Source organism: Coprococcus sp. TF11-13, assembly GCF_003481085.1.
Lineage (GTDB): Bacteria > Bacillota > Clostridia > Lachnospirales > Lachnospiraceae > Coprococcus > Coprococcus aceti.
Genome location: NZ_QUKK01000001.1, coordinates 57,672 through 288,357, shown reverse-complemented (window position 1 = coordinate 288,357; position 230,686 = coordinate 57,672). Strand labels below are relative to the sequence as shown.

The following is a 230,686-nucleotide window of genomic DNA, read 5'->3' as shown; positions in this document are numbered from 1 at the left end:
GTGTGCTTATGTGTAATTCCATATCCGGCATAGTCTCCCGAGCTATGGTAAACACACCCGGATCGGATACAAGAACAGCGTCCACACCTGTATCTTTCAGCTCGCCAAAATAAGCTCTTATTCCATCCAGATCATAGTTGTGTGCAAATATATTAGCTGTCACATACACCTTGGCATTATGTGCATGGGCATATTCCACGCCCTGTTTCATCTCTTCTATGGAAAAGTTGTCTGCTTTCGCTCTGAGGCCAAATGCCTGTCCGCCTATATACACTGCGTCAGCTCCATAGTCCACGGCCACCTTGAGCGTGTCCAGTCCGCCCGCCGGGACAAGAAGCTCTGGTTTCTTATCTCTCATATCGTTTCCTCCAACCATTTTTCGTTTATTTCCTGATACTGAGACTCATTCCATCCCCTATATTGAGTATGGCCGTCTCCAAATGTTCATTGTGGGTGAGCTCGTACAGGTATTCTCTCATCCTTGAATGTATCGTTCTGTTTCTTCTGGTAACTGCAAATCTGCTCTCAAGGACATCTCCGTCCTGAAGCACGTTGTCACAGAGCAATACCCCCTTTGGCGCAAGCAGCCGTATAGCCTCCGTGAAAAAATTGCCATACTGACCCTTAGCTGCATCCATGAACACCATGTCATAGCTTTCTGTCATCTCTGGTAATATCTCCAGTGCATCGCCCTCAAGCAGAGTAATCTTGTCTGAAGCCCCGGCTCTGACTATATTCTTCTTCGCCTCTTCTATTCTCGGCTGATAATTCTCTATAGTTGTTATATGTGCGTCATCATCCAGAAATCTACTCATAAAAATGGCAGAAAAGCCAACGGCTGAACCTATCTCAAGAATCTTCTTCGGCCTGTTCATAAGAATCAACATCTTGATGAACTCTCCAGCCTCTCGTCTTATGATAGGTACCCTGTTCTCTTCTGCCTCTCTTCTGATCGAGGTCACAACCTCATCGTAGTCTGTATTGAAGGAATTGATAAATGACGCAAGTCTTTCATCACATACCATAATTATCCTCTCTGTCTATTCCTCAGCACTGTCCTCGCTGGAGGAGTCATCGCTGCTGTCTCCGCTGCTATCCCCTGAGGAACTCTTGCCATTTCCCGTTATGATCTCTATTATCTCCTGATTTGTATCGCTCGGTGCTATCTGATATGTACCAGGCTGGATATCATCTGCATATCCGCCTATTCTGACCTTCAGTATAAAAGCGTATTTGTCCTTGATGACCTCCGCTGTCTTAAGGGAATCCGCCACATCCAGAAGCGGCTCGTCCTGAGTTATCTGTATAGTTGCCTTCCGGTTGCTGCCCGGATCCGCAGCCCTTGTGGCAAACACCTGATACGCAAAATCATACGAGTATGAGAAAGCCTTTACCAATATAAATAAAATACATACATTGATGAATAGTCCAAAAAGGAATCTCAGAATCTTCTTCATACTTCTAGCACTATCTAAAGCCATAATCGTTATTCTCCTTGTTCACAAATACATCCCAGCCAGCGCGAATCACCGGGCGTCCTCATCTATGATATCGAAATCAAGATCGTCCGCTATCTGTTCATATACAAGCTTCATCATTCTCACCAGCTTCTGCTCCGCCCTGATAAAGTCATTGACTATAGTATCATGGACTATGGAGTCATATTCCATGAATAGATTATTAACTTCATCATATGGATTGTCAAGCATTTCGTTATTCTGTATTTCATAATTTTTCTTACGAAATTCCATGAGCTGCTGAAGTTTTTCTGGTTTCTGTCTAAGTTTATCCTTGCAATACTGATAATTCTTGTAGACATCAGAATCCTTGATGCACGCATTCAATTGTCTGCTAAGTTCCAATGTATCTGTCATTTTCTCACCCTTCTACACCTCTGTGATTATAGGAAGGATCATAGGGCTTCTCTTTGTCCTCTTCCAGAGGAACTCTCCCATGTCATCCTTTATCACGGATTTGATCTTACCCCAGTCTGTCACGCCGCGGCTCAGGCATCTGTCGAGAGCCTCCTGACATGTGATCCTGCAGTCTTCCATAAGTGTCTCAGACTCCCTGACGTACACGAAGCCTCTTGACACTATATCCGGCCCTGCAACAAGCTGGTTGCTGTATCTGTCCAGGGTCACAACTATGATTATGAGGCCATTCTGTGACAGAAGCTGTCTGTCTCTGAGGACGATATTTCCAACATCTCCAACTCCAAGTCCATCCACAAATACTCCCTGTGCAGGAACCTTGCCGACAACGTCGAACTTCTCCTCACCGATCTCAAGAACATCGCCTGTGGTCATGATCTTGACATTCTCCTTAGGGATTCCCATCTCAACTGCAAGCTCTGCATGTCTCTTGAGGTGTCTATACTCACCGTGGACAGGTATTGCATATTTCGGTCTTGTGAGCGCATATATAAGCTTGAGCTCCTCACGGCAGGCATGGCCGGATACGTGTGTATCCTCAAATATAACGTGTGCACCCTTCGCCTCGAGCTCATTTATAACCTTGAATACCGCCTTTTCATTTCCCGGTATAGGATGTGAGCTGAAAATGACCACATCACCAGGCTTTATGGCTACTTTATTGTGTATGGATGCAGCTATACGTGACAGCGCAGCCATGTTCTCTCCCTGACTTCCCGTGGTGATGAGAACAACCTTCTCATCCGGGTAGTTCTTCATCTCGCTTATATCTATGAGTGTGTTATCCGGTATGTTGATATATCCAAGCTCGGACGCCGTGGTGATGATGTTCACCATGCTTCGTCCCTCTATGACAGCCTTTCTGCCATACTTGTAAGCTGAATTGATGATCTGCTGTACTCTGTCAACGTTGGATGCAAATGTCGCTATGATGATCCTGTGATCCTTGTTGTCGTTGAACAGGTTGTCAAATGTTCTTCCCACCGTCTTCTCTGACTGTGTGAAGCCCTCCTTCTCAGCATTTGTCGAGTCAGCCATGAGTGCAAGCACACCCTTCTTGCCGAGCTCAGCAAATCTCTGAAGATCTATGGTTCCACCAAATACCGGTGTGTAGTCTATCTTGAAATCTCCGGTGTGGACAATAAGTCCGGCCGGTGTGTATATGGCAAGGGCCGCTGAATCTGCTATGGAGTGGTTTGTTCTGATGAATTCCACTCTGAATGCCCCAAGATTTATATTCTGACCATACTTTACAACCTTTCTTCTGGTGTTGTTCATAAGGTTGTGTTCCTTCAGTTTGTTCTCTATAAGACCCATGGTCAGCTTGGTCGCATAGATCGGCATGTTTAATTCTTTCTCAATGTACGGTATGGCTCCTATGTGATCCTCATGTCCATGGGTAACCACGAGTCCCCTGACCTTGTCCGCGTTTTCCTTGAGATAGGTGACATCAGGAATTACCAGATCGATTCCTAACATGTCGTCCTCAGGGAATGCCAGTCCGCAGTCAATGACTATGATAGAGTCCTCATACTCTATCGCAGTGATATTCATTCCAATCTGTTCCAGACCGCCCAAAGGAATGATCTTCACTGTCTCTTTATTATTCTTATTCAATTTTCTTATACCTCCAAATTTACGTCCTCAAGCAGCTCGTCAAATATCTTGATGACCGCCTCTAATTCATTTTCATCTTCCACAATATCGTATGCTGCCATCTCTTCCGTATCAGCTCCGTTGTTCTCGCGAAGGATAAGGAATGATTCATCATCCGCCTTGTCTATAACGAACAGATAATTCACGCCGCCAAGTGTGGTCTGCTCCACAACCGAGAATTCCACTTCTGTTCCATCTTCTGCTTCAAATATGATACTGTTGTCCGTCTTCCTGTTCTCTGCCATATAAACCTCTTAATACTTCTTCAGGCGTACACAAAACAAAGGCAGAAGGTCTGTGTCTATCACAGACTGCTGCACTTCGCATCAAGATAGTTCTGCAGTATGACCGCAGCCGCCATCTTGTCTATGTACGTCTTCCTGTTCTCTCTTCTCACTCCGCTGTCCATAAGGATCCGCTCTGCCTCCACAGTGGTAAGGCGCTCATCCCACAGAACAACCTCAAGTCCTGTTCTGCGCTCAAGATCTTCCTTGAATGCCTGGGTGGCCTCGCATCTGTCTCCCTCTGAATTGTTCATGTTCTTCGGGTAACCAAGCACTATCAGCTCTATGCGGTCGCGCTCTCCTGCCGCTCCATACTCTTCAAGTATGGCCTCTATGCGGGCAAGTGTCTGTCTCAGCTTGTTCGCCGACTTTCTCTCTATCGTCTCCAGCGGCTGGGCAGTCATCTTGAGCGGATCGCTCACGGCAACTCCCACCGTCTTGGTTCCATAGTCAAGTCCCAATATTCTCATACTATTCTTTTCCTTTACACGAGGTTATTCTTGATATAGTCCTCAAGTAAAACCTCAATGATCTCGTCTCTCTCCACCTTCATGATCAGGCTTCGCGCATTCTTGTAGCTTGTGATATATGTCGGGTCACCGCTCATTATGTACCCAACAACCTGGCTTACCGGATTATATCCTTTCTCGGTAAGTGCATCGTATACTTCTCCAATTATCTCGCGTACGTCCACTGTCGCGTCCTTGATTGGAACAATATTCTGTGTACTTTCGTTATTCATCAAATCACGTCCTCATCTTGTTATTATCTCATGAGCCAATTAACATTCCTATTCTAATATAAAAAACTACAAAAGTAAAGGAAGGTTTCCCCCATTTTGGGTATATGTCACATACACAAAGCTGTTCACAAAACTCTCCGGCATGGATATGTCGCCCACATCTATGAGTATATCCATGTATCTCTCCGTATGTCCCCTGAGATATGTCTTATTGTTCTTTTTTACAACCTCTTCCACCAGAACTTCAAGCTCACAGCCCTCAAACTGAGATTCATACGCAGTCTTGTTGTCATGGGCAAGCTTAAGCAGCACATCGCTTCGCTCATTCTTTATCTCAGGGGCAACCTGCTCTTTCATGGCGGCAGCGACTGTTCCCTTTCTCGGAGAATACTTGAATATATGCATCTCATACAGATTGAGCTCCGTCAGATATCTGACAGTCTCTGCAAATTCTTCCTCAGTCTCTCCCGGGAAGCCCACTATCACATCCGTGGTGAGTGCAGGGGACTTATACGCCTTTCTCAGCATGTCACATTTTTCAAAGTATTGCTCGCAAGTGTACTTTCTGTTCATTCTCTTGAGCACTGAATCACAGCCGCTCTGCAGGCTCAGATGGAAGTGTGGACATACTTTCGAATTGGATGAAATTCTCTCCACAAACTCCTCTGTTATTATCCCCGGCTCAAGTGAACCAAGCCTTATTCTCTTGATTCCTTTGATTTTTGAGATAGCCTCTATAAGCTCTATAAGTGCTCCCTCATTATTCTTATCTTTGCCATATGACGATATGTGTATACCGGTAAGCACAACTTCTTTTATTCCTGCCTCCGCAAGCTCTGATACTTCTGCAAGGATCGCCTCCTGGCTTCTGCTTCTTATCCTTCCTCTTACATACGGGATTATGCAGTATGAGCAGAACTGATTGCAGCCGTCCTGGATCTTGACATATGCCCTTGTGTGTCCCACAGGGACATGGCCGCCCATCTCCTCGTACTCAGTCTCTCTGGATATATCCACGAAGTATTCCATGGCTTCATGATCTTTACCCGGGGCATTTTTTCCATTGTTTCTCACATTAATATAATCATTAACTATTTCTGTGATACTTTTCTTCTTATTGTTGCTTATTACTATATCTATAGCTTCATCCTGCTCGAGAATCTCTCTGGCTGACTGCACATAGCATCCTGCGGCTATCACTATTCCATCAGGATTCATCTTTCTGGCTCTGTGAAGCATCTGCCTTGATTTTTTGTCCGCAATATTGGTCACAGAACAGGTATTTACTATATATATATCTGCTTTTTCGTCAAATTCCACTATATTTGCACCGGCAGCCTTCAGCATGTCGAGCATGCTGTCAGTCTCCGCCTGATTGACTTTGCAGCCAAGTGTTGTGGCAGCCACAGACATTCCTTTTAGCATGTATTTTACACTCCTTATATTGACTTTTGTATTCTATAAAAATATAATAATGACAGTACATAAAAAACTTACAAGGGTTAGGAGGACTATTTATGACAGCAGTTAAGATTTCTTTAAACTCAATCGATAAGGTCAAGAGCTTTTGCAATGACATTGCGAAATTTGACGCAGAATTCGACCTTGTATCAGGACGTTACGTAATTGACGCCAAGTCAATCATGGGTATTTTCAGTCTTGATATCTCAAAGCCTATCGAACTTAACATTCATGCAGAGAGCGGTATCGATGAGATCATGGCTACTCTGAAGCCATACCTTGCAGAATAATCATATTTCTGCCCCGTATGTTATATGGATCTGATAATCAAAGAGATGCTTATTATGAAGCATCTCTTTTTTGTTGTCTTTTATCACTGTTTTATATTGTTTTACTGCTTTGCGCGACACATAACGACCTCTGCCGTATCTACAGCCTTGCGGTACAATGGCTCGATGATTCCGTTAAGCTTTGCCTCCGACTTCTCTATCGCAGATAGAACCGGATGTGTAACCGGATGCTTTGCAACAAATGTCGTACAGCAATCCTCGTATGGCAGTATAGATGTCTCGTATGTTCCGATCTTCTCTGATATGTCTACTATCTCCTGCTTATCCATACCTATACATGGTCTGAACACCGGCATGGTGCTGACCTGGTTGATAACGTTCAGGCTGAACACAGTCTGGCTTGAAACCTGGCCTATGCTCTCTCCTGTTATCGTACACTGACAGTCATTCTTCTCAGCCAGCTCCTCCGCTATCTTGATCATGTATCTCTTCATGATGATCGTAAGCTCCTCATGAGGACAGTTGTCGTATATTGCCATCTGTACATCGGCAAAGTTGACAACATGGAGTCTGATGGCTCCTGAGTAGTCGGCCACAAGACATGCCAGATCTATAACCTTCTGCTTTGCTCTCTCGCTTGTGAACGGAGGTGCGTGGAAATATACTGCCTCCACAACAACTCCTCTCTTGGCTATCATATATGCCGCAACAGGGCTGTCTATACCGCCTGACAGAAGTGCCATTCCTCTGCCGTTCGTTCCAACCGGCAGTCCTCCCGGGCCAGGTATGGTGATCGAATAGATATATGCTACCTTTCTGATCTCCACATTGATTATCTCCTGAGGTGAGTGCACATCCACTGCAAGATCAGGGAACGCCTCAAGGAGGAAATGTCCAAGCTCGGCGCTTACCTCCATGGAAGTCATAGGATATGTCTTGTCATTTCTTCTGGTGAACACCTTGAATGTGAAGTTCTTTCTGTCGTATGCCTTTTCAACATAATCTATTACCTTCTGCTTGAGGTTCTCAAACTCTGTGTTCTCCTCAACCACAACAGGGCATATTCCAACAATACCAAATACCTTTCCAAGGGCATTTACCACATCCTCATAGTCGTAATCCGACTTGCACTCAACGAATATTCTTCCCTGCTCCTTGCGGATATAGAAATCTCCGTAAGGCTTCAGCTTTCTGTTGATGTTCTTGCAGAGTATGTCTTCAAATATATATCTGTTCTTTCCCTTTGTGCCTATCTCGGCATACTTTATCATAAATGCCTTGTACTGCATATTTCCTCCTATTTCTTCCTCACATATCTTCTGAGTATCGGTAAAAGTTCCTTGCAGCACTCGACTGCATAATCTATCTGTTCCATTGTATTCTCCGGTGAAAAACTGAATCTCAGTGTGGACTCAAGCTTCTCAGGTGGCAGACCTATGGCCTTCAGCGTGCTGCTTGTGGAATGTTTATTCGACGAACATGCTGAACCGGATGAGACATATATGCCCTTCTCTTCCAGAGCATGAAGCATGACCTCACTTCGCACTCCCTTGAAGGTTATGCTGGCTATATGGGGCGCATCCCCGGAATTACTGTACACATCGTCTATCTGTGTGAGTTCATCTATAAGATGTTCCTTGAGTTCTCTCATGTGCGCTACATTTGCATCGAGATCTCTGTAGGTCATCTCGGCAGCCAGTGCCATTCCGGCTATTCCCGGTACATTCTCTGTTCCTGACCTCATTCCGCCCTGCTGGCCTCCACCGTATATCACAGGCTTGACCTTGACTCTGTCCTTTATGAACAGTGCTCCAACGCCCTTTGGTCCGTGGAATTTATGGCTGCTTATGGACATCATGTCTATTCCCATACGCTTCGGGTATATCACATATTTGCCAAATGCCTGTATGGCATCCACATGGAAGAGTACATTCGGATTCTTCTCCTTTATGCGTCTGGCAATATCCTCCACCGGCATGACAGCACCTATCTCATTGTTGACGTACATGACTGACACTATGATCGTATCGTCATCTACCTCATCTACCAACCGGTCAACATCTACCACGCCATCACTTCCGGTCGGGATCCTGACAACATCAAAGCCCATATCCTCAAGGAATGTCAGCGGACTGCCGACTGACGCATGCTCGACTACAGTTGTGATGATCTTGTTGCCCGCTCTCCTGTTGGCAAGTGCTCCTCCTATCAGAGCCATGTTGTTGGATTCTGTTCCACCCGATGTGAACACAATCTCCTTCGCCTGAACCTTGAGCAGCCTGGCTATCTTATCCCTGGCATCGCTCACGTATCTGGCCGCATCCACACCCTTCTGGTGCAGTGATGACGGATTGCCATAGTCCTGTTCCATTAACTTTACCACAAGATCTCTCACCTCTGGATAAACCGGGGTGGTCGCTGAATTGTCAAAATATGCTTCCATGTTGTCTTCCACCATTCCGAAACCGATATACGTCCGGCTTCAAGCTTCTTTCTTTCACTAATCTCTACAATATTGTTCTAATTGTCCCTGTCGGCACTGAACATGATGATCGACATAACCGCCAGTCCGGCCGTCTCAGTGCGCAGTATCCTGTGTCCAAGAGTTATACATTCCGCCCCGGCCGCCATTGCCTGTTCCACTTCTTCCCTGGCAAAGCCACCCTCCGGGCCTATGAATACCCCCAGACTTCTGCGGGCAGAGGACGGTGCTGTCACATCAGCGATGATCTGTCTGGACTTTGCAAGTCCCTCCGCCTCCTCATATGGAATTATATTCATATCAAGAGTCTTCGCCATCTCTATCGCCTGTGCAAATGTTACCGGCTCCGTGATCTCAGGGACGATTCCCCTTCCGGACTGTTTTGCAGCAGACTCCGCTATGATCCGGCATCTCTCGGTCTTCTTTGCAGCCTTCTTCGCATCAAGCTTCACTATGGTGCGCGCAGTGAATACCGGAACTATCCGGCAGACACCGAGCTCCACCATCTTCTGTACTATAAGATCCATCTTATCCGACTTCGGATATCCCTGAAACAGGGTAACCTCCACTGGAAGCTCTGCAAAGTTATCATTCACATCCTCGACGCGGCACAGAACCTCGTCTCTGCCAATCTCCGATATACTGCACGTATAATCTCTTCCTCTGCCGTTACTGACAGTTATCTCCTGACCCACTTTAAGGCGGAGAACGTTCTTTATATGGTTAACGTCTCCGCCTGTTATGCTTATATCTGTTCCTATATCTCTGCCATCTACATCTACAAAGAATCTGTTCATATTTGATTATTTCCTCTCACACGCTGGTTCATACATGCTTTTTTGCAACAAAGCTTACCCAGTCATTCATGTAGACAGTATCTACGATATCGAAGTTATTGTCAAGAAGAGCCTGTCTGACCTCATCCTCTTTTATGTTTATAATACCCGATGATATAAAAATACCATCATCCTTCATAAACTTCTGAACTACAGCCGACATTGGAATTATAACGTCTGCAAGGATATTTGCAACTACTATATCATAATTTGCGCCTATTGACTCTACCAGTTTCTGGTCCTCAAGGACATTTCCGCACTTGAATTCCACAGCCTCGGCAGGAATATGGTTCACATCTCTGTTCTCTCCCGCCACATCAACAGCGATCGGATCTATGTCTATACCGAGAACATGCTTTGCACCCAGCTTATTGCAAACAAATGACAGGATACCGCTTCCGCTTCCGGCATCGAGTATCTCATCTCCATCCTTCATGTACTTCTTGAGCTGGCCTATGCACAGTCTCGTCGTCTCATGGGAACCTGTTCCAAATGCTGTTCCGGGATCTATCTCAATAACTATATCCTCGTCCGTTGCATCCTCCGGCACTTCCTCCCAGGTTGGCTTGATGATGATATTGTCATACAGTCTGAATGGCTTGAAGTAGGCCTTCCAGTTGTCTCTCCAGTCCTCTTCCTTCGTCTCACTCTCGGTTATCTTGCCTGTTCCGACAGGAAGAAACTCTGACAGTCTCCTGATCTCTGCAGCCACCTTATCCTTTATCTCCTGCACGTCAAATGTATCGTCAAGGAAACAGGACACCTTTGCAGTTCCATCATTTTCCGGCATATCATCCGGCAGGAGATCGACAAACATCGTCTCCATCTCCTCCTCAGTGAGGGGAATATTATCTTCTATCTGAACACCCAAAACGCCTTCCTCTTCGAGGAAGGCGCTTATGAGGTCTTCAGCTTCACATGTTGTATCTATTGTGAGCTTCGTCCATTTCATATATTTTATACCTACTTTTTCTTTCTTCTCTTGTGATCGCCAAATGTAAATGGTCCTGCTGAATCTGTTGCAGGTCTTGTCTCTACAAGTGTTGCCTGCTCATACTGGTTTAGGATCTTCTTCTGCTCCTCTGTGAGCTTCTCCGGCACCTGTACAACAAGTGTTACATAGTGATCGCCTCGCTGAGTTGGGTTCTTGAGGTTAGGTACTCCTTTGCCCTTCAGCTTTATACGTGTATCTGTCTGTGTTCCTGGTGGTATGGTGTAATCAACCTCTCCTTCGATGGTGTTGATCTTGATAACTCCACCAAGTGCTGCCTGTGTAAATGTGATAGGCTCTGATGAATACAGATTGTACTCCTGTCTCTGGAAGTTTGGATGACGATCAACAAGTATGGTAACTGTAAGATCTCCTCTCTCACCACCGTTGATACCAGGCTCACCCTTTCCTTTGATTCGGATGTTAGTACCATTGTCTACTCCTGGTGGAATAGCTATCTGTATCTTCTTTCTGCTCTTTACATATCCTGTTCCTGCACAGTTGCTGCACTTGTATCTGATGATCTTACCAGATCCACTACAATCAGGACATGTCTGAACATTACGTACAACTCCAAAAAGTGACTGCTGTGTTGTCACTATCTGGCCCTTACCGCCGCACTTGCCGCAGACCTCAGGCTGGTGTCCCGGCTGTGAACCGGTTCCCTTACATACATCACACTCATCCTTCAGTGGGAGCTCAAGCTCCTTCTGGGTTCCGAATATAGCCTCCTCAAAGGCTACTCTGATGGTTGTCTTGATGTTTGCGCCCTTCATAGGACCATTTGTATTTCTCTGACGGCTTGCGCCACCGAACATATCTCCAAATATATCTCCAAAGATATCTCCCATGTCCGCGAAGTCAAATCCACCAAATCCGCCGGCACCGCCGCCGTTCTGGTCGAATGCTGCATGGCCAAACTGATCATACTTTGCACGTTTCTCAGGGTCACTGAGGACTGAATAAGCTTCAGCTGCTTCTTTGAATTTCTCTGCAGCCTCTTCATCACCAGGGTTCATATCCGGGTGGTATTTTTTTGCTACCACTCGGTATGCCCTTTTGATCTCGGCTTCAGAGGCTCCCTTGGTTACACCAAGGACTTCATAATAATCGGTCTTTGTCTCTGCCATAGCCTTTACCTTTCATCCTCTATATATTAAACCTCTGTGAAATCTCCATCTACAACATCGCCATCTGAGTAATCAGGTGTGCCTGCGCCTGTTCCTGCGTTTGCTCCAGGACCGTTCTGCTCATAGAGCTTTGAGAACAGGTTCTGTGCGCTCTCCATCAGCTTATCCTTTGCAGCCTTGATCTTATCTACATCTGCATCGCTCATATTCTCTGCATCTGTGCTGTCTATTGCTGCTCTTAAGGAGTCAAGATCTGCCTTTACGCCAGCCTTGTCAGAATCTGAAAGCTTATCTCCTACCTCACCGAGTGCCTTCTCTGTCTGGAATGCAAGTGCATCTGCCTCATTTCTTGCCTCGATGCCTTCCTTACGCTTCTTATCCTGAGCCTCGTACTCTGCTGCTTCCTTAACTGCTCTATCGATATCATCATCTGAAAGTGATGTTCCTGATGTGATAGTAATGTGCTGCTCTCTTCCTGTTCCGAGATCCTTTGCTGATACATTTACGATACCATTTGCATCGATATCGAATGTAACCTCGATCTGTGGAACTCCACGTCTTGCTGGAGCGATACCATCAAGTCTGAATCTGCCAAGACTCTTGTTGTCCTTTGCGAACTGTCTCTCACCCTGTACTACGTTGATATCAACGGCATCCTGATTATCCTGTGCTGTTGAGAAGATCTGGCTCTTCTTTGTAGGGATTGTTGTATTTCTCTCGATAAGGTGAGTAGCTATACCACCCATTGTCTCGATTGAAAGTGTAAGTGGTGTAACATCCAGAAGAAGGATCTCGCCTGCACCGGCATCTCCGGCAAGCTTACCACCCTGGATACAAGCACCGATAGCAACACACTCATCAGGGTTGATTCCCTTGAATGGCTCCTTACCTGTAAGTCTCTTAACCTCTTCCTGTACTGCGATGATACGGGTTGAACCACCGACAAGAAGTACCTTGTCAAGGTCTGCTGCTGTAAGTCCTGCATCAGCAAGTGCTGTGTTAACAGGGCCCTTTGTTCTGTCTACAAGATCTGCTGTAAGCTCATCGAACTTAGCTCTTGTAAGGTTCATATCGAAATGCTTTGGTCCATCCTGGTTTGCTGTGATGAAAGGAAGGTTGATATTGGTTGTTGTAGCTGATGACAGCTCCTTCTTTGCCTTCTCTGCTGCTTCCTTTAATCTCTGCATAGCCATCTTATCGCCTGAAAGGTCGATGCCCTCTGTCTTCTTGAATTCATCAAGCATATACTGTGTAATTGCGTTATCGAAGTCATCACCACCGAGCTTGTTATCGCCGGCTGTTGCAAGAACCTCGATGACACCCTCACCGATCTCAATGATAGATACATCGAATGTACCACCACCTAAATCGTAAACCATGATTCTCTGCTCCTGCTCGTTGTCAAGACCATATGAAAGAGCTGCTGCTGTAGGCTCGTTGATGATACGCTTTACATCAAGACCTGCGATCTTACCGGCATCCTTTGTTGCCTGTCTCTGTCCATCTGAGAAGTAAGCAGGAACTGTGATAACTGCCTCTGTAACCTTCTCTCCTAAGTATCCCTCTGCATCTGACTTCAGCTTCTGAAGGATCATTGCTGAAATCTCCTGTGGTGAATACTTCTTGCCATCTATCTCTACTCTGTAATCTGATCCCATGTGACGCTTGATAGATGAAATTGTCTTATCTGCGTTTGTAACTGCCTGACGCTTTGCAGGCTCACCTACTACTCTCTCTCCTGTCTTCAGGAATCCTACTACTGAAGGTGTTGTTCTCATACCCTCTGAGTTAGCTATAACTACAGGCTTACCACCTTCCATAACTGCTACACATGAATTTGTTGTACCTAAGTCAATACCTATAATCTTACCCATTGTCTTTTCCTCCTAGAAAAAAATTTCATGATTGATTTAATTTGCGACCTTTACCATGCTGAATCTCAGCACCTGATCCTTGTACATGTAACCCTTCTGCATCTCTTCAACGATTACATTCTCTTCGTAGTTGTCATCCTCTACATGCATCACTGCATTGTGGAATGTAGGATCAAACTGTTCCCCGGCGCAATCCATAGGCTTTACACCTATGCTTTCCAATGACGTCATAAGCTGCTTATATATATTTGCAACTCCCGACTCGAATGGTCTGTCCTTATCCTCATCAGGAATGGCTGCCATTGCTCTCTCAAAATTGTCTACCACAGGAAGGAGCTTCTCAAGAACTCCCTTTGCACCTATGTCGTACAATTTGCCTGACTCTTTTTCATTTCTCTGGCGGATGTTCTCACACTCCGCAAGAAGTCTTGTGTACTTTGTCTCTGCATCCTTGCAGCGTTCCTTGAGCTTCTCGTTCTCCTCACGGAGAGCCTTGCCTCCACGTCTGTTCTCCTTTGCAACATGCTGTGGCTTTGCAGCCTCTGCCTGCTCCTCCGGAACGTCAACGGTCTCATCGATCTTGACTTCTGACTCAACGCCATCCTTTATCTCTGCTGAAGCATCTCCAACTATGGTCTCGGCTGCTGTCTGCTCTGTCTTAACCTTCTTGTCGGATGCAGTACTGTTATTGCTATCAGCCATTACATATCCTCCTATTCATCGTTATAATCTTATCTGTCTATCCATTGCTGTTAAATATGTCATCAAGCTCCCCGGTGAGTTCCTTGAGCATGCTCACAACTTTCTTGTAATCCATCCTCTTCGGTCCGATTATTCCTATCGTTCCTTTTGCGCCCTCCGGCATCTTGTATGTTGCTGTTACAAGGGAGCAATCCTTCAGGTTTTCATCGCTGTTCTCCTGTCCTATCAGGATCTGTATGTCGCTGTCCTGCTGGATCACATCCTCCACATGTTTTGCAAATTCTTCTTTGTCCTCTATGTCTTCCAGTGTTCCGAGCAGCTTCTCTGCGGATGACGTGTTCGCCAGCTCAGGGTACTTGAGTACATTCGTTGCTCCACTGGTATAAACCTTGAGATCATCGGCCTCATGGATCGCCTCCATGATTCCCTGGAATATCGTCTCAAGGATCTCTGCATATTCACCTGCCTGAACCTTCATGGTCTGTATAAGTTCAAGATTGATATCCTGAAGTGCCGCGCCCTGAAGGAAGGTATTTAGCAGAATATTAAATTTTAAAATATCTTCATTCTTCAGGCTGTACGTCGTCTTGATCAGCTTATTCTTGACTATATTGCCATCAACCATGATGACCGCCAGCAATGTGGCCTCATCAACCTGTGACAACTGGATGAACTTTACTGTGTTGTTGTACTGTGGCATCGTAACCAGTGTTGCGTACTGTGTGTTCGCCGCAAGCACCTTTGCCACCTGCTTGAGAAGCTTCTCGAGCTTATCAACTCTATTCAGCAGATTCTCTCGTTCTGTCTGATCCTCTGCTTTCTCTTCATCCCTGTCTGCCATGATGCTGTCAACATAAAACCTGTAACCTGCATCCGTTGGGACTCTTCCTGCCGATGCATGTGGCTGGCATATATACCCCATATCCTCAAGATCTGACATCTCATTTCTTATGGTAGCCGGGCTGACATTCATGTCGGCCAGCTTGGAAATGGTTCTCGATCCAACGGGCTCTCCAGTCTCCAGGTAATTCGAAACGATCGCTTTTAGAATTCTGACTTTTCTCTCGTCAAGTTCCATACTCTCATTCCTTTTTGCTTTTAGTCTTATTAGCACTCAACATATCCGAGTGCTAACCACTAAACATAATCTAACACTGCCGCCCCCTTTTGTCAACAAAATAACGAATGTTTTTGTGTTTTTTTTATGTTTTGAAGGACGGTCGTGCCAGTATTATTCTATTAAGAAGTCCGCCAGGATCGTGTTGCTTACGTCGATGCCTTTTTTTGTGAGGCGGATCAGGCCGTGGTCATCTTCGAGGTGGCCGGTGGACTTGTATTTATCTATGACGGGGCCGTATATGTCGTAGATGGAGTGTCCAAAGTAGTCGTTGAATTTTTCTGCACTCACACCGGATATCATACGCAGGCCGAGGAACATATATTCCTCCATCAGCCTGTCTGCGTCAAGTTCTTCTTCCACATTGCGCATGTGTTCTATTATATCTCTTGCCTTACCCAAATTTGCGACGGGATCTCCGAATGTCATGAGCTCCCTGTGTCTTGCCATGCCGTCTATGTAGTCTTCCAGACTGGATGTGTTGGTGTAGCGTCTGCCGTACAGGAAGGACGCTGCTCCGATTCCGATTCCTATGTATTCCCCGAGGGTCCAGTAGACTATGTTATGTCTGCACTCGTAGCCAGCTTTGGCGTAATTGGATATCTCGTATCTGTGGTAGCCGCCGGTGCCTAAGAGCTTATTTGTTATGTCGTACATCTGCCTGTCCACGTCCTCATCCGGGATCTGTGACAGCAGGTTCTCATCTGCTGCCAGAGGAGTTCCGTCCTCCACTATGAGGCTGTAGGACGATATGTGCTCCGGCTTACACCTTAATACCTTGTCAAGGGTGTCCAGATATGACCTCATGGTCTGTCCCGGTATGTCTGACATCAGGTCTATATTTATATTGCGAAATCCGGCCTCCCTAGCCATGTCAAATGCGGCGAGGAACTGGTCATAATTGTGTATCCTGCCCAGAGCTTCCAGCTCATTTTTCTGTGCGGACTGAAGGCCTATGCTCATCCTGTTTATTCCATTTGCTATATACTCTGCTGCCTTACGGCTGGTCAGGGTGCCCGGATTTACCTCTATGCTTATCTCCGCATCCTCTGCGACATCGAACAGCTTCCTCACCGTCGTCATTACAAGTGTGATCTCGTCCGGCTCCAGTATGGATGGGGTTCCGCCTCCTATGTATATTGTCCTGACCTTGTGGGTCTCCGCCAAATACGAGTAGCTTTTCAGCTCCTCGCACAGGGCTTCGATGTATTTCTCACGGTACACTCCATATCCCGACATGCAGGCTGCCACCACCGGAAATGACAGGAAGTCGCAGTATGCACATTTCTTCACACAGAATGGGATATGTATGTATATGCTGAGCGGCTTCTTCTCATATGACTCTAAAACTTCGTCATTATTTGCATCGCCGAAATCCCGATCTGAATTTTCGGTATTTATTATATCTATCATTAGTATCCTTCCTTTTTATTTCAAATATCATCACCGCATGAAAAAAGCCGCTACTAAGAATGCTCCTGTCAGAATGCTCTCATTAACGGCTTTTCTACGATTCTATTATTTCTTATTTGATATAACCGTGTCACTGTGTTCCCGGTCTTTTCTATTCCTCATCAAGCTTCAGGACAGACATAAATGCCTTCTGTGGTATCTCCACATTGCCCACCTGTCTCATTCGCTTCTTTCCTTCCTTCTGCTTTTCAAGGAGCTTTCTCTTTCTGGATATATCTCCGCCGTAGCACTTGGCAAGGACATCCTTTCTCATGGCCTTGACTGTCTCGCGGGCTATTACCTTGCCGCCTATGGCCGCCTGGATCGGGATCTCGAACAGATGTCTCGGGATCTCGTCCTTGAGCTTCTCGCACATCTTTCTGCCCCTTTCATACGCTGTATCCTTGTGTATGATAAATGAGAGTGCATCGACCTCTTCCTTATTGATAAGGATGTCCAGCTTCACAAGCTCTGAGCGGACATAGCCCTTCATCTCATAGTCAAATGAAGCATAGCCCCTTGAACGCGACTTAAGTGCATCAAAGAAATCGTATATGATCTCGTTCAGTGGGAGGTCGTACTTGAGAAGCGCTCTTGTCTCCTCCATGTACTCCATGCTCTTGTACACGCCTCGTCTCTCCTGGCAGAGCTGCATGATGGCACCCACATACTCTGTTGTGACCATGATCTCCGCATCGACAAATGGCTCCTCCATGTACTCTATGGTGGATGGATCCGGCAGATTCGACGGATTGGTGAGCTCTATCACATTCCCATCTGTGGTATGTACCTTATATACAACGCCTGGCGCTGTGGTTACCAGATCAAGATTGAACTCCCTCTCCAGTCGCTCCTGAACTATCTCAAGGTGAAGCAGTCCAAGGAAACCACATCGGAAACCAAAGCCCAGTGCTATGGATGTCTCCGGCTCAAAGCTGAGCGCCGCATCATTTAACTGAAGTTTCTCAAGGGCATCCCTGAGATCCGGATACTTTGCTCCATCCGCAGGATAGAGTCCGCAGTATACCATAGGCTGTGCCTTCTTGTATCCAGGAAGTGCCTCGTCACATGGCCTGTCCGCCTGTGTGACTGTATCTCCCACTGTTGTATCCTGTACATTCTTAAGGCTGGCTGTTATGTAACCAACCATACCGGCTGACAGCTCATCACATGGGACAAATCTTCCCGCTCCAAATATTCCGACCTCAACCACCTCAGCCTCAGCTCCGGTGGCCATCATCCTTATGGTGGTTCCCTTCTTCACGCAGCCGTCAAATAATCGGCAGAATATGATAACTCCCTTGTAGGAGTCATACAGACTGTCGAATATAAGTGCCTTGAGTGGAGCCTCAGGGTCACCGTGCGGTGCCGGCACCTTCTTCACGATCTGTTCAAGCACTTCTTCTATATTAATTCCATTCTTTGCCGATATCCTTGGGGCATCCTGTGCCTCTATTCCAATTACATCCTCGATCTCGTTCACGACCCTCTCCGGATCTGCTGACGGGAGGTCTATCTTGTTGATGACTGGCATGACATCAAGGTCATGATCCAGCGCCAGGTATACATTCGCCAGGGTCTGCGCTTCTATGCCCTGTGCGGCATCAACCACAAGTATGGCTCCCTCACAGGCTGCCAGACTTCGAGATACCTCATAATTGAAATCCACATGTCCCGGAGTGTCTATGAGATTGAATATGTACTCCTGTCCATCATTGGCATTGTACACGATCCTGACACACTGTGCCTTGATGGTGATTCCACGCTCCCTCTCAAGATCCATATTGTCAAGAACCTGATTCTGCATCTCCCTGCTGGTCAGAGTTCCGGTCTTCTCTATGATCCTGTCGGCAAGTGTTGATTTACCATGGTCTATATGCGCTATTATACAGAAATTTCTTATCTTTGACTGGTCTAAATGCTCCATGTCTTCACATCCTTATCTATGTCCCGCGCCTTGTATGTGCAGGCTCTTTTATTCTTATACTTGTCTTACTCGCATTTGACGTTAATATAACATGTATGAGCATATAACTGCAAGTGCCAATATGCCACTTAATCCTCACTTCAGGAGCACCTTTGCAAGCATTGCGGCAAATGGTTCGATGGCGTTGTATTCCTCCTCCACCGTGTTAGTCTGTGCGCCTATCTCAGCCAGCATGGCGTGCGGCATGAGATCCATGTTGTACCGGCTCGTACTTATGTATATCTTGCGCATCATATCGCCGTAATTTGCCCTGCCCGCCAGATAGGTCTGAAGTGCAAATGCCATATTGTCGACCTTGTTGTCATTGCTCCAATAGTCCACATCGTTGCCATCCTCGTCACGACACATGCCATTTAACAGCATGATCTGTGCTGTGGGCTTTCCATCCACATCTGTAACCAGATGTGTGTCATCCGGCACACCATCCCTGTGGAGATCTATGATGACCTCTATCTCAGGATTGTCCTTAAGTATCTGTGACACACCTTCCCTCGAATAATCATAGGAAGCGTTCCTGTCAAGAACCCCTGTCATCATGTCATATGCCGTGGTGTCGTGGTACACCGGTATGCCATATGTATCCGTGAGTATCTCCGCCAGGCGGTTGCCAAGTCCTATCACCGTGTCGTCCACCTCGCCCGGTCTTGAGTCCGCAAATGCCTCGGAGCCGTGGGTATGATATATCAGAACTTTGTATCCGCCCGTGTCCATATCCAGCGACAGATCTTTGCCGAGCAGATTTTCCGCATCCAGCTCGTCTTTTTTTACGCACTTAGGGTATGTGGCGTTATAACAATATGAAAGGAGTGTATCTGCGTCCATACCTATATAAGAGCTCATTATATCCGCCATGGCCGACACAGTCCTGGCATCAGCGGATCTCTGCGCAGCTTCTGTGGTCTCAGTGCTGGCAGGCGCAGAAGTCTCTGAAGTCTCCGCCTGCGATGATGCCTCACCTTCGGAATCCGCATCCTCCGTCTGGTATGTCCTGCCCTCCTCGCACACCTCCCTGACCTGGGATTCCCAGTAATCCATGTAACAGTACACATCCGGCTCAGCCGCACCGGGGCTGTATATACTCTCGCCTGTTTTACCCGAAGAACTGCCATATATCCCGCTATACACCAGCTTCCACACATCATCAGTTATCCCGGTCTTTATCAATATCCCCGCGCACACCAGAATCACCCACGCAAGTATATACACAGTCTTCGTATGAAGCTTTCTGTCCGACATACATTTCCACCCCTTTTGAATATGCTATGGCCTCTGTTATCCATTATTCAAATATATGAGTGTACGTGCCAAATGATTCCCTGTATTTTTCTCTACATCGCTATGGCATTTATCGCCTCAGATATCGTAAAGCTGATGCGGCGCACTAGCTCGTCTATATTTTTCGGGGTCACAAACATATCCGCCATATCCTCGTCCAGGAGATTGCACGCTATCTGGTATCTCTGCTTCTCCGTGAACTCCCTCATGATCCTGCGCCCGTAGGTCTCGTTAAATGCATCAGCCACCTCATCCAGCGAATCGTCTATGATGGATGGAACGGAGATGACTGTCGGAACACCGACTGCGATCACGCGTCTGCCAAGGTTGTCTGAGCTCAGTGTCTTTCTGTTGTTGCCGACACCGGAGCCGGGGCTTATACCTGTATCCGTGAGCTGGATGGTGCATCCGAGTCTCTTGCTGCTTCTGGCCGCCAGAGCGTCTATTGCAACCACGATCTCCACGTCTATCTCATCGCATATTCCCCTGACTATATCCACAGTCTCTATTCCGGTCTGTGCCATGACTCCCGGACATATGGCACTCATGACCAGATCTGGCTTTCCCGGAGTGTCCAGGTGCCTTGTCACATACAGATTGTCTATGACCAGCGGGCCTATGGAATCCGGGGTGACCTGCCTGTTGCCAAGTCCGACCACCAGTATATTTCCCGCATGCCCCATGAGCTCCCTGAGTCTGCCCTCAAGCTCCGCCCTCAGAGGTTCATGTATGGACTCCTCATATTCCTTAAGCTTGGAACACTCTATCGTTATATATTGTCCCTTTGCCTTTCCAAGATTTTTCTCCCCTATCTCATCCAGCACATTTATGGTGGTAGTCTTGATGCTCCTGTCCTCATTCACCACCGTCTTCACCTTTACCCCAGGCATATTTCTCCTGTCGGCTACATTTTCTCTGAGCTCTATCGCAAGATCCGTACGTATCTCCCTGTTCATATGCGTCCTCCTTACATAACCCATTACATGTATAATAAAATACCCCGGCGGATGCATTTTTATGTATCCGCCGGGGCATTCCATGGTAAATCTTACATTACCTTGCCAAGTATTCTGTTGATCACTTCAGGATATCCGCACACCCTGAGGACAGGTGGCTCCCACTCCAGGGATGCCGTCTGATAAAAGCATGTCGACACACCGACTTCTATTCCGCCCTCCATCTCTGATGATCTTACGATCCTTCCAAATTTCTTCTTGTCCTTAACAAGTCCCCAGGCGGCTTTGTTGATGGTAAATTCCACCACCGGGTAGCCTCCCACATATCCTGTCACCTTTGCGTCGTCCACATATGACAGCTCGTCCTTCCAGTATTCAACCGCTTCGTCTATTGATGCAAACATATATCTTCTCCTGTTTATTCTGCACTTTTTTATATTTATTATGCTTTTGAATCATACCGTTGTCAATTTACTCTTTCTGATTTTTTCGTTCACGTTTATTAATTTTTGTTTTGTTGCAATATTTTTTTCTTTATTATTATACTGTTATTTGATATACTAATTTGAAGTGTATATTAACGGCAGTAGTCTGCCCTTATTTAGAATTTACTTTTACAATTAAATAGCGGGGATCTATCCCCCAGGTTTTAAGGAGGTCTTTTTATGGATTTTACTAAGAAGGGAGCGGTGAAGGCTCAGAAGGAGCTGGTATCCAAGCTTCCAAGAAACCGGCGTAAGCTTAACATTTCTGTGTTTAAGATTATACTGGTGCTGGTGCTCGCCATTGTGATAGTCGGTGTCGGAGCCGGATTTGGTGCCCTCAAGGGTATTCTGGATGATACGCCGAACATCAACGCTGACGCTCTCATACCTAAGGGATACAAGACAACTCTTGTATACCAGAATGGAAAGGAGATCACGACACTTGCCAATTCCAACTCCAACCGAGAGTATGTGTATTACGACTCTATTCCTGAGGATCTTGTGAATGCATTTGTCGCTATAGAGGACAGACGTTTCTGGGAGCACAACGGAATCGATGTACAGGGTATCGCCAGAGCATTTATAAAGGGTCTCAAAAGCGGAGACTTCGATGAGGGTGCTTCCACTCTTACACAGCAGCTCATCAAGAACAACGTGTTCAACGTCGGACTGAATGAGTCAACTTTCCTGGATAAGCTTGAGCGTAAGGTTCAGGAGCAGTACCTGGCTGTGGATATGGAGAAGAAGATCGACAAGAAGTCGATAGTCGAGTATTATCTGAACACCATATATCTCGGAGAAGGCTGCTACGGTGTTGAGACCGCTGCCAAGACTTACTTCGGCAAGGGGCTCAGCCAGTTATCGGTATCTGAGTGTGCCGTGCTCGCAGCAATTCCGCAGAACCCTACCAAATACGATCCTCTCCTGTCGCCTGACGACAACAAGACCAGAAGGACCCAGGTTCTTAAATACATGCTGGATCTTGAGTATATAACACAGGCGCAGTATGACGAAGCAATAAATGATAATGTATACAAGCGTATCGCTTCCGTATCTAAGAAGGAAGAAAAGCAGCAGAAGACAGAGGTCAACTCCTACTACACTGACGAGGTCATCAAGCAGCTTCAGAATGATCTGGTTGCCAAGGGCTACTCAGAGGACGAGGCAGAGTCACTGATCTGGTCAGGCGGACTCAAGGTCATCGTTTGTCAGGATCCTGAGATCCAGGAGATCGCTGACTCAGTTGTAAATGATACATCCTACTGGCCTGAGCCTGTATATCAGCTCAACTACGCTCTCACTCTTGCTGACAAGGAGACAAAGGTCCAGACAAACTACAGTGTAGAGAATCTCGAGAGCTGGTTTGCTGAACAGCAGGGCTACGATTATAGTGCAAGATATTACAGTGAGGATGAAGCCCGTGCAGCGGCTGACGAGTTCAAGGATGCCATGGTTGCCGAGACCGGCGACGAAGTCTTCATGGAGACATTCAAGCTTGTCATACAGCCACAGGTATCATTCACTCTCATGGATCAGAACACCGGTCAGGTCAAGGCACTTGTCGGAGGCCGTGGAGAGAAAACTGAGAACAGATCATTCAACCGTGCAACTGAGGCGACCAGACAGCCTGGTTCTTGCTTCAAGATAGTTGCCACATACCTTCCTGCACTGGACGCGTGCAACATGTCTCTTGCCACCGTATACGATGATGCACCTTACTACTATGAGAATGGTAATCAGGTATTTAACTGGTACGGCGGATACTGGGGACCTAAAACTATAAGATATGCTATCATGGAGTCTATGAATATCATAGCTGTAAAGTGTATCACAGACGTAACTCCACAGCTCGCATATGACTATCTGCTGAAGCTTGGATTTACAACTCTTGTTGAGAGAAAGACAGACAGCGATGGTCTCATCCTGTCAGATATCAACCAGTCACTTGCACTTGGTGGTCTGACAAATGGTATTACCAACCTGGAGATCACAGCTGCATATGCAACCATCGCCAACGGTGGTAATTATATAAAGCCTGTGTTCTACTCAGAGGTTTACGACCATGAAGGCAATCTTCTGATAGACAACAGGGAACCTGAGAAGACACGTGTCATATCAGAGCAGACAGCATGGCTTCTCACAAGTGCCATGCACGACGTTGTAACAGGAGGTACCGGTTCAGGTGCCAACTCTTACACAGGTATGTATACAGCAGGTAAGACAGGTACCACATCAGGAGACTTTGATAACTGGTTCTGTGGTTATAACCCATACTACACAGCTTCTATATGGCTTGGAAATGATGAGAACATCACATACAGCCCTGGTTCTATCAAGTGCTATATGTGGAGAGATATCATGGATCAGGTCATTGAGAAGAAGGGACTTGATACATCAGCTACATTTGAGATGCCGGACGGAATCGTTCAGGCAACTGTATGTTCAGATACCGGACTTCTTCCATCGAACGGATGTCCAACAGTTACGGATTACTTCGATGCGACAAAGATACCTACAAAGTATTGTCCAGGTGTCAAGAAGGTAGTGGTATGTAACGAATCACACATGCTTGCCAACAAGGAATGTCCTGAGACAACAACCTTCATCTACAAGCTGAACGATGACGGTGAGTATGTCCTTGAGGGATACACCTGGGATGAATCGCTTCTGAAGGAGCATTGTAACATCCACGGCAAGAAGAAGGATACAAAGAAGACTACCAAAGCAACCACGACAACCGAAGATACATCGGAGGATACATCAGAAGATACAACAACCGAGGAGCCTACAACGACTGAGGAACCTACAACTGAGGAACCTACGTCAGAGGAGCCTACCTCTTCAACAGAGATAACCACAACCGAGGAACCAAGCTCGGATGATTCAACCGATACAACTCAATGACGGAAAGCCCCATCATACAATTCAATGTATGATGGGGCTTTTTATATCCTGCCTGTCTTCTATTTCTATTTTGTCATCTTCGGCTTGAATATCAACGATGCAAGATATCCAAATATCAGTGCGGCCGAGCTTCCAACCGCCGCCATCTGGAAGCCTCCGCGGAACAGTCCGATAAATCCATCCTTATCAACCGCCTCAGTTATGCCCTTCCACAGATTATATCCAAATCCCGTGAGCGGCACCGACGCTCCGCACTGCGCGAAGTCCAGAAGCGGCTTATATATTCCAAGCGCTCCAAGTACAACACCTGTGCATACAAGTATGACCATTATTCTTCCCGGAAGAAGCTTTGTCTTGTCCATCAATATCTGGGCAAGAACACATATTATTCCGCCAACCACAAACGCTTTTACATAATCCATTTACATCTACTCTCCTTTCCTGCCATGATGCTCTATCATGACCGCATGGGCGATTCCGGGTATGGTCTGCCCCTCGTTGTAGCTCACAGTTGATAGCAGCGCTCCCGTTGGAACAAACAGCACTCTCTTCCACTCTCCAGAGCTGACCTTCTTCAATATATATCCGGCAAGAACAGTCGCCGAGCAGCCACAGCCCGATCCGCCCGAGTGGGTATCCTGCTCCTCATTGTCAAATATCTCTATACCGCAGTCCATATGATTTGCGGATATATCCACATTGTTCATGCTCAGAAGATCCTCAAGTATGGTCTTGCCGACCTTGCCAAGATCACCAGTTATTATCCTGTCGTAGTATGTGGGCTTTATGCCAAAATCCTGAAGATTCTGATATATGACGGCAGCCGCCGCGGGTGCCATACACGCTCCCATGTTGAGCGAATCCTTCACTCCATAGTCCATGATCTGCCCTGTGGTTACTCCCTGGATACACACATCTGACTCTCTGTCTGACACCACAAAGGCACCACTTCCCGTAACCGTCCAGGTAGCCGACAGGGGACGCTGATTTCCATATTCCAAGGGAAAACGGAACTGCTTCTCCGCACTTCCATAGTGGCTTGACGCCTCCGCAATGACGTTGTCCGCATACCCCGCCGCCACAGTCATGGATGCAAGTGACAGCGCTTCTCCGCACGTCGAGCACGCGCCGTACAGACCGAACACCGGTATCTCCATATCCTTGATTCCAAATGTCGACGCTATGAGCTGTCCCAGCAGATCCCCGGCAAATATATACCTTATATCCTGCTTGACTATTCCCGCCTTCTGTATGGCAAGGGTCACCGCCTGACGCACCATCTCGCTCTCGCCTTCCTCCCAGGAATCCTTGCCAAAGGTTGCATCCTCACTCACTCTGTCAAAATATCTCGCCATGGGGCCGTCTATCTCCTTCGGCCCCGCCACCGCTGCTGCCCCCAGTATATATGGGGGATTGCCAAATTTTATGCTCTGTTTTCCTTTTTTCTCATTCATATCATGCAACTCCCTTATATGGATAAATGTAACTGTTACTATAATTCCCTTATGCACCGCAGATTATAATGGTAGTATTTGTTAACATCAGCACTGGACAAATTCATTTATTTGCTTTAACATTACTAAAGCTGCTTTACAAAGAAAAAGGAATGGAGAATCGCCGTGGAATTTACAAAGGAATACTGGGTAAACTGTTTTAGCAGATGTGTCAGATATGCTACGACTTTTTTCAAATGGATAGTTTTTTCACTGATAATGGGAACGATATGCGGGCTTGTCGGAACAGCCTTTCATATATGCGTAGAGTACGCCACCGGCTTCCGTGAGAACAATCATATGATAATATATTTTCTGCCGCTTGCGGGAATCGTGATCGTATTTATATACAGGATCTGCGGAATAAGACATTCCAAGGGAACCAACCTTGTCATCGGTTCCATAAGAAGCGTGGAGGATGAGATTCCCTCCCGTATGGCACCACTGATCTTTATATCGACGGTCATCACACATCTCTTCGGAGGTTCCTCAGGAAGGGAGGGTGCAGCCCTTCAGATAGGTGGAAGCATCGGTGTGTCCATAGGCAAACTGTTCAAGCTTGACGACAGTGACAAGCATATACTCACACTTTGCGGCATGAGCGCTGTCTTCTCAGCACTGTTTGGAACCCCAATTACTGCCGCGCTGTTCAGTATGGAGGTCATAAGCATCGGTATCCTCTACTACTGCGCATTTGTGCCTTGTCTGTTCTCGTCAGTCATAGCATACGCCATAACACGAAAGCTTCACGTTGTACACGACCACTACAATATAGCCGGCATGCCGACATCCGTGGATGTGCCTTTGGTGATCAAGGTCATCGGTCTGGCTATCCTGTGCGCAGTGCTCAGCAGTCTGTTCTGTATATTCATGAACGTTGTGCACAAGCTTTTCCGCAAATATTTCAAGAACCAGTATGTGCGCGTATTCGCAGGAGGCGTGATGCTCGTCCTGCTCAACATAATACTCAACACCACCGACTACAACGGAACCGGTATGAACATCATCGCCCAGGCGCTCAACGGAGAAGCAAAACCAACGGCTTTCCTTCTCAAGGCGCTGTTCACCGCCATAACAATAGGCTGTGGATTCCGAGGCGGTGAGATCGTTCCATCGTTCTTCGTCGGTGCCACATTTGGATGCGCCATGGGTGGACTCATGGGACTCGACCCGGGCTTTGCCGCTGCCCTCGGAATGGTGTGCTTCTTCTGTGGCGTGGTAAACTGTCCTCTTACATCTCTGTTCCTGAGCATAGAGCTGTTCGGAGCGCACGGAATACTTCTGTTCACCATAGGATGTGCCGTCAGCTACATGCTGTCCGGCTATTACAGCCTGTACAACGAGCAGAAGATCATCTACTCCAAGCTCCGCCCTCACTATGTCAATCTCTACACCAACCAGGAGATAAAGACCAAGGAACCGGGATTCCTGGAAGGCCTTATAAGGATCAGGGAGGACGACTCAGACGACATTGAGGAGTAGCCGGCAGCTACTCTTCCTGAGTATCTTACTCAGACTCAGTCGTCTTCTTATCTGTGTCTGAGCTGTCACTCTTATCTTTGTTCTGATCCTTATCTTTGTCTTTATCCTTGTCCTTTGGAAGCTTTCCTACCTTGTACACCTCGTCACGCTTAGAGTACACGCTTATCGCCTCAGGATTGTCCGATATGACATTTCCATCGCCGTCATACACTCTTCTGTAGGACTGCACTGTAAGGCCCTCTATTCCCACTGTGTCAAGCACCTGCTCATCCTTGCCAAGACTCTTGTCCAGCTCATACTTGGTCTCATATGGCTCTGTCTCAACGGTCTCCGTGTAGAGCTCCACGCTGAACGGCTCCGTGATGGTGCCCCATATCGTACATGATGTGGAATATCCATCGTAGCTTGTGCTTATCTTTATCGGGTAATCCGTGTCATTTGTAAATACAAAGTCACATCCGCCCCACGCTACAGTGGCGTCAAGTCCCGCAGGAACATACGATGAAGGGTATGGATGACAATGTCTCTCATCTATCTCGAGATTCGCATACAGGCACGCCATGTACATGGTGGATGACACCTGACATATTCCACCGCCCATGTCCATGACTGACTGTCCGTCAGCATATGATGGGCCCGGAAGGAAGCCTCTCTCCTCGGTGAGCTCTCCGACTCCGAGGTTATATGAAAATGACTCTCCCGGCATGAGTATGGTTCCATCGCAATACTGCGCCGCCAGCTTGACATTTGTCTTTCTGTTCTCTGAACCCTCAACCTCTGTGCTGTATGAACTCATCTCGTCTCTGAACAGCATCTTCCTGTATTCTTCCGTACTCATATCCGCCGGGGTGTATGTGAGCGGGATGCTCACATCCGTTCCCTTCTTGGCAGATTCAAGGCTCTTCTTTGCCGCCTCCAGATCAAAGTCCACACCGTCCTTGGCCTCAACTACCTCGTAGTTCTTGTCCGGGTCAAGCGTTGGATTCTGCGGCTCACAATGTACCTTTTTGTATACCTCGTCCAGATCCACGTCAGCAGACACGACAGGACATTCCACCACAGTGCCATAGTCTCCTTTTGCTATCTGCTTCTTTATGCGGGTTACCAGCTTGTCTGTGTCTATCCTGTAGCTGCCCTTTCCCTTTGTCACAATGAGGTTCTTGTCCTCTATCCTGTATCCATCCTCTATATCCAGATCAACCTTCATCATATCACTGCTCTCGATGGCGGTCGTTATGATGCCGCTGTCGCCTATATATGGATAAATATCATAGCTGCTTCCAAGTGTCCATGATTCCAGAAGCCCATAGCCTCTTCTCCAGAAGCTATGTGAGTCATCCTGTATCTTCTGCACAGACTTCTCAGAATCCATATCCAGCGCTGCCGACACATCCAGGGTGTAAGTCTTGTCATCCAGCTTCACCTGTATGCCCACACTGCTGTAATCGCGTCTGAACTGGTCATTTATGTTCTTTGCCGCCTCCGCAGATTTCATTCCGCCAACGTCTAATCCGTTTATGGTGGTCTTTTTGTACAGCTTTCTGTTGCCCACACACGCACATATTAGCGCATAAAATATCACCATGAACACCGCCGTGAGTATCCAGCTTATCACTCTGTATCGCTGCTGTCTCTTCCTCCACTGCTCAGATGCACGCCGTCCTGAAGCTCTCTGCCTGTTCTGCGCAAGTCTATTTTCAGTTGTATGTCCGTTTCTTCTTTCGTCTGCCATCTACATTCCCCTCATCCTGTAGAATAGATATTCCTTTGCAAGCTCCGAGTAGAGCTGCTGTACAGTCCACTCCCTGTTGCTCCGTGTCACTACCGACTTCAGCCTTACTGCCGGAAGCCCGGTCTTCTTATACCTTTCAAGAAATATATCAAGTTCTTTGCTGCTCACTCCGTCAAATATGAGCATATCCATACTGAGATCTTCCGTCTGTCCGGTCTCATCTCCACAGCCAGATATGTCAGCCGTGTCGCACAGACTTCCGACCTTCATACCATAATGCTTTCTCTGAATGTCAACGCACTCCGCACCTATGTCACTGCATATATCCTGTACTGCACTCTTCTGCTCAGGTGCCAGATTGACTGTCATTAGCCTCTTCATGTCAGCATTTCTCCTGTCTTTCTTCTTTTGTCCAAATCTATACCCATTATGTTATTTTTTCAAATATTGTCAACCGATGTGGGGAAAATATGTTGATTTTTAATTTAATAAACCCCATTTCACCATATTGAGACTATCCAATATATAACACCGAGCAGCCAGCTTGTAAATATACCGTACAGTATAACAGGCCCCGCTATGGTGAACGCCTTCACGCCCTTTCCGAACACTTCACCCTCAGTCTGGAATTCCACTATGGGCGCACACACACCATTTGCAAATCCTGTGATCGGCACAAGTGCTCCGGCACCGCCGTACTTTGCTATCTTCTTGTAGAGATTCAGACTTGTGAGGATAACACTTGCGAGGACGAGTATCAGCGATACATACGCATACGCCTCGTCTTCCTTCACATCGAAGTGTACCAGCAGGTCAAATATTCCCTGCCCTATCGTACAGATCACGCCTCCCACAAGAAACGCCCACAGGCAGTTTCTCGGAACGCTTGATGTGGGTGTCACAAGCTCCACATATTCATTGTAATCGCTCTCTGTAGGTTCAAACTTCATAACAAATACCTCCATTCAACACAAAATATTTTTGATCTTATCACATGCCAAGAACGACGCTCAGCACCGAGCCCACCAGTTTTCCCGCGGCCAGACCGTATATAACGTATGGAAGATTTCTTCTCACACTGAATCTTCTGGCTGCGATTGGTATGACATTCAGCACCTCCGTAAGTGCCCCCGCCAGACATCCCACAAATATCCCTCCGAACAGACATATGATGGTATATCCCACCCATGTCACCGGAACCGATATTTTGAATACATATATCAGATTTGCCAGTGCCGCACCATATGCCAGCAGACACTCTATGAGCAGATAATGCCTTGCCCCCTTTACCTTCTCAAGAAGTTTTGGGAATATTCCTATCATGGATATAAATGCAAAATACCCGCCCGATATGGCCACACCGCTGGCAAAGCAGGCTATGGCAAGCATAGCGTATCTAATCAGCATCTCTCTCCGCCTTCTTTCTGGAGGCATCCGTTATGACTGTCTGGTTGACCTCCTGTTCATACTGTCTCATCTGAACCTGAAGCGGTGTAGGATCATCTGAGAATTTTTTCTTTGCACCGTGATTGAAAAATACGATTATACCGATGAAGAGCCCCAGGGAATATGCTATTCCCGCCACAGGATAGGCATCCCTGCCCTGCCCCACAAATATGTTGTGCATGACGTCAAGCTGTCCAACCATATTGACATCCGAGTTGTACGACATGATGGAAAAGCCTGCTCCGAAAAATGCGATGAAGCATATCATCAGAAATTTGAAGAACTGCTTTACTTTGTCGCTGGTGTCATATGTCCTGTAATACACGACAACGTCCGTCGCCCCTATGGTCTGTGTCTGGCAGTCCGGGTAGTGCTCCTGTATCACCTGCAGAATGTACATCACCGATATGACCTGCTGCTCCCTGCTGCCGGAAAAGCTCATGAGCTCCAGCTTCTCAACGCCGTATTTTATATCGGGATTCGGACTCAGCACCGTCGCCACATCCTTTATTTTGACCTTTCTCTTCTCCGCCAGGCAGCTCTCCGACAGTTTCAAATACAAAAGTTCAGCCATATACATGTCCCCTGTTCTTATATTCTAAGAATAGTCTGTCCATGTATATGGCTGATATTACTCCAATATTTTCCATCTGAGTCTTCCGAGTATCTTTTTCTCAAGCCGGCTCACCTGCACCTGGCTCATGCCAAGGATCTGACCTGTCTGTCCCTGCGTCTTGTCCTGAAAATACCTCAACACCACAAGTTTTCTCTCATCCGGCGTGAGCGTGTCCAGAAGCTGCGATACACACAGCCTGTCCACGATGCGGTCTCCATCTTCCGTGCCGCACATCTCCGCGTGAAGATCATCTATGCATGTCACATCCGATGCCGCGTCCATCGCCATCACAAGCTCTTCAGGAGTCGTTCCTATAGCCTCACATATCTCCTCCATTCCCGGCTCAGTCCCTCTGTTTTTTTCGACCTCGTGTCTGTATCTGTCTGCCCTGTAGTATATCGTTTTAAGATTTCTGCTGACCTTCACCATTCCGTCGTCCCTGAGAAAGCGTCTAATCTCCCCCTGAATGAGTGGAACCGCATACGTGGACAGTTTTACCTCATAGTCCATATCAAACCTGTCTATGGCCTTTACAAGGCCTATAAGCCCTATCTGTATAAGATCCTCAAGTTCCTGTCCTCTCCCCACATATCTTCTGGCAACGCTGACCACCAGTCCCATATTGTCCGTCACAAGTTTATCTCTGGCATCTCTGTCTCCATCTTTTGCAAGTTCAAGCAAACGATGATTATCCGCCATCAATATATCTCCTGACTTTTTCCTATTATCTTCTTCATATTTACCACGGTTCCCTCACCCACGCGGGATTCTACCTTTAGCTCATCCATGAAAGCCTCCATAAATGAAAATCCCATGCCCGATCTGCTTCCATCCGTGACTGTGGTGTAAAGCGGCTCCATGGCCCTGTCGACATTCTCTATGCCGCAGCCGTGATCTGTGATCGTTATGTACAGGGTGCGCTCCTCTATGTATGCCTCCAGGATTATGCTTCCCTCCCCGGATCCATATCCGTGTATTATCGAATTCGTGACAGCCTCCGAAACCGCCGTCTTGACATCCTCCACCTCACTGAGTGTCGGATTTGTCCTCGTCAGCATAGCCGCCACCACGACTCTCGCCACAGCCTCATTCCGGGCATCACAGCCAAATTCCATGATCAATCTGTTCTTATCCATACCATTCTCCTCGTTATCTATATTTTATCTGTCCAATCCTCAGCCTCATCCCGGACACCGCTGTCCAGCCTTGTCGCGATCCTGTATATACCGGACATGAGCAGTATCCTGTCCATTCTCGCATTTACATTTATCACCCCAACGCTTCCCCCTCTGTCGTGGAGCTGTCTGTACCTTCTCGTTATGAGTCCTATCCCCGAGCTGTCCATGAACGTTGTCCTGCCAAAATCAAATATGGCATGTCTCACCACCTCCTCGGCAAATACTCCGTCTATCCCTGCGGTCATCTTCACCGCCGCATAATCATCCACCTCTCTGGGCATATATACGATTATAGTATCCCCCATTTTCTCGTAGATATTCATCTTCAATCCCCCTGTCACAAAATAAAAGGCACAAAAGAAACGGTTAATCCTTATCCGTCTCTTTTGTGCCTTCTATAAATTATAATCTTTTTATATGTCTTTCGTTACTGTCCGTCAGTTGTATCTGTTCCATCGCCTGTATACGAACTGTCGGTCGTGTCTGTTCCGTCACCTGTATACGTATTGTCGATGGTGCCTGTTCCATCATCCGTATACGTGTTGTCGGTCGTATCCGTTCCATCACCTGTATACGAGCTGTCGGTTGTATCCGTTCCGTCACCTGTGTCCGTGCTGTCAGTCGTACCTGTTTCGTCACCTGTGCTTGATCTGTCGGTTGTATCTGTTCCGTCGCCCGTGTTCGTGCTGGCTGTACTTGCAGAATTTTTCTTTTCAAGTCCCGCCTGTATGGCATCTTCATCCGCATAATCACACGCAACCGTGTAGTATACGGAGTTCGGACAGTTCTCAACAAGCTGGTTAAATACCAGTGTGGCATTGTTATCATCAGAAAGCTTCAGATAACACATCGCCTTGTAGAACAGTGCCACATCGCTGTTAGGTGTATCCTGAAGAACTCTGTTCAGATCATCTATGGCAGCCTCATATGTCATGGCCTCGTACTTATAGATTGCTGACTGTACCCTTGCCTTATTGTCATCCGACAGAACCTGTGAAGCGTAATCGCCATACTTATCTATCTGTGTCTGAAGGTTCTTCGCCTCAGTCTCAGCATTTGTGAGCTTGGTGGTCATGCTGTCCACCTGTGACTGGAGCTCCGATATGGCCACATTCTTATCCGCTATCTCCTGACTGAATGTAACCTTCAGGTCTCTCTCTGAATTGTCAGCCACCTTATCCCTGTGCGGGATGATGAGCGTCCACATGGCCGCAAGTCCCAGAACAACTCCCGCTATGATATAAGCGATGGAATATTTGTAGAAATTGATGTCCTTGTATCTTCCAACCGGAATCGGATCCCCATCAAAATCCACCTCGCTGTTGCCGGCTATGAGCTTCTTCTGGTCATCCACGAACAGAGAATCCACATCGTAGTCCTCCTGCGGATAATCCCTGAAGTTCATGATCTCCTCATCAGTGTGGCCCATCTCATTGAAATATCTGACCGCCACTGGATTTGTCCTGTCTATCTTGATGACACGCTTGAGTGCCTTGCGAGCCTTGTCATATCTTCCCTCGTCGATGAACAGAAGTGCAAGGAGCAGGTATCCCTGTATAAATCTGCTGTTGTCGGAAAGTACCTTTCTGAGCTGTATAAAGGCAAGATCCTTGCTGCCCTGCTTCGCATATACCAGCGCCTGATTATACTTTCTGGTTACATTGTTCACCGCCTCCAGCCTGTGTGGGTTGGATTTTATCTCCTTGATGTATCTCTTGGCGACATTCTTGCCGTCAAAATAATTCACACTCACTACCCAGTGGCTGAGCGCCTGAACTATCTCTCCGGTCTCATAGTACACCAGTCCAAGAAGGTTCCGGGCATCTATATTCATCTTGTCATACTTCAGAGACAGCTTGAGCGCCTCCTCCGCACCTGACATATCCCTGACCCTCGCCTTATCAAGCCCTATGTTGTAATAGTACTTTGACGAGTTGAGAGCCTTGTTCACGTAATCTATCTTCAGTCCGCACCTGGTACAGTAGCCTGTGACGGCTATCGCTCCACCGCAGTGCTTACAATTCAGTACATCTGCCATATCTTAATCTCCCGACCAATCTGTGTTCTTTACTTCTCTGCTTCCTTTGCAACCCTCATCATCTCCTGCATGACATCCATGATGTCCTTGAGATCATTGTTGTATATTGCATCCTCTGCCTGGTCAAGTTCAAGTGCCGGCTTAAACCTCTTTATCTCTTCATCAAAATTGATCATGTCTGTTCCTCCATCTCTTGACACCGCCCACCAGATACAGGGAACCAACGCAGTATATGTTGGTATTCTCTCTGTCTCCTCTGAGCTCCACTGCCATATCCATGGCATCGTCAATCTCATCGCTGACCATGACCGGAGTATCCGTACACGCCGAGAATATCTCCGCCAGCTTTGCGGAATCCGCCTTTCTGCTGCTGTCAACGCTTGTGACTATTATCCTGTCAAACGTAATATTTCCAGCAAGCAAATGTATCATGGAGTCATACTCCTTATCCTTCACCGCCGCAAATACCAGTATCTTGTTATATTCCCCATGAAGCCTGTTCATGGTCTCTATATATGCATTTACAGCCTCCACATTGTGGGCACCATCCACATATATATGGGGAGCTATCTCCTCCATCCTGCCCTCCCAGTAGAACTGCAGGAGTGCATTCCTCACGGTCTTCTCTATATCCTGTTCCGGTACATTCCGCCTCTCCATGAGCATCCTGAATGCTGTCACGGCAAGGCTGACATTCTCCACCTGGTACAGTGATGTCTTCTGTATCTGTAAATTGCAATAACTATAATACCGATTATGCAATGAAAAATCAATGGTTTTGTTCCCCAAATGATTTATTATATAATCTGATTTTTCGACCGGAATTATGTCCGCTCCACGCTCTTTGGCAGTATCTTCTATGACCCGCGCAGCCGCCTCATCCCGCCTGAAATATATCACCGGAACACCCGGCTTGATGATGCCTGCCTTCTCATAAGCTATCTTCTCTATCGTGTCGCCAAGATACTCCATGTGATCCATTCCCACCGACGTGATGATCGTAAGCTCCGGCGTCAGGACATTTGTCGCATCCAGTCTTCCGCCCATTCCTGTCTCGTATACGGCAAAGTCACACTTCTGCTGTCTGAAATACACCGCCGCCATGGCAAACATGACCTCGAAGAACGAAGGGTGCTCCATGAACTGCCCCTTTACGGTCTCAAATGCCGACACAAAATCGTCATCGGATATATTTGTACCATTTATCTGTATTCTCTCGTTTATGGACACGAGATGGGGTGATATGAACAATCCCACTCTGTATCCCCGGGCTGCAAGCATCTGCGCCAGAGCGCGGCATGTGCTGCCCTTGCCGTTGGTTCCCGCCACATGTATCGCAGGAACAGCCTTCTCAGGGTTCCCCAAACGGCACAAAAGACTGGAAAGGTTCTCCTTGCCAATCTTCTGTGCAAAAAGCGGAATACCCAATATATAATCCACAGTCTCTCTGTAATCCGCCATTATGATTCTCCTATCTATCCGTCCGTGCGTGCTGCTCAGACCCAATTATCTATTGTCAACTTTCTCAGGGTAGAGGTCGTGGTTTGCCAGACGGTTCCAGGCAACCTCCTCCCACTTTGTTCCCGGTCTGCCGTAATTGCAGTACGGGTCTATGGAGATTCCTCCCCTCGGTGTGAACTTGCCCCACACCTCGATGTACTTTGGATCCATCAGTTTTATGAGATCCTTCATGATGATGTTCATACAGTCCTCATGGAAGTCTCCGTGATTTCTGAAGCTGAACAGATACAGTTTCAGCGACTTGCTCTCCACCATCTTCTCGCCCGGCACATATGATATGTACACCGTTGCGAAGTCAGGCTGTCCGGTGATCGGACAGAGGCTTGTGAACTCAGGACAGTTGAACTTTACAAAGTAGTCGTTGTCCGGATGCTTGTTGTCAAATGTCTGGAGCATCTCAGGTGCATAGTCCATGCTGTACTTTACGTCTTTATTTCCAAGGAGGGTCACACCCTCCATCTCTTCTTTACTTCTTCCCATTATGGTCTCCTATATTACTTTTATGATTCATGCTTATTCTGCTATATGATCACGCTGTATTACTACTCCTGCAGTGCTTCTGTCACAGACTTGATGAGCAGCTTAACAGCCTCGTCACAGTGCTCCTTCTTAACGATAAGTGGAGGTGCGATCCTTATGATGCTGTCTCTTACAGCTGTTATGAGGAGCTTGTTCTCAAACGCTATGTGCTTTACTTCAAATGCGATAGGCTTGTTGAACTCAACGCCTATAAGAAGACCACGTCCTCTGATCTCCTTGACACAAGGAAGTGCCTTGAGTTCCTCCATGAAGTATGCTCCTACTTCCTTTGCATTCTCGTAGAGCTTGTTATCCAGTATCTCATCTATCTCTGCAAGCGCCGCTGCACAACACACAGGGTTGGCTGCGTATGTTGAACCGTGGGCACCAGGTGTAAATGCTGCTGCTATCTTGGTGCTTGTACACATCGCGCCTATAGGCATACCGCCCCCGATGGCCTTTGCCATGGATACCATGTCAGGCTTTACGCCATATGTCATATATGCCATGATGTCTCCGGTTCTTCCCCATCCGGTCTGAACCTCGTCGAACATGAGGAGCATGTTCTTCTCATCACAGAACTCACGAAGTCCTTTAAGGAACTCAGGGTCTGCAGGGTATACACCACCCTCGCCCTGTACAGGCTCTACCATGATTCCTATGGTGTTCTCATCGCATTTGCTCTTGAAGTCCTCAAGGTTGTTATACTCTGCATATGTGAATCCCGGAAGGAGTGGTGCAAATCCCTTGTGGCAGGCCGAATCAGGCTGGCCTGTTGCCGACAGTGCACCGTATGTTCTTCCGTGGAAGCTGTTCTTCGCTGTCACGATCTTATATCTGTCCGGTCCGTAATTGTCCACGCCGTACTTTCTAGCCATCTTGATCATGGCTTCATTTGCCTCTGTTCCTGAGTTCTGGAACACGATCTTCTCCATGCCTATGGTGTCACACACCTTCTTTGCAAGGAGTATCATTGGAAGTGTATATGCATAGTTTGATGCATGTATTACATTTGCCGCCTGGTCAGCTATGGCCTTTGCAACCTTCTTGTTGGCATTTCCCGCGCTGCTTACCGCTATTCCTGCGAAGAAGTCGAGGTATTTGTCGCCGTTCTCAGCGTACACATACATGCCATCGCCCCTCTCCTCTATGAATTCCCATCTTCTGGACTGCTCTGCCAGATATGTATCTACTATCTCTAAAAGTTCTTCTCTTGTATAACCTGATTCACTAACCTTCATCTTTCTCTCCTTTTGCCTTTATCTACTTTATAGGCAATTGCGAAACATGATTACATATGCAGAGGTGCTTTAGCATACCAATCAGGGGTCGTTTCCACTTAACTCAGTCTGCAGCGGTACTAAAGATGCCGCTGACGCGCCATCTAAGTACCGGCGACTTCGTATTCCCCTGATCTGGTACGGCTAAACACCTCTTGCATGTTCAATTCTTGAATTTCGCAATTGCCTATAATCTACTTCACTGAGTATCGCATCTCGCACGCATACATTATATACACAAAGCCCGCCACTGGCAAGCGTTCGTGAAATATAACAGATAAATGCCGCAACGACTGTTAAAAAGGACTGTACCGTGAGGTATACCTCAAAGCACAGCCCTTTTATATTTATGCATTTCTCTGCATTATCTTGCAAACTGGGAATTGTACAGATTCGTGTAGAAGCCGCCCTTTGCAAGCAGTGTCTCGTGATTTCCCTGTTCGATGATGTGCCCGTCCTTCATGACTAGGATGACATCTGACTCCTTGATGGTTGACAGTCTGTGTGCAACCACGAAGCTTGTTCTGCCCTTCATCATCTTAGCAAATGCTCTCTGTATCCTTATCTCAGTTCTTGTATCTATGGATGATGTTGCCTCATCCAGTATGAGCATAGGTGGAAGATCCAGCATTACTCTGGTTATACAGAGGAGCTGCTTCTGTCCCTGTGACAGGTTTCCTCCGTCCTCGGTTATATATGTGTTGTAGCCGTCAGGAAGTCGCTTGATGAAGCTGTGAGCATGAGACTGCTTTGCAGCTTCGATGATCTCCTCGTCTGTGGCATCAGGTCTTCCGTATGCTATGTTGTCCCTTATCGTACCGCTCTTGAGCCAGGTCTCCTGGAGCACCATTCCGTAGTTGCCGCGGAGGCTCTTTCTTGTGACCTCTCTTATGTCATATCCATCCACGGATATGCTTCCAGCATCCACATCGTAGAATCTCATGAGCAGGTTGATGACTGTACTCTTACCACAGCCTGTAGGTCCCACTATTGCTATTCTCTGGCCGTTCTTCACGTTCAGATTGAGGTTCTTGATGAGCTCCACATCTTTGTTGTATGAGAAGTCAACATTCTTAAGGTCCACCTCACCGTGAACGTCTGTGAGCTCATGTGCGCCAGCAGGCTCTGCAGCCTCTGGGGCCTCGTCTATAAGCTCAAACACTCTGGCAGCGGATGCCAGCGCGTTCTGAAGCTCTGTGACAACGCCTGATATCTCATTGAACGGCTTTGTATACTGATTTGCATAGCTCAGGAAACTTGTGAGCTGTCCAACTGATATAAAGCCCTTTATAGCTGTTATGGCACCTATGATTCCAACGCCTGTGTACACGAGGCTGTTGACAAATCTTGTACTAGGATTTGTTATCGATGAGAAGAATGTAGCCTGAAGTCCTGCCACATTAAGTCTTCCATTGACCTCCTGGAATCTGTCGCAGGTCTCATCCTCCATGGAGAATGCTGTGACTACCTTCTGGTTCTCAACCATCTCATTTACAAGGGATGTGAGCTCACCCTTGATCTCAGCCTGCTTCCTGAACATACTGTATGTTCTCTTTGCTATGAATGACGCAACAAAGAGTGATACCGGAGTGATACATACGACCACAATGGCTATGATCCAGTTGATCGACAGCATGAAGCACAGTGTTCCTACTATAGTCATAACTCCTGTAAATAGCTGTGTAAATCCCATCAGAAGTCCGTCTGAGAACTGGTCTACGTCAGCTATGATCCTGCTGACTATGTCTCCGTGTGTATGTGAATCCACATATGAGAGCGGCAGGCTGCCAAGCTTCTCATATGCCTTTGTTCTTACATCATTAACCACCCTGTATGTGATCATGTTGTTGAGCACGTTCATGACCCACTGTGCAACAGCCGTTATAACGACCACAATCACAAGCTTTGCAAGCATTCCTTTAAGTCCTGTAAAATCTACTTTTCCCGGTCCAACAACCCTGTCAACTGCATGTCCCATGATGATAGGTGCATACAGTGTGAGCACGACCGATATGGCTGCACATATGAGAGACAGAACCACGAGGAACCTGTATCTCTTGATATACTTCAGTATTCTGAGTATCGTCTTTTTATTTACTGATTTATTCCCTTTATCTTTACTCATGAGACAGTTCCTCCTCCGAAAGCTGTGACTGACATATCTCCCTGTATATCTCACAGTTAGAAAGCAGCTGTCTGTGGGTTCCTATCCCGGCTATCTGACCATCATCCATGACGATGATCTTATCCGAATTCATGATGGTCGACGCTCTCTGTGACACAAGGAATACAGTCATGCCCTTTGTCTTCTCCCTGATTGCTTTTCTGAGAGCCGCATCAGTTGCAAAATCTAGCGCCGATGCGCTGTCATCCAGTATCAGTATCTCAGGCTTTCTGACGACCGCTCTGGCTATGGTAAGCCTCTGCTTCTGTCCACCCGACAGGTTCTTGCCCCCCTGGGTGATCTTGAAGTATATTCCATTCTCCTTGCCGTCTACAAACTCCTTGGCCTGGGCTATCTCAAGCGCCTCGTCTATCTCTGCTTCAGTCGCATCCTGCTTGCCCCACCTGATATTGTCTGCTATTGTTCCGGCAAACAATACAGCCTTCTGCGGTACCACTCCGACCTTATGCCTGAGCTCGTCCAGGGTGTAGTCCTTTACGTCAACTCCGTCTATGCACACGCTTCCCTGGCTGGCATCGTAAAATCTTGGGATCATGTTTACAAGAGAACTCTTTCCTGAACCCGTACCGCCTATGATTCCCACAGTCTCGCCCGGTGCCACGTCAAATGTTATATCTGACAGGGAATCTGCTCCGGCCCCAGCATATCTGAGATTTGCATCCCTAAAGCTTACCTTTACAGTATTTGCCGGTGATCCCGCTGCCTTGCCTGTTCCGTCTGTTATCGATGGTTGCTGATCCATGACCGCATTTATTCTCTTTGCGCAGGCAACAGCCTTGGTGATCGTCACGATAAGGTTTGCGAGCTTGATGAGCTCGACGAGTATCTGTGACATATAGTTGACAAGTGCGACGACCTTTCCCTGTGTGATGATTCCCGCATCTGTCTGTCCCGCTGCGATCCAGATTATAGCTGCGGTTGAGAGATTGATTATCACATAAGTGACAGGATTCATGAACGCTGATATACGTCCTGCAAGGAGCTGGAACTTCATCAGGTCATCCGTGGACTTGTCAAACTCCTCAAATTCCTTGTCCTGTCTGTTGAAGGCTCTGATAACTCTCGCGCCCTCAAGTCCCTCACGGGTGAGCAGTGTGACTCTGTCCAGTCTGTTCTGCACCTTCTTGAACAGAGGTATGCTGAGTGCCATAACACCGAACACAACAATTGAAAGTGCCGGTATGGTCACCACAAATGTCATGGCCGACTTCACGTCGATGGTGAATGACATGATCATGGCACCGAACACTATGAACGGTGAACGGAGGAACAGTCTGAGCACCATGTTGACTCCTGTCTGTACCTGGTTCGTGTCACTGGTCATTCTCGTGAGCAGTGTGGATGTTCCTATGCTGTCGATCTCTGTGTATGAAAGTGATGTAATATGCCTGAACAGATCATTTCGAAGTGCTGTTCCAAATCCTGTAGCAGCCTTTGCCGAAAAATACTGGGCGGTGATAGAACACACCAGACCGATAATTCCCAAAAGTATCATGACGAGACACATCTTCACAACGTAGCTTATGTCACGCCCTGCTATACCGACATCGATTACATTTGCCATGACGATCGGGATAAGCAATTCAAATGTTGCCTCCAACATCTTAAAAAGCGGGGCAAGTATGGACTCTTTCTTATAGTCCTTAAGATATCTAAGTATTCCCTTCATCTCTTCTCCTAACAATACTCATTCCGTATATAACAGACACAGATACCATCCATGTCGTCATTACTCAAATAGAACTTCCACACCATATATAAGGTGCGGAAGTTCTATTTCAAGCTATGCTGCAATGGTGCTGATTATCTGAGTAATTGTCTGTTACCAATGTTATCATATCCCTTGCAATTATATATCAGTCCTCATCGTCCTCTTCCGGAAGATTTGCATTGTGATATACTGCCTGAACGTCATCGTCCTCCTCAAGCATATCTATAATCCTTGTGAACTTCTTGACAACCTCAGGATCGTCTATATCAACATAGTTCTGAGGTATCATTGTGAGCTCAGCCTCAGCCATCTTTATGCCTTCCTTCTCAAGGCTCTCTCTTACCTGCGAGAAATCCTCAGGTGCTGTGATGATCTCGTAGCTGTCATCCTCGTCTGAGAAATCCTCAGCTCCTGCATCCAGTGCCATCATCATGAGGTCATCTGCATCTATATCACAGTCTTCCTTTGCAATGATGATCTGTCCCTTGTGATCAAACATATATGATACACAGCCTGTTGTACCTACGTTACCGCCACCCTTTGTGAAGCAGTTACGCACATTGGCTGCTGTTCTGTTCTTATTGTCCGTAAGAGTGTCTACTATGATGGCGGTACCGTTAGGACCGTAGCCTTCATATGTATTCACTACATAGTTTACTGAGTTTGCATCTCCTGCCGCTCTCTCGATACCACGCTTGATAGTATCGTTAGGCATGTTGTTTGCCTTTGCCTTGGCGATTACATCACGAAGCTTACTGTTGTTCTCAGGATTTGCTCCGCCTTCCTTTACTGCTACCACGATCTCCTTACCAATGATTGTGAAGATCTTACCCTTTGCTGCATCGTTCTTTTCCTTCTTGTGCTTGATGTTCGCAAATTTTGAATGTCCTGACATCGTTAATTCTCCTCTTTCTCTTGATTACTAGTTACGTATATTATCACTATTGCGGTGTTTTTTCAACCTTTGTGATCTTTACCTCACCGATCATGTTGTTATTTACCGACAGGGAAGTGAATCTGTAGTTCTGATACACTATCTCTATCTCCTCATCCGCATATGGAAGTCTCCCCAGCTCATACAGCAGAAATCCGTTCAGCGTCTGGAAGTCCTCGTCCGGGAATTCTATCCCCAGAACGTCACTCAGCTCATCCAGTTCAGCCTTACCACTGACTATGTACATATCGCCACGCTTCTTGATATCCTCGCTGGCGTCATCGTACTCGTCAAGTATGTTGCCGACTATCTCTTCCAGAATATCCTCCATGGTCACAATTCCCTCTGTCTGACCATACTCATCCACAACTATGACCATATGTATCTTTGCTGTCTGCATCCTGCGGAACAATTTTGCTATGTTGTACGTAGGATGTACAAATGTAGCCTCAACCATGATCTCAGCCAGTGATTTCGTCTTATCTCGCAGATATTCCTTCACAAAATCCTTGAAATAGATTATTCCAACTACGTTGTCAAGATCACCGTCATACACCGGATATCTTGAATAGTTATTCTCTATCATTATCTCCATGACTTCGTCCAGATCAGAGTTCTTGTCTATAGCCATGACGTTCAATCTGGCCGTCATCACATCTCTGCTCTCCTTGTCAGTGAACTCAAATATGTTTGTAATAAACTGGGCCTCAGAGTCCTCTATAAGTCCCTGCTCATTTCCCTCGTTCACCATGGATATGATCTCTTCTTCTACCTTTTCCTCTTCTGATTTTTTGTTAAAAATCTTCATATAATTGTCTGTATCACCTCATATATTATTTTATGCCAGTTCAAGACTTATCTTCAGAGCTTCATCAACACGCCTCAGCACATCAGCGTCAACGTGACACACCTTTTCTTTCAGGCGCTGTTTGTCTATAGTCCTGAGCTGTTCCAACAATATGACGGAATCCTTCGCTATATCACAGCTTGAAGAATCAAGCATGATATGTGTTGGAAGTTTTGGCCTCTTCATCTTGCTGGTTATCGCAGCTATTATGACCGTGGAACTGTGTCTGTTCCCAGCCTCATTCTGAACTACTATAACAGGTCGTATGCCTCCCTGCTCCGATCCAACCACCGGTCTTAGATCCGCGTAATAAATATCCCCACGTCTGATCACCAATTCTGTTCACCCCACAAATACTTTCATTGAATGTGGCTATATACTTATATAGTATGTATTCCACTCTAAAAAAAGTATTGCCCATGACAGTACCGGTTATTCGTTAATCCAGAAGATAGTTTACCTGTCCAAGCTCTCTGCCGTCCCTTATGTATGTTCTCGGAACTCGTCTTGATATGTTACATACCAGCTCGTAATTAAAACTGTTGGCAGGCGCTGCCACCTCCTCGACAGTTACCTCTCTGTCTCCATCCTGTCCGATGAGAGTTACGTCATCTCTTACTTTTACACCATCAATGTGGCTCACGTCAACCATGAACTGATCCATGCACACCCTTCCGATGATCGGAGCATACTCTCCATGGATGATAACTCTGCCTATATTGGACTGTGCTCTTGGGTATCCATCGGCATATCCTGCCGACACCGTCGCAACCTTTATATCATGATCCGCTATATAGGACCATCCATATCCTATACCTGTTCCGGCTTTTACGTCCTTCACAAATATAACCTTGGACATAAGTCTCATAGCAGGTTTCAAAGCCGCTATATTCTTATCTACCTCATCTGATGGATAAAGTCCGTATGTGACTATTCCCGATCTGACCATATCAAAATCCGAATTGTCCATCTCCATGATACCCGCACTGTTAGATATATGCCTTACAGGTATGTGTATTCCAAGTGCCTCAAGCTGGCTGTTTATCCACCTGAACTTCTCAAGCTGACCATTTGCAGCGGTCTTGTCGAGTTCATCAGCCTTTGCGTAATGGGTAAATATCCCCTCTATCTCTATGCCCGGCATCTGACTGATCTTTTCTATGTTCTTCACGCCATCTTCATCACATGTGAATCCGATTCTTCCCATGCCTGTATCGACCTTGATATGGATCTTTGCCTTTGTATTCATGCTCACCGCCAAATCCGAGAGCTTCTGTGCATCGTCCACCTCATACATGGCAGGTCTAACATCATATCTGATAATCAGTTCGTAATCCGAGGGATCTGTGTAGCCCAGTATCAATATGGGCTTATCTATATTTGCTCTTCTGAGCTCCAAAGCCTCATCGATGAATGCCACTGCAAAGAAATCCACCAGATCATCAAGTGCCTCTGCCACCTCGACAGCGCCGTGTCCATAGGCGTCTGCCTTTATGACCGCCAGCATCTTCTTATCACCGTCTATAAGCCTCTTCATAGCCGTGATATTATCCCTTATATTGTCAAGATTTATCACAGCCTGCACTCTGTTAAAGTTACTGTTGTCCATCATGTTCTGCTCCTTTTATAACCTCCGATATAGCGCTCACTATATCCCTGGCTATCATTGCATTTCTTCCTCTGTGCTCTGCCGCCATATCTCCTGCCAACCCATGTATATATACTCCCAGCTTCGCAGCCTCATACGCACCAAGTCCGGTGCAGACAAGCCCAGCTATTATACCGGCAAGCACATCCCCTGCCCCCGCAGTTGACATACCGTTATTACCGGATGTGTTTATGTACACATCCCTGCCGTCACTTACGCATGTTCTGGCATCTTTCAGCGCACTTACAACATTATACTCCATCGAAAAGTCTTTGCACACCTCTAATATATTCTTTTTTATATCCGGTATGGCGACGCCTGTAAGTTTTGACATCTCTCCTATATGTGGTGTTACGATCACCGGTCCTCTGTGTCTTCCAAGAATATCGGGCTTTTCGGATATTATGTTCAAGGCATCCGCATCCGCGATCACGGTCTGCACGGCCTCGCACATAATATATTCCACCATGCTCCTTGCCGCATCGCCTTTTCCTATACCAGGACCGATCAGTATGGCATCCGACCACTCCACGGCATCCCTTGCACACTGCTCCGCTTCATCTTTGTTGCTATAGCACATAAGCACTGCCTCAGGAATTCTTACTCCTGCTATCTCCTTGTTGTCGATATGTGTGTATATCTTCACAAGCCCTGTTCCCATCCTGTATGCAGCCTCCGCCGCAAATGTCATGGCACCGGACATGTCTCTGCTTCCAGCTATCACCGCAAGCTTTCCATATGTTCCCTTATTTGATGAATCACTCCGTCCCGGAAGCATGCACAGATCGTCTCTGTTGTAGGAATATGCCACCGGGTGTACTCTGTCCACTTCAGCCTGTGCAAATCCTATGTCTCTCACAACGACCTCTCCGCTTATCTCGCAGCCGGGATAAAATATCAGCCCTCTTTTATTCAGTCCAAATGTGACCGTCATGCCTGCCCTGAATGCACATCCCATGATCTGCCCCGTGCTGGCATCCACACCTGACGGGGTATCTATGGCAACCTTAAAGCCGACAAGTCCGTTCATCGTCTCTATGGTCTCTCTCCATATTCCCGCCACATCACGCTTGAGTCCGACGCCAAATATTCCGTCCACAACCACATCGTAATCACTGTCAATGATGTGATCCGTCACCTGTATGCCGATTTTTTTCGCTATTTCAAGCTGATATGAAAAGCTGTCGCTTACTCTCGATATTCCATTTATATAACAGACATGGACAATATCTCCCTGCTGGTACAGAAGTCTCGCAAGAGCCAGTCCGTCCCCGCCGTTATTGCCGCCTTCAACAACCACAAGGCACTTTAATTTTCTGTCCGCGTTTATAGACTTCAGTCTGGAATTTATCTCCTCCAGCACGGTGATCGCAGCTCTCTCCATAAGCAGGATCCCTGGCACACCCTTTTCCTCTATGGTCAGCCTGTCTATCTCCTGCATCTCTGTTCGGTCTGCAACATAAAACATATTTCTGCCTCCTTATTGAAGAAAACGGATAATTTCTCTCGAAATTACCCGTTTTATACTTACCTATAAAAATCTTCCGATCTCTTCCTTATCTCTTCTTGAGGAAATCAGGAATCTTGATACTCTCTGTCTTTGGTCTTGACACATGTGCCGGCTCAACTGGTGTTGATGTTACAGGTGTCTGCTGTGCTGGTGTCACAGGTGCTGTGTATGCTGGCTTTGCTGCCGGAGCAGTCTCAGTTGTCTGACCGCCGAGGAACGATGGTCTTGTGCTTGTCTGAGTGCTGTGTGTTCCAAGGCTCTGGCCTGCATATGTAGCAGTCTTTGGCTCTGCAACAGGTGTTGTTGTAACTGCTGGCTTAGGTGTGGTCATTGTTCCCATAGGAGATGCAGTACCTGCATATCTTGCGGTGACATCGCTCTCGCCTGATCTCTCAAGACCTGTAGCAATGATCGTGATGCTTATATCCTCACCCATGTTGTCATTGTCAACTGTACCGAAGATGATGTTGACTCCATCTCCAGCCTGCTCTGTAAGATATGTAACAGCATCATAAGCCTCAACGATACCAATGTTACCTGAGAAGTTTACGATGATATCTGTTGCACCCGAAACGGTTGTCTCAAGAAGTGGTGAATCCATAGCCTCCTTGATGGCGTCAACAGCCTTGTTCTCTCCGCTTGCTGAACCTATACCGATATGAGCGATACCCTTATCTCTCATAACTGTCTGTATATCTGCAAAGTCAAGGTTGATAAGACCCGGCTTATTGATAAGGTCTGTAACACCCTGAACACCCTGCTGCAGTACCTGATCTGCCTTCTTCAGCGCATCAGGAATACTTGTTCTCTTATCACAGATCTGAAGGAGCTTGTCGTTAGGGATAACAATAAGTGTATCCACATTCTCCTTAAGTCTCTCTATACCTTCGATTGCGTTTCTCATACGAGGCTTGCCCTCAAAACCAAATGGCTTTGTGACAACTCCGACTGTGAGGATACCAAGGTTACGTGCCATCTCTGCAACGACAGGGGCAGCGCCTGTTCCTGTTCCACCACCCATACCACATGTTACGAATACCATGTTGGCGTCCTTGATGATGTCTACGATCTCTTCTCTATTCTCCTCTACAGCGCTGGCACCGATCTCAGGCTTTGCACCAGCACCAAGACCCTTGGTAAGTTTCTCACCTATCTGGATCTTTGTTGTAGCTCTGCTGAGTGAAAGAGCCTGCTTATCTGTATTGATAGCGATAAGTTCCACTCCCTCAACATTCTCATCGATCATTCTGTTAACAGCATTGTTACCTGCACCGCCGACACCAATTACAAGAATCCTTGCCGGTGTTCTCTCGTCATTTGATTTTATCTCAAGCACGGTTGCATCCTCCTTATATACTTATTCTTTATCCATCAATCATTGTCATCTGCTCAAAAGCTGACCGTTTTATCGCATTAGTACCTATATAATACGATTTTTTATATCATTACGCAAGAAATTTTTTATTTATTTTCTTTAAAGATAACGTTCCTCTGCGATTCACTGTAATTCGACATATCAAGAGTTCCCTTTTTACCCTTCACGCTCTCAAGTATGCTCTCAAGATTCATGAATTTCGTCTCCAGGTTTTCACCGTCGCCGATCCTGATCTTTATTCCATCCTTGTGAAGTATGAGATTCTGATCTGTGTCATAAGTAATCTTGTCTATCTGTATTCCGCTCTTGTAAATGAGCTGTGTCATAGTCAGTATCTCCTGGAAGAATCCCGAATCACCGACATCAAGCTTCTTTCCCTGCTCCACGCTGTCACTTGTAAGTCCCTCTATACAAGGAACATCATCAAGCTTTGCATCGGATATCTCGAGCACGATACCGTCGCCATCAAAATATGCATACTGATCGTTGTACTTTATGCAGCCCGCCATGGCCTTCTCGTACACCGTGATCTCTACTGAATTCCTGTTCACATATGTGACGTCTATCTTATCTATAAAGGTTACATCCTGGGCAGGATTCAGTCTGCTCTCAAGTATAAACAGCAGCGTATTGCCATAATCCTTACCGCCGGTCACGATATCGACCATCTGTTGGTCAGTGTAGTGATCAGTTCCGGTCACTTTTATGGACTTCAATTTATAACATGTACGTATGTATACAAACGCTATAGCACACAGCACCACCAGAATGAGAAGTATCTTGAGAACTATCTTGAATATCCTTGCCGCCTTCTCACGTCTCGCCTTTCTTCTGGCAAGTTTCTCCGCCTGCAGCTTCTTCTTTCTCTCTATCTCCTCCGGGGTAAGCTTTCTGCGCTCTTTTTTGCGTTTTTTCTTGTTCTTCTTTTTTGCAGCAACCGCCTGATCTTGCTTACGCCTGCGTCTCTCCTCGGATCTGCGGTTTTCTGCATCCTCTCTGCGCATCCGGTCATCCGGTCTGCGACGCTCTCCATCCTGTCTCCTGCGCACCTGCTCATCAGATCTACGACGCTCTCCATCTGGTCTCCTGCGCACCTGCTCATCAGATCTGCGGTGCTCTCCATCTGGTCTCCTGCGCACCTGTTTGTCAGATCTGCGGCGCTCTCCGTCTGGTCTCCTGCGCACCTGTTCGTCAGATCTGCGGCGCTCTCCGTCTGGTCTTCTGCGCACCTGCTCGTCAGATCTGCGACGCTCTCCGTCTGGTCTTCTGCGCGCCTGTTCGCCTGTTCTGCGGTGCTCCCCATCAGGCCTTCTTCGTGTCTGCTCATCCGTCCTGCGGCGCATATCTCCGTCTGCTCTCCGCTGTCCATTGCGGCTGTCTGTCTGCTGTCTTCTCTTATCAACCGGAACCTTCACCCTTCCGTCGAGGCGTTTTCCGGTCATGACATCCACATAGCCGCTTTCACGTCTGGTCTGCGCAACATCAACATTTCTGCTCATTCTATTTTTATTAACATTTCGTCTATTGTTGTTTTCCATTCAAATCTTCCTTTAAAGGATCTGTCATATGTCTGTTTCGTCATACGAAATTCCTCTGGATACGGACATCACTATCCCCATCTCCATCAGAATGAAAATTATCGAACTTCCGCCATAACTGACAAATGGCATCGGCACACCTGTCGGCGGAATGGTATTCGTGACAACACTCACATTTATCAGCAGTTGGACCGCCACATGTGCCATCACTCCCGCTGTGAGCATGCTTCCAAATCTGTCTCTGGCATTCATGGCCGTCACAGCCATCCGCCTAAGTAATATAAGAAAAACGATAAGTATAAATGCCGCTCCGACAATTCCGAGCTCCTCACACACGACTGAGAATATCATATCATTATGTGACTCCGGAATAAACCCCATCTTTTGGACACTTCTCCCAAAGCCCACTCCAAACAGTCCACCGGAACCAACGGCATATAACGACTGAACCGTCTGATAGCCATCTGCGTAATTCTCAGGATCAAGCCATATCTTGACTCTGTTCGCCCTGTAGCCTGCGAACATTATGAAAAGCACACTCCCGACAACACCAAATATACCGATCAGAACAAAATGTCTGACCCTGGGGCTTCCCACAAACAATATTACAAAAAGGATTGCAAAACAGATTATAGCCGTGCTGAGATTCTCCACACCGATCAGGGCTATGGTGATCACGGGCAGGATCATTACCTTTATAAGGCAGCCCGGTCTGCACAGATTTTTGCTCTCCACGGCAGTCCTCGCCGAGGTGTAGATTATGATCGCCGTCTTGGCATATTCTGATGGCTGAAATCCTATAGGTCCAATATATATCCATCTTGCTGACCCATGGCTGGCCGTTCCTATTATCAGCACCACCACCTGAAGAACAAGTGATGACAGCAAAATGACCGCAGACAGCCTGAGCAGTCGCCTGTAGTCATATCTTGACACTATGTACATGGCGAGGATCGCCAGCAACATATAAAGTGCCTGTCTTTTAAAAAAGTACATCTGATCTCCGTACAGGTCGTACGCCCTGTAACTGCTCGTACTGTATATCATGGCAAGCCCAAATATCAGAATCATCCCCAGCGCCAGGAGCATGGTCACATCCACATATCCTCCCGGACACCGTTTTCGTGCATCTCTCACTCTATCTTCTGAAACCTCAGGACCTCCATGCAATCAGATCACTCCTTATAGCTTCTTACATACTCCTTGAACATATCGCCTCTCTGCTCGTAGTTGTCAAACTGTCCCCAGCTTGCACATGCAGGTGAGAGAAGCACCGCATCTCCGTCAACCGCATTCTCATGGCAATATGCTACCGCATCCTGAAGATTCTCCTCAAATATAATTGAGTTAAATCCATGTCTCTTTGCACAGTCAGCTATCTTCTGCGCAGTCTGGCCTATGAGAACAAGCCACTTTACCTTGCCGTCAAACGCCTCTATCCACTCGTCGTACTCAGAACCCTTGTCGTAGCCTCCACCTATGAGGAATGTAGGAGCCACCATGGCCTGTATTCCTTTTATGGCTGCATCAGGGTTTGTTCCCTTTGAATCATTGTAGTATGCGACACCATCGACGGTGTCAACATATTCTATTCTATGAGCAACAGCCTTGAATGATGTTGCAACATCTCTGATAACATCAACAGGGACTCCCATATAATATGATATTCCAACTGCTGCCAGAACATTCTCAACATTGTGAGCTCCCATGAGCTTAAGATCCTTAATGGCAAGTACATTGATCTTCTTATCGCCATCCTCGAGGATGATATCCCCATCCTCTACATATACTCCACCGGCCGGCTTCTCCAGTCTGCTGAAATATACTACATGGCAATGATCCTTTGCCTTCTCTCCCATGGCGCGTGTATGCTCATCATCATAGTTGAGGACTGTCACATCATCCATGGTCTGATTCTTTGTTATTGAAAACTTTACATTTCCATAATTCTCAAATGTATAGTGCCTGTTCAGATGATCCGGAGTCAGGTTGAGTATTGCACTGACATTCGGATGAAAATCTATAACCGTCTCAAGCTGGAAACTGCTTATCTCTGCAACTGTATCTGAATCATCGTCTGTTGTGTCGCACAGTTCTGTGTAAGGTATTCCAATATTTCCCACAACGATGGTCTTGGCATTGTGTGCCTTGACTATCTCTCCCACAAGGGCTGTAGTTGTAGTCTTGCCGTTTGTTCCTGTTATGGCTGCTATCTTACCCTTACCATAATGGTATGCCAGCTCTATCTCACTCCAGATAGGTATTCCCGCATTTCTCACCACATCTGTAAATGGCGCATCAACAGGGATTCCCGGACTGATGACCATGAGCTGTGATGATGAGAGGGCATCCTCTCCAAGCTCACCGAGTTCTATCTGAACAAGCTCTGAATCGCCTGTCTTCTCCTTTATCGCCTCTATATCTCTGTCCTTGTTCTCATCGAACAGATAAACCTTTACTCCATGATTTACCAGAAGCTTGGTTGCACTGATTCCACTCTTTCCTGTTCCTGCTACTATCGCTGTATTGATCTCCATATCATTTCACCATGGTGCACCACTGCACCATTTTCTCCTTTCTACATTACAGAGCCAGTAAACCTACCACACAGAGGACTGCAGTCACTATAGAAAATATAGCAACGACCTTTGACTCAGGCCATCCCCCGAGCTCAAAATGATGATGTATAGGTGCCATTCTGAACACTCTCTTGCCTGTAAGCTTGAATGAAACAACCTGTATTATAACTGATAATACTTCAATGAAGTATATGAAAGCTATTATAACTATGAATATAGGCATCTTGAGCATATACGCTGTTGATGCAACAAATCCACCGAGTGCCAGAGAACCTGTGTCTCCCATGAATACCTTTGCAGGGTACACATTGTACACAAGGAAGCCAAGAAGACATCCAACCGCTGCGCAGGCAACCGGAGCAACACTTGAGTCTGTTCCCACTGCTACAACCGCAAAGAATGTGGCTATGAGAACCGTGACTGATGACGCAAGTCCGTCAAGTCCATCTGTGAAGTTCGCACCATTAACTGTTCCAAGCACGATGAAGAACAACAGTATCACATAGAGTGTGCTGTTGAGCTGAACCGTCTTGCCAAGGAATGGTATTATAAGCTCATTGTTGATATCTGAATACTTCTCTACATAATATGCAAATACTCCCGTAACGACAATCTGTCCGAGCATCTTCTGCCATGCGTGAAGTCCCATTGATCTCTTCATAACAACTTTGATGTAATCATCGATAAATCCGATAAGTCCAAATCCAAGTGTCACAAAAAGCACCGGAAGGACATCCGGATATTTCTTCATATAGATAAGCGTCGTGATCGTAAGTGACAGAAGGATTATAAGTCCACCCATGGTTGGTGTTCCGGCCTTCTTCAAATGTGCCTGTGGGCCGTCATCCCTGACAAACTGACCGAACTTGAGCTTCTTCAGGAACGGTATAACTATAGGGCACAGCACCACGCTGATACAGAATGCTATCACTACCGGTAAAACAATCTTTAAATCTAAATTCATTTTGTACTCCTTACCTGCCCGCACACCGCGGACTATGTATTTCTTAAACTGTTTTCAGACTGAGATAAATTTAATACTCATTTGTGGCTTTGTCAATTCCCAAATAGGGAAGAATATTCAAAAAAATATCTCTCACAACAGGGGCCGCTATGGTTCCTCCATAATATGTGCCCTCGGGCTCATCTATTAGCACGACCGTCAGGACTTGAGGATCATCCGCCGGCGCAAATCCTATAAAAGAAGATATGTATCTGCCTGTTCCTCTGGGAAGTTTCTCACTCGTGGCGGTCTTTCCGCCTATCCTGCAGCCCTCTATGGCACACTTTGATCCGCCGCCCTCGGCAACGACTGCCTCAAGCATCTCCCGCATCTTCTGTGATGTCCCCTCATCTATAACCTGTCTCTGCTCGTCAAATTCAATGGCTGTAATAGTTTCTTTACTGCTGTCTATTATCCTTTTTCCCAAATGTGGAGTTACCGTATGCCCTCCATTCACAACCGTGCACACTGCAGATATGAACTGTATCGGAGTCACCTGGAATGACTGTCCAAACGACATGGTGGCAAGCTCTACCGGCCCGACATTTTCCTTCTTATGCATGATGGAGTTTGCCTCTCCGGGAAGGTCTATTCCGCTCTGACTGAACAATCCCAGCTTGTGATAATACTCGTACATGCCATCCACACCTGTTCTCTCTCCTATCTCCATAAACGCCGGATTGCAGGAATTCATGAGCGCCTCCTTAAGGCTCTGGCTTCCATGGCCCGTGGTCTTGCTGCACCTTATCCTTCTGTCCTCAACTATCTTATATCCCGGGCAGAAAAAGTTTGAGTTGCTGTCGACCGCTCCCTTCTCGAGTGCTGCCGTCAGTGTTATTATCTTGGCGGTTGATCCCGGCTCATATGTGTCGCTTATCAGATAATTTCTCCACATATTGTTCAGCTCATCCATATTGCCGGCTGTAGGCAGCAACATGGATGTCTCGGATGCGCTGTTATTCCTCTCTGCATCTTCCCTTGTGTCTGTCTCTCCATCGTTCTCTGGCTTAACCAGTTTGAACGGTTCGTTCAGATTGTATTCCGGCACATCCACCATGGCATATATCTCGCCATTTTGGGGATTGATCGTTATTGCACACACCCTGTTTGCTTTTTTCTCGATCAGGACTTTCTCTGCAGCCTGTGTCACATATCTCTGTATATTGAGATCCAGTGTTGTCACGAGATCATTTCCGGAAATGGGCTCTGTCCTGGTTTCTGAATATTCCGCAAGCTCTATTCCCCTTGCATCCGTGACCGCATTTATGCTTCCATTTGTCCCTGTGAGCACACTGTCATATGTCACCTCAAGGCCCAGTATTCCCTGATTGTCAGCACCGGTGAAGCCTATAACCTTCGATGCAAGGGTATCATATGGATAGCTGCGCTTGTAATCCTCGTCCACCTTGATCCCCGGAACAGCAGCCGCCTTGATTTTTTTTCCGGTCTCCTTGTCTACATTTGACGCTATGAGCTCCCTTGAGGATACCTTCTCCACCTTCTTCCTGATGTCTGCCGGATCCTTATCCAGATATCTTGTAAGAAGCTCTGTGACCTCCGCCTCATCCTCTATCTGGCTGTGTATCACGGATATTGAACACACCGCCTTGTTGTCCGCTATGATATTGCCATTTCTGTCGTATATCCTTCCCCTGGGAGCTTTTATGCTTCTCTCCCTCTCATGCAGGGAATCTGCTTTCTCACTATAGTATTCTCCCCTGTAGAGCATTATGTATGCAAGACGGCCAACTATAACTCCCAGCGCTAGGGCCGCCATAACGAACACAAACTTTATCCTCCGCCTGTTATAACTGTATACCTTCAACTCTTGATCCCGGACTTTTTTATTATCATATTAGCCGGATGCCTCATGTATTCGCCTATTCGTGTACAAATCTATCTCTGCATTAAAAAAGCACCGGAGGTGTATCTGCACCTTCGATGCTTTGGTTTACTGTGTAAATTATCATTCGCCGGAATAGTCCTCGTCACCGCTCCACGTATCCGTGTCATCGCCTGTTCCGCTGTCATCCTCCCATGTATCGTCCGCCGTATAACTGTCGTCTGCCGTATCGTCATACGACGTGTCATCCGCCGATGTGTCGTCGGTCGATGTATCATCCGCTGATGTATCTTCCGCTGATGTGTCCTCAGCAGCCGCATCCTCTGTTGCCGCCTCTGTATCTGCAGTCTCTGTATCCGTGTCAAATGCTGATGATAGCGGTTCCTCCGTTCCGTCATAAGCCACATCATCTCCGTTTGTTGAGTATACATTCAGGTATGGAAGGAGATCCTGCATAACCTGATTGAACAGCTTTGCTCCTGCTCCTGATCCTGACTGATCCTCAACATGAGGCTCATCAACTACAACGTAAAGCATGATCTGAGGATTCTCAACAGGGGTGAATCCTATGAATGACAGTACGTATTTTCCATTTCCTCGAGGAAGCTTCTCGGCTGTACCTGTCTTACCACCGATGGTGTAGCCCTCTATTCCAGCCGCATATCCTGTACCTTCCTCAACAACCGCCTGGAGGTATGTCTTCATGTAATCCGACACTTCCTTGGATATGGTCTTTCTGACAAGCACCGGATCCATATTCTCAACCACATTTCCGTCTGAATCCAGAAGTCTCTTGACAACATGTGGCACATAATAATTTCCGCCGTTTATTACAGAACAGAATCCCGCTGCCATCTGGATCATGGATGTTGTAACACCCTGTCCAAATGAAGATGTCGCAAGCTCTGTAGGATTAAGATTCTCCACATCGTACTTAATACCTGTCGTCTCACCTTCGAGATCTATTCCTGTCTTGGAACCAATGTTAAATATCACCTGATATTTGTCAAATGTCTCTGGTCCCTCCTTGTCCGCTATCTGCATCAATGCATCATTACATGAAACAGCCAGAGCTCTCTTGACGTCTACCATTCCGTGTCCTGCTCTGTAACTACAGTAAATAGGGCTCTCTCCCTCGACTACGACCTGTGAACCATCACAGAGGAATTCATCTCCGTCTGAGATCACTCCATCCTCCATGGCTCCCGCTATGGTAAATGCCTTGTATGTTGAACCCGGCTCAAACACATCACTTATACAGTAATTCTGCCATACATAGTTGAGTGCCTCATATAACTGGTCTGATGTAAATCCATCTATCGTGCTATGGAACTCTTCATCCGACATCTTTGAGAAATCGTATTCCACTTCCTCAGTCTTTACATTCTTCTGTTCGGTGGTCGCTTCTGTGGATGATTCTGTGGTAGTGCCATCCTCGCTGCTCTCCGTTGTTGCTGTTGTATTTTTCTTTGCACTCTCAACGCTTATCAGGCTGTCCGCATTCTCATCTGCACCCTCGATCTCAACCTCCTGGGTGACGGTGACTGTCATGTTCCTGAGCGCCTGTGTGTTCATCGGGTCATTTGGATCGTAGGTACGTGAGCTTGCCATTCCAAGTATCTCGCCATTGTTTGGATCCATTGCTATGATACCTATCTGCTTAGCACCTGTATTCTGCATATACTCAGTGATGTTGTCCTCTATAATCTTCTGTATGTTCATATCTATGGTGGATACTACTGTCTCACCATTCTGGGCTGCCACAGTCTCCGAGTCAACGCCGCCTAATCCCGACATATATCTGTAAGTCTTGCCATCCACACCGTTTAAGTAGTCATTATAATAGCCCTCAATACCACCCTGTCCAACATTTCCGCTGGCGGTGTATCCGAGCAGGTGACACGCCAGAGATCCATTTGGGTAATTTCTCTTATACACCGTCTCGAATCTCACTCCTATGACATCTGCGCCCTCATCGGTCTTACAGTAATCCTCAAATGCCTTAACCTTTGTATATGGAAGATCCTTGAGGACTACCTCATAATAAGAATCCTCATTTGCAATGTGCTTGTCAAAATCGTCTCCTGACACATCGAAATACTCCAACACCGCAGCTCTTGTTGCCGCCTTTCCCTTCTCCGTGATCAGAATATTCACAGGCTCAAGTATCAGGCTGTAGGTCTTCTCACTGTTTGCAAGGACATTTCCATTTCTGTCCAGTATCTCGCCTCTCTCATACGGAATATCCGTGGAATTGTAGTCCATCTGCAGAACCACAGCCTCCGAATACTCCTTTCCATTTGCCACGTTGATGTACACAACTCTTATGGTGAGTGCCACCAGAACTCCCACCACCAGCAAATATGCGATCTTGGTCTTTCTTCTCATTCCTTTTAAAAATAGCTTTGATCTCTTTGACATTTTATCTTTCCACCTTAAAAATTAAATATCCCTAAGACTACTTGGCCTTAGGGACATCCTTGTACTGTACTACGTAATCATCATTATTCTGTGAATAGTATAATGTTTGTCCCGGCTGTGAGTATACCATGCCGAGCTTAGTAGTTGCAATATTATATATCTCATCCAGATCTGTCATGGAATCAAGTCCTGCGCTGTAGCTTGCATTCTCGTCAAGCTGTGTTGCCACCTGGCTCTTCAGCGTTGCCACTGACTCCTTCTGTGACTTGACATCTGATGTAAGTTTCAGAAGATAACAGCACAGCGCCACCGCAACGATTATCGCAGCAACCATGCCCGCCGTATATCTTATTTGTGCATTTGTAACTGCCTTTCTCTGTGCCTTTCTGGCTGCAAGCTCTCGTCTCTCTCTGTCAGTCAGATGAGATGATCCCTGTTTCTTTCTTCGCGCCGGCTGTGGAGCTCTCTCAGGTCTCACTGAAGGCTGTGGTCTTCTCGCCGGAGCGGCTGAGCCTCTGACTACAGCTTCGCGGGATCTGTTACGTCCAGCCCGGTCATCATAATTCAGTTGTCTTGCAGAACTACCCTCTGTGTAGTATCTTCTATCTGCCATCTATATCGCCTCTTTCATTTATATCTGTCAAATTGCCTCAAACACTCTGAGCTTTGAGCTCTTTGATCTGGAATTCTCCTCAAGCTCCCTTTCTCCCGGTATGATCGGTTTTCTCGTTATCACCTTGCCGAGAGGCTTTCTTCCGCATGTGCACACCGGAAAGTTCGGTGGACAAATGCATGGATTTTCATTTTTCCTGAATGCTAGCTTCACTATCCGGTCCTCAAGGGAATGGAATGTGATGATACACAATCTTCCTCCCGGATTCAGGCTTGCTATCATGCCGTCTATTGAATCCCTGAGCACATCAAGCTCTCTGTTAAGCTCTATCCTGATCGCCTGAAATGTCTGCTTGGACGGATGTCCCTGTCCATTCCTTGCCTTTGCCGGTATGGAGCCACGGATTATATCGTTGAGCTCTTCGGTGGTCTCTATCACCTTGTTCTCACGGTACTTGCAAATGTGGTATGCAATACTCTTTGCATATCTCTCCTCTCCGTAATCCTTAAGTATACGGAACAGCTCAGCCTCGGAATAATCATTGACTATATCCTTTGCAGTCTTTGTCTGCCTGTTGTCCATCCTCATATCCAGTGGAGCATCAACCCGATATGTGAATCCTCTATCCGCATTATCGAGTTGATATGAAGACACTCCCAGATCAAGGAGTATCCCGTCCACCTTCTGTATGTTCAGTTCATCCAATATTCTTCTGAAATTCTGGTAATTATCCCTGACTATGGTCACCTTATCCCCATACGGCTCAAGTCTCTTCGACGCTGCAGCTATGGCATCCTCATCCTGGTCGATACCTATAAGCCTGCCACCCTCGCCAAGCCTCTTCACAATCTGCTCTGAGTGTCCGGCTCCACCTAATGTGCCATCCACGTAGATGCCATCCGGCTTGATATTCAGGTTGTCGATGGTCTCCTCAAGCAAGACCGACTTGTGCGCAAATTCCATAATCAATTACCATTCTCTTCTAAAAACTAAAATCAAGTGCATCAAGCTCATCTGCAAGCTCGTCCATGCTGGCCTGATTATCACTCATGTTCTCAGGGCCATCCCACTCTTCCTTGCTCCAGATCTCCGCTTTCTCACCGTTACCGATGACATACACATCCTTGTCTATATGAGCATATTCTCTCTGCTTCGGAGATAGAAGTATTCTTCCCTGTGCATCCGGCTCACACTTGACCGCTCCGGCAAGGAAACCTCTCTTGAAGGCTCTGGCCGTTCTGTTGGTCATAGGAAGCTTGTTCAGCTTCTCAACGAACTCCTCCCACTCTGTCATTCCATATACATAGAGACAGCAGTCTATTCCTTTGGTTACCATGAATGACTCCCCGAGTTCCGAACGAAGTTTTAATGGCATGATCAGTCTTCCTTTTGCATCAAGCTTATGTTCATATTCACCTGATAAGCATCTGGACATCCCGATCTCCTCCTTTCGTATAACTCCGGTTCAATCACCACTTTCCACCACTTAGTTGCACAGTAATGCCACTTGTAACCACTATTCTATACTATAGCCCCCCAAATTGCAACCCTGTTATATGAAAAAAGTGTGTGCAAATACGCAAAAAAGCCTGTAGATCTAACAGTTTTCACTGTCAAACCTACAGGCTTTTTATGGTGGAGACAAATCCCAGTTTTTTCCCATTTCGTGGGGGATATCTCCACCTTGTGGGTATTTATCTGTATTGTCTCCCTGTTATATTATTTTTATTGCCACTTTTTCTGCGCTGAAATGCTATTTTGTGGCATCTTTGTCATCTTTCTTTTTTTCTCCAGCGTCATCTGATCCACCACTGGTCTCCACTTCTGTACCGGCAGCGTCTGCTTCACCACTGGTCTCCACTTCTGTATCCGCAGGATCACATTCGCCACTAATCTTCACTTCTGTGCCAGCGGCGTCACCCATCACTGCAGCAGGCCAGCCACGCTTGGCACATCTTACATAATTTATGACAAGCAGTACCACGGCAGTTACAAAGCATACAAGTGCAAGCGCCTGGGATACCTTGATCCCTGTATTGCCGATCATCAGGGAATCACTTCTGAGACCTTCGACGATAAATCTTCCGAGTCCGTATCCTCCCACATATATAAGAGCGAACTCTCCTTTGAATTTCTTGTGCTTTCTATATATAAATAAGAACACAAGTAGCATAAGATTCCATAAGGACTCATACAGGAATGTCGGATGGACCGTTATGCAATCCATGCCGTCTATATTCATCACATTGTCCAGCATCTTCTGTGTGATGACCCCGGTTCTCTCCAGATAGTCAAGATTGCCATCAGATCTGTAGTAATCAAGCGGAATCGCCATGGCCATCTTACTGTTCGTATATGCGCCAAATGCTTCTCTGTTGAAGAAGTTTCCAAATCTTCCAAGTATCTGTCCGATCAGTATTCCAAAAGTGGCTGTATCCGCCATGAGTACAAAGCTGACTTTTCTCACCTTGCAGAATATTACCGCCGTGATGACTCCCGCTATGATTCCACCATATATGGCAAGTCCACCGCCTCTGATGTTCAGCATGGCTTTGAGTGTAGATCCCACATCGCCCTGCACTATATACTGGTCAAGTCTGAACAGGATATAGTAGAGTCTTGCTCCAAGTATGGCCGGGATGATAAGTATAAGTATGAAATCCAGATACATTTCAGGATTCTGTTTTGTTCTCTTTGCCTCGTTGGTGACAAGTACATATGCCAGCAGGAATCCTATCATGATGATGATCCCGTAGAACCTCACCTCAAAGCTTCCTATATTGATATGGTCACCTATATTTCTGAGGGTTATCCCAAGATTCGGAAAGAATATGCTTCTAAAATATTCTGATATCTGAGACATATCGTTACATCCTCCTAGATTCATTTACACGTTGAACTTGAAGAGAATAACATCTCCATCCTCAACCACATATTCCTTGCCTTCCTGTCTCACAAGACCCTTTTCCTTTGCAGCAAGCATGCTTCCGCAGTCCATGAGATCCTTGTAGCTGACAACCTCAGCCTTGATGAAACCTCTCTCAAAATCTGAATGGATCTTGCCGGCTGCCCCGGGTGCCTTTGTACCCTTCTTGATGGTCCATGCCCTTGACTCTGTCTCTCCGGCTGTCAGATAACTGATAAGACCGAGAAGTGAGTAGCTTGCCTTGATAAGCTTGTCAAGGCCTGACTCCTTAACTCCAAGATCCTCGAGGAACATCTTCTTCTCCTCATCGTCAAGCTCTGCCAGCTCCTGCTCTATCTGTGCACATACTACAAATACCTCTGCATCAAAGTCCTTTGCGTATTCCTTTACCTTCTGTACATTCTCATTTGAAGCGCCATCGTCCGCAATGTCTTCCTCGCCTACATTTGCGGCAAATATTACAGGCTTCCATGTGAGAAGGTTATATTCCTCTATCCACGCCTGCTCGTCCTCATCTGCAACCTCTATGGTCTTGGCAAGCTTGCCATCCTCAAGGTGAGCCTTGATCCTCTGCTGGAAGTCAAGCTCCTTCGCAAGCATCTTGTCATTTCTTGCACCTCTGATGGTCTTGGCGATCCTTCTGTCGAGCACCTCTATATCTGAGAAGATCAGTTCCAGATTGATGGTCTCTATATCTCTGATCGGGTCTACGGAACCGTCAACGTGGATGACATTTGTATCCTCAAAGCATCTTACAACGTGAACTATGGCATCAACCTCTCTGATATTTGCAAGGAACTGGTTTCCAAGTCCTTCACCCTTTGATGCACCCTTTACAAGGCCCGCTATATCTACAAATTCTATAACAGCAGGTGTTGTCTTGGCTGAGTTGTACATCTCTGTGAGCTTGTCCAGTCTCTCATCTGGCACTGCAACGATTCCTACATTTGGATCTATTGTACAGAACGGATAGTTAGCTGATTCCGCTCCTGCCTTTGTAAGTGAATTGAAAAGTGTACTTTTTCCCACGTTTGGGAGTCCTACGATACCTAATTTCATTTTTTCTATTTTCCTTTCTTAAAGCCTTGATTTTGCTTGATATTCTGACTTTGCCGATTATATGGTGTACCATTTAGTGTACCATCTGTTTTCAGGGCGCAAAAAGCCCCAATAGCACGGTAATTGTACTACACCCGTGGCTTAATTTCAATGTTTATAATTATTATCGGAATCCCATAACTATTTTTTACCCAGTGCCTCCTTCAAAACTTGATATATCGCAGTTCCATCCTTTTTTCGTGGTAAAATAAAATCTATGATCTCCGTTGCACGATTCTCATACTGTGTTCCCAATATACTTTTTTCTATCGAAAAGTGAACAGATTGGCGCCGACGAAGCGCTGGTAGCTGCCATACAGAACTTGATGAAGAATACTAAGCAACCTTTTGAAAAAGTGTGTATTTCCATGGGAATAAGTAAGACTGATATGGCACGCTACAAAAAAATGATCTGACCTGCAGCCTTTGATCAAAACTACAACAGCCAGCCGGGTTTTACCCCCGGCTGGCTGTTACATTTTATCAGTTCAGATATTTCTCCATCACTGTGTTCAATTTTTCAAAATCAAGCGGTTTCGCTATGTGTTCATCCATCCCCGTGTTCTTTGCAAGCTGCACATCCTCAGCAAATGCATTTGCGGTCATGGCTATGATAGGAATCTGGCCTCTTCTTCCAGGCAGTGCTCTTATAGCGGCGGTGGCCTCATACCCATTCATGACCGGCATCTGAACATCCATAAACACTATGTCATACCAGTTATCGGAGGCATTCTCTATTCTCTCCACAGCCTCCCTGCCATTCTCAACGATCTCCACACTGGCTCCCGTCATTCCTATGATCTCCGATGCGATCTCACTGTTCAGATCATTGTCCTCCACAAGAAGGACTCTCCTGTCCGAATAGTCAGATCTTCTGATATTCTTCCAGTCCCTTTTAATAAATATAATTATACTCCTCATTGTACATACTAGTTCCAACAGGGAAATTATACTGCAACCGGCTGTCATAGTCCGAAACAGTTCTCTGTTTTCAGACCTTAGACCCATATGGCTTTGTGTCACCGCTTTTCAACGGGTTTACTAAATATTTATTTTTCAAATTCTTTACATATAGATTACAATTCTCTGATTAAAGTATTATAATCATTTGTTTTATTTGTCAAGCATTTATTTAATTATTTTCAGGTCTTTTCCGTTTTCCACTTCTTTGACATAACGATGTAGAATATGACGTTGAGCACGATACCGACACATGTGGCTATAGGTGCTGCAAGTCCAATATTCGTAAGGCTCGCATCCGGCTGGATACTCATGTAATACGCCAGTGGAAGTCTCACAAGCAGAGTCTGTATAAGTCCCTGGATCATGACCCACAGCGACTTCTCATGCCCATTGAAATATCCTATCATACTGAACAGCACCGCCGTGACTATAGTCTCAGGCGCAAATCCCCTCAGATACTCGGAGCCCCTCTGGATAACAGCCGCGTCAGTGGTAAAGATCGATGTCAGTTTGTCACCAAAGAACCACACACCAATGAATACCACCACGCCGACAGAGAGTCCTATGCCCATACCGGTAAGCATCGCTTTTCTCGCTCTGTCCTCTTTTCCGGCTCCAACATTCTGCGATACAAATGAAGCCATAGACTGCATAAGCGAACTTGGTACCAGCATGGCAAAGCTGACTATCTTGCAGGCAACGCCATATCCGGATGATGCCTCCAGTCCAAGTCTGTTGATAAATGCACACAGCGCTAGAAATGACATCTGCGTGAGAAATTCCTGCATTGCAAGTGGAAGTCCAACCGAGAGCAATCTTGTGCACTGTCTGTTTAATCTGAAATCTTTTCTTGATATCTTAAATGGAAGCTTTTTCTTCTTCAGCAGCACAAGCGCAAGGACAACACTGACCGCCTGGGCAGCCACTGTTGCTATGGCTGCACCCGCAGCGTCAAGATGACATCCCGCAACCAGGATAAGATCACCGATAACATTTACAATACATGCCACAAACACAAATATAAGAGGTGATTTGCTGTCTCCAAAACCTCTGAATATCGCGGTGAGCACATTGTAGGCCATAATGAAAAATATTCCGCCTCCGCATATCCTCACGTACGATGATGTAAGAGTGACCGCCTCCGCCGGTGCCTGCATCAGCACGGACAAAGGTCTTGCAAACGTCACCATGACGACTGCCAGCACCACCGCAAGTATTGCAAATATGGTCGCGGCACCTCCAAGAAGCTCTCCAATCTGATCTGTGTTCTTTTCACCTATATATCTGGCAATAAGCACTGTGACACCCATAGCAAGTGCTGTTATCACAAATGTAACCAGATTGAGCACCTGGCTGCCCGTAGATACGGCTGAAAGTCCCGCCGTTGAGCCGAATCTTCCAACCACCAGCAGATCAACCGCACCGTAGGCAGCCTGAAGTATCAGTGCTCCAAGAATCGGTCCCATGAATGAGAGCATTTTTCTAATTATACTTCCCTGTGTAAAATCTGTTTTATCCTGTACACTCATCTTATGTCTCAACTCCTTTTGCTCATAACATCATAAAGCTTTTCAATGGTCACTATCATAATATCTGCATCTTCATCTGTGATATCGGTAAGAGACTCCCCCAGTCCTGTGAAATACTCATCAACATATTTGCAAACCAGATCTCTGCCAGCCTGAGTGCTCCTTATATACACAATACGTCCATCCGCCTCTGAAGCCTTCTTTTCCACAAATCCCAAGCGTTCCATATCCTTTATCGTCTTTGTCACGCCCGGTCTTGGGAGCCCCAGCTCATCACTTATATCACTGACCTTTACATCAGTCTCAGACCTCTCAAATCTCGTTATCACATCAAGATAATGTATATGAGTCGGTGTGACTCCATTTGGCAGCTTTGGCATCATATCTCTGACTCTCTTAGCCTGATAGCAGGCATCCATAACCTGTTTTATCTTTTCCTTTGTCATAGCATTCCTTCCTGTAAATTTATCAAATATTGTTTTATTGTTATTTCGTGTAATTACTCAAAGTAATTATCATCGGTAAGTATATTTATATTTTTTATTTTTGTCAAGGGGTATACAAACACTTCATATGCCCGGTTAATACATTAGCCACCATGCATAAAAAATGCTCCACCTGATTCTCTCACAGATGAAGCATTTCATTATAAAACTTATTACTTGCGCCGGCAACTTTACCAAAGCTCTCGTCAAGCTCTTTTTCTAACTGCCTTTACTATCCCCACAACCGACTCGATCAGAATCACCGCCACAAATGGTATTCCTGCAAGCGTTATGGCGAACATTATGTATTCGATTCCATTCAGAAAATGCTCCCATCCTCCTGTAGCCTGCGATACTATCCACATTTCATTGAGAACCAGAGCACCGATCAGGAATCCCAGTATCAATCCACAGATCATCCACGCCGCACAGATTATGGCGACATCTTTCAGCCGCACGATCTGATTGTCGTATATCCTTTTTCTGAATACAATATACAGAATCACGCATATCAGGGGTACAGCAAATACAACGACCAGATTGTAACTATCATTATATGTTTCTTCCACGTAATCAGACAGCGTCATAATGCTCCAGCATATGAGCTGTGCTATCAGACATATCAATATTTTCTTCTTCATATGCGAACTCCCCACTACATCTACTTTTTACATACTATAATAAAGTTCTTCGCATTACAATTTAATTAAAATTATAATATGCTTTTACTCAGATCAGATATCTGCCAGTAAGCCCCACGATCACCTGCATTCCGCCGGAAAGCAGCATCACCCACACCGGATTCAGTTTGAATTTCCTGAGCAGAACAACACTCACTGCAAATATCACCACAAGATTCCACTTAGTTCCTGCGAGACTTATCATATCGATACCAGTCCAGACCGCCGTCACCAATATCGAAACTCCCGCTGACGCGATCATAGCCACAACAGCCGGTCTTATGCCGCCGAGAATCTCCTGAAGAACATCCTGCTTGCGATATTTCAGATACAGCCTGACTATGACCGTTACAATGATACATGAAGGGAGTATACATCCGAGCGTGGCAACCGCCGCACCGGCATATCCGGCCACCCGTAGCCCCACAAATGTCGCCGAATTGACAGCTATAGGTCCCGGAGTCATCTGGGATATAGTGATCAAATCCGTGAACTCTGACATGGTCATCCACCCATGTATCTTCACTATCTGCCCCTGTATAAGCGGCATGGCGGCATAACCTCCGCCGAAACTGAAGAGTCCTATCTGGAAGAAACTTAGGAACAACTGCAAATAGATCATTATTCCATCCCCCCTTTGTCGGGATGGTTTTCAGGATTTCCATCAGAAGTATCCTCTGTCTTTTTATGCCCACGCCCTATTCTTTTCTCCAGCTGTCCTCTGCAAACGCCGACAAGTCCACAGACAATTACTATGAACACGACATTTATCTCCAATATGTAGGATGCAACAAATGCAGCTATCATGACCAATACCCCCAGATCATCCCTCTGCTTTACTATGTCTGCTCCCATATCATATGTAACCGATGCTATGACCGCAGCTACACCGGCCTGCATTCCCTCCAGCATCTGACTGATCACCCAGTTGGTCCTGAACGCGTTGTAACAGTAAGATATGATGGATATGATAACAAATGGCGGAATGATCGTTCCGACTATAGCCACCAGTGCCCCTGCTATACCGCACAGTTTGTATCCAACCGCTATCGCTCCATTTACTGCGATAGGTCCCGGCGACGATTGGGCTATAGCCACAAGATCCAGCATCTCGTCCTGCTCTATCCAATGGTTTTCATCCACAAACTTTTTCTTCATAAGTGAAACGATGACGTATCCACCCCCGAAGGTAAAGACGCTCAGATATAATGTTGTTATGAATATCTTTAAAAGGGTCCTACCCTTTCTTTTTTCTTTTTCCATAATTAATCCTTGGGGACGTTCCTTTTGTCACGAGGAGCGTCCCTCTGTCCCACACTAGATATATATTCCTAATCAAGTCTAAATAATTTTCGTCTAAATATTTTTGCAACTGACATCTGCCATCTTCTGCATCATACTTTTTTTATCATCTTCTGTCGCAGACATTGCACGTATGGTTCTCTCAAACAATGATGTCAACTTTACTCCTTTTATTGCCCCATATCGAGTTTTCACCTTTCGCATGACAGGGGACACTCTCCGATACAAAAGGAACGTCCCTGATATATTCTATCATATACTTCTACAAATCGCTTTACTTCTTTTCAAAATATAGTATAATATTATATGTTTTGATTTTCTTAAACGATCGTTAAGCTATCGTATCTAATCAAATCCATTTTCATATGAATGATATTATATGAATCATGTTATACGAAACCCATAGTCATTTCAATTTTTCAACAATTACCTTTTTATAAATGTCTTTTTGTCTTATTGTGGTTGGTTTTTGATGGCTATATTTTTGATTACCGTGTTTTCATGAATCACATTTTAACATTTATTTTTTCCACACTGTACACATCACATTTTATCATTTTGGAGGAGGTCCTTTTATGCCAAGAAAACCAAGAGCTATATCTGAATCAAACATTTATCACGTTGTAATTCGCGGAGCAGACAGACAGCAAATGTTTGAAGAAAATAATGATTATGCCAAATACCTGGATATCCTGGGCTATTACAAAAAAGAATGCCAATTTGAAATCTACGCATATTGCCTGATGTCCAATCACGTTCATCTTCTCATACATACCCCTAACACCCCACTGGCAACTGTATTTCGCCGCATTAACACACGTTATGCGGTGTGGTTTAATATGAAATATGACCGAACAGGTTTCCTGCAGCAAGGCAGGTATCACAGTGAACCTGTTAACGATGAACGATACCTTCTCACTGTAGTACGCTACATCCACCAAAATCCGTATAAAGCGGGCATAGAAGCTTTTCCTGGAGAGGCTTACCCATGGAGCAGTATCTACAGTTATCTATCAGGGAATTCGGCATTGGTAGATATCGGACTGATAAACAATCTAATTGGTGATTCAAATGCATTTACTACATTTCACCGAGAAACTGAAGGAGCTGACTGCCTGGACATTCATAAACTGACCAAAAGGCTCCCTGATGATGTTGCAAAGGAGTTAATTATAAAAGAAACTGGGTGTCCTACTATCACCGATTTTCAATTACTGCCTCTTTTAGAACAGAAAAAATACCTTGTTCATCTGCACGAACAAGGTATATCTATCAGACAGCTGAACCGTCTCACGGGTACATCTAAAGGAATTATCCAGCGAACCTTAACAGAAGGCACTCCTCACAACAGCGAACCTCAGCCTTGACAGGAAACACTCATCAGTACACGAGGACGCTCGTCAGTACACGGGGACACTCGTCAGTACACGGGGACACTCGTCGGTACACGGGGACACTCGTCAGTACAAAAGGAACGTCCCCACTTTACAAACATTTTATTTTATCAGTCTGAACTTCTTCGCAAACCTCACAATAAGACCTCCCTTAGGCATATTGAAAAGTTCCTCCTCCGTATATCCTCCGGCTTTGAGTATAGCCACCGCATAGAATATGATCGCCACAAATACTGCAACAAACATCGCGATCACCCAGTTGCCGAGAAGCTTCCTGCAGCCCTCATATACAATGATCGTAACAACACCCATGAAGATAGATGCTATAGTAGGTGCAACGTATATTCGCCTGTTGTCCATCTTGCCAGTCTTGTACTTTGTGAGCGAACGCTGGTTGAATATACATATGAGCAGCGAATTCACTATCGAACCAAATACCAGTGCATAAAGTGCCCAGTCTGTGCAGTACAGCATAACCACAAGAACCACCACATGTATCACCAGTGCAAGGGTTGCATTGATAACCGGTGCCATCACCTTACCCATGGCCTGAAGCACACTGTTGGTTACAGTTGACTGTGCAAAGAACACTATGGATATGAATCCAAGATACATACATTTGGCTGCCATCGGATCCGCACCTGAGAACAGGAGCTGTATTATAGGCTTAGCCAGGACTCCCATTCCAACCGCACATGGTATGGTGACCAGCATGGACATGCTGAGCGCCTGATTCAGGAGTTTATTGGTTTTCTGCATGTCATTTCTTGCATACGCACCGGATATTCCCGGAATATATGCGATTCCAACTGAAGCTGCTATGGCAAGCGGAAGGTTCGTGAGAACTGTATACTGTCCTGAGTAAATTCCATACAGCTTTGCCATCTCCAGGGAATCCATGCCCTTCATCTTCATGACCACATAGAATACCTTCATGTCTATAGGTGTGAGCACGTTATACACCACTGCTGCCACCACGATAGGTGTGACTGTGGCAATGATTATTCTGAACAGCTTTCCATAGGATTCCGTGTCAGGACTTGTATCGCTCTTCACAGACTCCATGATACCCTTTCTTCTTCTCGCATAAGCGAACAGTATGAATATCAATCCTCCAAGGACTCCGGCACCTGTACCCATGGCACTTCCGGCAGAACCATACTTTGCATGCTCGGTTGTTCCAGCGGCAAATGGCTTTGCAAGCATATACGCAGCGACGATACTGACTACTGCATTTGCAAGCTGCTCTATGATCTGCGATATAGATGTAGGCACCATCGTGTTGTACGCCTGCAGATATCCTCTGAATATTGCAAGAAAGCCCGATATAAATATAGTAGGGGCAAGTATCTTAAGACTTAAGACTGCATTTGGCTGGTCACTTACAAACCATTCGGCTCCAAAGTACGTGATCAGTGCCGCCACAGCACCCGCTATGACTACATATATAAATGTACAGTAGTATATACGTCTGGCACTCTTGTACTGTCCCATAGCTATCTTACCGGCAACAAGCTTCGACACCGCTGTAGGAATACTGTATGTGGCGATCATTATGACCATGGCGTATATTGCATACGCTGAACCATAATATCCATTTCCCTCATCTCCAAGTATCTGATACAGAGGCGATCTGTACAGAAGGCCGATGATCCTCGACACGATTCCGGCTCCCGCCAGGATTCCTGCCTGAAGCGCCAGATTACTTCCCTTTCCTGATAGCTTTCCTTTCTTTGCCGTACCGGTATTTGTACTCATATCTAACTCCTTATTGCCATTTCTAAATCACTGTTGTAAAATTCAATTTGTATCTTTGATATATATCACAAACTATATATATACCAATTTTATGCAGTTAATTCAACCATAATATTTATAAACACGATGCATATTATGACCAAATATACCACAAGGAGGAACTTTAACCATGGAATACTCTTCACTTCCAAAGGATCCTATGGTGCTTCTCAGCTTCATCAACACGAAGCTCAGAGATGACTATCCAAGTCTTGACGAGCTCTGCAGCTCACTATGTTTAAATGCAGATGATATCAAGAGTAAGCTCGCATCCATCGACTATTCATACGATGCAGAAAAGAACAGATTTGTGTAAAAGCAAATCTGTTCTTTTCTCTTTTGTCAGACAGGGACAGCATCTGCTTTCCCCGTGCTGATATTATGTTTTATTTATCCTGATTCCCGGAAATTTTTTTATCACTCTCCGGTTTTGCCTGACCATTTCCAACTTCTTCAGCGTCATCTTTGCTGTCAGCTTCCTTATCAGGCTCTGCATCACTTCCTACTATATTATTTGCAAGCTTTTCAGCGTCCGCCCTGCTGGCCACGCTCTTCATAACATGCATGAATTTATCAAATATACTGATAGGATCATCATCTGAATCATCGTCATCCTGAGACTGATCATCTGCATGCGCAGTGCCAGACTTCACATATTCATCATCTGGAAGATCTGATGGGTACTGAAGCATATGCTGCTTCTGCTTGAGCTTCCTTTTGTTCTCACGCTCCGCAAGCTTCTGCTCCGGCGTCTTCTTCTTGAACCTTATATCCTCTTCTTCCTCAGTTATATATATCGGCTCTCCCGTCTCCTCATCTATCCTGCGGATCTTCTCATACTCGGATGTCTTGAACGCAAGATTCTTCTCCTGCAGCTTTGCAGTGCATGTCCTGTTGATGTACATGTAACAGCAGGCAAATACAGGAACTCCGAGAAGCATTCCAAAGAATCCGAACAAACCGCCGCCAACTATAACCGCTGTGAGCACCCAGAAGCTTGAAAGTCCTGTGGTATCTCCGATGATCTTCGGTCCGAGGATATTGCCATCAAACTGCTGCAGTACAAGTATAACAATAAGCAGCACAAGACTCTTTATAGGATCTGCAATGAGCACGATGAAGAAACATGGCACAGCTCCTATGATAGGTCCGAAGAACGGTATGACATTTGTCACTCCGACGATAACACTTATCAGAACCGCATATGGCAGATTGAGTATCGTTGAAACTATGAACATGATCATTCCAATGATAAGTGAATCAAGTATCTTACCATTAATAAACTGACCAAATATCCTGTTCATCTCTGAAAGTCCGTCAAGGATAGTATTTGCATTCTTCACCTTGAATACCGCATATATGATCTTCTTTCCCCTAGATGCAAGATATTCCTTGTTTGCCATCACATATATCGAAGCGATAATACCGATGAAGAAATTGTATAGGAACTTAAGACCTGAGAACACTCCACTTCCTATATTCACCACGATCTTGTCCACATTTGGCATGATCTTGGTATTCAGCATATCCTGAACCTTGAGATATGCATTGTTCATATACTTGTTGATCTGATCCTCAGGTATATTGAGCTTCTGGAACTTCTCATTTATATTCTCCACCATCGTCTGAAGGTTGGAATAATAGGTATCCATGTTGCCCACAAGCTGCTTGATACTGTCGTAGAGCTGAGGAACCACCAGCCACACTATTCCGGTTATGATTCCAAGGAACACTATGGTAGTTAAAATAACCGACAAAGTTCTCGAAACCTTGAACAATTTTTTCTTATCCGATATGACTCTCTCTTGGAATATCGTATGAAATAATCTGTCGAAAAAAACAAGTATCGGGTTCATGAGAAACGCAATGACTGCGCCCACTATGATCGGTGCAAATGCACTCGATATCTTGTCAAGTATCGCACGAAATCCCGACCATTGCTCCAGTATCTTATTAAAAAGGAGTCCGACAATGATTATTCCTATGACCGCCAGACTTATGTTGAGAATTCTTTTCTTCTTATTATTAACAGCCAACTTCTTCTCTCCCATTCTTTAGCATGTGTTTATTATATTAGTTTTTCCAAACCTGTTCAATACAGCTTACGCAAAATTAACCATACATTTATCATTTAATCTCATAAATTTTATAATTCGTGCATATAATGCACTTTAGGGGATAGTATGTTCAGAAAATTTATGTTGTTTAACCTACTGTTTTTTAGTAAAATGAGAGCTAGCCAAGGGCAAATGCGAAAACTATCGCATACCAGGATTTCCTAAACGAGGGAGGTGTTCTATATGAATTGGGAGATTGCAACCTGGCTTATCATATTTGCCGTATGTCTCATTGCTGAGATCATATCGCTTGGACTTACAACCATCTGGGCATGTGGAGGAGCCCTGGTGGCAATGATCATCGCTTTTTTCAGCGGATCGCTGCCACTACAGATCGTTGCATTTCTTGTTGTCACCACTATTCTTTTCTTCACGACAAGACCGATTGCCAAGAAGCATCTTGACAACCAACTGGTAAAGACAAACGTAGAAAGTCTTATCGGCAAACACGTTATCGTATCTGCTGACATAGACAACCTCAAGTCCACCGGTCAGGTCTTGATCAACGGAGTTGAGTGGACAGCAAGATCCAAACATGGCGATACCATTGAAACCGGAACCGAGGTCGTGATCGACGAGATATCCGGAGTCAAAGCAATCGTAGAAAAGGCAGGAAAGCCGGCAATATAAAGCTAAGGGCTTATCAGCTTAAGACACACACATTTTTAATTAAGGAGATTATTATGGACGGAGCAGGAATTTCACTTATTATCATTTTATGTCTGATCGTAATCGTTATTATTTGCAGTACGATCAAGATCGTGCCACAGGCACACGCTTATGTAATTGAGAGACTTGGAACATATCAGGCAACATGGTCTGTTGGACTTCACATGAAGATGCCTGTTATCGATAAGGTAGCCAAGAAGGTTACACTCAAGGAGCAGGTTGTTGACTTCGCTCCACAGCCGGTTATCACAAAAGATAACGTAACAATGAGGATCGACACAGTCGTATTCTTCCAGATCACAGATCCTAAGCTTTTCAGCTACGGAGTTGAGAATCCTATCATGGCCATCGAGAACCTGACAGCTACCACACTTCGTAACATCATCGGTGATCTCGAGCTTGACCAGACACTTACATCAAGAGAGACCATCAACACCAAGATGAGAGCAACACTTGACGAGGCTACTGATCCTTGGGGAATCAAGGTCAACAGAGTAGAGCTCAAGAACATCATCCCTCCTGCAGCTATTCAGGATGCCATGGAGAAGCAGATGAAGGCAGAGCGTGAGAGACGTGAGCAGATCCTCCGTGCTGAAGGTGAGAAGAAGTCAGCCATCCTCATCGCAGAAGGTAACAAGCAGTCAGTCATCCTTGAGGCCGAGGCTGAGAAGGCTTCTCAGATCCTCCGTGCTGAGGCTAAGAAGGAAGCAACTATCAAGGAAGCCGAAGGTCAGGCACAGGCTATCCTCGCTGTACAGCAGGCAAATGCAGATGGTATCAGAGCACTGAATGAGTCAATGCCTACAAATCAGGTCATCACTCTAAAGAGCCTGGAAGCATTTACAAAGGCTGCAGACGGCAAGGCTACCAAGATCATCATCCCATCAGAGATACAGGGAATCGCAGGTCTCACCTCTTCTATTGTAGAGGTTGCCAAGAGCACTGAAGCTGCTGCCATATCAAAGCAGTAACATATCAGACTATTACAAATAAATAAGACAGATATTAAAAGACGTGCATGAAAGTTCTTTTTGAAGAATCTTTCGTGCACGTCTTTGTAATTACTATTTGTATTTTTCTGTCATCATGATCACTGCGGAAGTTCTATCCACACAGATTTGATATTCTCTCCTGACTCAACATCATTCAACTGATATACGATCTGCACCTTTCCAGTCCTGCCCTTTTCTACCGATACGATCATATAGCTGTTCACCATAGACATTGGAGCCAGCGAGCCCTCGCAGTTTCCACCTTCTGTATGTACCCTCCATCCTCAACTGAATATACCTCATCAGTCATTCTTGCTTACGTTGTTGTACTGAAAGAAGTCTATCCTGTGATCTTTGAAGTAATACTTTGCATCTCGCTCATTCACCTCTCGAAGCACCTTACACGGGTTTCCGACAGCCACTACATTTGATGGTATATCCGTTGCAACCATACTTCCAGCTCCTATGACGGTGTTATCACCTATAGTTACCCCCGGAAGTATCGTAACTCCTGCACCTATCCAGCAGTTCTTGCCTATTGTTATAGGTGCATTGTACTGATATCCCTGTTTTCTGAGATCTGCGTCTATCGGATGTCCCGCCGTAGCCAGTGTGACATTCGGACCAAACATTGTATAGTCTCCAACATATATGTGCGTGTCATCCACCATTGTCAGGTTGAAGTTGGCATATATGTTATTTCCAAAATGCACAAACTTTCCGCCCCAGTTTGCATGAAGTGGTGGCTCTATATAGCAGTTGTCTCCTATCTCCTCAAACATCTCCTTGAGCATCTGCTGACGCTTGACCATCTCTGTTGGTCTGGTCATATTGAAGTCATATAATCTGTCCAGACACTTTATCTGCTCTCTGGCGATATCCTCATCGCCCGGAAGATAAAGCTCACATGTGTGCATCTTTTCCAGCTCTGATTTTCCCATTGTAAATACCTCCTGTATTTTATTTTTGTCTTCATAAACCCGCCATGTTGTAAATCCGTTTCTTTTTGACATCGTGGATTATCACATCATGATCACACTGGCTATATGAAAGCAACAGGCACCACCAAGCCGCACTAAAGCGCCCATGATGATGCCTGTTATATCGTCGTATATACATTATATTCAAATGTACATACATGGCGCACTCGGCACCATATATATCATTTAGTTGTACTTGTAGTAATTGATGAGGCAGCCATCTGTTATGATCTGTCTCTCATCGTCTGTGAGTTCTCCAAGTCTCAGCTCTATCTCAGCAAAATCCTTGTTCACAACATATGCCTTGATGACCTCTGTCTTGTTCTTCACAGCATCCTTGATTCCCGGGATGAATACATAGTCGTCATTGTCAAAGTCAAAATCCTTATCGATCACAAATGGAAGCATACCCCAGTTGATAAGGTTTGATCTGTATCTCTTTGTAGCGTACTCCTTTGCAATGTTTGCCCATCCACCGAGAACCTTCTGGCATGATGCAGCCTGCTCACGGGCTGAACCGTCACCTGGCTTAACAGCATAAATGGTACTTCCAACACCTGTGTTGCTTCCGCATACGTCCTCAAACTTCTCCTTGATGGCATGCATAACTTCCTTGACCTCTGGGAATGCCTTACCCATGCACTCACCTGCCTCACGAACCTTCTCTACAGCCTGGATAGCCTTCGCTCTTCCAACGTACTCAGGATCCTTTCTTGACAGAGTGAACTCTGCAAGTCCAAGAGGATTTGATCTGTATGATGAAGTCTCTCCTGATGGGATAAGCTCATCTGTTGTTGTTACAGGATCATGTATAACTGATGCCACCTTGAGGAGAAGGTTGTCTGTAAGAGGAACCATCTCAGGCCAGTCCTTGATGTTTGGACCAAACTTGATCTCAACCGAAGGATCAGCCTTTCCAACACCATTGTAAACTCTTCTGTCGTATATAGCCTTGTCGAAGAAATACTTTGGATGTGTGTACTCTATATCTGCAAGGTCTGTTGCTGATGTCAGATAGCCCTTGTTGGCTGCAGTTGCTGCGATAGAACGCGCATCCATAAGCGCAACAGATGAGATCTGACCATTCTGTATCTTTGAACCCTCTCTGTTAGGGAAGTTTCTTGTTGAATGTCTGATGGAGAATGCATTGTTGGCAGGTGTATCACCGGCACCAAAGCAAGGTCCACAAAATGCTGTCTTAACGATAGAACCTGTCTCGATGAGATCAGCCAGAACACCGTTCTTTGCAAGCTGCATATATATAGGTGTACTTGCAGGATATACTGACAGTGTGAACTCGTCAGCGCCTATGCTCTTGCCTCTGAGGATATCAGCCGCATCGCAGATATTCTCATATCCACCACCGGCACATCCGGCGATGATTCCCTGCTCAACATACAGCTTGCCATCTCTTACCTTATCCTTGAGTGTAAAGTCGACCTTGCCGTCAAGGCTTACAAGTGCACGCTTCTCAACATCATCAAGGATATCCATGAGGTTGGCATTCAGCTCGTCGATGGTGTATGTGTTGCTTGGGTGGAATGGCATAGCTATCATTGGCTTAACTGTTGACAGATCTACATATACGACTCCGTCATAGTAAGCCACATCGCCAGGATTCATCTCCTTGTATGCCTCACTTCTTCCGTGAATGTCATACCAATCCTTTATCTTGTCATCTGTCTTCCATATTGATGACAGACATGTTGTCTCTGTTGTCATAACATCAATACCGATACGGAAATCTGCTGAGAGCTTGTCAACACCAGGACCAACGAACTCCATGACCTTATTCTTGACATATCCGCAGCCAAATGTTGCTCCGATGATGGCAAGTGCCACATCCTGAGGACCAACCCCCTTCTGTACCTCTCCGTCGAGATAGATTGCGATAACGCCCGGCTTTGCAACATCGTATGTCTTACACAGGAGCTGCTTTGCGAGCTCACCGCCGCCCTCTCCAATAGCCATAGTACCAAGAGCACCGTAACGTGTATGTGAGTCTGATCCAAGTATCATGGCGCCACACTCTGCCAGCATCTCTCTTGCAAACTGATGGATGACCGCCTGATGAGGTGGTACATACACGCCACCATACTTCTTCGCACATGAGAGGCCAAACATATGGTCATCCTCATTGATGGTTCCACCTACGGCACACAGTGAGTTGTGACAGTTTGTAAGTACATATGGTATAGGGAACTCCTTAAGACCTGATGCTCTTGCTGTCTGGATGATTCCTACAAATGTTATATCATGTGAAGTCATCTTATCGAATTTGATCTTAAGATTCTCCATATTGTCAGATGTGTTATGCTTAGCCAATATTCCGTAAGCAAGTGTGTTCTTTGATGCCTCTTCCTTTGATGGAGCACTGCCAAGCTTTGATGCGAGAACTGCACCTGCCTCAGCATTATCCTCAACCAGCTCTGTACCATGTAACAGATAAGCACCGTTGTCAAATAATTTAATCATACTCTTCCTCCTGGTAATAGCTTTTTGTCATTTATGGAATTTCACACAGATGTATACAAAACCCCATGTTTCTCTACATCATACCATATTATTTTCAAATTTTAAATAGTATTATATTAGAGCTTAACGCAAAAAATCTGCCATACATGCTCAGGCACATATGGCAGATCCTATGCATCAAATTGAATATACTGTACAGATACCCTTAACCGAAATACCTGTACCTGATACATCCTATCTGACACTATATAATCAATCTCCCCTCAGAGTTAATTATCCTCTGTTACATACACTATACTATTTGTATAATTTTTCCAATAGTTTTGGCAAAAATCGACACAAACGACGCGTATAACAACCTGAACGACATAAATTTTCGTGTACAACACACATATACTTTAATTATACCTATTGTAGAAATTCCCATTTGTATGATAGAATGTTCCTGATATGTTAATAATTTAAGAGTTTTGTTTATCTATCAATTTTTCACAGGAGTGTTTGATTATGAATTTTCTGATTGTTGAGGATGACAATATCCAGCTTACCGGCTTAAAATATATAATTGAAGAAGAGTACGCAGACGCTGTTGTCAACACTGCATCAACTTACAACGATGCCATAACAATAATAGATTCATTTGATATTGATATCTTTTTACTGGACATTGATCTCGGTGGAGGGAAGACCGGATTGGATGTATGTGGTTATCTCCGAAGAATTCCCAAATACAGTGACACACCTGTCATCTTCATCACCGATATCACCGTTCCAAACCTTGATGTCATCAACAAGTATCATTGCCAGTATTATTTCTCAAAGCCTTATGACAGAATCGATGTCGTAGGAGGTATCAACTCGGTGCTCACACAGCCTGACGACCAGACATCAAGAATCCGCGTAAAGGATATCCAGGGAATACTTTTCCATATAAGCATGGATGAAATAATTTATGTATGTGCATCCGGCCACCACAAGCACATTTTCACATCCGACGGCGATTTTATCGTCACCAACCCGACCTTCGAGTCAATTTTGCAGGATGCCGGTGATGCTTCTCTGGTAAGATGCCACAAAAGCTATTACTTCAATCCCAACTACATACAGAGTTATGACAGATCCAATTCACTTATAAAGCTAAAGCTGACTCAGGAGTCCATACCGGTTGGACGCAAATATAAAACTATTATAGAAACTTACCAGGAGTACAGATAAAATGGCTGCATATTTTAACTTTCTTTCCAAGATATTGCTTGATACCTTTGTATTTTTAATATTCATGATGGCGATATACAATGTAAAATTTTCCCAGATAGCAAGGAGACTTCCACCTTTGCTTCTGCTGACTTTACCAGTCTCTCTGATTGCCACAGTTACAGACTCCATGTTCATATTCACACTGATAACATACATCTACTGCTTTGTATTCTACTCCCTGGTCTTCCGTTATCCGCCAATGAAGATCATAACGGGCTATGCAATAGCTCTTATAATCATGACAGTGCTGAACCTTATACAGATGGTTGTCATCATGCAATTCACAGACAACCCTTTCACCAATGCTTCAACATATATAACTGAAGCTATGGCTTTTGTGATAGCTGTTTTGCTGTACAAATTCGGGCACCTGGATAAGCTGTATGAAACCCTCATCATAAAAAACCAGGTTTTCAGGAATATAATACTCGCTGTATTTGCCCTCATGGTCTCCATGGTTTTATACCAGCGTATATCACCTAAAGATTTCATGAATGTGTTTATGACTTTCCTGTTTATAGTTATTCTTATACTCATCCTGTACGCCGGAATGTACAAGAACTACATGAGTCTCAGGGAGTCCCAGAAGCAGCTGCAGTCTTATGAACAGTATCTTCCTATTATAGAGGAGCTTATTGATCAGGTTAGAATGAGACAGCACGATTACAACAACGAACTTCAGGCAATAAGCATGCTGCCGATCAGCTGCACTGATTATGAATCACTCTCTGCCGCTCTGGCAAAAGAGCTTGATACCTCATGCAGCGATCACGTTATAAAAAATTCCTACCTTCTGAGGATCAACATGAAACTGATCGCCGGATTCCTGTTCAGCAAGATGAACCTTGCCCAGGAGCGAAATATAGATCTCAATATAAATGTCAAGAATTCGACTCTCACATCAAAGGCTGCTGAATTCGAACTTCTGGATACGATGAGTATTCTGGTAGACAATGCATTTGATGCCACCGAGGATGGAGGGCATATAGAGATAGTGATCGACTCAGATGGAACGAAGACATCCGTTGAAACCCTCAATGCAGGTCCTACTCTCACCGCGGCAATGCGAAGGGACTTCTTCACCAAAGGCTACTCGACAAAGCCGCTGAAGAATGGCAGATATTCAAGGGGAATAGGTCTTTATAAGTTAAAACAACTCACAAAAAAATATGACGGTGAAATTCTTCTCGACAATCAGACAGCAGACGGACAGACTTACATTCATTTTCTGGTCAGACTATAAATATCACTTTTATGACTTTTTAAGACAGCTATGTGTTAATTCCATATCTGTCTTTTTTGTTGGTGATGATCACTTTCATATATACGCATGCAGTATTTTTATCATTTTCTTTCCTATTGTTTAAGATTTTATGTTGCGCAGCCCGTCAACATCTAACATTTTCAGGCATACCCACCATTATTCGTTAATTTTTTCTGCATTCCACCATATATCCTTAATTTTATTCTTTACTTATTATATATAAATGGTATAATCAAAAGGATTATTTTTCCTATTAAATGGAACTTAATGAGAAATTTTTGACAGGAGATGTAAAAGTGAAAAATACTATCGAAATCAGATGGCACGGACGTGGTGGTCAGGGTGCCAAGACTGCTGCCCTGCTTCTCGCAGATGTGGCATTCAAAACAGGTAAATATGTTCAGGGATTCCCTGAGTATGGCCCGGAGAGAATGGGCGCACCTATCACTGCTTACAACAGGATCAGCAGTGAACCTATCAGAGTACATTCCAACATTTACGAGCCACAGTATGTGGTTGTTGTAGACGAATCTCTGATCGAACCTGTACATGTGACTGCAGGTCTCGCCGAGGATGGTGCCATCATTATAAATACACCTAAGACTCCGGACGAGGTTCGTCCACTGCTCAAGGGTTACAAGGGTAGGGTATACACACTTGATGCCAAAGAGATCTCCATGAAGACTCTCGGCAAGAATTTCCCTAACTCTCCTATGCTTGCAGCCATCGTTGCTGTCAGCGGAATCATGGAGGAGGGACCTTTCCTCGAAGATATGAGACAGTCATATCAGCACAAATTTGCCAAGAAACCAGAGGTTATCGAGGGCAACATGGAAGCATTAAAGCTCGCCTTCAGGGAGGTAATGAAGTAATGAGAACAGATATAAGCAAGATACATGACAACAGCAAATGGACAGAGCTCACACCTGGAAACCACGTATACGGCGGTGGCACATCCAAGGCATTTAACACAGGTGAGTGGAGGACTTCAACCCCTGTCCTAGACGAGAGCAAATGCGTACACTGTCTTCTGTGCGCACCTGTCTGTCCGGATTCATGCATTCCGGTCGTATCAGGCAAGCGTCTCGCATTTGACCTGGAGCACTGCAAGGGCTGCGGTATATGCGCATACCAGTGCAAATTCGGAGCAATCACTATGAAGGAGGGCAAATAAATGGCTATAAGAGAACGTCTTTCAGGAAATGAGGCTGTGGCACATGCTATAAAGCAGATCAATCCGGATGTTATGCCTGCATTTCCTATAACACCTTCAACTGAGATACCTCAGTTCGTTTCAACATTTATCTCCAATGGAGAGATCGATACAGAATTTATACCGGTAGAGAGTGAGCACAGTGCCATGAGTGCAGCGATCGGCGCAGAGGCTGCCGGCTGCCGTACACTCACAGCCACATCATCATGTGGTATGGCTCTCATGTGGGAGGAGCTCTACGTGGCAGCGTCCAATCGTCTTCCACTTGCCCTCGCACTTGTAAACAGAGCACTCTCCGGCCCTATCAACATCAACTGTGACCACTCAGACAGTATGGGCGCACGTGATACAGGCTGGCTTCAGATATACGCAGAGAACAACCAGGAGGCATATGACAACTTTGTTCAGGCATACAGAATATCTGAGCACAAGGATGTCAGACTTCCTATCATGATATGTCAGGATGGTTTCATCACAAGCCATGCCGTTGAAAACATCACCCTCATCGAGGATGATCTCGTAAAGAAGTTTGTAGGTGAATACACCCCTGAGCAGTATCTGTTAAATCCTGAGATGCCTATGGCTGTCGGTCCTTACGCCACATCTCCTTACTATATGGAGACTAAGATGGCTCAGAACACTGCCATGAAGAATGCAAAGCAGGTTATTCTTGACGTTGCAAAGGAATTCGAGGAGATGACAGGCCGTCACTACGGATTCTTTGAGGAGTACAGACTTGACGACGCTGACTACGCCATCGTTATGATCGGTTCTGCTGCCGGAACAACAAAGGAAGCTATAGATGAGCTGAGAAACGAAGGCAAGAAGGTCGGACTCTTGAAGATCAGAGTGTTCAGACCATTCCCTGGTGAGGAGATTGCAAAGGCTCTCGCCCACACCAAGGCTGTGGCAATCCTTGACAGATCGGAAGGATTCAGAGCAGGCGGCGGTCCTCTCTCAGCAGAGGTTAAGGAGCACCTGTATGACATTCAGGCAACCACAAAGGCTGTCAGCTACATCTACGGTCTCGGCGGTCGTGACTACACTGTGGAGAGCGCAAAAGGCGTATTTGCACAGCTTGAGGACATGATCGAGAACGGTGCTGAGATTTCTCAGTATCAGTACATAGGACTTAGACAGTAGGAGGTAAGATGAAATGGCATATAATTTTAAAGAAGTAATGAACAAGCCTGAGCGTCTTGCTCCAGGTCATAGAATGTGTGCAGGCTGCGGTGGTACTATCACTGTCAGAACTGTACTCCGCGCCCTTCACGAGGGCGACAAGGCGGTCATCGGTAACGCCACAGGATGTCTTGAGGTTTCAACCTTCATGTATCCTTACACAGCTTACGAGGACAGCTACATACACAACGCATTTGAGAACGCAGGCGCAACCCTCTCAGGTGTTGAGACAGCCTACAACGTTCTGAAGAAAAAAGGCAAGATAGATGACACATACAAATTCATCACATTTGGCGGTGATGGCGGAACTTATGACATCGGACTTCAGTCACTGTCAGGTGCCATGGAGCGTGGACATGACATGGTATATGTGTGCTATGACAACGGAGCATACATGAACACCGGTATTCAGCGTTCATCAGCTACTCCTATGTATGCTGACACCACAACCACACCGGTAGGCTCACAGTCAAATGGTAAGATGCAGAACAGAAAGGATCTGGCACAGGTCATGGCTGCCCACGACATCCCATATGTTGGACAGTCTACTCTTCTCGGCAACATGCGTGATCTCTATGAGAAGGCTGAGAAAGCCATATACACACCTGGCGCAGCTTTCCTCAACGTCATGTCACCATGTCCTAGAGGATGGAGATACCCTACAGAGAAGATCATGGACATCTGCAAGCTGGCAGTCGAGACATGTTACTGGCCTCTGTTCGAGGTTATCGAGGGCAAATGGATCCTCTCCTACTCTCCTAAGAAGAAGCTTCCTATCGAGGACTTCCTGAGAACGCAGGGCAGATTCAAGCACCTGTTCAAGCCTGAGAACGAGCACCTTCTCGTTCAGTATCAGCAGGAGGTTGACCGCCGTTGGGAGGATCTGCTGTATAGATGTTCTAAGAATTAAATATTAACAAACGGACGAAAGAAATCCAGTCCAGTATATATACGATCACGTTTGTCTTCCTTCGTTTCCGCTTGCTTCTATCTGCATGCGGCTACGCACGCGATAAGGGCGTTGCGTGCTTCGCCTTAGCAAGAAGCGCTGAAACTCAGTCGACTACACTACCGATCGTAATATATACTGGACTGGATTTCTTTCTGTTCTTGAATATATTGTAATTCTTAGAACATCAAATCTTATCTTTTAATTTAGTTCTTAACTGCTGATTGTTGCATATTGTAATATACGAATTTTCTAGTTGTTTTGTATTCTTTACATGCAAGTGTATAATCACACAATAATGGCATCGCATACTTCATAGCAAGAAATGGTAACTCTCAGTCAATGGCACTATCGTGCTATTTTACACCAAAGAAAAATATCAGTTAAATGGAACCTCATAGAAATCATTGAAAGTGTATTGCGCATCTTCGCCTGCATTTTTCCAGAACAGCAGGCTTTCTACCTGACTTACATCCAACATGCGGTCTGTGGTGAACAGAAGTTCGTATTCTCCGGCTGTGTTTGTATTTTCGTCTCCCGATTCGACGATATCTGTAAGCATTGTTCCATCCTTCAGTTTCACACTGGAAAGGACTGCATATTTTTCATCTGAGGTCATGTTCTTTGCACCGCTTATATCGAGTACATAGTTCTGAACCAGTTCATCATCTCTGAACACTAGCTGTCCATTTTACGCCGGACAGCCTCCTCTTATCTATATAACTTCTGTCAAATATGTTATTATACGTTTTATTATTCAATACACATTATCTGTGTCTATTTACTCCAGATGATCGTAACCACAAACTTTCCATCTTCCATGGCTATATCCCCGGTAAAACCTGACAGGTCAAGTATTTTCTTCACTATTGACAGCCCCAGACCATTTCCTGTATGTCCGGTCCTGGCGGAATTGCCTTTTTTCATAGGCTCCCATAACTCAGGGGGATCACAGTCTATCTCACCATCCATATCATTTGATATGACCAGTCTGCCCACACCAATATCAATATTTACAATGCTGTTGTCTGACGCATACTTTACCGTATTCATGATCAGATTATCCAGCATGATATCCATGAGTCTTGCATCGGCGCGTATCTCAGCATGACCGGCGATTTCGCACTCTATATTCCTGTTCTCCAGTTCACCTGTATACCTGTCTGTAACCTGTCTGGCAAGCGCCGCCATATCCACATTGTCATTCTTAATAGTCAGTGTGTTTTCCAGCCTGATGTATGAGAGCATACCGGTTATCATCTCATTGACATATGAAACATTATCCAGTATAGAGGCCGTGTAATGCCTTGATTCAGCATCATGAACTATCTGCTGCAGGTTCTCCGCATATCCTGATATGGCGGTAACCGGGCCTCTCACATCATGTGCTATAGCTGCAATGATATTTCTGCGGGTCTCATCCTCAATGATCTCTTTTTTCTTTTTCCTGTAGGATATCACCGCCGTTATCACATAGCACAGAAGAACTAATGGCGTCATATATATAATGATACGAAACAGCCCCATCTCAGATCTTGTAAATGGATCCTCGTACATCGCAGCTGCAACATAATAATCGTTTCCACCAACAGTCACAGTTCTGCCTCTGTAGTAATATCCTCTCCAGGATATGTCCTCTTCATAATCTGTATTGGTGTCCATCCCTTCCCTCTCAAATACATCATTCAAATATGCTCTTGAGCTCTCATACTGTTTTTCCATATTTACAAAATCCACATTGTCTTTCCCCTGCGCAACAAAGTCATGGTATATCTCCGAAACCGATCTTATATCTTCATATACCTGATCTTCTGACTGAACTTTGACAGCTGTTATACCTTCATCCGTGGATATCCACTCATAGGTTACACCATTTTCAACAAATCTGTCTCCCGGCTGAAAATCATCATCCCCTGAGCCTGTATCTGAGCTGTTATCTTCATCCTCAAGCTCAGCGTCATCCTCATATGCAGCATCTTCCTCAAACTCAGCATCATCCTCAAGCCATGCATCCTGTCCTGACAGCTTAACCCCATCGTCATATCTGTAAACCTTTGATACAAAATAAGGTGTATTGCATTTGCTGAGTATCCCCTCTATATCTTCCCGTATTTCCTGATCACTCTCACCATCTTTTATCACTCTGTACATTCCATTGCACACTGTTCTCACATCATTGTCAAATCCTGATCTCTGGTTGTAATTGACTATAGTCAATAAACCAAGTGCGGCTATGATGATCAGCATAACCATAACTCCTGCAACCAGAAACCCGCGCCAAAGTTTTCGCCTCACTATACGCTTAAGCTCGCGTCTTACTGCCGGTGTATATTTCTTCTTATTATTCTTTTTATCAGTCATATCGTTTTTCTCCCTTTTTACATTCTAATCCAGGCTTTCTAATACAGACATTTTTATCATCATTTCTTGCCTGATATAAATTATATTTCTTTCACCTGATACCCCTTGCCTATCACAGTCTTTATCTGCTTTCCTGCACTGCCTATACCTGCCCGGAGCTTTCTTACATGATTATCCACGCATCTGTCGCTCCCCTCATAATCATAGCCCCAGATATCAACGAGCAGTCTTTCTCTTGTGATAACCTTTCCCTTATTCTCAAGAAGTATCTTCAGAAGAGCAAACTCCTTTGGTGCAAGATCGACCTCCACGCCATTTACCTTCGTCATGTATCTTGACGGATTCATGCTTATCGCTCCACATACCAGCTCTCCATTGCTGTCAGCCCCCTTGGATCTCTTGATAAGCGCCTTGCACTTGGCATACAGAGTTGCAAGTGAAAATGGTTTCACTATGTAGTCATCACAGCCCAGATCATAGCCCAGCATAATATCCCGTTCGGAATCTCTGGCCGTCAGAAATAATATCGGAACCATACTGTGTCTGCGCATCTCACGACACACCGCAAAACCATCCATCCCTGGCAGCATGATATCAAGCAGCACAAGATCAAATGTCTCCATCATGAAACTGTCCAATCCGTCATCGCCATTATACGCCACCTCGACATACATCTGACCTCCACTCTCTCTGACAAAGTAGTCATGTATGACCTCACTTATGTGTATATCATCCTCCACCAACAATATCTTGTTCAGAGCGAACATTTCCATTTTTGAAGTCTCCGAATTTTTTTCTGCATATGCGGCATTTATTGACGCCTCTATGTCATTTCTCTCCACATCATCACCTCCTTGACCTGCATATTAACAAACCGATATGACTTTCATATGTCCATTATAACAATTTACTACAAATATGTGCTATAGTGATATACATACATTACATGGAGGTAGAAAACCATTTGAATTGGACCGAAGGACTTATTAACGCAATTGATTATATTGAGACTCACCTTATTGACGGTGAAGTATTGGACCAAAATACAATAGCCAGGCAGGCTTACTCTTCTCCCGACAACTTCAGAAAAGTATTTCATCTAATCACGGGATATACTATAGGGGAATATATCAGAAACCGCCGGCTTTCCCTGGCTGGAGAAGAACTCATTTCATCCAACCGCACGGTGACTGATATTGCACTTGAATACGGATATGACACACCCGAAAGCTTCACGAAGGCTTTCACACGCTTTCATGGAAACTCTCCAACTTATGTTCGAAATAACAAGTCCGGTCTCCATAATTTCACCCGGATTGTATTAAGGGTCACAGCAGATGGGGGATCTATGCTCAACTACAGAATCGTCAAGATCAACAACATGTGTATTGCCGGTTATTCCAGGGTTTTCACAAGCCTCGATACCGCGAAAAATAATGTTCTGATTCCAAAATTTACAAGAGAATGCTGCAGTCAAAGCTGGGATAAACTAATGGAAATTAAATCCACTGATGAAAAACCAAATAACTGCTTATTCGGTTACAGATCAAATGATTTTATAAATATTGATAAGTTCAATAATGAAATTTCATGCTTTAATTACACATTTGGACGAATGATCACAAAACAAGAAATTTCCGGATTAAATATATCCGATTATTCGATAACAAGCATTCCTGACGGCGAATGGATCTGTTTTGACTGTTCAGATACTACTCCTGCCGGGCAGCAGTCACTTTGGTATAAAATTTACACAGAATTTCTACCATTTTCTCATTATAACATAGTGCCTGACATAACCTTAGAGTGCAGCAATGTATCATTAAAAAAGGAACAAAATTACCTTCTCCTGCAAATCCGCCCCGACAAGGTTTAACCATTGCTGACAGGTCATAATGCAACTCCTGTGATATTGTTTTTATAGTATTTCTCACTTATATGATAATTACTAAATACAATCAAAGGAGGCCTTTTATGAAAAAGGAATTAACAATTTTGACCACATTCAGCATAGCTATTATATTAGTTGTCACCGGGTGTCAGCACTCGTCAGCATCTAAGAATGACTCTACTGTCACCCAATCGGTCACCAGCTATTCTTCATCCGAAGATACGTCAATCAAAGAAGCAACAACAAGTGAAACCTCAGTCAAAGAAATCACAACTGAGGAGCTTACTACAGAAGCGCCAACTCCAACAGGTTTACTTCCAGAGGAACGTGCCAGCATAACCATGGGAAAACTCTCTCCCGAGCACATGTATTATAACGAGGTGACAACTCTTGATCCCGCCTGTGCAGACTATATCAACGAATTATCCATTTATGATGCTGAGATAGATGACACTTTTGTTGTCCATATATCTCTTCCACCTGATTATAACGAAGCAAGCTCATATCCAATGGTTGTTATGACCGATGGAGTCTGGAGACTCAGTGATCACCCTGAACTCAGACCTCTTATGACATCTGGCCAGATACAGGACGTTATCCTTGTCAGCATAGGATATCCAAACACTTACAATTATGATGTCATCAGAAAAAGAGATCTCCAGACTAACCCTGATTCATTCCTGCATTTTATTGTAGATAACCTGATTCCTTACCTGGAAGAAATATACTCTGTAAACCCTGAAAATATGACTCTCACAGGACATTCCCTAGGTGGATACTGGGCTTACTACGCTCTGTTCCATAATGACACTATAGGAAAAAATACATTTGCAAATTATTATATTGGCAGTCCTTCCATGTGGGCAAATACTGACGGCAAATTCATGTCTACGTACGAAGAAGAATATTACAATAGAACACAGACTCTAAATGCTAATGTCTATGTAACCGTAGGTGCAGATGAGGATAAAAACTTCATATCTTCTATCGAGGATTTCTACAATGATTTACAAGAGAGAAATTATTCTGGCTTAAACCTAACCTACGAAAAAATAGAAGGCTATGACCATAACACAGTCTTTAAGCCTTCTATCAAAAATACTCTCCTTATGTTCTATAAAAAAGATTCCGAATAACTATCTGTAGAACCACCAGCATCCATATCTAGGCATGACTGCTCCAAGCTCGCGGAGTGTCTTGCCTGATATGAGATCGGTATATATGTCAGCCTGATCCTCAGGCATAGTCCAGATGAGCTGATCCATGTTGCTGAAGTTGAAAAATGCCCTCAGCTCATGTCCTGCATATTCCCTCACTATTCCGAGGACGCTTGCACATCCTGTCTCTATGGTGTAGACATTTGCATTACATGAAAATACATCATGCGATGCTCTTATATCCTCCATGTGGCGCAGCGCGTCAAATATCTTCATGGCTACAGGATCTTTATTTTCAACCTTGTCCCATGGGAAGTTTCCTCTGTGCAGATATCTGCTGTCCGCACATTTGTCCGGATCATTCTTATAAGTATAATCGTTTGTCTGTCCTATCTCATCACCGCTGTACAGAACCGGGATTCCGCTCTGTGCCAGCAGGTATCCATGAAGCATGAGATCACAGGCAATGGCCTGTTCGATCTTGTCTGCATTTGCCTCGTACTGGCCGGCCTCAAGGCCTGACAGGGATGCTGTTGTTCCACACAGACGGGCATCTCCGAGTCTAGGATCATCGTTATAGAGCTCACCTCTGGAATCACTGTTGTATCCCTTTCCTGTGAAATAGTCATTCAGGAACTTCTTGTGTGCCACCTCATCTATGCCGAACTGTGCCAGCCAGTCATAGTCAAGTCCCCAGCCAATATCATCGTGGCATCTGAGGTAATTCAGGAACACATAATCCTTTGGAAGTGCACACACCTGATCCATCTGGCGCTTTAAGAGTCCCACATTCTTCGTGGCTATCGTATTCCACGTGGATGCCATGGTTGTCACGTTGTAGAGCATATGGCACTCTGGCTTGTCAACTGTTCCAAAGTATGGAACTACCTTGGAAGGCTCCATAACGACCTCTCCGAGAAGAAGGACTCCCGGACATACTATCTCACTGATTATCCTCATCATACGGACAAGAGTGTGAACCTGTGGAAGGTTACGGCAGTTTGTGCCTATCTGCTTCCATATATACGGAACAGCGTCGAGTCTGATGACATCTATACCTCGGTTTGCCATATAGAGCATGTTGCCGACCATGTCGTTGAACACCATAGGATTTGCATAGTTCAGATCCCACTGGTATGGGTAAAATGTAGTCATGACCACCTGATTGCAGTCATTTATCCATGTGAAGTTACCAGGCGCCGTAGTTGGGAATACCTCAGGCACAGTCTCCTCATATATGTTAGGAACGAACCAATCATCATAGAAGAAATATCTGGATCTTGCAACAGGATCTCCATTTCTCGCTGCCCTTGCCCACTCATGATCCTCACTTGTATGGTTCATTACGAAATCCAGACAGCAGCTTATACCCTGTCTGTGACACTCTGCAGTGAGGTCCTCCAGATCCTCCATGGTTCCAAGCTCAGGCTTTACCTTTCTGAAATCCGCAACAGCATATCCGCCGTCATCTCTGCCCTTAGGGCTTTCCAGCAGCGGCATAAAATGAAGATAATTCACACCACATGACTTCACATATGGAAGCTTTTCTTTTACACCCTTCAGCGTTCCCGCGAATGCATTTGTGTACATCATCATACCTAACAGATCATTCTGCTTATACCAGTCCGGATTCTTGACACGGCTTCTGTCCAGCTTCTTGAGATCAGCATTTCTCTCCTGATAATAACCATACAGAGAATCGCACAGCCAGTCAAATGCCTCCATATTGTTGTTATAGAGCTCGCAGTAGAGCCACTTGAGCTCGTCATATCTCTCATCAAATCTCTTTGTATATTCTGCAGTCTTTTTCACTGTCTTTGAACCTGCCATTTATCTTCTCCTTTTCTGACTATAGTCAATTAACTTATCATTCTCATTTTATTTACATAATCTGTATCATTACCGTACACAACCTGTTTTAATCTGTTGCCGTATTTTTATCTATTACTGTCTCTCGGCAATGAGCTTCTCAACCTCGGATCTCTCCGGCATAACCTTGAGTGCTCCCTTGCGTGTTGTGATGATCGATGCAGCAGCATTTGCGAATACAAGCATCTCTGTAAGCTTATCAGTGTCAAGATCTTCAAGTCCATTATCAAGTACATAATTCAGCACGCATGCACAGAAAGTGTCCCCGGCGCCTGTGGTCTCTATAGTATTCTCCTGGATAAACGGCTTTGCCTCAGCGACTACATCCCCGTAGTATGCACGGCTTCCATCTCTTCCCATGGAGAGAAGTATCAAAGGTATATTGTATGTGTCCTGAAGTATCTTTATACCCTCGTCAAAATCCTCTCTTCCTGTGAACCACTGTATCTCATTATCTGATATCTTGAGCACATCACACTGTCTCATACCCCAGTCGATCTGATCATGGGCCTCGTCCAGAGTCTTCCACAGAGGCTCCCTGAGATTCGGGTCAAATGTGACGATGCATCCAGCCTCCTTTGCAGCAGCCACAGCCTTCTGTGTTGCAGAACGTGACACCTCGTACGTCAGTGAGAGTGATCCGAAATGGAACAGCCTGGCATCCTTTATGATACTCTCATCCACCTCATCTGCGCTTAACATAATATCCGCCCCCGGATTCCTGTAAAATGAAAAGTCTCTGTCTCCGTCCTCGTATGTATGCACAAATGCAAGTGTTGTGTGTACATCCCTGTCAAACTTCAGATTGTCAGTGTTGATCCCGGCATCAGCCACAACACCGGCAAGCATTTTTCCAAGGAAATCATCCCCTACTTTTCCAACAAATGCAGTCTTCTTGCCAAGCTTCTGCAGCATAGCGAGAACATTGCATGGTGCTCCGCCTGGATTGGCCTCCATCATCATATTGCCCTGGCCGCTGAGCCCGTTCTGTGTAAAGTCTATGAGCAGTTCTCCAAGTGCCACAACATCAAATCTCTTCATGGTACATATCCCCCTTATAATCTAAAATAAATACGTGCCTGTTTATTTAACTGTTTATCAACAACAGCAAATGCATGAAACATGTTTCACCATATATGTGTATTCTACATTTTATCATCGCCAGCCGTCAAGATGATTTTTAAATATGTGTTGTTTTTATTATAGCAGACATACAATTTTAGCATATGGCGATATCTATAATATTCTTGTATTTATGTAACACGAGGCCTTGTAGATATTTATCTCAGTTCTACGCAATAGCATGCTCCAGTTCGTTGCTCATAAAAAACATCCCCTGATCATCTGTAATCATAACCCGGGGATGTTCTCCTAATTCAACATGTATTCGCTTTAAATATATGGCTGTTTTGACATATACCGCATTGTATTTACAGTTTTGTCACATTTGTCGCCTGTGGACCCTTTTCACCGTCCACAACCTCATACTCTACTGTATCTCCCTCTTCAAGAACCTTGAAGCCCTCCATATTCAGTGCTGAGAAATGTACAAATACATCTGCTCCATCCTCATCACATATAAAGCCGTAGCCTTTCTTTGCATTAAACCATTTTACTTTTCCTGTCTTCATACTGCTTCCTCCTTAAAAACTACCCGGATTCTTACGATCAGGAAGATCGTCACCCGCCTGATGTACAAAAAAGGGGCACAGAACAATATCGTTCTGTGCCCCTTTGCACTTACATTGACATTATATGACCTGTTGTCTCATATTGCAAGTTTATTTTTTTCGTGAATTTATATCTTTCCGGATATCATCAGCAACAGCCGTCACTGACTTTTCTATATCAGCTATATCATCCTTGATCCCTTTTGATATCTCAGATGCTTCTTTCTTCAACTTAGCAGTCTTCTTCTCTGCATCATTCTTCAGCTCTGATGCCTTTTTCTCAGCGTCTTTCTTTATCTCCTCAGCCTTCTTCTGTGCCAATGCAGCCTTTTTCTTTGCAGCGTCCACACGTTTCTTTGCAGCCGCCTTGGCTGCCGCTTCCTTCTTCTCAAGCTCAGGTGACATATCCGTGTAATCGTACTCAAACACAACTGTTGAGAGTGGTGGAACCGTGATGTCTATACTGTAAGGAGTTCTGGCATTCTTCTTGTCCAGTGCCTTGACCGGCTTGCTGTTGAGTCTGCCCTTTCCGCCAAACTGTACATCATCTGAGTTGAGTATCTCCTTGTATGTCGTGTAGCACGGAGCCGGTATACTGTAATTATCTCTCTCAACCGGAGTGAAGTTGCATACGAAAAGCAGCTGCTTCTTCGGAGTTGAGCCTCGTCTTACAAATGAAAGTATGCTCATGTCCGGGTGATCGCAGTCTGTCCACTCAAATCCCATTGGATCTGTGTCATTCGCATACATCGCATCATTGGTATTGTAAAGCTTGTTGAGCGCTTTGACATACCTCTCCATGCCCTGATTGAGCGGATTGTCTAAGACGAACCAGTCAAGGCTTCTCGCCTCACTCCACTCTCTAGGCTGTGCAAATTCCTGCCCCATAAAGAGCAGCTTCTTGCCCGGATGTCCATACATGAATCCGTACGCAGTTCTGAGATTTGCGAATTTGTCCTCCTCGCTGCCAGGCATCTTTTCTATCATTGAACGCTTGAGATGAACTACCTCGTCATGGGATATGACGAGAACATAGTTCTCAGCATACGCATACGAAAGACTGAAAGTCAGCATGTTCTGATTGTTCTGTCTGAAATATGGATCCATCTGCATATACTCAAGGAAGTCATTCATCCATCCCATATTCCACTTGAACAGGAAACCAAGTCCGTCCATGGATGCCGGAGCAGTTACACCTGCCCACGCTGTTGACTCCTCTGCTATTAGATATGCCCCCGGATTTCTCTCCTCCATGATGCGGTTTATATTCTGCATAAGTGCTATTGCCTCAAGATTTTCGTTTCCACCATGCTCATTCGGAAGCCACTGTCCATCCTGCTTGCCATAGTCAAGATACAACATGGATGCCACAGCATCCACGCGGAGTCCGTCTATATGGAACTTCTCGACCCAGAACAGAGCATTTGCCGTGAGGAAGTTTGCCACCTCATTGCGGCCATAGTCAAATATATATGTGCCCCAGTCAGGATGCTCTCCTCTTCTTGGATCCGGATGCTCATAGAGAGGCATCCCATCAAAACGTCCAAGTCCGTGCGCATCCCTAGGAAAGTGTGCTGGCACCCAGTCGAGGATAACACTGATTCCCTTGCTGTGCATATAATCAACGAAATACATAAAATCTACTGCATCACCATATCTGCTGGTCGGTGCATAATAATTGGTAACCTGGTAGCCCCATGAGCCGTCAAATGGATACTCTGATATACCCATGAGCTCTACGTGCGTATATCCCATCTCATTGAGATAGTCTGCCACCATAGGAGCGAGCTCCCTGTATGTGTAGAAGCCTGCATCGTCATCCTCAACCTTCTTGTGCCATGAGCCGAGATGCATCTCGTATATGGACATAGGCATGCGCATTCTGTCAGTACGGCTGATCTTGCTTCTATCCTTCATCCATGATGTATCCTTCCACTTATAGCTGCTTATGTCCGCAACCACAGAGGCATTCTCAGGTCTCATCTGACACTGGTTGCCATATGGATCCGCTTTGTACAGTATCTCTCCATATCTTGTCATGATCTGATACTTGTACACAGCACCTGGCTCCACGCCCGGCAGGAACAGTTCGTATATTCCCTCATTTGCCGTGATCTGCATAGGATTTACATTACCATCCCAGAGATTGAAATCACCGACTACACTGACACGTCTTGCATGAGGAGCCCACACTGCAAAGTAGGTTCCACGTACACCGTCTATAGTCATAGGGTGTGCGCCAAGCTTCTCATATATATTGTAATGTCTACCCTCCGCAAAAAGGTATGTGTCAAAATCCGTGATAAGCGATTCAAATGAATATGGATCTGCACTGTTTATAATGGTGCCATCCTCATATGTGGTGACAACATTGTACTTGTTGCCATCGTACTCCTTCTTATCAAAATAAATGGCGAACAGTCCTTCATTTGTCATCTGTTCCATGGTGTGTATCTTCTTACCTGTGCGCGATGTAACCTCTACCCTGATTGCCCCCGGCTTGTACACAACGATTATCTGACCTTCACCATAATCATGGATTCCCAGCAAATGCTTTGGCGCATTGATCTTGCTGGCAATGAGCTCATCATAGAGCACCCAGTTTATCCACTCCTCGATTCTTTTTCTCATAACTACCTCCCATTATGTAACCTTCTATCTGAATTTGTGTGGACGTGATTTCTTATAGCTTATAACCCTGACTATGATAGTAACCACAAGTCCAACAAATATCGTTCCAACATACACCCAAAGAACCTTCGTTCCCGTACCGGCCGGTATTATATCCGGCAGGACATCGTGTCCCGGAAAAAGCTCCGCATAGCTTTCTCCAAACACCATTCTTCTTATGCCATACATGATTCCGCTGCCGGATACCGCCATGGCTATAAAGCTGATTATTCCTATTATAACGCCTGCAGCGCCGCCCCATACAACACACTCATACAGTCTCCTTCTCCTTATGACTACAAAGCATGCCACCAGAAGCACAATGGATATGAACACACCATTGCTTGCCTTGGATTTGATGTCTGCAAGCTGTTCAAGCCTCATCACATTCTCAGTGGACAGATATACGTTGCCAAACCTGTACTCCTGCTCGCTGTCCCCATCCAGGGCATCCAGCACGATACTGTATTCCACCCACGCATCAAATTCTGATAATTCCTCAGTCTGTCCGTTATTCATGACTGAACTTATCGTGCCGCTATTACTCGGCTTGTAGCTCTTCTCCGCAACCCTGAAAACGCTGAACGAACACATTATCGCCGTGGAGATGATCAGCAAGACCAGCGAAAGTGCCATTATCACCTGAAAAAATCTATATTTAAACATCTGTATATTTCTCTGCTTTTCCTGTATTATAATATGTATGGATCATTAAGACCCACTGCATATATGATACCATTTACCCCTTTTTATGTAAAGGAAAGTAACACGTTGTTTTACTTCATTTTTCTTAGGAAACAACATGAAAATAATCCGCGAAAATGCGCAATTTTTTGTTTTTTAGTCTTGACAACGAATTGCGTTTCATCTATTATATGTGAGTATGTTTACATTGAATTGTCCGTGTCCGGTTTTAATGTAAAACCTTATTATATTTAATTAGATTTTATGGAGGTAAGAATTTTGGCTAATATCAAATCTGCAAAGAAGAGAATCAATGTTATCGAGAAGAAGACACTTAGAAACAAGATGATCAAGTCTAAGGTTAAGACAGTTATCAAGAAGGTTGAGGCTGCTATCGCTGCTGGTGATAAGGCTGCTGCTCAGCAGGCACTTGTTGTTGCTACATCAGAGATCAACAAGGCTGCTTCAAAGGGCATCTACCACAAGAACAACGCTGCTCGTAAGGTATCACGTCTTGCAGTTGCAGTTAACAAGATGGCTTAAGCATCTGGCTGATAACTACATAACTTTGACACAAGGATTTGGATATATTAAACGGCTGCATATATTTGAACCAATCATAGTTATATAAAAAATAACCACTGTTTTCACAGTGGTTATTTTTTTGCCTCAATATCTAATATCATCACCAGTCTCCTACTGCATCTCACACAGCTCCACGATCATGACCTCCATCGCTGCGTTATCCATAACCTGTCCGGTCTTGAGCTTGTAGTCCATGTCCTGACAGTTCTCCACTATGTCTTTAAGCTGTGCCATGCTGTAGCCCCTGCACTGAGCCTTGTAATTCTTCACTGCCCACACCGGGCATCCTGCGATCTTCGCCAGGCTGGCGTCCTGCGCGCCATCTGATAATGCCATCTTTACCAGAAGGAGCTTGTTGAACTGTCTCATGATACATGCGTTTATCATGATCGCCGATTCCTTATTCTCAAGAAGATCGTGATACATACTGCAAGCCTTCTCCTTCTGCTTTGCAATGATGAAGTCTATCATCTGATACACCTTGCTCTCCGCATCCTGACTGCACAGAAGATCCACATCATGCTCGCTGACCTGCTTCGTGTCTCCGGCGTAGCTTATCATCTTGTCAACCTCATTCTTGATACAGTTCATATCCATGTTAGCAGCTTCGATTATCTTGTATATCGCCGTGTCTGTGGTGGCAACACCATCGGCACGGAACAGTGACTTCACCCACGTGACCATCATCTTCTCATCAGGGGTCGCAAAATCCAGAGCCTCTCCATTCTTGTCCACAGCCTTGAACAGCTTATACCTGGTGTCCACATCCATCTCTACAAATATGGCAACTGATGTATCCTCTATCTCCACCAGCTTCTTTGCAAAATCCTCGTTGCTGCTCTTGAACAGACCACTGTTCTCCACAAGGACAACTCTTCTGTCCGCAAAAAATGGCATCTCGTTGCAGAATGCAAGAAGCTCAGATGTATCGATCCCATTTCCGGCAAATTTCATAAAATTCAGATTATCGTCCTTATCAGTCAGAGCCGACAGCAGCTTATCCCTGTACTGGTTCACGAGATACCTCTCCTCCCCATACAGAAGATATATCTTGGCAAACTCCCCCGTCTTTATATGTTGGTTTATGACCGCCATCGCGTTCTTTTTTTCTTTTTTCTTTGTTGCAGCCATTACGTTTCTCCTTCATCAAGCTTATGTCTCACAATATGATTTTCAAAATACAGTACCAGTTTCTACCATAATTATATCTTATGTGGCAAATCTGACCTGTTTTTCTATGTATTTTGATAATATCAGAGGTTATCTGACCTGTTTTTATAATCACATATTGATTATTTTTATAATGTCACTTTGGTTTTATAATCACCTACAGATTGTGAGTTTATGTACACTCACTCCAATAAACACAAATCTAATTATAACGGAGGTTCAACATGGAGACAACAGAAAGATATAAGTTAAATAAGGAACTTGCCCAGATGCTTAAGGGCGGAGTTATCATGGACGTTACAACACCTGAGCAGGCTAAGATCGCTGAGGCTGCCGGCGCTTGTGCAGTTATGGCACTTGAGAGAATCCCAGCAGATATCAGAGCTGCCGGTGGTGTATCACGTATGAGCGACCCACAGATGATCATGGGAATCCAGAACGCTGTATCAATCCCTGTTATGGCTAAGTGCCGTATCGGACATTTTGCAGAGGCTCAGATCCTTCAGGCCATCGAGATTGACTACATCGACGAGAGCGAGGTTCTCTCACCAGCAGATGACGTATACCATATTGACAAGAGACAGTTCAAGGTTCCATTTGTATGTGGTGCCAAGGATCTCGGCGAGGCTCTCAGAAGAATCAACGAGGGTGCTTCAATGATCAGAACTAAGGGCGAGCCTGGTACAGGTGATATCGTTCAGGCCGTAAGACATATGAGAAAGATGAACAGCCAGATCGCTGAGATCGTCAGCATGAGAACAGATGAGCTGTATGAGGCAGCTAAGAAGCTTGAGGTTCCTTACGATCTCGTTCAGTACGTACATGAGAATCACCGTCTCCCAGTTGTAAACTTCGCAGCCGGCGGTGTTGCTACTCCTGCCGATGCAGCTCTCATGATGCAGCTCGGTGCTGAGGGTGTATTCGTAGGTTCAGGTATCTTCAAGTCAGGAGACCCTGCTAAGCGTGCTGCTGCCATCGTACAGGCAACAACAAACTACAATGACGCTGATCTCGTTGCAAAGCTTTCAGAGGGACTTGGCGAGGCTATGGTTGGTATCAACGAGCAGGAGATCGCAATCCTCATGGCAGAAAGGGGTAAGTAATATGCAGGTTGGTGTATTGGCAGTACAGGGAGCTTTCGCAGAGCATGAGCATGTACTTTCCGAGCTCGGCGTATCATGCATAGAACTTAGAAATGCCGGAGATCTGAACAAGCCTTATGACGCCCTGATCCTTCCTGGCGGTGAGAGCACAGTCCAAGGAAAGCTTCTCAGAGACAGCGACATGTTCGACACTATAAAGTCTCAGATCAAGGGTGGCATGCCGGTTCTTGCCACATGTGCAGGACTTATTCTTCTGGCACAGCACATCGAAGGTGATGACACTGTACACCTTGGCACTCTCCCTGTCACAGTAAAGAGAAATGCCTACGGAAGACAGCTTGGAAGCTTCCACACAGAGGCCGAGCTTAAAGGTATCGGTGAGGTTCCTATGACTTTCATCCGTGCACCTTATGTGGCTGAGGCTTCACCTGAGGTTGATGTCCTTGCAACAGTTGATGACAAGATCGTGGCGGTTAAGTACGGCAACCAGTTTGCCCTCTCCTTCCACCCTGAGCTTGACAGCGACTACAGGATCCACAAGGCATTTGTAGACAGTATCCAGTAATATATTGACTACAGTCTAAAACATATATCAATAAAGAAAGCCTGTGACATATACAGCAGTTATCTGCCGGTATATGTCACAGGCTTTTTCTAATCTATTTTTCCGGTATGCTCCAGGCCATCAAAGTCCGTCATACTCTCATGCTCAGGAAGATTTGTGAGCGGTTCTTCCTTCTCCTCTATCTTCTCAAGGATCCCCTTGTATTCATTATCCTTGATGTGGTTGCCGATGATCTCCGCCACATCCGTAACTGTGACAAATGCAGAAGAATCTATGGAATTGATGATGTTCTTCAGCTCACCGATCTCAAATCTCGTGATAACACAGTAGAGCACTGTCTTGTTGCCGCTTATCATTCCCTTGCCCTGCATGATGGTAACTGTTCTTCCAAGCTTCTTGTATATCTTGTCTGCCACCTCTCTGGCATCATCAGTTATGATCATGGCTGCCTTCGCCTGCTCAAGACCGGTCTCAACCATATCAAGCACCTTTGATGTTATAAAGTATGTAAGAAGACTGTACATCGCCCTGTCCAAACCAAAGAGCATTCCCGCAATAGAATATATGATCAGATTCATGCCCAGAACAACTCTTCCAACCGGCCAGTCTTTTTTCTTGTTCAGCATGATGGCCACGGTCTCCGTTCCATCCAAGCACCCGCCGAACTTGATGATGATACCAACTCCAAGTCCAAGTATCACACCGCCGAAGCACACCGCAAGTATGGTCTCTGAGGTTGCATTTTCAAGGGGTTTGAATATCTCCACAAATACTGAGAATACAGCCATGGAATAACCGGACTTAACTATGAACATCTTACCAAGCTGTCTTGAACCTATTATAAGAAACGGAACATTAAGAACGATCGTCAGAATACTCAGGGACACTTCTGTGAGATTATTGATCATGATACCTATACCGATGACTCCTCCGTCAAGTATGGTGTTCGGCACGAGAAATTCTTCGATAGCAAATGCAGCTATAACTGCGCCAAGTGTCAGCATTACAAATTCCAGCAGTAATTTTAGTTTTTTTGTCATACTCATCTTCCTTTCCACATCATAGTCGTTTCTTCCTTCCCCTGTTCTCCTTTCAGAATTCTTATTCTCATAACTCCCTGATCATCTGTATCCGGTTACCGAAATTCCACCATCCGTTATCTCTACACATATAGCGCCATGGTCTATGGTACTCATTACATCAGCTCCACAGGCATCCAAACGCTCCAGTGTCTCCCCGTGCGGATGACCATATCGGTTATTCTCCCCCGCCGATATGATCGCAAGATCCGGGTCGACTGCTCTCAGGAACTCCCCACTCGTAGAATATCTGCTGCCGTGATGTCCGACCTTCAACACATCAGCACTCAGATCACCGCCCTCCGAGATAAGCTCCCGTTCTCCATCTTCTCCCAGGTCTCCCGTAAATAAAACACTGTACCCTCGATACTCCAGACGGATAACCGCAGAAAGATCATTTGCATCTTTTATATCAGTTTTTTCGGACGGATGCAAGAAATTTAACCACACCTTAGCTGCATCCTTGCCACAGGACATTTGAGAACCGCCGTCCATATATATGATATTTACGCCTCTTTTCTCTGCCAGCTCAAGCAGTTCACCCATATTTTCAATATCACCATACATCGGAACCACAAGATTATCTATTCTGATACCGGAGTTCGTATCGCTTAGAAGATATTGGATACCGGACACATGATCTTTATCTCCGTGTGTCACAAATGCATAGTCTACATGAGCTGCACCATAAAACTTTAGAACAGGCGCCATCACGTACTCACCAACCTTATTGCTACTCGTCGAGCCCCCATCTATCAATATATTTACTCCCATGCCAGACCTTATAAGTATGCCGTCTCCCTGACCAACATCCATAAATACAACTCTGAACTCCCGGTCAAATGAAGCTGCTTCGTAACACACGCAACACAAGGTCATGATCACAGCAGCGCACAGACAGACCATCCGCCTCCTCACCCTGGCGCAGTCTGCACTCTTTGCTCTTACAAGCAGGATCAGCACTCCAACCATAGCCATATAAAATACTACGATCATCATAACCGACACATGGCCTGTATTTATACTGTAAAATGGAAGCTTCATCGCCCATTCGCAAAGCTGCCTGTATATTGCAAGTATCAGCTTCACAGGAAACGCTCCTATGCCCACCGCCATCTCATTGCCCTGTAGTATCCCGGGAAAAATAAGCATAGCCGCAATCACGACGATACTCACGAATATTATCACAGAAACCAATGGCACTATGAGCAGATTCAGAAAGATCGAATACAGCGGAAACTGGTAATAATAGAATATAACAAGCGGTCCGGTGGCAAGTGTTATCGCCAGATTCATTACAAGTGTGCTGACTACCTTATTCTTAGTTGGAATAAGCTTTTTCATAAGTGCTCCAGGCACCGCCATCCCCAGCACTGCGGCAAAAGACAACTGAAATCCGGCATCAAGGATGATACCCGGATCAATCAGCGCCTGTATGACTGACGCGGTTCCCGCGGATGTAAGCATATCAGGGCTTCGCCCCTTTACCTGACCGATCACAGATATCACCATCATTATCATGGCTCTTACAGTTGAACTCGCCATCCCTGTCATAACTCCGTAAAGTACGATCACAGATATAGCCATTATACCTGATGCCATATATGACCCTGTAAGCCTTCGCAGCACGCCGAATAATGTCATTCCTATTATTGCTATGTGCACACCGGATATCGCCAGAATATGAGCTATTCCATTCATCTGAAACAGCTTCTTCGTATCCCTGTCAATGCCGCTCTTATCCCCCAGTAGCATTGCCTTTATCACCGAGCCATCCGTCTCTCCAAACACACTGTCTGTGATCTCCCCGGACTTTATACGCAGCCTGAACAGAATGTCTCCTATACGGCTGTAGTCCTCTCCACACTCCAGAATGGAGATATCCTTTCCTACTATATATATTCCCTTGTGCGAATAATATTCCCGCGCATCGAATTCGCCCGGATTATCTGCAGAGTCCGGCCTTGACAGACTGCAGCTTAAGGTCAGCTTCATTCCGGTCTTCAGGCTTCCCACGTCTTCCATGTACAGCAATACCTTTGATCTTCCCCGGTATTCCACAGTTTCTTCTGAGTCGCCTCCGCCAAATGTTATCCATTCCGCATACACATATACCCGCCATTCATCGCCGGACTGCCTGATCTCGTACACCTTTCCTTCTATACCGCCCGGCTGCTGCCCATCGAGCTCTTCTGCGAGTCTCTCCTGCTTTGACATAGCACAGCCATTCATATAACCGGTCAACGAGATCATTCCAAATATCATCATACTCAGAACGCATCTGACGATCCTGTTCTTTCTGTCTTTATCACCATGAGCTTTGCCACTATAAAAAAACATGGCTGTACCGGCTTTGTCCATGTAAACCGACAATACCGGTGCAGCCAATATGATCAGACCAATTATAAGCACTGAACTGTCAGCCGCCTCTTTATACGCCTCTCCAAGCGCAAAGCATACTGCTATCCAGAATAATGGTCTCTTTATATTCGTATCCTCCTGTTTTGTTCAAACTTCTGTTTATCTCTCAAGCTTTGAATAATCAGCAGTAAATTTCCTGCTGAGATCGATGTTGTTCAATCTGTTATTTGTATTATCCACATTTATCTGTACCCTCTTGACATCTTCAAGCTCCATGAGGGAATCCACAACAGAATACACAAGTATCTCATCGTCCACACCTGCTGTTCCATCCGCAAAGCTCTCATTAAATGTTATCGTACACACTCCGTCAGCATCATCCACAGTGACACTCTTAACCACAGTTTTCTCATTGAACGGTGCAACTGTTCCATCGTAACTCATTCTCAGTCCTGCAACCATCTGTTCCTCCAGTGATTCAGGAGCTGATCTGTCCAGATCTATGGTCTTCTGAACCAGCTTCTGTCCTGTGCTGTCCGGCATATATATGTTGTACTCTTCATGTGGATTCATGAAGTTGTCCATATCTGAAAATGAATCATTTGTGAGCTCCTCACGCACGATACTGTTCTCATTTGCAATGTCAGTGTATTCATACACAACCTTCTTCACCGATTCGATCTGTGTCAGAGTTCTCACAAATGCCGCCTTGCTTAGCACCATCTCATATGTGTCAGTGGCCTCCCAGTCAACGTTGAACATAAGATTGATAGTTGCCTGACCGTCATATGTATATCTCTGGTACGTAACGCCCTGAGGAACCGGGACCTGCTTATCCGTCATTTCCCCGCTGTCCATCAGCGCATTCATCACAGTATCGATAAGGTTCTCCGTCGTGACGAGCTGGTCACGGGTGACAACCTCCGGGGACAGATCAGTCCACGTTGAGTTTGCATAGTACAGAGTCAGATTTTCAGTTGAATCGTCCACAGTTTTTTTCTTTCTGCCACTCTTGCTGTCGCTTCCACATGCCACAAGGACCACCACCGTGACCATGACCATGGCAGTGAGCAAAATTCTTTTTTTCTTCGTCATATCTATCCTTTACTCCTGAGCCTGTAACGGAATCTTTACCGTGAATGTCGTTCCCTTTCCCGGCTCACTATATACATTTATAGTTCCTTTGTGCATGATAATAATATTCTTCGTGATGGCAAGTCCCAGACCGGTTCCACCTGTGTCTCGGCTTCTCGCCTTGTCTACTCTGTAGAATCTCTCAAAAATGTGATTTATACAGTCCTCCGGTATGCCGACACCGGAATCCGCAACCTTGATATAGAAATTCCTGTGGTCTGAATTGAGAGAAACCTTTATCCATCCGCCATCGATGTTATATTTTATTCCATTTTCTATCAGATTCGAGATCGCAAGAGTAAACTTCACCTTGTCTATCTCAGCTTTTATATCGCCAAAGCTCTCAAATGAAAGCTGTATGCTCCTCTTCTCCGCCAACGGCTTAAGTCTCTTGAGTATGAGATCCATAAACTCGTTCATGTCCACAGGCTCTTTATTCAGGCTGTCCGGTCCCTTATCTGTTTTGACCAATGTGAGCAGATCACTTATGATCTCCGCCTCTCTGTCTATCTCCTGAACTATATCCTCCATGAATTCCCTGTACATCTCCGCCGGTACATCGCTCTGGGTGAGCAGCGACTCGGACAGAACCTTCATGGATGTTATCGGTGTCTTTAACTCATGTGAGACATTTGATACGAATTCCTGACGGGACTCCTCAAGAAGCTGTGCCTTGTTGAATATATCGTTTATATCCTTTGTCAGCTCCTGTGTCTCTCTGAACATACCATCCACGCTCATCGGTTCAAGGCTGCCGCCTTTCATTCCCTCTATCTCGTTTCTGACATGGTTCACATCCCTGACTGATAACTTAGCCGAAAAATAAGCAGCTATCAATCCAAGTATCAAAGATATCGCAAACAGATAAGTTGCATTTCTCTTCATATATATTGACAGGTTATCGAGAGCATCGGTCTCAAGAGATATCAGTGCCACCGCATCTGTATAGCCCTCACTGTTGATCACTGGAACTATGCGTCTGTACACATTTTCCTCTGTCTCTGATATATACTTCTGCTGCCCCTTCATTACGCTGAACACGTTCTCATCCACCAGATATCTTCCAGTGTCTTTTCCATAGGAGTCCACCACGACCTTGTAATCAGTATCCACTATAACTATACGTGCAGAGAGAGAATAAGCCATGGTCTTTATCTCGTCCACGGCTCTCCCTATATCATCCTCCGCCTTGTGTTCATTCACTATATGAGCAATGTATTCTGCACACTCCTGTGCGTGTCTGTCAAGATTTCTCTCACTCTTCGAATTCACAGTGCCCGCCAGTATCCACAGTGCTGCATAAGCGATCACTGCCACACTCACTGCCACAATGAGCGATATGATCGTTCTCTGCCCCACTCTGATACTGACCCTTGATCTCTCCTGGGCGGTATTCTTCTCTTCAATTTTTTCTGTTTCAACTGTTGCACGTTTCTTTTTTTTCATATCAGCCCTTGAAGAAATATCCTACTCCCCATTTTGTATGAATGTATACCGGCTCACCCGGATTAGCTTCTATCTTCTCACGAAGTCTTCTAACATGCACATCAACTGTTCTCGCATCTCCCGGGTAGGAATCTCCCCAGATCGTATTCAGGAGTTCATTTCTTGAATATACCTTGTTTGGATGCGCCATGAGCAGCTCAAGAAGGTCAAACTCCTTGGCTGTCAGATTAAGCTCCTTACCACCGACAAATACACGTCTGCTGTCAAGCTCAACCTTCATTCCGTTGATCTCCATTACATTTGACGGTTTTGCAGGTGCCTGCTTGCGGTTGCTTCTTCTAAGTATAGCCTTGATCCTGGCCTTCACCTCAAGAATATTAAATGGCTTTGTTATATAGTCATCTGCACCATACTCAAGTCCCATGATCTTATCCATGTCCTCACCCTTTGCAGTGAGCATGATAATTGGGACATTTGAAAATTCCCTGACCATCTGACACACCTCTATTCCGGTATATACAGGTATCATTATATCCAGAAGCACTATATCATAATCGTTGGCCTTTATCTTCTCTATAGCCTCGCCACCATCATAGGCTGTATCCACTTCCATATCATCCTGTTCCAGGCTGAACTTCAAGCCCTTAACAATCAACTTCTCATCATCCACAACAAGAACTTTCTTCATCTTAACATCCTTTCTACCCCGAGACTCATTTACTCTGTCGATATATATGTCTCCAGTTTCTCATATATACTGTCTCCTATGCCACTGACATTCTTAAGGTCTTCTTTACAGGCAAATGCTCCATTCTTCCGTCTGTACTCGACAATCTGTGAGGCCTTCGTCTCGCCTATTCCCGGTAACGTCATAAGCTCCGCAGCATCTGCACTGTTGATGTTGACCAGTCTCTGTTCCGGCGCATCTGTCCCACCTTCGCTCTCTTCCGGAAGCTGTTCACCTCCGACAGGGAAGTACAGCTTCTGACCATCCTCAAGCACATCTGCAAGATTCACCGCAACGGTATCTGCGTCATCGGAGAATCCTCCCGCCGCCTCAAGGCCATCATTCGCCCTGGATCCGGCTTCGAGCTCATATACACCCTCATTCTTCACTGCTCCGCATACAAAAACTGTTATGTATTCTGGAATTTCTGAATGTATCGTTACGCTCTCGTCTGCTCCGGCTTCTTCCGCGCCTTGCTGCGAAGCTTTCTCCGTAACATTCTCTTCTGAATTACCGGATATAGTTACCTGTTCTTCTCCACAGCCGGAACACAATAATGTCATCGTCAGCACGCATAAATATGCTAAATTTTTAATTATTTTCTTCATCGTGCGACACCTCCTGTGTCAGCACAGAATTACACAGGTTTATTGTATCTAAACACCTCTGAATTTACAACAATATATTTCTATTTTATTTCATTTTTGTTACTTTTTTCACAAAAGAGCCCTTTTATCCCTTATTCATTGATACTTTTTACAATACATAAAAATGTAACATTTTTATAAACTCCCCGATTCAGATCAGACATAAAAAAACAGCATACATGACCGGTAATCTTCCATCCTTACAGATGGCTGTCCACCATGGTCATATATACTGTTTTATAATTTACTATTTTAATATTTGAAGCTTTGTTATATTCTGCCCTGCATCCTAGAATAAAGGCTCCTTGAGGATAGCTGTTCCGATACCCTTCTGGGTGAAGAACTCAAGAAGCAGGCAGTGCTGGAGACGTCCATCGAGGATATGCACTCTTGAAACTCCGTTCTCCATGGCTGAGATACAGTTGTTAAGCTTCGGAAGCATACCGCCGCCGACAACACCCTTCTCTATGATGTCCTTTGCCTCATGTATATCCATCTCTGAGATAAGTGTCGACTTGTCTGTTGGATCAATAAATACTCCCTCGATATCTGTGAGGAATACAAGCTTCTCAGCCTCAAGAGCTGTAGCGACTGCACATGCAGCGTCATCAGCGTTGATATTGTAATCCTCGTAATTCTCATCCACACCTATAGGTGCTATAACAGGGATGAAATCATCCTCGATGAGTGATGTGAGGATAGATGTGTCAACCTTTGTTATCTCTCCCACATAACCTATATCCTTGCCACCAGGGAACTTCTTCTTGACAGTGAACATACCGCCGTCCTTGCCGCTGATTCCGACTGCCTTAAGTCCGATCTTCTGCATGAGGCTTACGAGGCTCTTGTTGACCTTGCCGAGAACCATCTCTGCGATCTCCATAGTCTCTGCATCTGTCACACGGAGACCATTGATAAATTCTGCCTCCTTGCCAACCTTCTCAACCCACTTGCTGATCTCCTTACCGCCACCATGTACGATGACCGGTTTCATTCCAACGAGCTTTAACATGGCAACGTCCTTGATGACGTTGTACTTGAGGTTCTCGTCAAGCATAGCGCTTCCGCCATACTTTACTACCACTGTCTTACCCTGGAACTTCTTGATATACGGCATAGCCTCTATCAGCGTCTGTGCCTTCTCAATTACCTGATCTACTGTGTAATCACCTATAACCAATTCTCTGTCCTTCTTTCTTCTATTTCATATTATTGACTACAGTCTATTTTCTGTAATCCGCATTTATCTTGATGTAATCATATGTGAGATCACAGCCCCACGCTGTGGCCGTCTCATCTCCCATATTCATATGCGCCTTGAGCTTTATCTGCTTCTCAGAAAGTATGTGGCTTGCTTCCTTCTCATCGTAATCAGTTGTCACTCCATGCTTTACGATCTCAAGATGTCCTGCCACACTGGCTATCTCTATATCCACCCTGTATGGATCAAACTTCACGCCGCTCTGTCCCATGGCGCACACTATTCTGCCCCAGTTGGCATCAGCTCCGTACATGGCGCACTTTACAAGATTGGAGGCCACTATCGCCTTTGCCAGATGTCTTGCAGTATCCTTATCCGGCATGCCCGACACATCCACCTGAAACATCTTGGTAGCACCCTCGCCGTCCGAGGCTATCGCCCTGACAAATGCGCGGTTGATATATCTTATTGCCTCGACAAATGCAGGAAAGTCGTCATCGGTCTCCAGCAGTTCCTCGTTGCCCGCCATGCCATTTGCAAATATCATGACAGTGTCGTTGGTGGACATATCTCCGTCCACTGACACCATGTTGTATGTATCGACCACATCAGCCTTAAGCACCTTGCCCAGCAGCTCTGAACTGATATTCAGGTCTGTCGTGATAAAGCTGAGTACGGTTCCCAGGTTAGGATTGATCATTCCTGATCCCTTACACATACCTCCGATGGTGACCTGCTGCCCCTTGATCTCTAAAGTTACGGCTATCTCCTTCTTATAGATATCAGTCGTCTTGATCGCCTCCGCGGCATCCACTCCGGCATCTATAGAATATGAAAGCTCCGACACCAGCATATCTATACCGCTCTGTATGACATCCATCGGAAGTCTCATTCCTATGACTCCTGTAGAAGCCACCGCAACCGTGCTTGGATCTATGCCAAGGCTCTTACCTACATGAGCCGCCATGGCCTCCGCATCATGGATTCCCTGCTCTCCGGTACAGGTATTTGCCACACCGCTGTTTACCACCAGCGCCTGACACATTCCCACATTCTGGCAAAGCCGCCTGTCGTATATGACCGGAGCCGCCTGAACCATGTTCTGTGTAAATGCTCCTGCCACATGAGCCGGAACATCGCTCACCAAAAGTGCCATATCTTTTTTCAGTTTATTTCTTCTTATTCCAACGTGAAGTCCCGCTGCCCTAAAGCCCGCAGGGGCGGTCACGCCTCCCGGAATTATCTTCATCCTACCACCTTATTTCCAAGTGTCTATTTTGAGGCAAATGCTTCAAACCTGATGTTTATGGGAAAACAGGAGCCATGCGAAGACCCTCAGCCTCGTCAAATCCAAACATGATGTTCATGTTCTGCACAGCCTGACCTGCTGCTCCCTTTACGAGATTGTCAAGTGCACCCATGGCGATGACTCTGTTTGTTCTCTCATCTATCTTGAAATTGACATCCACATAGTTACTTCCCTCAACCCATCTTGTCTCAGGACATACATCCTTGTCGAGGACTCTGATAAATCTCTCATTTGCATAGTACTTATCGTATGCAGCTCTCACTGTATCGTAGTCGACCTTCTCCTTGAGGTTGGCATATGCTGTTACAAGTATTCCTCTGTTCATAGGAACAAGATGTGGAGTGAAATTAATGACTATCGGACTTCCATTCGCATATCCAAGCTGCTCCTCTATCTCAGGGGTATGTCTGTGTGTTGTAACACCATAAGCCTTGATGCTCTCGTTGACCTCACAGTAGAGATTTGCGATCTTCGCGCCTCTTCCTGCACCTGATGTTCCAGACTTAGCATCAACGATGATGGAGTTGGCATCAACCAGACCTTCCTTAACCAGTGGGTAGAGTGAAATGATCGAACAAGTTGTATAACATCCAGGATTTGCAAGAAGTCTGCACTTCTTTATATCCTCCCTGTTTATCTCACAGAGACCATACACAGCCTCGTCAATAAACTGTGGGCTCTTGTGCTCTATCTTGTACCACTTCTCATAAGTAGCAACATCCTTTATTCTGAAATCTGCACTGAGGTCTATGATCTTGACCTTGGACAGTATCTCCTCATTTACCAGTGATCCGCACAGTCCCTGTGGTGTGGCGGTAAATATTACATCTACCTGTGAGGCAAGCTCCTCCATGTTGTCATCCATACACTTTGCATCCACGATCTGGAACATGTTGCCGTATACCTGATAATACTTCTGATCTATAAAGCTTCTTGATCCATACCATACGATCTCCGCTTCCTTATGTCCAAGAAGAATTCTTACTATCTCCTGTCCTGCATATCCTGTTGATCCGATAATTCCTACCTTAATCATAACTGCCTCCATAATTTATATGTACTTTTTCTATATCTGTATAAAGACATACTCTGTTTGATTGTATACCTGACAATGTATATCGTCAACATACACTATTTAATATGTAGAAATACACTCATTACCCTGAGCTTTTGTATCTCTGTTCCTCGTTTCCTCTGCGGAAACTTTTATAATTATACATTTACAACGTATAATATGCAATGGTTTTTTTGAATATTTGCATATTTGTCCAAAATATACGATTTATCAGCATTTTTGCCACCATTTTGCTCTGTATTTATGCATATTTTTCATGAATAATATACGGTGAACGAATGAATATTTTGAAAAATCACTTGCATAATATACATTTGCGTTGTATAGTTCATGTAGAAAATGTCATATAGAGGGTCCCGTTCCGCCGGACAGAGCTCTTGTGATGTGCGTAGATGTATCTTTATTGCATCTGCTCTATATTTATAAATAGGAGGATTTATTAAAATGGCTAAAGAAAAAGTTGTACTGGCTTATTCAGGCGGTCTTGATACCACTGCCATCATCCCATGGTTAAAGGAGACATACGGATACGATGTTATCTGTGCATGTATAGATGTAGGTCAGGAGAGTGAGCTTGAGGGACTTGACGAGAGGGCAAAGTATTCAGGAGCTGAGAAGCTTTACATCATCGATGTTGTAGACGAGCTCTGCGATGAGTACATCATGCCAACAGTTCAGGCTGACGCTGTATATGAGAACAAGTACCTTCTCGGTACTTCATTTGCAAGACCTATCATTGCCAAGAAGCTCGTTGAGGTTGCACGTAAGGAAGGCGCTGTTGCCATCTGCCACGGAGCTACAGGTAAGGGTAACGACCAGCTTCGTTTTGAGCTTTCTATCAAGGCTCTTGCACCGGACATCAAGGTTATCGCTACATGGAGACAGCCTGAGTGGACAATGCAGTCACGTGAGGATGAGATCGCTTTCTGTAAGGCACACGGCATCGATCTTCCATTTGATGCAAAGCATTCTTACAGCCGTGACCGTAACATCTGGCACATCAGCCATGAGGGCCTTGAGCTTGAGAATCCTGCAAATGAGCCAAACTACGATGACCTTCTGGTTCTCTCAGTTACACCTGAGAAGGCACCTGATGAGCCTGAGTACATCGACCTTGACTTCGAGAAGGGCTACCCTGTAGCACTCAACGGCAAGAAGATGAAGACTTCTGATATCATCCGTGAGCTGAACAAGCTCGGCGGAAAGCACGGTATCGGTATCATCGATATCGTTGAGAACCGTGTTGTCGGCATGAAGTCACGTGGTGTATACGAGACACCTGGTGGAACTATCCTTACAGAGGCTCATAAGCAGCTTGAGGAGCTCACACTTGACCGTGATACCATGGAGTACAAGAAGCTTGTCGGAACAAAGTTCGCAGCACTTGTATATGAAGGAAAGTGGTTCTGCACTCTCCGCGAGAGCCTTTCAGCATTTGTTGCCAAGACTGAGGAGCGTGTAACTGGTCATGTAAAGATGAAGCTCTACAAGGGTAACATCATCAAGGCTGGTACTACATCAGATTATACTCTGTACTCAGAGAGCCTTGCTTCATTCACAACCGGCGACCTCTACGATCACAAGGATGCTTCAGGTTTCATCAACCTGTTCGGTCTTTCAATGAAGGTTCGTGCTATGATGGATCAGAAGCGCGAGGAGAAGGACAACGCCAACAATAAATAATTTATAGATTCTTTACAAAAGAAGCGTGTTGGAATAGTATATAGAAAAGGAAATGGGTTTTTACCACATTTTACTGTTGTGGGTTGCTCGTTTCCTTTTTTATTGATAGAATATCATACAGATATTTCTTACCATTTTCTGCATTCTCACTAATTTCATAAAAATCCCCAACATACCCTTTTAAATACCGGGCAACTCTTAATGAATTTATACACATCGTATATCTCGACGATATTTGAATGTATATCTATAAAAAAAGATCCGGAGCCGAAGCTCCAGATCTCCCTAAATACATATCATTTACAATATCGCTGCACCAACGTACATTATTTTAAATTACAGTCTATATATTCCATATATGACTTTTTCCCAACTTCTGATTCATTTTCCACATACCACTCTGCGCATTCTTTCAATCCATCTTCCAATGATATTGTCTCCGGGTATATTTTGTTCTGCTGCTGCACATCGAGATAATATTCATAGTTATAAAAACTGAAATAATTTCTCTGTTCTATATCCTCACTGACATTTACAAACGCAGGGATCTTATCAAAGCAGGCGTAACACATCGTCACCCAGTCTTTTATAGTGACCTGCTCCACATTTCCCACATTCATGATATGAGTCTCCGGCTTTTCCTCTATTACTCTCTCCATCAGGATACAGAGATCCTTCACATGGAAGAACTGCAGCTTCATTCCACCATCTCCGGGCAGATAAAATGGTCTGTCCGCCCTGGCGCAGTCAAATACAAAAGCCTCCCTGTATACATTGTTCATAGGTCCATAAATATATGGTGGCCTGAGTATGTAAGCATCACTCACTCTGTCAAGTAATGCATCCTCCGCAGCAATCTTATCCGTACCATATGACCCCCAGTATCTGTTGAGTGCCCGTTCTGAATCTTCACGGAATGGCTGATCTCCATACTCTGGATACACTGCACTTGAGCTGATCATGATATACTGACCAAATGAACCAAGGCTGTCACATAAGTCTGTGATATCTTCCGCATTATATGCGGTTATATCCGCCACAACATCAAAATAGATGTCTTTGAGTTTGTCTCCCAGGTCATGCCTGTCCGCTTCTATAAGCTTCGCACCTGGAACCTGCGGTCTTGAATTTCTGTTGACCACATACACCTCATAGCCTTTGTCCACAAAATACTGCGCCGCATACCGGCTTACAAATACTGTACCACCCGTTATTAGTATTTTCTTCATGGAGAGCCTCCTTTAAATTGGGATTTTTTATCTACTCACCAAGCTCCAGCACCACACTCTCATTTCCAGCTAATTTCACTGAACTAAGGTCTGACACATCTGTCTCACCAGAACTTGAATAAAGTACATCTGTGACTGTTATATCTCCGCACTCCGCAAGCGATACCGTCTGATCGCCCTCTGCAAAGTTGTGCACCACCAGCAGTTTCTGTCCATCCGCCTCACGGAAGTACGCTATCACACTGTCGCTTATGAGCGCTGCCGCTCTGTAGCTTCCTTTCATAAGGGCAGGATTGTCTTTTCTAAGCGCTATAAGTGTCTTGTAATATGAATACATTGAATCCGGATCTTTCATCTGTTGGTCAAGTCCCTTTGTCTCTGCATTCTGATCGTCCTTTTCCCACGACGTATTATATGTACTGTCACCTCCCCAAAGGAAAGGCGTCCTTATCATCTCATCCGGCTTGCTGCCGTACATTCCAAGCTCCTCGCCATAATATATATATGGATTGCCTGGAAGTGTCATATATACCGCTGCTATCTGTCTCGCCTTATCCAGACTGTTCACCGACGATGCTATCCTGTCCTGATCGTGATTTGCTCCAAATACTCCATTCAGATAGTTGACATCCACGCCGTCATATTTATTCTGTATATTCTCTATCGCCACGGAAAGAGAATCGCCAAATCCTGGCACCGCCATGCCTTTCTGTACGCAGTTCAGTATCTTCTGCTGAATTGCAAAATCAAACTTCGTGTCAAATGGCTGGACATAATTTTCCAGCACCTTGTCATCCTGCCATACCTCACCCACCAGGTATACATCAGGATTTATGCTCTCGCAGTAACCGGCAAATTCGTTCCACCAGGTGATGTTTGCCGCTTCAGAATCTTCCTGCTGCTTGAACTCATGCGCCCCATAGATATGAACTGCGGCGTCCATACGGAAGCCATCAAGACCAAGCTCCAGAAAATGACCGGCGGCATCCTTCGCAGCCTGTCTAACATCCGGATTGTTATAGTTCAGATCCGGCATATCCGCGCCGAACACACCATAATAATAGAAGTCTCCTTCCTGGTGCCACACCATATCTCCCCAGCTTGATTTGTCGAGGAGATGATTGCAGTCTTTCTTGTCGGTCTTGTACACCCACCTGTAATAATCTCTGTACTCGCTGTTCTCATCTGACTTTGCAGCCTGAAACCACGGATGATTGATACTGGTGTGATTGATGACCAGATCCATGATGACTTTCATGCCTCTGCTGTGTGCCTCATCAAGCAATCTTTTAAGATCATCCTCTGTTCCGTAATCGGGATTCACCGTCATGTAATCCGTCACCGAATACCCGTGATAAGTATCGGATGCAGTGATCGGCATGAGCCATATCCCGTCGATTCCAAGTTTCTGCAAATAGTCAAGTTTCTCCGTGATGCCATTCAGATCGCCTATACCATCGCCGTCTGAATCGGCAAATGATCTGACAAATATCTCGTAATACACACCGCGATTACCCTCTTCGTCGGTCTTCTTACGAGTCTCTGCCGCAAACTCCGCCACGTCATACGAATCACTTGAGTATGTTCCCTCTACATAAGGCTCATCCTTGTCTTCCGTAGCTTTTTTTGACTCCTGTCCATCTCCTTCTGATGCTCCGGCATCTGTCTGATCGTTTGTCTGACCATCCGCCAAAGTCTCTGCTTCTGACGACGCAGCACCGTCCGCTCCGTCATCTGTTTTGCCGCACCCTGTACCGAGTCCAAGTGTAAGGGCCAGCATAACCACTGCAAGTCTCTTCTGCAGTCTGAGTAAGTTGTTCTGTTTCAGCACTTTCTTTTTAAGCACTTTCTCGTTCCTCCTATACTCCCTCCAAAGAACATTATAACAGACCCTACATTATAACTTCCAGTGTATTTTTTAAGCCATAGCCCTGCCGGCGGTCTTGTACCTGTCAACGATCACTCCAACAAGTATGAACAGAACGGCAAAGAGCACCTGAACTCCCATGCTCACAAATATTCCTGCCACCGAACTGCCAGATGTGAAATTGTCGATGGCATCCGTTGCATTTGCGTACCAGTATGCCGGGAGGAAATGTGCTATCGCCATCACTGTGTCACTTAAGAACTCTCTCGGCACAAATATCCCGCAGAGGAATGCCATTCCAAGTGATATGACATTTGCACACATGGAAAGAATCTGTTCACTCTGGGTAAGCTTGCTAACCAGAAATGCCAGCGAGAGTGCTACACAGGCATACACCAGCATATTGAGTATGAACATTCCGCCCCTTGCTGAGACTATATCATATTTTATAAGTATTCTGGAAAGTACTATAAATACTACAGACAATACGCATCCAGTAAACATCATCCCCAGGACAAGTTCCCTGTTCAGCCTGAAAAATTTGTATGATGAGCACTCTATTCTCGCTCTAAGCTTTTTCCTGTTATATACCTGCAAAACAGGCGCTACCCCAATTATCATAACGCATATCATGACCCACCCCAGATAGTTGTAAAAATTATATAACATGGAATGTCCTGAGGTCTTTCCTTCGGCCATATCGACTTCAGCCTTCTGCTCAAGTGCCGTCCTCGCTCTCTTATCGGCATCGTTCACATCATCTCCGGCCCTCTTGTACAGAGACACCATATTCATGTAGCTGTCAAGCCTTGTCTCAAACAGCATGGACGCCTGACTTCCCGGGATGGTCGTTATCTCAAGCAGACCATCCGCAGTATCATTTGCCCATGCATCGCCAAAGCCATCTGGTATCCTGATCACACAATCCACCGCCCTGTTGTAGAGAGCATCCTGAATACCTCGTTCGTCCATATCAACGCCATATACAAGCTGCTGCGTATCATTCAGGTAAGCCATCAATTTTCTGCTCATCTCACTGCCATCCTCATCGCTCACCGCATATTTGATCGTTTTATCCTTATAATAGTTCTGTGGATCTGTGTTTCCCACATTGATGAACACAATCATGACTCCACACAGGATTCCCACATACATGATCATCTGCCCAACATATTTTCTCAAAACCTTGAAAAAAGATTTAAACACTTGCATATCTGTTCCTCCTTACCATGAGAATCCCAACTGCTATGAGCACCACAGCCTCAATAGTCATTATGACGATATTCTCAGTGAAAACCTGGTGGTCACTGTAAACATTCAGCGCATAGAATGAATCCGATATCAGAGCCGCGGGATTGAGTTTATTTATAATCGGCACGTGCTGCTGTATCTCATACTTTATCCCGTTTATACACAGATCAGAAAGGATGGACATCACCATGGATATTCCGATCACAATACCTATCTTGGTCCCCTCAGCAAGCTTTGATATAGCCCCAACTATGACTCCTATTGCCAGACCGATAAAGCAGCCCACAAACAGAGTAAGCAGGATCTCCCATACTCTGTCGCCAAAATCCACTCCTATGCAGGACATGTATATAAAGCTTATGACCTCGACCACAAAATGTATAATCAGCAGTGCAGCAAACTCTGCCAAAACAAATGTCATTTTTCTCTGTGGGGACACATTTTTTCTCTTTCCCGTAGCGCTCACATTTGCCTGAAGATTGCTCATCATCTCTATAGATGAAAGTGATGCAAACAGACAGCTCATGGCAAATATGGCATAGAAATAATTGTTATACACATTCTGGCTGCCCTCAGTGCTGGCCTTCTCTGTATAATATGATCTCTGTTCTGAGAGTTTTTCCACAAGGTCCGACATATCATCCACGCCGGAAGTCCCAGACATATACTGTTGGAGTCCAATGCCATCAGAAGCCATCCCCCCCTTAGGTTCGGTGCCCTCCTTATATATATCCTTAAGTGCATGCTCGTACTGCTTGTACTCAGAAAGCACTGTCTCAAGTATGCTCGCATTGACAGAGCTCTCTGCAACTGTAAGTCTCACATAATCTGTATATATGATGCCCTCGACCTCTTCATCAGCCAGTGACATCTCCGCATCGCTTTCGCTCATTCTCGTAACCGACAGAAGGGCATCATCGCCATCCGACAGCGCATCCAGCATATAGTTAAGTCCATTTATCGATTCATCTTCAGTGACCACTGCCACCTTGATATTCCTGAACATCTCATCCTGTTCATATATGTTGCCAAATGCCATGTACATGAAAGTGGCAAGCAGTATAGGAAATACCAGTGTCCAGAAAATAGACACCTTGGCACGCATCAATATCTTTATCGTATATAGGAAATCCCGTATAAACATATTTCTCTCCTTTTAATCCCGGTTCATCTGAAATATACAAATATTTGTTTCTTCAACAAATCCATAATCCAGCTTACATTCAGATCAGTCTCTAAGTTCCTTGCCTGTGATCTCCAGAAATACATCGTTGAGCGTCGGGAGTTCCGTAACTACCCTGCCAAATGATATGTCGTGCTCCTTGAAAAATTCCATGAGCCTCACCAGATTGTGTCTTCCACCAGAATATCTCAGCGTCAACATACCATCGCTATATTCCTCCTCATACATATGCGGCTGTCTGCGAAGCTCCGATATCTGTTTGCCTGTAAGTCCAAGCACCTCAACCTTGATGGTCTCAGTGTTCTTGATCATCTTCTTAAGTTCTTCCTTTGTTCCTACAGCTACAGACTTTCCTTTGTCCATGATGACTATCCTGTCACAGAGCTGCTCGACCTCCTCCATATAATGGGATGTGTATACGATGGTGGCACCTTCCTCATTCAGACGCTTGATCCCCTCAAGTATTCTGTTACGGCTCTGCGGATCGACCGCCACTGTCGGTTCATCGAAGAATATAAGTTTTGGCTTATGCGCTATTCCGCAGGCAATATTCAGTCTTCGCAGCAGTCCACCCGAGAGCTTCTTTGGAAGGAATTTCCTGTAATCCGCAATATCCACGAAATCCATTGTCTCCTCAACACATTTGCGTCTCTTCTCTTTGTCCTTTATATAGAGGCCGCAGAAGTAATCAATATTCTCATATACAGTCAGTTCATCGAACACCGCCACATCCTGCATGACCACTCCGATCTCTCTCTTGATATCGTAGCTGTCGGGCTTCATCTCTTTGCCAAATACCTTTATATCGCCCTTGTCAAATGTGAGCAGGGACAGTATACAATTTATAGTTGTCGTTTTGCCGGAGCCGTTTGGTCCAAGGAGTCCAAGTATCTCCCCCGCCTTCACCGTCAAACTGAAATGATCCAGCGCCAGTAGATCTTTGTACCTCTTTACCAGATTGGTAACCTCTATTGCATTTTCTGAATTACTCATATATATCCTCCTGTTTTGATATCCTGTTTTTTGACCCTCATTATCTTATGAGTGTCGTTCATAACATGATAGTCTGCACTCATCAGCATGCTACATTCTTTATTACATGCTCTCATTATATACACCCTTGATCTGTTTTCACAGTGAACAACGTCATCTTCACAATGTGACATTTGTCATGTTTCTTTTTCCCTCATATTTATTTATAATAATTATTACACTAGGCTGCACACACTGTCTGGCACGGCTATTCAGACAGCACGATATATACTACAGCATTTTCTACATTATGGAGAATAATTATGAAACACCTCATCAACAAAGGACTCCTGCTGGTCTCAGCATTTGTCATGATATATGCGCATAATACTGCCACGGACACCCGGCTCATCATCGCACTACTCCTGTCGCTCATTGCCGGTGCGGTCTATCCGGCACTTGCCGGGATCTCCGCAGTGGACAGAGCCACCACGAAGGGCGCCGAGAACCACAGCAGAATATATCCATACATATGCGAGGCACTGGTATGCGCGTATCTTGTATCCGCATTCTGGCTGCACCCAGTCTATATGTTCGTGCCCATAGTCAGCTACGACATGTACAGATACAGACAACGGCTGTCACCAGTCATACTTGTCCTGTTATCCATATACATGTGCGTCAACTATCCTCTGATGTCAGTTCTCCCGCAGATATGCCTCATCGCATTCTCATTTGCTATGAGCGTGTACTGCTGCCGGATAAATCTACTGAGGGCGGAGCTTCATGCCATGAGGGACAATACTGCAGAACACGACATGCTGGTTGCACAGAATACACGCCAGTTGCTGGAAAATCAGGACAACATGGTGCTCACCGCCACCCTGTCAGAGCGAAATAGGATTGCCCGGGATATTCATGACAATGTCGGTCATATGCTCACCAGATCCATACTTCAGACCGGTGCCATCAAAGTTATCAACAAAGACGAGCGTCTTGAGAAGCCCCTGGCACAGCTGCAATCTACGCTGGATACCGCCATGGACAGCATGAGAAAAAGTGTCCACGATCTACACGATGAATCCATAGACCTGCGCACCGCTCTAGATGATGTGATCAACAACGTCAGCGACATGGACATCTACATGGATTACGACATGTCAGATAAGCTTCCAAGAGAGATCAAATACTCATTCATCAACATAGTAAAGGAAGCCATTAACAATACGCTGAAGCACAGCAACGGCGACCATATGGATATCCGCGTGCGGGAACACCCGGCATTTTATCAACTGTATATAACAGACAATGGACAGAACATCCGCTCCGGTCTATCCCCGGCACAAGGAAGCGCTTCTGGCGGGATGGGCTTAAATGGTATCCTGGAAAGAGTAAACAAACTTGGAGGCACAATGAAGATATCAACCGACGACGGATTTTCCATATTGATCAATATCATGAAAAGAGATTTTACAGACTGAATTCCAAACAGATATGCAAAATATCCTGATTATAAATAGGAGGAAACCGACAAATGAATGTAGTTATAATAGATGACGACCAACTGGTGGCACTGTCACTTCAGACCATACTCGAAGCCTGCGACGACATACAGGTATCCGCCACAGGAGGCAGTGGAGCTGATGCGATCAGACTGTACGAAGAATATCAACCGGATGTTCTACTCATGGACATCCGCATGGAGAACATAAATGGCCTTGAGGCTTCTGAGAATATCATGGTCTCTCACCCGGATGCCCGCATTCTTCTCCTGACAACATTTTCAGATGACGAATATATAATCAAAGCACTGAGTATCGGGGCAAAGGGATATATACTGAAGCAGAATTTTGAGAGCATCGCACCGGCAGTAAAGGCAGTATACAATGGACAGACTGTATTCGGGGATGAGATAGTTGGAAAGCTCCCTGATCTTATTGGACATATGGACACTACCTCATCAGATGTCCAGCCATCGCCATTTGCCGGAATGGAATACGAACTCAGTTCCAAGGAAATGAATATTATCAGACTTGTTGCAGATGGACTGAATAACAAAGAAATCGCATCAAGCCTGTATCTGAGCGAGGGTACAGTGAGAAACTATATCAGTTCCATCCTTGACAAGCTGCAGCTGAGAGACCGCACACAGCTGGCGTGCTTCTACTACAAAAAGCTAACCAATTGAGCAACAGTCAATACAACACTAAAAAAGCAAGCCGCACGCCATCCTTGAATGACATGCGGCTTGCTTTTTCTGTCTTACTGTGTTGTACCTGGGTGAGGGGTACTCATATACACTACTACTGAAGTGAGGCATCCACACTTACATATTCTGTTGAAATATATCCGATCGAGCCATCGTATAACTGAACTCCTATCCAGCTCTCATCCTGTGATACAACGTCGAACATCTCTCCACTGTTCACTGTAGCTATGATATCTGATTCTGATGACTGCTCTGTATGGACATACACACCATCATATATCACTGATGCTGTTACGCCCGGAAGCACCTCTGAAGGGGTCTCTTCTGTTGTCGCTTCCTCTGTTGTCACTGCCTCGGTAGACGCTGAAGTCACAGACTGTATACTACCTGATGCATTGCTGGCAACTCTGGCCGTATCGTTGGCCGATACTGAACTTCCTGCAGGCACCACTGCGTCGATGGCAAGCTGCACACTGCTGTCTGCCATCATCACTGCCTGACTCTTGTTGATAGTCACACTATCATTCGCATATAATTCATCCGCAAGCGGGTCAGCCTTCTCTCCAAAACTTATGACAGCAAATACACAAAGAGCCATTACAACCACAAGTGCTGTCATCAAAATGTTATGTCTTAAATATTTATAACTGAGAACATTCCTTCTCATGTGATCTACAAATCTTCCAAACTTACTGCGTGATCTAGTCATTAATTTTTCCTCTTTTACCCTTAATCCAAGCTATTTTCTATGTAGTATTTCGTAATCTAAATTTTACAAAGTTACCGCATTTGTTACATTTCTGTTAAATATAATACACTACACATGTGCATGTGTCAACTGATTCTGACAAAAAAATACCAATTTCTAGTGGTTTTACACAACTGTTTGTAACGACATGTTGTGTTTTGTAACATTTAACTTTTCTGCTGAAAAAAGCGCATTTTCGTGGTATCATATGACATCATACAGTCAACAAAAGGAGTACATTATGAGACTTGATAAATTTCTAGTTGAAATGGGGATCGGCAGCCGCAGTCAGGTAAAGCAGTATGTGAAAAAAGGCACTGTCACCGTCAATGGTGCCCCGGTTAAATCCTCAGATGTAAAGATAGATGAGAACAACGATACTATAAAATATAATGGCAGGATTCTGAATTATTCCAGATACAGATATTTCCTCCTGAACAAACCTGCGGGGTGTGTAAGCGCCACCAAAGATAACGTGCATCAGACCGTTATCGATCTGCTAAAAGGAGAAAATACAAAAGACCTGTCACCCGTGGGACGGCTGGATATAGACACAGAAGGACTTCTACTTCTGACAAATGACGGAGCACTGACCCACCATCTTCTGTCTCCTGCACACCACATTCCCAAGACATATTACGCAGAGATTGACGGATATGTAACAGATGATACCATAAACCTTTTCGCCACAGGTGTGGATATCGGAGATGAAAAACCTACACTGCCCGCAGATCTGCGCATATTATCTTCCGACAGCACCGCTGCCAGATCGGAGATCGAACTCATAATAACAGAGGGACGTTTTCACCAGGTCAAGCGAATGTTTGAGGCCGTTGGCATGAAAGTTACTTTTCTGCGAAGAATTGCAATGGGTGAGCTGAAGATAGACGAATCGCTTCCAACAGGTGCCTACAGAAGTCTCTCGGAAGAAGAGGTCAGTCTTCTCCGGTTCGATATGCCACAATAAAAATAGAGAACAGGAAATCCTGTTCTCTATTTTTATTTATGTTACTGACTTCTATTCTGTAATATATTTATCAAGGCCATCTGCTATTCCCTTGGCGATCTTGTTCTGATAATCGTCTGTTACAAGAAGTGCCTCCTCAGATGCTGTAGTCATATAGCCAACTTCCACTATGGTTACCGGAACTGTACTCCAGTTTATTCCGCTCATGGTATCCGTCTCCCATATTCCATCGCTCTTAGCTCCTGTGGAAGCCAGAAGTCCTGATAAAACATCCGTGGCAAGACTCTTGCACTGATCATAGATAGCTGAATTATATGGATTAGATGATGTCTGACATACTGTCATCACACCTGTCGCATTACCGTCTGTCGATCCATTTGTATGGATCTTTATAACTGCATCTGCCTTAAGGTTGTTCGCATATTCTGCTCTCGTCGCATTACTTATATCAACATCATTCGATGTTCTGATCATCTTAACTGTATAGCCTCTGGATGTGAGCTCTGCCTCAAGCTTCTGTGCGATCTGAAGATTCAGCTCATATTCCTTTATTCCTGTTGATACACCTGTGTTGCCAACGGTTGCCTTTACTTTTGTCTCTGTAGCAGCAGGGCCTATCGGCTCGGTCTCTTCATTTGCATTCTGCTGATGTCCGGCATCTATAACTATCATCTTGCCCTCACCAACATTGGATGTAGTTCCCTGTTCTGTGGATGCATCCGATGAATTCTCTGTTGTCGCCTCAGTCGATGCATCAGACTTATCTCCTCCGCCTACGACCTCAAGGAGCTCTGAGAATATATAATATTCCCCACCATCTATAGATACCTTGCTCCACTCATCGTTATAACCGATTCTGTCCAGCTCAACATCATTTGCAACTTCCTGATATATCTCTCCATCAGTTGATGGGCTCGTTCTGACATTCACATAGTCAAGAGTCTTTACTTTGTCATTACATATTGTAAAGCCATCCTTGTCCTTCTCCGGCTGTGCCTCAGTGGTTGCTTCCGTAGTCGCCACCGTCACTGCCTCTGTGGTCGCCTCTGTCTCCGTCGGATTGGCTGTAGTAGCATCGTCACCTTTGCTTCCGCATCCGGCAAATGCCAGCATGGAAGCAAGTCCAAAGCAGAGCACTGCATATTTTAAATGTTTCTTCTTCATGAGTATCCTCCGTAAGTGATTATTGAAGTTAAAAATACATCATCTTATTGTAACACAATCGTAATAACTGCACAAGTAAATTGCTCAAATACCTGATTTCAACATACTACATTCCAAATACGGCCCCGCACAGCTTCTCAAGCTGGGCATAATCCTCCGCACTTCCAAGCTCCACCGCTGAATGCATAGCCAGTATCGGTATTCCCATGTCCACAGCCCTGACCGGCAGATAAGATGAAGCTATAGGACCAAGAGTCTGTCCTCCTGCCATCCCCGATCTGTTCACCTGTCGCTGTATCTTTATATCATGTTTTCTCGACAGAGCCATGATAACCGCAGATGCCTCACTGTCAGACACATATCTCTGGCTCGCACTTGATTTGAGTGCCACTCCGCGCCCCATTACAATCTGATTTGTCGGATCACTTTTCTCTGAATAATTGGGATGGGTTGCGTGCGCCACATCAAGTGACAGCATAAATGCATCTCTCATAAGGCGTCTTCCTGCTCCATCCCCAATGTCCAATCCTTCCATGATTCGCTTTATTATCTCTGACAGAAGCACTGAATCTGCTCCCTGCTTCGATCTGCTGCCTATCTCCTCATTGTCAAACAATGCTATAACATTTGTATTATTGCCATTTGTCTCTCTGCACATGGTGTCAACAAGCGCTGACACGGAAGTTACATTGTCAAGTCTCGGAGAAGCTATCATATCCTTATCTGCCCCAACTATCTCCATTCCATCCATGTTATACAGATATAGATCATAATCAAGAATATCGTCCTTCAAAATCCCAAGGTCATCTGCCACATACTGTAATATATCTTTGTCTTTCACCTTCTGACCATCCAGACCATATACAGGTATGAGCTCCTTCTGCACATTCATTTTCTCCCCGGGTGCATCCTTTCTCAGATGCGGTGCAAGGCTTGGCACTATGCACATGGCACGCTCTGAATCATACAGATACGTCTTCGGCCTGAACGGATCCGTGGTCTGCGCCATGACCTTGCCCGCGATTCCAAGCGGTCTGTCAAACCATGTCTCCTTGATAAGTCCGCCGTACGGCTCTACATTCAGTGTCTGGTAGCCGCTTCTGTTCATATCCGGCTGAGTCTTGATCTTGAGCATAGGAAAATCTGTATGTGCAAGGCCGATATTCAGCCTGCCATACTCAGGCATCTCCCCTGCGGCAAACGCCACCATCATAGATGAGTATGGCTTCACATAATATCTTCCTCCGGCCGTGAGCTCCCAGCGTTCTCCCATATCAAGCTCCATGTAACCGTGATCCTGCAGCATGGCTTCACATTCCTTCACTACATGAAACTGTGTGACACCGGCGTCAAGTAGTCTGCAAAGTGTATCTATCATAATAAATTATCCTCCTTATAATGGTCGGTCGACAAACGCACACATCAGTATACTTTCTTATGTGCATCGTCCGCGTTCTCCACAAAGATTTTAGTACAAATCTTCAGCTTATACAATTCCCTTACTTCTTATTTTAGCTTAATATCCACATCTGATATTCAAGTTTTTTTATCGCAATGTGAATCTTCTCTTGCCCTGTCATTCAAAAGGCTGTATAATCGCCAATAGATACTTTAACGCTTTTATGCGTCAAACTGTTAAAGGAGAACATAAAATGAATGTTTTTTCAATAGGATTTATCGGTCTGGGACTTATCGGAGGATCTATAGCCAAATCCATCCACCGCATTTTCCCTGATTACAGAATAGTCGGTTTTGACAATAATCTATCTACACTCAAGGAAGCTGTCTCCGATGGGACACTGACTGAATATACAGATGATATCCATACCATAGCAGAATGTAACTATATCTTTCTGTGCGCACCGGTCCACTATAATATAGAATACCTGCGCCAGCTAGGGCCATTCCTTACAGACAGCACCATACTGACTGATGTCGGAAGCGTAAAGCTCGACATATACGAAGCAGTCCAGGAGCTTGGGCTTGCCAGGTATTTTGTCGGCGGGCATCCTATGGTCGGCTCTGAGAGATCCGGCTACGAGGCGGCAACCGACAGGCTCATAGAGAATGCCTACTACTTCATCACGCCAGCAGATGGAGTTCTGCCGGGCAAGACTGAGGAATTCTCCACATTTATCGGAGATCTGGGCGCAATACCGATCACATACTCACCTGTTGAGCACGACCGTATAACCTCTTACATAAGCCATGTTCCCCACGTCATAGCAGCGTCACTGGTCAACCTTGTCGCAGCGGCAGACAGCCCGGACAATATATTCAAATCACTGGCAGCCGGAGGTTTCAAAGATATAACCAGGATCGCATCCTCCAATCCGGTGGTATGGGAGCACATTCTTCTGGCAAATCCTGACAATATCGTAAACGGTCTTCAGGAATATGTTGAGCTTATAGACAAAATGATTTATCATATTAAGCAGCGCGATGCGGCTGGGATAAATGCTTTTTTTGCATCCGCCAGAGATTACAGAGATTCCATTCCTAACAACAGCAGCGGTGTCATAAGAATGCACCATGAACTGTTTGTAGATATCCCTGACGAGGCTGGTGCGCTGGCAGAGGTGACAGCTTTTATCGCAGAGGCAAAGATAAGCCTCAAGAACATCGGAGTCTCCCACAACCGGGAGGATGAGGAAGGGGTTCTCAGACTCTCATTCTACGATGCTGATGCAAGACGGAATGCGCAGGATGTGCTGAAGGCCGCAGGCTATAAGATTTATAACCGTTAAGAGCCGGAGAATAAAATATTTTAACCAGACATATTACACTAGATTAAAGGAATACTGAGAATTTATGAAGATCAACAGAGTAAAATCACTTAACGGAGAGCTAACAATACCGGGGGACAAATCCATCTCCCACCGTTCCATCATGTTCGGCTCAATCGCAGATGGAATAACCGAGGTACACGGATTTTTAAATGGAGCAGACTGTATATCGTCCATGAACTGTTTCAGGCAGATGGGTATAGACATTGATTACGACGGCAGTGTCGTTACTGTACACGGCAAAGGACTGCATGGACTGTCAAAGCCTGAAGGCACACTCGATGTCGGCAACAGCGGAACAACCACCAGACTTATATCGGGTATACTTGCCGCTCAGCCATTTGCAAGCAGACTCATAGGTGATGCTTCTATATGTAAGCGTCCTATGAAGAGAATCATGACGCCTCTCTCCATGATGGGTGCCGACATCACATCCGAACTCGGAAATGACTGTGCACCGCTCCTTATAAACGGAAAGGAACTCCATGGAATACACTACAACTCACCTGTCGCGTCAGCACAGGTAAAGTCATGTGTACTCCTTGCCGGACTCTATGCAGACGGCGAGACAAGTGTCACCGAGCCATATGTGTCAAGAAACCACACTGAACTCATGCTTGAGTCATTTGGCGGCAATATAAAAACAGAGGGAACTACGGCTACCGTAAAGCCTGTGGATAAGCTTGTTGGACAGAAGATACTTGTACCTGGAGATATATCATCAGCTGCTTACTTCCTTGTTGCAGGACTTATCACTCCGAACTCATGCATCACCATCAAAAATGTTGGCATCAACCCGACCAGAGATGGAATACTGGAAGTCATCAAAGCAATGGGCGGCGATATGGAATACTCCAATGTAGTGAGCGGATGCGGTGAGCCAACCGCTGACATAACAGTCAGGACATCAAGTCTCAAGGGCTGTGTCATTGAGGGTTCCATCATACCAAAGCTCATAGATGAGATCCCTGCCATAGCAGTTCTCGCATGCTTTGCAGATGGCGAGACTATCATCAGGGATGCCCAGGAGCTCAAGGTCAAGGAATCCAACAGAATAGATGTCATGGTAAACGCCCTCTCATCCATGGGTGCAGACATAACTGCAACTGATGACGGCATGATAATACGCGGCGGAAAGCCTCTTCACGGTGCAGTGATTGACAGTCACTTGGACCACAGAATCGCCATGAGTTTTGCCATCGCAGGACTTAACGCTGATGGCGATACAGAGATCACCGGAGCCGAGTGCGTGAACATCTCATATCCGGGATTTTATGATGATCTGGGTGGGCTGGAACGTTAAAGATATAAAGATTATTTTTAGCACAAATAAAGGCTACACTACAGTCTGTGATGCTTTGCATCCTACCAGACAGCTGTGTTGCCTTTATTTGTGTTACTTTTTATCCTAATAATTTAATGATATCCTGCTCTGTCCAATATTCATTTTACCACAGTTCATGGACTATTCACAACAGCTTACTCCGTTGCCCTCTCAAACTCATCAGTTCCAGTATCTTCCCAGTTTGTCTTTCCACTGCTTATCACTTCTCCACTGGAAAATACATATGCATAGATATCTTCTATTTCGGCGCTGCCATAATCATATGTTCCATCACCGCCTTTTTCAGTACGATACCTTACATACAGACCGCACTTCCCATTTTCTGACTTGCCATCATATACAATGTATTCCACTGTAGTATCACTTTCAGACAATATACATCTTGATGATGACTCCGAGGCGCCGTAATATACTTCGAATTTTCCAGCTGTGGCATCTGAATATTTCTCAAAGATCGCCTGATACCCGACTGTAATTTCCTTATTTTCTGGCTGATCATTTACATCAGGATCAACAGAGGAATCAGTGGAGCTCTCTGCATTCTCCCTGCTGTCACCCGAAGCTTTTTCCGTTATCGCAGAGTCTTGTTCGCTGTCTTTTTCTATATCCGTATCTTCTCTTCTATATCTGGTCGTGAGACGTCTACTGCTGGTCTGCCCATTAAAACGCATGGTCACAAGCTCGTCACGCTGTTCAGAACCAGACACTACCACCTCCACACGATCAATATACCATGTCGTCTTTAGATCGCTTTCGTCAAATCTTGCACCATCATTTGCCACTTCAAATGACCTATATGCAACCGTCTTCTCCTTGCCCTTCAGCACCAGTCTTCCATGGGCAGCTCCAAATGGAAAATCCGGGTCACCAACAGAATAGATCACAAGTTCATAATCACCATCTGGAGACGTTGACACACTTATCTGCTCAGCTTCGTAACGCGTCTTATATCTAACATAACCTAATGGCAGCAACACCACCATTACCAATATGCAGGCTATGATAACAACATACTTTGGTATCTTATTCATGACTATTTCCTGCCTGTCTCCTCATACATTCCTATCTTCTTCATGTTATCCACTATATCTATGTAGTTTCCATCTATCGCATTTATATATACCCTCTGCAATGGCATATCGCATCGGTAGTCTTCATTATATTCATTCTGAGAAAATATCCATGTCGGAACAAAATACTTATTTCCCGACTCATCAGCACATGGTACATAGGCAAGTTCCACATCATTAAATTCCACCGTTCCATAATTTGTCGGGTGATCCTTATAATATTTGGCTATACTCTCGCCCGCAGCTTTAATCATCTCATCCCAGCTTAAAAGCTTGACCTCCTCTTTATCAAACGTATCCTCGTCGGCATATACATACACTGTAGATGAGACAACCCCAAACTTATCAACACTTATTACCGCCTTGTCAACTCCACCTTTATAGGTAAGGTTATCGGTATCAATACTATCCACAGTGTCGATATCTGCCACGTATACCACATCTATCCCATCTATCTTCCGTCCGAACTGGAATCTGTATCCATCAGGCTTTTTTATGACATCTTCACCATAAGTACCGCCTGTCCAGGCTCTCACCGCCTCTTCTGTCCCTGTGCAGGCAAATCCGCTTATCCCCAGATTGTCTAGTAACTTCATTGCAGAACTGAGTCCTTCATCTTCTGTGATTGGGTTCTTCTCATCCCCATCATATGTGTCTTCACCGACAACATTGATCTCATACGTACTTTCAGTTCCTGGAACCTCTGATACGAGTGCCTTATCCTCACCCTCAGGTGTCATACCATACGTAAAATAGTAATTGTTATATCCATCTCCATCTTCATTATCCGATGCCGCCATAAATATTCTCTGTACCCCACCGGCTTCCGCAACATAATGCTCATTAATCTTATATTCTGTAGCTATTGGTAACTCATCATCAATGCTATTTCTCTCGTCTACCCATCTTTTCATACCTTCCTCTAAAAGCTCTGCATAACCAGGATCATCACTCGCCAAAGCCTTTTCTATGTCCGCCTTATATGAAGCTATCGTGTTATCCAGGATTTCCTTTGACTCAGCAGCATCGCCATCCTGCCACCTTATTTCTGATGTCTCGTCAAAAAGTTTGGATATTATAGTTTTAAGTTCATCATCTGAACATGGTGCATTTACCGTGTCAAACCCAACTTTATATACTCTATCAGCATCTGGAACCTCTATATCATCATCCTTCAATGTTATCGATGAGAGTTTTGATTCTCCTATGTCAAAAGTAACATCGCAGTTATCGGGTATGTCAAGCTGTCCATCAAGTCCTCCCGCATTATCTGCTTCATCACTTCCCCCTTTCATTCCATAATCAACTTTTTTATTTCCACACGCAGCAAGACTTAATGCCATAACAGAAATAAGTGCTGCACACATTATTTTTTTCTTGTTCATCGTACACCTCCGTTTTATTTTACAAAAATATCAGGCAGTCTTACCTGGCAGAATTTGACAGATATATGACCGTATGGAATCTTTGATCATCCTCTGAGTAGTATGCATCGACACCGCCACCATACTTTTCCGCAACCCTTTTCATACTCTTTATTCCAAATCCATGGAATTTTTGATCCGGCTTACTGGACTTTCGTGAATCAGAGCCGTGTGTACAATCATTTGTCATTGCTATGATCGTTCCATCACCGTTCCCCTGTGAATTCATTCTAAGTTCCACACTGGCACTGTCTATTTCACTCATTGCCTCACTGGCATTGTCTAGCATATTACACAGAAGGACAGTTAAGTCATCTACCTGCATGTAATCCATACGTGCCCTTCTCACATCAAAATCATAATGAATTCCCGCATCAATGAACCTGCCGACATATCGATTAAGAATAACATTTACCATATGATCATCCGAAAACCTTATCTTTTCTTTCAACTCGCCGGATTCATATATCCTTTCAATATATTCGACCGCCTTATCGTAATCATGATGTTCGAGCAGATCATGTATCCCGCTGATATGCTTTTTTATATCATGTATCATTATTTTCTGCTCTTCGTCCTGACTGATCATTTTTTTATAATACTCAATGTCATATTTTTCTTTCTGGGTCTGCAATGTCTTATCCAAATTCTCCTTGTAGGCACTCTGCAGATATCCGTAGATCACAAATGAAATAATAATTATTACCAGACAGATTATTGAACAATACAACACTATTGATTCCTGCATTTTGCTGATGTCAGAAAAGTAACACATGTAATTAAGCAGACACACAACAACTATCACGCACACCGGTATGACAAGAATTACCCAACCCTGTGCTCCCATATGTACATCCACCCTGTGTCTCATCCCGTATCGGCTGATTGCAAACATCACAAGGAAATACACAAACTTACTTAACATTGCAAAAAATAATACCGTCAAAACACCACCAGATGGATCCCAGGCTTTTTGACTGATTCCAGAAAATACCGCCACAACCACCATCTCTGACAATGTCATAATTACTGACATTGCCACACTATGAAAAACTGAGCTTAAAGTTTTTTGTCCATATACGAATTTTATTATTATCCAGTTGAATACTGGAAATGAAATAAAATTAAATATCAATATATTTAGTTCAAACAAACCAAATAAAACAACATAACACGCCAACACCAAAACAAATCTCTTTATCACCGTATATCTTGGTTTTACAAACATCCACTCGAAGTATTGAAATGCTATCAACGCTTCTATCAGAAAAACGATTCCATAAATCATAGCCATTGGCATGTCCTTGCCCCCTCCAAATACATCATAAATGCATGCTTAAAATTTTGATAATTGCGTTTCGTTAGATAGGCTGTTACCCCAGTATCCAGATACACCAATGAATGATCAAACCTTACTACATGTTCCATATTCACAATAAAACTTCTATGTGTTCTAAAAAACCCCCTTGTATCCAATGTCTTCTCCCAGTAATCCATCTTTCTCACAGAGATGTATTTTCCCTCACTGGTGTTCACAAATAGCGTATGTCCCTGTGCCTCCAGGTAAATAATCTCCGGAGCTCTGAGGATTATATTTTCATTCTTTGTCTCAATCAATATCTTAGTATTTGATGTTGTGTATATCTTAAGTCCATCCTGTATATTTCGGTATATACGGGATTTGTCAAGCGGCTTTGAAATATACCTGAACACCCTCAAGCTCATAGCAGCATCAAGATAGCTGTCGTATGCCGTTATTATATATATCAGACACTCCTCATTCTGCGCCAATAGCCGTCTGCCTATATTTATCCCATTCATTCCCGGAATTACTATATCCAAGAATACAAAATCATATTTCACTTCGCTTTTTATCAGATCCTCGCCATTGTCAAACTCATATATGTTGGGTTCTTCCAAATGATTGGAAACAAAATATTCCTTTATCCATTCACTCAGCTGTTCAGTTACAAATATATCATCATCGCATACCGCTATATTAAGCTTACTTCTTTGGTCCATATGCTCACCCCATTATTATTATACACTTTGTTATATTACCTCTTCAATGCTGAATGCACGAAACGACATTATAGTGCCGATTTTGGACAAAAAAAGGCTTTCCGGTTACGAATAAACCGAAAAGCCTTTTTGCAAACATATTCAATTACAGATTCCAAGGATGATCCAGAGCACTGCTATCATACATCCGACTAAACATCAAGAGGATACTTTCTAAACGCTTTCTAAACAATCTTATTAATCAAAAATGTGACATACTCTTCTGCATCTCCACAATCAAAAGAATACTGTGAAATATCTCCTAATTCTACTGAGGTAACTGGAAATATCGTCACAGTATCCAAAATACTTTCAAATTCTTCTGTTGTCAAATAACTCATTTATTTTCAATACGCTTTCTTGCCTCAAGCATCTTTTTCTTCTTATCAATGGATTCTGATGAAGGAGTTCTTAATACCTGTTTAAAAATTAATTATTATTCTGTGAACAATTGGCCGCATCAATAGCTATCACCAGCATAAGTGCCATGATCTCATCACCCGGATCTGAGATATCAAGTGTGTATGTATCTCCCCAGCTGAGAAGCTGCTTTGCTATATTTGCCACCAGCCTGCTTCCAGCTGTGACACTGTAATTCCACGAAAGGAAATCTCCATCACACTGCCATCCTCCATACTCAATACTGTACGAAGGCTTAAATAATGTATCCCGGCACCACCAGTTTCACCACGTAAGACACAACAAATAACCCCAGCCACACATACACATACCACAGCCGGAATCTCACAAGCGGTGTCCTGCCCTTTGTGGCAAGCCTTATCGTATTGCCTATTAAATATATAGTACAAATACACACCAGATATACCGTCGCCACATGGTAATACAACGCTATCAACAGATGTCCGTGGAGCATGGCGAGTACAGCCCTTGTCGTACCACATGCGGGACATATCACTCCTGTAAACCGGCGTATCTGGCACCCCTCAAGCCATGAGGTATCCGGCAAGACACGAAGGAGCAGTATATATACTGCCGTGCCGATAAGCAGTGTTATGAGCACTGCTATCTCTGCAATATATAACTGCCCCTCCGTATGTCCTAGAAGTTCAAATAATCTATATATTTTTCCGCTATGTCTTCCTGCGTTCTTATGTTCCATAGAATATCCTTTGTCTCTATTGAATGATTTCCGCCCTCGTATTTATACAGAGGGATGTTCTTAGCCTCACAAAGTCTTGTCAACTCATCCGTATTCACTAGTGGATCCGCCGTTCCGTGAAAAGCTATGCCATTTGAATTGGCATATTGCATGGTAATCTCAAGTGGTGTGAAATATATATTTCTTACTTTAAGTCCTTTCTCCACCGCATATTTTGCAGATATAGCCGTGCCTATACTCTTAGACAGGAAGACTATATCCTCAGCCTCAGAGAAATCCACATCCTTCAGACAATCTACCGCTTTATTCCAGCCATCATCAAATACCTTCTGTATCTCCTCCGGGAGATGTCCCGAAAGCTTGCCATATGTCACATCAACGATCTCATATCCATGTGCCATCATATATTTTTTACTGTAGTAAAGTAATGGTTTATCGGTGTGATATCCTATGCCCGGGAATACCACACATATCTTCTTTCCCATGTATCTGTCTCCTCTCCGGATATAAGTCCCATCCAGAGTATATAAATTATCAACACCCCTATTACATCATGCCTTTATTCTAATCGACCTGATTCTTCTGCTATTTTATCAGCATAGCGTCGCCAAATGAAAAGAATCTGTACTTCTCCTCCACAGCCACCTTATACGCCTCAAGTATATGCTCTCTGTCGTACAGCGCAGAAACAAGCATGAGAAGCGTTGACTCTGGAAGATGGAAGTTCGTGATGAGTGCATCTATGACCTTGAACTTATAGCCCGGATAAATAAAAATATCCGTCCATTTGCTTCCTGCATGTACTGTTCCATCGTCGTCTGACATGGACTCAAGTGTTCTCGTACTTGTGGTTCCAACTGAGATCACTCTTCCGCCTGCTGCCTTTGTCTCATTTATCATGTCTGCCGCATCCTGCTCTATTATGCAAAACTCTGAATGCATGTGGTGATCAAGTATGTTCTCTTCCTTTACAGGTCTGAAGGTTCCAAGTCCGACGTGAAGTGTCACATGCGCGATCTTTATTCCCTTTGCCTTGATCTGCTCAAGAAGCTCTGTTGTAAAGTGAAGTCCTGCTGTCGGCGCTGCTGCTGATCCGTCGTGCTCTGCGTACACGGTCTGATATCTGTTCTTGTCCTCAAGCTTATGTGTGATATATGGAGGGAGCGGCATCTGTCCCAGCTCGTCAAGGATCTCCTCGAATATTCCATCGAACTCAAATCTGATGAGTCTGTTGCCCTCCTCAACTATATCGACGACCTCACCCACAAGTTTGCCCTTTATAAGTCCTGTCTCAGGGTCAGGTTCATTTGACTCTGAACCAAATACTATACGAGCACCCACCTTACACTTTTTGCCCGGTTTTACCAGAGTCTCCCATGTACAGTCGTCCTTTCTCTTCAGAAGAAGAACCTCTATGGATGCTCCCGTATCCTCCTTGACGCCCATAAGTCTCGCCGGAAGAACCCTTGTATCGTTGATGACCAGACAGTCTCCCGGATTCAGGTAGTCTATCACATCATAAAAGTGCTTGTGCTCTATCGTATTATCTTTTCTGTCCAGGACCATGAGACGTGACTCACTTCTCTTGAGGAGTGGGTCCTGTGCTATAAGCTCCTGTGGCAGATCATAGTAAAAGTCTGTTAATTTCATCATATCGTAATTCCTCACATATTTATTCACACAAAAATAACTGTCTGACGCTGGATATATACAATATCTCCGCGCCAAACAGTTACATATTATACTACTATCACAAATATTTCAAGGATAGCGCCTATTACGCTCTGATCTCGATTCCGAGCTTTCCAAGCTCCTTGAGGATCTTGGCAATGATTCCATCGACCTCTGACGTCTCAAGTGTTCTATCCTTAGCACGGAATGTCATTGTGTAAGCCACCGACTTCTTGCCCTTTGCGATCTGCTCACCCTCGTATACATCGAAAAGTTTGTAGCTCTCAAGCAGCTTGCCGCCACATTTCTTTATGACTTCCTCTATCTGTCCGACAAATATTTCCTTGTCCACAACAAGACTCAGATCTCTTGTACTTCCAGGGAACTTTGCGATTCCCTCGTACTTGGTATCGAAGTTTGAAAGCATAACCAGTGTAGGCATATCGATGACTGCCACATATACCTCACCCTTAAGGTTGTAGTTGTCACATACCTCAGGATGTACCTGTCCGATAAATCCAATTGTCAGGTTGCCCTTCTTGAGCTTTGCCTGACGGCCCGGATGAAGGAATGTGTACTCTGACTCAGGCTCGTATGTCACCTGTCCCTTGAGACCAACCTTGTCTGTAAGCTCCTCGAGAACTCCCTTGAGATCAAAGAAATCTCCCTGACCATACATACCGATAGTCAGCTTCATTCTCTCCTCTGGAAGCTCTGTGAGTGGAAGTGACTTTGGAAGGTATACATTTCCGAACTCATAAAGTCTTGCGATCTTGTTCTTTCTATTATAATTTGTTGCCAGTGATGTGAGAACACCGTTCAGTGATACAGTTCTCATGATACTGAAGTCCTCACCGAGAGGATTTGCTATTGTAACGGTCTTTCTAAACTCGCTGTCAGCAGGCAGAAGCAGCTTGTCAAATACCTTAGGGCTCTCGAATGAGTAGCACATGCCGCCAGAGAAACCATTTGCCTCAAGGACATCCCTTGCGATGGCATTGATCATCTGGTCGTATGGGAGCTTACCAACTGTTGCCTCACCTCTTGGAAGTGATACAGGAATGTTGTCGTATCCGTAGAATCTTGCAACCTCCTCTGCCAGATCTGCCATGCAGTTCAGATCCTGTCTGAAGCTTGGCACATCCAGTGTGTTTGTCTCTGCATCGTATGTGAGTCCAAGTCTGCCGAAGTAGTACAGCATCTTCTCAGGCTCGACATCTGTTCCGAGAAGCGCATTCATCTTGTCTGGCTCAAATGGAAGCTTCTTGTCCTGTACAGGATTTGGATATACATCGACAGCTCCGCCGACTACCTCACCTGCGCCCATCTCCTCGATGAGCTGACACGCTCTGTCTATTGCCTCCATAGCAAGATTTGGATCAAGTCCCTTTGTGAACTTGGCTGCCGCATCAGTTGCAAGACCGATCCTTCTGGATGAAAGTCTGATATTTGTTCCATCAAAGCAGGCTGCCTCAAAGAGCAGTGTATCGATACTGTCTGTTACCATGGAATTCTCGCCGCCCATGATTCCGGCGATACCGATTTCCTTCTCACCGTCACAGATCATCAGAACGTCATGGTCGAGCTTTCTCTCCTGTCCATCAAGTGTTACAAATGTATCTCCGTCATTTGCACGACGGACAACGATCTTGTTGCCGGCTATGGTGCTGAGATCATATGCGTGCATTGGCTGTCCGTACTCTTCCATAACGTAGTTTGTTATATCGACAAGGTTGTTGATCGAACGGATTCCCTGTGAAGCAAGTCTCTGCTGCATCCACTTTGGTGAAGGTCCGATCTTCAGGTTCTTGACAACCCTTGCTGTGTATCTAGGGCAGAGGTCAGGATCCTTTACCTCTACTGATATATAGTCATTGACGTCCTCATCATTTCCTGTCTTTGTTACCACTGGTGGGTAAAATGGCTTGTCAAATGTAGCTGCTGCCTCTCTTGCCATACCGATCATTGAGAAACAATCAACTCTGTTGGATGTGATCTCGTACTCAACTACAACATCGTCAAGTCCAAGTGCCTTCACAGCGTCATCGCCTGGCTTCACACCTGACTCCACCGGGAATACATACACGCCATCCTCCGGTGCTTCCGGATAGAAGTCTCTTGATGAACCAAGCTCCTCTATACCGCACATCATACCATTTGACTCAACTCCTCTAAGCTTACCCTTCTTGATCTTGATTCCGTCAGGGTATTCATTGTTATCGCCGTGTGCTGCCGCAACCTTACCACCGTCAAGTACAAGTGGGATGAGATCATCAACCTTTACATTCTTTGCTCCGGTCACGATCTGAAGAGGCTCCGCCTGTCCAACATCTACCTGACATACTACAAGCTTGTCCGCATCCGGATGTTTCTCCATAGTGAGAATCTTGCCAACAACGATCTTGTCAAGATTCTTATCCTTCTGTTCGTAACCCTCTACATGTGATCCTGAGAGAGTCATGGCATCTACAAACTCCTGAGCTGTCACGTCCAGATCAGGAACATATGCCTTTATCCATGATATAGGTGTATTCATCTTACAAATCTCCTTTATAAATCTATTCCAATGTCAATATTCTGTTGAATGCGTCCATCTCTAAAACTGGTCTAAGAATCTCATGTCGTTCTCGTAGAGCAGTCTCATGTCATCTATCTCATACTTGAGAAGTGTTACTCTCTCAAGACCGATTCCAAATGCAAATCCTGAATATACCTCAGGGTCTATTCCACAGTCGCGGAGAACCTTTGGATGAACCATACCACAGCCAAGGATCTCTATCCAGCCACTGCCCTTACATACTCGGCATCCCTTGCCACCGCACTTGAAGCATGTGATATCACACTCTGCTGAAGGCTCTGTGAATGGGAAGTGGTGAGGTCTGAACTTGACCTTTGTGTTCTCACCGAAGAACTCCTTTGCCCACTGCGCCAGTGTTCCCTTGAGGTCTGCCATGGTGATTCCCTTGTCTATCACAAGTCCCTCTACCTGATGGAATGATGGTGAATGTGTTGCATCTACCTCATCAGCTCTGAATACTCGTCCAGGTGAGAGGATTCTTATAGGAAGATTGCCCTTCTCCATGATTCTTGCCTGAACAGGTGATGTCTGTGTACGAAGGAGGATATCCTTTGTAACATAGAATGTATCCTGCTCATCCTTTGCAGGGTGATTTGCAGGGATGTTCAGCAGTTCGAAGTTGTACTTGTCGTACTCTACCTCTGGTCCCTCAACTATCTCGTAACCCATACCGATGAATACTCTCTCCAGATCTTCAAGTGCTATCTGGTTTGGATGTCTGTGTCCTGTAAGCTTCTTCACTCCTGGAAGAGTTACATCTATTGTCTCTCTCTTCATCTTCTCTGCACGGAGTGCTCTGTTGATGGCCTTTGTCTTCTCGTCAAGGGCTGTCTCGATGGCCTGACGTGCCTCATTTACCATCTGACCTACCTTTGGTCTGTCCTCTGGTGCTACATCCTTCATGCTTTTGAGAACCTGTGTGAGTTCTCCCTTCTTACCGAGTATCGCCACCTTCACATCGTTAAGTGTCGATACAACCTCTGCGCTCTCGATCTTGGCAAGAGCCTCTGCCTTTATGGCCTCCAACTTGTCTCTCATCGTGTTTCTCCTTTTTCTATTTATAGGGATTTCAATGTGGATCCTATATTAATTACTTCCATATATAAGTCACGGAATTGCTCGCCTACGGCTTCCGCAATTCCTACAGTAATTCGCGCTCCGCCCTATCGGGCTATGCGCTCATTCCTCTTTTTTGCGTTTACCGGGATTGCTTCGCGCTGCGCGCTCTCTCAATCCCTGCACGGCATTCACACTCCGCCCTCCCGGGCTCCGTGTTTCATGTCGCGCGCGGGTGACAAATGTCTGCTGATGCATGCGAGCAAGCTCGCGCATCGCAGCCGCTTGTCACCCTGTAAACGCAAAAGTCCCTAGCATGTTATACATACTAGGGACGAATTATATCCGCGTTACCACCCTGATTCCAGACACTCTATGTATCTTGTCCATGTCTGACTCTCATTAGACGTTTGTCGCACGTCACACGCCACACCCTACACAGACCAACATCTGTCATCTGATAAAACAGATATCTTCAATCCTTCAGCCGTGGTGGCTCTGATGTGAAATTAAATACGCACTCTTACCTGACCGGGCTTTCAGCCGCTGACCTAGTCTCTCTGATGGCGACATACGTATCTTTTGCATCGTCACTGCCTGTAGAGATAATATACCTACATGTGGGTGTTAGTCAACATCTTTTTTGTCATACTATCATGATCAACAACAATTCAATTTTCAGAAATATTATATAACTTGATTGTGAAAATAAACCTTACGAGTACCATACTCCTATTTAATCATCTTCCCGTTTCTTTTTCTTTATTTGTAAAGCAATTGATGCCAAAAGTAATATCCAGCCTATCAATAAGATTATATAAAACATCACCTTACCAAAATCTCCTTTTAAGATAAAATCGATTGCAAACAAACATGCACTAAGTACTAACAGAAGTATAGCTTTTTTTTCTCTCATATATTTTCTCCTTTTTATATCAAAATTGCTTTATATCTTTCACTCTTTATTTTCTTTGTATCTGCAAGTCTTCCTTTACTATTATACGTAAGTAAATAAATATCAAATCCATCTTTACTGCTATTTGTTACATATTTAAATCTATACCCCCAGTTTTCAATAGCTGGAGACCTAATATCAGTACTTCCATAGTTACTTATTATATCTGAAAGAAGCGTAGACAATGTATACCCTGTTGCTAGACTTGCTGTGACTGCCCCCTTAGTTACCAAAATATCAATTGCCACCCCAGCAGAATAGGAGGCTTTTATTTTATAATATGCACTGTAATATCTTACATTTATAGAAATTGTTTTCTTTACCCGCTTACTACTTGTATTTTTATATGAGCCACTATGCGTCTCAATCGCAGTATTCTTTAACTTGAATACACCCTACTTTTATTTCATTTATCTACTTCTACATCAACTTCTTCGTCCATCTTTAAATGTCGATTTTTTCGCATCCGCCTCTTCTCCACACGCTTTTTCTTCCTCTCAAGTCGTCTCTTCTTACGCCCGGCCTTGTGCGCACGCCTTCTTATTCCCCGGATTCCATTATCCATGAATTTGTTGATCTCCGCGCCTATCAGCATGACGTACATACACATGTAAAGCCACAGCGCAAGCAATATCACACTTGCAAGGCTTCCATACATATATGTGTTGATTCCCACTATATTGATATAGCTTGATACGCCAAATGACAAAAGCATCCAGAGTATGGTCGTAAATGCAGCTCCCGGCACAGCGGTCTTGATCCTCACCCGCTCAACCGGCAATGCCCAGTATGCCACGATCATAACCCCAAACAAAACCGTAGGGGCAAATGCTATCTTGACGATCGACAGGATATTCGCAACGGTATCCACCAGTTGGAATCTCTCCACCGAATCCAGCCGCACCAGCATTTTTGACACAACTACATCGCCGAGGATATATATGACCATAACCGCCACCAGCATCACACAGAATATCAATGTATACAGAGTGTGTATCGCTCTTCTGAGGAAATAATTGACGCTGTCCTCCTTGCCTGCCATGAAAGTGAGTCCGCGGCCTATAGCCATTGTTCCCTTTGACGCCGACCACACTGTGAGCAATATGGTTGCTGTGGTGGCAAGCAGTGAGCTCTTGCTGTCGAAAATCTCTGCAAACATGAATTCAAAATTGGAATTGATCTCCTCCGGGAACAGTTCCTTTATTATCTCCAACACCTGGGTCTCTGTGAATGGCAGATATTTGACAAATGTAAGCAGCGTCATCGCCAGTGGAAACAGTGACAGCAGCAGGAAAAAAGCAGACTGTGCCGCAAATGCCGCCACCTGATCCTTATTCATCTCTGCCATAAACAATCTGACTTTATGGTATATGAGCACTATGCGCTTCTTTAACTTCATAATTAGTGATTCTCTCCGTTACTTTTCAACCGAACTGAGAACTGCTCCGTTGTAATAATGGCTTATTATCTGCGCTGCAGTATATCCCAGCTTTGCCAGTTCATTTGCACCATTCTGACTCATTCCGACTCCATGTCCGTATCCGCCGCCCTTAAGTGTGTAGAGTCCTGTGTCATTATCCTTCTTTACATAGTAGAAATTACTTGGAACGCCTGTCCAGCCCGTGAGCTCTGATCCATCCTGCTCTGTTATAGCCTTGCCATCCGTGGCGAACAGAACTCGGATATTGCTCTGGCCGCTGACTACCACGCTTCCCTTGTCGCCTGTTATCGTAACTTCCTTCACAAGTCCACTGTCATCTCTTCCCGTCACCATTATTGACTTGATCTTGCCAACCGATGTCGCAGACACATCCGAGCATCTTGAAAGGCCGGTCTCAACCGCATTTCTCATCTCATCTTCTGTGTATGTAACCGTCCACCTGTACATAGGAAGATTTCTCTCAACCACATCTGTGTCCGTCTTGCCATCCATGAAATCCCTGAATGCCGCTTCATCGCTGAAATATGGGATGTCCAGCGCCGTATTCTGAATACGTGTACAGGTATATGGCATGCTTCCGCCCCACACCTGGTCACTCGTGGTAGTCGTTCCGCACGATGTTGAGAAATATACAGCATTTATGATCTCTCCGTTATATGTAGGTACAATTCCGGATGTGGACTGGACTGCATCTATGGAATTTCCCGTCTCAGGGAAGTTATTGTAGACCTGGCACGATGTTGTGTCATCAAGGTCTGCATTGTATCCCCTGTAGTTACTTCCAAGCTTTCTATATGTAAATCCTCTGGCGCAGATTGCCATAGCCTTGAGCGCCTCCGGGCTGTAGCTCGATGAAACCTCACTTGACACTACCCCATACAGATACTGTTCTATATCTACCTGATTGATGATCATGTATCCCGACGAATCCTTTGTTATCTCAAGGGCTCCGTGATACCTCGGGGTGCCGCTTGATTTGCTGAGACTCGATACTGTTATCATTCCATCCGAACTCTCAGGCTCAACTATGATGGATGAGGCCTTGTTGTCGCTGCCAAGTGATACAAATTCATCCGCCTTGTAGGTTTTCTTCTTGCCATCGCTCGTCACGTTAAATCCTGTACTGCAGGTAAATTCCACATAGCTCTGATAATAATCTCCGCCATTTGTCAGGATGACTCTGACACTGTTCTCCATACCGGATATAACGACTGACGATCCGCCATAGCCGCTGCCCCCGCTGGTTCTGTCGGTGCCGGACGAGCTGCTGCCTTTATCCTCTTTCTTCTTTGAAGCCACAGTTCCTGCTCCCTGAATTGTGTAGTCATACTCCGCGATCTCTGTACTGTCCGTGTCGGCTTCAACATATTGCTTCAGATCTCCCAGCGGATCATCCGGAGCTTCTATAACTATGGTCTCCACTGAATTGCCATCGTTGTTATCATCAGTCTCTTCACCTACTCTGTTTTTACCTGTTATCATCATATATCCGACAACACATACCAGAATTATAGTTATGAAACTCACTATCTTAAAATTCTTATTGTATTTGATCTTCTGATACCATTTCTTCCTCTGATCTATTCGCATTCCCCTGTCTCCATTTCTCCGCAAATATATCCACATACAGAGAAAAAGCAGCATATACATGCTGCTTCTTCATCTTGTGTAATAAACTGAAATGCGCCCTTGCTTTTGAGTCCTAGCAGCGCTAGGTGGGCAACCGCAATTGTATATCTGCCTTCCACTAGAACTTATATAACGAGGCTTGACTTCAATAACAATGATATAGGAATCCCGTTTATTCAAATGTAGGTTCAAAATCACAAGAGACTTAATACATCTCAGCTATGAGCACATTATACCTTACCTTTACATCTCTTGCAAGAATTTTTCACGTGAACTTTAACCACTATAATTGACATTATATGCCTTCTTGAAATACCAATCTTACCTGTGTTAGAATATAGATACTTATGGGAATTTATAATTATTTCCAAACATGAAAGGCAGGTGTTCACCAAATGGATAAAACCAGCTTACAAATGTTATTCGGCGTATTGCTCGGAGTATTTCTGCTTGCACTCATAGTCATGACTGTGGTGTATGTCAGAAGAAAGCTTGCCGATAAGCGCGAGGAGGCACTGAGAGATCTCGATCTCATGCAGGAAGAGGCTATCAGGGAGGAACAGAGCCAGAGCAAGGGGTACTGGATAAACCGTGATGACATCGAGGACGAGAATCAGGCTCATCTGCTCCGTTACTACCACTATTTCGATAATATCGATGAATGTATCCACGATCTCATAGTTGAGATGTATGACTGTGGATTTGTCAGGACAGAAGAGATATTTGTCGCAGCATACGGTGAGGAAGCACTCACACCTGATTCATTCATTTACATGACAGATGCTGACTGTGATCTGGAAAAGGCAAAGGCTGCACTTCCGCCTGTCAGTGAGAAGAACCAGAAGATCATCTATGACCTCTGGTGCTCATATGTCGAAAAGCTTCTGGACACTGTTGAGATACACACAACCGATGCCAACAAAGATATAATCAAGGACGCACTTATGGTTTATGGCCGCAAAAAGATAACCATACTCCTACGCAGTCCAGAATAAAATAAAACCTTTCAAAGGAGATTTACAAAATGAAAGATAACTGTATAGTAGCTCAGTCAGGAGGTCCTACCGTAGCGATAAATGCTTCGCTGGCAGGTGTCATAGACGGAGTTAAGAAAAGCAACAAATTCACCAGAGTTTACGGTGCAATTCACGGGATCCAGGGAGTGCTGGACAATAATTTCATAGATCTGTCCCTCATGGCCCTCTCAAAATTTCCTCTGGTAAATACTCTGGAGCTCTCCCCTGCAATGTACCTTGGCTCATGCAGATACAAGCTTCCTGATTTTGAGGTTGACTCAAAACCTTATGAGATAATATTTGACAGATTTGAGGAATATCAGGTTGCCGCATTCTTCTATATCGGCGGCAACGACTCTATGGATACAGTGGATAAACTCAGCAAATATGCAAAGAAGATCGGATCGGATGTGAAGATCGTCGGCATCCCTAAGACCATTGACAATGACCTGTGCCATACCGACCACACTCCGGGATTTGGCTCTGCAGCCAAGTATGTTGCATCCACCATGCTGGAGATTGCCCACGACACTTACATCTACCAGATACCAAGTGTTGTCATCGTGGAGATCATGGGCCGTGATGCAGGCTGGCTCACCGCTGCATCCTGTCTGGCAAGAAATGACTACAGTCCTGCTCCTCATCTCATATATCTTCCTGAGGTAGACTTCGATGAGGATCAGTTTATAGAGGACATCAAAAATGTATTAAAGACTTCAAGATGTGTCATCGTGGCCGTATCTGAGGGTATACATGATAAGGATGGCAACTACATCAGCGCAACTTCTGCTGTGGCAGACAAGTTCGGACATGCCCAGCTCAGCGGAACCGGCAAGGCTCTCGAGAGTCTTGTTAAGGACAGAATGGATATAAAGGTTCGTTCCATCGAGCTCAATGTCCTCCAGAGATGTGCAGCGCATATTTCCTCAAGGACAGATATCAACGAGTCATTTGCACTTGGCCAGGCTGCTGTAAAATACGCCGCCGAGGGAATGACTGCTGTTATGTCCACGATCAAGCGAGTTTCTAACGATCCATACCAGTGGATCATTGAACCTGAGAATGTATCTCTCATCGCCAACCAGGCTAAGACAATTCCGCTTGAGTGGATCACACCTGAGAAGAATGACGTCACACCTGAGATGGAAGCATATCTCAGACCTCTTATAATCGGCGAGGTTTCCCTTCAGTACAAGGATGGACTTCCTATGTACCTGCCGGTAAACCACCTGCTTTAAAGAATAAAATATCCCTAACACCTCAATATCTGTTGTGTTAGGGATATTTTTTTTATTTTGTATATCCTACTGCAAATTAGTGTATCCGAGCAGCAGCTCTTCTACTGCCATGGCGGCCTCGCGGCCTTCGCGGATGGCCCATACGACCAGTGACTGGCCTCTGTGCATGTCTCCGGCTACGAATACCTTTGGAACATTTGTTGTATATGAGTTTGGACATGGAGTCTTGACATTTGTTCTCTCGTTGAGTTCCACGCCAAAGCTCTCTGCCACATATGTCTGACATCCGAGGAATCCGGCTGCGATGAGTACCACATCACAGTCAACGATATACTCGCTTCCCTCTATCTCTGTCATAGTCATTCTTCCTGTCTCAGGATTCTTCTTCCAATCGAGCTTCACACACTTGGCTGCCTTGACATTTCCGTCCTTGTCCTTAATGAATTCCTTGACTGTAGTCTCATATATTCTAGGATCATGTCCGTATACTGCTATTGCCTCCTGCTGACCGTAGTCTGTCTTGCAGATCTTCGGCCATTCTGGCCATGGATTGTCTGGTGTTCTTGTATCAGGTGCCTTTGGCATCATCTCAAGCTGTGTAACGCTGACAGCGCCCTCACGGACTGCTGTTCCCACACAGTCATTTCCTGTATCACCACCACCTATGACGAGAACATTCTTGCCTTTACAGTTCACGAACTGCTTGTCAGCAAAGCCCGAATTTACAAGGCTCATTGTCGTAGTCTTGAGGAAATCAACAGCGAAATAGATTCCCTTTGCATCCCTTCCAGGTGCTTTTATATCTCTTGGATTGGCTGCACCACAGGCAAGCACAACTGCGTCGTATTCCTTGAGCAGATCCTCAGCCTTCACATACTTGAGGTTCTTGTTCTTAAGATAACCTGTCATCTGATCATCCTTCGGACACACAGCCTTAGCAGATACCTTTCCGGTTGCAACCTCTGTGTTCAGTACGAACTTTATTCCTCTCTTCTTCATGACATCTATTCTTCTGTCTATGATCTGCTTCTCAAGTTTCATGTTTGGGATACCATACATGAGAAGTCCACCCGGTCTGTCACTTCTCTCATACACAGTCACGTCGTGGCCTCTGCCGATCAGCTGGTCTGCCACGGCCAGTCCCGAAGGACCTGAACCTATGACTGCCACCTTCTTGCCTGAGTGAACCTTTGGCTGTTTATCATTTACAAGGTCATTTGCAAATGCATACTCTATGATGGCTCTCTCGTTCTCACGGACTGACACTGGATCACCGTTTAAGTTACAGGTACATGCCTTCTCACAGAGAGCCGGGCACACACGGCTTGTAAACTCAGGGAAACAGTTGGTCTTGCTGAGTCTTGCAAATGCCTGCTCAAGATTGTCGTTATAGAGCATATCATTCCACTCTGGGATCAGGTTGTTCAGCGGACAGCCCGATGTCATTCCGCATATGTTCATACCTGCCTGGCAGAATGGAACGCCACAGTCCATACATCTTGCAGCCTGCTTTCTCTGCTCATCACGGCTAAGCGGAGTGTGGAATTCATTGAAATTCTTGATTCTGTCCTTAGGAGCAAGCTCTGCGCTTGTCTTTCTCTCATATTCTAAAAATCCAGTTGGTTTTCCCATTCCTACTTACCTCCGTTCTTAACCTTGTAGAATGCTTCGATAGCTGCCTTCTCGCGGCTCAGGCCCTTCTCCTCAAATGCAACTATCATATTCATCATCTTCTTGTAATCCTTTGGTATGATCTTCTTGAACTTTGGAAGATATCCCTCAAAGTCCTCAAGAATCCTCTTGCCTATCTCTGAATTTGTATAATTTACATGATCCATGATGAGCTGCTTCAGCTCGCTCACCTCGTACTTGTCTGTCACAGCCTCTATGGATATCATCTCTTTGTTAAGTCTCTTGTACAGATCGTTGCCCATATCAAGTACATATGCGATACCACCGCTCATTCCGGCTGCAAAGTTCTTGCCTGTTGTTCCAAGAACTACTACTTTACCACCTGTCATGTACTCACATCCGTGATCGCCAACACCCTCAACGACCGCCGTGGCACCAGAGTTACGAACTGCAAATCTCTCGCCGGCAACACCGTTGATGAATGCCTTACCACTTGTGGCACCGTACAGTGCAACGTTTCCTATGATGATGTTATCCTCATGCTTGTACTTAACTGAACGAGGCGGATAAACTATCAGCTTACCACCTGACAGACCCTTGCCGAAGTAATCGTTGCTGTCGCCCACCAGCTCAAGTGTAAGTCCCTTTGGAATAAATGCTCCAAAGCTCTGTCCGCCGGCGCCGTTGCATTTGACGATGTATGTGTCCTCATCAAGTGACTCGCCGTACTTCTTTGTGATCTCTGAACCGAATATCGTTCCAACAGATCTGTCTGTGTTGACCACATCAAGCTCAACGCTCTTCTTCTGTCCCTTCTCAAGTGCAGATCCAAGCTTCTTCATGAGAATTCTCATATCTACTGTCTTCTCAAGCTGGAAGTCATAGACATTCTTCTCGTGATACTTTACCTTGTTCTGTGGCATATCTATATAAGGATTGTTAATTATCTTATCAAGGATGACATTTCTCTCATCTGCTCTGTCGCTGCTCATGAGGAGATCTGAACGTCCAACCAGCTCATCGACTGTTCTGACGCCGAGCTTGCTCATGTACTCTCGAAGCTCCTCTGCTATGAACAGCATGAAGTTCTTCACGTACTCAGGCTTACCTCTGAATCTCTTTCTGAGTTCTGGGTTCTGAGTTGCTATTCCGACAGGACATGTGTCAAGGTTACATACCCTCATCATGACACAACCCATTGTTACAAGCGGTGCTGTTGCAAATCCAAATTCCTCAGCTCCGAGCATTGCAGCTATCGCAACGTCACGGCCTGTCATCAGCTTACCGTCTGCCTCAAGGATGACCTTATTTCTGAGATCATTCATGATAAGTGTCTGGTGTGTCTCTGCAAGTCCAAGCTCCCAAGGGAGTCCTGCGTAATGGATGGAGTTGTTAGGTGCTGCACCTGTTCCTCCGTCGTAACCTGAGATCAGGATGACCTGTGCTCCGGCCTTTGCAACACCGGCCGCTACTGTACCTACACCAGCCTCAGACACAAGCTTTACTGATATCCTCGCATCACGGTTTGCATTCTTGCAGTCGTAGATGAGCTGTGCAAGATCCTCTATCGAATATATATCGTGATGTGGTGGTGGAGAGATAAGGCTTACTCCCGGTGTCGAAAGTCTTGTCTTTGCAATCCATGGATATACCTTTCCGCCAGGAAGATGTCCACCCTCACCAGGCTTTGCTCCCTGTGCCATCTTGATCTGTATCTCCTTGGCACTCACAAGATATCTCGATGTGACACCAAATCTTCCAGATGCAACCTGCTTGATGGCTGAGCATCTGTTCTTGCCATCCTTGCCGATCGTAAGTCTCTCTATCGACTCACCGCCCTCTCCTGAATTGGACTTGCCGCCCAACTCATTCATGGCGATTGCCATACACTCATGTGCCTCCTGTGATATACTTCCGTAGCTCATGGCACCTGTCTTGAATCTCTTGACTATCTCACTTGCTGGTTCAACCTCATCAAGTGGAACCGGCTTGTCAGCGAACTTGAAGTCCATGAGACCTCTCAGGTGGAATGGCTTCTGCTCATCGTGGAGCGCTGCTGTGTACTGCTTGAACAGCTTGTAATCGCCGCGCCTTGTAGACTCCTGAAGAAGATGTATAGTAACAGGATTGTACAGGTGCTCCTCCTTGCCGCTTCTGAACTTGTGTGCACCGATGCTTGTAAGGGCAAGGTTTGTGTTAAGTCCAAGCGGATCAAATGCTGATGAGTGAAGATCATCAACTGTCTTCTCAAGCTCCTTTATACCAGAACCGCCAACACGGCTTACTGTATTTGTAAAGTATCTGTCCACAACGTCCTTTGAAAGACCGATACACTCAAATATCTGTGATCCCATGTATGACTGGATCGTTGATACACCCATCTTGGATGCGATCTTTACTATTCCGTGGCATATTGCACTGTTGTAATCATCGACAGCCGCATTGAAATCCTTGTTCAGCAGATGCGAATCTACCATCTGCTTGATCGTCTCTATTGCCAGATATGGATTGACTGCACATGCACCATATCCGAGAAGTGTTGCAAAGTGGTGTACATTTCTTGGATCAGCACTCTCAAGGATGATCGCAACCGCTGTTCTCTTCTTGGTTCTTACCAGGTGCTTCTGCATAGCTGATACTGCAAGGAGTGATGGTATTGCAACATGGTTCTCATCCACACCTCTGTCTGAGAGGATGAGGATATTTACACCGTCCCTGTAGAGCTTGTCGGCCTCGATAAACAGTCTGTCGAGAGCCTTCTCCATGGATGTGTTCTTATAATAAAGAATCGGAAGTGTCGCAACCTTAAGTCCCGGTACATTCATATTCTTGATCTTCAAAAGATCCGTATTTGTCAGTATTGGATGGTTGATCTTCAGCACATGACAGTTCTCCGGCTTCTCCTCGAGGATATTACCATCCTTTCCGAGATATACCGATGTGGATGTGACAACTTCCTCTCTGATCGCATCGATAGGTGGGTTTGTAACCTGTGCAAATAACTGCTTGAAGAAGTTGAACAGTGGCTTGTGGCTGTTCGAGAGAACTGCAAGTGGTGTATCAGTACCCATGGCACTGATTGCCTCTGCACCTTTCTCTGCCATAGGATATATGGTATTCTTGAAATCCTCGTAGGTATATCCAAATGCCTTCTGAAGTCTTGCTCTCTCCTCGTCTGTATACTCCTGAACTCTGATATTTGGAATCTTCAGATCAGCGAGATGTACAAGATTGCTGTCTACCCACTCTCCGTAAGGCTTTGCCAGCGCGTATTTCTCCTTGATCTCCTCATCAGATATAAGACGTCCATTCACTGTGTCGACAAGAAGCATCTTGCCAGGTCTGAGTCGGTCTTTCTTTACGATCTTGGATGGATCTACGTCCAGAACTCCGACCTCTGATGAAAGTACAAGGTAATCATCATCTGTGATATAGTATCTCGATGGTCTCAGTCCATTTCTATCAAGAACTGCTCCCATGAGCTCACCGTCTGTGAATAATATAGAAGCAGGACCATCCCAAGGCTCCATCATGGTTGCGTAATACTGGTAGAAATCCTTCTTCTCCTGACTCATGGCTCTATCGTTCTCCCATGGCTCAGGGATCGTGATCATGACTGCCATAGGAAGTGGTATTCCATTCAGTACAAGGAACTCAAGACAGTTGTCAAGTCTTGCTGAATCCGATCCATCCGGATCAAGAACAGGCATAACCTTGTACATCTCATCCTGCATGATGGTGGACTCCATGGTCTCCTCACGGGCGATCATCTTGTCCTCATTTCCTCTTATTGTATTGATCTCGCCGTTGTGGCACAGGTATCTGTACGGATGAGCTCTGAGCCATGATGGCGTTGTATTCGTTGAGAATCTTGAATGAACAAGTCCTATGGCTGACTCATAGTCAGGATCCTGAAGGTCGTTGTAGAACATTCTGAGCTCACCGACGAGGAACATTCCTTTATATACTATAGTCTTGCTGGAAAGTGATGGAACATACGTGTCATCATTGCTCTCCTCAAATATTCGTCTGACGAAGTAGAGCTTTCTGTCGAAGTCCATACCGGCCTTCACTGTCTCAGGTCTTCTGATGAATGCCTGCATGATGCATGGCATGACATCTATTGCCTTCTTGCCAAGGATTCCAGGTGTTGTAGGAACCTCTCTCCAGCAAATGAACTCCAGTCCTTCCTTCTCCACTATGACCTCAAACATTTTCATAGCCTGCTTGCGCGCCAGCTCCTTCTGTGGAAAGAAGAACATTCCTATTCCATAATCGCCTTCCTTTCCAAGGTCATATCCAAGCTCTGCTAAAGCCTTGGTGAAGAACTTATGTGATATCTGAAGGAGTATACCTACACCGTCTCCGGTCTTGCCCTCTGCGTCCTTTCCTGCTCTGTGCTCAAGATTCTCAACAATCTTGAGTGCATTGTTCACTGTGTCATGTGTCTTTATACCCTTGATATTGACAACGGCACCGATACCACAGTTATCGTGCTCAAAGCTTGGGTCGTATAATCCGGTATTCTCCGCTCTCTTATTCTCAATCATGTCCTGTTCCGTCCTTTCCATGTTTTTGTCATTCGCAACGATATTTTGATTTTAACTTTTGTTTCTCAAGTAAATATTGCTATTTTTGTATTTTTCTCAAGTCGTTTATCGTTTTTGATATATTACTACCATTTACACTGTTTGTAAACAACTTTTTTCAATAAATTATCTGACAGTTTTCGATTAAAAAACAATGCTCTGTAATGTATATACAATTCTTTGTGTTGTAGCCTTTCTTTAAGCATCGGATGTCTCATATCTCAATGTCTCCGATGCATAAAAAAAGGAAGCCCCATATATGAAGCTTCCTTGCTTAATTATTATGTTTAGTTTTTTATTCCTCGACGATCATTCCCTTTGGAGGAGTTGTTATCGTCCTAAGATCTCCATCCTCGTCGCTTCCATCTGATATTCCATCACCCGGAGCCTCCGTCGTCACCTTGACCTTCTGTGACTTAACACCTGATATGCTCTCTATATTGCTGCTTATCTGCTTTACTGTGCCTGATATGACGTATTTGTCAGCACCATACAGATATTCATGTAATGCCTCCACATTGGATGCCATATCAGCAGCCACAAGGCAGTTACCCTTGTCCGAGAGTTCCTTTGCCTCATATGCAAATGGGAATCCTGCGGTATCTACAACCTTATATCCAGCCACATTCTTGACAAGAGCATGTATATCGTCCTTGTTAAGACTTGTTGATATACATTTAAATGAAACATCAACAAATGAATCAAGTGAACCTGTGTCTGCGCTGAGCAGCTTGTCTATAACCTTCATGAGGACTATTCTCTGTCTCTCGGTTCTTGTTATATCTCCCTGGCCAGTGGATCGTATTCTTGAATATGCAACTGCCTGCTGTCCATCAAGAGTATACTCTCCTGCCTCAGTTATTCCTGATGAATATTTGCCTGACAGGCTTATCTGCTCTGCAAGATTCTTATTGAAGTTGTTCACCTCTTCATCAATGACCTTGACATCAACGCCTCCAACAGCATCGATTATACTTGCCATTGCACTGAAATCAACTGCCACATAATCTGTGATATTCAGGTCGAGATTGGTATTCAGTGTGTTGATGGCTGTAACCGCACCGCCGAGCTGGTATGCGTAATTCACCTTCTGTGTGGTATCCATAGAACCGCTTGCTATCTCCATCAGAGTATCTCTGTATACAGATACAAGCTTGATCTCCTTGGTGCTCTCATTGATGCTCACTATCATTATACTGTCACTGTTAGTTCCTGCATTCATATTCGAATCTCTGGAATCCACTCCGTAGAGTGCAATGGCACGATATCCCTTGGTCGCATCCTTGACACCGTCATTGACAAGTATCTGATCTGCACTTATCTCATTGATATCCATCTCATTGTACTTCATTCTGGCATAATTCTTGACATATATTATACATATGAGTATAAACAGTGCAAGCAGGACAAAGAACGCTATCGCCCACACTCTTGTACTGATGTTAAGCTTCTTTCTCTCCGGATTGACAACCTTTGGATCAGCCTCATCGAGAAGGTTCGCCCTGAAGAACTTTTCGCTGTCTGACGCCTCGTCCTCCTCAGGCTCTTCCTCATCATCCTCAAGCTCCACTTCATCGAAGCCCAATGCTTTGCCTATGTCTCCAAGTCCCAGATCAGCCGTATCTGATTCCGAATAACTGAGCTTATCCTCATCAATATCCTTCTCCATACGCTCAAGCTCATCCATGTCCAGCATGTCATCTGTTCTTCGGGATGATACTGTCGAAGCCTCTTCCACAGGCTCTGCCTCTGCAGCTTCCTCGACCTCATCGTCAAGGACAGGCTCCGTATTCTTCTCCAGAATATCTGCCGGCTCAGTCTTCTGTTCATGCTCTTCTACTGGCTGTGTGGCAGTTTCTACAACTTCCGCATCACTCTCCTGCGGCTCAGTGATCTTGTTATCTTCCTCAACAGGCTCTTCCTTTTTCTCAGCTTCTTTCATCTGCTGGCGGCGCTCAAGCTCCTGCTGAACCTTAAGCTTTCTTGCCTCTTCGCGGGCATTCTGCTCTCTCTCGAGCTCCAGCCTCTCAACCTCAGCCTTTGCCTTTGCAACATTTCTCTGGGTGCGTTCCCACGCCTCACGTCTAAGCTCCTCATGTCTTGTCTGCACATCTGTCTCAATATTGTCAACTTCTCTGAGCAGATTGTTCACAGATGAGCTTCCTGTGCTCTGTATACTCCTGCGTGGTCTCTGGGCAGCTTTTGAAGGTCTCTGCACGGTACTCTTATTGCTCTGTGTCCTCGGTACAGTGCCCTGTGTCCTCTTCACCGGACCTCTGTCCACAGCTCTGTCTGCTACAGGCTGTCCGGTCTGTCTCTGCTTTGCCCGGGCCTCACTCTTCACTCTTCTTGCCCTGCTGTCCTCGTGATAATACTCGTCATAATTCTCTTCCGGCTTCACAGGTCTGGAAATATTCTTCTGAGTCTTCTTCTCCGGCTTCTTTTCCGGTCTCTTATCAGCCTTTCTCTCCGGCTCAGGATCACGCCTTTTTTCTTTCTTCTTTTTATCCCCGAACAACAATGATCCTATCAATCCACCATCATCAAGATAATCATCATCGTCATCCAGCCAATCCATGTCCTCATCGTACCTGGATCTCATTCCATTTTTCTTCTTATTATCCATTGGAACTCCTTTTTCAAATATCTAAAAATGTCGTTACCTCGCTCTATAATACATTATATTTTTTCCTTTTACAACATGTATTATATCTTAATTAGTATAAACACCTTCATATTAACACTATTTTATTTGACACATGATGTATAAAAAAGTATACTCGTATTAATAATGTCTAAATATCAATGCTTATTTTTTAAGGAGCAAGAAATGGATAATAACAATATTACTTTGTCGGTGGTTATGCCCGCCTACAATGAAGAACAGCACATCAAAGATAATCTTCTTGAGACTAGCCGAATACTCAGCCGTTTTCTTCATCGTTATGAGATAATCGCTGTGAATGACGGCAGCAAGGACTCCACAGGCAAACTTATTGCCGAGGCAGCCGAAATGGATTCTCATATTGTAGATACAGGATATGATGTCAATCAGGGAAAGGGACATGCTATCACAACCGGAATTGCCAAAGCTTCCGGCAAATATATAGCATTCCTTGATTCAGACCTTGAACTGAGTCCATCTCTTCTCAAGCCATTTATGAAGCAGATGAGGGACACCGGTTCTGACATAGTCATAGGATCAAAGCTTCACCCTGAATCCAAGCTTGATTATCCTCCTATTAGAAGAGTCATGAGCTACAGCTATTATATTATGCTCAAAATGCTATTTCATCTTGGTATCCATGACACCCAGACCGGTATAAAGCTTTTCAAAGCAGAAGTCATAAAGCCGATTGCCGAGAACCTTTCCATATCGGGCTATGCTTTTGATATTGAAATCCTTGTGGCTGCACACAGACAGGGATATTCGATATCCGAAGCTCCTATCGTCCTGAATTACAGCAGGGACGATGCAGCAGATGGAAGAAGGATCAAGATCAAGGACATTTGGAAGGTATTCACAGACACTATTGAGATCAAGAAGAAATATCATTAATTTAGGGATTATACACGGATAGAGAAAATAAATACAAACTACACATTTATTAAGGAGATTTTTATGAATTACGAAAACGCTTACAAGCTTCTCGAAGAAAAAGGACAGCTACACTTATTAAAGTATTATGATACTCTCAGCGAGGCTGAACAGGCAACACTCCTGAACCAGATCAGTGAAATTGATTTCTCACTTATCGATATGATCGGACACAATTCATCAGGAAGTGATTCTGATATCGCTCCCGTTGCAGCTCTCCAGATGGACAGCATTGCAGAAAAATATGATATATACAAGAACGCAGGCCTTGAAGCCATCAAAGCTGGCGATCTGGCACTGGTCCTCCTGGCAGGTGGTCAGGGCACCCGTCTTGGATTCTCCGGTCCTAAGGGAACCTTCAACGTCGGTGTCACCAAGGATATGTTTATATTCCAGCTTCTCATCGAGCACACCCTCGATATTGTGAAGATGGCAGATACCTGGATCCATTTCTTCATCATGACCAATGAGAAGAACCACGATGACACAACATCATTCTTCAAAGAGCATGACTACTTCGGTTACAATCCTGAATATGTTCATTTCTTTAAACAGGAAATGGTTCCTTCAGTGGACTTCAACGGCAAGATATATCTCGAGGAGAAGGGAAAGGTTGCCATGTCTCCTAACGGCAACGGTGGATGGTTCTCATCCCTCTGCAAGGCCGGCCACCTCGACAAGCTCACGAAATACGGAATCAAATATATAAATGTATTCTCAGTTGACAATGTACTTCAGAGAATTGCAGACCCAGTATTCCTCGGAGCAGTTCTCACAGAGGGCTTCCTCTCCGGCGGAAAGGTTGTCAAAAAAGCATACCCTGACGAGAAGGTTGGCGTCCTGTGTACTAACCACGGAAAGCCATATATCGTCGAGTATTATGAACTCACAGATGCCATGCGTGATGAGCGCGATGCCAACGGCGATTACGCTTACAACTATGGAGTTACATTAAACTATATCTTCCCGGTTGACAGACTGATGAAGATCATGAATGAAAGTATGCCTCTCCACATCGTCAAGAAGGCTATCCCTTATGTCGGTGAGGATGGAGAGATCGTCAAGCCATCAGAGCCAAACGGCTACAAATTTGAGACACTGGCTCTCGATATGATCGCTTATATGGGAACATGTCTTCCATTTGAGGTCGACAGAGAGAAGGAATTTGCTCCTATAAAGAATGCTACAGGAAATGATTCTATAGACTCAGCCAGAGAGCTCCTCAAAAAGAACGGCTACACACTTTAATCCATGAATATATAACAAAATAACAGGTCGATGGTATATGCCATCGACCTGTTATTTTTATTCTGCCTCATTCTTCTGCTGTTTTTCTTTTTCTCTTCGGAATATCTCATCTATCGCTTCCCTGACAAGCTCTGACATAGATACCTGTCGCACCGCCGCACATTCACTGAGCTTCCGATGAGTATCTGTATCTATCCTAAGTCTCAGGATCGTATCTTTTCTCTTTTCCGTCGGCCTTCCCGGGCCTCTCTTCTTATTGCCATCCGTCATTTCTTTTCTCCGCCATATAATTTATTCCTATCAGAACAGATATTTTACAACACCATTTACCGCATAACACATGAAGTAAAAGCAGCTTCTTATAACTCCATATCCAACTTTTCTGTATACGGCAAATGTCTTTTTTGCAGACGACAGTTTTGAACCAGACTTACTGTTTCTCATCTGCCTGTATAATAGCAACGGCTCATTTATCGCAACCGAGCTTCCGTATTCCTTCAGTATCTGCAACCAGCAAATATAATCCTCATGGATATCGTCGTTGCCCATCGGATATCTGAGTGCAACCTGTCTGTCCATCACAACCGATGAACAATTGATCACATTTCCTCTGAGCAGCATCTTATAGGTGACCTTTTCAGGAACTCCGATCACTTTTCCCGTTCTGGATCCGTCTTCGTTCACAAGCTCCCTGGCCGTAGAACACAGAACCGCACCTGTCTGCTCCATAAGCTTCAACTGTTTAGCCAGTTTATCAGGCTGCCACTGATCATCCGAATCTATAAATGCAACGTATCTGCAAGTTGCAGCCGCAACCCCGCGGTTACGCGAAGCTGCAACTCCCATATTTTTTTCATTTCTGATGATATTCACACGGTCATCTTCCGCGTATCCATCAAGTGCTCCTGTCAGATCATCCGTCGAACAGTCATCAACTATTATGACCTCCACAGGAATCCCCTGCTTCATAACTGAATCCACCGCAGAATAAATGGTTCTGCTGCTGTTATACGCCGGAATTATCACCGATACTTTTTCTCCAGTCATCACACACACCTACATCGATATATATCGCTTATTATTTATCTGTTTTCTGCACAGTCTTTCCGAGGTCATAGAATGCATCCTCAGACTCATCAAGCCCTTCCGGCTTCACATTTACAGGTGAAGGTATCTGTACCTTCTCGCCATCCCTGAGTGCCGTGGTCATATTTGATGCGATTCCCTCTGATGTCTCCTTCTGGAACATGATCTTTACCGTCAGGAGCATCAGCTTGAGATCAAGCCATATTGAATACTGCTCATAATAGGTAAGATCCAGCTTAACCTTATCTCTAGGGGTTGTGTTGTATTTGCCGTAAACCTGTGCATATCCCGTAAGTCCGGCCTTCATCTTGAGTCTGTAGTCAAACTCAGGGAATGTCTTTTTATAAAGCTCGGCGATCTCCGGTCTCTCAGGTCTCGGTCCGACAAGTGACATATCACCCTTGAGTACGTTGAAAAGCTGTGGCAGTTCATCAAGATGCAGCTTTCTGAGCCATTTTCCCACAGGGGTTATTCTGTCATCATCCTTCTTTGCAAGCTGTGCTCCACCTGCCTCGGAGTCCATCTTCATACTTCTGAACTTGATGATCTTGAACACCTTGCCATTCAGTGTCAGTCTGTCCTGCTTGTAGAATACCGGTCCTCTGTCATACAGCCATATCGCAAGTGCTGATATGAGCATAAATGGTGAAGCTATGACAAGCAGTATAAATCCACATATAACATCCATGATCCTCTTAATGATCATATCGTCACCGGTAAGTCCCTGATTTCGTGATAAGAGGATAGGTGTATCGAACAAATGAATAGGCTCAGCTCCTAATATGATTATGTCGGAAAGCTTTGGCACAACATACGATCTGATGGAGTGTTCAAAACAATACTTCACAAGCTCATTTCTTATATAAGCCTTTGTCTCGCAAATGATTACTCCATCGTACTGGAGTATCTTCTCCTTGATCGCCTGCTCGCCCTCGCTGACATGTATTCTGTCTTCTATTACATACTTGTCCTTACGGGCATTGATCTTGTCTATGAACTCTATCGGAGTCTTATATCCATATACCAGCAGCAGATGCCTTGGCGGATACATCTTCGCATACAAAAATCTACACGCAAATATCCAAATCAATATCACTATCGTTTCAAGCCCGGTTACCTTTAACAATGGTACTGGATTTACATAGTCACGACAGATTATACAGAGCTGCAGGTAACCAACTACATTGGCACACACGAGAGCCAGCAGCTGTGAGTAAACTATATCAAGCAGTCTGAAGAATCCGACTCTGTAACCACCATAAAGCTTGGTGAAAAGTATGATGATTATTCCATACATTCCGATAACTGCCCAGTTTCCTCTTCTCCAGAACGGAAGCGTAAGCGTTACCTCATAGTCCCGGTACCACATGAGTCCAAACAGCACCAGCTCCACAGCGATGAGTACACAGGCCTCACCCACTGTTATGAGACGTTTGTATCTGTCCCTCTTTCTAACTCTTCTGTTTTCTTCCATATTTATAGCATCTCCCTAAGCATCTTGTTGACAGATCCAGGATCTGCTTTACCCTTCATAGCTTTCATAACCTGTCCGACAAGTGCTCCGAGAGCCTTCTCCTTGCCTCCTCTGTAATCATCAACAGCCTTTGGATTGTTATCTATGGCTACCTGACATGCCTCCTTAAGTGCATTGTCATCCTGAACAGTTGCAAGTCCGTTATCCTTGACATACTTCTCAGGATCTATATTATCTGCAAATATCTTTTCGAACACTTCCTTTGCAACACCGCCATTGATAACCCTGTCATCAACAAGCTTGATGAGCTTCGCAAGATTCTCCGCTGAAAACTTCAGGTCTTCCGCATCAACACTGTTCTCCTTCATCAGTCTCATGGTCTCTCCCATGATCCAGTTGGAAACCTTCTTTGCAGGTGCTCCCAGTGCAATCGCGTCCTCAAACAGATCTGCCAGCTTCTTGGAGGCCGTGATGATGTCTATATCATAGTCAGGAATCGCATATTCCTCTTTGTATCTTATCTTCTTCTCGTCTCTGAACTCAGGCTGTGCATCCCTTACCTGCTGGAGCCACTCATCGCTGATGTGGATAGGTACAAGGTCAGGATCAGGGAAATATCTGTAATCCTGTGCGTCCTCCTTGGATCTCATAGGATATGAATACTCCTTAGTATCATCCCATCTTCTTGTCTCCTGGACAACATTTTCACCAGACTCGATGAGATCGATCTGTCTCTCTCTCTCATTCTCTATGGCTCTGGCAATGGCCTTGAATGAGTTCAGGTTCTTGGTCTCTGTACGTGTGCCAAACTCCTCTGAGCCAACCTCTCTGATCGAAAGATTGACATCAGCACGCATGGATCCCTCATTCAGCTTACAGTCTGAAGCTCCGAGATACTGTATCGTCTCCCTGAGCTTTTCAAGATATGCGATTACATCCTCCGCAGATCTCATGTCAGGCTCAGATACTATCTCTATAAGAGGCACACCTGAACGGTTGAAATCCACAAGTGAGCTGTCTGTATATGGATCATGGACAAGCTTACCTGCATCCTCCTCCATATGTATCTCATGGATCCTCACATATTTCTTGACACCGTCAACCTCTATCTCAACCTTACCGTCCCTGCATATTGGATAGTAGAGCTGTGATATCTGGTAGTTCTGTGGGTTGTCAGGATAGAAATAGTTCTTTCTGTCAAACTTACAGTTCTGTGTGATCGTACAGTTGGTTGCAAGACCGACCGCAATCGCTTTATTTACAACCTCTTTGTTAAGTACCGGAAGTGAGCCCGGCATTCCTGTACATACAGGACATGTATGTGTATTCGGAGCTCCTCCAAATGCTGTGCTGCAGCCGCAGAATATCTTTGTCTTGGTCGCAAGCTCTACATGGACCTCAAGTCCGATGACTGTCTCATATGTCTTTGCCATCTCTTACAGCCCCCTTTCTGAAACCTGTGCAGGTCTCTTGTACTCTCTAGTCTGCTCAAATGCATACGCTGCCCTGATAATGGTCTTTTCGTCAAATGCATCTCCAACCATCTGCACACCTATAGGCATTCCATTCTTGTCAGTTCCACATGGAAGTGATATTCCTGGAAGTCCTGCAAGATTTACAGGGACTGTGTACACATCTCCCAGATACATCTTGATAGGATCTGAGAGTGACTCTCCCATCTTCAGTGCTGTTGTAGGTGCAACAGGTCCGAGAATGATATCATACTTCTCAAACGCCTTGTCATACGCCTGTTTGATGAGAGCCTTTGCCTTGAGGGCCTTTACATAATATGCATCGTAATAACCTGAACTCAGCACAAATGAACCGAGCATGATTCTTCTCTTGACCTCAGGGCCAAATCCTTCTGAACGGCTCTTCTTGTACATGTTGTGAAGATCTGTGTACTCTGGTGTTCTGTAACCATATTTTACACCGTCGAATCTCTCAAGGTTAGAACTTGCCTCCGCCGATGCAATGATATAGTAAGCAGGAATAGCATACTCAACCATTCCAAGATCAAACTCCTCAACAATAGCTCCCTTTGCCTTCAAAGTCTCAGCTACTCCATACACGGCTTCCTTTATCTCAGGCTCAAGTCCCTCTGTGAAATAGTCTCTTGGAAGACCGATCTTAAGGCCTTTCACATCATCCACAAGTGCGCTTGTGAAATCATTGTCATCTCTGTTCACTGATGTTGAGTCCTTCTTGTCATACTGTGATATGATCTCAAGTATCGTTGCACAGTCCTCAACATTCTTCGCAAGTGGCCCGATCTGGTCAAGTGATGAACCGTATGCTATAAGTCCGTATCTTGACACTCTTCCATAGGTTGGCTTGATTCCGGTAACACCGCAGAATGAAGCCGGCTGTCTGATAGATCCACCGGTATCTGAACCGAGGGCGCATGGTACCTCCTCACCGGCAACTGCTGCCGCTGATCCACCTGATGAACCGCCTGGGACTCTATCTGTATCCCATGGATTTCTTGTCTCGCCGAAATATGATGTCTCCGTTGTGCTTCCCATGGCAAACTCATCCATATTGGTATGCCCTACTATGACCGCTCCTGCTTCCTTGAGCTTTACAACGGCCTCAGCAGTATATGTCGGAACAAAATTTGACAGAATCTTGGATGAACAGCTTGTCTGCACACCCTCCTGGCACATATTGTCCTTTATTGCTATCGGCACTCCTGCAAGAGGACCGCTAAGCTCTCCTGCATCTATCTTCTTCTGCACTTCCTCAGCCTGGGCAAGTGCTCCTTCACGATCAACCGTGACAAAACTATTGTAATCTTTCTCGCACGCCTCGATGCTGTCAAGACAGGCCTGTGTCGCTTCAACTACGCTCACCTGTCCATCTTTAATAGCTTTTCCCAGCTCTACAGCCGTCATACCCATTAAATTCACTTCAGCCTACCTCCTAGTCAAATGTCTTTGGCACCTTGTAGCATCCGTCCTTCTGCTCAGGTGCATTCTTCAGCATGTTCTCTCTGTCGTCTCCATTTACGACAACGTCCTCACGGAACACATTGTTGTATGGGAATGTATGGCTCATAGCCTCCACACCATCTGTATTAAGTTCATTCAGTTTGCTGACATAATCAAGCATGTCTGACATATCCTTCTTTGCCTGCTCCTTCTCCTCAGGGGAGAGCTCAAGCTTAGCAAGGATTCCAACATAATCAATTGTCTCATCAGTTATCGTCATGTTCTTGTTCTCCTATCTTATATGAGCAAAAATAAAGAATGTGCCTTCTTATTATTCTGTGTCAAATAATGTAAACACATTCTCCCGCCATGGTATTTTGTACCACAAAATTCCTCTAAAATATATCACATCCCAGGATATTATGCAAGACTATGGGCATTTTTACCTGTATTACGCAAAACACCGCCATGTAAAACGCTGCATACATGGCGGTGCTGTAACTCTATTTAAATTATATACAGTACTAACTGTATTTTACTAATGTCTCCCTGGCCTGACTATCTCCTGAACACGACCAAGCTGTAGCCCAGCTCTATGTCCTATTTCAATTGTCGTTGGATCTTCATCCGGGAAATCATTTCCCGGTACTCTGTGAAACTCTCCGCCATTTGAGAATACTTCACTCACCACACAACCATCCCAGTTGTGTCCGAGATTTACCGCTGCCTCTGGAGCTATCACTGTTCCTGCATCCGACACACAGCCACACATCCGTTCCGCATTTTCAAAGTAGAATTCTTCATATACTCCATACGAATTTCTGAGTCCCGAGTTGGAATTTGCACTGAGTGTCTTTGTGATAAAGTTACTGTGAAGATGTGTCTGTGCACACAGTGTGTCAAAACATATCACACCAAAGTCCCCCATTAGCTCCGTTGCAGAGCTGCTTTGCAGCATATAACTGCTATGGGCTGCATATTCTGAATGCACATCCCATTATCATGGTTACCTCTCATTCAATGTCCGCCTTAACTATTCTGTCTCAAATACAAAGTATTCAACAGACTTCCCGCATATTCGTTATAATAAAAAAATCCCCGAACAGATTCGACATAATTTTAACTATGTCTTATCCATCCGGGGATGAGCCAGGCAGGTCAGAATGGTCTCTCAATATCTGAATATCCTTACCAGACTTTGACTACTTTGTCACTTTTGCCCGCCTCCGCATTCTCAAGTCTCTACTCTATGATACTCACTATCTCCTCAGAGTCAGCCTTGACTTTATATGTCTCGCCTATGTCAAGTTTGTCATATATAGACTTTTCAACTTTATATGTCTTTTCCTTATCCTTCACTTCACATGTGACTTCATATTCAACTGATTTTTTCCCTAGCCTCTCCTTGTCTGTGAGCTGGGGATCTGGGTATTCCGGTGTCTTTCCACCGCCCTCGGCGGTCTCCGTCCTGTCGTACTTCCACCGCCATATTGTATAATAATACTTCGTCCTGTATATAGGCTTATCTCTATACACCGGAACAGACCTCGTTCTCGTCACATATCCATAATCGTCCACATCATTTGCAACTTCAGAGAAGGTTCCATCTCCATTGTCCTCATAGCTGTACTCCACATGGGAACCTATCACCTCATATGAATCATAGGTCTCCTCACGCTCACCAACATATTCCTGTTCAGTATGGTGCACCTCTTGTTTCGTGGTCTTTAGCGTGGCACCCTCGGGGAGTTCCCAGTCGTCTTCATCACACAGAATATATTTCTCCACATCAACACTGGTCTTCCATGTCATATCCCTGACTGTGACTGTCCTCTTCTTTGGCATGGCTATGATCGCCGTAAGTCCGATTATAGCCGCTATCACAAGCATGCCGATCAGCACTATCTTCCATGCTCCAAATGAATGTCCTCTTTTCCGATTGCCCTGCCCGCCTTTTTGTCCGTCGGCAGCCGTTCCTGTACCTGATGCATTCCTGGCATTCCTTGCGTCCTGCTCTTTCCTGACGTCAAAATACCCCTTATCCTTCGCACCTCGTTCAGCACCGCAGCTGCTGCACCGTGTGTTAAGAGCTGAATTGTAATTGCCACAATGATCACATAACCAGTCGGCACCTTTTCCCTTTGTCTGACTCTCCTCCGCGGACAAATACCGCACTCCATCCATATAGAACTTAACTTCCTGTCCCCTCGGCTTTCCGCAGGACGGACACTCACGCTTCGTTCCTTCTATATGTTTCGTACTACAATATGGGCAGTCTCAATACCCCATTACAAGTTTTCCCATACGCAATATCCTCCCCATATATACTACAGATAACTTACCTGCGCAGCAACATCGTAATCATGTGGTGTCTTGTTGTCAGTCTTGTGTCCAACGGCAAGAGCTATCTGGAATGAATATCCCTTCGGTATTGCAAGTGCCTTGTCAAAATATGCTTTCTTCTCCCCGTGAAGTGCATCATACACGCAACCGATTATCAGATTTCCGAGCCCCATGCTCTCTGCCGCTATAGCCATATTCTGAACTGCAATTCCTGAATCCACCTTGCTCCACTTGAAGTCATCCTCAGCGCTTAAGAATATGAGCACCGGAGCCTCATAATAGAAATTGTGAGGCTGCTTATCCTGTCCGCGAAGTGCACGCTTCTCTGCATCAAGCTCTTCCAGAATTGGAGCATCACCCTTAACAACTGTAAAATGTATCTCTTTCTTATTCATACCTGTAGGTCCCTGAAGCCCAGCCTCGATGACCTTCTCAAGCTGCTCCTTCATAACCTCTTCATCACTGTATGCTCTCGCTGAGCTTCTCTTTTTTATTACCTCTAATACCTGATTATCCATTGTCTTTTACCTCCTATTCTGTCATTCCTATACCGTTATCTCTATCTGATTATCCTCTATGCAGACCACACAGCTCTCATAGTATCCATCGCCTGTCGTCCGCGGTCCACTTGTCACCTCATAGCCATCCTCCGCAAGCTGTCTGGTAAGCTCATCAACTTTTTCTTTGCTTCCCACACTGAATGCTATATGTATCAATCCGGTTCTGTTAAGTGTCTTTTCAGAATCATCCATTCCCTGCCTGTTCATTATCTCAAGCCTTGCGCCATCATCAAATGTGAGAAAATATGAACGGAAGTCCGTCGTTTTATTATGATATCCCTCATTTGCTGATGCTCCCAGATATTTCTCAAAAAAATTCTTCGCAGCTTTAAGATCATTCACATACATCGCAACATGCTCAATTCTCATAAATGCAACTCCTCATTATCTTATACGCTACACTCAGATAGACAAACTACTATATGCATGCTGCTATAGGCATGCTATATAAGCTATTTTAACCCAATGCCACATTTTACACAATGGCATAAAAATATCACCTTTATCCATTTGTATGAATAAAGGTGATATCCCGTTAAAAGCAACGTCTGTAATCAGCCCGTTACACAATTTCATTCTTAGAGCATACCCTCAAGTGTCTCTCTGATAGCCTTGATAAAGTTCTCACTGTTGAGGACTGTTGGGTTCTCGAGAGTTGTGATGAGAGCCAGATCCTTTGTCATCTTGCCATCTTCTATAGTCTTGATGGTTGCAGCCTCGAGCTTGTCTGCAAAATCCTGAAGTGCCTGGATTCCATCAAGCTCTCCACGCTTTCTGAGTGCTCCTGACCATGCGAAGATAGTTGCAACTGAGTTGGTTGATGTCTCCTCACCGGCAAGGTGCTTGTAGTAATGTCTCATAACTGTTCCGTGTGCTGCCTCGTACTCATACTTTCCATCAGGGGATACGAGAACTGATGTCATCATGGCAAGTGAACCAAATGCTGATGAGATCATATCACTCATTACATCTCCATCATAATTCTTACATGCCCAGATGTAACCGCCTTCACTCTTCATAACACGGGCAACCGCATCATCTATAAGTGTGTAGAAGTACTCAATACCTGCTGCATCGAACTGCTCCTTATACTCTGCATCGAATATCTCCTGGAAGATATCCTTGAATGTATGGTCATACTTCTTTGATATGGTATCCTTTGTGGCAAACCACAGTGTCTGCTTGGTATCAAGCGCATACTTGAAACAGCTTCTTGCAAAGCTCTCAATAGACTTGTCCACGTTGTGCTGTCCCTGAAGAACACCAGGGCCATCAAACTTATGTATAGTCTCCTTTATAACCTGTCCGTCATCGCCTGTGAATACAAGCTCTGCAGTTCCAGGACCTGGAACATCGATCTCTACGCTCTTGTATACATCACCATATGCATGTCTTGCGATGGTGATAGGCTTCTTCCAGTTCTTAACACATGGCTCGATTCCCTTTACTACGATAGGTGCTCTGAACACTGTACCATCAAGGATCGCTCTGATGGTTCCGTTAGGGCTCTTCCACATCTCCTTGAGATTGTACTCCTTAACTCTTGCAGCATTAGGTGTGATGGTTGCACACTTTACAGCTACGCCATACTTCTGTGTTGCGTATGCTGAGTCAAATGTTACCTTGTCATCTGTCTCATTTCTATGTACAAGTCCAAGGTCATAGTACTCTGACTTGAGATCGATAAATGGATAAATAAGCTCATCCTTTATATACTGCCAGAGAATTCTGGTCATCTCATCTCCATCCATCTCTACAAGTGGTGTGGTCATCTGAATCTTTTCCATGTTTTATGTCCTCCATCTTTGTGTTTTCTAAGTTTGGTTATATACTCACTGCCGATTATAAACTATAAGGGGCTATATTTCTAGTTTTTTTGAATTATACATACCAATTATTAATTTTCTTAAGCCCTATAACCATATTCTTGATCAGCTATTTTTTTCAGCCTTACACATATCCATATATTCCTCTCACGGATACTTCCCCGGATATTATATCGTGAACCTCGCCATCGGCATCCCTCACCAGAAGTCCGCCATCCTTTGAAAGTCCAAGCGCCGTGTACTCTGTCTTTTTATCCCCCTCTATTACATACACCTGCTTATCCCTGTTCACAAGATAACTGTTGTACTCATCAACAAGGAATCCCAGGTCCTTATTCTTTATAAATTCGTCATATAGCTTTTCAAATTCATTTGACACCTGTGCAATGAACCATGATCTGTCACAGCCCTTGCCATTTTCCAGCAGTATTGATGTGGCCTTGTCTGCTATGTCCTCAGGGAAGCTTCGGTTATACACGTTTATGCCTATTCCCACAACAACATAGCTTATGTCAGTTCCCTCGGAACTCATCTCTGTGAGGATTCCGACCAGTTTTTTCCCATCAGACAACACATCATTCGGCCATTTAATCTGAGGCTTTACTCCATCCACCTTGCTGAACGCTCTGGCAAGTGCCACCGCCGACACCAGAGTTATCCTTGACACACAGGAAATATCTATGTCCGGCTTGAGCAGATACGACATGGATATTGTCGTGCCCTTATCAGAATTCCAACTATGGCCTCTTCGTCCCTTTCCTGCAGTCTGCTCATTTGCCACGAACAGAGCTCCGTGAACACAGTCAGTTTCCCCGACTATCTTGGCACGGGTGTTCGTTGAATCCGTCTCATCATAATAGTAAAGCTTTCTGGCAAATGTTCTGGTCTCAAGATACTTTGAGATCTTCTCCTCAGACATTACATCAGGCTCACTCACCAATCTGTATCCCTTGTTGTTCACGCCCTCGATCACATAACCTTCATTCTTGAGTGCCTGTATGTTCTTCCACACCGCTGTTCTGGATACCCCCAACAGCTCACAGAGCTCCTGTCCTGACACATATCCATCACTGTTCTGCAGCTTTTCAAGTATTTTATTCTTCATCAGTTCTTACCTTCTCTCTCAGGATATCGTATACCGCCTCACATTTGCCTTTTGCTCCGGCAAATGGAACTATGTAACTCTCCCTGCCTCTGTCAAACTTAATTATATAATACTTCAATTCAGGATCAGGCTCTATCATGATATACCCTGTAATAGTCTCATACGGTATCACCTTACTGCCTCTCTTCTGAATGATCGTTACAACATCCTGACCAAACAGATATGTCATATCATATGCAGACTTTCTAAATGAAGCCTTGACCACATAAAATCCATATGCCATGGCCGCAATCGCAATAGCAGCCTTTATCATTCTGTAGTGACCTCCCATAGCCCACCACACAAGTGCTATACCTGCCAGTACAAATATTATGCCAACCACCCTGTACGCTATCCTGGTGCTCTTTCTCTTGACTACCTTCTGTCTGATGATTCCATCTGCCTGAGTCTCCTGTTCTTCACGCCTTGCGCGCTCCAGCTCGTCCACGAGCTTTCCAGCCTGTCTGACAAGCACCTTCTGCCTGTAGGCTCTCGAAGTACCATTCTCTATGCTGCTTATATTTCTAATCTCTTCTCTGTGTTTTTTATTGTTCTTTTTTTTATCACTATCTCTACTCATTCCATATCCCCTGCCAGGTCATGATCACTACTGATATCATCCCGGTTCGTATCCATGCGCTTTATGCACAATTATTTTCTCTTTTTTCATCACTTTTACGACTGTACTTATATTAGTTCAGAGACTAATATATATCAAGTTTTCACCATTACAAAAGTGTTTACATTTTACCACGTTTAATCACCTTTTTTCCATATATAAAATCATTAAAAGGTGATTAACTAGCAAACACACGATATCGTGAAAACAAGCAATTTATAAACAAACAACTAGATTTTTGAGAGGTGAATCACATGAAGAATTTTATTGCGCGCATCAGTGGCACAAAAGACCTAACTGAAGGAAAGCCTTCAAAGCTTATATTGAACTTTGGTCTGCCCCTTCTCTTTGGTCTGATATTTCAGCAGTTTTATAATATGGTAGATTCTGTCATAGTCGGGCAGAAGCTTGGAACTGACGCGCTGGCGGCGGTGGGTTCCACCGGAAGCATCAACTTCATGATACTCGGTTTCTGTATAGGAATCTGCAACGGATTTGCAATCCCTGTTGCACAGGCTTACGGTGCGAAGGATTTCAAGGCTCTTAAGGCATATATAATCAACAGTATATGGTCATCCGTTGCACTGGCTGCTGTTATAACAGTAGCAGTAAGTATCTTTACCATGCAGATACTCAAGGCTCTCCGAACACCTTCGAATATCATCGATGATGCATATATATACATATTTATAATATTCCTGGGCATTCCGGCAACCTTCCTCTACAACCTGACCGCCGGGATACTGAGATCACTCGGAGACAGTATCACACCTGTCATATTCCTTGTGGGTTCATCAATTGTCAACATAATACTTGATCTTATACTTGTTGTTCCTATGGGCGTCGCCGGAGCTGCAGTTGCCACAGTAGCTTCACAGGCAGTGTCAGGAATCATATGTACGATATACATGACAAAGAAACTGAAGTATCTTGAATTCAGTAAAGAGGATTGGACATTCAGCATGCGCCACTGCCTTAAGCTCTGCGGTATGGGTCTGCCTATGGGACTGCAGTACAGCATAACAGCCATAGGCAGTGTCATTCTACAGACCGCAGTCAATGATATGGGTTCAACATATGTTGCAGCCGTATCAGCAGGATCCAAGATTTGCATGTTCATGTGCTGTCCTTTCGATGCAATGGGCTCCACCATGGCCACGTACGGAGGTCAGAATGTTGGTGCCAGGCGTCTTGACCGTGTTGATCAGGGGCTTAAGGCGTGTATCAAGATGGGAATCATATATGCCCTCGTGGCTCTGGCTTTCTCCATCGTGTTCGGAAAGCAGCTTGCACTTCTCTTTGTCAAGAAGGAACAGATTGAGCTTATCGGCTACATATATGAATTCGTGGTTATCAACGCAGCATTCTACATATTCCTGGCGCTTGTGAATATCGTAAGATTCATGATACAGGGGCTTGGCTACTCGACTTTCGCCATACTTGCAGGAATATGTGAGATGATCGCCCGTTCTGTTGCCGGTTTCGTGCTGGTGCCACATTTCGGTTTCATCTGCGTATCACTAGGAAGTCCGCTTGCATGGGTATGTGCTGATCTCTTCCTGATACCTGCGTACCTGTGGGTTATGAAACAGCTGAGACGAAAATTTGGGGAAAATAAAATTAGCCGTGCCAAATCCGCAACGGCAACAATATAATGCTCACTTTATAAAACGACTTCAAAAATCGTTCCTCCAGACGGATTAGACTTAACTGCAATATTACCATCATGCACTATCACGATCTCACGTACAAGAGCAAGTCCAAGTCCTACGCCGCCAAGCTCACGGCTTCTGGATTTATCCACGCGAAAGAAAGGTTCAAACACGCGATCCTTCAGTTCTTCCGGGATGCCATTTCCGGTATCCTCTACCGACAGGTAAACGTGTTTTTCCTTCTGACGCGCTGTCACTGTAACCCGTCCTCCTGTGCGGTTATATTTTATAGCATTCTCAACAAGATTGTATAACATCCTATAAATAAGGATGTCACTTCCTATCATAGTTACATCCGTACATTCTCCAATAAGTTCTATATCCTTTTCCTGTGCAAGCGGTTCCAGATCCGCCAATACCTCATCAACAAGCGCGTCGACCATTATTTTATCATCCCGGCTCACAGTTTGAAGCTCACTCATATCAAGAAGTGTCTTTACCATTTTGCTGAGTCTCTCATTCTGTTCAGTGACCATCTTTATCGTCTGCAGAGTAACTTCGTCATCTCCCGGATGCCGGGAAGAATTATATGAATCAAGCTGTATCTGCATTAAAGACAGTGGAGTTCTGAGCTCATGTGCTGCATTTGCAGTAAACTGTCTCTGTATCTCAAATGCATCCGAGAGGCGTTCAAGCATCTTGTTATATGAAACGCTGAGCTGGTTCAGTTCTTTAACACTGTTTTCTTCTATTCGTGAATCCGCCAGATTCTGTGCCTGTACATCTTCAATTTTATCAGAAAACTCACTGATCGGCTTTAGTGCATGCCCACTTATAAAATATGTAGCTACTCCGCCAAGCAGGGCCAGCAAGGCAGAAATTATCAGGCTGTTTTTCTTGTAATCTGCCTTATTATTGTACACCTTAACAGAAAAGTCATTTGCAAATTCATCCCACTTATCCTCCGGAATACTGATATATATTTCATCAGTACCGCTCCCATTATCATCTCCCTGGGCATCAACGGTTTCTTGCAGAGAATCAATATAATACACTCCATTTTTATAGACAAGCAAAGTAAGGCATCCACATATAAGCGCAATATATAATGTGATTATACAGGTAAGCCTCCACTGCAGCGACATTCTTTTCATCTGTCGGACTCCTCTCGTATTTTATAGCCTTCTCCCACCTTGTTCAAAATCGGATCATATCCAAGCACTGCCTTAAGCTTTCTTCTCAGCGAAGACATATGTACTCTGATCGCTCCACTGAAGCTGTCAACCGAAGCATCCCAGACATGCTCCATCAATTCCTCCTGGCTTACCGGTCTGCCCAGATTAAGAAGCAGATATTCCAGGATTCCATTTTCTTTTCTTGTAAGGGGAACCTTCTCTCCTTTTGCGTATGCCTCACGTTTTATCGTGTCAAACTTTATGCCACCGCTTTCCAGACATACATCCTTCTGTACAAATTTTCTTCTTGTCAGGCTTCTGATACGCGCCTCAAGCTCCTGCAAATGAAATGGCTTTTCCATATAATCATTTGCACCTGCATCCAGCCCTTCAACCTTATCCGCAATCTGTCCCCTCGCAGATAATATGATAACCTTTGTCTCCTCATTTTTCTGTCTGAGTTCCTTTAAAATCTCCATTCCATCCATACCCGGCAGATTCAGATCCAGAACGATCAGGTCATATTCCTCTGACAGAATGCATTCAAGAGCCTCTTCTCCGTCATAACAGGTATCCACCTCATACCCGGCATCATACAGGCTTTTCGCAACCATATCACATATCTGCTTCTCATCTTCAACTATCAATAATCTCAAAACTGTCACCTGTTTCTTAACAAAAATCCTTCTTAACAAAAATTTTACAACAGCTATTGTATAATATCCAAGTCAGCTGGTCAACAAACACAATCATGAAAGGAGTTGCAATATCTTGAAGTACAGGAAAATGTCTCAGACCATTTTACTCATCACGGGTATAGCGATGATTAGCTATGGTGCAGTCAGAGGTGAAGCAGCTGCCGTGCTCAGCAAAGCAATAAAATTATGTCTGGAGTGTGTAGGAATTGGATAAGAACAAATCACTGTCAAAAAAAACAGCCAGAATACGCGGATGGATACAGGCAGCAGCCACGCTGCTTACCAATATTCACATCCCCAATTTATTTAAAGGCAAGATCTATCAGGGCAAAGCAAAAACAGTATGCGTACCAGGACTAAACTGTTACTCCTGTCCTGCTGCAACAGGAGCGTGTCCCATTGGTGCATTTCAGGCGGTCGTCGGATCATCCAAATTTAAATTTTCTTACTACATAACCGGTTTTTTCATTTTAATCGGTGTGATCCTCGGAAGATTTATATGTGGGTTTTTGTGTCCATTTGGATGGTTTCAGGATCTGCTTCACAAAATTCCCGGAAAAAAGTTTTCCACAGCCAGGCTGAAACCACTAAGATACCTGAAATATATAATCCTTATTGTTTTCGTTATACTTCTGCCGATGCTTGTAACGAACTCCATAGGAATGGGAGACCCGTTCTTCTGTAAGTTTATTTGTCCACAAGGTGTTCTGGAAGGTGCTATACCACTTTCACTCGGAAATGCAGCTATACGCTCTGCACTCGGAAAGCTGTTTTCATTTAAATGCCTTATTTTAATTACAGTTGTCGTTCTGAGTATTCTGTTCTACAGACCCTTCTGTAAATGGATTTGTCCTCTCGGCGCAATCTACTCATTATTCAACAAGGTCAGCCTTATGAGTATCAAGGTTGAAAGCAGCAAATGTGTCGGATGCGGTAAGTGTTCAAAGGCATGCAAAATGGATGTAGATGTATGCAAAACACCAAATCATCCGGAATGCATACGATGTGGAGCGTGTATAAAGGCCTGTCCAAAAGACGCGATCCACTATCAATTTATGGGAAAGCCATGTTCCCAAAAGGGACATGAACAATCTTCCAAAACCAACGTGTAACAATCAGCCACACTAATATTATCTAAATTATTATTTAAAGGAGCAATTATTTATGAAGACAAAAAAAACATTAATATCTATTATCACTCTCTGTGCAGCATTATCTCTCACGGCATGTAACGGATCAGGATCTGCCACAACTGAGAGTTCACCAAAAACCCAGGCAGAAGTCACCACTGAAGCTGCGGACGATTCCAACACGAAGCTGGATGATCTATATCAGCAGGAGAACCAGATCTTTGCAGATCACCAGGATGTATGGAACAAGGTATTTGGCATGATGAATAAAAGCAGCGCTGATCCAAGCGGAGATTATGCCGATTATCTGGCCAGCGCCGTTGAATCAAACAAGGAATCCTTTACAGATGATGAACTTAAAACACTTAACGATGATATTGAAACCATCAGACAGATTGAAAAGCAGATATCCGAAATCGAAAATAATAATACAGGATCAGATAGCACCGACCAGAACGACAGTTCCGAAGAAATCACACCTTTCAATAGTTTCTCCGGCAAGGATTTGGATGGTAATTCTGTTGACGAAAGCCTGTTTTCCAATAATGCAGTAACTGTCGTTAATTTCTGGTTTACCGGCTGCAAGCCTTGTGTCGCAGAATTGTCCAAGCTTAATGAATTAAATGATGCCATCAAATCGATGGGCGGCGAGGTAGTAGGTATCAACACAGAGACATTTGACGGAAACGAAGATGCTATCAAGGAAGCCGCAGCCGTTCTTGACAGCCAGGGTGCAAAATACCGCAATATCTCCGTTGACTCTGATTCTAGCGTAGGCAAATATGCCTCCGACATCATGGCATTTCCTACAACCATACTAGTCGATAGAAATGGTAATATTGTCGGAGAACCTATGCTTGGAGGAATCGACAATCAGGACAACTATGACTCTCTTATGAAACAGATCAAGTCAGTGATCGACGCTGATAACAAGGATAAATAATTATAGTTGACTTTAAATTGAATATACTAATGAAAGGACAAGAAGCCTTTCTGCTTTTCAAAAAAGGTCATCTGGTTTTCAAGAAACCAGATGACCTTTTCCCGTGCAATAAAATTTCATATGCTTACTCCCTTCTTTTTGCCCCCCGTCTTTTACACTTCGATTCCCATCGTACGTATTGCGTTTAAATTTTTTTCTGCACGTTCTGCTTTTAATCGTGCAATCTCATTTTTAGTTATTTCATCTGAAAAAAATTTTTCATATTGTTTAATATCATCATTGTATCTTCCTTCACACCTAAGCAATCTCTCCTTTCCTTCCTTTTCTGTCATCTTTTTTTCTGAAACAAGTTGCATCACTCTCCTATTTGCCTCTTGGAAATCATTTTGTACTTTTGCGCTGTAAGATTCTACATCTGGATACTTTGCTGGCAAAATAAATGCATCTACATTACATTCTGTTTCTAATCTGACTTCCAACTCATCAAAGCCATATAGTTCCAAATAATCCACACAAGTCTTTAAATCCACCACCTTGTCAAATGCAGGAATTACATAATGCTCTATGCCAGTCATGGCAAACGCAATCTGTTCTCTGAGAGAAGCTTCATCTCCCTTTTTGATGATATAGTCAACTCCCGGCTGTTCATTCTCGTAAACCGGTATTCCATTTCGCTTTGCCGTAAAATACATATCTAGCTGTGTTGTATTTATCCAATCCATGCTGGCATACACAGACCGGTTCAGATTAATCTCCGGGCGGTATATACTGCCGACCGCACAGTATACTTCAAACCGTTTTTCTTCCAACTGCGGCGACAGCGCCTGCTCCAGCCGATAGTTGATGACTTGAATAATCTCGGGCATTGCCATCCTCACAAAGTGCGGATACCTCCCCTTTACTTTCTTGAACCCATGCGGTTCCAGCGTTTCCTTAAACGCCGCTTTAAGACTCTTGTCCACTTCCAATGTTCCCATTTCTCTTTCTCGCACACAACAGATGTACGATACCCCCTCCTAATATATAAGTTGTAGGGAATACACCACCTAACAGCCAGTTAGGATGTTTCCCTCTTGTTGCTAAAGCTGTAAGATAGATAAGTATCGGTCTGACCTATTTCTCCTTGGACCATTAGGCGTCCGCAGAAAAGCCTGTCAGCCAGCTTATCATTACAGCCGTTCGATTTATGTAGGTGGGACTGCTATGTGCACGTCCGATTGAGACCCCAGGAGATTGAATAAGCAATGAGGAATGCTGAATACCATACAATTTCAACTTATGGAGGAAACCTTTATGTACAACGCAGTCGGAATTGAAGCTTCTAAACTCAAAAGCACCATCACTATCATTCAGCCCGCATGAGTTGTTATTCGCAACCCCTTTGATGTCCTACATACATCTGATAAGCTGAACACCCTTGTAACCTATCTCAAGTCTCTGTAGGGTGAAACCAGAGCTGTCATTGAATGTACAGGTCGTTATCACGAGCCTGTTGTCAAATCTTTATCTGAAGCAGGTATCTTTATCTCTGCCGTCAATCCAAAACTGATTAAGGGTCAAAAACAAAATACACTTCGTAAAGTAAAATCAGATCCCGCTGATGCGAGAAAAATCGCTAAGTATGCTCTTGACAACTGGGCAGAACTGCGTGAGTATTCAAGTATGGATACTACAAGAGAACAACTTAAAACACTAAATTCGCAGTTCACTTTCTTCATGAAACAGAAAGTTGCTGCCAAACCCAATCTTATTTCACTCCTAGATAATACTTATCCCGGTGTGAACAAACTCTTCGACAGCCCCACTAGAGACGATGGTAGTGAAAAATGGGTTGATTATGCCTATTCTTTTGGGCATGTTGATTGTGTCCACAAAATTGGGCTAAAAGCCTTTACGGAACGCTATGAAGCATTCTGTAAGAAGCATCATTATAACTACCAGAAAAATAAGCCAGCCTTACTATTCGAGGAGTCCAAACAACTTGTTGCAGTGTTCCCAAAGGAAAAATCTTACAAACTCCTTATTCAGCAAAGCATTCAACAGTTGCGTTTGGTATCGGAACACATCGAAATCATTCGTAAAGAAATGAATGGGCTTGCTTCTACACTGCCCGAATACGAAACCGTAATGAACATGTATGGTGTTGGTGAAACCTATGGACCTCAATTGATTGCTGAAATCGGGGATGTATCTCGTTTTACACATCGAGAAGCTATCACTGCATTTGCCGGTGTTGATCCTGGTGTAAATGAATCTGGACAATTCATGCAACGAAGCAACCGCGCTTCAAAGAACGGTTCTACAAGGCTTAGGAAGACCCTTTTTCAAGTGATGTCCACATACCTTAAAAACAAGCCTGTAAACGAACCTGTCTATAAGTTCCTTGATAGAAAACGTGCTGAAGGAAAACCATACCTTGTTTACATGACCGCTGGTGCCAATAAATTCTTACGAATCTACTATGGCAGGGTTAAGGAGTGCTTACGCAACTTAGAGCAATCTCAAATCGAAGAGTTTTAAATATCAAACGATTATCTCCTCCGCTAAGCTAGCCGTTTTGGGCAGCCTATTTCTTGTGCCTATTTTTCAATTCTTAAATTTCTTCAAAAAGTACTTGACTTTTTATTAGTAGGCTCTTCCACCTATTATCGCTGTATTAACTATACATGATACATTCTTTTTCAATTGACAGAACAAGTCTTTCAGTATATTCACCAACTTATAATCCAGGTCATTTGTTGGTTGATCAATAAAGATCATGATGAAAACATTTTTTCTGCTATCATTCGTCAGATTTTTGATGTCATGATCTACGATATCCGCTGCAAGAAGAGAAGTGAAACGAAGCCAGTTTGTTTTTGTAGAATTAAGGAAACGGTAGAACGTGTTCTTGGAAAAATCTTCCTTAAAAGAGCTGGTCCGTTGCTGCATATACATGCTTCTTCCAACAAAAATATTGCTGAGTTTGTACCAAAGCAGAGAAACAGGAGAAACACATTTTTCTTTCGTTCCATTGCATCTGGCAAGAAACTTGCCAACATGGTGTTTAGAAAAAAATCTCTTAACACAGTCAACTAAGGCTTTTTCATCGGAATGGTTTTGTGGTATACTGGACATGGCATAAATCTCCTTTGTAAAGATGGTTTTTCGACAACTCCATTATACCAAACGGAACAGGTTTATGCCCTTTTTATTGGCTAAAATATTGAATTTTCAAGGCTCAACACACCATATCGGTGTGGGAAGTTTTAGTAAAATTACTATTCATATCAGGAATCATCATAAGCTCATTTATGACATCGGTATTCGTTTTATGGGCAGTTGTCCTAGCTTTAAGGTCATTCAAGATACAGTTGCTATGCGTAGAGGCATTTCGAATTGAATAATCCGGGGTGAAATCCATCACCTGTTGCATTTACAACTTAGGCACGGGAACGGGCTCCTATGTCGCCCCGCATATCATAATTCCACATCACCTAAAATGCACCTGCCAAATCTGGCGGAGCTACAACTTTCATTCCTGGCTTCGTATCTGCGTGAGTAGGTGTGGAAAAAGACCACTTCTGGTCCTGAGGCCTAGACGTGATTCCTGTATAATTTGCTTTATGAACTTCTGGCCCTTTACCAGAAGTTGTCCGTACCGACATAGGAGTACAGGTTTTCCACCTTATTAATAACGCGGATCCTGTTTGGCAGTTACTAATAATATGTCCGCAGGACTTGTAGTTCCTCCCAAAAGAATGCACAGTACAGCAACATTTTATCTTAAACACCCATTATACTTATGCAATTGAAACCAATCTCTTGATTTGAGGATTACTAATTGTCAATTCCTTCAAATTGTATTTTTTAATTACTGACTTCCATTGATTTCTCATTTTATTGCAATCGTTGATCGAATCGATAAGATTTGTCTCTTCTAACATATAACTCTCCAAATATGTTATCCATTCCGACTCCGTTAGGCGCTCTAATATTCTATCTGCAATCGTTTCAGCAGACCAACTTGTTCCATATGAATTTCCTAACTTAACATACAATACAGAAGTAATTGTTTCCTTTAAAGCTAACGTAGGAATTTGAGAACCCAAATCCTCGAGTTTTTTTATTATACCCGGCTCGTTATAGAAATTATTCACATCAAAATGAACATCTAGTAACTTGTTTGCAACCTGAATATATGTTCTTGAACGCACGTTCTCTTTAACATAGTCAAATGCATGGACTTGCAACATTATTTTATTTAAATCATTTATTTTTTTATGTTCAGAAGCATTTATATAATCAGTATATGCATCTGCAAGAGCTCGTCTCTCCTCAATTTTTAAACGTTCCCATATCGCTGGAAACATAATTTGCATATTGATAACAACATTATCATATTCTATTCCTTCGCAATCCCTAAATAAATTTAACAACGATCTTACTGATGTTTTTAAATAAAAATATGGACATGTTGCAAACATAGCCCTATCGTCATCAAACAATTCAGTAACTCTTCCACTTTTCAGTTTTTCTCTAAAGTCATTGAACTGAAGACCAAAGGATTCATGATTATTATATAAAATGTAGCTAATGCATGTTTTAATGATTATATTTGCTTCGTCTTGTGGCATTTCTTCATATTCATCAGCCTCATCATTATTAAAATAATTATAAAACTCATTCGCCTTTTGTAACTTTGATTGTCCCGCTTTATTAATAAAACCAAGCTCATGTGCCAAATCGATCAATCTATAAGCTGGAAGATTTCTAACATAGTCAATGTCACTTGCTTCCACCATATCTGCCACAAAATCTTCACCTAAAGATAATACTCTCTTTCTAAGCAATCCCATTGACCTAATCCATACCGTATTTGCTGCGGTAACAAAGTCTCCACCCAAATAATAGTTCTTCACTTTTGATTGTAATTGCGGCGGAAGCGCAATTCCATACTCTACCAATTGTGGAATATCTGTCATAATAGGTAGTTTCAACCCCTCCGGATTGCATAATTCTGTGCTTGGATTAAGATGTCTAATCAACTCACTATATCTATATTTTTCTAATCCTCTGTTACCATCAATTGCAATAATATCATTCATTTCGCCACCTCCTAATATGTTAAATCTGGACTCGTTAAGTGTAGCCATCTCTCTTCTCATATCTCCAGCAGAATGATATCTTTCCGAAAGATTATTACTAAATGCTTTATCAAAAAAATAATTCAAGCTCTTTAAAACAGTATTATTTTCTACTTTCTCGCTAATAATTCGCTTTGCATTATCTCGTTTATGTGGAGGTTTTCCTTCTCCGTCAAATAATGCATTTGGAATCTCACCTGTTAATACATAAAGGAGAATTGCTGCTGACTGGCTTAAATCTGATTCCAATAATCTTTTTTGTTGACTGGTTCCGCTTACAAGTTCCGGCAAAATTAAAAAACGATTTCCTAATTGCTGATTAGTTGGGGTACATCCATCATCATCCTCCAAGTTGAATGATAGCCCAAAATCAATTAATACAAAATCATCCAAATTACCTTGTTTCAGCATAATATTATCAGGCTTAATATCTCTGTGTATTATTCCATTGTTATGGCAACATTCAATTGTTTTTAAGAATTCCATGTAAAAAGAAATCGCCTCAGCGTAGGATATATCATGAGTTTCGACATACTGTTCCAAAGATATCCCATCGATAAAATCTGAAACATAATAAAGTTTTTCCGATAAATCTTTATATTTTTCCGCATTAGAATATGTAATATTCATTAAATGTCTATCAGATAGATGCTTTACATTACAAACTTCCATAAACATTCTTTGTCTTCGTTCTTCATCACTTTGCTTATTAAGAAATTTCAGCGCATAAAAACAACTGTCTATAGAATCTGTAACTTTAAAGACTTCACCTTGACCTCCTCGCCCCATTGTTTCACTAATTATCCATTGACCGTCAATTGTTTGTCCCACCTTCATCTGTTTACCCCCTTAATTTCTAGCACATTTGTTATTGTAATTCGTCAATTTTTCCTGCCTGTATTGCTTTTATATTTTTAGAGATTTTTTCTTTCGACCAGTTCCACCATTGAATACTTAATAATGATGAAATAGTTTCGTCAGAAAAGCGTTTTTTAATTGATTTTGCAGGAACACCACCTACAATAGTATATGGTGGTACGTCTTTGGTAACAACAGCACGTGCGCCGATAATTGCTCCATCACCGATACTTACACCTGCTAATATAACAGCCTCATATCCAATCCATACATCATTACCAATAATAATGTCACCTTTATTATCCCATGATTGAGCAACATTCTTCTTATCCAAATTCCATTCCTCAAAAAATAATGGAAACGGATAAGTTGATAATGAAGATAATGTATGATTAGCACTATTAAATAAGAATTTAGCACCACAGGCAATCGAGCAAAATTTCCCGATTATTAACTTATCGTGATTTATAGGATAGTGATACAATACATTATTTTTTTCAAATAGCGTTGGGTCATTTACAAAATCATTATACATTGTGTAATCTCCAACTTCTATATTAGGATTTTTGATTACATTTTTTAAATAAATTGTTTCTTTATCCCCAGTACGTGGATAAATTTTATTTTCTGGAATAGTCATTTAAAGTCCTCCAGCCTTTTAACATATTCGCTTTTGTTGCCCTTCCACAAACACTTTACACATCTTCCTTGATGAAAAATATGTTTGCAGTTTTCATATCCATATAAAACGGATGCACATTCAGGGCATAACCCCATCATTTTAGATGAACCCACTAAAAATTCACTACCACATTCATCACATATTTTTATACCTTTATTATTCATGGTGTCTGTGTTTTCAATATTCAACTTCTCATCGCTCTTACCTAACTCCATAGCCTCTCCTATTCCATACGTTTGCGAATTCCGTAAAATTATTATCGTTTCTCGACATATATCTCCCTATCATTCTTATCAATTTCAAATCTATCGGAACTAACCCTTATAAGTGCTGTTCCTACCGGCTTATCAATATGCTCCTGAGCCTAACCACTCTCCATAGAACCAGATATATGATTTTGCATACCAATCTTCATCAAAAAGTTCTTCTATATAACCTATCTCTGGTAACCTCGTTACAATTCATCTAGGAAAAATACAGGCGGCAGGCGTAGAAATCTCCACGGGGTCGCCGCTCTTTATCGCTTCCTGTATCTGGTCGACCTGGCTTCCGAGACCGAATATTGCCATCATCGGTTTTAGGATGATTCTGAGTGATGTCTTGCACATGCCGTCGCACATGAAGCCGACTACCACGCAGTGCACAGATTATGACTACAGAACTTCGTGCAATCTAATTCTCATTACCACTCAATGAACGCTCATATTCCAACTGTTTTACATATCCCCAGACTAAGTCTCTTTCAGTACAATATCCCCAAAACACAAGATCTTTATTAGAATATTTATCATTGTGAGGATATCTGAAATCACCACACTTTCCCAAATATGTCAAATCCTTTGGTCTTTGTCTTTTTGAGCTTTCCAGTATTTCTGCTTCATAGTTAATCTGAATTGGAGGCCAGCTGAACAGTATATTTTTCATACGTTTTATATCATCCGCAGACTGTGGCTTGTCCTTTGAAAGAAAGAAATAAGCATCAGCCACCTCGTCCCATACGCCTCTGACTATCCAATCCTCCTTATACACCTTATCCACATAAAACGTTGCATACCAACCAGTATATTCTTCATAGCCATCTATCGTCTCCGTTATCTGAAAGCAATATACACCGCCTTCTATCCACCCTGCTTTATACGGTCTGTGCACAGGCACTTTTTTTCTGGGCGGCATCTCACTCTCAAGCTTCTCCTTGAACTTTTCAAGTTCTATGCATCTTTTCTGTCTAATCTTCTCGCCTTCCCAGCGTTCTGCAGTCTTGTCTTCTTCAATCTCCGCAAGGGCTCTTTGTTTTATTTCCTCCGTAAGTCTGCCCTTATCCCACATAATCCCTGCAAGTGCGATAAATAAATCGCACTTGCAGTCTATGTCATCTGCCTCCTCTTTGTACTCATCAAGCATCTCAGCCAATGCCTGTTCATCACTCTTTCCAGCCTTGAGTTTACTTATATAATCGTCTTTCACATCTGCGCTGAGGTCATTTTGATATATTCCTACTTCCCATGTTCCCATATTACTTTACCTTCCACCATGCACCAATATCTTCATATATTGCATTTATCTCTTCGCTAATATAATTATTAATCAACGATGGGTAGTCTTTAAAATATTCATTTGACTTATCATGATATATTGTTTTATTTTTATTTCCTGCACCTATACCATTTATCATATTGTATCCTACCATACCGCCATCATCTTCTATCCAATTTCTTGTATGGAATGCAACCATGAGTGTATATACTACATAGGAACTCCGTTTTGTTCCCCAAAGGCTCCTTGCGATATTGAGCATAACCATAGCATTAATTGCATTTGCGCTTTGCAGACAGGCTTGTCCACTCGTTTCAACCGATGTCTCCGACAGTGAGAAACTTCCGTCACTTCCCTGAGAACACATTCTCCCGTCTCCGTGTCCTTAGACCAGACATAGTCTCCTGCCTCTATGTCAGCTATCGGCGTAAGCCCGTATTCCGCCGAAACCAGCGTGTCGCCCGTGAAGTACTGGCTTGTGAGCCCGAACAGCATACACGTAAGCTGCACGAACCGCACCGCTATCTCCACAGGATCGCCGCTCTTTATTGCTTCCTATATCTGGTCAACCTAGCTTCCGAGACCGAATATTGCCATCATCGACTTTAGGATGATGCCGAGTGATGTCTTGCACATGCCGTCGCACATGAAGCCGACTGCCACGTCATTGAGGGCTCTAAATCACGATGTTTACAATCCGCTTAATTTTTGCCGTTTTTTAAATTCTATGTTCTTTACAAAAAACATCAAAATCCTCTTTGAATTTTTGAAAGTCTATCCTCCCCTTTGTTTTTATTGTTTTTACAGAATTTAAAACACATTGAAGCATTAACTTTTTTTTCTTTTCAACATCCGCAGAAACATACTCTTCATAATCTATGTACTCCCTGACGCTTGCAAATCCATATTTTGGTTCACAATGATACCCTCTTTTACATAAGCCTTTATTTATCGTCTCCTTAGGAGCAATTATAGGTATTATTCCAACTATATCAATACTTTCGCTGTAACATTTGTTTTTAAAGTATTCATGAATATCTTGGCACAGATTATATATATCGTCATCTATCCCAAATTCATTTGTGTAATACTGTGGCGAATTAATATTTATTTCCATACTACCAACCTTTCTTATTCAGCGGTGGAAAATCTCCATATTTATAAAAATAATACATGTTCATATCATGCTGCCATAAATGAATATCTAATTTTTGTCCACTGACCAATACTTTCATTTCTGCATTTATGCTATCTAAATAACTTTGTGTATATCTTGTGTCTGGATATAAAGTTTCTCCAAATTTAAGTACCTCACTTGTATTCTTATCAATCAATGCATATCCATAATTTTTATTAAAATTATTGGTCAATGAGTTACCATGAACACCTTTTCCACTCGCTGTCTTACCTGTTATCCCAACTTCCGAATTTGATGCAAATTGCCCATTGGATCTGTGCCATCTACCATTTGCATCTTGACTATAACCTTTAGTTGCTCCGTCTAATTTAGCTATGTCTACTCCATCTATTATTTTGCCCAAACTTTTATATGCAAAAATTGACACGATGGCTCGAAATATTGCTTGAGCAGGATGTCCTTCTTCAGCCGATATAGCTACACCTACCGTTCCGCTCACCAACAATAATTTCTGTGAGGCACATAGCAAGGTCATGCAAATTGGACTAATTGTTGCAAAACATGTTAAAGAAGATAGAACACATCCAAACAATGCCCCTTGCCAAAGTCCTTTAAAAGCATCCTGCAATACCGTCGAGAAATTATTTCCTCCTAAAATGGAATCAACAGCTCCAACAGCCGCTCCAGTCAAAGAGCCTATCAAAGTGTTTAGTCCTATAAATTTCCACGATGATGACAACACTTGCGACATTGTCATGCCAGCACTAAGTTCAGGTAGTGAGAAATATCCGCTCGGGTCCGTATACGTAACCGGATTCGCATACAGATACTTGTGCAAGCTTATCGGATCGTAAAGGCTTCCCTGATAGCTGTCCATGCTTATGAACGTGCCCGTGCCCGGATTCATGTATCTTGCTCTCAGGTAGTATAGCCCCGTGTTCGCATTATACTGCTCGCCCGTGTAGAGGAAGTCGTTCTCAGTGCCGCCGCTCTTTTTCAGGAGGCTGCCGTATGCGTCGTAGGCATACTTGTCTGTGATACGTCCCGCTTCATTTGTAAGAAGCCTTGTGCTGCCAAGTCCGTCATACAGATAATACCATACTTCCCCGCTTCTTTCCATCGACATCAGCTCGCCGTCGCATCTGGTGTATGAAGCAGTCTCTTTGCCGTCCGCATCCATCTCGGCTGCCACATATGCAAGACTTCCGCTCGTGTCGGTCACGTAATATACCGTGCTGTCTTCATTGACTGTCTTCGATGTGCGGTTGCCTGCATAGTCATAGGTATAGCTCTCTATCGTGACGCTGTTGCCGCTCTGTACCGTCGCCTTAGTCAGACGGTTCTCCGCGTCATAGCTGTAGGAAGCCGTCTTTCTGCCCGCCTGCTCCGTCAGGTTTCCGTTTGCATCGTATGTATACGTGATGGTTCCGTCATCTGACTTCTCGTTTACGAGCTGGTTTAAGGCGTTGTAGGTGTAAGTAGTCGTACCTTCAGTTATCTCCACCTCGTCAAGCTGCGTGTCCGCAAGCTCCGTGATGTCACCCTTAACCTTGGTTTCCTTTGACGTGCGGTTTCCCGCACTGTCATAGCCGTACTCGTTTGTAAGTTTGTTGTCTCCGCGTTCTATGACCTCTTTCGTCAGGCGGTTCAGGCTGTCGTACTCATACGCGATGTCAGTCTCTATGCCGTTTGTGATGTCAGTCACACTGAGACGTTCCCCTGCCTTGCCCAGACCGTAGGTATACTTTGCAAGCGTCACACCGTCTGCGTTTACTATGCACTCTTCCTTGAGCCTGCTGCACGCATCGTAGGTGTATGTCATGACATTTCCGTTCGGATAGCACACTGCGCTTCTGTTGCCGAGGGCGTCATACTCGTACACCGTCGCCTGACCGTTCCTGTCTATGACACGCGTCACGCGGTCCATGATGTCGTATTCGTACTTTGTTCCGCCGAATCCGTTGTCCATGGACGACAGCCTGCCGCACTTGTCGTAGGTATACGTCAGCTTATTCCCTGCTGCGTCTGTCTTTCCTGTGAGTCTTCCATAGCTGTCATAGCTGAAGCTTACGGTTCCCATGCCGTCCGTGACCTTTGTGAGAAGTCCCGCCTTGCTGTAGGTGTATGAAGTCTTTTCTCCTGACACGTTCTTCTCCGTGAGGCGGTCCATATCGTCATAGACATATGTCGTGACATTTCCCGCACAGTCTGTGTACTTCGCCACGTTTCCTGTTTCATCATATACGTATGAAGCAGTTCCGCCCAGAGCATTCTTAACCGTGGACACCCTGCCGCCTGCATCATAAGTGTAGGTGGTGGTGTTCCCAAGCGCGTCCGTAACCGTTGCCAGATTGCCGTTTCCGTCATAGCCGTAGGTGTAGGTTCCGCCGTCTGCGTCTGTCACGCCTGCAAGACGGTCTGCGCCGTCATAGGCATACTCCGTCTTACTGCCGTTCTGGTCTTTCTGCTCAGTGATTCTGCTTCTCGCATCGTACTTAGCAGTTACGCTGTTGCCGTCCGCATACGTAGTCTTTGTCACGTTGCCGTTGTCATCGTATTCATATGACGTCACGCCGCCAAGCGCGTCCGTCTGAGATACAAGTCTCGAAGCCTCGTCGTATGCGAACACGGTTGTGTTACCAAGTGCGTCCGTTACGGAAGTATTCCTGCCGCGGCAGTCGTATGCATAGGTGGTCTTTCCGCCGCCTGTGCCTGTAACTGACGTCACGTTGCCTGCTGCGTCATAAGTGTATGTCTCGCTTGTCCCGTCAGCGTATGTTTTCTTCGTAAGGCGGTTCAGCTTATCGTACTCCATCTGCACTGTCTGCCCGCTTCGGTCTGTCGCCGACGTGTTGTTGTCGTTTGCGTCATAATCGAAAGTCTCACATGTTCCGTCCGGGTATGCAGTTTTCACCGTGTTGCCGAGGTCATCATATTCATACGTGATTCTGCGTCCCTTTGCGTCGGTTGATGCTATCATGTTTCCATCCGCATCATACTCATATGCCGTCACGTTTCCGGAGTTGTCAACGCTCTGGATAATGTCTCCCGCCTCGTTGTAGTTGTAGGTGCTTGTGAATGTGAGCGTCTCACCATTCTCTATCCGGCTGACCGTCACCGAAGTGCACCTTCCGTCTTTATCGTAAGTGTATGATGCTGTCTCGCCCGCACCGTTTGTGGTGGAAGCAGCATTTCCGTCCGCATCGTATGTCACCGTCTGGACGGTTCCTATCCCGTCAGTTACTCCCGTGAGTTTTCCGTCTGACGAATATGTGTATTCCGTATCATTGCCGTCAGCGTCAGTCAGGCTTGTCAGTCTGCCATAGTCATCGTACTCCATTGCCATGACGGTCTTGTCCATCATCTGTATGCCGGACACAAGGTTATCCTGTGTATATTCACTTGAAACGGCTGTGCCGTCTGCGGCGGTTACCTTTGTCACGTTGCCTGATGAGTCATAGTCATAGCCTGTGGTATTCCCGTTTGCGTCCGTTGTCGAGAGAAGATTTCCCATGTCATCATAGGTATTTGTCGTCTTTCCTCCGCATGCATCCACCGTCTGGAGTATGTTGCCGCTGTCATCGTAGGTGTATACCGTGGTATTCCCTCTGCGGTCCTTCACCGCTTCCGTTCTTCCGTCCACATCATAATCGTACTCTATTCTGTTCTCGTCCGCATCTATGGTCGCAATAAGCCTTCCGTCATCGTCATACTCATTCCTTGCCACTGCTATGCCCATCGGGTCGGTGATTGATATCAGGTTGTGCTCCGCGTCGTATGTGAAGCTCACCGTGCGGTCTGCACTGTCAGTCACGCTTATAAGGTCGCCCGCATCGTCATATGCGTACTTCGTGGTGTTCCCGTTCGGATCCGTCGCCGCCGTAACACGCTCTTTGCTGTCCCTGTCAAATATGATGCTTTTTCCGTTTTCCGCATGGTATCCGTTTTCATCAACCGTTATTACGTTGCCGTCGGTGTCAGCTATTTTGTATACGCCGCCATCCGCCGTCATGTACATCTGCACGCCGTCCTTGTTGGTGAGCTTGTATTTCAGGTCGTCAAACATGCTGTCCTCGTAGAACATCAGCCCGTTGCCTGTAAAGTATGCAGTCGTATCGCCTATAATCTCGAGCTTCACCTTCTGGCTTGTCACGCATTTGTATGATACCGTCACCTCGGATATCGGCACGAGCGCCCTGCGCTCCGGTGAAAGCGATACTTCAAATCTGTCGCTTGTCCCGTCGCCGTATGTCACGGTTACGTCATGGCTTACCGTTTCGCTTATCTGGTATGCTGTTGAGAACAGGGAACCCGACTGTGTCATCTGGTACCCGTTTGCTATATCATTTGTCTCGTACAGCTTCATGCCTGATATGCCGAGCGTCCAGCCGATACCGAAGTCGCCCTGCTGCTTATTCCTGCTGTCGTACATGCGGTTTACAGTCACCGTGGAACCGCCCATCTTTGCCGTTATGTCGGTAAAGCCTATGTTCATGGCACCGACCTTGAGACCGCCTTCTACCACGTAATCATTTTCAAGTCTCGTCCTGTTGCCGCCCTTGTCGCATACCGTCAGCCTTAAGGTGTACTGTCCGTTCATAAGCATGGTTGTGTCAAGTCGTCCCAGAGTACCGTCCTTCACTTTCTCTGTACCTTCTGAGAGAAGTATGTATGTGTCGGAATCTGTCATGCGGTATTCCAGCTTCCAGTAATCAAGCTCCGTCTCATCATATGCCGAGCCTGTTATGTCCACAGGCTCCGTAAGCGCCTCATCTATCGCAGGCGATGTTATCTCCGCTACGGGAGCCTTCTTGTCCTTGTCGTTGAAGAGGTTACAGTAAGCAGTCACCTGTCTTTTCTCGCCTGCTGTGTCCGTTCCGACTGCGGTTATCCTAACTTTTCCGGACACTGCGGACGTAAATTCCGTCTTCCTCGTTCCGCTTGCTATCTCCTCTTCGCCCTTATATATAACCAGAGTACTCTCATCAATATCCGACGGCAGTGTCACCTGTACCTTGACCGCAGTTCCTATTGCAGCCTGACTGTATGACAGGCTGACAGAGAACAGCTTGTCCTGCGTCTCCGGCTTCTGTTCTTCTCCGCCGCCTTCTTCTTTTCCTTCTTCTTCCTTTCCGCTGTCTTTGCCTATCTCGCCCGTGTTCTCATTTTCAATCGAAGATGTCCCCACGGTATACCCAAACGACGCCGATGCAGTTCCGCTGTTGCCATTTGTATCCGTGGCAGTGAGCGTCAGGTAATAAGTTCCGCCCGATAGCTCTGACGTGTTTATGGAGCCAAGTATGCCGTCTGTTACCTCTTCCGTGCCTTCCGATATGGTCACCTTGTCGCCGTACCCGCCCAAGCTGTATGTGAGCGAGTATCTGTCTAAATTTCCTTCCGCATTTACACTGCCCTTTATATCTATCTGCGACTTGTCTTCGGACAGTGATATCGAGTCGATGGAACCCGAAAGGGCGTATGACGATGTACCCGTACCCACCTCGATATACAGGGTTATGCCATAGTAAGAGACATTTCCCGCCGCATCCTTTACGGTAAGCCGTATATCGTATGTGCCGGCAGTAAATTCCGACACGTCAAGCGTTCCGAGTACGTCATCTGTCACTGCCTCGCTGCCCTCGGCAAAGACGTGATACTCATCTTCACTCTGCGCGCGGTACGAAAGTGTATAGCTGTCAAATTTGGTTTCATCATCAGCTGTTCCCTTTATCTGTATATTAAATCCAAGCTCCGAACCCGAATTTGGTGATGTAATCTCTGCCACAGGCGGCGTAGTGTCCCTGTCGTCCACCACGGTGATGGTGATTTCCTTCTCGGAAGTATTGCCGCCGATATCCGTGGCTACCGCCTTTACTTTTATCTCACCAGCCTTGTCAGGAGTTAATATCACTCGTCCAAAAGAGCTGAGCACAAGCTCCCCGTCTATATACATCTCATACGAATCCACGCCGTAATCATCCAGCGCATATCCGTCTATCAGAAGTTCCTCTCCCACTTTTATCTCTGTCTTTGCTGTGTCTATATACACCGTAGGCGGAACCGTATCATCAATCTCCTCGTATACTCCCGGCTCAGTAGTACACACAACCGCCACGGCAGGGAAAGACAGCGTCCCCTCCGCATCCTTTACCTGATACTTAACCAGATATGTGCACCCTGCTGCAAGCCTGTTCGGAAGCTTGCCCTCAGTCCATCCCGCGTCTTTTACATTCTTGTAGCAGAAATATTCCTCTCGTATACCCTGTGTGCTGTCATCAGTGTGGTCTGCATCATAAGCCTCATAAACTGCATTTGCAATACATTCCGAGCTGTCCTCACTGTCTTCCGAAACCGTTACGGAAACCGACGCAGCAGGGCGTGTCTGTACAAGAAGCAGCCTGTCATACTGCTCCGTATCAGACCACAGGCGGTACCCGTCCAGAGCATCGTTGTCACCCGTCGGATTGTCCCTTACTGCAAGCCGTATGGAATATGCTCCCGTATTTTCAAACACCGTAATAGGCTCGTCCACTTTCTTTACTATATTTTCAGCCTCACCTGACGACGACGTGAAAGCCGACGGATCGTATTCATACTCCCACTGTTCTTCATATATCTCATCATTTTCGGCATCCTGATAATAACCCTTGTAGGTGATTATATCATCTGTTGTTATGTATTTGTCTATGCTGTAGTCCTTGCTGAGTACAGACTGCAGTATGTACGTGTTTATCGTGTCCATCTTGGAAGATAGGTCGTCCAGTGATACGTACATGCCGCCCGTATTCGCGGCATTTAAAAGTCCGAGATACTGACTTTCGTTTGTATCACTGCCGATTCCGGCAAATGCCGCCTGATTTCTTATGAGTGCAGCCGCAAGCTCCGCCATGGCGTCATCGGAAACCAGTTCCGGCACCTCAGCGCTGCTTATGTTCAGCACATAATGTGACGCCCCTGCCCTCCAGTCATATCCGTCTACAATATCCGAAAGGCTGCTTCCAGTCATTGTCTCCATGGTTATGTTCTTGAATGTGAAGTATGACCTCTGCCAACAGTCGTGCCATGCCTGACTTGTGATAGGTCCAAACCCATAGCCATAATCGTTTTCAGGCAGAACAAAGTTATCTATCACAAGAGTGTCCCCATCCCACACCGATATGGTGCTGCTGTCAACCACTATCTTGAAATGATGTTCCGCATACAGATTTGGTATGCTGTAGGTCCTTAAAAGCTGACCGACATTCTGCACCCACTCTACACCGCCGTCTCTGAATCTCTGAAGGTTGTCGCAGTCTATACGGACGAGTTTAAGCCCCGACCGAGTCACAAGTATACAGAATCCCTTTATATAATTATCATCATCGGAAACCGTTGTGTTGAACAGGAAGCCGCCGCCCTCCATGCTGTGCCAGTCGGTGTTATCACGCTGCAAATCGAATTCAAATGTCTTCTGCCCAGGATTGTCATTTGCTATATAAAGAAAATCCTTCTTTGGAGAACTGTAATATCCTATCATCTTGATGGCATCTTCTTCATATATGATGTGCTCTGCGTAGCCGTCGCAGTTGTAGTGTCCGTATTCCTTCCACGCAAATGTGTCCTGCGCGGTATATGTGGATGTGGACACAGCATCCACCTTGGCGTCTATCCCGTTCTCTGCAAGCAGAGTCTTAAGCTCATCGGCTTTCTCCGTATAGACAGCCATGGTGTCAGCATCGGTCTCGCCGACCGTGAATACTATATCAGCCGACTTTGACTTTTCAATATCAAGCGCTGCCGTCGGCGCCTCATTGCCTACTTCAAACACGCACTCCGAAACAGCCTTGCCCGATGTATCATCATGCAGATACGCATCTTCCGTCAGGAGCTTTGGTATTGTGTCGTCAAAGGTCTCGTACACTGTAATCGATACCTTATATCTGCCGACGTTCTCTGTCGTGTAATCAACAGCCGCCTCATTTTCGTCGCTGATTACCGTGCCCTCAGATTCGTCAAACTCTCCATTGTTGTCCTTATCATAATATATCGTCCACACACGTCTGCCTATAGTATCTCCATCCGGTGACACCGAACTGTCGTCTATGTGCACATATGTCTTCCCCTCTTCATCACGCATAAAGTATTTATCCGACAGTTCAAAATCAGCGCATGGCGCTTTATCCTCCTCAATCACCAGTTCTTTTGTAACCGTGTAATTGACCTTCCCTGTTGTCACGGTGACAGACACCATATAAGTGCCGGCTTCCCTAAAAATCATCTCCCTGTGGAAATAATCTGAATTTTCTTCATCCACAGCATAATACTGTCCGGCATCTTCCCCGTCTCTGGTTATGCTCCAGACCGTATTCTCTTTCTGTATGTATTCCGTGTTCATAATCTCCTGCACGGACAGGCTGACCCTGCGGTTTTCTTTCTTTGTACCATCTGCCGCTACATCAATCTCTGGCTTGAAGATGAAATCAAGCATGTCCAAATCACACGGTCCTGCATTTATATTTACTTTTGTTCCGTTTATACATACCTGTTTTGCTATGATGCGACCATTCAGGTTCAGTTCGTTTGAATTGATACATACACAGCCGTTTGGCGCGTACAGAACGGCATTCATTGATATCCCGGAACCATTGATGGTAATGTCTCCGCTCTCTGAGGCAATAAACAGCCTTGAGCCGTTCGCTGTGCTCATGCTTCCCGCATTGTATGTAACCGCTCCCGTTGCATATATGATTCCCTGTCCCATAAACTCTGTCGTATTGAATGCGGCATCGCCGTTTATATAAAGCGATGTATCAATGATTATGCTGTCGCTTCCAAACTGCGTGGAAGTGTCATAGCATACGCCGTTTGCTGATGTGTATTCGGTCAGCTCTTCTGTGATATCCGGCATCTCTATTCTGTCTGCTTTTTCCAACTTGGAGCCTATCTGTATGGAGTCAGAACCGACTGCCGTCTTTATTGTTATGCCCTTTGAAGCCTCAAGCACTCCGTCTATCTTTATGCTGCTGCCCTGATAATAAAAATCCTGATTTGTATGGACTGAACCGCTTATACTTGTATTTCCCGTATAAAGCGACAGATTTGAATCTCCGGATGTGAACACTGCGTAGTTTAGTCCGCTCCACTTTTCCGGGACCTCATATGTCTGCCCCGGAATTATGACCTCCGGTGTATCGTACCCTCCGAATCCCCGCCTTCTGTATCTTCGTCCTTTTTATCCTCCGAAGCCGAAGCATCTGCAAATGTTATGCTCTCCGGCATGGCAGGTTTTGCACTGCTTCCGTGAGCCATAAACCCAAGGGTTACGGACTGCCCCGCAGCTATCGTGCTGTTGTATGTTTTTGCTTCAAGCACATACGTGCCGTCATCGTGGTTTTTTATATCAGCGTTCCATATACTGTCTATCTCGCCGTCATATGAAAACTGAATCTCCCACAGACTCTTTGCACTGTCCGTGTCGTTTGCAAGCGTTATCTCCGCATTCACATAATTGTCCCATGCACTTGCTTCCTTGTAAGTAATGGTGAATCCGTCTGACGAATAAGTCTTCTGAGTGTCTGTGCCTTCAGACGGTGCCGCATAGACGGACTGCGGAATCAGCCCCAGTATCATGGCGCATACAAGGACGCACGAAATGACTCTTTTCAATAAGAAATTTTTCCCCTTTAACATTGTTTCTTCCTCCCTTTGAAATGTGGTTTATGGTTATTGTTTACTTTTTCTCCTCAGCTTAATACAAACTATACCCTGACTTTAACTGCCTTTAAAATTTATTCTGAATACACCAAATTCCTAGTTCAAAAATCAGTACATAACCTGCAACCGTTATTAATCTATTTCCTTTTTTGCATTCATTACTAACCTCAATAATTGATTTACGTTCTTTTTGAACATCGGAAATTGCTACATAACATGCTACAATGTCACCTTACTTATAATATTTACTTGAATATGCTGTCACATGAGTATCTTCATCTGTAATATCTATTTCATACTCATAATACCATTCTGCACTTCTTGAACCTGGGCTAAAATCTCTCGACGATATTACCCCGTCTACTCGTTCACCTATTTTACATTTGCTTGAGTATATAACATTTGTATAACAACCGAATGCAAATAATATAACAGTCACAACTAGTAATAAGCAATTAATAAATACCTTATGTTGAAGTATTACATCTTTTATTCCATGCTTATATATTCCATAGACATATACAATTATCCATAAAATAAATGCAAACCCAAAAAGTTTCATTAGCCCTCCTATGAACCAATTTTTGAATATCCATCCAAAATTCCTAAAAACCCATCCTTAAACATATCAATCCAGTTATAACCCATTAATTTCATTATCGCTTGATTCATTCCACCATAAGCAACTGCCGTTGCTAGCATGCCATCAAACAAAACTGCATAACTGAGTATTTCCGCCATTGAAACTATTCCCTGTACTTGCGATTCTAATGTTACGCTAAAATATAGTTGACTGACAAGAAACATACTATATATGGCTTCCGCCGTGCTTCCCCCACACAGCCCGCCTGATATCATATACGCCCCTGCTCCGGTCTCAGGGTCTATGACCATATACCCTGTTCCCGACCAGCTGCCTATCGTCATGTCCTCTGCCGGAATTGTGACTATCTTACCTGCGTTTACGGCTTTGATTTATATTTTGTAACTATATCTTTCTGCACCTCTATGTGAAATTTATTCCACGCCAAACGGTCTACATAAATTGCCGTTCTCCAATCCCCTGCCCGCACGCTGGCTTCTGCGGTCGAATCGGCAAGCGCTTCCGCTGATGCCTCGCCCATACTTGAAATCTCATCTGTCAAAGATGCAAGAATCGTCTCTCCTAAATTTCCACTTTCTGCGAAAGCTACGCTGCAGTTCGTCGGTAACACTGTCAATAACATTGATATTGACAGCACTACAGCAATAATCCTTCTTGTCATTTGTTTTAATTTCATATGCTTACTCCCTTTTTCCCTTAGTTTTTTACACTTCGACTCCCATCGCACGTATTGCATTTATATTTTTTTCTGCACGCTCTGCCTTTAATTGTGAAACTTCTTTTTTAGTTTCATATTCAAAAAATTTCCCATATCTTTCAATATTGTCACGAAACCGCCTTTCATACCAAATCAATTCCCGCTCTCCTTCTTCTTCCGTAATTTTATTATCTAGAATGTCTTGCTTTAATTCCATTTTTATCTCTTGATAATCACTTTGCACTTTCACTCTATAGGATTCTTTATTCGGATACTTTGCCGGCAAAATAAATACATCCTCATTACATTCAGTTTTTCTGCTGATATACAAATTACTAAAATCATATAACTCTAAATAATCCACGCATGTCTTTAAATCCACCACCTTGTCAAACGCCGGAATTATATAATGCTCTATGCCTGTCATGGCAAACGCAATCTGTTCCCTAAGAGATGCTTCATCTCCCTTTTTGATGATATAGTCAACTCCCGGCTGTTCATTCTCATACACCGTTATTTCATTGCGTTTTGCCTTCATGTACATATGAGGCATCGTAGTATGTATCCAGTCCATGCTGGCATACACAGACCGGTTCAGATTAATCTCCGGGCGGTATATACTGCCGACCGCACAGTATACTTCAAACCGTTTTTCCTCCAACTGCGGCGACAGCGCCTGCTCCAGCCGATAGTTGATGACTTGAATAATCTCGGGCGTTGCCATCCTCACAAAGTGCGGATACCTCCCCTTTACTTTCTTGAACCCATGCGGCTCCAGCGTTTCCTTAAACGCCGCTTTAAGACTCTTGTCCACTTCCAATGTTCCCATTTCTCTTTCTCGCACACAACAGATGTACGATACCTCCTATCTCACCATTATTTTGATTCAAAACATCCTGTACACTCTGTAAACCCATGCAATGATTATACGAATCATCTTTGGTGGTAAGGAAATGTCTCCCTGATTTACGCAGTTGACCATATACTGATAATCGGCACAATTATCAGAACCACACTCGGCGTTATCTGCTGCTCATTCCGGCTCTGCATTATCCTTCTCAGAAGACACATAAACACAATCTCCATGCTGTAATTATTCAGTCTATGCCGAATATACTGTCCTATATCTACGCCGCTGGTCGTAATCAAATCAATATCCAAGAACAATAAATCAATCGCATTCCCATCAATCCCCTATAGTTAAGCAAAATATTTACATTTCAGATTATATCACCCATACCATCTTAAATCAAATGCTTTGCAGTAGGCTGCTAATCAGAACCGCCGCCATCATCTCCACTTTCAGATAAGCGCCGAGTATCACACCCCGGAAAATGTATTCCTCAATGGTTGCCGGTACTATTGCAAAACAGATTAGGGATAGCCAGAATGGGTAGACTGTCGTATCTTCCATTCCGCTGCTCTGGCTGCTTGACAGCACGCTTGCAAAGGCATTTAACAGCATGGCAACTCCTCCTTTGAAAATTTATTTGAGTACCAGCGCTCACGCGCAGGCACAGATTTGAAAAAAATAAGGCGTATGGATTTTTAATTTCCATACGCCTTAACGCTGTTAATTATTGTTTGTGCTGACAAAATTGAATTGTTTGATTTAGCTTAAATTTTAATTTTCTCATTAATCAGCAGACACTTTTTAGAACGATTATATGTCGGTCAGTATACTGTGTCAATTTTTTTGGAAAAAAACTTCGCAAAACAGACATCCCTTTGCACCAAACCGATCATTCGCCAATTGTTTTATCAACCGGCCACGACTTTCTGAGAGCCATATAAGAGATCAGGAAGTTTGCAAGCCATCCCGCCGGCACCGCAAGCCAGACAAATTCGATACCAAAACGGGGCGCACAAATCAGGGCAACTGACAGACGAATCGCGAGGTTGACCATATTTGCAATGAGAAATGGGCGCATGATCCCAAGTCCTCGAAGGACCCCGTCGGTTGCCATCTTGATTCCCATGAAGATGAAAAAGTAGCCAATCCATCTCATATAGCCCCCAGACACCTGATATGCCAAAGCGGTTCCATCTTTGCCAAGGAATAAAGATGAAATCTGAGTATGCAGTGTTTCAATGACTATAAATGCGATGATCGCAAAGCACACATCCAACACCAACGCAGCCCGATATCCTTTTTTGATACGTTTGATTTTCTTTGCGCCAAGATTCTGAGAAACATACGGTGAAACTGCATTTCCAATGGATACAAATATCAGTGAAAAAACATTCTCTACCCTCATCGTTGCTGAGTAACCTGCAAGTGCCTGTGTACCGAATGGATTTACAACTGCCTGAACGATCATCATACCAATCGACACTGTGGACTGCTGAAGAACCGATGGTACGGCAATTCTAAGCATGAAATGTAACTCGTGCCTGTCAAACCAATCAAAACGGCCTTTATATTGGCACATACGCCAAAGAAAAATCAGCAGTGAAAACACTGCGGATATTCCCTGGGCAATAAGAGTTGCAAGAGCTGCACCGAAAACGCCCAGGCCGAGGCCTGCCACCATCCAAAGATCCATAACAATATTCAAGACAGAAGAAAATATCAAAAGACCCAACGGTATCTTTGATTCACCGATTGAATTGAACATTGTTGAAAGAATATTATACATAAACAAAAATGGAAATCCGGCAAAATAAACACGAAGATACAACACCGCTTCATCCAGTATGTCAGCAGGTGTCTGAAGCAGCGTCATCATCGAACGTGAAAAGATAAGACCAAATACACCCAAAAGTATACTCAAAACCATAAAACTTATCAGCGATGTTGATACTATTGTTTTCATTTTACTATAATCCCTGGCTCCAAAATAGCGGCTCACAAGCACGCCCGCACCTATGCCGGCACCGAGTGCCACACAAATGAATACATTTGTAAGAGCGGCACATGCGCCAACAGCCGCAAGTGCAGATGATCCGACATACTGGCCAACTATTATTGAATCAGCCATATTATACACTTGTTGAAAAAAGCTGCCCAAGATCATAGGCATTGCAAAAACTGTCAGCGCTTTAAGCGGTGCATCTGTGATCAAATACTCATCTTTTGACATTATGTTATTCCTCCAAACTGAATATTAATCCACTTGTCCTTATTTACAACAACAAAAGGAACACTCCCTAATAATCTCTTACTGGAAAGTGTCCCTGTTTTTTTTCTATTATTTAATTTCCCTGTGAATCAGGTCAAATTACTTTGCATTTCTGTAGATGATATCGTTTCTTCCCGGACCGTTTGAGATCATGGTGATTGGGAATCCGATATGCTCTTCAACGAACTCAATGTACTTTCTGCAGTTCTCTGGGAGATCCTCGTACTTCTTGATTCCTCTGATATCTGTCTTCCAGCCTGGGAGTGTCTCATATACAGGCTTTGCTTTCTTGAGCTTTGATGTTGTTGGGAAGTCTGTTGTAACCTCACCGTCGATATTGTAGCCTACACATACTGGGATCTCATCGAGATATCCAAGTACATCAAGTACTGTAAATGCAACGTCTGTTGTTCCCTGGATACGGCAGCCATACTTTGATGCCACACAGTCGAACCAGCCCATTCTTCTAGGTCTTCCTGTTGTTGCACCAAACTCACCGCCATCACCGCCGCGGCGTCTGAGCTCATCTGCCTCGTCGCCAAATATCTCACTTACGAACTCGCCTGCTCCTACTGCGCTTGAGTATGCCTTACATACAGTGATGATCTGCTTGATCTCGTATGGAGGTATACCTGCACCGATGGCACCGTAAGCTGCCAGAGTTGATGATGATGTAACCATAGGATAGATTCCGTGATCCGGATCCTTCAGTGAACCAAGCTGACCCTCAAGAAGGATGTTCTTGCCCTCCTTGATCGCCTCATAGAGGTATGCTGATACGTCGCATACATAAGGAGCAACCATCTCCTTGTACTCCATGAGTGTGTTGAATATATCATCAACCTTTAAGAGTGGCTTGTGATACAGGTTCTCAAGAAGAACGTTCTTCTGTACTATAACTCTCTCGATCTTCTCCTTCAGTGCTTCCTCATCAAAGAGCTCGCTTACCTGGAAACCGATCTTTGCATATTTATCTGAATAGAATGGAGCGATTCCTGACTTTGTTGATCCGAATGACTTACCTGCAAGTCTCTCCTCCTCGTACTCGTCGAAGAGAATGTGGTATGGCATAACCATCTGTGCTCTGTCAGATACAAGGATCTTAGGCATTGGTACATTTCTGTCTGTGATGGACTTTATCTCCTTGAAAAGAAGAGGGATATTGAGTGCAACACCGTTTCCAATGATACTTGTTGTGTGACTGTAGAACACTCCTGATGGAAGTGTATGTAAAGCAAATTTACCATAGTCATTGACAATTGTGTGACCTGCGTTGGCACCACCCTGGAATCTTACGATTATGTCTGACTCCTGGCCTAACATGTCTGTGATCTTACCTTTTCCTTCATCGCCCCAATTGGCTCCTACAACCGCTCTTACCATAATACTTTTCCTCGCTTTCGCAGCATTTTGAAATATTTTCTGATATCCGTATTGTGGCTGTTCAAATGTTTCTGCCTATACATAATATTTATAAGCAGATCACTCACAATACCTTCTCATTATAACACTATAATGTCATAAGTAAAATCAATATTATTTATATTTATTATAAGTGTATCTTATATTTATCTTTACATTTTGCGGAAACCAACATAAACTGTAAATATAATGGATTTTGTCCACCTCAAACACCATTTTACTTATATTATATATGCATAATTTTTTAAGCAAAATTATTTCAATCGTACCATTATAGAACGGTAAAAAGTCCTGAATTATTTTGCAATAAAACATATTGTTGACACACACATATTAAATGATCTCTATTGAATCTGGAGGAAATTATAAATGAACATAAATTTCGAATATTACAAGATCTTCTACCATGTTGCCAAAGCATCCAGCATATCCGCTGCTGCCAGGGAGCTGTGTATATCCCAGCCAGCCGTAAGTCAGGCGATCAAAGCTCTGGAGCAGGCGATCGGCATAGAACTGTTCATCCGAACCAAGAAAGGCGTCTCACTGACAAATGCCGGAGAGCTCCTCTACTCCCACGTTGCAGCGGGATACGAATCCATATCCCTGGGTGAACAGCAGCTCTCACAGCTCCTCCACATGGAGACCGGTGAGATAAGTATAGGTGCAAGCGATATGACACTGCAGTTCTATCTCCTGCCATATCTGGAGCATTTCCACCAGCTATATCCGGGGATCAAGGTTCATGTCACAAATGCTCCGACTCCCAGCACGATAAATCATCTGCTATCAGGCAACATAGACTTCGGTATCGTCACCAGTCCTCTTCCTGCAGATCCTCACATGGAGATCAGGCAGGCAAGGGAGATCGAGGACATCTTCATCGCCGGACCAAGGTTCTCATATCTTCAGGGCAAAACTCTGGATTACCACGAGCTTGACGAGCTTCCGATCATTTGTCTGGAACACGACACAAGCACACGCGCATATGTCGACACATTCCTGAGCCATGAGGGCGTGACTCTGCAGCCCGAATTCGAGCTGTCGACCAGCGATATGATCGCCCAGTTCGTCATGAGAAATCTCGGCGTCGGCTCCATCATGGCAGACTTCGCCCAGAGCTATATAGACCGCGGCGACCTGTTCCGCCTGCAATTTAAAAAGCCCATACCAAAGCGTCACATGTGTATCATCAGTGACAGGCGCCGTGGTATGAGCGTTGCTGCAAATAAACTTATGGAGTTGTTGTAGGAATCATCCCCGCACCCATATATCATAGTAAAATAGAGCATGTTCTTCCATTTGAACACGCCCTATTCTTATCACTTATTTCTATAATCCGGAATCAGTTCATCGCACAGCCCTGTCTCTTCGAGCAGTTCTCTTGATGAGTCACCATAGATTCCCACTATATATCCTGCTCCGGCTGCCGCCGCTGCCCGGATTCCCGACGGGCCATCCTCTATGACCATGGTTTCTTCCGGCACTGCTCCGATGCGCCCCATGGCCCGGATATACATATCAGGAGCCGGCTTAGCATTCATGGTTCCATCGTCATATGCGCACATCGTTATGTCAAACCACCTTCCAAGATCAAACTCTTTAAAATAGAATGCGAGATTTGTCATATTTGACCCTGTGGCTATGTTCATATTTATCCCCTGTTCCTTAAGTTTATCAAGGTATGCCGCCAGGCCGTCCACCAGCTTGAAGTTTGCAGTATCTTCCATGTACATCTCTCTGTACATAGCCTCTTTCTCCTCGGTAAGTTCAAGTATCCTCTCCTCGGTGAGCGTACCATTTCCCATGAGGTATTCCAGAATATCCTTGTTCGTGTGCCCCAGCACATGATGCTGAAACTCCTCCGTGCTCATCTGTCTGCCAGCAAGCTTCTCCGCATAATCCTTCCATGCTATCTCATGATACTTTCCGTCAAATATCATGGTGCCGTTCATGTCAAATATAATGTTCTTTATCTTATTATTCATACTTGTCTCCTATATCTACCGAACGCAAAACATCACTTATCCTCACCAAGCAAATGCTTGTACGTTCCATCTATTCCTATCGCTCCAAGCGGCGCAGTCACCACGATCGCCAGCACGGCAACCGACAATACTATATTACCACATGCCAGCCCTGCCGCAAGCGGAACTGATCCGATGGCTGCCTGAACTGTAGCCTTTGGAAGATACGCGATGACACAGAACAGCCTTTCCTTCCATGTAAGTGATGTATGTGCCACGCAGATCAGAACACCAACCGTTCTAAATGCCAGTGCGACAAATATCATAAGGAGTGCCGGAAGACCTGCTGCCAGGGTGTATCTAATATCCAAAGCCGCACCCACAAGCACGAATAATATGACCTCCGCCGCAAGCCACAGCTTTCCAAATTTCTGTGAGAGTCTTCCCGACACCGACTCTGGACATTTGAGTTTCAGGACACATGCCATAGCCACCACCGCAAGAAGTCCCGACACCGACACCTTTCCCTCAAGCCATCCCTCTATTGCTATAAGCAGGAAGGCAAATCCCAGCACGATGATGACCTTCATGCTGTTTCTCACGCAGTGTTTCCTTGCATATGATGTCTCAAAGAACAGATAGAGCCCATATCCAACAGCAACTCCAAGCAGTATTCCAAGCACGATGGATATTGGAATGTTCACAAAATCCATAACACGGGCACTTCCTCCCTGCGCCATGCTGAGAAATGTGGTAAAAAGCACTATGACAAATATATCGTCGCATGACGCCCCCGCAAGTATCATCTGCGGAATCGCCTTGTCAGTTCCGTACTTTTTCTCTATGAGATTCACCATTCTCGGAACAACGACCGCCGGTGATACCGCACCTAGCACCGCGCCCATGACAGCTGCCTCTGTGCGGTTTATTCCAAGTATAACAGGTGCGCACAGTATATATCCGATGATCTCGAATGACGCCGGGACAAATGAGAGCAGCACGGCCGAGCGTCCTGCTTTCTTCAGATCCTTAAGGTCAAGGGACAGTCCCGCCTTGATGAGTATGATGATAAGCGCTATCTTTCTGAGATCAGCAGATATGCACAATATGGACGGATCAAGGAAATCCAGCATATACGGGCCAAGAACGATTCCCGTTGCCAGCATTCCTATGATGCGCGGCAGCTTAAGTCTCTGGCAGATGGCGCCCATCGCCAATCCGACTATGAAAATGAGTGCAAGTGATGTCAACATGATAAACAATACCTCCTTAAATTTAGCAGACGCATCAGTGATTGAAAAGAGTTAGGCATAAAAAAGCTGATGCTTTCTGCGACAAAAATAATCGTAGAAGTCATCAGCTATATCAGCAGTTTAGGTTGCCCTTCCGGGGCTTCCAAGGGAGAACCTCATTCCCTTTTATAATAATTCTACATCTTTATCCAGCCAAGTGCATTTGCAACAGAGCTGAGCAGGATAATGATGGCAAATACAGGACAGAGATATTTGATCATGACTACAAATACCTTCTTTCTTCTGAAGGCACTCTCGCCGTGAATTATCTCCTCCTCTATCTTATCTATTCCAACTACCCTTGACACAAACAAACTTGTGAGGAATGCCGCTATAGGCATCATCACCGAATTGGTGAGGAAGTCGAACAGGTCAAGGAACTGCATACCTATGATCTTGATTCCTGCCAGCGGGCCATATCCCAGGGATGACAGACTTCCAAGTGCAAGCATGATAACTCCCACAAGCACCGTTGCCTTCTTTCTTCCCCATCCAAGTTCATCCTCAAATGTCGACACTGCACTCTCAGTAAGTGCTATGGAGCTTGTGACAGCAGCAAATAGTACGAGCAGGAAGAACACGATTCCTATGACAGTTCCAAATCCCATGTTCTGGAATACCTTTGGAATAGTGATAAACATCAGTGATGGTCCGGCCTGAAGTGTATTCGGATCTCCTCCAGAGAATGCAAATACCGCCGGGATTATCATAAGTCCCGCCATGATCGCTATACCTGTATCGAATATCTCTACATTTCTGGTCGAATCCTCTATCGCCGTATCTTTCTTCATGTAAGAGCCAAACGTTATGAGTATTCCCATGGCAATGGAAAGCGAGTAGAACATCTGTCCCATGGCAGCAACCACTGTCATCCACGAGAAGTTCTTCACATTTGGCACAAGGAAGTATTTTACTCCCGCAAGTGCGCCCGGTCTTGTCACAGAATATACCGCAATGATGACTGACAGAACGATCAGTATAGGCATCATGATCTTGGATACCCTCTCTATCCCATTCTGCACACCAGCAAATATAATGATAAGTGTGAATGCACAAAATGCCACAAAACACAGCTCCGTTGACACACCATTTGATATGAAATCGGTGAAATATCCATCCTCAGCCAGCAGCTTTGCGTTTCCTCTGAAATACTCCACCAGGTATTTGATGACCCAGCCGCCGATAACCGAATAGTACGGCACTATAAGCACAGGTATAACGGCATTTATCCAGCCGCCGAACGACAGCCATTTCTTCTTTCCAAATGATTTGAATGCTCCAACCGGACTCTTTCTTGTCATTCGTCCGATCGCAGTCTCCGCAACTATCATAGTATAACCAAATGTAAGTGCAAGCACGATGTATATTATGAGAAAAATCCCTCCGCCGTACTTTGCCGCAAGATAAGGGAATCTCCATATATTTCCAAGTCCCACCGATGCACCTGCCGCCGCCAGCACGTACCCCAGCTTGCCCGAAAATGAACTTCGCTTACCATTCTTCATATCTTCCATATACTTTCACCATAGTTTACCTGGAACTAATCCCCGTAATCTTTCCTTCCACATTTATTTGCATATACATGTAATTCTAACATGGTCCGAGAGGAAAAGCCACTATATATTTGAACATCATCCGGCCAACACTATTGTCACAAGAAAGGAATCCATAACCTGATTAGAAAAAGGATTATGGATCTCCAAACTGTATCTTCATGGTCTTTAATTGTTCTAACTGATCTCTTCTATCATATATCACGGCTGTAACATATACTCTACTCTCTACTTTATTTATCCAATAGTACACCAAGAAATTACTAACACTTACTTTTCGTATACCATCTGATCTCCATGGTTCCTCATCAGTCAATTTGTGTTTCTCCGGGAATACAGATAATGACATTATTGTATTTTCTAATTTGTTCAAAAGACTTTTTGCAGCCTCTGGCGCAAACAATTCACGAGAAACATAATCAACTATCTCTTCCATCTGTTCCTGTGCTTGTTGCGTAATCTTAACCTCATAAGTATTTACCAAATGTTATACTCTCTTTCTCAAATCAGCAAAAACATCTTTAGCTGGTCTTGAATCATCTGTCCTCGCTTGTTCAAGTCCTTTTTGCATCAATGTATCAAACCTTGTATCAGTCATAGTATCTCTTGTTTCAATTTCTCTTGAAACCTTCAATTCAAAAGGGATACCATTGGCAGAAATGACCTGTCTATAGGTCATATCAATAAATACAGATACTGGAATTCCTAATTTTTCTAAAATCGCCTCCGCAGATTCCTTAATATCCGGTTGTATTCTAGCTGTAACGTTAGCTGTTTTAGTTGCCATAATAACACCACCTCTCAGCTTGAGTGTACTACAATGTATTTCTAATTGCAATACATTAGCCTTTTTAACATAGCAAAATTTTTATGTGTTGGTTTTATGTTTCACACCTTTTTATCAAACGTGCATACTTATTCTCCGAATCCTCAACAACCTTTATCCTGCCCTGCCTTATGAAATGTTCTATCCTCGCCGCATACCACCAGTCACCGACTCCGATCGGAACCTGTCCCAGAATGTCACCGATCAACCTGCACTCCTTAACCGGCTTGTCCGTCAGCCTGTTCCAAATGATAAAATCATAGAAATCCTCTGACACACTGAGCACTGTTCCATTTACCACAGCCCTAAGCGAAGCATTTTCAAGTACAAGCTCGCCCCACATCTCCGCATACATTCTTATCTCATTTGATGTGAGTTTACTCTCATTTCCGAGAAATCCGGCAAATTCCTCCGCTGCCACTTCGCTCCAGCTATGATATGTCACTATGACATTTTTCTTCACAACATGCTCTGGCTGAGTGACAACAGACACTTCATTTGGATAGTCCTTCAGTATGCTGCATACATGGTAAAATCCACACCTTGAATACGGAGCGTCGCTGTACCATATTCTTACCGACTCGCCATTTTCAAGAAATCTTATAAGCCTTGCAAGCTCCCCAGCATACACATCGCCAAGCTGCCTGATCTCATTTTCATATTCCTCGTCCTGCTCCCACTGGTTCTGGGCATACATTGAGTAGATAAAGTCCCTGCGGTACTGGCTATCCACAGCCTCTCCTATGTAGCCCATGTCCAGAATGAAGCCAAGGCAGATCACCTCGTCAGGAGAACCCTGTATCCACTGTGGCTGACCATTCTTATATTCCACATTCTCGCATTTTGCCGCTTTCATGGAACCTGCCGAACTATCTCCAAATAGTATCTCTACCATAATCTGCTCCTTTTGAATCTCGTTTCTATTTTGTGCATTTATCTGCATCACATTCTTTTACCCATTCGCCCAGTTTATCCTGTAGTAGCTTTTTATCTGGTAAATAAAGCTGATACTTCGACGCAAATATATTTGAATCCTTTGGAAGAGTCAATTCCACCATAGAATCGTCCTTGTCTTGGCAAAGTAGAACTCCTATAGTAGGATTTTCATCCTCCTGCTTTTCATAACGATCATAGTAATTCACATACATCTGCATCTGTCCTAAATCTTGGTGTTTCAGCGAACCTATCTTTAAATCAAAAAGAACAAAGCATCGTAACATTCTATTATAAAACACTAAATCTACCCTGAAATGTTCTTCATTAAAAGTAAATCTTTTCTGTCTGGCTACAAAAGTATATCCGGTGCCCAACTCTAGAAGAAATGACTGCAGATTATTGATCAACCTCGTTTCCAGTTCATTCTCTGAATACTCACTTTTATCCTCCAGCCCCAGAAATTCTAAAACATAAGGATCTTTAACCAAATCAGAAGATTTCTCTATTATCTGTCCCTCCACAGATAGTCTCTGAATCTTATCTTTATCAGTACCAAGTAAAATTTTCTTCCCGTGTTAATCGATGGAAGATCCTTGAATTGGCTAAACACTGTTTCGCCAATTTGATCCGCAGAATAAACCTTATAAAATTGACGAATATTTTTTAAATTTCCAACAGAAAATCCTTTTCCAAAATTCTGTGTTAAATAATCAGATAATCCCTTCAAGAGTTGCTGTCCATATGCTGCTCTCCGTTCTCCGCGCTGTTCTTCCTCTACGATTATTCTGCCAATTTCATAATAGGCATATACCATAGTGAGATTAACTGCCGTTTTAGCATTCTTCCTTGCTTGTAACAATACATCTCCTCATCTGTATATCCTACAAATGACTTGATATTGTATATTTTTTGTAATAAATCATAATCCATATACATTTCTTTTTATCCTAGCAATTATTTTTTTTAACCATATTTATTAATAATTCTTCCATTTTAGGAGATAAGCAGCTTTTGGGCTTAAGCATTCTAATTATTTCACTTAAAACAGCACCAAAATCATCTATTATTTCTAACTCACCATGGTCAACCCAAACAAAATTCCTTGTTATTTTTGAAAAACATAATTGTTCACCATCACCTATTAAATCTGCAATTACAATCAAGTCTTCTGGTAAGTCTCCAGAGTTCATAACAAACTTGTCCGGCCCATAAAAATGTGCCAATGAGTTTCTAATTTGTGCTTCATTCGTGAAACTTAACCATTCTTTATATGTTTCAGGAATAAAAACATTGTGTTTATTTTCCCAATTAGAAATCATTTCATCTGATGCAGGTTGTTTGAACCATGAAGCATCGTCACCATAATCAGATGCAATCTGTTCGCATAAGCGCACAAGTTCTTTGATTTTCTCCATTAAACTATTGTGAGGAATATTCATAATAGTATCTCCCTGATTCTCATCCCGGTTTTAAGTTTCGGTTTATCAACTCTCAATCCACAATTTCATACCCTGCTGCCGCCAGAACTTCAAGTGCATCTTGAAAATTCTCCTTCTTCACCATAACATAATCCGTATTATATGTGGATACTGCAAATATCGAAATTCCGTTATCCGCCAGAACAGATGCGATCTTAGCCAGAATCCCGATCAAAGAAAACTCCAGTACTCCCTGAATGCGGAAGGCTCTCCAGCCATCATCACGCTTTATCACATTTGCCGGCACTTCACTCACCGGGCATACCAGAGACTTTTCCTCATCAGTTTTTCCTAGAAAACAATACTCAGAATCGAGATTCGCATATGTATAAGCTTCCACCTGACACACTGAAAATTCTTCATCAATCTTTTTTATCTCCGTGACCTCTCCTTGAATCTATTTTGTAAGCACCTTTTTGCAATATCTATGTGCACCACAATGAGGACAAACTAATTTACGCTTTGTTAATGTATGTGCTCCCATTACATATGACTTCATATCAGGGACAAACCTGGTATTGCAATCAGGACATTCAAATGCTCCTGCATCTCTATCAAGAATACACGCAATAACAATTCCGCCACAGATCACTACTAAACCTATTGCGATAAGCAGAACCCTCAGCCAATTCTCCATCTCCAGAATTTCTGACAATAAAAACAATGGAAATGCCGCAACTATCGTAAGTGCCGCGACCATTGCAGACAAAATAATTTTCTTTTTGCTTTCCTGTGCCTCTCTAACTAAATTCACCATATTAACCTCCGCTTTCTTTCTATAATCCTCCTCAGATACTCTTTCGCCAGACAGTAATTCATTCACTGTTATCTCTAATTCATCACATAACGGCAACAGTAATGAAACTTCCGGAAAACCATTTCCTCGTTCCCATTTTGAAATTGTTTTATCGCTGATTCCAAGTTTTTCAGAAAGCTGTTTTTGAGTATATCCCTTTCTCTTTCTCTCATCAGCGATGAATCGCCCAATTTTAATCTGGTTCATCTGCTTTCCTCCTTTCTGGCTCAATTATCTCCCCATTTTATTGCCAATCACACCCACGAGGCGTAGAATATGGTGAATCTATGCGGGTTCTACGCTTCGTAGACTAGGCAAAATAAGCTATTTGCTCTGAATGTTCCATACATATCCCCTTGCATTTATTATCAACGCAATTGAACATACCACTGTCATAAGCAATGGCACCACAACAAATCCAGCACTAATATTTTCTTTACTTCTAAATGGCGTTTTTTCCACCTGACAATTATGTCTTGAAATAATTCCATCTATTTTTGTCACATATTTCTCATCAAAGCTACTTATATCTTCTAAATCACTTACCATCTACGACAGCCTGCAAATCATTATATATTCCTCATCATTCTCGTCCACGATCTGGAATCCAACTTTTTTGTACATTCCGACTGCATAGTTCTGCTTTTGCACAGACAGTGAACCGCTCTTATATCCACAGTTTTTCATCTCCGCCAGCATCCTTTTCATCAGCTCCGTTCCAATGCCGTAATTCCTGTATTCTTTGAGTAGTGAGATTGCAAAAGACGGTGTATCGTCATCAACATGCCCATAGTCATCCATAATACGAACCCACACCGCTCCAACAACTTTATCATTTACCTCTGCGACAAATGCCATATCCCCCGCTCTGTTTCCAAAGTCGTCAACGTACACTTGCAATTCCGGCTGATTGATAATGTCCCTTGGAGGTGCCTCCACGCCCTCCGGAATAAATATTGCCTCATATAAAAATGTATCTAATATCCCGGTTTCTTCCTGTTTTAATCTTCTTATTGTGTAATCCATAAAGTCCCTTATTTTTTATTTTCTAAAATAGAATCACGATCTCTTCTTTATCGGATGTCTGATAACAGTTTTACATTTTTCCGGTGCAGTTTTTCTTGGATCTGATAGATAGATTTCGTGATGATGTCTTTCATCAGTAAAATCATTTACATACCCGTTTTCTTCCAAATATTTATCCATCACTGCTACTGTCTCAGGTTCATTATCAAATGCTCCTATATGCATGATCTGAACACACAAACCTTCATCAATACTCAGAAATTCTGCATTGGTACAATCCATCTTTTTCTTCCTTGACGCAGTCTCAACCGCCCAGTCAAAATCCTTCTTTGTTACAAAATCAGGAAGACGAATAACAGAAATCCAGTTAAATGCAGATTTGTCAGTATAATCCACACCTTCAACATTATCCTGCCACCAAAAGCCTTCAAGCGGTGGGACAACATATTCAAAAAATCCCTCTATTTTGTAATCAGTCTTATAACTCATCTTGAGAGTGTACGCAACAGCATATAAAACGCCAATCGCAGCTTTATATTCTCCGCCCTCTTCATTCGGGTCGCCCTTGCCCCTTACCGCTATGTAATTCGCCTTTGGAATCGTTACGATCTGTGGCTTATTTTTCGGCAAATAAAACTCTTTATATTCTTTCTTAAAATCAAACGCCATAACTTATCTCCTCAATCTTAGCAATATCACCATATTACTCCTGTTTTTTTCAAGCTTATTATCATAACCCTTGATAGTCCATATACGCACTATGACAATGCTGTTACTTATCGTAACAGGTGTTTGCCGAGCCCATTTTTCATTCTCATGTATATTCAGTATTGTGTATCGAACATATGTTTGTTATAATATATTTGGTGCTACCCTATTCGGTAGGCGGTTAACCTTCACCACAGGAGTTTGTAGCCTGTGTTTACATAGAAAATCCATTTATGGAAATCTATCACGGAGGTTTTTGCTTATGCTTACAACGGATCTTTTTATAGCCATCATCAGCTTATGTCTTACTTGCTTTAATCTTGGTTATGCCGTTGGCTCTAGGAGCAAGAATAAGACAAAAAAATAACCGCCCAGCCTGGTAAACTGTGAGCGGTTATTTTATACCATTCATATATCAAGGCTAACCGTCTATCGGTAGCACCTTTTGATATTATACTAGCATTTAGCCGCTTGCATGTCAAACGTATATTTGCTTATCATTTACCCTTATAATTTTCACCTATCTCACTTATCCACTATCTCAAGCTCATCCCGTGTAACCCGGCACGTGAGATTTAACACCTCCACGCCAACCGCCTTCGCCTCATAGAAAGTCTCCGCGAACTCCCTGTGTATTTCCGCATTTGGCCTGACCTCAGTTATCCCCGTCATCGGAATGACAAATGCCACATAACATTTATATTCCTCGGAGACCGCCTTCATCAGCTCCCGCAAATGCCTGACTCCCCTGTCGGTGGGTGCATCCGGGAAATATCCTATACCACCGATCTCCTGAGTGCAGCCCTTGACCTCCATGAGATACTTCGTGCCATCCTTTTCCATATAGAAATCAATCCTTGAATCCCCGTATACATACTCCGGCTTTATAAAGTCATAATCCTTAGTTTTAAGCCATTCCAAAACCACCTTATTCGGCACCTGACTGTCCACATTCACCCAGCCAAGCTTTGGATCTTCCACCGCTATGAGATCGTATTTCGTCTTGCGGTTTGGATTTGCAGACTTCTCAAGGCTGACCGTGTTCCCCGGTATCAGCAAACTGATAAGCCTCCCCGTGTTCTTTACGTGCACGGTCTCTGTAACTCCGTCTATCTCCACATGGGCTGTGAACCTGTTTGGTCTGTCTACGAACTTGCCTGAGATAACATTTGTATATTTCACCTTGCCTTACATCTCCCATCTATTCCACAACAGAACGGTTCATCATGTAGAATGAGAACCTTGCCTTGTCAACAAGCTGTCCCTTGTCATCGTAAATATTTGCCTCGTACAGTGACACCTTCTTGCCCTGGCGGATCTCGATTCCCTCACAGATGAGATACTCCGTGTTCATAGCCGGAGCTATATATGTCATGGTTCCATCTATAGTTGAAGAAAACTTTCCGTAGGTACATGCTGCGATTCCGCTCACTATATCCGCAAGTGAGTACAGGCATCCACCATGCACAGAACCATATGGATTAAGGACATCCTCTGTGACCATCATCTTGCCCTTCACATATCCAAGGCTCATATCGACCAGCTCTATCTTCAGGTTCTGGACATAGATGTTGTCCTTGTTAAACCTTATCAGCGCCTGTTTCACATCCTCGGACATAGCTTTTTTGTTGTCGTTTATCTCATTCATGCTTAGTTTTACCTTTCAACTCTATTTTCATGTTCATACATCCTGCGCACATATCAAAAGCACTTGTCCAGAATATCCGGATAAAGTCCTTTTCTTCCCGTTATAAACCCAATTCCAAAGTACAGCACCGCACCTACCATCAGTCCCCACACGACCGCATTTATCCCAGCGATCTTGATAAAATACGTTGCAAATATATATGTCGCGATCGCACCTACGCTGCTGCACACCGCCGCCTGCTTAGTTCCCTTCTTCCAGAACAGACCTCCCACAAGAGGCCAAAAGAATGTGCATTCAAGTCCGCCAAATGCAAACATGTTGAGCATGAAAATTATATCCGGCGGATTGATCGTGAGAACCATCACCACCACACCGAGCAACATCGTAAGTATCGTGCTCACCAGCTTGACGTTCTTGTCGTATTTCTCATTTTTCACCGGATCATCACCCACCACGTAATTCTTCCATAGATCCTTCACTATAGCTGCTGTGGCAAGTATGAGGAGCGAATCCGCTGTCGACATGACTGCTGCCATCGGCGCTGCGAGGAATATCGCTGCTATTCCAGGCGGCATGATCTTCTGTACTATATACGGTATAAAATAATCCGAAGTTGGAAGATTGTCCGTATCGACAAGTGCGCCAGCCCATGTTCCTGCAAGATGCATTCCCACAATTACAAAGCTGCATGTGAGAACTCCGATCCACATCGCTCTGTGCATGCTCTTCGTATCCTTAAATCCCATGGCGCGCACAGCAGTCTGGGGAAGTCCCAGCGTTCCAAATCCCACAAGCACCCAATAGCTGAGCAGTCCTCCTGGCGTGTATTTCGAGAAAATGTCATCGTACACCTCCGGCAGATTTGTCTGAAGACCGGCATCTATCGCGGCAAGACCGCCCCCGCTCCTTAAGACAAAGAATATAAACAGGAATGTTCCGATACACATTACTATTCCCTGAATCGTGTCAGTTATGACAACCGCACTGAATCCGCCAATAGCTGTGTACAATATCACGACTGTGCCAAATATCAAAAGTGAACTCACATGATCCATTCCCGTTATGGATGCTATAAGTGTGGCCCCTCCCGTAAACTGGCTTATCATCTGTGCTATGAAGAAAACTATAAGTCCAAGGCTCGTGATGACCACCAGAGCATCGCTCTTGTATCTCGCCTTGAAGTATCCCACCACTGTCACAGCGCCCGTTCGTCTGGACACTATCGCAAGCTTATTTCCAAGCACACCGAGCACCAGAAATGTGACCGGGACCTGGATAGCAGCTATCCACGCCTGTGCATATCCATATGTAAGACCCGCTGCACCCGGCCCTGATATAAATGAACTTGCGGAAGTGTATGTCGCCATGATCGTCATGGCTAGGACGATTCCGTTCATATTTCTTCCGCCTATGAAATACTTCTTCTCGGACGTTGTGTGCAGACTTTTCTCCGCCCTTCTGCTGTAGACAAAGCTCACCACAACATTGAATAACAGATATCCGAGAAAAACCGATAAGATCAATATCTGATTACTGTTCATTTTCACCCTCACTCTCATCCTCTTCATATTGGAAATCTACAAACACAAACTTAAGCAGCCAGAATACACCGATTACCGCAAGCACCACTGTTCCAAGCACCGAGACCACAAACCACGCCGGCATATGGAACACCGTCCACCCGGTGCCATTTAGCAGGAACGCGGTTAGCACATGCCATAAAAAACATATAAATACCACAAGCAACGTCGCTTTGATCTCTTTTATACACTGCCTGTGCTGTTCTTCCTTTGTCAGTTTCATCATAATAATATATCCCCTTATATTTCATAAATACATCGAACAATGCTCATTATATCACGCTGATCAGTTTTTTCATAGTTGCCCCGCCAGCCACCCAAATCCTGTGCATATACAAACTCTGTATTGTTGTCTGCACAAAAAAACTGGCGCACAGACGTTTCGTCCATACACCAGCTATTTATAGTTTACTGTATACCGATTTATGTTACGCTATTTTCTCTTTAACATTTTCCAATTCATATAACGTATCCGGATCTATATCCAGACATTTCGATGTATCCCTCGTTCCTGTCACATCCCATGCCAAAGTTCCATTCAAAATTGTACATGAATTCAAAAAGAAATCTTTGTCTCTAAGTGGTTCAAACACTTTCTTATCCAGTAGTGGTTTTGCGTCATAACATACAATTTTGCCATCCTCAAAATACACATATACTGTATAATCATCAAATGGAACCACTTGCACTATATCATATATCATGCCAATTCCCCCCTCTCTGTATAGTATATAAATTTTTAAATCAATGGATTTATTCTATTTAATGGCAAACCATCCTTCGATAATTCCCAATTCTGCATTAACTCATCTTGATGAATGACACACCATGCAAGTATGAGCTTTAACTGCCTTGAAGGCAATGCACCTTTTATAACCCGTGCTTCATTTATATCTATTATAGCTTTATTTCCGTTATATTCTGCCTGAAAATGTGGCGGATTATGATCATCATAATACATAGTTATTCTGATTCCATAAAACAGTGATATTTCTGGCATACTATCAACCTCCAATTATTATTGATAATATTATACTATATCATTCCAAGGCTGTTCAATAACTATCATGACTATATCAAAAGATAACCTAAGTAGATTTAGTCTTTTCTAAAACAGCATACACACCCCGGCGACCACAGCGCAGATAGGAATATATATAATAAAGTGCATAACATGCATCTTCATATTGTATCCGAACATATGAGGTCCCACAACTCCCTTGACCTCCGGATAATAACGCGGGAAGAAGTTTGAATGACAGAGCAGCACCCAGTCAAAGAAACCTATATCATAGATCTCCATCACATACATTATCACTATGAATCGCGCGAAGAACTTCCAGTAGCCGAAATCATGCCGTACGCCATCCCACACGCTAAGCACGATAGCTCCTATAAACAGCAGAAGTGCAACTACTTCTATACACCATCCAACCGCATGAGCTCCGCGAAATCTCTCTTTTCTGTCAGGAATCACCGCCAGATTCTCCTTCGGTGCTGTGCTCATAAATCTCTTATCCTGTACAAATGCGACCATTCCGTACAGAAGAAGGAAATAGGCCACCATAACAATTACCGCCGCAACTATTGTCACCAACATCTCTTTAGCCCCCTTAACACTCTTTTGTATTAATTTTTAGGTTAGTTTTCGCTAACCATACTAACACATCTATTTCCAAATGTAAACCTTAGAATGTACCTATTCGTACCTTAGCAAATGCAAATCTAATGAAATTACGACAAGAATTTTTATGCGTAGAATTGAGCTGTCTGTCAGTCCATGTAATCCGCATTCCGCCGCAAAATGACACCCATTCAATATATAAAAAGCGCCGGCACATAAGCTTGTTGATATGTCCATGACAGAACAGACATATCAACACTGCAAATGCGCCAGCGTCTTATTTACTCTATATACATTTTAATTCAGATCTTTATACATTGATCTCCGCAGTAACACCGAGGATATCCTTGTTCTCATCGAGGATAGGCTGAATGACCTCTGCAAGGAACTCTCTTGTCTGCTCAGGAGCACGACCTACGAAGTTCTTTGGCTCAAGGATAGATACGATCTCCTCCTTTGTCATACCAAAGTCAGGGTCTGCTGCGATACGGTCAACGAGGTCATTCTCTCTTCCGTACTTCTTGACCTGCTCGCCTGCAAGCATTGAGTACTCTCTGATCTTCTCATGAAGCTCCTGACGGTTGCCGCCACGCTTAACAGCATCCATCATGATATTCTCTGTTGCCATGAATGGAATCTCCTTCATGAAGCACTGGTAGATAACCTTGTCATATACCACAAGACCATCTACAACATTCAGGTACAGATCAAGGATTCCGTCAACTGCAAGGAATGCCTCTGGAACTGAGATACGCTTATTTGCTGAGTCATCCAGTGTTCTCTCAAACCACTGTGTTGCGGCTGTGATAGCAGGATTGAGCGCGTCACACATTACATAATTGGCAAGTGATGCGATTCTCTCACTTCTCATTGGATTTCTCTTGTATGCCATAGCTGATGAACCGATCTGGTTCTTCTCAAATGGCTCCTCTATCTGCTTTAAGTGCTGGAGAAGTCTGATATCATTTGAGAACTTGTGTGCACTCTGTGCGATGCCTGAGAGCACATTAAGAACTCTTGAGTCGACCTTTCTTGAATATGTCTGGCCTGATACAGGATAGCACTCAGCAAATCCCATCTTCTCAGCGATCTTGCCATCTATCTTTCTCACTGTCTCGTGATCTCCTCCGAAGAGCTCAAGAAAACTTGCCTGTGTTCCGGTTGTTCCCTTTGATCCGAGAAGCTTCTGCTGGCTGATCATGTACTCTATATCAGAGAGGTCAAGGAGCAGCTCCTGCATCCAGAGTGTTGCACGCTTGCCGACTGTCGTTGGCTGTGCAGGCTGGAAATGTGTAAATGCAAGAGTTGGGAGATCCTTGTACTGATCTGCGAACTTTGCCAGCTCATTTATAACATTGATGAGTTTCTTTCTGACAAGCTTTAATGCCTCTGTCATAACGATAACATCTGTGTTATCGCCTACATAGCAGCTTGTTGCTCCAAGGTGGATTATTCCAGCTGCCTTAGGGCACTGAACACCGTATGCATATACGTGGCTCATTACGTCATGACGAACCAGCTTTTCTCTCTCTCTGGCAACATCATAGTTGATGTCATCAGCGTGAGCCTTGAGTTCCTCGATCTGCTCATCTGTGATTCTTGGATTGCCGTTCTCGTCCTTGAGGCCAAGCTCCTTCTCTGTCTCAGCAAGAGCTATCCACAGCTTTCTCCATGTCTTAAACTTCATATCAGGTGAGAAAATATACTGCATTTCCTTACTAGCGTATCTTTCACACAGTGGGCTTTCGTACTTGTCCTTACTCATGTCTTTACCTCTTTCTTCCTGTAGTCTCCCGCATCTGCCAGCTGACAAATGCTTTTATATCTTATCACACAACTATTATACATGGGTTTCAGATTATTTCCATGCTTTTTTTGCATAAACCAGAAATTCGGAATCCTAATTTATGTGTGACTCCGATCCTCTCTTGAAGTCTTCGTGGTCGCCTCTGATGTCCTCTGTAGGCGGTTTCATAGGATATTGGCCGCTGAAGCATCCATGGCAGTACTGTCTTCCGCCTGAGAGCTCCGGAAGTCTCTCCATCTTCAGGTACGCCAGAGAGTCGGCACCTATGATCTTGCATATATCATCTACAGACCTGTTGTATGCTATGAGCTGATCTCTGTCCGGAATGTCAGTTCCAAAGTAGCATGGATACAGGAATGGAGGTGAACTGATCCTTACATGGACCTCAGTCGCTCCTGCCTCCCTGAGCATACCAACTATTCTGTCACTCGTAGTTCCACGAACTATAGAGTCATCTATCATTATGACACGCTTGCCATTTACAGCCTCCTTAAGGACGTTCAGCTTAACACGCACGCTAGACTCTCTCTGGCTCTGCTGTGGCTTTATGAATGTTCTTCCCACATATCCATTCTTGACAAATGCCGTTCCATATGGAATACCCGATTCAAGTGAATAGCCCATGGCCGCTGCATTTCCCGATTCAGGAACGCCAACTACCACATCAGCATCAACCGGGCTGTCCTTTGCAAGGCATCTTCCGGCTGTGATACGCGAATCGTACACAGACATTCCATCTATGACTGAATCAAGTCTCGCAAAGTATATATACTCAAATATACATCTTGCATGCTGCTCCTGGCACATGTTCTTATACGACTGGATTCCGTACTCAGGTGATATGGTTACAACCTCTCCAGGCTCCACATCCCTGACAAATTCAGCCCCTATGGTATCGAGAGCGCAGCTCTCAGATGCCAGTATGTATGCATTATCACGCTTTCCTATACAAAGCGGTCTGAAGCCAAATGGGTCTCTGGCTCCGATAAGCTTTCTAGGGCTCATGATAACAAGTGAATATGATCCCCTTACTTTCTTGAGAGCTCTAGTGACAGCCTCCTCAACGGAACCACACTTAACTCTCTCCCTGGCTATATGGTAAGCTATTACCTCAGAATCAATTGTAGTCTGGAATATAGCGCCTGTGAGTTCCAGCTCACGTCTAAGCTCAGGAGCATTTACCAGATTGCCGTTGTGTGCAAGTCCCAGAGTTCCCTTTACATAATTGAGAACCAGTGGCTGTGCATTCTCTATAGTGCTGGCACCGGCTGTTGAATATCTCACATGACCCACACCGATATTTCCCTTTAGCTTGCTCAGTGAATCAGGTGTGTACACCTCATTCACAAGGCCCATGCCCTTTAAGGAGCTGACCTTGCCCTTAGGACCGGCAGTGTCTGACACCGCTATACCGCAGCTCTCCTGCCCACGGTGCTGCAATGCAAACAGACCATAATAGATCGTGTTCGCCACATCATTTCCATCGAAATCATAGATACCGAAGACTCCGCACTCCTCGTGCATCTCGTCCTCGTCATAATAATGGGATCTTAAACATTCGTTCATAAATATATGCCTCTCATGTTATATTATTGTAACTGTCACGGCCACATAATTCTCATCGTATGTCTGGTGACAGTCATATCTTTCGCCACATAAAACTTTATCTGTTTTGCCACAACATGTCAACAGATAAATTCTATCATTTTTAGGATTATACCCCACTTTTTTCATGTATTTTCGCCAACAGCAGTATATTTCGCAAGTATTTGTCTGTTTAAACTTGAGAAAATCCACATATCTTATATCATCAATTAACACATCAACGCATGTTTTTGCCCTATAGAGCAAAATGTTTGTTAAATTCAATCCCCCACCAACACGTTTTGCACTGTAACTCCGTTTGCACTATAGCTCCGTTTTGCTACTATAATTCAGAGATTCCTACTTCAAACATAAATAATATAGAATATATAATTTTATCATTTATCTTTTTCAAGATTTATTGCATTTAACAATACAAAATTTTCACTTAAAGCACAAAAAAAGCCAAAAAGATACAATTTTTTGAATGTTTGTATCTTTCTGACTCTTATTTGTCTATAAGAGAGAATATTTTATCTTTTTCAGAAATTTTCTCACAAAAGCGCTACTCCACAGCGTATCCCTTTGCCTTTATGAGATCCACCATCTTATATACATACTTCTCACACAGCTCATCTGTGGCTGCCTCGACCATAACTCTGATGACAGGCTCTGTACCGCTCTGTCTGAGAAGAAGTCTTCCGTCGTCTCCAAGCTCTGCTGCTATCTCATCGTTCAGTTTCAGCACATCAGCATCGTTCATGACTGCATCCTTGCTTGAAACCTTGACATTCACAAGAAGCTGTGGATATATCGTCAGGCTGTGGAACAGCTCTGAGAGCTTGACCTTACGTCCAAGTATAGTCTCCATGATCATCAGTGAGGTGAGGACACCGTCACCGGTTGTTGCATACTTGGAGAAGATGATATGTCCTGACTGCTCGCCGCCGATGGAATGTCCGTGCTCCATCATATTTTCAAACACGTACTTGTCACCGACTGCCGTCTTCTCATAGTTGATGCCCTTCTTGTCAAGTGCTTTGTAAAGTCCAAGGTTGGACATGATAGTTGTGACGATGGTATTGTTGTTCAGCTCGCCCTTATCCTTCAGATAACGACCGCAGACATAGAGTATCTTGTCTCCATCCACGATTTCGCCCTTGTCGTCCACTGCAAGACACCTGTCCGCATCACCGTCAAATGCAAATCCCACATCAAGTCCCTTCTCCTTGACAAATGCCTGAAGCTTTTCAATGTGTGTTGAACCACAGTCCGTGTTGATGTTTGTTCCATTTGGTTCATTGTTGATGACATATGTCTTTGCTCCGAGAGCGTCATACACCGACTTTGCAACCAGATATGACGCACCATTTGCACAGTCAAGACCAATTCTCATTCCCTTGAAAGGTCTGGTAGGGATCGTGAGCAGATAACCTATATATCTGTTTCTTCCCATTGTGTAGTCGGTGGTCTTACCGATGCTGTCCTTCTTTGCAAATGGTATCTCGCCAAGCTCACCATCTATATACTGCTCGATCTCATTCTCGATGGCAGCCTCAAGCTTGTAGCCCTGACCATTGATGACTTTTATACCATTGTCATAGTATGGGTTATGACTGGCTGAGATCATGATACCGCAGTCAAAATCACCTGTGCGGACTATATAAGACACACTAGGTGTAGGTGTTACATGCATCAGGTATACATCAGCTCCGCTGGCTGTAAGTCCCGCAACCAGGGAATACTCGAACATGTAGCTTGAAAGTCTCGTATCCTTTCCGATGACGACATGAGCCTTTCCATCCTCATGCTGCTTGCCATAGTAGTAGCCAAGGTATCTTCCAACCTTATAGGCATGCTCCACTGTAAGGTCTACATTTGCCTCGCCTCTGAATCCATCTGTTCCAAAATATTTACCCATTGTAAAATCCTCGATTCTATTATTCTATAACCTCATCCTGTTCACTTTCCTGAACAACCAGAAGATCTATCGCTCTCCTGTGGATGTGTATCTTGGTCTCCTTATATTCTCCGCCGAACTCACCATCACATGTCCATGCAACCGGATCCTCTGCATCAAACTTGACCCTGTGAGCCCTGAATGAAACCATGCTTCTCTCATTCACATCACCTGTAAGAAGTGCCCTGACCACTCTCTCCAGGTCAGCCGGTGTCTTCATTGTCCTTATCAATACTCCCTCAAAAAGTCCGTCATCGAACTCAACTCCTTTTCGGGTTATACTCTTAAACCCTCCAACGGATACCGAGTTGGACACCATACCGAATATAAACTCGCCTTCCTGCTCGTCCCCGTCTATTGTAACCTTCATCTTGTAAGATGGTACATTTGCCAGGCTTTTTATCCCCTGCAATACATATGCCGCATGTCCAAATATATTCTTCATATTCTGCGGCGTTGCATATGATGTATCTGAGAACATTCCAAAAGCTGCGACATAAACAAAGTTCTTGTCGTTCAGACTTCCTATATCTATGGAGAACGGCTCTGCCTTCACTATCATCTCAGCCGCCTCAACCGTCTCTCTCGGTATGTCCATGCTCCTTGCAAAGTCATTGGTGGAGCCACACGGAATATATCCAAGTGGAACCCTTATCCCGCTCTTCATATATCCTGTAACTGTGTTGCCCAGGGTTCCATCGCCCCCCGCACATACGATCACATCGTAGTTTGCGCCTTCCTCCTGAACAATTCTCTCTGCGTCATCTGCCGATTTCGTAAGATATGTCCTGACCGCGTAATCGTTATTGCAGAACACTTCCAGCACATCCACCAAAGAATTCTTCAGAGTAGTCCTACCCGCTTTGGGATTCATGATGAACAGCATATTCTTCATACTTTCAATAACACAACCTTTCCCTTTGATACTGCTTATTTACTTGTGATCCTCCTTGTACTTCATGTACAGATCATACCCCTTCTTGCGGAGCTTGCATGATGGACAATGTCCGCAGCCCTCGCCCTTGATGCCATTGTAACATGTGAGTGTCATATCTCTGATAACATCCAGTCCGCCCAGCTCATCAGCCATCTTCCATGTCTCCATCTTATCGATCCACATCAATGGTGTTATTATATCAAACTCGTAGTCCATTGCAAGGTTAAGTGTTGTATTTAACGATTTGATAAATATATCCCTGCAGTCCGGGTATCCTGAGAAGTCGCTCTGGGACACTCCTGTTATTATATCAGATATTCCCCTCTGTTTGGCAAATATTGCTACAAATGTAAGAAATACCATGTTTCTTCCATCGACAAATGAATTCGGCGTGCCCTCCTCAGGTGCATTTTCGTCAACCTTCATATCTGTTCTTGTCAGTGAATTTGGCGCAAGCTGGTTAAGCAGGCTCATATCAAGTATGTGATGCTCCACTCCGAATTTGTCCGCGATCTCCTTAGCACACTCAAGCTCTAACGCATGTCTCTGTCCATAGTCAAATGATACGGCGTACACTTTCTTATACTTCTTGAGTGCCCACAACAGACACGTTGTGCTGTCCTGTCCGCCGCTGAATACTACAACTGCCTCATCCTTATTCTTTAAATTCTGCATGATCTCATCCTCCATATATAATCAAATATGATATTCCGAACCGCATTATAACGCTCACGGATAAACAAATTCACCATTATCAATTCAGTGTACCGATAACTATCTTCCCGCATTGTACATCATCAGCATCTTGTTCTGCAGAGCTGTGTCGCTCTCAAATCTTCCCCTGAGAGTGGTCGTCATGGTCTTGCTTCCCGGTTTCTTGATGCCCCTTGCCGTCATGCAGCTGTGATGTGCCTCTATCATGACCGCCACGTCCTCAGTTCCAGCAGCCTTGGATATGACGTAGGCTATGTCCGAGCCTATCCTCTCCTGGAGCTGAAGTCTCTTCGCCACCATATCCGCAATCCTCGCTATCTTAGAAAGTCCGAGCACTCTTCCATTTGGAATGTATGCGACTGACACCTTCATGTCGTACATAAGCGCCATGTGATGCTCACAGTAGCTGAACACCTCTATATCCTTGACAAACACCATGTCACCGACCTGCCTTGCCACTCCATCCTCAGCAAATGTCTTGCCGAACATCTCGGCCAGCTCGTCATTGGTGTAGTTCATTCCCTCAAATACTTCCTCGTACATACGCGCAACCCTGTCAGGAGTCTCTACAAGTCCCTCCCTGTCAGGATCATCTCCAAGGGCAATCAATATTCCTCTTACGTGTTCCTTTATAGCCTCTTTATCTATCGCCATCTTATACACCTCTTTCTTCCGGATCCCAAATGAACTTGTGAAGCTGTAACTGAAGCTTCACATCATTCATATCGTTCTCGATCATAAAATCCACTATATCCGCAGGATCTATGCTGCCATACACAGGGCTGATGAATACTCTCGTCTTCTCATCCAGCGCATACTCCCTAACTATCTCAAAACATTTTTCCAGATCCTCCTGTGAACCGACCACAAATTTCACCGAATCATTCTTGTCTATATAGTTATAATTTGCAAGGCACATGTCATTCTTCATGCCGCTGGATGGACATTTGTAATCCAGCGTGTACGATACATTTCCCCCAAGAGCCTTGAACTCTGCGATATCCACACTTCCATTTGTCTCAATCTCGACCCTTACATCATCCTCCAGCTCAAATGCAAGGAGCAACTTATCTATGTCCTTCTGTATCAGCGGTTCCCCACCTGTCAGGGTTACATTCTTCACCTTTGTTCTTCTGACATAATCGATGATCTCATCCTCGGTGAGTTCCTCATAAGGAACGCCTGCCTCATTTGCCCACTTGGTATCACAGTAACCGCAATCAAGATTGCATCCCGCAAATCTTATGAACACGGCAAGTTCTCCGGCTCTTGCAGCCTCACCGTTGATACTTATAAATCTCTCTACTACTCTGTATGTGCTCACGACTGTATTTCCTTTCTCCCGGTGTATATTCTCCATTCTCTCACATCTTCCAGATTTTTAGACCTGCCAGCTTCTCACCGGAATCCTATCATATATATTTACTCACAATAAGAAGCCACGTTGTTCGGTGTCTCATACACACTTGCCTCTATGACCTTGTAGCCCCGGCCTGCCATCTCATCATATATATACTTTGCAAAGTTCTCAGCAGTAGGTCTGAAATCAACCTTCACGATCCTCAGATTTTCCGCCAGCAGCGCATCCTCCGTCGCCGGCTTCAAGCTTCCCGTTTCCATGATAAGGCTGTGGTCAAAGTGATCCGCAATCTCCTTCAGATCCTTCTTCAGATTGGAGAAATCAACCACCATTCCTCTGTTCTGTGTATCGCTCTCAAGAGTCTCTGCACCGACCTCGATCTCCACAGTCCATCTGTGTCCGTGGATATTGCTGCATTTACCGTCATAATCTTTCAAAAAATGGGCGCTGTCAAAACTTGCCTTTGTCTTTAACTTATACATAACTCCTCCTATAAGCATCCAACTGTTCACCACAAAAAAAGACCAGAATAGGACATTCTGATCTTCTTATGTCCTAGTTTTGTTTAGTGACAGGATGGTACTAATGAACTGTCAATCTATTTTATTGTGTTTAATATACATTAGATATTAAGGAATCCCTTAACCTCTGCAAGCATATCCTCCTTGTCACATACTGTGTCGTGGAGAACCTTTGCTGATCTGATATCCTCTATAGCCTGAGGTACCTTTACACCTGAGAGCTTCTCAAGCTCGTCGACAAGCTCAAAGTCTGTCTTGGAATCATACTCAGCGTCTATAGCGTTCATAACGCTTCTTGTGAACTTGTATGGGCTTGCTGTTGACGCGATGACTGTAGGTGTCTTATCTCCTGTCTCTGCCACATACTTTTCATATACTGTAGCCGCAACTGCTGTATGTGTATCGATGATATAATCATCTGACTCATATACCTTTTTGATGGTAGCTGCTGTCTCTGCCTCTGTTGCATATCCACCATAGAACTCAGCAAGCTTTGCCTTCATATCGTCTGTGATGGTGTACACTCCATCTGTTGTGAGTTCTTTCATAAGCTCTGAGTTCTTCTCAGCATCATTGCCAGCAATCTTGTATATCAATCTCTCAAGGTTGCTTGAAATGAGGATATCCATCGATGGTGATGTTGTGAGTATGAACTCTCTGTTTCTATCGTATGTTCCTGTCTGGAAGAAATCAAACAGAACCTTGTTGTCATTTGATGCACAGATGAACTTTGCGATTGGAAGTCCCATCTCCTTTGCGTAGTATGCAGCAAGGATATTACCAAAGTTACCTGTTGGAACATCCACGTTGATCTTATCACCGGCCTTGATGGTTCCGTCTGCAACAAGTCTTGTGTAGGCGTATACATAGTATACCATCTGAGGGACAAGACGTCCGATGTTGATGGAGTTTGCTGATGAGAACTGATAGCCCTTCTCATCCATGTACTTTGCAAGCTCAGCATCTGAGAACATCTTCTTCACACCTGTCTGGGCATCATCAAAGTTACCTGTGATACCAACAACAAATGTATTGTCACCCTTCTGTGTAACCATCTGCTTCTCCTGGATTGGGCTTACACCGTGCTTTGGATAGAACACGATGATCTTTGTTCCAGGAACATCTGCAAATCCTGCAAGGGCAGCCTTACCTGTATCACCTGATGTTGCTGTGAGGATGACGATCTCATTCTTTACGCCATTCTTCTTTGCTGATGTTGTGAGAAGATATGGAAGGATTGAAAGTGCCATATCCTTGAATGCTATTGTTGATCCATGGAAAAGCTCAAGATAATATGCTCCTGCCTTATTCACAAGTGGTGCTATAACCGGTGTATCAAACTTTGAATCATATGCTGAATCTATACAATGCTTAAGCTCAGCCTCTGTGAAGTCTGTGAACATAAGCTTCATAACCTCGTATGCAACCTGCTGATAGTTCATCTTTGCAAGATCTTCCAGAGACACATCAAGTGCTGGTATAGAATCTGGTACAAAGAGTCCCCCCTCATTAGCAAGTCCCTTAAGTATAGCCTGTGATGCTGTTGCTGTCTCATTTGCATTTCTTGTGCTTCTGTAGATAAGTTCCATTTGCCAATCTCCTTAATAAATATATTTAAACATTTCGTTATGTACTAAACTCAGGAATCACCTGTATTCTTACAAATAATCGTGTGCATTATAACACAGCATTTTATAAAAAACAAGCTATAGCCCGCCTCATTCGTGCGACTTTTCCAACACTTTCCCAACACTTATCTCACTGCATTTAAAAACCCGCCTTACGGCGGGTCTTTAATATATCTGTATACAATTTCTGCTTTTTATTACTTTACATATACATCATAGTAGCCTGTTGCGAAGTTAAGAGCTGCCTGATGGTTTGAGAAGTAGATATCAAGATGATTGCCATTGATAGCTCCACCTCTGTCCTGAACTGTGTATGTATGACCATCAACTATAAGCTCTGTACCAAATGCAAAGTTACTTGGCGCTGCACATGTCACACCCTCGACTGCAGGTGCACCTGAAGCTGTTGTCGGGTTATCCATGTTGCTGTACTCACCGCAGCAGATTGGACATGGACAATATGCCGTAATCCAGAATGTTCCGAGATATGTACCTGATGCCTCACCATTCACATAAATAACCTTGTCATCAGGAAGTCCATCTGTTGACTTCTCTGTTGATGGATCAACTGATATCTGATCGTCAGGAAGTCCTGCTGCTGACTTATCCTTATCCTTAACCTTCATCTGTGTGGTAGGTTCTGACTTTGTTGTGTCTGCTGCCTGCTGTGCAGCCTCTGTTGCACGAGCCTCTGTTGTGCTCTCCTGAACTCCACCGCTTATGGCTGAAGTCTTCTTAACTGTCTTCTTGCTTGAGAGGGCTACTGAACCAGTCTTGTTGACATCTGACAGAGTACCATCTGCCAGTGCAACTGATGATGTTGCCTCTCCATAGTCTGCTGTGTTGTCTGCGTATAATGTATTACCTGCTGCTGCGATCGACACTCCCTTGCCCTTGGATGAAACCATGCTGTCATCTGATGCGATAACTGCGTATGATGAAAATCCAACTGCCAGGAGTACTGCTCCTATGCTAATCTTCTTTACGTTCCTTTTCAGTGATGTCTTCATTAGTTTCTGTGATTTCATACGTGATGAATCTGAAAACTTTTGCATAACCTTTTCTCCTTAATTTCTTTACGGTTTCAGAATTGTTACAAAACCGTTAAAATTTAACTCATGACGCTATTATAATCTCTGTCGAAAGAAAGGTCAAGCAAAGTGGCTATTTTTGTAAATCATGCACAACTCGCATAAAATCTTTAATTCAGTTAATGTAAATATGCAACATTTTAAAATGCCATTTTTGTGCACATTTTACATTTTAGTGCCGTAACATTTTTGAAACAAATTAGCATCTTGTATATTTTTACTTTAGAATTTTTAATAAATTCTTTATTTCCTGTTACATTTTTTGTTTTTATGTTAACTCACAATGACTTTTTCAGGTGCGCTGTCAGCCCATCTACAGAGCAGTTCCTCAAGCTCCTCGTAAGTCTCAACCTGGTTCACATTGCTCCTGAGCTTTGCCGAATCATACATTCCGACTGAGTACCATGCCACGTGCTTTCTCATCTCATGGATACCTGTGTACTCACCCTTGAACTCAACCATGAGTCTCGCATGTCTCAGCATCATATCCTTCACTTCATATATGTCAGGCTTGTCCGGCAGCTCGCCATGCTCGTAGTAGTATTTCATATCGCGGAATATCCACGGGTTGCCCCTCGCACCTCTTCCTATCATAAAGCCGTCACAATTCGTCTGCGCCCTCATGTCTATGATGTCCTGAGGAGTGTTTATATCGCCATTGCCAATGATCGGGATGATGCACGCCTCCTTCACCCTGGCTATGACGCTCCAGTCCGCATGTCCCTGATAATACTGCTGCCTTGTCCTTCCGTGCACCGCCACAGCGGCAGCCCCGCTCTCCTGGGCTATATGTGCTATCTCAGGCGCATTTATATGCTCTGAATCAAATCCGCTTCTTATCTTGATGGTCAGCGGTATGCTTATAGCTTTTGCCATGGCCTCGACTATCCTTCCAACGAGAACCGGATCCTTCATCAGCGCAGATCCCTCTCCATTGTTGACCACCTTCGGCACAGGGCAGCCCATATTTACATCTATGAACGAATAACCGTTGCTCTCTATCCTCTTTGCCATCTCCGCCATGATCTCAGGATCAGAGCCAAAGAGCTGCAGCCCAAATGGCTTCTCCCGCTCATCCATAGCCAGAAGCGGCTTCGTGTTCTTATTTTTATAATATATTGCCTTGGCGCTCACCATCTCGCTGTACAGGATATCACAGCCCTGTTCCTTGCATAAAAGACGAAATGGCTGGTCACATACACCAGCCATCGGCGCCAGGATCAATTTATCTCTGAAATCCATAAATTTCTCCATTGCTTCTATAATAATATATAATTTGCAAAATCCGACTTATTTCTGCTTGTCCATGATAAGTCTGAGTCCGTGAAGTGTGAGATCCGGATCATACACATCTATGCAGTCCGTGTTCTCATATATCATCTTTCCAAGTCCGCCGGTAGCCACGACCTTCATGTTGTCGTATCCTGACTCCTTGCGCATTCTCTTCACTATATACTCTGTCTGGCCAATATAGCCCATGCACACACCGGCCTGCATACTGGATATCGTGTCCTTGCACAGTATCGTCTCAGGCACCTTTATCTCTATCTCAGGAAGCTTGGCTGTTCCCGTCCACAGAGCATTTGCAATAAGCCTTATGCCCGGCGATGTGACCTCAGCCTCAAACACGCCATCGGCATTGATGAGGTCGTACGTTGTGGCAGTTCCAAAGTCCACCGTGAGAACCGGTCCGCCATACATGTGATAAGCCGCAACTGCGTCAACTATTCTGTCAGCTCCAAGCTGCTTCGGGTTTGGCAGCGCTATATTGATCCCCGTCTTTATTCCCGGTTCAACTATGAGTGGTGTTATTCCAAAATATTTCTTTATGCCATTCACCAGGGAATGCATGATCTTCGGAACAACCGAAGCGATTATAACTTCATCTATAACATCAGTTGACAACTGTCTCATTCTGAGCCAGTCGCACAGAAATACTCCGTACTCATCCGATGTTCTCGATATCCCGGTGGTCATCCTGAAGGTCTTCTCCAGGCGTTCTCCGTCAAACAGTCCTATCGTAATATTTGTATTTCCAGCATCAATAGCAAATAACATGCCCCTTTTTCCTTCCTGATCTTCCAATTATTTTATATCATTCATTTACAAGACTGTTAATGTCAACACCCTGTATAAATATCTTATAGAACAGCTCCAGACTCTGGAACAGCTCCTTCTTTTCATTCTGCAGCTTCTTGACCTTGAGTCCGCATCCTATGTCGTCAAATAACAGGTCATCCTCAAGTGCCCTCGTCTGTATCTTCAGATTGCCGGCGTCGTCAAACACCAACATAAATATTCCTCCGACCTCCTGTGTAAACGCTCCACACATGGCGTGAAGCTCGTCCTTTATCTCATCAGGAAGCTTTGAAAATTCCTTGTTCAGATAAAACTTCTGATTATATATCGAGCTGGCGCACAGAACAAGCTCGCCATCCTCTGTCCTGGTTGAAATCTCCATAACCGCTCCTATCCTATAACGTCCGCCATATCGTACATTCCTGCAGGCTTGCCCTTGAGGAACTTTCCTGCCTCAACAGCACCCTTTGCAAATACTGACTTGGAATATGCCGTGTGCTTGAACTCTATAACCTCATCAATACCTGCAAATATCACCTCATGCTCTCCAACTATAGTGCCGCCTCTGACAGCAGAGATTCCGAGCTCCTTCTTATCCCTCTTCTTTCTCACCTGGCTTCTGTCGTACACATACTCATACTGCTCATTGCATGCCTCATTGATTGAATCAGCAAGAGCAAGAGCTGTTCCGGATGGAGCATCCACCTTCTGGTTGTGATGCTTCTCAACTATCTCTATATCATATCCGGCTGGTGAGAATACCTTCGCAGCATCCTTCAGAAGCTTCATGAGTGTATTGATTCCCAGTGACATGTTCGCTGACTTGAGTATGGCAACCTTTGCACTGCACTCCTTTACCTTTGCAAGCTGCTCATCTGAGAGACCTGTTGTGCAGAGAACTATAGGAGTCTGTGTCCTCACACCGTAATCGAGGAGCTTGTCAACAGCTACAGCCGCTGCAAAATCTATGATGACATCAGCCTCGACATCGCAGGCATCTATATCTGTAAATACCGGATATCCGTTATCCCTGTTGTCCACAACATCTATTCCCGCTACGATCTCGGCATCAGGATCGCCTGCAACGATACCTGTTATTACCTGTCCCATCTTTCCATTGCAACCATGCATTATGATCTTTACCATGTCTGTCTATCCTCCATATATATAAGCTTTGTCATTTGTTGTCGTCTTTTGTGTGGTCTATGCACGCTGACATGCGCATATATTTCAACATGTACTCCATTTTACACATTTGCTGTCCATTGTGCAACGTTTATATCCACCTCGGCAAATAAAAATGTCTGCAGCCAGTTGAGACCGCAGACATCTGTATTGTTTCTATGATAATTACAGTCCTAGAGAACTCCGTACTCTTCCATTGCCTTCTTGAGCTTCTCCACGTTCTGTGGCTCCATCTCAGTGAGCGGCATTCTCATTGTTCCATCACACATACCAAGAAGCTCTACAGCCTTCTTGACAGGTATTGGATTGACCTCGCAGAACAGTGCGTTGCAGAGATCAATGGCCTTAAGCTGAAGATCAAGACTTCCCTGAACATCTCCGTCAAGATACTTCTGAACCATATCGTGTACATCCTCAGGGATTATATTGGCTGTCACTGAGATAACTCCCTTTCCGCCAAGTGAGAGAAGAGGTACAACCTGATCGTCATTTCCTGAGTAGATATCTATGCATCCCTTTGCAAGGCTTGCAAGCTTTACAACCTGGCTTATATTGCCTGAAGCTTCCTTGATACCGACAATGTTCTCAACGTTCTGTGCAAGATATACTGCTGTTTCCGGCTGGATATTGCAACCTGTACGTGATGGCACATTGTAAAGGATTATAGGCACATTTACTGAATTTGCAACGGCTGTGAAGTGTGCGATGAGGCCCTTCTGTGTAGCCTTGTTGTAGTATGGTGTAACCACGAGCAGACCGTCCACTCCGTAGCTCTCTGCCTCTGTTGAGAGATATATTGCTGTTGCAGTACAGTTTGAACCTGTTCCTGCTATTACCTTTATTCTGTGATCAGCGAACTCTACACACTTCTTCACGCACTCAAGATGCTCCTCGTGTGACAGTGTTGAAGCCTCGCCTGTTGTTCCGCAGATAACTATGGCATCCGTCTTGTGTGCTATATGAAACTCCACGAGCTCCTTGAGCTTATCATAATCCACATCTCCATTTTCAAGAAATGGTGTTACAAGTGCAACTGCTGAACCGGTAAAAATTGACATATTGTCGTCCTCCTTAAAAATAAATAGTCGATACAATATAGCATAAAAATGGGCTGGCAAAAAGCCAACCCATAAAAACATCTCATTCTTACAAGTAGCTCTCCATCCTCAGATGACAGTCATACAGTTCTTAACTGCACAACCAGCAACAGATCCTGTGGAATATCCATCACTTCGGCGGTCTTCCCTTTCGTCAGGCATCTTCTGCATCCACATGCATCAGCCTGCTTAATCATTAATCCCGCGCCTCTACTATATTGTATTCAGTTTAACCTTAGATAGTGCTACTATATCACCGCATCCAGACCATGTCAACCATATATTTTACTGCGTGCTTCACAAGGATTCCTCCCACTGATGTGGGCCCCTCCTTATGAAATATCATTCAAGACATTCCATCTTGCTCACAGACACCTCATATGCCACCTTGCTGATCACCTGGTCATTGTCGATACGCTTCTGATACTCCCTGCTCTGGATCCTTCCCCAGATGGCCACATGCTCTCCTACCTGGAGCTTTCCGGCAAATCTCGCATTTCTGCCCCAGCAGATACATGGTATGTAATCGCTCTTGCCGTATGCTCTGTTGACCGCCAGCAGCACATCCGCGATCTCCCTTCCAAGAGGCGTCATCCTGTACACAGGTGCCTTACATATGTAACCGTCAAGATAGATCTGATTTGGTCTGTTCTCATCCTCAGCATCATCCTCGTCGATGGTCTCGATCTCTCTCACAAACACAGACAGTATAAGGCGGTTTCTGGTCTCCTCATGCTTGTTGTATGACCTGAACTGTCCCTTTGCCATGATGCGCTCCCCTATGTGGGATTCGTTCACATCGAACAGTCTGTCAGACACCATGAGCGGAATAGTATCGTAAGCATCGCTGAGTCTGCTGACGATGAGATCCACCATATAGAAGCCCTCGCCAAATATCTCGTGGCTGAACACGAACTCTGATGCTATCTCTCCTGCCACCACTACCTGATTGTTGTTTAATGTTTTTTCAGTCATATTTTCTCCCTCCGTTATAACAAACTTTTGCATACTTTAAAAGTTATGCCACGCAGTACAAAAATATGCTGTCTTGTTTAATCTAG

General features: G+C 44.5%; 209 protein-coding genes, 3 pseudogenes and 3 riboswitches (2 of these 215 only partly in view). Of the genes and pseudogenes, 34 read left to right on the top strand and 178 right to left on the bottom strand.

Annotation, left to right across the window (positions count from 1 at the left end; genetic code table 11):
* The 9 genes from DXD11_RS01310 to mtaB all read right to left on the bottom strand — a co-directional run.
* Nucleotides 1–358: the start of a peptidase U32 family protein gene (locus DXD11_RS01310; RefSeq protein WP_118757863.1), read on the bottom strand. The gene continues 872 nt to the left of window position 1, outside the view; 358 of the gene's 1,230 nt are visible here — the first part of the coding sequence; its start codon is at nucleotides 356–358; the stop codon falls past the left edge of the window.
* Between the two features lie 25 nt (nucleotides 359–383).
* Entirely contained in the window at nucleotides 384–1,025 is a 642-nt protein-coding gene (locus tag DXD11_RS01305; protein WP_117874710.1) for an O-methyltransferase, read from the bottom strand.
* 15 nt (nucleotides 1,026–1,040) lie between these two features.
* The gene (locus DXD11_RS01300; RefSeq protein WP_118757619.1) at nucleotides 1,041–1,481 is read right to left on the bottom strand and encodes an endolytic transglycosylase MltG; all 441 of its coding nucleotides are present in this window, start codon (nucleotides 1,479–1,481) and stop codon (nucleotides 1,041–1,043) included.
* Nucleotides 1,482–1,526: 45 nt separating this feature from the next.
* Nucleotides 1,527–1,874 carry a YlbF family regulator gene (locus tag DXD11_RS01295; RefSeq protein WP_015533125.1) on the bottom strand — a complete coding sequence of 116 codons (348 nt, stop codon included), beginning with the start codon at nucleotides 1,872–1,874 and terminating at the stop codon, nucleotides 1,527–1,529.
* 12 nt (nucleotides 1,875–1,886) lie between these two features.
* Complete coding sequence (locus tag DXD11_RS01290) at nucleotides 1,887–3,551, bottom strand: ribonuclease J (RefSeq protein WP_022217240.1); 1,665 nt, start codon at nucleotides 3,549–3,551, stop codon at nucleotides 1,887–1,889.
* Nucleotides 3,552–3,556: 5 nt separating this feature from the next.
* Nucleotides 3,557–3,835 carry a DUF1292 domain-containing protein gene (locus DXD11_RS01285; protein WP_015533126.1) on the bottom strand — a complete coding sequence of 93 codons (279 nt, stop codon included), beginning with the start codon at nucleotides 3,833–3,835 and terminating at the stop codon, nucleotides 3,557–3,559.
* Nucleotides 3,836–3,894: 59 nt separating this feature from the next.
* Entirely contained in the window at nucleotides 3,895–4,344 is a 450-nt protein-coding gene (ruvX, locus tag DXD11_RS01280; protein WP_015533127.1) for a Holliday junction resolvase RuvX, read from the bottom strand.
* 14 nt (nucleotides 4,345–4,358) lie between these two features.
* On the bottom strand, nucleotides 4,359–4,616 hold the full coding sequence (locus tag DXD11_RS01275) for an IreB family regulatory phosphoprotein (protein WP_022217238.1): 258 nt from the start codon (nucleotides 4,614–4,616) through the stop codon (nucleotides 4,359–4,361).
* A 66-nt stretch (nucleotides 4,617–4,682) separates the two neighbouring features.
* Complete coding sequence (gene mtaB, locus DXD11_RS01270) at nucleotides 4,683–6,041, bottom strand: tRNA (N(6)-L-threonylcarbamoyladenosine(37)-C(2))-methylthiotransferase MtaB (RefSeq protein ID WP_117548737.1); 1,359 nt, start codon at nucleotides 6,039–6,041, stop codon at nucleotides 4,683–4,685.
* Nucleotides 6,042–6,133: 92 nt separating this feature from the next.
* Between mtaB and DXD11_RS01265 the strand changes: the two genes are divergently transcribed.
* The gene (locus tag DXD11_RS01265; RefSeq protein WP_015533130.1) at nucleotides 6,134–6,367 is read left to right on the top strand and encodes an HPr family phosphocarrier protein; all 234 of its coding nucleotides are present in this window, start codon (nucleotides 6,134–6,136) and stop codon (nucleotides 6,365–6,367) included.
* Between the two features lie 101 nt (nucleotides 6,368–6,468).
* Here DXD11_RS01265 and thiI read toward each other — a convergent pair whose 3' ends face one another.
* The 13 genes from thiI to DXD11_RS01200 all read right to left on the bottom strand — a co-directional run bounded on the left by thiI (nucleotide 6,469) and on the right by DXD11_RS01200 (nucleotide 21,573).
* Complete coding sequence (gene thiI, locus DXD11_RS01260) at nucleotides 6,469–7,656, bottom strand: tRNA uracil 4-sulfurtransferase ThiI (RefSeq protein WP_117548736.1); 1,188 nt, start codon at nucleotides 7,654–7,656, stop codon at nucleotides 6,469–6,471.
* A gap of 8 nt (nucleotides 7,657–7,664) precedes the next feature.
* On the bottom strand, nucleotides 7,665–8,810 hold the full coding sequence (locus DXD11_RS01255) for a cysteine desulfurase family protein (protein WP_118757618.1): 1,146 nt from the start codon (nucleotides 8,808–8,810) through the stop codon (nucleotides 7,665–7,667).
* Between the two features lie 77 nt (nucleotides 8,811–8,887).
* Complete coding sequence (locus tag DXD11_RS01250; protein ID WP_055144033.1) at nucleotides 8,888–9,646, bottom strand: 16S rRNA (uracil(1498)-N(3))-methyltransferase; 759 nt, start codon at nucleotides 9,644–9,646, stop codon at nucleotides 8,888–8,890.
* Between the two features lie 28 nt (nucleotides 9,647–9,674).
* Nucleotides 9,675–10,637 carry a 50S ribosomal protein L11 methyltransferase gene (gene prmA / locus DXD11_RS01245; protein ID WP_022217233.1) on the bottom strand — a complete coding sequence of 321 codons (963 nt, stop codon included), beginning with the start codon at nucleotides 10,635–10,637 and terminating at the stop codon, nucleotides 9,675–9,677.
* Between the two features lie 11 nt (nucleotides 10,638–10,648).
* Complete coding sequence (dnaJ, locus tag DXD11_RS01240) at nucleotides 10,649–11,806, bottom strand: molecular chaperone DnaJ (protein WP_055144029.1); 1,158 nt, start codon at nucleotides 11,804–11,806, stop codon at nucleotides 10,649–10,651.
* Between the two features lie 26 nt (nucleotides 11,807–11,832).
* On the bottom strand, nucleotides 11,833–13,680 hold the full coding sequence (dnaK, locus tag DXD11_RS01235; RefSeq protein ID WP_118757617.1) for a molecular chaperone DnaK: 1,848 nt from the start codon (nucleotides 13,678–13,680) through the stop codon (nucleotides 11,833–11,835).
* Nucleotides 13,681–13,716: 36 nt separating this feature from the next.
* The gene (gene grpE / locus DXD11_RS01230) at nucleotides 13,717–14,382 is read right to left on the bottom strand and encodes a nucleotide exchange factor GrpE (protein WP_117548733.1); all 666 of its coding nucleotides are present in this window, start codon (nucleotides 14,380–14,382) and stop codon (nucleotides 13,717–13,719) included.
* Nucleotides 14,383–14,419: 37 nt separating this feature from the next.
* The gene (gene hrcA, locus DXD11_RS01225) at nucleotides 14,420–15,460 is read right to left on the bottom strand and encodes a heat-inducible transcriptional repressor HrcA (protein WP_118757616.1); all 1,041 of its coding nucleotides are present in this window, start codon (nucleotides 15,458–15,460) and stop codon (nucleotides 14,420–14,422) included.
* A gap of 153 nt (nucleotides 15,461–15,613) precedes the next feature.
* Nucleotides 15,614–16,912 (bottom strand): radical SAM family heme chaperone HemW, encoded by a 1,299-nt coding sequence (gene hemW / locus DXD11_RS01220; protein ID WP_118757615.1) that lies wholly within the window; start codon nucleotides 16,910–16,912, stop codon nucleotides 15,614–15,616.
* A 151-nt stretch (nucleotides 16,913–17,063) separates the two neighbouring features.
* A complete protein-coding gene (gene lepA / locus DXD11_RS01215; protein ID WP_022217229.1) occupies nucleotides 17,064–18,878 on the bottom strand; it encodes a translation elongation factor 4 in 1,815 nt (604 codons plus the stop codon).
* Nucleotides 18,879–19,013: 135 nt separating this feature from the next.
* Nucleotides 19,014–20,174 (bottom strand): stage II sporulation protein P, encoded by a 1,161-nt coding sequence (locus DXD11_RS01210; RefSeq protein ID WP_118757614.1) that lies wholly within the window; start codon nucleotides 20,172–20,174, stop codon nucleotides 19,014–19,016.
* A gap of 92 nt (nucleotides 20,175–20,266) precedes the next feature.
* Entirely contained in the window at nucleotides 20,267–21,169 is a 903-nt protein-coding gene (gene gpr, locus DXD11_RS01205) for a GPR endopeptidase (protein ID WP_118016688.1), read from the bottom strand.
* A 92-nt stretch (nucleotides 21,170–21,261) separates the two neighbouring features.
* Complete coding sequence (locus DXD11_RS01200) at nucleotides 21,262–21,573, bottom strand: hypothetical protein (RefSeq protein ID WP_015533142.1); 312 nt, start codon at nucleotides 21,571–21,573, stop codon at nucleotides 21,262–21,264.
* A 261-nt stretch (nucleotides 21,574–21,834) separates the two neighbouring features.
* On the opposite strand from DXD11_RS01200, the gene DXD11_RS01195 reads away from it, so the two are divergent.
* A complete protein-coding gene (locus tag DXD11_RS01195) occupies nucleotides 21,835–24,558 on the top strand; it encodes a transglycosylase domain-containing protein (protein ID WP_118757613.1) in 2,724 nt (907 codons plus the stop codon).
* 65 nt (nucleotides 24,559–24,623) lie between these two features.
* Here DXD11_RS01195 and spoVAE read toward each other — a convergent pair whose 3' ends face one another.
* Nucleotides 24,624–24,980, bottom strand: a complete 357-nt coding sequence (gene spoVAE, locus DXD11_RS01190; RefSeq protein ID WP_118016689.1) for a stage V sporulation protein AE — start codon at nucleotides 24,978–24,980, stop codon at nucleotides 24,624–24,626.
* A gap of 6 nt (nucleotides 24,981–24,986) precedes the next feature.
* A complete protein-coding gene (gene spoVAD, locus DXD11_RS01185; RefSeq protein WP_118757612.1) occupies nucleotides 24,987–26,012 on the bottom strand; it encodes a stage V sporulation protein AD in 1,026 nt (341 codons plus the stop codon).
* Nucleotides 26,013–26,177: 165 nt separating this feature from the next.
* Between spoVAD and DXD11_RS01180 the strand changes: the two genes are divergently transcribed.
* Nucleotides 26,178–27,533 carry a chloride channel protein gene (locus DXD11_RS01180; protein WP_330376131.1) on the top strand — a complete coding sequence of 452 codons (1,356 nt, stop codon included), beginning with the start codon at nucleotides 26,178–26,180 and terminating at the stop codon, nucleotides 27,531–27,533.
* A 25-nt stretch (nucleotides 27,534–27,558) separates the two neighbouring features.
* Here DXD11_RS01180 and DXD11_RS01175 read toward each other — a convergent pair whose 3' ends face one another.
* The 38 genes from DXD11_RS01175 to DXD11_RS00995 all read right to left on the bottom strand — a co-directional run bounded on the left by DXD11_RS01175 (nucleotide 27,559) and on the right by DXD11_RS00995 (nucleotide 67,014).
* Nucleotides 27,559–29,265 carry a VanW family protein gene (locus DXD11_RS01175; RefSeq protein ID WP_118757611.1) on the bottom strand — a complete coding sequence of 569 codons (1,707 nt, stop codon included), beginning with the start codon at nucleotides 29,263–29,265 and terminating at the stop codon, nucleotides 27,559–27,561.
* Nucleotides 29,266–29,646 carry a DUF3783 domain-containing protein gene (locus DXD11_RS01170; protein WP_015533147.1) on the bottom strand — a complete coding sequence of 127 codons (381 nt, stop codon included), beginning with the start codon at nucleotides 29,644–29,646 and terminating at the stop codon, nucleotides 29,266–29,268.
* Nucleotides 29,647–29,765: 119 nt separating this feature from the next.
* Nucleotides 29,766–30,215, bottom strand: coding sequence for a SpoVA/SpoVAEb family sporulation membrane protein (locus DXD11_RS01165; protein WP_117548724.1), 450 nt, complete (start codon nucleotides 30,213–30,215; stop codon nucleotides 29,766–29,768).
* 40 nt (nucleotides 30,216–30,255) lie between these two features.
* A complete protein-coding gene (locus DXD11_RS01160) occupies nucleotides 30,256–30,672 on the bottom strand; it encodes a stage V sporulation protein AB (RefSeq protein ID WP_055144013.1) in 417 nt (138 codons plus the stop codon).
* The gene (locus tag DXD11_RS01155; RefSeq protein WP_118649249.1) at nucleotides 30,662–31,285 is read right to left on the bottom strand and encodes a stage V sporulation protein AA; all 624 of its coding nucleotides are present in this window, start codon (nucleotides 31,283–31,285) and stop codon (nucleotides 30,662–30,664) included. The genes DXD11_RS01160 and DXD11_RS01155 overlap by 11 nt, the downstream gene beginning before the upstream one ends.
* 57 nt (nucleotides 31,286–31,342) lie before the next feature.
* Nucleotides 31,343–32,026 (bottom strand): sigma-70 family RNA polymerase sigma factor, encoded by a 684-nt coding sequence (locus DXD11_RS01150; protein WP_118757610.1) that lies wholly within the window; start codon nucleotides 32,024–32,026, stop codon nucleotides 31,343–31,345.
* Nucleotides 32,026–32,463, bottom strand: coding sequence for an anti-sigma F factor (spoIIAB, locus tag DXD11_RS01145; protein ID WP_015533153.1), 438 nt, complete (start codon nucleotides 32,461–32,463; stop codon nucleotides 32,026–32,028). Before spoIIAB ends, DXD11_RS01150 begins: the two co-directional genes overlap by 1 nt.
* A 17-nt stretch (nucleotides 32,464–32,480) precedes the next feature.
* The gene (locus tag DXD11_RS01140) at nucleotides 32,481–32,828 is read right to left on the bottom strand and encodes an anti-sigma factor antagonist (protein WP_015533154.1); all 348 of its coding nucleotides are present in this window, start codon (nucleotides 32,826–32,828) and stop codon (nucleotides 32,481–32,483) included.
* Nucleotides 32,829–32,932: 104 nt separating this feature from the next.
* Nucleotides 32,933–34,543, bottom strand: a complete 1,611-nt coding sequence (locus tag DXD11_RS01135) for a tetratricopeptide repeat protein (RefSeq protein ID WP_118757609.1) — start codon at nucleotides 34,541–34,543, stop codon at nucleotides 32,933–32,935.
* Between the two features lie 29 nt (nucleotides 34,544–34,572).
* Nucleotides 34,573–34,719, bottom strand: a complete 147-nt coding sequence (locus DXD11_RS14290; protein ID WP_015533156.1) for a hypothetical protein — start codon at nucleotides 34,717–34,719, stop codon at nucleotides 34,573–34,575.
* Nucleotides 34,706–36,004 carry a bifunctional folylpolyglutamate synthase/dihydrofolate synthase gene (locus DXD11_RS01130; protein WP_118757608.1) on the bottom strand — a complete coding sequence of 433 codons (1,299 nt, stop codon included), beginning with the start codon at nucleotides 36,002–36,004 and terminating at the stop codon, nucleotides 34,706–34,708. Before DXD11_RS01130 ends, DXD11_RS14290 begins: the two co-directional genes overlap by 14 nt.
* 45 nt (nucleotides 36,005–36,049) lie before the next feature.
* Nucleotides 36,050–36,544, bottom strand: a complete 495-nt coding sequence (queF, locus tag DXD11_RS01125; protein ID WP_015533158.1) for a preQ(1) synthase — start codon at nucleotides 36,542–36,544, stop codon at nucleotides 36,050–36,052.
* A 62-nt stretch (nucleotides 36,545–36,606) separates the two neighbouring features.
* Entirely contained in the window at nucleotides 36,607–37,824 is a 1,218-nt protein-coding gene (locus DXD11_RS01120; RefSeq protein WP_118757607.1) for an aspartate aminotransferase family protein, read from the bottom strand.
* Nucleotides 37,825–38,227: 403 nt separating this feature from the next.
* The gene (locus DXD11_RS01115) at nucleotides 38,228–39,988 is read right to left on the bottom strand and encodes an ABC transporter ATP-binding protein (protein ID WP_118757606.1); all 1,761 of its coding nucleotides are present in this window, start codon (nucleotides 39,986–39,988) and stop codon (nucleotides 38,228–38,230) included.
* Complete coding sequence (locus DXD11_RS01110) at nucleotides 39,981–41,717, bottom strand: ABC transporter ATP-binding protein (protein ID WP_117548716.1); 1,737 nt, start codon at nucleotides 41,715–41,717, stop codon at nucleotides 39,981–39,983. Before DXD11_RS01110 ends, DXD11_RS01115 begins: the two co-directional genes overlap by 8 nt.
* Nucleotides 41,718–41,904: 187 nt before the next feature.
* Nucleotides 41,905–42,654 (bottom strand): YebC/PmpR family DNA-binding transcriptional regulator, encoded by a 750-nt coding sequence (locus DXD11_RS01105; protein WP_015533161.1) that lies wholly within the window; start codon nucleotides 42,652–42,654, stop codon nucleotides 41,905–41,907.
* Between the two features lie 46 nt (nucleotides 42,655–42,700).
* Nucleotides 42,701–43,501, bottom strand: a complete 801-nt coding sequence (locus tag DXD11_RS01100) for a hemolysin family protein (RefSeq protein ID WP_117548715.1) — start codon at nucleotides 43,499–43,501, stop codon at nucleotides 42,701–42,703.
* Between the two features lie 30 nt (nucleotides 43,502–43,531).
* The gene (locus tag DXD11_RS01095; protein WP_055144003.1) at nucleotides 43,532–43,876 is read right to left on the bottom strand and encodes a type II toxin-antitoxin system PemK/MazF family toxin; all 345 of its coding nucleotides are present in this window, start codon (nucleotides 43,874–43,876) and stop codon (nucleotides 43,532–43,534) included.
* Nucleotides 43,877–43,979: 103 nt separating this feature from the next.
* Entirely contained in the window at nucleotides 43,980–45,152 is a 1,173-nt protein-coding gene (gene alr, locus DXD11_RS01090; protein WP_330416291.1) for an alanine racemase, read from the bottom strand.
* Nucleotides 45,136–46,656: an NAD(P)H-hydrate dehydratase gene (locus tag DXD11_RS01085; RefSeq protein WP_118757605.1), complete on the bottom strand. Its 1,521-nt coding sequence runs from the start codon at nucleotides 46,654–46,656 to the stop codon at nucleotides 45,136–45,138. The genes alr and DXD11_RS01085 overlap by 17 nt, the downstream gene beginning before the upstream one ends.
* An 88-nt stretch (nucleotides 46,657–46,744) precedes the next feature.
* Nucleotides 46,745–48,034: a cell division protein FtsZ gene (gene ftsZ, locus DXD11_RS01080; RefSeq protein ID WP_118757604.1), complete on the bottom strand. Its 1,290-nt coding sequence runs from the start codon at nucleotides 48,032–48,034 to the stop codon at nucleotides 46,745–46,747.
* A gap of 125 nt (nucleotides 48,035–48,159) precedes the next feature.
* A complete protein-coding gene (locus DXD11_RS01075) occupies nucleotides 48,160–49,611 on the bottom strand; it encodes a cell division protein FtsQ/DivIB (RefSeq protein WP_118016700.1) in 1,452 nt (483 codons plus the stop codon).
* 24 nt (nucleotides 49,612–49,635) lie between these two features.
* Entirely contained in the window at nucleotides 49,636–50,781 is a 1,146-nt protein-coding gene (locus tag DXD11_RS01070) for an FtsW/RodA/SpoVE family cell cycle protein (protein ID WP_118016701.1), read from the bottom strand.
* A gap of 5 nt (nucleotides 50,782–50,786) precedes the next feature.
* A complete protein-coding gene (murD, locus tag DXD11_RS01065; RefSeq protein ID WP_015533166.1) occupies nucleotides 50,787–52,148 on the bottom strand; it encodes a UDP-N-acetylmuramoyl-L-alanine--D-glutamate ligase in 1,362 nt (453 codons plus the stop codon).
* Between the two features lie 46 nt (nucleotides 52,149–52,194).
* On the bottom strand, nucleotides 52,195–53,154 hold the full coding sequence (gene mraY / locus DXD11_RS01060; protein ID WP_118757603.1) for a phospho-N-acetylmuramoyl-pentapeptide-transferase: 960 nt from the start codon (nucleotides 53,152–53,154) through the stop codon (nucleotides 52,195–52,197).
* Between the two features lie 70 nt (nucleotides 53,155–53,224).
* Entirely contained in the window at nucleotides 53,225–54,970 is a 1,746-nt protein-coding gene (locus DXD11_RS01055) for a peptidoglycan D,D-transpeptidase FtsI family protein (protein WP_118757862.1), read from the bottom strand.
* 189 nt (nucleotides 54,971–55,159) lie between these two features.
* On the bottom strand, nucleotides 55,160–57,457 hold the full coding sequence (locus tag DXD11_RS01050) for a peptidoglycan D,D-transpeptidase FtsI family protein (RefSeq protein ID WP_118757602.1): 2,298 nt from the start codon (nucleotides 57,455–57,457) through the stop codon (nucleotides 55,160–55,162).
* A gap of 37 nt (nucleotides 57,458–57,494) precedes the next feature.
* A complete protein-coding gene (locus DXD11_RS01045) occupies nucleotides 57,495–58,070 on the bottom strand; it encodes a hypothetical protein (RefSeq protein WP_015533169.1) in 576 nt (191 codons plus the stop codon).
* A gap of 27 nt (nucleotides 58,071–58,097) precedes the next feature.
* A complete protein-coding gene (rsmH, locus tag DXD11_RS01040) occupies nucleotides 58,098–59,033 on the bottom strand; it encodes a 16S rRNA (cytosine(1402)-N(4))-methyltransferase RsmH (protein ID WP_015533170.1) in 936 nt (311 codons plus the stop codon).
* A gap of 19 nt (nucleotides 59,034–59,052) precedes the next feature.
* Entirely contained in the window at nucleotides 59,053–59,505 is a 453-nt protein-coding gene (gene mraZ / locus DXD11_RS01035) for a division/cell wall cluster transcriptional repressor MraZ (RefSeq protein WP_015533171.1), read from the bottom strand.
* 318 nt (nucleotides 59,506–59,823) lie between these two features.
* Nucleotides 59,824–60,933 (bottom strand): prolipoprotein diacylglyceryl transferase, encoded by a 1,110-nt coding sequence (gene lgt / locus DXD11_RS01030; protein WP_118757601.1) that lies wholly within the window; start codon nucleotides 60,931–60,933, stop codon nucleotides 59,824–59,826.
* A gap of 24 nt (nucleotides 60,934–60,957) precedes the next feature.
* Nucleotides 60,958–62,055, bottom strand: a complete 1,098-nt coding sequence (gene ychF, locus DXD11_RS01025; RefSeq protein WP_055223899.1) for a redox-regulated ATPase YchF — start codon at nucleotides 62,053–62,055, stop codon at nucleotides 60,958–60,960.
* 522 nt (nucleotides 62,056–62,577) lie between these two features.
* Nucleotides 62,578–63,015 (bottom strand): response regulator, encoded by a 438-nt coding sequence (locus tag DXD11_RS01020; protein ID WP_118757600.1) that lies wholly within the window; start codon nucleotides 63,013–63,015, stop codon nucleotides 62,578–62,580.
* A 29-nt stretch (nucleotides 63,016–63,044) separates the two neighbouring features.
* A riboswitch (cyclic di-GMP riboswitch) is annotated at nucleotides 63,045–63,147 on the bottom strand.
* 89 nt (nucleotides 63,148–63,236) lie between these two features.
* Nucleotides 63,237–64,586: an MATE family efflux transporter gene (locus DXD11_RS01015; protein WP_118757599.1), complete on the bottom strand. Its 1,350-nt coding sequence runs from the start codon at nucleotides 64,584–64,586 to the stop codon at nucleotides 63,237–63,239.
* Nucleotides 64,587–64,594: 8 nt separating this feature from the next.
* Nucleotides 64,595–65,032, bottom strand: a complete 438-nt coding sequence (locus tag DXD11_RS01010; RefSeq protein ID WP_118757598.1) for a MarR family winged helix-turn-helix transcriptional regulator — start codon at nucleotides 65,030–65,032, stop codon at nucleotides 64,595–64,597.
* 245 nt (nucleotides 65,033–65,277) lie between these two features.
* Nucleotides 65,278–65,712 carry a hypothetical protein gene (locus DXD11_RS01005; RefSeq protein WP_118757597.1) on the bottom strand — a complete coding sequence of 145 codons (435 nt, stop codon included), beginning with the start codon at nucleotides 65,710–65,712 and terminating at the stop codon, nucleotides 65,278–65,280.
* Between the two features lie 88 nt (nucleotides 65,713–65,800).
* Nucleotides 65,801–66,373: a chromate transporter gene (locus DXD11_RS01000; RefSeq protein ID WP_118757596.1), complete on the bottom strand. Its 573-nt coding sequence runs from the start codon at nucleotides 66,371–66,373 to the stop codon at nucleotides 65,801–65,803.
* Entirely contained in the window at nucleotides 66,373–67,014 is a 642-nt protein-coding gene (locus DXD11_RS00995; RefSeq protein WP_118757595.1) for a chromate transporter, read from the bottom strand. The genes DXD11_RS01000 and DXD11_RS00995 overlap by 1 nt, the downstream gene beginning before the upstream one ends.
* Nucleotides 67,015–67,628: 614 nt before the next feature.
* On the opposite strand from DXD11_RS00995, the gene DXD11_RS00990 reads away from it, so the two are divergent.
* Nucleotides 67,629–68,420 carry a transposase gene (locus tag DXD11_RS00990; protein ID WP_117874686.1) on the top strand — a complete coding sequence of 264 codons (792 nt, stop codon included), beginning with the start codon at nucleotides 67,629–67,631 and terminating at the stop codon, nucleotides 68,418–68,420.
* A gap of 129 nt (nucleotides 68,421–68,549) precedes the next feature.
* Here the strand turns inward: DXD11_RS00990 and DXD11_RS00985 are convergent, their stop codons facing one another.
* Nucleotides 68,550–70,205, bottom strand: coding sequence for a putative polysaccharide biosynthesis protein (locus DXD11_RS00985; RefSeq protein ID WP_118757594.1), 1,656 nt, complete (start codon nucleotides 70,203–70,205; stop codon nucleotides 68,550–68,552).
* 169 nt (nucleotides 70,206–70,374) lie between these two features.
* Between DXD11_RS00985 and DXD11_RS00980 the strand changes: the two genes are divergently transcribed.
* Complete coding sequence (locus DXD11_RS00980; protein WP_118757593.1) at nucleotides 70,375–70,560, top strand: DUF4250 domain-containing protein; 186 nt, start codon at nucleotides 70,375–70,377, stop codon at nucleotides 70,558–70,560.
* 70 nt (nucleotides 70,561–70,630) lie between these two features.
* On the opposite strand, the gene DXD11_RS00975 is transcribed toward DXD11_RS00980, so the two are convergent.
* On the bottom strand, nucleotides 70,631–72,280 hold the full coding sequence (locus DXD11_RS00975) for an AI-2E family transporter (protein ID WP_243105793.1): 1,650 nt from the start codon (nucleotides 72,278–72,280) through the stop codon (nucleotides 70,631–70,633).
* A 264-nt stretch (nucleotides 72,281–72,544) separates the two neighbouring features.
* On the opposite strand from DXD11_RS00975, the gene DXD11_RS00970 reads away from it, so the two are divergent.
* Both DXD11_RS00970 and DXD11_RS00965 read left to right on the top strand, forming a co-directional pair.
* On the top strand, nucleotides 72,545–72,991 hold the full coding sequence (locus DXD11_RS00970) for an NfeD family protein (protein ID WP_015533182.1): 447 nt from the start codon (nucleotides 72,545–72,547) through the stop codon (nucleotides 72,989–72,991).
* 53 nt (nucleotides 72,992–73,044) lie between these two features.
* Nucleotides 73,045–74,001, top strand: a complete 957-nt coding sequence (locus DXD11_RS00965; RefSeq protein ID WP_022217199.1) for an SPFH domain-containing protein — start codon at nucleotides 73,045–73,047, stop codon at nucleotides 73,999–74,001.
* 323 nt (nucleotides 74,002–74,324) lie between these two features.
* Here DXD11_RS00965 and DXD11_RS00960 read toward each other — a convergent pair whose 3' ends face one another.
* Both DXD11_RS00960 and DXD11_RS00955 read right to left on the bottom strand, forming a co-directional pair.
* Nucleotides 74,325–74,963, bottom strand: coding sequence for a sugar O-acetyltransferase (locus DXD11_RS00960; protein ID WP_118757592.1), 639 nt, complete (start codon nucleotides 74,961–74,963; stop codon nucleotides 74,325–74,327).
* A gap of 225 nt (nucleotides 74,964–75,188) precedes the next feature.
* Entirely contained in the window at nucleotides 75,189–77,477 is a 2,289-nt protein-coding gene (locus tag DXD11_RS00955; RefSeq protein WP_022217197.1) for a hydratase, read from the bottom strand.
* Nucleotides 77,478–77,984: 507 nt separating this feature from the next.
* Between DXD11_RS00955 and DXD11_RS00950 the strand changes: the two genes are divergently transcribed.
* The 6 genes from DXD11_RS00950 to DXD11_RS00925 all read left to right on the top strand — a co-directional run bounded on the left by DXD11_RS00950 (nucleotide 77,985) and on the right by DXD11_RS00925 (nucleotide 83,303).
* Nucleotides 77,985–78,692 carry a LytR/AlgR family response regulator transcription factor gene (locus DXD11_RS00950; protein ID WP_117548652.1) on the top strand — a complete coding sequence of 236 codons (708 nt, stop codon included), beginning with the start codon at nucleotides 77,985–77,987 and terminating at the stop codon, nucleotides 78,690–78,692.
* A 1-nt stretch (nucleotide 78,693) separates the two neighbouring features.
* Nucleotides 78,694–79,977, top strand: a complete 1,284-nt coding sequence (locus tag DXD11_RS00945; RefSeq protein ID WP_118757591.1) for a sensor histidine kinase — start codon at nucleotides 78,694–78,696, stop codon at nucleotides 79,975–79,977.
* Nucleotides 79,978–80,294: 317 nt separating this feature from the next.
* The gene (locus DXD11_RS00940) at nucleotides 80,295–80,870 is read left to right on the top strand and encodes a 2-oxoacid:acceptor oxidoreductase family protein (RefSeq protein WP_118757590.1); all 576 of its coding nucleotides are present in this window, start codon (nucleotides 80,295–80,297) and stop codon (nucleotides 80,868–80,870) included.
* Nucleotides 80,870–81,172 carry a 4Fe-4S binding protein gene (locus DXD11_RS00935; RefSeq protein WP_004848700.1) on the top strand — a complete coding sequence of 101 codons (303 nt, stop codon included), beginning with the start codon at nucleotides 80,870–80,872 and terminating at the stop codon, nucleotides 81,170–81,172. Before DXD11_RS00940 ends, DXD11_RS00935 begins: the two co-directional genes overlap by 1 nt.
* Complete coding sequence (locus DXD11_RS00930; RefSeq protein ID WP_118757589.1) at nucleotides 81,173–82,354, top strand: transketolase C-terminal domain-containing protein; 1,182 nt, start codon at nucleotides 81,173–81,175, stop codon at nucleotides 82,352–82,354.
* Between the two features lie 13 nt (nucleotides 82,355–82,367).
* Complete coding sequence (locus tag DXD11_RS00925; RefSeq protein WP_004848697.1) at nucleotides 82,368–83,303, top strand: thiamine pyrophosphate-dependent enzyme; 936 nt, start codon at nucleotides 82,368–82,370, stop codon at nucleotides 83,301–83,303.
* Nucleotides 83,304–83,721: 418 nt separating this feature from the next.
* On the opposite strand, the gene DXD11_RS00920 is transcribed toward DXD11_RS00925, so the two are convergent.
* The 3 genes from DXD11_RS00920 to DXD11_RS00910 form a co-directional block, all read right to left on the bottom strand.
* Nucleotides 83,722–84,021: a hypothetical protein gene (locus tag DXD11_RS00920; RefSeq protein ID WP_117548649.1), complete on the bottom strand. Its 300-nt coding sequence runs from the start codon at nucleotides 84,019–84,021 to the stop codon at nucleotides 83,722–83,724.
* A 98-nt stretch (nucleotides 84,022–84,119) separates the two neighbouring features.
* Nucleotides 84,120–85,703, bottom strand: a complete 1,584-nt coding sequence (locus tag DXD11_RS00915) for a sensor histidine kinase (RefSeq protein ID WP_118757588.1) — start codon at nucleotides 85,701–85,703, stop codon at nucleotides 84,120–84,122.
* A gap of 80 nt (nucleotides 85,704–85,783) precedes the next feature.
* Nucleotides 85,784–86,545 (bottom strand): response regulator transcription factor, encoded by a 762-nt coding sequence (locus DXD11_RS00910; protein WP_243105792.1) that lies wholly within the window; start codon nucleotides 86,543–86,545, stop codon nucleotides 85,784–85,786.
* Between the two features lie 122 nt (nucleotides 86,546–86,667).
* On the opposite strand from DXD11_RS00910, the gene DXD11_RS00905 reads away from it, so the two are divergent.
* A complete protein-coding gene (locus DXD11_RS00905) occupies nucleotides 86,668–87,579 on the top strand; it encodes an AraC family transcriptional regulator (protein ID WP_158579412.1) in 912 nt (303 codons plus the stop codon).
* Between the two features lie 98 nt (nucleotides 87,580–87,677).
* The gene (locus tag DXD11_RS00900) at nucleotides 87,678–88,730 is read left to right on the top strand and encodes an alpha/beta hydrolase (RefSeq protein ID WP_118757586.1); all 1,053 of its coding nucleotides are present in this window, start codon (nucleotides 87,678–87,680) and stop codon (nucleotides 88,728–88,730) included.
* On the opposite strand, the gene DXD11_RS00895 is transcribed toward DXD11_RS00900, so the two are convergent.
* The 5 genes from DXD11_RS00895 to DXD11_RS00875 all read right to left on the bottom strand — a co-directional run bounded on the left by DXD11_RS00895 (nucleotide 88,731) and on the right by DXD11_RS00875 (nucleotide 95,626).
* A complete protein-coding gene (locus DXD11_RS00895; protein ID WP_117548645.1) occupies nucleotides 88,731–90,581 on the bottom strand; it encodes an alpha-amylase family protein in 1,851 nt (616 codons plus the stop codon).
* Between the two features lie 114 nt (nucleotides 90,582–90,695).
* Nucleotides 90,696–91,661, bottom strand: coding sequence for a PfkB family carbohydrate kinase (locus DXD11_RS00890; protein WP_055143962.1), 966 nt, complete (start codon nucleotides 91,659–91,661; stop codon nucleotides 90,696–90,698).
* Between the two features lie 389 nt (nucleotides 91,662–92,050).
* A complete protein-coding gene (locus DXD11_RS00885) occupies nucleotides 92,051–92,251 on the bottom strand; it encodes a cold-shock protein (protein ID WP_117548643.1) in 201 nt (66 codons plus the stop codon).
* Between the two features lie 150 nt (nucleotides 92,252–92,401).
* Entirely contained in the window at nucleotides 92,402–94,921 is a 2,520-nt protein-coding gene (glgB, locus tag DXD11_RS00880) for a 1,4-alpha-glucan branching protein GlgB (RefSeq protein ID WP_118757585.1), read from the bottom strand.
* Nucleotides 94,922–94,945: 24 nt separating this feature from the next.
* The gene (locus tag DXD11_RS00875) at nucleotides 94,946–95,626 is read right to left on the bottom strand and encodes a hypothetical protein (RefSeq protein WP_118649257.1); all 681 of its coding nucleotides are present in this window, start codon (nucleotides 95,624–95,626) and stop codon (nucleotides 94,946–94,948) included.
* A 297-nt stretch (nucleotides 95,627–95,923) separates the two neighbouring features.
* Between DXD11_RS00875 and rpsT the strand changes: the two genes are divergently transcribed.
* The gene (gene rpsT / locus DXD11_RS00870; protein ID WP_022059403.1) at nucleotides 95,924–96,187 is read left to right on the top strand and encodes a 30S ribosomal protein S20; all 264 of its coding nucleotides are present in this window, start codon (nucleotides 95,924–95,926) and stop codon (nucleotides 96,185–96,187) included.
* Nucleotides 96,188–96,340: 153 nt separating this feature from the next.
* On the opposite strand, the gene holA is transcribed toward rpsT, so the two are convergent.
* Complete coding sequence (gene holA / locus DXD11_RS00865) at nucleotides 96,341–97,360, bottom strand: DNA polymerase III subunit delta (protein ID WP_015533192.1); 1,020 nt, start codon at nucleotides 97,358–97,360, stop codon at nucleotides 96,341–96,343.
* Between the two features lie 263 nt (nucleotides 97,361–97,623).
* Between holA and pdxS the strand changes: the two genes are divergently transcribed.
* Both pdxS and pdxT read left to right on the top strand, forming a co-directional pair.
* Complete coding sequence (pdxS, locus tag DXD11_RS00860) at nucleotides 97,624–98,502, top strand: pyridoxal 5'-phosphate synthase lyase subunit PdxS (RefSeq protein ID WP_118757584.1); 879 nt, start codon at nucleotides 97,624–97,626, stop codon at nucleotides 98,500–98,502.
* A 1-nt stretch (nucleotide 98,503) separates the two neighbouring features.
* Complete coding sequence (pdxT, locus tag DXD11_RS00855; RefSeq protein WP_117548639.1) at nucleotides 98,504–99,067, top strand: pyridoxal 5'-phosphate synthase glutaminase subunit PdxT; 564 nt, start codon at nucleotides 98,504–98,506, stop codon at nucleotides 99,065–99,067.
* 89 nt (nucleotides 99,068–99,156) lie between these two features.
* Here pdxT and DXD11_RS00850 read toward each other — a convergent pair whose 3' ends face one another.
* The 9 genes from DXD11_RS00850 to argC all read right to left on the bottom strand — a co-directional run bounded on the left by DXD11_RS00850 (nucleotide 99,157) and on the right by argC (nucleotide 110,007).
* Nucleotides 99,157–100,107, bottom strand: a complete 951-nt coding sequence (locus tag DXD11_RS00850) for a YitT family protein (RefSeq protein ID WP_117548638.1) — start codon at nucleotides 100,105–100,107, stop codon at nucleotides 99,157–99,159.
* Nucleotides 100,108–100,188: 81 nt separating this feature from the next.
* Entirely contained in the window at nucleotides 100,189–102,558 is a 2,370-nt protein-coding gene (locus tag DXD11_RS00845; protein WP_158579411.1) for a DNA internalization-related competence protein ComEC/Rec2, read from the bottom strand.
* A 108-nt stretch (nucleotides 102,559–102,666) separates the two neighbouring features.
* Nucleotides 102,667–103,602, bottom strand: a complete 936-nt coding sequence (locus tag DXD11_RS00840) for a GerMN domain-containing protein (protein WP_242992589.1) — start codon at nucleotides 103,600–103,602, stop codon at nucleotides 102,667–102,669.
* A 9-nt stretch (nucleotides 103,603–103,611) separates the two neighbouring features.
* Entirely contained in the window at nucleotides 103,612–105,087 is a 1,476-nt protein-coding gene (locus tag DXD11_RS00835) for a sensor histidine kinase (protein ID WP_117548636.1), read from the bottom strand.
* A 1-nt stretch (nucleotide 105,088) separates the two neighbouring features.
* A complete protein-coding gene (locus DXD11_RS00830; protein ID WP_015533197.1) occupies nucleotides 105,089–105,775 on the bottom strand; it encodes a response regulator transcription factor in 687 nt (228 codons plus the stop codon).
* A 29-nt stretch (nucleotides 105,776–105,804) separates the two neighbouring features.
* Complete coding sequence (locus tag DXD11_RS00825) at nucleotides 105,805–106,422, bottom strand: ComEA family DNA-binding protein (RefSeq protein WP_118757582.1); 618 nt, start codon at nucleotides 106,420–106,422, stop codon at nucleotides 105,805–105,807.
* Between the two features lie 328 nt (nucleotides 106,423–106,750).
* Nucleotides 106,751–107,641 (bottom strand): acetylglutamate kinase, encoded by an 891-nt coding sequence (gene argB, locus DXD11_RS00820; protein ID WP_117548634.1) that lies wholly within the window; start codon nucleotides 107,639–107,641, stop codon nucleotides 106,751–106,753.
* A 43-nt stretch (nucleotides 107,642–107,684) separates the two neighbouring features.
* Entirely contained in the window at nucleotides 107,685–108,911 is a 1,227-nt protein-coding gene (gene argJ, locus DXD11_RS00815) for a bifunctional ornithine acetyltransferase/N-acetylglutamate synthase (protein ID WP_118757581.1), read from the bottom strand.
* A 55-nt stretch (nucleotides 108,912–108,966) separates the two neighbouring features.
* Nucleotides 108,967–110,007 (bottom strand): N-acetyl-gamma-glutamyl-phosphate reductase, encoded by a 1,041-nt coding sequence (gene argC, locus DXD11_RS00810; RefSeq protein ID WP_118757580.1) that lies wholly within the window; start codon nucleotides 110,005–110,007, stop codon nucleotides 108,967–108,969.
* Between the two features lie 483 nt (nucleotides 110,008–110,490).
* On the opposite strand from argC, the gene DXD11_RS00805 reads away from it, so the two are divergent.
* Entirely contained in the window at nucleotides 110,491–111,729 is a 1,239-nt protein-coding gene (locus DXD11_RS00805; RefSeq protein ID WP_004848633.1) for an argininosuccinate synthase, read from the top strand.
* 326 nt (nucleotides 111,730–112,055) lie between these two features.
* Here DXD11_RS00805 and DXD11_RS00800 read toward each other — a convergent pair whose 3' ends face one another.
* The 5 genes from DXD11_RS00800 to DXD11_RS00780 form a co-directional block, all read right to left on the bottom strand.
* Nucleotides 112,056–112,958 (bottom strand): NAD-dependent epimerase/dehydratase family protein, encoded by a 903-nt coding sequence (locus DXD11_RS00800; RefSeq protein WP_118757579.1) that lies wholly within the window; start codon nucleotides 112,956–112,958, stop codon nucleotides 112,056–112,058.
* A gap of 31 nt (nucleotides 112,959–112,989) precedes the next feature.
* Nucleotides 112,990–114,804 (bottom strand): alpha-amylase family glycosyl hydrolase, encoded by a 1,815-nt coding sequence (locus DXD11_RS00795; RefSeq protein ID WP_118757578.1) that lies wholly within the window; start codon nucleotides 114,802–114,804, stop codon nucleotides 112,990–112,992.
* Nucleotides 114,805–114,876: 72 nt separating this feature from the next.
* Nucleotides 114,877–116,037 carry an ABC transporter permease gene (locus DXD11_RS00790; protein WP_118757577.1) on the bottom strand — a complete coding sequence of 387 codons (1,161 nt, stop codon included), beginning with the start codon at nucleotides 116,035–116,037 and terminating at the stop codon, nucleotides 114,877–114,879.
* Nucleotides 116,024–117,220, bottom strand: a complete 1,197-nt coding sequence (locus DXD11_RS00785) for an ABC transporter permease (RefSeq protein ID WP_118757576.1) — start codon at nucleotides 117,218–117,220, stop codon at nucleotides 116,024–116,026. Before DXD11_RS00785 ends, DXD11_RS00790 begins: the two co-directional genes overlap by 14 nt.
* Nucleotides 117,221–117,304: 84 nt before the next feature.
* A complete protein-coding gene (locus DXD11_RS00780) occupies nucleotides 117,305–118,252 on the bottom strand; it encodes an ABC transporter ATP-binding protein (protein WP_015533202.1) in 948 nt (315 codons plus the stop codon).
* 302 nt (nucleotides 118,253–118,554) lie between these two features.
* Between DXD11_RS00780 and DXD11_RS00775 the strand changes: the two genes are divergently transcribed.
* Together DXD11_RS00775 and DXD11_RS00770 are read left to right on the top strand one after the other, a co-directional pair.
* The gene (locus DXD11_RS00775) at nucleotides 118,555–119,712 is read left to right on the top strand and encodes a sensor histidine kinase (protein WP_118757575.1); all 1,158 of its coding nucleotides are present in this window, start codon (nucleotides 118,555–118,557) and stop codon (nucleotides 119,710–119,712) included.
* Between the two features lie 53 nt (nucleotides 119,713–119,765).
* A complete protein-coding gene (locus tag DXD11_RS00770) occupies nucleotides 119,766–120,419 on the top strand; it encodes a response regulator transcription factor (protein ID WP_118016722.1) in 654 nt (217 codons plus the stop codon).
* Nucleotides 120,420–120,534: 115 nt separating this feature from the next.
* Here the strand turns inward: DXD11_RS00770 and DXD11_RS00765 are convergent, their stop codons facing one another.
* Nucleotides 120,535–121,149 (bottom strand): SH3 domain-containing protein, encoded by a 615-nt coding sequence (locus DXD11_RS00765; RefSeq protein ID WP_015533206.1) that lies wholly within the window; start codon nucleotides 121,147–121,149, stop codon nucleotides 120,535–120,537.
* 280 nt (nucleotides 121,150–121,429) lie between these two features.
* On the opposite strand from DXD11_RS00765, the gene DXD11_RS00760 reads away from it, so the two are divergent.
* Nucleotides 121,430–122,155, top strand: coding sequence for a pseudouridine synthase (locus DXD11_RS00760; RefSeq protein ID WP_015533207.1), 726 nt, complete (start codon nucleotides 121,430–121,432; stop codon nucleotides 122,153–122,155).
* A gap of 51 nt (nucleotides 122,156–122,206) precedes the next feature.
* On the opposite strand, the gene DXD11_RS00755 is transcribed toward DXD11_RS00760, so the two are convergent.
* Together DXD11_RS00755 and DXD11_RS00750 are read right to left on the bottom strand one after the other, a co-directional pair.
* Complete coding sequence (locus tag DXD11_RS00755; RefSeq protein WP_015533208.1) at nucleotides 122,207–123,319, bottom strand: N-acetylmuramoyl-L-alanine amidase family protein; 1,113 nt, start codon at nucleotides 123,317–123,319, stop codon at nucleotides 122,207–122,209.
* A gap of 106 nt (nucleotides 123,320–123,425) precedes the next feature.
* Nucleotides 123,426–124,697, bottom strand: coding sequence for a M18 family aminopeptidase (locus DXD11_RS00750; protein ID WP_118757574.1), 1,272 nt, complete (start codon nucleotides 124,695–124,697; stop codon nucleotides 123,426–123,428).
* A 274-nt stretch (nucleotides 124,698–124,971) separates the two neighbouring features.
* Between DXD11_RS00750 and DXD11_RS00745 the strand changes: the two genes are divergently transcribed.
* On the top strand, nucleotides 124,972–126,066 hold the full coding sequence (locus tag DXD11_RS00745; protein ID WP_243105791.1) for a prephenate dehydrogenase: 1,095 nt from the start codon (nucleotides 124,972–124,974) through the stop codon (nucleotides 126,064–126,066).
* 64 nt (nucleotides 126,067–126,130) lie between these two features.
* Nucleotides 126,131–127,408 (top strand): 3-phosphoshikimate 1-carboxyvinyltransferase, encoded by a 1,278-nt coding sequence (aroA, locus tag DXD11_RS00740; protein ID WP_118757572.1) that lies wholly within the window; start codon nucleotides 126,131–126,133, stop codon nucleotides 127,406–127,408.
* A gap of 176 nt (nucleotides 127,409–127,584) precedes the next feature.
* Here aroA and DXD11_RS00735 read toward each other — a convergent pair whose 3' ends face one another.
* The 14 genes from DXD11_RS00735 to DXD11_RS00675 form a co-directional block, all read right to left on the bottom strand.
* Nucleotides 127,585–128,481 (bottom strand): hypothetical protein, encoded by an 897-nt coding sequence (locus tag DXD11_RS00735; protein WP_118757571.1) that lies wholly within the window; start codon nucleotides 128,479–128,481, stop codon nucleotides 127,585–127,587.
* 2 nt (nucleotides 128,482–128,483) lie between these two features.
* Nucleotides 128,484–129,905, bottom strand: coding sequence for a hypothetical protein (locus DXD11_RS00730; RefSeq protein WP_118757570.1), 1,422 nt, complete (start codon nucleotides 129,903–129,905; stop codon nucleotides 128,484–128,486).
* Nucleotides 129,906–129,945: 40 nt separating this feature from the next.
* Nucleotides 129,946–130,791: a GHKL domain-containing protein gene (locus DXD11_RS00725; protein WP_158579410.1), complete on the bottom strand. Its 846-nt coding sequence runs from the start codon at nucleotides 130,789–130,791 to the stop codon at nucleotides 129,946–129,948.
* Between the two features lie 437 nt (nucleotides 130,792–131,228).
* Nucleotides 131,229–131,966, bottom strand: a complete 738-nt coding sequence (locus tag DXD11_RS00720; RefSeq protein WP_118757568.1) for a LytR/AlgR family response regulator transcription factor — start codon at nucleotides 131,964–131,966, stop codon at nucleotides 131,229–131,231.
* 468 nt (nucleotides 131,967–132,434) lie between these two features.
* Nucleotides 132,435–132,572, bottom strand: a complete 138-nt coding sequence (locus DXD11_RS14395; protein ID WP_243105790.1) for a hypothetical protein — start codon at nucleotides 132,570–132,572, stop codon at nucleotides 132,435–132,437.
* A gap of 88 nt (nucleotides 132,573–132,660) precedes the next feature.
* Nucleotides 132,661–133,125, bottom strand: coding sequence for a DUF2752 domain-containing protein (locus DXD11_RS00710; protein WP_118757567.1), 465 nt, complete (start codon nucleotides 133,123–133,125; stop codon nucleotides 132,661–132,663).
* Nucleotides 133,065–133,610, bottom strand: coding sequence for an alpha/beta hydrolase (locus DXD11_RS00705; protein WP_118757566.1), 546 nt, complete (start codon nucleotides 133,608–133,610; stop codon nucleotides 133,065–133,067). Before DXD11_RS00705 ends, DXD11_RS00710 begins: the two co-directional genes overlap by 61 nt.
* 100 nt (nucleotides 133,611–133,710) lie before the next feature.
* Nucleotides 133,711–134,775: a tRNA preQ1(34) S-adenosylmethionine ribosyltransferase-isomerase QueA gene (queA, locus tag DXD11_RS00700; protein WP_118757860.1), complete on the bottom strand. Its 1,065-nt coding sequence runs from the start codon at nucleotides 134,773–134,775 to the stop codon at nucleotides 133,711–133,713.
* Nucleotides 134,776–134,902: 127 nt separating this feature from the next.
* Nucleotides 134,903–137,332 (bottom strand): phenylalanine--tRNA ligase subunit beta, encoded by a 2,430-nt coding sequence (pheT, locus tag DXD11_RS00695; protein WP_118757565.1) that lies wholly within the window; start codon nucleotides 137,330–137,332, stop codon nucleotides 134,903–134,905.
* Nucleotides 137,333–137,392: 60 nt separating this feature from the next.
* Entirely contained in the window at nucleotides 137,393–138,412 is a 1,020-nt protein-coding gene (pheS, locus tag DXD11_RS00690; protein WP_055279821.1) for a phenylalanine--tRNA ligase subunit alpha, read from the bottom strand.
* 754 nt (nucleotides 138,413–139,166) lie between these two features.
* Nucleotides 139,167–139,346, bottom strand: a complete 180-nt coding sequence (locus tag DXD11_RS00685) for a hypothetical protein (RefSeq protein WP_015533216.1) — start codon at nucleotides 139,344–139,346, stop codon at nucleotides 139,167–139,169.
* A gap of 14 nt (nucleotides 139,347–139,360) precedes the next feature.
* Nucleotides 139,361–139,618, bottom strand: coding sequence for a hypothetical protein (locus DXD11_RS14135; protein WP_147360963.1), 258 nt, complete (start codon nucleotides 139,616–139,618; stop codon nucleotides 139,361–139,363).
* 173 nt (nucleotides 139,619–139,791) lie between these two features.
* Nucleotides 139,792–140,784 (bottom strand): YihY/virulence factor BrkB family protein, encoded by a 993-nt coding sequence (locus DXD11_RS00680; protein WP_055273589.1) that lies wholly within the window; start codon nucleotides 140,782–140,784, stop codon nucleotides 139,792–139,794.
* Between the two features lie 18 nt (nucleotides 140,785–140,802).
* Nucleotides 140,803–142,416 carry a SpoIID/LytB domain-containing protein gene (locus DXD11_RS00675; protein WP_022217148.1) on the bottom strand — a complete coding sequence of 538 codons (1,614 nt, stop codon included), beginning with the start codon at nucleotides 142,414–142,416 and terminating at the stop codon, nucleotides 140,803–140,805.
* Nucleotides 142,417–142,850: 434 nt separating this feature from the next.
* Here DXD11_RS00675 and DXD11_RS00670 point away from each other — a divergent pair, with 434 nt between their 5' ends.
* Nucleotides 142,851–143,450: a hypothetical protein gene (locus DXD11_RS00670; RefSeq protein ID WP_133300860.1), complete on the top strand. Its 600-nt coding sequence runs from the start codon at nucleotides 142,851–142,853 to the stop codon at nucleotides 143,448–143,450.
* A gap of 29 nt (nucleotides 143,451–143,479) precedes the next feature.
* Nucleotides 143,480–144,709: a 6-phosphofructokinase gene (locus DXD11_RS00665; protein ID WP_055223744.1), complete on the top strand. Its 1,230-nt coding sequence runs from the start codon at nucleotides 143,480–143,482 to the stop codon at nucleotides 144,707–144,709.
* A gap of 66 nt (nucleotides 144,710–144,775) precedes the next feature.
* Here the strand turns inward: DXD11_RS00665 and DXD11_RS00660 are convergent, their stop codons facing one another.
* The 3 genes from DXD11_RS00660 to DXD11_RS00650 form a co-directional block, all read right to left on the bottom strand.
* Nucleotides 144,776–146,341, bottom strand: a complete 1,566-nt coding sequence (locus tag DXD11_RS00660; protein ID WP_118757564.1) for a glutamate synthase subunit beta — start codon at nucleotides 146,339–146,341, stop codon at nucleotides 144,776–144,778.
* Between the two features lie 2 nt (nucleotides 146,342–146,343).
* Nucleotides 146,344–150,891, bottom strand: coding sequence for a glutamate synthase large subunit (gene gltB / locus DXD11_RS00655; protein WP_118757563.1), 4,548 nt, complete (start codon nucleotides 150,889–150,891; stop codon nucleotides 146,344–146,346).
* 334 nt (nucleotides 150,892–151,225) lie between these two features.
* Entirely contained in the window at nucleotides 151,226–153,556 is a 2,331-nt protein-coding gene (locus DXD11_RS00650; RefSeq protein WP_118757562.1) for an LCP family protein, read from the bottom strand.
* Between the two features lie 204 nt (nucleotides 153,557–153,760).
* Here DXD11_RS00650 and DXD11_RS00645 point away from each other — a divergent pair, with 204 nt between their 5' ends.
* Nucleotides 153,761–154,489: a glycosyltransferase gene (locus DXD11_RS00645; RefSeq protein ID WP_055273597.1), complete on the top strand. Its 729-nt coding sequence runs from the start codon at nucleotides 153,761–153,763 to the stop codon at nucleotides 154,487–154,489.
* Nucleotides 154,490–154,552: 63 nt separating this feature from the next.
* Complete coding sequence (locus DXD11_RS00640) at nucleotides 154,553–155,776, top strand: UDPGP type 1 family protein (protein WP_022217154.1); 1,224 nt, start codon at nucleotides 154,553–154,555, stop codon at nucleotides 155,774–155,776.
* Between the two features lie 57 nt (nucleotides 155,777–155,833).
* Here the strand turns inward: DXD11_RS00640 and DXD11_RS00635 are convergent, their stop codons facing one another.
* From DXD11_RS00635 to DXD11_RS00575, 13 genes are all read right to left on the bottom strand, one after another.
* A complete protein-coding gene (locus tag DXD11_RS00635) occupies nucleotides 155,834–156,046 on the bottom strand; it encodes a toxin-antitoxin system HicB family antitoxin (protein ID WP_022217155.1) in 213 nt (70 codons plus the stop codon).
* Between the two features lie 30 nt (nucleotides 156,047–156,076).
* Nucleotides 156,077–156,823: a glycosyltransferase family 2 protein gene (locus DXD11_RS00630; protein ID WP_022217156.1), complete on the bottom strand. Its 747-nt coding sequence runs from the start codon at nucleotides 156,821–156,823 to the stop codon at nucleotides 156,077–156,079.
* Between the two features lie 31 nt (nucleotides 156,824–156,854).
* A complete protein-coding gene (locus DXD11_RS00625) occupies nucleotides 156,855–158,336 on the bottom strand; it encodes a sugar transferase (protein WP_055223734.1) in 1,482 nt (493 codons plus the stop codon).
* Between the two features lie 2 nt (nucleotides 158,337–158,338).
* Nucleotides 158,339–159,769: an Asp-tRNA(Asn)/Glu-tRNA(Gln) amidotransferase subunit GatB gene (gene gatB, locus DXD11_RS00620; RefSeq protein WP_022217158.1), complete on the bottom strand. Its 1,431-nt coding sequence runs from the start codon at nucleotides 159,767–159,769 to the stop codon at nucleotides 158,339–158,341.
* A gap of 3 nt (nucleotides 159,770–159,772) precedes the next feature.
* On the bottom strand, nucleotides 159,773–161,236 hold the full coding sequence (gene gatA, locus DXD11_RS00615) for an Asp-tRNA(Asn)/Glu-tRNA(Gln) amidotransferase subunit GatA (protein WP_199688722.1): 1,464 nt from the start codon (nucleotides 161,234–161,236) through the stop codon (nucleotides 159,773–159,775).
* Nucleotides 161,237–161,258: 22 nt separating this feature from the next.
* Nucleotides 161,259–161,546: an Asp-tRNA(Asn)/Glu-tRNA(Gln) amidotransferase subunit GatC gene (gene gatC, locus DXD11_RS00610; protein WP_015533226.1), complete on the bottom strand. Its 288-nt coding sequence runs from the start codon at nucleotides 161,544–161,546 to the stop codon at nucleotides 161,259–161,261.
* Nucleotides 161,547–161,804: 258 nt separating this feature from the next.
* The gene (locus tag DXD11_RS00605; RefSeq protein WP_173794407.1) at nucleotides 161,805–162,179 is read right to left on the bottom strand and encodes a hypothetical protein; all 375 of its coding nucleotides are present in this window, start codon (nucleotides 162,177–162,179) and stop codon (nucleotides 161,805–161,807) included.
* Nucleotides 162,180–162,508: 329 nt separating this feature from the next.
* Complete coding sequence (locus tag DXD11_RS00600; RefSeq protein WP_243105789.1) at nucleotides 162,509–163,450, bottom strand: zinc finger Ran-binding domain-containing protein; 942 nt, start codon at nucleotides 163,448–163,450, stop codon at nucleotides 162,509–162,511.
* 143 nt (nucleotides 163,451–163,593) lie between these two features.
* Nucleotides 163,594–164,127 carry a nitroreductase family protein gene (locus DXD11_RS00595; RefSeq protein ID WP_015533229.1) on the bottom strand — a complete coding sequence of 178 codons (534 nt, stop codon included), beginning with the start codon at nucleotides 164,125–164,127 and terminating at the stop codon, nucleotides 163,594–163,596.
* Nucleotides 164,128–164,154: 27 nt separating this feature from the next.
* Nucleotides 164,155–164,538 carry a VOC family protein gene (locus DXD11_RS00590; protein ID WP_022217162.1) on the bottom strand — a complete coding sequence of 128 codons (384 nt, stop codon included), beginning with the start codon at nucleotides 164,536–164,538 and terminating at the stop codon, nucleotides 164,155–164,157.
* Between the two features lie 209 nt (nucleotides 164,539–164,747).
* Nucleotides 164,748–165,956, bottom strand: a complete 1,209-nt coding sequence (locus DXD11_RS00585) for an NADP-dependent isocitrate dehydrogenase (protein ID WP_015533231.1) — start codon at nucleotides 165,954–165,956, stop codon at nucleotides 164,748–164,750.
* Nucleotides 165,957–166,119: 163 nt separating this feature from the next.
* Nucleotides 166,120–167,100, bottom strand: a complete 981-nt coding sequence (locus DXD11_RS00580) for a biotin--[acetyl-CoA-carboxylase] ligase (protein ID WP_055143905.1) — start codon at nucleotides 167,098–167,100, stop codon at nucleotides 166,120–166,122.
* Nucleotides 167,090–167,719, bottom strand: coding sequence for a hypothetical protein (locus tag DXD11_RS00575; RefSeq protein WP_055143903.1), 630 nt, complete (start codon nucleotides 167,717–167,719; stop codon nucleotides 167,090–167,092). Before DXD11_RS00575 ends, DXD11_RS00580 begins: the two co-directional genes overlap by 11 nt.
* A 293-nt stretch (nucleotides 167,720–168,012) precedes the next feature.
* Here DXD11_RS00575 and DXD11_RS00570 point away from each other — a divergent pair, with 293 nt between their 5' ends.
* Nucleotides 168,013–169,413: an MATE family efflux transporter gene (locus DXD11_RS00570; protein ID WP_118757560.1), complete on the top strand. Its 1,401-nt coding sequence runs from the start codon at nucleotides 168,013–168,015 to the stop codon at nucleotides 169,411–169,413.
* An 8-nt stretch (nucleotides 169,414–169,421) separates the two neighbouring features.
* Here the strand turns inward: DXD11_RS00570 and DXD11_RS00565 are convergent, their stop codons facing one another.
* Nucleotides 169,422–170,564 (bottom strand): sensor histidine kinase, encoded by a 1,143-nt coding sequence (locus DXD11_RS00565; RefSeq protein WP_022217167.1) that lies wholly within the window; start codon nucleotides 170,562–170,564, stop codon nucleotides 169,422–169,424.
* On the bottom strand, nucleotides 170,561–171,199 hold the full coding sequence (locus DXD11_RS00560; RefSeq protein ID WP_238050552.1) for a response regulator transcription factor: 639 nt from the start codon (nucleotides 171,197–171,199) through the stop codon (nucleotides 170,561–170,563). Before DXD11_RS00560 ends, DXD11_RS00565 begins: the two co-directional genes overlap by 4 nt.
* 172 nt (nucleotides 171,200–171,371) lie before the next feature.
* Here DXD11_RS00560 and DXD11_RS14825 point away from each other — a divergent pair, with 172 nt between their 5' ends.
* Genes DXD11_RS14825 through DXD11_RS00545 form a run of 3 tightly spaced genes read left to right on the top strand, consistent with a single transcriptional unit; the run spans nucleotide 171,372 to nucleotide 173,356 of the window.
* Entirely contained in the window at nucleotides 171,372–171,497 is a 126-nt protein-coding gene (locus DXD11_RS14825; protein WP_273700810.1) for a CD1871A family CXXC motif-containing protein, read from the top strand.
* Nucleotides 171,490–172,395 carry a 4Fe-4S binding protein gene (locus DXD11_RS00550; RefSeq protein ID WP_118757558.1) on the top strand — a complete coding sequence of 302 codons (906 nt, stop codon included), beginning with the start codon at nucleotides 171,490–171,492 and terminating at the stop codon, nucleotides 172,393–172,395. Before DXD11_RS14825 ends, DXD11_RS00550 begins: the two co-directional genes overlap by 8 nt.
* Before the next feature lie 52 nt (nucleotides 172,396–172,447).
* Nucleotides 172,448–173,356, top strand: a complete 909-nt coding sequence (locus DXD11_RS00545) for a redoxin domain-containing protein (RefSeq protein WP_118757557.1) — start codon at nucleotides 172,448–172,450, stop codon at nucleotides 173,354–173,356.
* Nucleotides 173,357–173,508: 152 nt separating this feature from the next.
* On the opposite strand, the gene DXD11_RS00540 is transcribed toward DXD11_RS00545, so the two are convergent.
* A complete protein-coding gene (locus DXD11_RS00540; protein ID WP_118757859.1) occupies nucleotides 173,509–174,333 on the bottom strand; it encodes a hypothetical protein in 825 nt (274 codons plus the stop codon).
* Between the two features lie 316 nt (nucleotides 174,334–174,649).
* Here DXD11_RS00540 and DXD11_RS00535 point away from each other — a divergent pair.
* A pseudogene (locus DXD11_RS00535) lies at nucleotides 174,650–175,876 on the top strand (IS110 family transposase).
* Between the two features lie 237 nt (nucleotides 175,877–176,113).
* Here DXD11_RS00535 and DXD11_RS00530 read toward each other — a convergent pair.
* From DXD11_RS00530 to DXD11_RS00455, 16 genes and pseudogenes are all read right to left on the bottom strand, one after another.
* A pseudogene (locus tag DXD11_RS00530) lies at nucleotides 176,114–176,473 on the bottom strand (IS4 family transposase); the annotation flags it as partial.
* 665 nt (nucleotides 176,474–177,138) lie between these two features.
* Nucleotides 177,139–179,319, bottom strand: coding sequence for a protein kinase domain-containing protein (locus tag DXD11_RS00525; protein ID WP_118649290.1), 2,181 nt, complete (start codon nucleotides 179,317–179,319; stop codon nucleotides 177,139–177,141).
* A 31-nt stretch (nucleotides 179,320–179,350) separates the two neighbouring features.
* Nucleotides 179,351–179,980, bottom strand: a complete 630-nt coding sequence (locus DXD11_RS00520; protein WP_118649291.1) for a CatB-related O-acetyltransferase — start codon at nucleotides 179,978–179,980, stop codon at nucleotides 179,351–179,353.
* A complete protein-coding gene (locus tag DXD11_RS00515) occupies nucleotides 179,977–180,237 on the bottom strand; it encodes a hypothetical protein (RefSeq protein ID WP_330423947.1) in 261 nt (86 codons plus the stop codon). The genes DXD11_RS00520 and DXD11_RS00515 overlap by 4 nt, the downstream gene beginning before the upstream one ends.
* A 457-nt stretch (nucleotides 180,238–180,694) precedes the next feature.
* Nucleotides 180,695–181,534: a hypothetical protein gene (locus DXD11_RS00510; RefSeq protein WP_118649292.1), complete on the bottom strand. Its 840-nt coding sequence runs from the start codon at nucleotides 181,532–181,534 to the stop codon at nucleotides 180,695–180,697.
* 1 nt (nucleotide 181,535) lies between these two features.
* Nucleotides 181,536–181,922, bottom strand: a complete 387-nt coding sequence (locus DXD11_RS00505; protein ID WP_118649293.1) for a hypothetical protein — start codon at nucleotides 181,920–181,922, stop codon at nucleotides 181,536–181,538.
* Between the two features lie 351 nt (nucleotides 181,923–182,273).
* Nucleotides 182,274–182,672, bottom strand: coding sequence for an Imm44 family immunity protein (locus tag DXD11_RS00500; RefSeq protein ID WP_117875548.1), 399 nt, complete (start codon nucleotides 182,670–182,672; stop codon nucleotides 182,274–182,276).
* Between the two features lies 1 nt (nucleotide 182,673).
* The gene (locus tag DXD11_RS00495; protein ID WP_118757556.1) at nucleotides 182,674–191,793 is read right to left on the bottom strand and encodes an RHS repeat-associated core domain-containing protein; all 9,120 of its coding nucleotides are present in this window, start codon (nucleotides 191,791–191,793) and stop codon (nucleotides 182,674–182,676) included.
* Between the two features lie 53 nt (nucleotides 191,794–191,846).
* Nucleotides 191,847–192,362, bottom strand: coding sequence for a cellulose binding domain-containing protein (locus DXD11_RS00490; RefSeq protein WP_118757555.1), 516 nt, complete (start codon nucleotides 192,360–192,362; stop codon nucleotides 191,847–191,849).
* A 256-nt stretch (nucleotides 192,363–192,618) separates the two neighbouring features.
* Entirely contained in the window at nucleotides 192,619–192,948 is a 330-nt protein-coding gene (locus DXD11_RS00485) for a hypothetical protein (RefSeq protein ID WP_117875550.1), read from the bottom strand.
* An 8-nt stretch (nucleotides 192,949–192,956) separates the two neighbouring features.
* Nucleotides 192,957–193,313 carry a hypothetical protein gene (locus DXD11_RS14285; protein WP_173795154.1) on the bottom strand — a complete coding sequence of 119 codons (357 nt, stop codon included), beginning with the start codon at nucleotides 193,311–193,313 and terminating at the stop codon, nucleotides 192,957–192,959.
* Between the two features lie 35 nt (nucleotides 193,314–193,348).
* The gene (locus DXD11_RS00475; protein ID WP_117875551.1) at nucleotides 193,349–193,666 is read right to left on the bottom strand and encodes a hypothetical protein; all 318 of its coding nucleotides are present in this window, start codon (nucleotides 193,664–193,666) and stop codon (nucleotides 193,349–193,351) included.
* Nucleotides 193,667–193,694: 28 nt separating this feature from the next.
* The gene (locus tag DXD11_RS00470; RefSeq protein ID WP_118757554.1) at nucleotides 193,695–194,516 is read right to left on the bottom strand and encodes a hypothetical protein; all 822 of its coding nucleotides are present in this window, start codon (nucleotides 194,514–194,516) and stop codon (nucleotides 193,695–193,697) included.
* Between the two features lie 420 nt (nucleotides 194,517–194,936).
* Nucleotides 194,937–195,152, bottom strand: coding sequence for a CPBP family glutamic-type intramembrane protease (locus DXD11_RS00465; RefSeq protein ID WP_158579409.1), 216 nt, complete (start codon nucleotides 195,150–195,152; stop codon nucleotides 194,937–194,939).
* 277 nt (nucleotides 195,153–195,429) lie between these two features.
* Nucleotides 195,430–196,770, bottom strand: a complete 1,341-nt coding sequence (locus DXD11_RS00460; RefSeq protein WP_118757553.1) for an MATE family efflux transporter — start codon at nucleotides 196,768–196,770, stop codon at nucleotides 195,430–195,432.
* A gap of 138 nt (nucleotides 196,771–196,908) precedes the next feature.
* The gene (locus DXD11_RS00455; RefSeq protein WP_117548593.1) at nucleotides 196,909–198,192 is read right to left on the bottom strand and encodes an adenylosuccinate synthase; all 1,284 of its coding nucleotides are present in this window, start codon (nucleotides 198,190–198,192) and stop codon (nucleotides 196,909–196,911) included.
* 408 nt (nucleotides 198,193–198,600) lie between these two features.
* Between DXD11_RS00455 and DXD11_RS00450 the strand changes: the two genes are divergently transcribed.
* Nucleotides 198,601–199,479, top strand: coding sequence for a LysR family transcriptional regulator (locus DXD11_RS00450; protein WP_117548592.1), 879 nt, complete (start codon nucleotides 198,601–198,603; stop codon nucleotides 199,477–199,479).
* Nucleotides 199,480–199,550: 71 nt separating this feature from the next.
* Here DXD11_RS00450 and DXD11_RS00445 read toward each other — a convergent pair whose 3' ends face one another.
* From DXD11_RS00445 to DXD11_RS00265, 37 genes and pseudogenes are all read right to left on the bottom strand, one after another.
* Entirely contained in the window at nucleotides 199,551–200,216 is a 666-nt protein-coding gene (locus tag DXD11_RS00445; protein WP_118757552.1) for an HAD family hydrolase, read from the bottom strand.
* 32 nt (nucleotides 200,217–200,248) lie between these two features.
* Entirely contained in the window at nucleotides 200,249–201,448 is a 1,200-nt protein-coding gene (locus tag DXD11_RS00440; protein ID WP_118757551.1) for a cation:proton antiporter, read from the bottom strand.
* 87 nt (nucleotides 201,449–201,535) lie between these two features.
* A riboswitch (Fluoride riboswitch) is annotated at nucleotides 201,536–201,620 on the bottom strand.
* A gap of 4 nt (nucleotides 201,621–201,624) precedes the next feature.
* Nucleotides 201,625–203,001, bottom strand: a complete 1,377-nt coding sequence (locus DXD11_RS00435; RefSeq protein WP_118757550.1) for a sodium-dependent transporter — start codon at nucleotides 202,999–203,001, stop codon at nucleotides 201,625–201,627.
* Between the two features lie 175 nt (nucleotides 203,002–203,176).
* Entirely contained in the window at nucleotides 203,177–203,524 is a 348-nt protein-coding gene (locus tag DXD11_RS00430) for a type II toxin-antitoxin system RelE/ParE family toxin (RefSeq protein WP_243017659.1), read from the bottom strand.
* A 3-nt stretch (nucleotides 203,525–203,527) separates the two neighbouring features.
* Entirely contained in the window at nucleotides 203,528–203,827 is a 300-nt protein-coding gene (locus DXD11_RS00425; RefSeq protein WP_118649302.1) for a type II toxin-antitoxin system RelB/DinJ family antitoxin, read from the bottom strand.
* 94 nt (nucleotides 203,828–203,921) lie between these two features.
* On the bottom strand, nucleotides 203,922–204,761 hold the full coding sequence (locus tag DXD11_RS00420; protein WP_243105788.1) for a DUF3658 domain-containing protein: 840 nt from the start codon (nucleotides 204,759–204,761) through the stop codon (nucleotides 203,922–203,924).
* Between the two features lie 25 nt (nucleotides 204,762–204,786).
* Nucleotides 204,787–205,661, bottom strand: a pseudogene (locus DXD11_RS14955) (PDDEXK nuclease domain-containing protein).
* A gap of 88 nt (nucleotides 205,662–205,749) precedes the next feature.
* Nucleotides 205,750–206,241, bottom strand: a complete 492-nt coding sequence (locus DXD11_RS00410) for an SMI1/KNR4 family protein (protein ID WP_118649304.1) — start codon at nucleotides 206,239–206,241, stop codon at nucleotides 205,750–205,752.
* A 52-nt stretch (nucleotides 206,242–206,293) separates the two neighbouring features.
* The gene (locus tag DXD11_RS00405) at nucleotides 206,294–206,629 is read right to left on the bottom strand and encodes an ACT domain-containing protein (protein ID WP_243105787.1); all 336 of its coding nucleotides are present in this window, start codon (nucleotides 206,627–206,629) and stop codon (nucleotides 206,294–206,296) included.
* A gap of 48 nt (nucleotides 206,630–206,677) precedes the next feature.
* Nucleotides 206,678–207,283 (bottom strand): helix-turn-helix domain-containing protein, encoded by a 606-nt coding sequence (locus DXD11_RS00400; RefSeq protein ID WP_118757547.1) that lies wholly within the window; start codon nucleotides 207,281–207,283, stop codon nucleotides 206,678–206,680.
* Nucleotides 207,284–207,400: 117 nt separating this feature from the next.
* Nucleotides 207,401–207,625, bottom strand: a complete 225-nt coding sequence (locus DXD11_RS14280; RefSeq protein ID WP_199688717.1) for a hypothetical protein — start codon at nucleotides 207,623–207,625, stop codon at nucleotides 207,401–207,403.
* Nucleotides 207,626–208,102, bottom strand: a complete 477-nt coding sequence (locus tag DXD11_RS00390; RefSeq protein WP_118757546.1) for a GNAT family N-acetyltransferase — start codon at nucleotides 208,100–208,102, stop codon at nucleotides 207,626–207,628.
* Between the two features lie 33 nt (nucleotides 208,103–208,135).
* Nucleotides 208,136–208,771 carry a GyrI-like domain-containing protein gene (locus DXD11_RS00385; RefSeq protein WP_118757545.1) on the bottom strand — a complete coding sequence of 212 codons (636 nt, stop codon included), beginning with the start codon at nucleotides 208,769–208,771 and terminating at the stop codon, nucleotides 208,136–208,138.
* 564 nt (nucleotides 208,772–209,335) lie between these two features.
* Complete coding sequence (sfsA, locus tag DXD11_RS00380; RefSeq protein WP_118649307.1) at nucleotides 209,336–209,992, bottom strand: DNA/RNA nuclease SfsA; 657 nt, start codon at nucleotides 209,990–209,992, stop codon at nucleotides 209,336–209,338.
* 19 nt (nucleotides 209,993–210,011) lie between these two features.
* The gene (locus DXD11_RS00375) at nucleotides 210,012–210,458 is read right to left on the bottom strand and encodes a PaaI family thioesterase (RefSeq protein WP_015533260.1); all 447 of its coding nucleotides are present in this window, start codon (nucleotides 210,456–210,458) and stop codon (nucleotides 210,012–210,014) included.
* Nucleotides 210,459–210,511: 53 nt separating this feature from the next.
* The gene (panF, locus tag DXD11_RS00370) at nucleotides 210,512–211,999 is read right to left on the bottom strand and encodes a sodium/pantothenate symporter (protein WP_118757544.1); all 1,488 of its coding nucleotides are present in this window, start codon (nucleotides 211,997–211,999) and stop codon (nucleotides 210,512–210,514) included.
* The gene (locus DXD11_RS00365) at nucleotides 211,989–212,264 is read right to left on the bottom strand and encodes a YhdT family protein (RefSeq protein ID WP_004849642.1); all 276 of its coding nucleotides are present in this window, start codon (nucleotides 212,262–212,264) and stop codon (nucleotides 211,989–211,991) included. The genes panF and DXD11_RS00365 overlap by 11 nt, the downstream gene beginning before the upstream one ends.
* Nucleotides 212,265–212,466: 202 nt before the next feature.
* Nucleotides 212,467–212,742 (bottom strand): DUF2442 domain-containing protein, encoded by a 276-nt coding sequence (locus DXD11_RS00360; RefSeq protein ID WP_022216586.1) that lies wholly within the window; start codon nucleotides 212,740–212,742, stop codon nucleotides 212,467–212,469.
* 35 nt (nucleotides 212,743–212,777) lie between these two features.
* A complete protein-coding gene (locus tag DXD11_RS00355) occupies nucleotides 212,778–213,038 on the bottom strand; it encodes a DUF4160 domain-containing protein (protein WP_118757543.1) in 261 nt (86 codons plus the stop codon).
* Nucleotides 213,039–213,146: 108 nt separating this feature from the next.
* Nucleotides 213,147–213,638: a hypothetical protein gene (locus DXD11_RS00350; protein ID WP_117548577.1), complete on the bottom strand. Its 492-nt coding sequence runs from the start codon at nucleotides 213,636–213,638 to the stop codon at nucleotides 213,147–213,149.
* 334 nt (nucleotides 213,639–213,972) lie between these two features.
* Nucleotides 213,973–215,427, bottom strand: a complete 1,455-nt coding sequence (gene purB / locus DXD11_RS00345) for an adenylosuccinate lyase (protein WP_015533264.1) — start codon at nucleotides 215,425–215,427, stop codon at nucleotides 213,973–213,975.
* Nucleotides 215,428–215,562: 135 nt separating this feature from the next.
* The gene (gene purF / locus DXD11_RS00340; protein WP_118757542.1) at nucleotides 215,563–217,035 is read right to left on the bottom strand and encodes an amidophosphoribosyltransferase; all 1,473 of its coding nucleotides are present in this window, start codon (nucleotides 217,033–217,035) and stop codon (nucleotides 215,563–215,565) included.
* A 583-nt stretch (nucleotides 217,036–217,618) separates the two neighbouring features.
* The gene (gene glmM / locus DXD11_RS00335; RefSeq protein ID WP_055223692.1) at nucleotides 217,619–218,974 is read right to left on the bottom strand and encodes a phosphoglucosamine mutase; all 1,356 of its coding nucleotides are present in this window, start codon (nucleotides 218,972–218,974) and stop codon (nucleotides 217,619–217,621) included.
* A 19-nt stretch (nucleotides 218,975–218,993) separates the two neighbouring features.
* Nucleotides 218,994–219,908 carry a diacylglycerol/lipid kinase family protein gene (locus tag DXD11_RS00330; RefSeq protein WP_022216588.1) on the bottom strand — a complete coding sequence of 305 codons (915 nt, stop codon included), beginning with the start codon at nucleotides 219,906–219,908 and terminating at the stop codon, nucleotides 218,994–218,996.
* A 39-nt stretch (nucleotides 219,909–219,947) separates the two neighbouring features.
* A complete protein-coding gene (queC, locus tag DXD11_RS00325) occupies nucleotides 219,948–220,625 on the bottom strand; it encodes a 7-cyano-7-deazaguanine synthase QueC (protein ID WP_055143853.1) in 678 nt (225 codons plus the stop codon).
* A 99-nt stretch (nucleotides 220,626–220,724) separates the two neighbouring features.
* Nucleotides 220,725–221,318 carry a GTP cyclohydrolase I FolE gene (gene folE / locus DXD11_RS00320; protein WP_118649310.1) on the bottom strand — a complete coding sequence of 198 codons (594 nt, stop codon included), beginning with the start codon at nucleotides 221,316–221,318 and terminating at the stop codon, nucleotides 220,725–220,727.
* A 1-nt stretch (nucleotide 221,319) separates the two neighbouring features.
* Nucleotides 221,320–222,024 carry a putative 7-carboxy-7-deazaguanine synthase QueE gene (queE, locus tag DXD11_RS00315; protein ID WP_199688716.1) on the bottom strand — a complete coding sequence of 235 codons (705 nt, stop codon included), beginning with the start codon at nucleotides 222,022–222,024 and terminating at the stop codon, nucleotides 221,320–221,322.
* 62 nt (nucleotides 222,025–222,086) lie between these two features.
* Complete coding sequence (gene queD / locus DXD11_RS00310; RefSeq protein WP_187115846.1) at nucleotides 222,087–222,506, bottom strand: 6-carboxytetrahydropterin synthase QueD; 420 nt, start codon at nucleotides 222,504–222,506, stop codon at nucleotides 222,087–222,089.
* 140 nt (nucleotides 222,507–222,646) lie between these two features.
* Complete coding sequence (gene thrC, locus DXD11_RS00305) at nucleotides 222,647–224,134, bottom strand: threonine synthase (protein ID WP_022216593.1); 1,488 nt, start codon at nucleotides 224,132–224,134, stop codon at nucleotides 222,647–222,649.
* Between the two features lie 236 nt (nucleotides 224,135–224,370).
* Nucleotides 224,371–225,228 (bottom strand): 3D domain-containing protein, encoded by an 858-nt coding sequence (locus DXD11_RS00300; RefSeq protein WP_117548572.1) that lies wholly within the window; start codon nucleotides 225,226–225,228, stop codon nucleotides 224,371–224,373.
* A gap of 309 nt (nucleotides 225,229–225,537) precedes the next feature.
* Nucleotides 225,538–226,506, bottom strand: coding sequence for a tRNA dihydrouridine synthase DusB (gene dusB, locus DXD11_RS00295; protein ID WP_022216595.1), 969 nt, complete (start codon nucleotides 226,504–226,506; stop codon nucleotides 225,538–225,540).
* Between the two features lie 48 nt (nucleotides 226,507–226,554).
* Entirely contained in the window at nucleotides 226,555–227,322 is a 768-nt protein-coding gene (locus DXD11_RS00290) for a type III pantothenate kinase (RefSeq protein WP_015533274.1), read from the bottom strand.
* A 37-nt stretch (nucleotides 227,323–227,359) separates the two neighbouring features.
* Nucleotides 227,360–227,725, bottom strand: a complete 366-nt coding sequence (locus DXD11_RS00285) for a DUF6145 family protein (protein ID WP_015533275.1) — start codon at nucleotides 227,723–227,725, stop codon at nucleotides 227,360–227,362.
* 8 nt (nucleotides 227,726–227,733) lie between these two features.
* Nucleotides 227,734–228,489: a 4-hydroxy-tetrahydrodipicolinate reductase gene (gene dapB / locus DXD11_RS00280; protein ID WP_022216597.1), complete on the bottom strand. Its 756-nt coding sequence runs from the start codon at nucleotides 228,487–228,489 to the stop codon at nucleotides 227,734–227,736.
* Nucleotides 228,490–228,701: 212 nt separating this feature from the next.
* Nucleotides 228,702–229,586 carry a 4-hydroxy-tetrahydrodipicolinate synthase gene (gene dapA, locus DXD11_RS00275; protein ID WP_118016774.1) on the bottom strand — a complete coding sequence of 295 codons (885 nt, stop codon included), beginning with the start codon at nucleotides 229,584–229,586 and terminating at the stop codon, nucleotides 228,702–228,704.
* 87 nt (nucleotides 229,587–229,673) lie between these two features.
* Nucleotides 229,674–229,846, bottom strand: a riboswitch (Lysine riboswitch).
* A gap of 121 nt (nucleotides 229,847–229,967) precedes the next feature.
* Nucleotides 229,968–230,600: a single-stranded DNA-binding protein gene (locus DXD11_RS00270; RefSeq protein ID WP_117548569.1), complete on the bottom strand. Its 633-nt coding sequence runs from the start codon at nucleotides 230,598–230,600 to the stop codon at nucleotides 229,968–229,970.
* An 82-nt stretch (nucleotides 230,601–230,682) separates the two neighbouring features.
* On the bottom strand, nucleotides 230,683–230,686 hold the 3' portion of the coding sequence (locus DXD11_RS00265) for a TrmH family RNA methyltransferase (protein ID WP_118757541.1). The gene runs 803 nt beyond the window's last position; 4 of the gene's 807 nt are visible here — the last part of the coding sequence; the start codon falls outside the window, past its right edge; the stop codon is at nucleotides 230,683–230,685.

What these genes read in the sequence shown, in the direction of transcription:
- DXD11_RS01305 (WP_117874710.1), bottom strand. Translation starts at nt 1,025, where the DNA reads ATGGTATGTGATGAAAGACTTGCGTCATTTATCAATTCCTTCAATACA.
- DXD11_RS01300 (WP_118757619.1), bottom strand. Translation starts at nt 1,481, where the DNA reads ATGGCTTTAGATAGTGCTAGAAGTATGAAGAAGATTCTGAGATTCCTT.
- DXD11_RS01295 (WP_015533125.1), bottom strand. Translation starts at nt 1,874, where the DNA reads ATGACAGATACATTGGAACTTAGCAGACAATTGAATGCGTGCATCAAG.
- DXD11_RS01285 (WP_015533126.1), bottom strand. Translation starts at nt 3,835, where the DNA reads ATGGCAGAGAACAGGAAGACGGACAACAGTATCATATTTGAAGCAGAA.
- ruvX (WP_015533127.1), bottom strand. Translation starts at nt 4,344, where the DNA reads ATGAGAATATTGGGACTTGACTATGGAACCAAGACGGTGGGAGTTGCC.
- DXD11_RS01275 (WP_022217238.1), bottom strand. Translation starts at nt 4,616, where the DNA reads ATGAATAACGAAAGTACACAGAATATTGTTCCAATCAAGGACGCGACA.
- mtaB (WP_117548737.1), bottom strand. Translation starts at nt 6,041, where the DNA reads ATGCTAAAAGGAATGTCTGTGGCTGCCACAACACTTGGCTGCAAAGTC.
- DXD11_RS01265 (WP_015533130.1), top strand. Translation starts at nt 6,134, where the DNA reads ATGACAGCAGTTAAGATTTCTTTAAACTCAATCGATAAGGTCAAGAGC.
- thiI (WP_117548736.1), bottom strand. Translation starts at nt 7,656, where the DNA reads ATGCAGTACAAGGCATTTATGATAAAGTATGCCGAGATAGGCACAAAG.
- DXD11_RS01255 (WP_118757618.1), bottom strand. Translation starts at nt 8,810, where the DNA reads ATGGAAGCATATTTTGACAATTCAGCGACCACCCCGGTTTATCCAGAG.
- DXD11_RS01250 (WP_055144033.1), bottom strand. Translation starts at nt 9,646, where the DNA reads ATGAACAGATTCTTTGTAGATGTAGATGGCAGAGATATAGGAACAGAT.
- prmA (WP_022217233.1), bottom strand. Translation starts at nt 10,637, where the DNA reads ATGAAATGGACGAAGCTCACAATAGATACAACATGTGAAGCTGAAGAC.
- dnaJ (WP_055144029.1), bottom strand. Translation starts at nt 11,806, where the DNA reads ATGGCAGAGACAAAGACCGATTATTATGAAGTCCTTGGTGTAACCAAG.
- dnaK (WP_118757617.1), bottom strand. Translation starts at nt 13,680, where the DNA reads ATGGGTAAGATTATAGGTATTGACTTAGGTACAACAAATTCATGTGTA.
- grpE (WP_117548733.1), bottom strand. Translation starts at nt 14,382, where the DNA reads ATGGCTGATAGCAATAACAGTACTGCATCCGACAAGAAGGTTAAGACA.
- hrcA (WP_118757616.1), bottom strand. Translation starts at nt 15,460, where the DNA reads ATGGAACTTGACGAGAGAAAAGTCAGAATTCTAAAAGCGATCGTTTCG.
- hemW (WP_118757615.1), bottom strand. Translation starts at nt 16,912, where the DNA reads ATGATAGATATAATAAATACCGAAAATTCAGATCGGGATTTCGGCGAT.
- lepA (WP_022217229.1), bottom strand. Translation starts at nt 18,878, where the DNA reads ATGGAGCATTTAGACCAGTCAAAGATAAGAAATTTCTGTATAATAGCG.
- DXD11_RS01210 (WP_118757614.1), bottom strand. Translation starts at nt 20,174, where the DNA reads ATGTCGGACAGAAAGCTTCATACGAAGACTGTGTATATACTTGCGTGG.
- gpr (WP_118016688.1), bottom strand. Translation starts at nt 21,169, where the DNA reads ATGAACAGGGAGATACGTACGGATCTTGCGATAGAGCTCAGAGAAAAT.
- DXD11_RS01200 (WP_015533142.1), bottom strand. Translation starts at nt 21,573, where the DNA reads ATGTTTGCATCAATAGACGAAGCGGTTGAATACTGGAAGGACGAGCTG.
- DXD11_RS01195 (WP_118757613.1), top strand. Translation starts at nt 21,835, where the DNA reads ATGGATTTTACTAAGAAGGGAGCGGTGAAGGCTCAGAAGGAGCTGGTA.
- spoVAE (WP_118016689.1), bottom strand. Translation starts at nt 24,980, where the DNA reads ATGGATTATGTAAAAGCGTTTGTGGTTGGCGGAATAATATGTGTTCTT.
- spoVAD (WP_118757612.1), bottom strand. Translation starts at nt 26,012, where the DNA reads ATGAATGAGAAAAAAGGAAAACAGAGCATAAAATTTGGCAATCCCCCA.
- DXD11_RS01175 (WP_118757611.1), bottom strand. Translation starts at nt 29,265, where the DNA reads ATGGCAGACGAAAGAAGAAACGGACATACAACTGAAAATAGACTTGCG.
- DXD11_RS01170 (WP_015533147.1), bottom strand. Translation starts at nt 29,646, where the DNA reads ATGAAGAGGCTAATGACAGTCAATCTGGCACCTGAGCAGAAGAGTGCA.
- DXD11_RS01165 (WP_117548724.1), bottom strand. Translation starts at nt 30,215, where the DNA reads ATGAAGTTTGAACCTACAGAGAGCGATTACAATGAATATGTGGAGCTT.
- DXD11_RS01160 (WP_055144013.1), bottom strand. Translation starts at nt 30,672, where the DNA reads ATGCTGATTAGATACGCTATGCTTGCCATAGCCTGCTTTGCCAGCGGT.
- DXD11_RS01155 (WP_118649249.1), bottom strand. Translation starts at nt 31,285, where the DNA reads ATGGCTGAACTTTTGTATTTGAAACTGTCGGAGAGCTGCCTGGCGGAG.
- DXD11_RS01150 (WP_118757610.1), bottom strand. Translation starts at nt 32,026, where the DNA reads ATGGCGGATAATCATCGTTTGCTTGAACTTGCAAAAGATGGAGACAGA.
- spoIIAB (WP_015533153.1), bottom strand. Translation starts at nt 32,463, where the DNA reads ATGGATAAGAACAGATTGATCATGGAATTTGGCTGTGATGCCCGGAAT.
- DXD11_RS01140 (WP_015533154.1), bottom strand. Translation starts at nt 32,828, where the DNA reads ATGAATATCTACGAGAAAATGGGGGATACTATAATCGTATATATGCCC.
- DXD11_RS01135 (WP_118757609.1), bottom strand. Translation starts at nt 34,543, where the DNA reads ATGGCAGATGTACTGAATTGTAAGCACTGCGGTGGAGCGATAGCCGTC.
- DXD11_RS14290 (WP_015533156.1), bottom strand. Translation starts at nt 34,719, where the DNA reads ATGATCAATTTTGATGAAGAGATAAAGAGGTTTAAGCCGGCACTTGAA.
- DXD11_RS01130 (WP_118757608.1), bottom strand. Translation starts at nt 36,004, where the DNA reads ATGGCGGATTACAGAGAGACTGTGGATTATATATTGGGTATTCCGCTT.
- queF (WP_015533158.1), bottom strand. Translation starts at nt 36,544, where the DNA reads ATGGGAAGAAGTAAAGAAGAGATGGAGGGTGTGACCCTCCTTGGAAAT.
- DXD11_RS01120 (WP_118757607.1), bottom strand. Translation starts at nt 37,824, where the DNA reads ATGAAGGTTAGTGAATCAGGTTATACAAGAGAAGAACTTTTAGAGATA.
- DXD11_RS01115 (WP_118757606.1), bottom strand. Translation starts at nt 39,988, where the DNA reads ATGAGTAAAGATAAAGGGAATAAATCAGTAAATAAAAAGACGATACTC.
- DXD11_RS01110 (WP_117548716.1), bottom strand. Translation starts at nt 41,717, where the DNA reads ATGAAGGGAATACTTAGATATCTTAAGGACTATAAGAAAGAGTCCATA.
- DXD11_RS01105 (WP_015533161.1), bottom strand. Translation starts at nt 42,654, where the DNA reads ATGTCAGGACATTCAAAATTTGCGAACATCAAGCACAAGAAGGAAAAG.
- DXD11_RS01100 (WP_117548715.1), bottom strand. Translation starts at nt 43,501, where the DNA reads ATGAAGATTTTTAACAAAAAATCAGAAGAGGAAAAGGTAGAAGAAGAG.
- alr (WP_330416291.1), bottom strand. Translation starts at nt 45,152, where the DNA reads ATGATGGACAACAGTAACTTTAACAGAGTGCAGGCTGTGATAAATCTT.
- DXD11_RS01085 (WP_118757605.1), bottom strand. Translation starts at nt 46,656, where the DNA reads ATGTTTTATGTTGCAGACCGAACAGAGATGCAGGAGATAGACAGGCTG.
- DXD11_RS01075 (WP_118016700.1), bottom strand. Translation starts at nt 49,611, where the DNA reads ATGGAAAACAACAATAGACGAAATGTTAATAAAAATAGAATGAGCAGA.
- murD (WP_015533166.1), bottom strand. Translation starts at nt 52,148, where the DNA reads ATGGAGATCAATACAGCGATAGTAGCAGGAACAGGAAAGAGTGGAATC.
- mraY (WP_118757603.1), bottom strand. Translation starts at nt 53,154, where the DNA reads ATGAATTTAGATTTAAAGATTGTTTTACCGGTAGTGATAGCATTCTGT.
- DXD11_RS01055 (WP_118757862.1), bottom strand. Translation starts at nt 54,970, where the DNA reads ATGGCGGCCCTAGCGCTGGGAGTTATAGTTGGCCGTCTTGCATACATA.
- DXD11_RS01050 (WP_118757602.1), bottom strand. Translation starts at nt 57,457, where the DNA reads ATGTCAAAGAGATCAAAGCTATTTTTAAAAGGAATGAGAAGAAAGACC.
- DXD11_RS01045 (WP_015533169.1), bottom strand. Translation starts at nt 58,070, where the DNA reads ATGGCAGATAGAAGATACTACACAGAGGGTAGTTCTGCAAGACAACTG.
- rsmH (WP_015533170.1), bottom strand. Translation starts at nt 59,033, where the DNA reads ATGGAATTTGCGCACAAGTCGGTCTTGCTTGAGGAGACCATCGACAAC.
- mraZ (WP_015533171.1), bottom strand. Translation starts at nt 59,505, where the DNA reads ATGTCCAGATGCTTATCAGGTGAATATGAACATAAGCTTGATGCAAAA.
- lgt (WP_118757601.1), bottom strand. Translation starts at nt 60,933, where the DNA reads ATGTCTCAGATATCAGAATATTTTAGAAGCATATTCTTTCCGAATCTT.
- ychF (WP_055223899.1), bottom strand. Translation starts at nt 62,055, where the DNA reads ATGAAATTAGGTATCGTAGGACTCCCAAACGTGGGAAAAAGTACACTT.
- DXD11_RS01020 (WP_118757600.1), bottom strand. Translation starts at nt 63,015, where the DNA reads ATGAGGAGTATAATTATATTTATTAAAAGGGACTGGAAGAATATCAGA.
- DXD11_RS01015 (WP_118757599.1), bottom strand. Translation starts at nt 64,586, where the DNA reads ATGAGTGTACAGGATAAAACAGATTTTACACAGGGAAGTATAATTAGA.
- DXD11_RS01010 (WP_118757598.1), bottom strand. Translation starts at nt 65,032, where the DNA reads ATGACAAAGGAAAAGATAAAACAGGTTATGGATGCCTGCTATCAGGCT.
- DXD11_RS01005 (WP_118757597.1), bottom strand. Translation starts at nt 65,712, where the DNA reads ATGAAGAAGAAAATATTGATATGTCTGATAGCACAGCTCATATGCTGG.
- DXD11_RS01000 (WP_118757596.1), bottom strand. Translation starts at nt 66,373, where the DNA reads ATGATCTATTTGCAGTTGTTCCTAAGTTTCTTCCAGATAGGACTCTTC.
- DXD11_RS00995 (WP_118757595.1), bottom strand. Translation starts at nt 67,014, where the DNA reads ATGGAAAAAGAAAAAAGAAAGGGTAGGACCCTTTTAAAGATATTCATA.
- DXD11_RS00990 (WP_117874686.1), top strand. Translation starts at nt 67,629, where the DNA reads ATGCCAAGAAAACCAAGAGCTATATCTGAATCAAACATTTATCACGTT.
- DXD11_RS00985 (WP_118757594.1), bottom strand. Translation starts at nt 70,205, where the DNA reads ATGAGTACAAATACCGGTACGGCAAAGAAAGGAAAGCTATCAGGAAAG.
- DXD11_RS00980 (WP_118757593.1), top strand. Translation starts at nt 70,375, where the DNA reads ATGGAATACTCTTCACTTCCAAAGGATCCTATGGTGCTTCTCAGCTTC.
- DXD11_RS00970 (WP_015533182.1), top strand. Translation starts at nt 72,545, where the DNA reads ATGAATTGGGAGATTGCAACCTGGCTTATCATATTTGCCGTATGTCTC.
- DXD11_RS00965 (WP_022217199.1), top strand. Translation starts at nt 73,045, where the DNA reads ATGGACGGAGCAGGAATTTCACTTATTATCATTTTATGTCTGATCGTA.
- DXD11_RS00960 (WP_118757592.1), bottom strand. Translation starts at nt 74,963, where the DNA reads ATGGGAAAATCAGAGCTGGAAAAGATGCACACATGTGAGCTTTATCTT.
- DXD11_RS00955 (WP_022217197.1), bottom strand. Translation starts at nt 77,477, where the DNA reads ATGATTAAATTATTTGACAACGGTGCTTATCTGTTACATGGTACAGAG.
- DXD11_RS00950 (WP_117548652.1), top strand. Translation starts at nt 77,985, where the DNA reads ATGAATTTTCTGATTGTTGAGGATGACAATATCCAGCTTACCGGCTTA.
- DXD11_RS00945 (WP_118757591.1), top strand. Translation starts at nt 78,694, where the DNA reads ATGGCTGCATATTTTAACTTTCTTTCCAAGATATTGCTTGATACCTTT.
- DXD11_RS00935 (WP_004848700.1), top strand. Translation starts at nt 80,870, where the DNA reads ATGAGAACAGATATAAGCAAGATACATGACAACAGCAAATGGACAGAG.
- DXD11_RS00930 (WP_118757589.1), top strand. Translation starts at nt 81,173, where the DNA reads ATGGCTATAAGAGAACGTCTTTCAGGAAATGAGGCTGTGGCACATGCT.
- DXD11_RS00925 (WP_004848697.1), top strand. Translation starts at nt 82,368, where the DNA reads ATGGCATATAATTTTAAAGAAGTAATGAACAAGCCTGAGCGTCTTGCT.
- DXD11_RS00915 (WP_118757588.1), bottom strand. Translation starts at nt 85,703, where the DNA reads ATGACTGATAAAAAGAATAATAAGAAGAAATATACACCGGCAGTAAGA.
- DXD11_RS00900 (WP_118757586.1), top strand. Translation starts at nt 87,678, where the DNA reads ATGAAAAAGGAATTAACAATTTTGACCACATTCAGCATAGCTATTATA.
- DXD11_RS00895 (WP_117548645.1), bottom strand. Translation starts at nt 90,581, where the DNA reads ATGGCAGGTTCAAAGACAGTGAAAAAGACTGCAGAATATACAAAGAGA.
- DXD11_RS00890 (WP_055143962.1), bottom strand. Translation starts at nt 91,661, where the DNA reads ATGAAGAGATTTGATGTTGTGGCACTTGGAGAACTGCTCATAGACTTT.
- DXD11_RS00885 (WP_117548643.1), bottom strand. Translation starts at nt 92,251, where the DNA reads ATGAAGACAGGAAAAGTAAAATGGTTTAATGCAAAGAAAGGCTACGGC.
- glgB (WP_118757585.1), bottom strand. Translation starts at nt 94,921, where the DNA reads ATGAGAAAAAGAATCGAGGAGTGGATAAACTGGGTGCTCTATGATGAG.
- DXD11_RS00875 (WP_118649257.1), bottom strand. Translation starts at nt 95,626, where the DNA reads ATGTTTAAATATAGATTTTTTCAGGTGATAATGGCACTTTCGCTGGTC.
- holA (WP_015533192.1), bottom strand. Translation starts at nt 97,360, where the DNA reads ATGGCTGCAACAAAGAAAAAAGAAAAAAAGAACGCGATGGCGGTCATA.
- pdxS (WP_118757584.1), top strand. Translation starts at nt 97,624, where the DNA reads ATGGAGACAACAGAAAGATATAAGTTAAATAAGGAACTTGCCCAGATG.
- pdxT (WP_117548639.1), top strand. Translation starts at nt 98,504, where the DNA reads ATGCAGGTTGGTGTATTGGCAGTACAGGGAGCTTTCGCAGAGCATGAG.
- DXD11_RS00850 (WP_117548638.1), bottom strand. Translation starts at nt 100,107, where the DNA reads ATGACAAAAAAACTAAAATTACTGCTGGAATTTGTAATGCTGACACTT.
- DXD11_RS00840 (WP_242992589.1), bottom strand. Translation starts at nt 103,602, where the DNA reads ATGACGAAGAAAAAAAGAATTTTGCTCACTGCCATGGTCATGGTCACG.
- DXD11_RS00835 (WP_117548636.1), bottom strand. Translation starts at nt 105,087, where the DNA reads ATGAAAAAAAAGAAACGTGCAACAGTTGAAACAGAAAAAATTGAAGAG.
- DXD11_RS00830 (WP_015533197.1), bottom strand. Translation starts at nt 105,775, where the DNA reads ATGAAGAAAGTTCTTGTTGTGGATGATGAGAAGTTGATTGTTAAGGGC.
- DXD11_RS00825 (WP_118757582.1), bottom strand. Translation starts at nt 106,422, where the DNA reads ATGAAGAAAATAATTAAAAATTTAGCATATTTATGCGTGCTGACGATG.
- argJ (WP_118757581.1), bottom strand. Translation starts at nt 108,911, where the DNA reads ATGAAGATAATTCCGGGAGGCGTGACCGCCCCTGCGGGCTTTAGGGCA.
- argC (WP_118757580.1), bottom strand. Translation starts at nt 110,007, where the DNA reads ATGATTAAGGTAGGAATTATCGGATCAACAGGATATGCAGGACAGGAG.
- DXD11_RS00805 (WP_004848633.1), top strand. Translation starts at nt 110,491, where the DNA reads ATGGCTAAAGAAAAAGTTGTACTGGCTTATTCAGGCGGTCTTGATACC.
- DXD11_RS00800 (WP_118757579.1), bottom strand. Translation starts at nt 112,958, where the DNA reads ATGAAGAAAATACTAATAACGGGTGGTACAGTATTTGTAAGCCGGTAT.
- DXD11_RS00790 (WP_118757577.1), bottom strand. Translation starts at nt 116,037, where the DNA reads ATGCAAGTGTTTAAATCTTTTTTCAAGGTTTTGAGAAAATATGTTGGG.
- DXD11_RS00785 (WP_118757576.1), bottom strand. Translation starts at nt 117,220, where the DNA reads ATGTTTATACGGGATTTCCTATATACGATAAAGATATTGATGCGTGCC.
- DXD11_RS00780 (WP_015533202.1), bottom strand. Translation starts at nt 118,252, where the DNA reads ATGAGTAATTCAGAAAATGCAATAGAGGTTACCAATCTGGTAAAGAGG.
- DXD11_RS00775 (WP_118757575.1), top strand. Translation starts at nt 118,555, where the DNA reads ATGAAACACCTCATCAACAAAGGACTCCTGCTGGTCTCAGCATTTGTC.
- DXD11_RS00770 (WP_118016722.1), top strand. Translation starts at nt 119,766, where the DNA reads ATGAATGTAGTTATAATAGATGACGACCAACTGGTGGCACTGTCACTT.
- DXD11_RS00765 (WP_015533206.1), bottom strand. Translation starts at nt 121,149, where the DNA reads ATGACTAGATCACGCAGTAAGTTTGGAAGATTTGTAGATCACATGAGA.
- DXD11_RS00760 (WP_015533207.1), top strand. Translation starts at nt 121,430, where the DNA reads ATGAGACTTGATAAATTTCTAGTTGAAATGGGGATCGGCAGCCGCAGT.
- DXD11_RS00755 (WP_015533208.1), bottom strand. Translation starts at nt 123,319, where the DNA reads ATGAAGAAGAAACATTTAAAATATGCAGTGCTCTGCTTTGGACTTGCT.
- DXD11_RS00750 (WP_118757574.1), bottom strand. Translation starts at nt 124,697, where the DNA reads ATGATAGATACACTTTGCAGACTACTTGACGCCGGTGTCACACAGTTT.
- DXD11_RS00745 (WP_243105791.1), top strand. Translation starts at nt 124,972, where the DNA reads ATGAATGTTTTTTCAATAGGATTTATCGGTCTGGGACTTATCGGAGGA.
- aroA (WP_118757572.1), top strand. Translation starts at nt 126,131, where the DNA reads ATGAAGATCAACAGAGTAAAATCACTTAACGGAGAGCTAACAATACCG.
- DXD11_RS00735 (WP_118757571.1), bottom strand. Translation starts at nt 128,481, where the DNA reads ATGAATAAGATACCAAAGTATGTTGTTATCATAGCCTGCATATTGGTA.
- DXD11_RS00730 (WP_118757570.1), bottom strand. Translation starts at nt 129,905, where the DNA reads ATGAACAAGAAAAAAATAATGTGTGCAGCACTTATTTCTGTTATGGCA.
- DXD11_RS00725 (WP_158579410.1), bottom strand. Translation starts at nt 130,791, where the DNA reads ATGGGAGCACAGGGTTGGGTAATTCTTGTCATACCGGTGTGCGTGATA.
- DXD11_RS00720 (WP_118757568.1), bottom strand. Translation starts at nt 131,966, where the DNA reads ATGGACCAAAGAAGTAAGCTTAATATAGCGGTATGCGATGATGATATA.
- DXD11_RS00710 (WP_118757567.1), bottom strand. Translation starts at nt 133,125, where the DNA reads ATGGAACATAAGAACGCAGGAAGACATAGCGGAAAAATATATAGATTA.
- DXD11_RS00705 (WP_118757566.1), bottom strand. Translation starts at nt 133,610, where the DNA reads ATGGGAAAGAAGATATGTGTGGTATTCCCGGGCATAGGATATCACACC.
- queA (WP_118757860.1), bottom strand. Translation starts at nt 134,775, where the DNA reads ATGAAATTAACAGACTTTTACTATGATCTGCCACAGGAGCTTATAGCA.
- pheT (WP_118757565.1), bottom strand. Translation starts at nt 137,332, where the DNA reads ATGAATACACCTATATCATGGATAAAGGCATATGTTCCTGATCTGGAC.
- pheS (WP_055279821.1), bottom strand. Translation starts at nt 138,412, where the DNA reads ATGAGAGACAAGTTGGAGGCCATAAAGGCAGAGGCTCTTGCCAAGATC.
- DXD11_RS00685 (WP_015533216.1), bottom strand. Translation starts at nt 139,346, where the DNA reads ATGAGAGAAAAAAAAGCTATACTTCTGTTAGTACTTAGTGCATGTTTG.
- DXD11_RS00680 (WP_055273589.1), bottom strand. Translation starts at nt 140,784, where the DNA reads ATGAAGTTAAAGAAGCGCATAGTGCTCATATACCATAAAGTCAGATTG.
- DXD11_RS00675 (WP_022217148.1), bottom strand. Translation starts at nt 142,416, where the DNA reads ATGCGAATAGATCAGAGGAAGAAATGGTATCAGAAGATCAAATACAAT.
- DXD11_RS00670 (WP_133300860.1), top strand. Translation starts at nt 142,851, where the DNA reads ATGGATAAAACCAGCTTACAAATGTTATTCGGCGTATTGCTCGGAGTA.
- DXD11_RS00665 (WP_055223744.1), top strand. Translation starts at nt 143,480, where the DNA reads ATGAAAGATAACTGTATAGTAGCTCAGTCAGGAGGTCCTACCGTAGCG.
- DXD11_RS00660 (WP_118757564.1), bottom strand. Translation starts at nt 146,341, where the DNA reads ATGGGAAAACCAACTGGATTTTTAGAATATGAGAGAAAGACAAGCGCA.
- gltB (WP_118757563.1), bottom strand. Translation starts at nt 150,891, where the DNA reads ATGATTGAGAATAAGAGAGCGGAGAATACCGGATTATACGACCCAAGC.
- DXD11_RS00650 (WP_118757562.1), bottom strand. Translation starts at nt 153,556, where the DNA reads ATGGATAATAAGAAGAAAAATGGAATGAGATCCAGGTACGATGAGGAC.
- DXD11_RS00645 (WP_055273597.1), top strand. Translation starts at nt 153,761, where the DNA reads ATGGATAATAACAATATTACTTTGTCGGTGGTTATGCCCGCCTACAAT.
- DXD11_RS00640 (WP_022217154.1), top strand. Translation starts at nt 154,553, where the DNA reads ATGAATTACGAAAACGCTTACAAGCTTCTCGAAGAAAAAGGACAGCTA.
- DXD11_RS00635 (WP_022217155.1), bottom strand. Translation starts at nt 156,046, where the DNA reads ATGACGGATGGCAATAAGAAGAGAGGCCCGGGAAGGCCGACGGAAAAG.
- DXD11_RS00630 (WP_022217156.1), bottom strand. Translation starts at nt 156,823, where the DNA reads ATGACTGGAGAAAAAGTATCGGTGATAATTCCGGCGTATAACAGCAGC.
- DXD11_RS00625 (WP_055223734.1), bottom strand. Translation starts at nt 158,336, where the DNA reads ATGGAAGAAAACAGAAGAGTTAGAAAGAGGGACAGATACAAACGTCTC.
- gatB (WP_022217158.1), bottom strand. Translation starts at nt 159,769, where the DNA reads ATGGCAAAGACATATGAGACAGTCATCGGACTTGAGGTCCATGTAGAG.
- gatA (WP_199688722.1), bottom strand. Translation starts at nt 161,236, where the DNA reads ATGGGTATGACGGCTGTAGAGCTGGGAAAAGCTATTAAAGATGGACAG.
- gatC (WP_015533226.1), bottom strand. Translation starts at nt 161,546, where the DNA reads ATGACGATAACTGATGAGACAATTGATTATGTTGGAATCCTTGCTAAG.
- DXD11_RS00600 (WP_243105789.1), bottom strand. Translation starts at nt 163,450, where the DNA reads ATGGATGGAGTGCGGTATTTGTCCGCGGAGGAGAGTCAGACAAAGGGA.
- DXD11_RS00595 (WP_015533229.1), bottom strand. Translation starts at nt 164,127, where the DNA reads ATGGATAATCAGGTATTAGAGGTAATAAAAAAGAGAAGCTCAGCGAGA.
- DXD11_RS00590 (WP_022217162.1), bottom strand. Translation starts at nt 164,538, where the DNA reads ATGAGAATTGAGCATGTTGCGATGTATGTGAATGATCTTAAAGCTGCG.
- DXD11_RS00585 (WP_015533231.1), bottom strand. Translation starts at nt 165,956, where the DNA reads ATGGAAAAGATTCAGATGACCACACCACTTGTAGAGATGGATGGAGAT.
- DXD11_RS00580 (WP_055143905.1), bottom strand. Translation starts at nt 167,100, where the DNA reads ATGAAGAATAAAATACTTGAAAAGCTGCAGAACAGTGATGGATATGTG.
- DXD11_RS00575 (WP_055143903.1), bottom strand. Translation starts at nt 167,719, where the DNA reads ATGAGTAGAGATAGTGATAAAAAAAAGAACAATAAAAAACACAGAGAA.
- DXD11_RS00570 (WP_118757560.1), top strand. Translation starts at nt 168,013, where the DNA reads ATGAAGAATTTTATTGCGCGCATCAGTGGCACAAAAGACCTAACTGAA.
- DXD11_RS00565 (WP_022217167.1), bottom strand. Translation starts at nt 170,564, where the DNA reads ATGAAAAGAATGTCGCTGCAGTGGAGGCTTACCTGTATAATCACATTA.
- DXD11_RS00560 (WP_238050552.1), bottom strand. Translation starts at nt 171,199, where the DNA reads ATGGTTGCGAAAAGCCTGTATGATGCCGGGTATGAGGTGGATACCTGT.
- DXD11_RS14825 (WP_273700810.1), top strand. Translation starts at nt 171,372, where the DNA reads ATGTCTCAGACCATTTTACTCATCACGGGTATAGCGATGATTAGCTAT.
- DXD11_RS00545 (WP_118757557.1), top strand. Translation starts at nt 172,448, where the DNA reads ATGAAGACAAAAAAAACATTAATATCTATTATCACTCTCTGTGCAGCA.
- DXD11_RS00540 (WP_118757859.1), bottom strand. Translation starts at nt 174,333, where the DNA reads ATGGGAACATTGGAAGTGGACAAGAGTCTTAAAGCGGCGTTTAAGGAA.
- DXD11_RS00525 (WP_118649290.1), bottom strand. Translation starts at nt 179,319, where the DNA reads ATGAAGGTGGGACAAACAATTGACGGTCAATGGATAATTAGTGAAACA.
- DXD11_RS00520 (WP_118649291.1), bottom strand. Translation starts at nt 179,980, where the DNA reads ATGACTATTCCAGAAAATAAAATTTATCCACGTACTGGGGATAAAGAA.
- DXD11_RS00515 (WP_330423947.1), bottom strand. Translation starts at nt 180,237, where the DNA reads ATGGAGTTAGGTAAGAGCGATGAGAAGTTGAATATTGAAAACACAGAC.
- DXD11_RS00510 (WP_118649292.1), bottom strand. Translation starts at nt 181,534, where the DNA reads ATGGGAACATGGGAAGTAGGAATATATCAAAATGACCTCAGCGCAGAT.
- DXD11_RS00505 (WP_118649293.1), bottom strand. Translation starts at nt 181,922, where the DNA reads ATGTGTTCTCAGGGAAGTGACGGAAGTTTCTCACTGTCGGAGACATCG.
- DXD11_RS00500 (WP_117875548.1), bottom strand. Translation starts at nt 182,672, where the DNA reads ATGGAAATAAATATTAATTCGCCACAGTATTACACAAATGAATTTGGG.
- DXD11_RS00490 (WP_118757555.1), bottom strand. Translation starts at nt 192,362, where the DNA reads ATGTTAAAGGGGAAAAATTTCTTATTGAAAAGAGTCATTTCGTGCGTC.
- DXD11_RS00485 (WP_117875550.1), bottom strand. Translation starts at nt 192,948, where the DNA reads ATGAAACTTTTTGGGTTTGCATTTATTTTATGGATAATTGTATATGTC.
- DXD11_RS14285 (WP_173795154.1), bottom strand. Translation starts at nt 193,313, where the DNA reads ATGACGATAGGCAGCTGGTCGGGAACAGGGTATATGGTCATAGACCCT.
- DXD11_RS00475 (WP_117875551.1), bottom strand. Translation starts at nt 193,666, where the DNA reads ATGAAATTAAAACAAATGACAAGAAGGATTATTGCTGTAGTGCTGTCA.
- DXD11_RS00470 (WP_118757554.1), bottom strand. Translation starts at nt 194,516, where the DNA reads ATGGGAACATTGGAAGTGGACAAGAGTCTTAAAGCGGCGTTTAAGGAA.
- DXD11_RS00465 (WP_158579409.1), bottom strand. Translation starts at nt 195,152, where the DNA reads ATGCTGTTAAATGCCTTTGCAAGCGTGCTGTCAAGCAGCCAGAGCAGC.
- DXD11_RS00460 (WP_118757553.1), bottom strand. Translation starts at nt 196,770, where the DNA reads ATGTCAAAAGATGAGTATTTGATCACAGATGCACCGCTTAAAGCGCTG.
- DXD11_RS00455 (WP_117548593.1), bottom strand. Translation starts at nt 198,192, where the DNA reads ATGGTAAGAGCGGTTGTAGGAGCCAATTGGGGCGATGAAGGAAAAGGT.
- DXD11_RS00450 (WP_117548592.1), top strand. Translation starts at nt 198,601, where the DNA reads ATGAACATAAATTTCGAATATTACAAGATCTTCTACCATGTTGCCAAA.
- DXD11_RS00445 (WP_118757552.1), bottom strand. Translation starts at nt 200,216, where the DNA reads ATGAATAATAAGATAAAGAACATTATATTTGACATGAACGGCACCATG.
- DXD11_RS00440 (WP_118757551.1), bottom strand. Translation starts at nt 201,448, where the DNA reads ATGTTGACATCACTTGCACTCATTTTCATAGTCGGATTGGCGATGGGC.
- DXD11_RS00435 (WP_118757550.1), bottom strand. Translation starts at nt 203,001, where the DNA reads ATGGAAGATATGAAGAATGGTAAGCGAAGTTCATTTTCGGGCAAGCTG.
- DXD11_RS00425 (WP_118649302.1), bottom strand. Translation starts at nt 203,827, where the DNA reads ATGGCAACTAAAACAGCTAACGTTACAGCTAGAATACAACCGGATATT.
- DXD11_RS00420 (WP_243105788.1), bottom strand. Translation starts at nt 204,761, where the DNA reads ATGGTAGAGATACTATTTGGAGATAGTTCGGCAGGTTCCATGAAAGCG.
- DXD11_RS00410 (WP_118649304.1), bottom strand. Translation starts at nt 206,241, where the DNA reads ATGAATATTCCTCACAATAGTTTAATGGAGAAAATCAAAGAACTTGTG.
- DXD11_RS00400 (WP_118757547.1), bottom strand. Translation starts at nt 207,283, where the DNA reads ATGAACCAGATTAAAATTGGGCGATTCATCGCTGATGAGAGAAAGAGA.
- DXD11_RS14280 (WP_199688717.1), bottom strand. Translation starts at nt 207,625, where the DNA reads ATGGTAAGTGATTTAGAAGATATAAGTAGCTTTGATGAGAAATATGTG.
- DXD11_RS00390 (WP_118757546.1), bottom strand. Translation starts at nt 208,102, where the DNA reads ATGGATTACACAATAAGAAGATTAAAACAGGAAGAAACCGGGATATTA.
- DXD11_RS00385 (WP_118757545.1), bottom strand. Translation starts at nt 208,771, where the DNA reads ATGGCGTTTGATTTTAAGAAAGAATATAAAGAGTTTTATTTGCCGAAA.
- DXD11_RS00375 (WP_015533260.1), bottom strand. Translation starts at nt 210,458, where the DNA reads ATGAATGAGATAAACGACAACAAAAAAGCTATGTCCGAGGATGTGAAA.
- panF (WP_118757544.1), bottom strand. Translation starts at nt 211,999, where the DNA reads ATGAACAGTAATCAGATATTGATCTTATCGGTTTTTCTCGGATATCTG.
- DXD11_RS00365 (WP_004849642.1), bottom strand. Translation starts at nt 212,264, where the DNA reads ATGATGAAACTGACAAAGGAAGAACAGCACAGGCAGTGTATAAAAGAG.
- DXD11_RS00360 (WP_022216586.1), bottom strand. Translation starts at nt 212,742, where the DNA reads ATGATATATGATATAGTGCAAGTGGTTCCATTTGATGATTATACAGTA.
- DXD11_RS00355 (WP_118757543.1), bottom strand. Translation starts at nt 213,038, where the DNA reads ATGCCAGAAATATCACTGTTTTATGGAATCAGAATAACTATGTATTAT.
- DXD11_RS00350 (WP_117548577.1), bottom strand. Translation starts at nt 213,638, where the DNA reads ATGTTGGTGACAATAGTTGCGGCGGTAATTGTTATGGTGGCCTATTTC.
- purB (WP_015533264.1), bottom strand. Translation starts at nt 215,427, where the DNA reads ATGAGTAAGGACAAGTACGAAAGCCCACTGTGTGAAAGATACGCTAGT.
- purF (WP_118757542.1), bottom strand. Translation starts at nt 217,035, where the DNA reads ATGAACGAATGTTTAAGATCCCATTATTATGACGAGGACGAGATGCAC.
- glmM (WP_055223692.1), bottom strand. Translation starts at nt 218,974, where the DNA reads ATGGGTAAATATTTTGGAACAGATGGATTCAGAGGCGAGGCAAATGTA.
- DXD11_RS00330 (WP_022216588.1), bottom strand. Translation starts at nt 219,908, where the DNA reads ATGAAGAATATGCTGTTCATCATGAATCCCAAAGCGGGTAGGACTACT.
- queC (WP_055143853.1), bottom strand. Translation starts at nt 220,625, where the DNA reads ATGCAGAATTTAAAGAATAAGGATGAGGCAGTTGTAGTATTCAGCGGC.
- folE (WP_118649310.1), bottom strand. Translation starts at nt 221,318, where the DNA reads ATGGCGATAGATAAAGAGGCTATAAAGGAACACGTAAGAGGAATATTG.
- queE (WP_199688716.1), bottom strand. Translation starts at nt 222,024, where the DNA reads ATGGAGAATATACACCGGGAGAAAGGAAATACAGTCGTGAGCACATAC.
- queD (WP_187115846.1), bottom strand. Translation starts at nt 222,506, where the DNA reads ATGTATAAGTTAAAGACAAAGGCAAGTTTTGACAGCGCCCATTTTTTG.
- thrC (WP_022216593.1), bottom strand. Translation starts at nt 224,134, where the DNA reads ATGGAACTTATCTACAGAAGCACAAGAAATGCAAATGAGACAGCAACA.
- DXD11_RS00300 (WP_117548572.1), bottom strand. Translation starts at nt 225,228, where the DNA reads ATGCAAAAGTTTTCAGATTCATCACGTATGAAATCACAGAAACTAATG.
- dusB (WP_022216595.1), bottom strand. Translation starts at nt 226,506, where the DNA reads ATGGATTTCAGAGATAAATTGATCCTGGCGCCGATGGCTGGTGTATGT.
- DXD11_RS00290 (WP_015533274.1), bottom strand. Translation starts at nt 227,322, where the DNA reads ATGTTATTTGCTATTGATGCTGGAAATACAAATATTACGATAGGACTG.
- DXD11_RS00285 (WP_015533275.1), bottom strand. Translation starts at nt 227,725, where the DNA reads ATGGAGATTTCAACCAGGACAGAGGATGGCGAGCTTGTTCTGTGCGCC.
- dapB (WP_022216597.1), bottom strand. Translation starts at nt 228,489, where the DNA reads ATGGTAAAGATCATAATGCATGGTTGCAATGGAAAGATGGGACAGGTA.
- dapA (WP_118016774.1), bottom strand. Translation starts at nt 229,586, where the DNA reads ATGTCAATTTTTACCGGTTCAGCAGTTGCACTTGTAACACCATTTCTT.
- DXD11_RS00270 (WP_117548569.1), bottom strand. Translation starts at nt 230,600, where the DNA reads ATGACTGAAAAAACATTAAACAACAATCAGGTAGTGGTGGCAGGAGAG.